The sequence below is a fragment of the Streptomyces sp. NPDC102467 genome (assembly GCF_044765445.1).
Classification (GTDB): domain Bacteria; phylum Actinomycetota; class Actinomycetes; order Streptomycetales; family Streptomycetaceae; genus Streptomyces.
Genome location: NZ_JBIWKA010000020.1, coordinates 1 through 197,627 on the forward strand (window position 1 = coordinate 1; position 197,627 = coordinate 197,627).

A 197,627-nucleotide genomic window follows, 5' to 3' on the forward strand; every position below is an offset into this window, starting at 1 on the left:
AATCCACACCGAACCGGAAGGCCCTCACCTGTTCAAGATCCCTCAGCCGAGATCTGCCTCACCCGTCCACAACCTCCCCGGACAGAACACCTAGCGGCCCCCACTGACAATGCAGGCCGCTGACGCCGGGGCGTGCAGGCGCCCGGCGTCAGCGGCGAAGTGAGGCAGCAGGCCAGGTACTCCTCGCTGCCTCACTCATCATTCGGCGTCGGACCGTGGGATGGATGCACCGGCCGCGCGAAATTTCCTCACCTCGTCCGTCCCCGGGTCGACCACGTGGTGAACCGGCCACCCCGCGCCCCCATTTCGGGGGCTGCCCACCCAACTCGCCCCGCCCGGAGGCCATCGCACGCTAGCGTCGCGCCGTCGCACTGCTCGGCGGGGAGGACGAAGATGGGCCGTACGGAGGGGCACGTCGCGCTGCTGCAGCGCGTCGCGGAGACCCAGCGCAGGCCGGACGGATGGGCCACGGCAAGCCCCGGAGTCGACGCACGCGCCGCGTCCCGCCTGGTCAGGCTAGGGCTGGCCCGGATGGCGACCGGCGAGGACCAGGCAGGACTCGCCACCCGGACCGGCCAATCGGTCGCCTGGGCGGTTCAGCTGACGGCCGACGGCTGGGACGCGCTGCTCTACGCCCATGTGCGGGCCGCGCCGGCAGCCGCCGAGGTTCCTGAGCCCGGCCTGCAAATGGTCGCCCTCCGCCGCTCGAACCTCGACGTGTTGAAGCGGTTCGTCGCGCTGAGCGGACGTCTGCACCGTGGTCCGGCGCGCGGCCTGGAGGCGGCGGTGGACACGGCCCGGTTCCACGCCGCCTCCAACCGGTGGATCATGCACGTGGACGGCGAGCAGATGCGCTCCATCGCCCGCGCCTTCTTCCTCGAACGCATCGGCGGTTCAGCGGCACCCGCCAACCGGTTCGCCCGCGTCTACGGGGTGACCCATCCACCGCACCCGCTCCCTTTCGAGCCCGCATCACCGGGCGACGAACCCGGCTAAGGGCTGTCCCGTAATCCCTGGTGGATCAGCGCGCGGCGTCAGATGCGGTGCATCGCAAGGCGGAGGAGCGCCCGCATACTGGATGTATTCGGGCGTTTCGACAACGCGGCGAGGTGCCGTAGCTGTCGTCGTGCGCCCGCCAGGGATTACGGGACAGCCCTTAGCTTCCGGTCGAGCCTTCGTATAGCGGGTTACGAGCGAGCATCCCTACCGTCATCGCACGTGAGCCCCAGCTTCGTCGGCGGAGCTGGGGCTCCGTTGAGCTTGCGCCCGCCACACGTCGTCGACCCACGCGAAGGGGTGCGACTCCAAGGAAGAATTAAGACAAGCGCGCCATTTTCCAAGGATTCCCCCAGGTCGCCCGGGCAGCATTCGACACCGCAATGACCATGGATCAGGGGATCAGGAAGGCTCGGTGCTCGGCGTGGGCGACTCTCGGGTTCGGACAGCGGACGGTATGGATCGCTGGTCGCGGCGTGGGGTGCTCGCCGCGCTCGGGGCGGCCTCGGTGGTGACGGTCGCGGGGTGCGGCGGGGAGGCCGGCGCGCAGGACGCGGCCGGCGGATCCACCGCGAAGGCCACGGTCGACGTCACCCCCGCCGACGGGACGCAGAAGGCCGACTTCGGCAGTCCGGTCACCGTCGCGGTCACCGGCGGGACCCTGGGCGCCGTCCAGGTCGTCGCGGCCGGCGGCACGCGCCTGAAAGGGACGTACAACGACAAGCGGACCAAGTGGACCTCGTCCGCTCATCCTGCCTCGGGGACCGACTACACCGTGAGCGCCCAGGTCGACGGCGCTGATGCGGCGCACACGAGCCGCTTCACCACCAAGAAGCCGGGCGCCACCTTCGTCGGGTACTTCACCCCGGAGGACGGCTCGACGTCCGGTGTCGGCATGCCCGTCTCGATCGACTTCACGAAGGCCGTGAGCGACCGGGCCGCCGTGCAGAAGGCGATCACCGTGACCGCGGAGCCGGATGTGGAGATCGCCGGGCACTGGTTCAGCGACACCCGGCTCGATTTCCGCCCCGCGGCGTACTGGGCGGCCGGCACGAAGATCACGTTGAGTCTGCGGCTGAAGGACATCGAGGGCTCCGAAGGCGTCTTCGGCACGCAGGACAAGGACGTCGTCTTCCACATCGGGCGCGAGCAGATCAGCGTCGTCGACCTCAGCGCCAAGTCGATGACCGTGCGACGCGACGGCAAGCAGATCGCCACGTACGACGTGAGCGGAGGCGACGCCGAACACCCCACGTGGGCCGGGAAGATGGTGATCTCCGAGCGGTTCAAGGAGACCCGGATGGACTCGACGACGGTCGGCCTCGGCGACGAGTACGACATCGACGACGTGCCGCACGCCCAGCGGCTCACCTCCTCCGGAACGTTCATCCACGGTAACTACTGGGGGTCGCCGTCCCTCTTCGGTACGAGCAACACCAGCCACGGCTGCGTCGGACTGCGGGACGCCCAGGGCGCGGACGATCCGTCGACGCCGGGCGCGAAGTTCTACACGAGCTCGATCGTCGGCGACGTGGTGGAGGTACGGCGCTCGGGCGAGGAGATGGTCAATCCCGCGAACGGGCTCAATGGCTGGAACATGTCGTGGGCCGACTGGCGGGCCGGCAGCGCGGCCTGAGCGGGCCCACCCGGCAACGCGCTAAGGAGCCCGGCACACGTTCCGCGCCAGATGTTCAGCGGTTCGCCGTGGGGCGTTGACGGCGCCGATATGCCTCTGACAGGGTCGCCAGGCCCGTTCGGCCGCCCCCGAACGAGGGACCAAGGAGCCCCCAGCCCCGATGAGCCGCAGCTGCGAACCCTCCCCCACGCCCGCACCGGCCGCCGACGCGTGGCGGCACTTCGCGGGCAGGTACTGGGCGAAAGAGCCGGTAGTAGTGCCGGGCGCGCCCGGATCCGGGCTGGACGCGGCAGGGGCCCACCGCCTTCTGGTGGCCGCGGCCGGGGCCCCCGGGCCGACCCGGATGCGGCTCGCCGTCGCGGACGGAGTGCTCCGCGATCCCGGACCGCTGCTGCCCTCGCCGACGGACCGGGACGCCGCCGGCTATGCCGCCCGGCTGGCGGGATCCCGCCAACTGGGCGACGGTGGCTGGCTGTTGACCGCCGAGCACGCGCTCAGCCTCGACTTCACGCTCTGGTCGCGGGTCCGGGACGCCGTGGCCGGTTTGTGGCGGCACGTCGGCCGGCCCCCGCTGCCCGTCACGACGGAGCTGGCGGTCGGAACCCGGTACCAGGCCACCGAGGAGTTCGGGGCACAGCCCGACGCGGCGGCGCTCACCTGGGTCCTCGACGGCTCCTTGACGATGCGGGTGCGGCCCGAGCACACCGGCACCGAGTTCGCATTGCGCGCCACGGCGGGCGACTTGGCGCACTGGCCCGCGGGCAGTACCCACCTCGACGACCGTACGCGGCCCTGCACGACGCTGCGGCTGACCGTGCCCGCCCGCACCACCGCGGCCCTCCCTTACGTCGGCGAGGTCGTCGGGGAACTGCTGCGGCTGCACCCGCTGCCCGCCGACGCGCAGCCCACGATCCCCCACCCCGCGCCCGCCGACCCCGACGGACGCCTCACCCCCACACAGCGCTTCACCGAACCCGCCCGGCGCTACGTCGCGACCCTGACCGGCGACGGACCCGAACGCGCGCTGCTGCTGCGCTGGGCCGCTCTGCGCTCGGCGGCGGGCCTCCACCCCGCCCCGCCGCCGAGGCCCGGCATCGCGCTCACCCCGCGGAGCCGCTTACGGCGCACCACCGAGATTTTGCGTATGCGGGCCGGTGCGGGCACCCGGGTCTGGGCCGCCCACGGGCATGCGCGGACCGTCACCGCCCCAGGGGCCCACCGCGTCCTCACCCATCTCGGCACCGTCTCGCGAACCACCGTCAGCGCCCTCGCCGAGGCCTGCGACCTGCACCCCGAGTCCCCTGAACTGCTCGCGTTGCTGGACGAGTTGTACCAAGTACGCGCCCTGGACCTGGATCGGAATCGGGAATCGGGCTCTGCCTCTGACTCTGACTCTGGCTCTGACTCGAAGCGGGAGCCGGAGCTGTGAGTCCGGTTCCGATATCCCGTGTGGACGTCCTGGAGTCGTTCGACTGGGACACGTTCACCGACACGTACTGGGACCGGCGACCCGTGCTGATCAGAGGCGCCGCGCTCGGTGTCCCGCCGTTCGACGCGCACGAGGTCTTCGAGAGTTCCGTCGGCGCGGCACAGCGGCCCGGCGTCGGAGCCGGGCAGGTGAGCTTCGCTCTCGGGCCGCGGAGCCTGGCCGATCCCGGGGATCTGCTGCCGCGGCCGGAGGACGGCTCCTTCGCACGGTACGGCCGCCGCCTGCTCCACCACGCGGGACGCGAGCCGTTCGCCTTCGTCGTGCGCTGCCTGCACGCCCTCCACCATCCCGTGTGGCTCAGGGCGCGGAACTTCCTCGCCGGGCTGTGGGACCGCACAGGTCAGCCGCTGCTCGGGGCCAGCACCACCCTGTGGCACGGGACGTGCGGCCCGGGGCGACTGCCGCCCAGCCGGGGCGCATCGTTTCTCTACACCCTGCTCGGGCGTCCACGGCTGCGCCTCGAGCGGGGGGCCGGACGGTGGTCAGCCGCCCGGACCGCGCCCGGCGACCTGCTCTACTGGCCGGCCGGTCAGCGTTTCGTCGCCGAGCCGGGCCGGTCACCGGCGGCCGTCGTGCACCTGGGCATACCGCGGGCCTCGCCCCTTCCTGGACACGGGCTGCGTTCGCTGCTCGCGCCGGGACCCCACCCCGTTTCCCCGCAGGCACGTTGGGACGGCGACGACATCCTCGTACGCGACGAGGGGGACGGGTTGCCGCCGGTCCTCACCGAAGCCCTCGCCCACTATCGCGAGGCCGCGCGTCCGGCAGCACTGCGGCGCCGACTGGTGCGCGAGGCGCTGCTGCACGCGACGGACGGTGGGCTGCGACCGGTACCGCCACCCGCGCGACCCGGCCGCTTCACCGACGACGACGCCGTACGGGCCGTCGAGCGGGTGCTGTGGGCCGAGACCTCGGGGCGGCGGCTCGTGGCCGCGTGCGGGCACATTCTGGAGACCGACCTGACCGGGCGCGAGCTCTCCGCGATCGTCGGGCTGTTGAACGCGGGCGAGGAAGTCGCCCTCGCCGAACTCGCCCCGACCGCACGGTCGTTGCTCTCGCGCCTTGCCGGGTTCCGTGCCGTGGAGCGGTTATGAGCCGGTGGGCACGGCCAGATATTTGTACTCCAGGAACTCGTCGATGCCCACCCGGCCGCCTTCGCGGCCGAGGCCCGACTGTTTGACGCCGCCGAACGGGGCAGCCGGGTTCGAGACGAGGCCCGTGTTGAGGCCGACCATGCCCGTCTCCAGTCGTTCGCCGACGCGCAGCGCTCGGTCCAGGTCGCGCGTGTAGACGTAACTGACAAGACCCCATTCGGTGTCGTTCGCGACCTGTACGACGTCGTCCTCGTCGTCGAAGGTGAACAGCGCGGCGACGGGCCCGAAGATCTCGGTGCCGGTGAGCTCGGCGTCGCGCGGGACCTGGGCGAGGACGGTGGGCGGGTAGAAGTTCCCTTCACCGGTGGGGAGTTCGCCGCCGGTCAGGATCTTCGCCCCGCGGTCGACGGCGTCGCGCACGAGAGCCTCGACCTTGGCGCGGCCCGCCGCGTCGATGAGCGGCCCGACATCGGTGCCGGGCGCCGTGCCGTCCCCGACGGTCAGGGCGGACATCCGCGCGGTCAGCCGGGCCGCGAACTCCTCGGCGACGGCAGTGTGCACGTAGATCCGGTTGGCGGCGGTGCAGGCCTCCCCCATGTTGCGCATCTTTGCGACCATCGCGCCGTCCACGGCCGCGTCGATGTCGGCGTCCTCGAAGACGATGAACGGGGCGTTGCCGCCGAGTTCGAGCGAGGTGCGCACGACCGTCTGCGCGCACTGGCCGAGCAGGATCCGGCCGACCTGCGTGGAACCCGTGAAGGACAGTTTGCGGATGCCGCCACTGCGCAGCAGGGGTTCGACGAGGCCGGCCGCGTCGCTCGTGGTGACCGTGTTGAGGACGCCGGGCGGCAGGCCCGCCTCGGTCAGGATCCCGGTCAGCGCGAGCGTGGAGAGCGGGGTCTGCGGGGCCGGTTTGAGGATCATGGTGCAGCCCGCGGCGACGGCGGGGCCGATCTTGCGGGTGCCCATGGCGAGCGGGAAGTTCCAGGGCGTGACGAGCAGACAGGGGCCGATCGGCTGGCGCAGGACCAGGTGACGGTTGCGGCCGTCGGGGCTGGTGGCGTAGCCGCCGTCGATGCGGACCGCCTCCTCGGCGAACCAGCGGAAGAACTCCGCGGCGTACGTGACCTCGCCGCGGGCCTCCGCCAGGGGCTTGCCCATTTCCAGGGTCATGAGGAGGGCGAGGTCCTCGGTACGGCTGAGGATGATCTCGTGGGCCCGGCGCAGGATCTCCGATCGGGTCCTGGGGGCGGTGGCGGCCCAGTCGTGCTGTGCGGCCACCGCCGCGTCCAGGGCGGCCCGGCCGTCCTGTGGGCTCGCGTCGGCGACGTCGCACAGGGTGGCGCCGGTGGCGGGGTTGTCCACCGGCATCGTGCGGTTCGCTGCCGCGTGCTGCCAGGTGCCGCCGATGTGGAGTTGCTTCGGTACGGCTCGGATGACGGGGGGTGTGGTCACGGTGGGCTCCGATGCGGTGGGGGACGGGGGGCGCGGCTAGGCGGGGCGGATGAGGTTTGCGGGGTGCCGGATGCTGAGTACTGCGTGCCTGAGCGCCGAGTGTTGAGCTCCCGAGTGCCGGACGCCGCTTGCGGGATGCCGGGTGCCGAGCGCCCGAGCGCCGAGTGCCGGATGCCGAGCGCGGGGTGCGGGGTGCGGGGTGCGGGGTGCGGGGCGCCGCAGGCTGAGTGCCCGAGCGCCGGACGCCGAATGCGGGGTGCCGGATACCGAGCGCTCGACTGCCGAGCACTGAGTACCGGAAGCCGAGTGCGGGGCGCCGGAAGCCGAGTGCGGGGCGCCGGAAGCCGAGTGCGGGGCGCCGGAAGCCGAGTGCGGGGCGCCGGATGCCGAGCGCTGAGTACCGGACGCTGAGTGCGAGCTGCCAACTACCAACCGCCAACAGCCAAGCGCCACGTGCCGGCTTCGTCGTCGTTGCTCGCGCAGTTCCCCGCGCCCCTGCCGGGGCGCGGGCACCGGCCGACCCTGTGGACAGCCCGCACGACTCAGGCCGTGGCCGAATCCACGGCCGCCCCCCACAGCCGTAGCGCCTCGTCCACCTGGTTCTCCGTCACGACGAGCGCCGGGATCATTCGGACCACGTTGCCCCAGGGGCCGCACGTGAGGAGGAGCAGGCCCTCGTCCGCCGCCGCCTGTTGGGCCCGGAGGGCGGTGGCCGGATCGGGGTCGCCGTCCGCCGTCGTGAACTCGCTCGCCAGCATCAGGCCGAGGCCGCGCACGTCGCCGATGGCCGGGGTCTTCGCCGCGACGGCCTCCAGGCCGGCCCGCAGCCTGGTGCCCATCGCCGCGGCATTGGCCACCAGGCCCTCCTCGGCGATGACGTCGAGCGTGGCGCAGGCCGCCGCGCAGGCGACCGCGTTGCCGCCGTACGTGCCGCCCTGCGAGCCCGGCCTGGCCTGGTGCATCAGGTCCGCGGACGCCGCGATGCCGGAGAGCGGGAAGCCGCTCGCCAGACCTTTCGCGGTGATCAGGACGTCGGGCGTGACATCGAAGTGGTCGTGGCCCCAGAACCGGCCGGTGCGCCCGACGCCGGTCTGGATCTCGTCGAGGATCAGCAGGATGCCGTGCCGGTCGGCGCGCTCCCGCAACCCTTGCAGGAAGGCCGTGTTGGCGGGCACGTAGCCGCCTTCGCCGAGGACCGGCTCGATGAGGATCGCCGCCGTGTCGTCGGGGTCGGTGACCGTCTGCAGGAGGTGGTCGAACTCGCGCAGCGCGAACCGCGTGGCCGTCTCCTCGTCCCAGCCGTAGTGGTAGGCGTTCGGGAACGGCGTGATGGCCACGCCCGACATGAGGGGGCCGAAGCCCGTACGGATCTTGGTTCCGGACGTGGTCAGGGACGCCGCCGCCACGGTCCGGCCATGGAAACCGCCGTGTGCGACCACGATGTTGGGCTTCCCCGTGGCCTGCCGGGCCAGCCGCATCGCCGCCTCGACGGCCTCGCTTCCCGAGTTGACGAAGAACAGGCTGTCGAGGCCCGCGGGCACCACGTCGCCGAGCTTGTCGACGAGGCGTTGCAGCGGCTGGTGCATGACGGTCGTGTACTGGCCGTGGATGAGAGTGGCGACCTGTTCCTGCGCGGCGGCGACGACGCGGGGATGGCAGTGGCCGGTACTGGTGACCCCGATCCCGGCGGTGAAGTCCAGATAGCGACGGCCGTCGATGCCGTAGAGGTGGACGCCTTCCCCGCGCTGCGCGACGACGGGGGTGGCCTGGCGCAGATGCTCGGACAGTTGGGTCATACCCTCCACCCTCAGTCCCGGGCCGAGCGGGCGTCAATGGGGCATGTGTGACGATCTCCGGCCACCCCCGTCGAGCCCCCTCTCCTTCAATTCGCAGGAGTTCTACGTAATTTCGGTACGGGTGGGCTTCCCAAGCCATCGGAGTTATGCAACAGTCCTGCGCAACCCGACCGACCAGCGCTCGGAGGAAATCAGGCCATGGCGGTGCACGACAGGGCGCGCGGGCACGATCTCGCGGCGCTGCGCGGCCTCAACACCGCGGTGGTGCTGCGGGCGTTGCGGCAGGAGAGCCCGCGGACGGTGAGCGGTCTCGCCACCGCGACGGGGCTGTCCAGGCCGACGGTCGAGGCACTCGTGGAGGAACTGTCCGGCCAGGGGTGGATCGCCGAGACCGATGCCCCGGCGGCCGGGCGCGCACCGGGCAGGCCCGCGCGCCGCTTCCGGTTCCGCGCCGAGGCCGGGCACGTGGTCGGGGTCGACATCGGACTCAGGAAGCTCGTGCTGCTGCTCGCACGCCTCGACGGTGAGGTCATCGCGCGGCAACGGGAGGATTTTCCCGAAGAGTTGACGGGCGCCGAACGCATCGAGCTGCTGCGCGGCCGGCTGCGCCGCTTCCTCGCGGACCAGAGCCTCGGCCCGGACGATGTGTGGTCGATGGGCGTCGGCGTGCCGGGCATGGTCGACGACACCGGGCGGATCCTCTCGGTGATCGTGCCGGAGTGGACCGACCTGGACCTGGCCCGCCGCCTGGCCGACGACATCCCCTGCCGTGTGTTCGTGGAGAACGACGTGAACCTCGCCGTCGTGGCCGAGCACTGGCGGGGCGCGGCGGTGCTGGCCGACGACGTGGCGTGCGTGCTCGTGGGGCGGCGCATCTCGTGCGGCCTGATGATCGACGGACGGTTGCACCGGGGACGCCGCGGCGGCGCGGGCGAGTTGGGCATCCTGCCCCAACTCGGCCTGGACGAGGCCGGGAAGGCGCTCGCCTGGGACAAGGAGCGGCACCCCGGAGAGTCCGGCACCGACGCGCTCGCGCGGGCCGTGCGCGCGGGCGACTCCGGGGCCCTCGACGTCCTCGACCGGTATCTGGCCGGGGTCGCCCCCGGCATCGCGGCGCTCGTCCTCGCGCTCGATCCCGAACTCCTGGTGCTGTCCGGGGCGTTGGCCCCGGTCGGCGAGCCGCTCGGTCCGCTCCTCGCCGAGCACCTGCGCCCCCTGACCCTGCACGTGCCACGGATCGCGGTCAGCACCCTCGGCCGCGAGGGCGTGGCCCTGGGCGCGGTGCGGCGCGCCCTGGACGCCGTCGAGACCCGGCTCCCCCACAGCGCGGGCCCGTTACGGCCGCCCGTTCCGCACTGACCCCGCTCCACCCTCTCCCCTCCCATCGACAGGAGACGCGTATGCGCAGGAGAACGCTTCTCGCCGGTGCGCTCGCGGCGGCGCCGCTCGCCGCCGGCTGCAGCAGTGGCGACGGAGCTTCCGGCACCGCCTCGGCGCGCGGCCGCACCACCCTCTCGTACGGCATCTGGGACGTCGCGCAGGCCCCGGGAATGCAGCAGATCATCAAGGCCTTCGAGCGCGAGAACCCCGGAATTTCCGTGGAGATCCAGCTCACGCCCTGGACCTCGTACTGGACGACGCTGCGTACGTCGATGCGGGGAGGCACCGCGCCGGACGTGTTCTGGATGAACGCGGTGAACATCCAGCTGTACGCGGCGAACGGCGCGCTGGAACCGCTGAGCGCGCACATCGCGAGGGACCGCACCCCGGTCGGCAAGCACCCCGACGCGCTCGTCGACATCTACGCGTACGAGGGCAAGCAGTACGGGCTGCCGAAGGACTTCGACACCGTCGGGCTCTGGTACAACAAGGCGCTCTTCGACAAGGCGGGCGTCAAGTACCCGGATTCCTCCTGGACTTGGGACGACGTACGTGACGCGGCGCGCGAGCTGACGAACCCGAAGAAGCGGGTCTACGGGATCGCCGCCGAGATGGACCGGCAGACGAAGTTCTACCCGACGGTCTTCGGCGCCGGCGGGTACGTGCTGCGGGACGGGCGCTCCGGGTTCGCCGACGCGCGGGCCGTGGAGGGGCTGCGGTTCTGGACGGACCTGGTGGACAGGGGCTGGTCGCCGCCGCAGAGCGCCATGTCGGAGGTGCGGGCCCGCAATCTGTTCCTGTCGGAGCAGGTGGCGATGAACTACGACCTCTCCGCGATGGCGTCGTTCATGTACGCCTCGCCGGCCATCAAGGACCACGGCGGTGTCACCGTGCTGCCGAAGGGCCGCGAGCGGGCCACGGTCATCCACGGGCTCGCCAATGTCATCAGCGCCAAGTCCCGGAAGAAGCAGGCGGCTTGGAAGTTCGTGGACTTCATGGCGCGGCGCGCGGCGGCGGAGATCCAGGCCAAGGGCGGCATCACCATCTCCTCGTACGAGGGGACGCAGGACGCCTGGCTGAAGTCGATGCCGGAGTTCGACCTGCGGAACTTCATCGACATGCTCGACTACGCGGTCCCGTACCCGAGTTCACGCAACACGGCCGTCTGGGAGGACCAGGAGTATCTGCTGCTCGGCGCCCCGTTCAGCGGCAAGGGCGGTATCGAGCAGGCGGCGCGGACGCTGGCGCGACAGATGGACCGGGCGCTCGACGAGGAGGACAAGTAATGGCCGTGTTCCCGTCGACGGCCGCCGCGGAGGCGGACGGCCGGATCAGGAAGCCCCGCTCGAAGGCCGGACCGGACGGCGTCGCGCGAGGCCCCAACTCCCGTACGCAGAGAGCGGCTTATCTCTTCATCGCGCCGATCGGCATCGGCTTCCTGGTGTTCTACATCTGGCCGATGATCCAGACGTTCGGCTTCAGCTTCACCCACTTCGGCCCGTTCGGCGGCAACACCTGGACAGGCGGCGACAACTACGCGCGGGTCGTCAAGGACGTCACGGTGTGGCGGGCCGTCGGCAACACACTGCTGTACGGGGCCATCGGCCTGGTCACCCTGCCGCTCTCGATCGCGGTGGCGGCGCTCCTGAACCGGCGCGGGCTGCGCGGAGTCGGCGTCTACCGCGCCCTGTACTTCATCCCGTTCGTCACGCTGCCGGTCGCGGTGGGCCTCGTCTGGAACTGGCTGTACAACGGCAACTTCGGCCTCCTGAACGAGGTGTTGTCGTGGTTCGGCGTCTCCCGGCACTTCTGGGCCTCCGACCCGTCGACGGCGCTGTGGGCGATCGGCGTCGTCTCCGTGTGGCAGAGCATCGGCTACTACTTGATCATCTTCATCGCGGGGATCAAGGGCATTCCACAGGACTACTACGAGGCGGCCGAGCTGGACGGCGCGGGCCCGGTACGGCGGTTCTTCACGATCACGCTGCCGCTGCTGACCCCGAGCATCTTCTTCGCGGCAATCATCTGCGTGATCAACTCGCTCCAGATGTTCGACCTGATCTACGTGATGATGAGCCCGACGAACCCGGCGCTCGGCTCCACGCAATCGGTCGTGAGCCTCTTCTACCAGTGGGCGTTCCAGCAGAACAACCAGGGCGCGGCGGCGGCGCTCGCGTTCCTCCTGATGCTGCTCACGGCGGCCCTGACGTACCTGCAGTTCCGGCTCCAGAAGAAGTGGGTGCACTATGCGTGAACGGATACGCCGCGTGGACGGCGGCGCCGTCGCCACGCACCTCCTGCTGTCGCTCGGCGCGCTCGTCATGGTCTTCCCGTTCCTGTGGCAGCTCCTCACGGCGCTGAAGACGCTGCCGGAGGCCGTGCACGTACCGACGACGTTCTTTCCGCAGCGGTGGAACTGGGCCGCGTTCCAGGACGTGTTCACCGCGATGCCCTACGGGGAGATGCTCGGCAACAGCGTCATCAACACGGTCGGGCGCACCGTCGGCCAGCTGGTGTTCTGCTCGCTCGCCGCATACGCCTTCGCCCGGATGCGGTTCCGCGGCAAGAACGTGCTGTTCGCCCTCTTCCTGTCCGTCCTGCTCGTCCCGTCGTCGCTGCTGATCCTGCCGCAGTACGACATCATCCAGCGGCTCGGCCTGCTGAACTCGCCGCCCGCGCTGTTCCTGCCCGGCATGTTCAGCGCGTTCGGCACGTTCCTGTTGCGCCAGTTCTTCCTGTCCCTGCCACGGGAGTTGGAGGAGGCGGCCCGGATCGACGGCGCGGGCCCGTTCCGCATCTTCTGGTCGATCATGCTGCCGCTGATCCGGCCCGCGCTCGCCGCGCTCGCGGTGATCACGGCGATGTGGTCGTGGAACGACCTGCTGTGGCCGTTGGTCGTGAACACCGACCCGGCGAAGATGCCGATCAGCGCCGGACTGACCTCCCTTGAAGGCCAGTTCGAGACCAACTACCCGGTGATGATGGCCGGTTCGCTGATCGCGAGCCTTCCGATGATCCTCCTCTACCTCTTCCTCCAGCGGCACTTCGTGCAGGGCATCGCCCAGAGCGGCACGAAGGGCTGACCCCCGCACACTGTGATAGAGAAAGGACCTTCATGGCACGCCTCGACGTGGGTCTGATCGGCGCCGGCGGTATCGCCCGCGCGCATCTGCCCGCCTGGACGGAGCTGGGCGCACGCGTCACGATCCTGTCCACCGACGGCCAGGCGGAACAACTGGCGGCCCGATACGCCGAGTTCGGTGTGACGGCTGTGGACAGTCTCGCCGAGCTGCTCGACCGCAGCTCGGTCGTTGACGTGTGCACCCCGACGTTCACCCACCGGCAGCTCGTCCTCGACGCGATCGCCGCGGGCAAGCACGTCGTCTGCGAGAAACCGCTCGCGCTGACCGTCGACGGGGCCCAGCACATGGTGGACGCGGCCGAGGCGGCGGGAGTGCTGCTGTTCCCGGCGCATGTCGTGCGCTACTTCCCCGCGTACGCGGCGCTCGCCGAGTCCGTGGCGGCGGGCGGCATCGGTGCCCCCGCCGTCCTGCGGTTCACCCGCTCGGGCCGCTACCCGGTGTGGGCGCCATGGTTCGCCGACCCGGCGCTGTCCGGGGGCATCCTGGTCGACCAGATGATCCACGATCTCGACTTCGCCCGCCTCCTCGCGGGCGAGGTCGTCCGTGTCCACGCGCAGGTCCGCGGCCGCCACACGCCGGGCGCGACCGACGGCGACGTGGCGACGGGAACGGCCGTGCTCACGCACGCGTCCGGCGCGGTCAGCCACGTCCTCGGCGTGTGGGGCCTGCCGGACCTGCCGTTCCGCACGACGTTCCGCGTGGCCGGGCCCGGCGGCATCCTGGAACACGACTCGACCGCCCACACCGGCTTCCGCGTTCTGGCCCAGGGAGCACGGGCTCTCGGTGAGGGCATTCCCGGCAGCGCGATGACGGAGAGCCCCTACCTCACGGAGCTGCGGGACTTCGCGGCCGCCGTCACGGGCGGGCCCGCGCCCCGTGCGTCGGCGCGCGACGGCGTCGAGGCGGTCCGTATCGCGGCCGCGGCCGCCGAGTCCGCGCGCACCGGAGAACCCGTCGAACTGAAGCCGACCGAGGAGGCCGGACTGTGAAGAACCTGAAGGTTGGGGTGGTGTCGTTCGCGCATGTCCACGCGGGCGGGTTCGCCCGCCTGCTCGCCGCCATGGACGGGGTGGAGGTCCTGGCGGCCGACCCCGACACGGATCTGGCGGCGCCGGGCGAGGTCCGCGGCAAGGACTTCGCGGACCGGCTGGGCGTGAACTACGTAGACACGTATGAGGAGTTGTTCGCCTGGGGCCCCGACAAGGTGGTGATCTGCTCGGAGAACGTCCGGCACCGCCCCCTCGTCGAACTCGCCGCCGCGCACGGCGTGGACGTCCTGTGCGAGAAGCCCCTCGCCACCACGCCCGAGGACGGCACGGCGATGATCGAGGCGTGCAGGGCGGCCGGGGTGCGGCTCGCGGTGGCGCATCCGGTGCGGTTCAGCCCCGCCTATCTCGCGGTGCGCGACGCGGTGCGAGCGGGCACGGCGGGCGAGGTGCTCGCGGTGTCCGGCGCGAACAACGGGTACATGCCGGGCGCGCGGCGCCGCTGGTTCGTCGACCCCGAACTCGCGGGCGGCGGCGCCCTGATGGACCACACGGTACATATCGCCGACCTTCTCGACGACCTGTTCGGCGGCATCCCCGCGACCTCCGTCTACGCGCAGACCAACAACGTCCTGTACGAGAACGAGGTCCCGGTCGAGACGGCGGGCCTGCTCACCCTCACGTACGCGAACGGGGCCGTGGCCACGATCGACTGCAGCTGGAGCCAGCCGCGGCACCACCCGGCGTGGGGCGGCCTCGCGATGCAGGTGATCGGCGACCGGGCCACCCTGGAGATGGACGCCTTCGACCAGAAGGTGCACGGCTTCAGCGAGACAGCGCGCTCCGGCGTCGAACTCCCCTACGGAGTCGACCTGGACGCGCTGATGCTGCGCGCGTTCCTCTTCGGCGACGACACCGGCCCGATCGGGGTGACGGACGGGGAGGCAGGGCTGCGGGCCCTGCGGATCGTGGCGGCTGCCTACGAGTCGGCGCGGGCGGGGCGCACGGTGGCCGTGGGGTAGCGGAGGCGGGCCGGCGGGGGCCGGGTGGCCGGAGGACGCGCTTGTGGCGGTGGTGTGGGCCCGGGTACGGCAGGATGGCCCGGCGTGCGGCGCTCCGGCGGCCGCGCGGGAACCCTCCCCTACCGAGCAGGTGCACGTGACGAAACATCACATACCCGAGCCCATCGCTGCGTTGTGCCCCGGAGGCATCCGGTGACGCGCGGACTCGAGCTCCATGACCTGATCATCGCGGGCGTCGCTCTCGTGGCGGGCCTGCTGGCCGGAGTGCTCCTGCGGATCCTGCTGCGCTGGCTCGGTGAGCGGGCCAGCCGGACGCGCTGGGGCGGGGACGATGTGCTCGTCGACGCACTGCGCACCCTCGTGCCGTGGGCCGCCGTCGCCGCCGGTGCGGCGGTGGCGGCCGAGGCGCTGCCGCTGACCGCCCGCACCGGGCGCAACGTGAACATGACGCTGACGGCGTTCGTCATCGTCGCGGCGACCCTCACCGCGGCCCGCGTCGTCACCGGACTCGTCCGGGCGGTCGCGCAGTCCCGGGCGGCCGTGGCCGGTTCGGCGACGATCTTCGTGAACATCACGCGGGTCGTGGTCCTCGCGATGGGTTTCCTGGTCGTCCTGCAGACGCTCGGGATCTCCATCGCCCCGCTGCTCACCGCGCTGGGCGTGGGCGGTCTCGCGGTGGCGCTCGCCCTGCAGGACACGCTCGCCAACCTCTTCGCGGGCGTGCACATCCTGGCCTCCAAGACGGTGCAGCCCGGCGACTACATCCGGCTCAGCAGCGGTGAGGAGGGGTACGTCGTCGACATCAACTGGCGCAACACCGTGGTGCGGCAGCTCTCCAACAATCTCGTGATCATCCCGAACACCCAGCTCTCGGGCACGAACATGACCAACTTCAGCCGCCCGGAGCAGGAGATGACCCTGCTCGTGCAGGCGGGGGTCGGCTACGACAGCGACCTGGAGCACGTCGAGCGCGTGACCATCGAGGTCGTCGCGGAGGTCATGAAGGACGTCGAGGGCGCGATGCCGGAACACGAACCGGCCGTCCGCTTCCACACGTTCGGCGATTCACGGATCAGCTTCACGGTGATCCTCGGCGTCGGCGAGTTCAGCGACCAGTACCGGATCAAGCACGAGTTCATCAAGCGGCTGCACCGGCGCTTCCGCGAGGAGGGCATCCGCATCCCGGCGCCGACGCGGACGGTAGCCCTGTCGCAGGGCAGCGCGCCGGTCGTCATCCCGCACCAGCGGGACGCGTCGGACAGCCCGTCGATCGCACCGGTCAGGTAGCGCCGGGGTTCGACGACAGGCTCTCAGGCGCGGCCCTCGGCCAGTACCTCTCCGATGACGCGCTCGGCGGTCCGCGCCATGAACGGGTTCGACTCCCGGTAGTACGCGAGCTCGTGGGCGGCGATGGTCAGGGCCCAGCCCCGGCCGCGCGCCCAGGTGTCCGCGTCACCGCCGAGAGACTCGCGAAAGACCCGGCGGGCCCTGGCGTCCAGGACGTACCAGGCGACGATGAGGTCGACGGCCGGGTCGCCCGTGCCCATGCACTCGAAGTCGATGACGGCGCTGAGCCGGCCGTCGTCGACGAGGAGGTTCCCGGGCTGCAGGTCGGCGTGCAGCCACACGTCGGGGAGCGGGCCGCGCGGGGCGCGCACGGCCGTGTCCCAGAGGGCGAGCGCCGCGTCGAAGTCGATCACGCCCGCAAGCCGTCCCAGCACCTCGCGGGTGTCGCCGTCCCGTTCGGCGAGCGGGCGGCCCCGGTAGGCCTCCGGGGCACCCGCGGTGTCGATCAGGCGCAGCGCGGCGACGAACGCGGCCAGGTCCTCGGCCAGCGCCTCCGGCTTCGCCAGGCTCCGCACGGTCGGGATCGCGCCGGGCAGCCAGCGGTGCACCGCCCACGGATACGGGTACCCGTGCCCCGGCTTCCCCGCGGCGACGGGCTCGGGCACGGCGACCGGCAGCCGGGCGGCCAGGAACGGCATCCACCGGCCCTCGCTCTCCAGGTCCGGCGCCGACCCCGGCCTGCGCGGCAGCCGGATCACGTGGTCGTCGCCGAGCCGGAAGAGGACGTTGGACGTGCCGTGCGAGTCGACGTGCCGCAGCGGCAGCACTGCCCACGGGGGGAACTGCTCGTCGACCAGCGCCCGGACGAGCGCCTCGTCGATGTCGGCCTCGTCGGAGTGCAGCTTGCGAACGCCCATGATCACCTTTCGCCCTCAAGGCACTTCTGAGGGATCTCCGCGGCGGGTATCGACGCCGCGCGAGCCTATCCCCGTACGCTCTCAAGCGCCCGCCCCGTGGTGCGCGGCCCGAGGAGTGCCACGTCCACGCAGAGCAGCGCCATGAGGACGGCGCACCCGGCGAACATCCCCGTCGCACCGAACGCGTCGAGGACGGCGAGGCCCACGAAGGGCAGGACGCCGCCGGTGAGCCGGGACAGCGAGTACGCGATGCCGACCGCGCTGCCGCGCATCCCGGTGGGGAACAGTTCGGCCTGGTAGACGTGGAAGGCGTTGGAGAAGATGTTCTGGGTGAGCGTCATGAGGACGCCCGCCGCGACGATCGCCACCGAGGAGTCCGCGGTGCCGAAGGCGAGGCCGAACACGGCGATCCCCGCGGCCGACGCGATGACCAGCGTCTTGCGTTCGATCCGCTCGATGAACAGGATCGAGACGGCGGAGCCGATCGGATAGCCGAGGAAGCTCAGCGCCGTGTACGTCAGCGAGTGCACCACGTCGTGGCCCTTGGCCATCAGGACGAGGGGCGCGAGGGAACCGAAGCCGTAGTAGCCGACGGTCTGCAGCACCTGGAAGATCCAGAGCATCACGGTGCTACGGAGATAAGGCGGCCGGAACAGCTCCCGGACTGCTACGACGGCTTCCTTCTCCGTCGACTCCCCCTCCTCCGGCCCCGACTCCGACTTCGAGTCGGGCTCGGGCGACGGCAGTTGAGGCGCAGGTGTCGGCGTGAGCCCGGCGCCGCGTTCCACGTCGGCGACGATCCGGTCCGCCTCGGCGTGCCGCCCCTGGGCGCTCAGCCAGCGCGGCGACTCGGGCAGCGAGCGCCGCAGCACCCAGACGAGCGCCGCGCCGAGACCGCCGAAGATCAGCAGCCACCGCCAGCCGTCGATCAGCAGATCCCGTTCGGCGACGAGCTGTCCACCGAGCAGGGCGGCGACGGGCGCGCCGCAGAAGCCGAGGGTGTACGCGACGGCGATGAAGCGCCCGCGGACCGCGCCGGGCAACAGTTCACTGACGTACGTGTCGACGAGCGGGAGTTCGGCGCCGAGGAAGATACCGGCGACGACGCGCAGCACGATCAGCCACGTCAGATCGGGGGCGCAGGCCGCGAGCAGCGAACTGACGCTGTAACCGGCGAGGTTGAGCATGAACAGCGGGCGCCGGCCGAAGCGGTCCGCCGCCCTGCCGAGCAGCACGGCCCCGGCGAACATGCCGAAGAACGGAGCGCCGACGAGCAGCGCCTTGCCGTCCGAGTCCAGCTGCCACTGCTCGGTGAGCACGCTGCCGAGCACCCCGCCGAGGAACACCTCGTACAGGTCGAAGAAGGTGGCGAGCCCGGCGAGCAGGGTGATCCGCCAGTGCCATGCGCTGATCGGTACGGCGTCCAGACGGGCGGCGACGGTGAGCCGGGCGGGCCCGTCCGCGCTCGCCGCCGTGCCGTCGCCAGATGTCGCCTCAACCGCCCCGCCGGACATGCCCGTTCCCGCCCTCCGCTGTGACCGGTGGCTCGACCGCCGCTGCAATGGGTGGTTCACCGCCGTTTTAACTGGTGCTTACATGCATGCTGCCACGAGGGGCGCCACGCACCGGCCGCCTCCACGATCCCTCCTCGGGACTGACGTATCACTGACCCCATGTGTCACTACTGCGGTTGCCGGGACATTCCCCTCATCAAGGAGTTCATCGCCGAGCACGAGCGGGTCACGGACGCCGCCGGTGACGCGCTGCGGGCTCTCGACAGCGGGGATCCGGAGCGGGCACGCGCCCTCGTGGACCGGATGGCCGTGGAGCTCGCGGCGCACTGGCGCGGCGAGGAGGACGGCTTGTTCCGGGTGATGCGCGAGGACCCCGAGTACGCGGACCACATCGCGGCCCTGGTCTCGGAGCACCGCGAACTGGCCGCGCTGCTCCCGACGTTGGACCTGACGAGGCCCGCGGACGTACGCACCTTCGCCGAGGCCGCGCACGAACTGCACCGGCACATCGCGAAGGAGGAGGACGGCCTGTTCCCGGCGTCGCTGACCGCGCTGTCGGGGGACGAATGGGACGCGTCCATGGCGGCCTGGCGCACGGCACACCCCGAGCACACCTCGGGCGAGGGGCCCCGGTGAGACGGCGATCAGCAGGGGGAAACGACTGTGGGGCCGCCTCAGATCTCTCTGAAACGGCCCCACAACCTGCGACTTCATTAAGTCGGGACGACAGGATTTGAACCTGCGACCCCTTGACCCCCAGTCAAGTGCGCTACCAAGCTGCGCCACGTCCCGATGTCGGCTGCCTTCCGGAGTCCCGTCCGGCGGCGACAGACAGAACGATACCCCAAGCTCATGGGTGGTTTGAAACCGATTCCGCGGCCACCGGCGGACGTGGGCGAGAATCGGGCCATGAGCACTTCGCAGAGCGGCGACCGGGACCGCGACGAGGAGGGCCGGGCCCGCAACGCCCGCCCCCGTGACGGTCTCGGCCGTCCCCTCCCCTACGGCACTCCCGGCGTCGACCGTCAGCCGGAGGGCGTCGTGCGCACCCCGGCAGAGACCCTGGCCGAGGCACAGGACCTGCTGGACGCGGGCCGCCCGTTCCATGCGCACGAGGTCTTCGAGGACGCCTGGAAGTCCGGCCCCGAGTCCGAGCGCGCCCTGTGGCGGGCGCTGGCCCAGATGGCGGTGGGCCTCACCCACGCGGCCCGCGGCAACGCCAGGGGCGGCGCCCGCCTGCTGCGCCGCGGAGCGGACGTCCTGGCGGCCTGGAGAGGCATCGCCCCGGCGTCCCTGGACACGGAAGGGCTCGTCCGGTGGGCGCGCGCCCTTGCGGCCCAGGTGGACCAGGGCACCCCGGTGGATGCGGCAGCCTCGGCGCCCCGGCTGAGGGCAGCCCCGTAAGGGGCGCGGGGAACGGCGCGAGCAACCGCACACCACCCGCGCCCGCCGGCCGGTCAGCACACCGAACGGCGCCAACGCGTCACCAATCCGGCCCCACCCGAATGCGCCGTCCGCCGCCCCGGTGGACCCTGCACAAGTGACCGCCACCGATACCCCGCAGCCCGCCGCAGAAGCCCCGTTCCTGGACAAGCGCCGCCGCAACGTCGTCTTCGTCACGATCATGCTGGGCATGCTGCTCGCCGCCCTCGACCAGACCATCGTCGGCACGGCCCTGCCCACGATCGTCTCGGACCTGGGCGGCGCGGCCCACATGTCGTGGGTGGTGACGGCGTACCTGCTGGCGGAGACGGTCGCCACGGTGCTCGTCGGCAAGTTCGGTGACCTGTTCGGGCGCAAGGTCGTCTTCCAGATCTCGGCGATCGTCTTCATCACCGGCTCGTTCCTGTGCGGCCTCGCGGGCAACATGACGCTGCTGATCGCCTGGCGGGCGATGCAGGGCATCGGCGCGGGCGGTCTGATGGTGACGGCGATGGCGCTGATCGCGGACGTCATCCCGCTGCGCGAGCGCGGCAAGTACCAGGGTGCGATCGGCGCCGTGTTCGGTGTGGCCACGGTCATCGGGCCGCTGCTCGGCGGCCTGTTCACGGACCATCTCACCTGGCGCTGGGCGTTCTACGTCAACGTACCGATCGCGATCATCGTGGTGATCGCCGCGGCCCGCACCATCCCGGTGGTGAAGTCGGCGACGCGGCCGGTGATCGACTATCTGGGCATCGCGCTCGTCGCGATCGGCGCGAGCGCGCTGATCCTCGCGACGAGCTGGGGCGGCAACGAGTACGCGTGGGGCTCGGCCACCATCATCGGCCTGTTCGCGGGCGGCATCGTCGCGCTCGGCCTGTTCTGCTGGGTGGAGTCGCGCGCGGCGGAACCGATGCTGCCGATGCGGCTCTTCGCCAATCCCGTCTTCACGGTCTGCTCGATCCTCAGCTTCATCGTGGGCTTCGCGATGCTGGGCGCGATGACGTTCCTGCCGACGTATCTGCAGTACGTCGACGGGGACTCGGCCACGATCTCCGGCGTGCGGACGCTGCCCATGGTGATCGGCCTGCTGATCGCGTCGATCTTCTCCGGCAACGTGGTCAGTAAGACCGGCAAGTACCGGATCTTCCCGATCGTCGGCTCGCTCGTCATGGCGCTCGGCCTGTATCTCCTCTCCCTGATGGGGAGCGCGTCCAGCGCCTGGCAGGAGTCGCTGTACATGTTCGTGCTCGGTGTCGGCATCGGCCTGTGCATGCAGGTGCTGACGATCGCCGTGCAGAACACGGTCGAGTACGCGGACCTGGGCACGGCGACGTCGGGCGTCACCTTCTTCCGTACGCTCGGCAGCTCCTTCGGGACGGCCGTCTTCGGCACGATCTACGCCAACACGCTCAAGCCGAACCTGGCGGACGGGGTGGCCGAGGCCGCCAGGTCCGGTACCGGGATCGATCCTGCGGCGCTCGCGAAGGCCGCGCAGAATCCGGCGGGGCTGCACGCGCTGCCGGCCCCCGCGCGGGCGCCCATCATCGAGGCGTACGCGGACTCGCTGCACACGGTGTTCCTGTGGACGGTGCCGGTGGCCGCGATCGGGTTCCTGGTGGCGCTCTTCCTCAAGCAGGTGCAGCTGCGCGACAGCGCGCGGATGGGCTCCTCCGACATGGGCGAGGGCTTCGCGCAGCCGACCACCGGGGATCCGGCGCATCTGCTGGAGCGGACCGTCGGCAACATCGTGAAGTCGACGGACCTGGAGACCTCCCGGCGGATCCTCTCGGCCTCGGACACCCGGCTCGACGTCGCGGGAGCCTGGGCGGTGATGCAGGTGGAGTTCTTCACGCGGATGGTCGGTCACGCGAGCCTCGGCATGATCTCGGCGCGGCGCATGCTGCCGCCTGAGGTCCTGGTGCCGGTGTTCCAGCGCATGGTCGACGAGGGCTATCTGTCGCGTACCGGCACCTACTTCTCGCACACGGAGGCGGGGAGCCGGGAGGCCGGTGTCATCAACCATGCGTGGGGCGAGTGGCTGACGGACAAGGTCGAGGCGGATCTGGGCCGCCCGCCGGGCGAGGATCTGCGGGCGGCCGTCGACACGATCGCGAAGCGGCTGCTCGCGGAGGATCTGGAGCAGGGGCTGCCGCACCAGCCGGGCTCCGACCGCACGCTCAGCCCTACGTAGAGCGGCGCACGCCGTAGCTCAGTGCAGCAGGAGTTGCAGGCCGCCGAGGATCGTGGCCGCGATGACCAGGCGCTCGAACAAACGCTGGTTGATGCGGTTCACGGCCCATTTGCCGAGCAGGGCCCCCGGCACGACGAACGCGACGAGGGCGGCATCGAGGAGGAGCGAGCGGCCGTCGATGAGGCCGAGGCCCACGCTGAACGGCACTTTCGCGGAGTTCACGATGAGGAAGAACCACGCGGAGGTGCCGAGGAAGCCCAGCTTCCGGAAGCCCGCGGAGAGCAGGTACATCGACATCACGGGGCCGCCGGCGTTGGCGACCATTGTGGTGAAGCCACCGAGCACCCCGTAGGAGCCTGCTTTGACCCGGGCCGCGCGGGTCGCCGTCTCCTCGACCTCGGGGACCCCGGCCTTCCGGCGCCGCCACAGGGTGACCGCCGCCATCAGCAGCAGGATCGCCCCGATGGACGTGCGGACGGCCCCGTCGCCGGCGTAGGCGAGGAAGACCGTGCCGAGCACCACTCCCCCGGCGACGGCGGGGAACAGCCGCCACAGGGTGGGCCAGTGGGCGTGCCGCCGATAGGTGAGGACGGCGAGGATGTCGCCGCAGATCAGGATCGGCAGCAGCACGCCGGTGGAGGCGCGGGCGGGCAGGATCGCGGCGAAGACGGCGAGGCTGACCGTGTTGGCGCCGCTGACGGCGGTCTTGGAGAAGCCCACCAGCAGAGCCGCGGCGGCCAGGGCGGTGAACTCCCAAGGGGTGACCCCGAATATGTCGTGCATGGCGGGCCGATGGTAGACCCACCTATCCGGGGAGCGTCAGGGGCGCCACATGGTGATACGCGTGACCGCGCGGGTCAACGGCCCGCGTACGTAGCCCTCAGCTCACGCTTGAGGATCTTCATGCTGGGGCCCAGCGGCAACTGGTCGGTGAACTCGATCCGGCGCGGGTACTTGTGCTTGCCGAGGTGTTCCTTGGACCAGGCGGTGAGTTCCGCCGCGTCCAGTTCGGTGCCGGGCTTCAGCACGATCACCGCGCAGACCTCTTCGCCGTGCACGTCGTCGGGCAGCCCGATGACCGCGGCGTGCCCGATGCCGGGGTGACGCATCAGGACCTCCTCGACCTCGCGCGGGTACACGTTGTAGCCGCCGCGGATGATGATGTCTTTCTTGCGGTCGACGATGCGCAGATAGCCGTCCCCGTCCTTGGTGCCGAGGTCGCCGGTGCGGAACCAGCCGTCGACCAGGGCCTCGGCGGTCGCCTCGGGGCGGCCCAGGTAGCCGGTGAAGACACAGTGGCCACGGACGACGACCTCGCCGAGTTCGCCGGTCGGCAGCAGGTCGACGCGGTCCTCGACCTCGGCGCGCGCGATCTCCACGTCGACGCCCCACAAGGGCTGTCCGATGGTGCCCGGTCGGGCGCCGAACACGGGCTGGTTGGCGGCGGCCGCCGGAGACGTCTCCGAGAGGCCGTAGCCCTCGTAGACGGTCGCGCCGAAGGCCTGCTCGAAGCCCTCCAGGACCGCGACCGGGAGCGAGGCGCCGCCCGAGACGCAGATCTTCAGCTGCGGCAGCTTCTCGGCGCCCGGCGCCGCGGAGAGGAGGTTCACGTACATCGTCGGGACGCCGTGGAACGTGTTGACGTTCTCGGTGACCATCAGGTCGATCGCGCGGGCCGCGTCGAAGCGGGGCAGCAGGACGAGGGTCGCGCCCGCCCGCCAGGTCGCGTTCATGGAGACGGTCTGGCCGAACGCGTGGAAGAGCGGCAGCGCGCCGAGCGCGATGTCGTCGGGGTGCACGTCGTGGGCGTCGAAGGCGCTGACCGTCGCGTTCATCACCAGGTTGAAGTGGCTGAGCTCGGCGCCCTTGGGGACGCCGGTGGTGCCGCTGGTGTAGAAGATGACGGCCGGGTCGTCGGCCTCGCGGGTCACGTAGGACGTCAACGGCTGGGCATCTTCGGTCAGTTGCTCCAGTTCGCCGCCCGCGCCGAGTGTCACCATGCGCACGCCCGTGGCCTCCGCGGCGGCCGCGCCGACCGCCGCCTGCGCCGGGTGGCACAGGAGCAGGGTCGCCTCGCTGTCCTTGAGGACGTGCCGCACTTCCTCGGCCGACAGCAGCAGGTGTACGGGGACGACGACCGCGCCGGCCGCGAGTGCCGCGTAGTACGCGCGCGGGAACTCGGCCGTGTTGGGCGCCATCAGGGCGACCCGGTCCCCCGGGCGGACGCCGACGCCGGTCAGGGCGGCGGCCTGCTTGCGGGCCTGCAGCCACAGCTCCGCGAAGGTGAGGCGCAGTTCTCCCTCCACGAGCCCGGTCTTGTCGGGGCGGCGGCGGGCGGACTCGGCGAGGATCGCGGCGAGGGACAGGGTTGCCATGGGGGTGGTGCTCCGTTCGGTGCTTCCTGCTGTGGTGTGGGTTCAGCCGCGTTCGACGAGTACGGCGCTGCCCTGGCCGACGCCGACGCACATGGTGGCGAGGCCCCGCGCGGCGCCGGTGCGGCGCAGTCGGTGCAGCAGGGTGGTGAGGATGCGGGCGCCGGAGCAGCCCAGCGGGTGGCCGAGCGCGATGGCGCCGCCGCTGGGGTTCACGAGCTCCGGGTCGATGCCGAGGCTCTCGACGCAGGCGAGGGCCTGCGCGGCGAACGCCTCGTTGAACTCGGCCTCTTCGATGTCGTCGATCGACCAGCCGACGCGGCCGAGTGCCTTGCGCGTCGCAGGCACCGGGCCGATGCCCATGACGTCGGGGTGGACTCCGGCCGAGGCTCCGGCGACGTAGCGGCCGAGGGATTCCAGGCCCAGGTCGTGCAGGGCTTCCTCGCTGACGAGGAGCAGTCCCGCGGCGCCGTCGTTCATGGGAGAGGCATTGCCCGCGGTGACCGAACCGCCCTTGCGGAACACGGGCTTGAGGCCGCCGAGCTTCTCCAGGGACGTATCGGGGCGGATGCATTCGTCGGCGTCGACGACGACACCGTCGGGCCGCGTGACCGGAAGGATCTCGGCGTCGAAGAGGCCGTCCTTGCGCGCGGCGGCGGCCCGCTGGTGGCTGCGCAGCGCGAACGCGTCCTGGCGCTCGCGCGAGACCGCGTACCGCTCGGCCACCTCCTCCGCGGTCTCGCCCATCGCGAGGACGCCGTGCAGTTCCTTCATCTTCGGGTTGACCAGGCGCCAGCCCAGGCGGGTGTCGTACGTCTGCATCGTGTGCGGGAGCGCGTCGTCGGGGCGGGGCAGCAGGAAGGGGGCGCGGCTCATGGACTCGGAGCCGCCCGCGAGCACGATGTCGGCCTCCCCGGCGGCGATGGTGCGCGCCGCGGTGGTGACGGCCTCCAGGCCGGAGGCACAGAGCCGGTTCACGGTCGCGCCGGGCACCGATTCGGGGAGGCCGGCGAGGAGGGCGGCCATCCGCGCGACGTTGCGGTTGTCCTCGCCCGCCTGGTTGGCGGCGCCCCAGTAGATGTCGTCGATCCGGGCCGGGTCGAGTCCGGGGACGTCCGCCAGCACGCCGCGCATCACCGTCGCCGCGAGGTCGTCGGGGCGGATGGCGGAGAGGGCTCCGCGCAGCTTTCCGATCGGGGTGCGGCGGGCGGCGGCGAAGTGCACGGGGCGCAAGGTCAGCTCCAAGGGACAGCGGTAAATTAGCACTGCTAGTTTTGGACTATAGACCCGGGCCGCGGGCACTGTGAAGGGGCGCAGGGGAGCAATCACCCCGCCGGACGCCCGACCGGTCGCCGGTGAGCAAATAGGGACATGCCGTGATCAAAGAGGTGGGCGCCGTTCCACATCTCAGGGCTGGCCCTGATGTCCCGGCCGCCCTCACCGCCTACATTCGAAGTCCGGCACCGCTCCGCAGACGATGTACGGGGGCCACGGGGGAAAACGGGGGACGACGTCGTCTCCGGAGCGGACAGCCGGGACCTCTTGCACGGGTCCGCGCGGGCTGCGAAGACAGAGAAGGCAGTCTCAGCCGCGCAGATACGTGAGAACGGCCATGACCCGCCGGTGCTCGAGCAGGTCGGGCTCCAGGCGCAGCTTGCCGAAGATGTTGCGGACATGGGTCTCGACCGTCTTGCCGCCGATGACCAGCTGCTGCGCGATGGCCTCGTTCGAGCGGCCCTCGGCCATCAGCGTCAGGACGTCGCGCTCACGGCCGGTCAGCTCGTCGAGCGGGCCCGCCGCCCGCGGCGCCTCCATCAGCCGGGCGACCACCAGCGGATCGAGCACGGTCTCGCCGGCGGCGACCCGCTTCAGCGCACCGTGCAGCTCGTCGATGTCGGCGACACGCTCCTTGAGCAGGTAGCCGAAGCCTTCCGGCCGCTCGGCGAGCGCCTGCACGGTGGACGACGTCTCCACGTACTGCGACAGCAGCAGGACGCCGGTGCCCGGATGGGCGGCGCGGATCGCGGCCGCCGCGACAAGGCCCTCGTCCGTGTGGGTGGGCGGCATCCGGATGTCGAGCAGCACGGCGTCGGGCGCGTGCGCGGCGACGAGGCCGAGCAGCGGCACGGTGTCCGCGCACTCGGCGGCCACCTCGATCCCCTCGTCGGTGAGCAGCCGCACGATCCCCTGCCGAAGGAGCGCCGAGTCCTCGGCCACGATCACCCGCACGGAAGCTCCGCCCTGATTCGGGTCCCGCCACCGGCGGGACTGTGGATGTGCAGTACGCCGTCGACGGCGGCGAGCCGGTCGGCGAGGCCGCGCAAGCCGGTGCCGCGCCCGGTGTCGGCCCCGCCGACACCGTCGTCGACCGTCTCCACGACGAGCAGGCCGTCCTGGTGCCGGGCCGAGACGCTGACGGCGCGGGCCCGCGCGTGCTTGGCCGCGTTGGTGAGGGCCTCGCAGACGGTGAAGTAGGCGGTGCTCTCGACGAGCGGGTCGTAGCGCCGGGGCTCGGCCGCGACGACGACCGGCAGCGCGGCCTCCTTCGCGAGGGCGTTGAGCGCGGGCGCGAGCCCTTCGCGGGTGAGCACGGCCGGGTGGATGCCCTGCGCGATGCCGCGCAGCTCCTCGATGGCCAGGCGCAGGCTCGACTCGGCCTCGCCCGCGGCCGCGCGCAACGTCTCGTCGGAGTGGTCGGCGAGCCCGCGCTGCACCCGGCGTACGGCCATGAGCGCGAAGACCAGACGGGCCTGCGCCCCGTCGTGCAAGTCCCTTTCCAGGCGCCCGCGTTCGGCGTCCGCGGCCTGGACGATGCGGGTGGCGACGTCCTTGGCGCGGGTGCGCAGCCAGACGTTCTCCAGCGCGAGACGCAGCGCGGCGGCGACGGACTCCAGCAGTTCGGGGTCATCCATCAGCGCCGGGTCGTGGTGGAGCAGGGCGAGCGGGCGGCCGTCGGACGCGCCGACCCGGGTGCGTCCCGGCCCCTCGGGGCTCACCTCGCGGCCCGCGCCGTCGACGTACGCGCCCCGTTCCTCGCGCCACATGCCGAGCCGCAGCGTCGGGTCGCCGAGGACGCGCACGAGGGCCTCGCGGACCTTGGTCGAGTCGGGGTCCGTGCCCACGTCGATGACGAGCCCGCTGACCTCGGCCCGCTGCAGATGCATGCGCAGCAGGCCGCCGAGGAAGGCGAAGGGGACGGCGACCTGCGCGAGGTCGGAGAGCAGGTAGACGGCCTGTTCGGCGACGGAGCCGACCTCGCCGAACCACGGCACGACGTAGAACAGCATGTCCCACATCAGGAACACGACAGCGACGCCGATCCCGATCCAGGCGGGGAGCAGCGCCCGCCTGCGCGCGGCGGACGCGTGCCGCCAGCGCAGCACGATCGCGACGGCGGCGACCGCCGAGATCACCCACCCCGCCGCGTGGTACAAGGCGTCGAAGGTGTCGAACATGCCGTGCCAGGGCGGTACGAAGAAGAGGTTGGGCCCGCAGTCGCGGCAGTCCAGATATGTCGCGCCGGTGTCCGTCGCCGGGTCGAACAGGAGCGTACGCAGCAGACCGCCGACGGCGACGAGCCCGTACGCGAACTGGACGAGGCGCCGGGTGAGGACCGTGGTGAGGCGCCCCTCCGGGAAGGAGAGGATGAGGTGCAGGAGCACCGCCATGTTCAGCGCCTCCCACCAGGCGCCGAACGTGAACAGGGCCGGGTTCGCGGTGCCTTGAAGGTTGCCGAAGAACCAGGTGATGCCTTCGAGCACCATGAGGCGGCCGGTGTTGTTCGCGGGCCTGCGCCGCCAGGCCATGAGTCCGGCGACCACGTACGCCCAGCCGACCGCGAGGTCGCGCACCAGGTCGGACGCGGACGCACCGGCCCGCGCGTACGCCCACGATCCCGCCGCACCCGATACGACAGCGACGGCGGCGGCCCCGGTCAGGCGCAGCCGAACCGCCCGCTTCCCCTGACTGTCCACCGCCACACCGTAGGCCATTCGGGGGGTCACGGAGTACGCCGGTCGGGGGCGCGCGAAGTTCTGTACTGTCGGGACGCGTACCAGGCAATGCCGATCGGGGGGCGTAATGGCATCGCGGAGGTTGTTGTCATTCGCGGACGCGCTGGAGTTGCTGGGGATCGACTCCGCGCGGATCGCCGCGCTGGACCGGGCGCTCGGCGGGGCGCTGAATATGGCGACCGGCGGCGCGAGCGGCACGGTCCTCGGCATGGTCTCGGGGCGCGGCCGGATCGTCGGAGCGGGCCGGGACGCGGTGCGCGGACTCGGGGAACGTCTCGGGCGCGCTGCGGCACGGGCCGAGCGGACGGACGTGCTGCGGGCGGCGCACACGGTGATCGTGGTGGTGGCGTGGTTCGAGGCGCTGGAGGAGGCGCAACTGCCGTTCTCGTTCGACGATTTGGAGCTGACGCGGGACGAGCAGGTACGGATCGCGCAGCGGGCGTCGGGGGACGGATCCCACCCCGACAGCCGCTGGCAGTCGCTGCTCACCGTCGAAGCGCCGATCCCCACACCGGACATCCCGCCCGAGGACGTCCCCGGCCTCCTGCTCCCCCACTACCTCGTCCTGGCGGACGCCTTCGAGCAGTTCCTGCACGGACTCGCTCTCACCGAGAGACATTCGATGCGGCAGCACGCCGAGATCCGGATGTCGCTACTCGACATGGCCGGTGCCGCGGTCGCCCGGTACGAGGAGTTGTACGCCCAACTCATACAGCAGGCACCGGAGTTCCAGTTCTGGACGACCCGGATCGAGCACTGGTCCACCCGCAACCAGGTGCGTCTCGCCCTGTCCGGCATCGACACACTGCTCGCGCGGACCGCGCAGACGCTCGCCCCGCCCGTCGACGTGGCCGCGGCCCTCGCCCGGGCCCACCTCGCCGACCTCGGTCATCCCGTCCTCGACGCCACGAGCGCACCGGAGGGGTTCGAGGTCCCCCCGCTGGAGGACATGTACCTGGACCCGGACTTCCGGGTCGCGGTACCCGGACGCCAGGGGAATCCGGCGGACGAACACTGGTGGGAACAGGTCGACGTCCGCCAGGACCTGACGCGCTACCTCGCCGGAGCGCTGACCAGCCCGGCGCTCACCGAGGCCCCGCTCCTCGTCCTCGGCCACCCGGGTGCCGGCAAGTCCGTACTGACCCGGGTGCTCGCCGCTCGGCTGCCCGCCGCCGGATTCCTGCCGGTACGGGTCCCCCTGCGCGACGTACGCGCCGAGGACGAGTTGCAGGACCAGATCGAGCAGGCGATCCGCTCGGTCACCGGTGAACGCACGACGTGGCCCGAGCTGGTCCGCGCCGCGGGCGGCGCCACGCCCGTTCTGCTCCTGGACGGCTTCGACGAGCTGCTCCAGACGACAGGCGTCCACCACACCGACTTCCTGGTCCGCGTGGCCCGCTTCCAGCAGCGCGAGGCCGAACAAGGCCGCTCGGTACTGGCGCTGGTCACCAGCCGCGCCACGGTCGCCGACCGGGCCCGCCACCCCGAGGGCATGGCGGCATTGCGCCTCGAACCGTTCCGGCCGGAACAGATTCAGCGGTGGCTGGCCATCTGGAACGAGGCCAACGCTTCCAGCGGACAGCCGCTCACCTGGGAAGCAGTCGACCGTCACCGCGAACTCGCCGAGCAGCCGCTGCTGTTGACGATGCTCGCGCTGCACGACGCGACCGAAGGAAGGCTCCGCGGCGAGACCGGCGAGCCCCTCGCCGTCACCGAACTGTACGAGGAGCTCCTGTCGACGTTCGCACGGCGCGAGGTGACCAAGACAAGTCCGGGCGCGGTCCCCGATCATGTGCTGGACGAGCGGGTGGAGCAGGAGTTGCAGCGCCTGTCCCTCGTCGCCTTCGCCCTGTTCAACCGCAGCCGCCAGTGGGTGTCCGCGGACGAGCTCGACGCGGACCTCGTGGCGCTGCTCGGCAAGCAGGTCTCCCAGGACATCGGCTTCCGTACGCCACTCGACGCGGCGGAGGTCGCCCTCGGCCGGTTCTTCTTCGTACAGCGGGCGCAGTCGCTGCGGGACGGACGTGTCCTGGCGACGTACGAATTCCTGCACGCGACGTTCGGCGAGTACCTGACGGTCCGTCTGACGCTGCGCCTGCTGACCGATCTGCTGCCGGCCCGGCCTTCCGCGTTCTCGCTCGCCGAGGGCAGGATCGACGATGATCTGGCCTACACACTGCTGTCGTACGCGCCCCTGTCGTCCCGTCAGATGACGCACTTCGCGGTGGAACTAACGCAGCGGATGCCGGCCGCGGAGCGGGACCGGCTCGCCTCGCGCCTCGTCGAGGTACTACGGGTCCACGGGGCCCGCACCACCGATCAGTACCCGGCCTACCGTCCTGCCGCGCTGCGTACCGCGGCACGCCACGGTCTCTACGGTGCGAACCTGGTGCTGATGATCGTGGTTCTGCGCGGGCGCACGTCCGCGGCGGAGTTGTTCCCCGAGGCCGCCGACCCGGTCCACGTCTGGCACCGGCACTGCATGCTGTGGCGGTCGTCGATGGACGAGGAGCAGTGGACGGACTTCGCTCTCACCTTCACCCCCCGGCAGGCCTGGGGCGAGGGCGGCGGGCGCACGCTGACGATCACTCTGCGCGCAGGGACGCTGCGCGCACCCCAGCCGGTCGACGCGAACTGGCTGTTCGGTTATCCGCAGGGGCACGGGGGCGAGGTGTGGCAGCGGTCGTACTGGGACGAGCTGTGGCACAAGGCCGCGGTGACGGGGTCCACGGCCGACTCGATTCTGCGCCTCGCGCTGGAGCCGGTGATCGGCAATCTGGGCCCTGCCCTGACGACGTTCGTTCCCGTCGATGGTGAGCGGGCTTCCTCCCTGGCGCACGACTTGCTGGAGCTCCTTCTCCACGACACGACAGAGCTGACCGATGACGAACTGATCGCGCTCTACGAGCGAACCGTGCGTGGCCTCGGCCTGATGCCGCACGGATGGCACAATTTCGGCCGGGTGGTGCAGGCGCTGCTCACCGTCCATGAGCGGGACAAGGACCGACTGGGCGACAGCGTGCGGGACATGCTCAGGAGTCAGACCCTCGGGCCCCTCGATCGGCTTTCCTGAGCCTGTCCCGCACGTCCCGCTCCGGATCGGTTCCAGCGCCCGGCCGCACAGCAGGCTGAACGCGAGGCGTCGCCTCAGGACTCCTGCGCCGCCGTGTCGTGGAGCGCGTCGACCTTGGTGACGAAGTCCTGGAGGAAGGGGTCGGCGATCTTGACGGGGCCGAGCTGGTGGTGTTCGGCCGGGTCGACGGTGATGCGCGCGGCGGTGTCGGCGGCGGTGTCCATGGCCTTTCGTGCGGCGGCCGCGCCGCCCGTGTCGTGGGCGCCGATCGCGCGCAGCGCCGTGAGCCCCTGGCGCAGCGCCTCGCCCCAGTGCTCGGTGGCGGTGAGCCAGCGGTCGGCGTCGTGCAGGAACAGCTGGTCGGGGACGCCTGCGCGGAGCACGGCCGGGGTTCGCGCGATCGTGGCGGCCTTCGGGGCGAAGGTGCGGATCGCGGCGCGCGGATCGGACTCGTACGTCTTCCAGAACGCGGCCAACTCGGCGCCGAGTACGGGCGATTGGGGCTGCCAGGGTGTCGCGCCGAAGGTGGGTGCCATGTGGTTGAGGTCGACGAAGACCTGTACGGCGTCGGCCACGTGCGGGTCGCCGCCCGCGAGGTGCAGGGCCGACCGGCGGGCGGAGCGGGTGCGGTCGTAGCCGCGGTCGTTCCACGAGAAGTCGGACATGGTGAAGACGGCGAGCTTGCTGGCCGCCTCCTGGTTCATGGGGTTGGAGACGAGTCCGCTGAGGTTGTCGGAGAGGCCCGGCTCGCGCTTGTCGTACGGAGCGAGGAGCAGGCGTCCGGCGGTCTGCCCGAAGTCGTTGACGGGGTAGTTGTCCCAGACGAACACCTTGCGCCCGAACAGCTGGGAGGCCTGCTGTGCCTGGGAGTTGGTGATGTCGGACGGTACGACGTCGGTACCGGTCCACATCACTTCGACGGCCGGGTCGAGGTGCGCGCGGAGCTCCTGCTTGTACGCGGTATCGGCGAGGTCGCCGTACTCGGTGGGCACCATCTGCAGCGGGTTGGCGCCGTCGTGCGTGGCGACGAAGTCCTTCTGGACGGCGTTCAGGAGACCGACCTGCGCCTGGGCAGCGGGGCCGCGACCGGGAGCGCCGAACTTCGCCTCGTCGGCGGCGCAGTTCCACTTCGTGTAGCTGATGTCGTCGAGCGGGACGGAGAAGGAGCGCACCCCCAGGTCGTACAGGGACTGGAGTTTGGCGGTGAGCGCCTTGACGTCGGCCGGATCGGAGTAGCAGACGGAGCCGCCGGGCGAGACGGCGAAGGTGAACCGGACGTGGTTGACGCCGGCCCGGTCGACGAGGTCGCCGAGCTCCGTCAGCTTGTCGGCGGGGTAGGGGGCGCGCCACTTGTCGCGGTGGTACGGGTCGTCCTTGGGCGCGTACACGTACGTGTTGGACTTGACCTCGCCGAGGAAGTCCATCTGGTCGAGGCGTTCGTCGGTGGTCCACGGCGGGCCGTAGAAGCCTTCGATGCTGCCGCGCAGCTCCATCGACGGGAAGTCGCTGACCGAGGCGCCCGCGACGGCGTGCCGGTTGACGAGTTGACGCAGGGTCTGGGCCGCGTAGAACTGGCCGGTGGCGTCCGTGCCGCCGAGCGCGACGGTGCCCTTGGCCGCGCGCAGGGCGTAGCCCTCGGCGTGGTCGGGGACGTCGGTGCCGCGCAGGGCGCGGGCGATGTCGGGCCGGGTGGCGGGGCCGAGCAGGACGGTGAGCGGGGCGCGGCCCGAGGCCTTGGCCCGTACGTCGACCGCACGCACTCCGCGGTCCGTGAGGATCGCGGTGACGCGGGCGCGGGCGGCGGGGTCGGTGGCGTCGTCGACGACAAGCTCGGCGCGGGCCGGCAGGGGCACGTCGGCGCCCGCGCGGGCGATGTGCTGCGGGGTCGGCGAGACGGTGGGCAGCGGGCGCGGCTTCGCGGCCGGGGCCGCGGTGACCGTCGGGGCCGCCCCGATGGACGCGGCGAGGAGCAGGGCTGCGGCGGTACAGGCCTTCAGTGTTCTCCGGGCGGTCATCCGGAACGCCTCCAAGGGCTCGCAAGTCTCGCGGAAAGCGCTTGTGTGGCCTGCACACTAAATCCCTTCGGCCGACGCGACAAGAGGGCACGGTCGGGTCCGGTGGGACAGGTATTGCGCACCTGACTGATGAGCAAGTCAGGTGCGCAATACCTGCTCCTACATGGCTTTCTTCAGGTTGCGTGTTGAGTTCTTCTCAATACGTGGTTAGGGTCGGGCCCCGTGGAAACCAACGACGTCCCCGACCGCGCACCGAGCGCCGACACCGCCGCCCGCGTCCGCGAGGTCATCGCGGCAGCGGGAGTCAGCCAGCGTGAGTTCGCGCGCCGCATCGTCATGGATCCGTCGAAGCTGTCGCGGTCGCTGAGCGGCACCCGCCGCTTCACGGCCGCCGAGCTGGCGCGGATCGCCGACGAGGGCAGGGTCGACGCCGGCCGGCTGCTCGGGGTGCTGCCCCAGGAGCAGGCCCCGGCCGTCGTCGCGCCCGTCGAGGGCGGGCGTCCGCTGCAGATCGTCCGCGAGACGGTCCGGCTCGTCGCCGAGCACGGATTCCACGCGGTGCGGGTCGCCGACATCGCCCGCGCCTGTGCCACCAGCACCGCCGCGATCCACTACCACTTCCCCGGCCGCGCCGACCTGTTGGAGGCGGCGGTGCGCTGGTGCATGGACGAGGACACCGCTCGCCGTGCCGCCCGGCTCGCCGCGGCGGACGACGCGGTGGCGGAGCTGGCCCAGCTCATCGAGTTGCAGACGCCCCGCACCGGGCAGCAGCGCCGCCAGTGGGCGGTCTGGCTCGACCTGTGGGCCGAGGCCGCGCGCTCCACGGCGGTCGGCCGGCTGCACGCCGAGTACTACCGGCAGTGGCGGGAGACCGTCGCCGACGTCGTACGAAGAGGCGTCGCCCAGGGCGTGTTCCGTCAGGCGATCGACCCGGAGGCGGCGGCGCTCACGCTGACCGCGCTGATCGACGGCCTGGCCACGCAGGTCCTGGCGTCCGGAACGGCCGGTACCGGCCCGGAGGAGATGCACACCGCGCTTGAGGCGCACGTGCGCACGACGCTCCTCAAGACTCCCTGAGGGGTCATCCAGGAACGCGGGGCCGTATCGACATGCGGCTCCGCCGCGCACCCGGCGACCAGCCACGACGCAACCCGCACCCGCACCCGACAATGCATCACACTCCCCCCACGGCGCGAAGGCCGCGGGGCTCCGCTCCGGACCCCGCTCCCCGATCGCCGTAGGGGCTGAATATGGGAGGCCCCCACATGCCCGTCACCGAGAACGTCATCATCACCTGCGCCCTCACCGGCGCCGGCGACACCGTCCGCAAGAGCCCCCACGTCCCGGTCACACCCGAACAGATAGCCCAGAGCGCGGTCCAGGCCGCCGAGGCCGGCGCGGCCGTCGTCCACATCCACGTACGCGACCCCGAGACCGGCGCACCCTCCCGCGATCCGCGGCTCTACCGCGAGGTCGTCGAACGCGTCAAGGAGACCGGCACCGACGTCGTCATCAACCTCACCGCCGGCATGGGCGGCGACCTCGTCATCGATCCGGACGACCCGCTGACCCACCTCCCCGGCACCGATCTGGTCAGTGGACTCGAACGCCTCCCGCACGTCGAGGAGTTGCTCCCCGACATCTGCACGCTCGACTGCGGCTCCCTCAACTTCGGCGACGGCTCGAACCTCTACGTCTCCACCCCCGACATGCTCCGCGCGGGCGCCCGTCGCATCCAAGAGCTGGGCGTGCGGCCCGAGTTGGAGATCTTCGACACGGGCCAGCTGTGGTTCGCCAAGCAGCTCCTCGCCGAGGGCCTGCTCGACGACCCGACCGTCTTCCAGCTGTGTATGGGCGTCCCGTGGGGCGCTCCGGCCGACCCGGGGGTGCTCCAGTCGATGGTCAACATGCTGCCCGACGGGGCCCGTTGGGCGAGTTTCTCGCTCGGCCGGATGCAGATGCCGTGGGTCGCGCAGTCGATCCTGCTGGGCGGACACGTCCGCGTGGGCCTGGAGGACAACCTGTACCTGGGCAAGGGCAACAAGGTGACGAACGCCCAGCTCGTCGAGCGGGCCGTGACCATCACCGAGTCGATCGGCGCGCGCGTCGCGACCCCGGACGAGGCCCGTGAGCTGCTCGGCCTCAGGAAGGCGAACGCCTGATGAACTCCCCCATCACCCCTGAGAACGTGCGGCGCGTCGCCTGCGTCGGTGCCGGTGTCATCGGCGGCGGCTGGGTCGCCCACTTCCTGGCCCGTGGCTACGACGTGTCGGCGTGGGACCCGGCGCCCGACGCCGAGCTGAAACTGCGCCGGCTCGTCGACGCGGCGTGGCCCGCGCTGACCCAGCTGGGCCTCACCGAAGGCGCCTCCCGCGACCGTCTCACGGTGACGCCCACCCTCGAACTGGCGGTTGCCGAGGCCGAGTTCGTACAAGAGAGCGCGCCCGAGAAGCTCGACCTCAAGCGTGATCTGCTGACCCGCCTGGACGCGGCGACGCCGCCCGGCGTCGTCATCGCCTCGTCGACGTCCGGCTACCCGATGACGGACATGCAGACGACGGCCGCGGACCCGTCGCGCCTGGTCGTCGGGCACCCGTTCAACCCGCCGTACCTGATCCCGCTCGTCGAGGTCGTCGGCGGCGAGCGCACCGGGAGCGCGGCCGTCGCGTGGGCCTCCCGCTTCTACGAGGTGGCGGGCAAATCGGTCATCACCATGGACCGCGAAGTACCCGGCTTCATCGCGAACCGCCTCCAAGAGGCCTTGTGGCGCGAGGCGTTGCACATGGTCGCCAACGGGGAAGCGACGGTCCAGGACATCGACGCCTCGATCACCGAGGGCCCTGGGCTGCGCTGGGCGATCATGGGTCCGATGCTGACGTTCGCGCTCGCGGGCGGCGAAGGCGGCATGGCGCACATGCTGGACCACTTCGGCCCGTCCCTGAAGTCGCCCTGGACCCGCCTCGAAGCACCCGAGCTCGACCGGGAGTTGTACGACGCGGTGGTCGCCGGGTGCGACGAGGCGGCGGACGGCCGTAGCATCGCCGATCTGGTGGCCGAGCGCGACCGGGGCGTCATCGACGTCCTGCGCGCGACGGGCCGCCTCGACCGCAAGGCGGACCAGCGATGAACGGCACGCCCTCGATCCCCCTGCTGCACCGCACCGTCCGTCCCGAGTGGATCGACTACAACGGCCATATGAGTGAGGCCTTTTACGTGCTGGCCTTCGGTCACGCCACGGACGCCCTGATGATCGAGACGGGTCTGCACTCCGGCTACCGCGAGTCGACCGGCTGCTCCCTCTACACGGTCGAGTCGCACATCCGCTATCTGCGCGATGTGCCCGAGATGGCCCATCTGGCCATCCGCACGAGGGTGTTGGGCGCTGCCGCGAAGAAGGCACGCTTCACGCACGAGATGTACGTGGTCCCGGACGAATCCGCCGAACCGGACGCGGACGCGGCGCCGGTGGCGACGACGGAGTTGCTGGCCGTGCACGTCGACCAACAGGCGGGCCGGGCGGCCGAGTTCCCGGACGAGATCCGGGAACGCTTCCGCGAACTCACGGAAGAGGCGCCGGAGTGGGCGGGCCGGTCGATCGCCGCCGTGGCCTGAGATTCCGTAGCCCCACCGCACTTCAGGGTCCGTAGCCCCACCGCACTTCAGGGATGGGACCCCGCCTGGCAGGCGGGGTCCCATCCCTGTGGCTCCGGCAACCGGCTCAGTAGGGCCGGTCCCCCGCGATGGCGACGCGCTCGGCGACCCGTCGGGCGTCGCCGTAGTCGGCCACGGCGTAGTGCTGCGTGGCCCGGTTGTCCCAGAACGCGACGTCCCCGGCCTGCCAGCGGAACCGCACCTGGAACTCCGGCACGTGCGCCTGCTGGAACAGCAGGCGCAGCAGCCGGTCGCTCTCGGCCCGCTCGATGCCGAGGATCCGGGTGGTGAACGAGGTGTTGACGAACAGCATGCGCCGCCCCGTCTCGGGGTGCCGGCGCACGACCGGGTGGGTCACCGGCGGGAACGCGTCCTGCAAGTGCGCCAGCCGCTCAGGACCGTAGAACCGCCGGAAGCCGGGCAGGAAGTCGTGTTCGGCGACGGCGTCGTCGATGCGGGTCCGCACGTCGAGCGGCAGATTGTCGTACGCGGCCGCCATGTCGGCCCACATGGTGTCGCCGCCGAACGGCGGGACGTCGCGCAGCTGCAACACGGCGCCCATGGCGGGCCGTTCGCGGAAGGTGACGTCGGTGTGCCACACGTTCTCGAAGCTCGGCACGGACCCGGCGCCCTTGTCGAACCGCACGACCTCGTCGCTGTCACCGCGCTCCAGCAACGGGTTGGTCTCCAACTCCCCCCAGTTACGGGCGAATGCGCGCTGGCTCTCACTGCTCAGATGCTGTCCGCGGAAGAACAGCACCTTCCATTCGAGCAGCGCCCGGTTCAACTCCTCGCGCAGCGCGTCGGACAGCGGTCCGGCGAGGTCGATGCCGCGGATCTCGGCACCGATCGTGGCCGCCTGCGGCACGACCTCGAAGAGTTCGTACGGGCGCTCCTGCCACCCGTCCGGGGTGCGCCGCAGCAGGCGCACCCCCTCGTAGAGGCCGTCGTCGGGGATGCGAGCGGGTCGCAGCAGGGTGGTCGAGGGCGAAATTTCCGTCACGGACATGGGCACTCTCCGAAAAGCACGCGGTGGTGAAAACGCGAGGATGGTCCGCACGTGCGCGGCCATCGACAGTCGAGAGAGAGGCCTACGAAACGTACGGAAACAAGCGACGAGGGACCGGAGGTCCGCTACAAGCCGCTGCGCGCACAACCACATCGGTCCGGCGCGGGGGCCGATCCGAAGGCGTGGACGCTGTGCGAGAACATGCCCTCATCCTGCGCCGTGAAGTATCCCCAGGTCAAGCCCGAAGTCCGCCCCCCCACAATCCGGTGAGGGGCGGACTTCGACATACCGGCGCTCCTGGTCGGGCGCCCGGGTCAGGCAGCCGGGACCGGGATCGGGAAAGTCGGGTACTCCACTCCGGAGACGTGCTGGACGACGCGGATCACCTGGCACGAGTAGCCGAACTCGTTGTCGTACCAGAGGTAGAGGATCGCGTTGTCGCCGTCGACCTTGGTGGCGCCCGCGTCGACGATCGAGGCGTGGCGCGAGCCGATGAAGTCGCTGGAGACGGCGTCGGGCGCGGTGATGAAGTCGATCTGCCGCTTGAGCGGCGAGGTCAGCGACACGTCGCGGAGGTGGTCGAGGACCTCCTCGCGGGTGGTCTCGCGGCCGAGACGCAGACTCAGGATCGCGATGGAGACGTCCGGGACCGGGACGCGGATCGAGCTGCCGGTGATCGGCGCCTTCAGGTCGGGCAGTGCCTTGGCGACGGCCGAGGCGGCTCCGGTCTCGGTGATGACCATGTTGAGCGGCGCGGAGCGGCCGCGACGGTCGGCCGGGTGGTAATTGTCCAGCAGGTTCTGGTCGTTGGTGAACGAGTGGACGGTCTCGACGTGCCCGCGCAGTACCCCGTACTCGTCGGCCATCGCCTTCAGCGGCGGCACGATCGCGTTCGTGGTGCAGGACGCGCAGGACAGGATCTGCTCGTCCGGCTTGATCGTGTCGTGGTTGACGCCGTGCACGATGTTCGGCACGTCGCCCTTGCCGGGGGCGGTCAGGACGACCTTGTCGACACCCGGGCGCAGGTGCTGGGACAGGCCTTCCCTGTCGCGCCACTTGCCGGTGTTGTCGATCAGGATGGCGTCCTTGATGCCGTACGCGGTGTAGTCGATCTCGGACGGGTCGTTCGCGTAGATCACCTTGATGGCATTGCCGTTGGCGATGATCGTGCTGTTCGCCTCGTCGACGGTGATCGTGCCCTGGAACTGGCCGTGGATGGAGTCGCGGCGCAGCAGCGAGGCCCGCTTCACGATGTCCTCGGCGGCCCGCTCGCCGCCGCGGACGACGACGGCGCGCAGCCGCAGGCCGTTCCCGGAGCCGGCCTTCTCGATGAGCAGGCGCGCGACGAGGCGGCCGATGCGGCCGAATCCGTAAAGGACGACGTCGCGCCCGGCGCCGCGCTCGACCTTGCCGTCGCTCATCGCGCCGGCGACTGCCTCGGCGGTGAACTCCTCGACGCCGAGGCCTCGTTCGTCACTCCGGTACGTCGCGGCGAGCATGCCGATGTCGATCTGGGAAGGCCCCCGGTCGAGCGTGCTCAGGGCGCGCAGGAACGGCATGGTCTCGGTGACCGAGAGCTCGGCGCCGGCTATCTGCCGGGCGAACCGGTGGGTCTTGAGAATGCTGACCACCGACTTGTTCACCAGGGAGCGGCTGTGCAACAGGACGTTGACGTCCCGCTCCCGGTGCAGCTTCCCGATGATCGGGATCATCGACTCCGCGGTCTCCTCGCGGTGCTTCCAATTGGTGAACGAGTCGTCATTGACAGTCACGTGCATCTCTTTCGAGCTAGGCGGCGCTCATATGCTAACCCGCCCGCTCAGCGACGCTGCGGCGCCCCCGGATCAACGCTTCTCGAACGGCCCGCCCGGCGCGAAGGCGAGCTCCGCGAAGCGTTCCCCGATACGCCGATGGGTGGCCGCGTCGGGGTGGATGTCGTCGGGCAGCGGCAGCTCGCCGAGGTCGGCCTCGCCGTAGAGTTCGCGGCCCTCGAGGTAGTGCAGACGCGGGTCGTCGGCCGCGCGCTGCGTGACGATCCGGGCCAGCTCCTCGCGGATCACGGCCAACGTCAGCTTCCCGTACGCGCGTTCCGCGGGGTCGCCCATGGCCTTGAACTTCAGCTGCCCATCGGCGAGCGTGTCGAGGTCGGGAGCGGCCGGGCCCGGCGTGTCCTCGTGGATCGGGCACAGGATCGGCGAGACGACGAGGAGCGGCGCCGTGGGGTGGCCCTCACGGATGGTGTCGAGGAAGCCGTGCACGGCCGGGGTGAAGGCCCGGATCCGCATCACGTCGTAGTTGACGAGGTTGATTCCGATCTTGACGCTGATCACGTCGGCCGGGGTGTCCCGTATCGTCCGCGCGGTGAAGGGGTCCAGCATGGCGCTGCCGCCGAACCCGAGGTTGATCAGGTCGGCCCCGGCCAGCGACGCGGCGCGCGCGGGCCAGATGGTCGAGGGGCTCGCGGCGTCGGAGCCGTGACTGATGGAGCTGCCGTGGTGCAGCCAGACCGGGCGGCCGCGGTCCGCGGCGGGCTCGACGGGGGCATCGGTGCGCAGGGCGAGGAGTTCGGTGGTCTCGTCGTGCGGCAGCCAGATCTCGACGTCCTTCATGGCGTCGGACAGGTCGGCGAAGCGCACGGTGCCGGGTGCGCCGAGCGTGCGCTCGAAGGTCCCGGTGGCCATGTCGATGGTCAGGGTGTGGCCGCCGGACACGCTGCCCTGCCTGACGAGCCGTCCGTCGACCAGGAAGTCGTACGTCCCGTCCGGCCTGTCCGGCACACCCACGTAGGCACGCTTGCTCGGCAGGGTGTCCAGCTCGACGACGGTCGCGCGGGTGCGGAACGCGAGCCGTACGCCGGAGGGCTGGGACTCGGCCATGGCCAGCTGCCCGTCGTTGTTCTGGGCGCGGGCCCATGCGGGCAGCCGGTGCGGCAGCAGTCCTCGTTCGGTGCGCTCGATGTCCAGCGCGCCGCGCAGCAGCCCTGCGGTCAGCGGCGTAGTGATCCAGTTGTACGCAATGGGGGACTCGGACTCGGCGTTCGACTCGGTGTTCATGACCTCAACCGTTGATCAAGTGATGGATGTTGTTGATCAAGTGACGCGTCACGCCTCCTGCGCCTCCTGCTCGGGCCAGTTCCGCAGCAGCGCGTCGAGTGCGTCCAGCGTGCGCGTCCACGTCACGTCCGAGTCGGGCGCGCTGTGACTGAACCCGCCGCCCATCTCCAGGCTCACGTAACCGTGGAAGACACTGCCGAGGAGCCGTACGGCGTGCGTCTGGTCCGGCTCGGTCAGGTCGTAGCCACGCAGCAGGGCCCGCATCATCTGCGCGTGCCGGGGTCCCGCACTGGCGGCGGCCGCCTCGGGGTCGAGGCGGAACTGGGCCGCGGCGTAGCGGCCGGGGTGCTCGCGGGCGTACTCCCGGTAGACGTTCGCCAGTGCGGTCAGGGCGTCCTTGCCGGCCCGTCCGGCCAGCGCGTCGGCGGCCCGGTCGGCCAGCTCCTCCAGGGCGATCAGTGCGATCCGGGTCTTGAGGTCGTGCGAGTTCTTCACGTGCGAGTACAGGCTCGCGACCTTGACCTCGAACTGCCGGGCGAGCGCGGAGACGGTGACGTGCTCGAAACCGACCTCGTCGGCCAGCTCCGCGCCCGCCCGCGCCAGGCGCTCCGCATTCAGTCCCACTCTCACCATGACCGCCTGTCCTCCCTTCCGACCCTCAACCCTGGGCTCGGGACGGTCGACCTCCGACCTACGGCCATTATGCGTTTGCCTAAAACCTTTAGGCAAATTAGCCTCGACGTTATGAAGCCACTGACCGAGCGGGAGATCCGTTCCGCATTCGTGAACTGCACCAAGGGCGAGGCGACGCGGATGAACATCCCGCACGACCTGGCCGAGCGCCCCTGGGAGGACCTGGACTTCTTCGGCTGGCGGGATCCTGGCGCCCCCGACCGCGCCTACCTCGTGGCGGAGATCGACGGCCGCCTGCGGGGTGTCGCGCTGCGCTCCTCGCACGCAGCGTCGTGGCAGACGCGGCGCAGCATGTGCTCGATGTGCGTGACCACGCACACCGGCGGTGTCTCCCTGATGGTCGCGCCGAAGGCGGGCAAGGCAGGGAAGCAGGGCAACTCGGTGGGGGCGTACATATGCAGCGACCTCGACTGCTCGCTGTACGTGCGGGGCAAGAAGGACGCGGGCATCGGCGCGCGGCTGCACGAGACGCTCACGACCGAGGAGAAGATCGAGCGCACCACGACGAACGTCGCCGCGCTCGTCGCGAAGGTCCTCGCCTGAATCCCTGACCCGGCAACCCATCGCGTCGCCGCGACCACTAGAGGCTGCACCGGCAACTGCCGCTGCGCGACGACGAAATGGGGACCCCAGGATGAGCAGGACGACCGAGACGACCGAGACTGCCGGCCCCGCACGGACGACCAGGACTCACAGCATGAGGCGGCCCATGGCCCTGCGCCTCTCCGCGACGCTGGCCGCGGCAGCCCTCGCGGGCGGGCTCGGAACGGCACTGTCGATGCCCGAGGCGTCCGCGGCCGCAGCCGGCGCGACGGGCTACGCGAGCCAGAACGGTGGCACGACGGGCGGCGCGGGCGGGGCGACCGTGCGGGCCACCACGGGCACCCAGATCCACCAGGCCCTGTGCAACCGCGCCGCCGACGACACCCCCCTCACCATCCAGGTCGAGGGCACGATCAACCACGGCAACACCACCAAGGTCTCCGGCGACAGCTGCAACACCGCGGCCGACGTGATCGAGCTGAAGCAGATCAGCAACATCACCATCATCGGCGTCGGCAGCGGCGCCGTCTTCGATCAACTGGGCATCCACATCCGCGAGTCGAGCAACATCGTCATCCAGAACGTGACGGTCAAGAACGTCAAGAAGTCCGGCTCCCCCACGTCCAACGGCGGCGACGCCATCGGGATGGAGAAGAACGTCCGCAACGTCTGGGTCGACCACGTCTCCCTGTTGGCGTCCGGCGGCGAGTCCGACGGCTACGACGGCCTCTTCGACATGAAGAACAACACCCAGTACGTGACCCTGTCGTACAGCACACTGCGCAACTCGGGCCGTGGCGGCCTGATCGGTTCCAGCGAGAGCGACCTGTCGAACGGCTTCGTCTCGTTCCATCACAACCTGTACGAGAACCTCGACTCGCGCGCGCCCCTGCTGCGCGGCGGCACGGCCCACATCTACAACAACTCGTACGTGAGCCTGAACGAGTCCGGCATCAACTCCCGCGCCGGCGCCAAGGCCAAGGTGGAGAACAACTACTTCAAGGACTCCAAGGACGTCCTGGGCACCTTCTACACCGACGCCGCCGGCTACTGGCAGACCAGCGGCAACGTCCTCGACAACGTGACGTGGTCCGCGGCCGGGGACGAGAACAACCCGGCGGGTCCCGACATGAAGTCCACGACCACCGTCTCGATCCCGTACAGCTACACGCTCGACAAGGCGAGCTGTGTGCCGAGCATCGTCAGCCGCACGGCCGGCGTCGGCAAGGGCCTGAAGGTGTCGGACGGCTCCTGCTGACCCCTCACGGACGCGCCATGCACAGTTCGGCCCCGCCCGCGCGGACCCCCTCCGCGGCGGCCTCGGTCAATGCCGCGTCCGTGATCACCGTGTCGAACGCAGGCAGCGGGGCGACCCGGTACTTGCCGAACGTGCCGAACTTGGCGGACCCCGCGACGAGCACCGAGCTGCCGGCCGACTCCATGGCCGCCTGCTTGACCTCGACCTTGGGTTCCGACGGTGTCGTCACCCCGCGCAGCAGGTCCCAGGAGCTGGTGCTGATGAAGGCGATGTCCAGGGCGAGTTGACGCAGCGTCGCCGCGGCCAGGCGGCCGACGCTGGAGCGGTTGGCGACGTCGACCTGGCCGCCGATGTGCACGAGGTCCAGGTGCGGGGCGGCCATCAGCCGGTCGACGGTGGTGAAGTCGTTGGTCACCACCGTCAGGGAGTTCAGGCGGGCGAGCGCCGGGACCATCGCGAGCAGGGTGGTGCCCGCGTCCAGGTAGACCGTCATGCCCTCCTGGACGAGTTCGGCGGCCCGCTCGGCCATGGCCTGCTTCTCGGGCTGGTCCACTACGGACTTGTCCTGGAAGCTGGGCTCGGTGCTGACATGGCTGGCGATCCGGACGCCGCCGGGGACCGAGAAGACCAGGCCCTGGCGCTCCAGTTCGGCGATGTCCCGGCGGACCGTCATGTGGGAGACGCCGAAGAGCTGGGTGATCTGCGGAACGCTCAGCACCCCTTCCCTGCGCAGGTGCCGCAGGAGTTGCTCGCGCCGCTGGTCCGGGATGAGCGGCAGGGGCTCCGATGCGGTCATCGTCGCTCTCCTCTCTCGTTGCTGGTACGCGACGTCTCTTTCGTATGCGTACGCGACGGTAGCCGATGATCTTCTTTTCCGGCCCGGCCCGGCCCCGGCCCGGGCCCGGCCCGGGCCCGGCCCGGCCCTTGCCCGCCGGAGGCGCTCTCAGCCGCCGACGAACGTGCTGAGCAGCAGGACCCCGCCGAGGCTGAGCAGCGACTGCAGGGACAGCATCAGGGTCCAGGTGCGGAACGTCTGGGAGACGGAGAGCTGGAAGTACTCCTTGAAGAGCCAGAACCCGGAGTCGTTCACGTGCGAGAGCATGACTGCGCCGGACGCGGTGGCGAGGACCATCAGTTCCGGGGAGACCCCGGGGTAGGCGGTGAGCAGCGGTGCGACGATGCCGGTCGCCGCGGCGGTGGCGACGGTCGCGGAGCCGAGGCAGATCCGCAGCAGCGCCGCGACGAGCCAGGCAAGAAGCAGCGGCGGTACCGACCAGTCGACGGCGTAGTCAGAGATGATCTTGTCTATGCCGGTCGCGGTCAGCATCGCCTTGAGGCCGCCGCCCGCGCCGAGGATCAGCACGATCGCGCCGACCGGGCCGAGTCCCTTGCCCGCCATCTTCTGCAGCTGCGGAAGCCCGAATCCCGAGCGGACGCCGAGCGCGAAGAAGGCGAAGACCACGGCCGCCAGCAGGGAGAGGACCGAGGAGTCGCAGGCCTCGAAGAACGCGTAGGGCAGTGTGCCCTTGGCGGTGTTGGACGTGCCCAGCGTGCCGACGAGCATGAGGGCGGGCGGCAGGAGCACCGTGATGAGGGCGAGCGCGAAGGAGACGGGCCGCCGCTGGTTGTCCGGCGCCGGGTCGGGCTGGGGCACGGGCCCCCGGTCCAGGTCGGGCGCGGGGCCGAACCACCGGGAGGCGAACTTCGTCAGGAGCGGGCCGGTGATGATCGCCAGCGGGATGCCGATGATCAGCCCGTACATGATCGTCAGGCCGGTGTTCGCGTCGTACGCGGAGACGGCCAGCGTCGGTGAGGGGTGCGGGGGCAGCAGGCCGTGCGAGACGTACAGGCCCGCGGCCATCGGCAGGCCGACGTAGAGCAGGTGCGAGCCGGTGCGCTTGGCGACGGCGTAGACCAGCGGCACGAGCATGACGAAGCTGACGTCGAACAGGTGCGGCATGCCGATGAGGAGCGCCGCCGCGGTGATCGCGGTGGGGATCCACTTGACGGGGCGTGCGCCGATGAACACCGTCGCGATGCGGTCCGCGCCGCCCGAGCCGAGCAGGATGCCGCCGAGCAGAGTACCGAGGCCGATGGTCGGGCCGCTGCTGGCGAGGGCGTCCCCGAAGCCGTCCTGGAAGTGTTCGACGGTGGCGCCGGGGGCGATTCCGGCGGCGAGGCCGAGGCCCAGGGCGGAGACGGTCAGGGCGAGGAACGGGTGGATCTTGAACTTGGTGATCAGCACGACGAGCAGCACGACGGCCGCGGCGCCGAGCAGCAGGTGCTGGACGTCGGTGCTCACGAGCGCACCGCCGCGGCGGTCGTGACGGCGGGACGGGCGGCGCGGCCGGTGGTCCAGGCGGCGCGGAGCTCGGCGTCGGCGTCGGCGAGGTCGTCGAGCCGGATCAGTTCGCCCGCGGCGACCGGGCGCGCGAGCGTCGTGTGCGCGGCGAGGTAGAGCGGCGCGATGTCGGCGGGCGTGTCCTCGTCGCGGAGCAGAACCGCCTGGACGCCGGTGACGTCGTGGTGGTGGCCGCCCATGTCGAGCACGGTTCCGGCGGGCAGATCGTGTGAGGCCCGGCCCGCGAGGACCGCGTGTCCGCGGGGGTCGACGCCACCGGAGGGGCGCTGGTGCAGCACGGCCGAGAGCAGGGAGACGGGCGTCTCCACGCCCATCAGGTGGTACGGGAGGTAGACGGCCGCGTACTTGCCGTCGCGGCTGACCACATGGCCCTTGCCGCGCAGGGTCTCCCAGGTCTCCGGGTCGCCGGTGCGCACGACGACGAAGACGCCGCCGGCGAACGAGGCCTCGCCCGGCAGCCGCAGCGCGCTGAACACGTCGACCGCGCCGGTCCTGTGCAGGACTCCGCCGTCCTCGCGCGGCCGGTAGATGTCGGCGAGTTCGGCGATGCGGGCCACCGGGTAGTGCAGCCGCTCGGTGTCGGGCTCGAAGCCGGTGTTGGTGGCCACGACGGCCATCTCGCAGTAGTCGGCGGTCGCGCCGACGGGCAGCGCGGACACGGCGTCGGCCCGGGCGGCCAGGGTGCCGCGCACGTCGTCGCCGAGGTCGAGCAGCGCGTCGAGCCCCGGCGCCTCGACGGTGGTGTCGAGCTGGGTGACGGTCCCCCGCTCCGGGTCGAGGACGAGGTCGTACTCGCTGGACTTCCCGATCGCCACGATGTCGAGGCCGAGTACTTCGGCCCAGGTCACGAGCGAGATGAGGTTGGCGGGCTGGTCACCGTCGGCGGTCGTGTAGACGAGGCCGGACCGCTCCGCGAGCTCGGCCAGGTGCAGCCCCGCGACCGAGTCGACCTCCTTGCTGACCATGGCCACGTGCCGACCCGCGAGGAGGGCGTCCTTGGCCATGGCGTAGCCGTGCACGGGGCTGCCGGTCGCCTCGATGAGGATGTCCCAGTCGGCCGCGCCGAGCAGTCCGCCGTCGGCCACCAGGGCGATGTGCCCGTCCCGCGCGGCGCGCTCGACCTCGGCGGCGTCCGCGCAGTCCGTCAACTGATCGCCGTCGTAGCCGAGTTCACCGAGCATCACGCGCAGCCGCGGCAGGTCCCGGTCGCACAGCACGGTCGGCGCGAGGGCCGGAATGCGGAGGCTCTGCGCAAGGAGGGTCCGGGCGAATCCGCCGCCGGCGCCGGACAGTGCGTAGCGCACGGCCCCCACGTCGGCTGTGGCGAACAAGTGGTGCAGGTTCATGGGCCCTCCTCGATGAGCGCAGATGACGGGAGCGAGCACTATGGCTGGAAACACTCCGTCGATTAACAACATGTATCAGGCATTCCCATACGAGTAAAGCTTGTTAACATAACTTCACAGAGCAGGGCGCTCGGCGCTCACCGCGCCTGGCAGTTCCCCACACGTCAACGAACAGAGGGAGGCCCGATGCCACTCCTCGGAGCCATCGCCGACGACTTCACCGGTGCCACCGATCTCGCCACGATGCTCGTCGCCCGCGGGTTCCGGACGGTGGTGGCCGTCGGCTCCGAGGACCTGGCAGGTGACGGGCCCGCCGCGCGGGAGGTGCGCGGGGCCGACGCCGTGGTCGTCGCGCTCAAGTCGCGCACCGCGCCGCCCGCCGAGGCCGTCGAGGCGTCCCTCGCCGCGCTGCGCGCCCTGACCGACGCGGGCTGCCGGAGCTTCTACTTCAAGTACTGCTCCACCTTCGACTCCACGCCCCAGGGCAACATCGGCCCGGTCACGGACGCCCTTCTGGACGCGCTCGGCGAGAGCGCGACCGTGGTCGTCCCGGCTTTTCCGGCCACCGGACGCACCGTGTACAGAGCGCGGCTGTTCGTCCACGACGACCTGCTCGACGAGAGCCCGATGCGCGACCATCCCCTGACCCCGATGCGGGACGCGCACCTCGTGCGCCTGCTGACACCGCAGACCCGGCGTCCGGTGCGGGCCATCGGCCTGGACACCGTGCGGGCCGGCGTGCACGCGCTGCGCGAGGCCCTCTCCGCGCCCGGGTTCGCCGACGCGCTCACCGTCGTCGACGCCACCGAGGACCAGGACCTGCGGACCATCTCCGCCGCGACGTCGTCGATGCGCCTGGTCACCGGCGCGGCGGGACTCGCCCTCGGACTGACCGGGCCGCACGAGGGGACCGCTCGGACCGCCGCGGCATCCCGGCCGAGTGATGTCGGCGCCGTGCTCGCCGGCAGCGCCTCGGCGGCCACCCGCGCCCAGGTCGCCCACGCCCGCGAGCGGCTGCCGCACCGCAAGCTGGACCTGGCGGCGCTGCGGGCCGACCCCACGGCAGCCGTCGCCGAACTGGTCGACTTCGCCCGCACCTGCTGGCGCAGCGACCCGACGCGGCCACCGCTCGTCTACGCCGTCGGCTCGCTCGACGACCTGGAGCACGAGACACCCGAGGGCTCCGTCCCCGCGGCCGACCTGATCGAGCGGGCTCTCGCCGACTGCGCCGTGCAGCTGGTCGGGGCGGGCGCGCGCCGCCTGCTGGTCGCAGGCGGCGAGACCTCGGGCGCCGTGGTCACGGCCCTCGGCGCCCGCACGCTCGGCATCGGCGCGCAGATCGCTCCCGGCGTCGCCTGGGCCCGCACGCAGCCAGGGGTGGGTGGCAGCGCGGAGGGCATCGATCTGGCCCTGAAGTCCGGCAACTTCGGCGGCACGTCCATCTTCACCTCGGCCTGGGACGAGCTCGCGTGAGCGCCGCCCGCCACGACCTCGCTGCCACCGGTGCCCGCCTCGCGTCCCTGGGGCTCAGTCCCGGGTCCTCCGGGAACCTCAGCATCCGCGAGGGAGACCGCGTCCTCATCACCCCCACCGGGGCGGACCTCGCCGCGATAGACGCCGACCGCCTCACCGTCCTCGACCTGGCCGGGACCCACCTGGACGGCCCGCGCCCGTCCAAGGAGTTCCCCCTGCACACCGCCTTCTACCGGCGCGACCCGGCGGCCCGGGCCGTGATCCACCTGCACTCCCGCCACGCCGCCGCGATCTCGTGCCGCCCCGCCTGGTCGCAGCGCAGCGCGCTCCCGCCGCTGACGCCGTACTTCGTGATGCGCGTGGGCCAGACGCCGCTGCTCCCCTACGCGCCGCCCGGAGACGCCCAACAGGCGGCGGACATGGAGCAGTTGACGTTCCCGTTCCGGGCCGCGCTGCTGCAGAACCACGGCCCGGTGGTCTCCGGCCCTTCCCTGGCCGCGGCCATGGACGCGGCGGTCGAACTGGAGGAGACGGCCGCGCTGCTCCTCACGCTCGGCGGCCTGCCCGCCCGCGTCCTCACCGAGGCGGAGGCGCGAGCGATGGCCGACAAGTACGGGATGCCGTGGTCCTGCCACCCCGGGTAGGTCAGTGACCGCGGAACGCCTCCTCCAGCCACCACGCCCCGTGCTCCCGCACCACCTTGGCATCGACGAGCAGCGGCGCGGTCCGCGCGCCCGCCACCCAGTCCCGTACGGGCTTCAGGTCGTCGGCCGTGCGGACGGTCACCGCCTCGAAACCGTAGCCGCGTGCGACGGCGGCGATGTCGGTGGGCGGGAACTCGACCGTGCCGAGCGGGAATCCGTCCGGGCCGAAGTGGTGCACCTCCGCTCCGTACGCGTCGTCGTTGTAGACGACGATCACCATGGGCAGCCCGAGTCGGCGCACCGTGTCGAGTTCGACGGCGCTCATCAGCATCCCGCCGTCGCCGAGCGCGGCCACGGCGAGCCGGTCCGGGCGGGCCAGGGCGGCTCCGATCGTGGTGGCGAGGCCGAGGCCGATGGACTGGAAGGCCTGCGTGAAGCAGAGGCCCTGCTCGTCGGGGACGGACAGGTACATCGTCGGGTAGCCGAGGAAGTTGCCGGAGTCGACGCCGATCACGCGCTGGGCGGGGAGGATGTCGTCGAGGGCGATGCTGAGCGTGCGCGGGTCGACGCGGTCGCGGGTGCCGGTGTCCTCGTACGGGACATCGCGCCATCGCAGTCGCGCGGCGAGGGCGTCCGCGGTGTCGGGCGTGCGGTGGCCGCGGCCGCCGCGTTCCCCGAGGGCGGCGCGCACTCCGTCCGCCGTCAGGAGTACGTCGCCGGTGACCCCGAGGTGGACGGGGCGGTGGGTGCCGAGCGCCGCGGGGTCGTCGTCGACCTGAACCAAGGTCGCGTCGGGGCCGATGAGCCGGCCGTGCCGCGTCGTCCACATGGTCAGCGAACAGCCCCAGGCCACGAGCACGTCCGCGGTCCGGATCAGCTCGGCCGCGAGTGGCGACGAGAAGCCGCCCGCCACGTCGAGCGACCAGGGGTTGCCCTGGAAGAGGCCGCGGGCCACCGCCGATGTCGCCAGGAGCGCGCCGCAGCTCTCGGCGAGTGCCTCCAGCGCGTCACGGCAGCCGGGTCCGCGCGCGCCGCGTCCGGCCACGAAGACCGGACGCTCGGCCCGCGCGAGGATCCCGGCGAGCTCCGCGATGTCGGCCTCCGCGGGCTCCACGGCGGCGCGCGGGGGCGGCGGGAGGACAGCGGCCAGGATCGGGTCCGGGTCAGGAACGTCCTGCGTCTGGACGTCGAGCGGCAGGTTGAGCACGACGGTGCGGCGTTCCTGGACGGCGGTGCGCACGGCGGCGTACGCCTGCGTGACGGCGTCCGCCGCGGAGGTCACGCGGGCGCTCCCGGCGCCGAGTGCCCGCGCCAACGCACCTTGGTCGACAGCGAAGTTGGAGTGGGGCTGCGATGCTTCCGCGGCGATCACGACGAGCGGTGTACGGCTCTTGGCCGCCTCACCGATGCCGGTGAGCGCGTTCGTGAGCCCGCACCCCTGGTGCACGCTGACCGCCGCGACGGCGCCCGACACCCTGGCGTACGCGTCGGCCATGGTGGCGGCGCCGCCTTCGTGACGCGTCGCGACGAACCGCGCGCCCGCCGCCACCATCGCGTTGGTGACATGGAAGTTGCCGGAGCCGACCACACCGAAGACCTGGCCGACCCCTGCCGCGACCAGGGTCCGCCCGACCGCTTCGGCGACCTTCACGACGCCTCTCCAGCCCGTTCGACGAGTGAGAGGACCCGCGCCGGGGCCCCCGAGCCCGAGACGATGGGCAGCGGCCCCGCGATCACGACGGCCCCGGTCGGTGGCAGCTCCGCCAGATTCTGCAGCTGCGTCAGGCCGTACTTGCCGCTGCCCATCAGGTACGAGTGACAGGGGAACGCCGGCTCGAACGAGTGCGCCCGGCCCGCGTCGGTACCCACCGTCTCCACTCCGAGCCCGGCGACCGGTGTCTCCTCGGCGACCCAGCGGGCGCATTCGGCGGACAGTCCCGGCGTGTGCGGCCCGCTCTCGTCGGCGTTGAGGAACGGCTCCTGCGCGTGCGACCTGTTGCTCCACCCCGTCCGCAGCAGGAGCCACCCGCCGTCCGGCAGCGCGCCGTGCCGGTCCTGCCAGGCCTGGACGTGCTCCACCTCGATGAGGAAATCGGGGTCCTTGGCGGCCTCGTCGCTGAAGTCGAGCACCACCGCGGGAGCCACCAGGCGGTGGGCGGGCACCGCGGCGACGTCCCCGAGGTCCTTACCGGTGACCCAGTGATTGGGCGCGTCGAAGTGGGTGCCGGTGTGCTCACCGGAACGGAAGTTGTTCCAGTACCAGGCGGGTCCCCGGTCGTCGTACCGGCTGATCTCCTCCAGTGCGAACGTCGCGGTCTGCCCGAACTCGGGAGGCAGCTCGAGTACCGGTGTGGAGGACGACAAGGGCGCGGTCAGATCGACGACTTCGATCGAGCCGCCCCGCAACCCGGCCACCAGGGCGGCGAGGACGGACGGCGACGAGGAACCGGACGCTGATGCGGCTGCTGCCGCCTGCTCGGACATGCCTGCATCCTGAAGGCAGTGGCGGGGTCAGACAATGGTCCGGGCGCGCACGAGGACGTACCTCCTGACGCCCGCTCACGAAGCAACGGTGGGCAACGGGGGCAGCCGCGTCCCGAACAACCAGGCCTCGAACAGCTCGGCCAGCTCGTCTGCGGAGCCGGTCGCGAACCTCTCGACATGCGCGGTGAACGTCTGTGTGCTGACCACGCCGTGCCGGTGGACGACGGCCCACGCGCGCAGCATCTGGAAGAACGCGGCATCGCCGAGTGCGCAGCGCACCGCGTGCACGGCGACGCCGCCGCGTTCGTAGAGCCGGTCGTCGAACATCCACTTGCGGCCCGGGTCGGCCAGTTTGAGGTCCTGGGGCTGGGTGGCGAGCAGGCGGTGGGCGCTCGCGGCCAGTTCCTGGGCGCTGCGCGCGCCCGAGCGTTCCGACCAGAGCCACTCCGCGTACTTGGCGAGGCCTTCGTTGAGCCAGATGTGGCGCCAGTCGGCGACGGTGACGCTGTTGCCGAACCATTGGTGGGCGAGCTCGTGGGCGACCAGGTTCTCCGCGCCGCGCGCCCCGTCCACATGGTTGGCACCGAAGACCGACAAGCCCTGCGCCTCGACGGGCACATCGAGTTCTTCGTCGGCCACGACGACGCCGTACTCGCCGAAGGGGTAGGGCCCGAAGAGCTCCTCGAAGAGCGCCATCATCTGCGGCTGGCGCGCGAAGTCCCGGGAGAACTCGGCGAGCAGATGGGCCGGGAAGTGCCCGGTCTGTGGCACTCCGCTGAGCCCCGGGTCTCCGAGCAGCGCCGTCTGGTACTTGCCGATGGACAGGCCGACCAGGTAGCTGGAGGTGGGCGCGGGCTGTTCGTAGAGCCACGTGGTGGTGGAGGCTCTGGTGGTCCGTGTCAGCAGCCGCCCACCCGTCACCACTTGGTACGCCGAGGGTGTGGTGACCGCGATCTGGTACGCGGCCTTGTCGGCGGGCCGGTCGTTGCACGGGTACCAGGAAGGCGCCCCGACCGGCTGGCTGGCGACCAGCGCGCCGTCGGTCAGCTCCTCCCAACCGAGCCCGCCCCACGGGCTGTTGACCGGTCTCGGATTGCCCGCGTAGTGCACCTCGACGGTGAACGCGGACCCGGCGGGCAGCGCCTTCGCCGGGCGCACCCGCAGCTTGCCGCCGCGCAGCGAGTAGTGCGGGGCGCGGCCGTCGACACGGATGCGGCCGATACGGAAGTCGCCGAGGTTCAGCTGGAACTCGGTCAGCGGGGCCCGGCCCGTGATCGCGCTGAGCCGGGCCGATCCCTCGAGCCGGTTGGGTCCTGGCCGGTAGTCGATCTCCAGCTCGTACCGGTGCACCCGGAAGCGGGAGTCACCGTTTCCCGGGAAGTAGGGGTCCGGTGCCGTCTTCTGCTGCCCGCTCACGCCTGGTCCGCTCCCTGCCCTGAACTCGTACGACGTGCCGCCGTGCTGTCGTGCTGCGGTTCTGAAGGCGGCCCGCCACCGCATCAGGGGCGCCAGGCCTCGATCGGGTTGCCCAGCCAGCGGGTGTCCGCCGGTACCGACTCGCCGGCCATCACGAGGGAGGCGGGGCCCAGGGTCGAACGGGCTCCGATCTCGCTGCCGGGCAGCACGATCCCGCCCGGGCCCAAGGTGGCGCCCTCACGGATAACCACAGTATCCGTCCGCAGGATCCGATCATGGAAGAGGTGTGTCTGCAGTACACAGCCCCGGTTCACGCTCACCGCGGGTTCGAGAGTGACCAGATCGGTCTCCGGCAGCCAGTAACTCTCGCACCACACGCCCCTTCCGATGTGTGCGCCGAGCCCGCGCAGCCACAGGTTCAGGAGCGGGGTGCCGGGGACTGCTCCGGCGAGCCAGGGCACGGCGACCATCTCGACGAACGTGTCGGCGAGTTCGTTGCGCCAGACGAAGCCGCACCAAAGAGGGTGCTCTCCGGTCCGGTGCCGGCCGACGAGCAGCCACTTGGCGACGACGGAGGCGAGAGCGCCGAGCGCGCCGGCGCCGAGCAGCACCGCCCCGGACAGCAGTGCCGCGAGCCACCATCCGTGTGCCGCGGCCGCGGCGAGCAGCGCGACGGTGAGAAGCACGAGTGCCGCCGAGCAGAACACCGGCACGACCCGGCACGACTCGACCAGGGCGCGGGCCAGTTTCAGGCGGGCGGGCGGCGCGTAGGTGCGGCTGTCGTCGCGGGCGGCGGCCGCCCGGGGCAACTCGACCGGCGGAAGCCCCAGGTAGGAGCTGCCCTTCTTGGCCTTCTTGGGGGTGGCCGAGAGCACGCCGATCAGGCCGTCGTCGGGCACGGAGCGGCCGGGCGCGGTCATGCCGGAGTTGCCGAGGAAGGCACGCCTGCCGATCTCGGCGCGGCCGATCCTGACCCAGCCGCCGCCGAGTTCGTACGGGGCGGTCAGCGTGTCGTCGGCGAGGAAGGCGCCTTCGCCGACCGTGGTCAGGCTGGGCAGCGCGAGCACGGTGGACACTTCGGCGCCGCGTCCGACGCGCATGCCGAGCAGCCGCATCCAGACGGGGGTGACGAGCCCCGCGTACAGCGGGAAGAGGATCTGCCGGGACAGGTCCATGAGCTGGGTGACCGTCCACGCCTGCCAGCCGACCCGGCTGTGGGTGGGGTGGGTGCCGGTGTGCAGGCCGAGGCTGAGCAGTCGTACCCCGGCGAGGATCAGCACGGCGTAGGCGAGGCCGAAGGCCAGGGTCGCGGGGACCAGCGCGAGGGCCGCGCCGCGTACGGCCTCGCCGAGTGCGGCCCCAGCGGGCACATGGCCGCGCGCCACGAACAGCGCGGGGACCGCGGCCGCGACCGGCAGCAGGCTGAGTGCCACGCCCGTCACGCCGTACATCGCGCGCCAGTGCACCGCGCGCGGCGGTCGCTCCGTCGGCCAGTCGCGCTTGGCCTTGCCGAGCTTGAGCGCGGGCGCTCCCGCCCAGCGCTGACCGGTCGGGATCTGTCCGCGGACGGCCGATCCCGCGGTGACCTCGGCGCGCTTGCCGACCCGGGCGCCCGGGAACAGGATGCTGCGGGTGCCGACGGCGGCTCCCACGCCGACCTTGACGGCGCCGATCTCCAGGCGGTCGCCGTCCAGCCAGTGCCCTGACAGGTCCACCTCGGTCCCGACGGAGCAGCCGCGGCCGAGCTTGAGCAGGCCGGTGACCGGGGGCAGCGAGTGCAGATCGACGTCGGCGCCGACCCTGGCGCCGAGTGCACGGGCGTACCGCTCCAGCCAGGAGCCGGTCAGCGAGGTCGCGCCGCTGTACTCGGCGAGGCGTTCCGCGGTCCACAGGCGCAGGTGGACGGAGCCGCCGCGCGGATGGCTGCCGGGTTCGACACCGCGCAGGAGCAGCCGGGCGCCGCCCGCCGCGATGGCCAGGCGTCCGGGCGGGCTGTACAGGACGAGGGCGCCGACGGCGATCGGCCACCAGGAGGCGGACGGAGCCCACGGGTAGGATCCGAGGTGGTGCAGGACGTTGCCGAGTGCGGCGAGTGCGACGGTCCAGCGCAGGCCGACGAGAGTGAACAGCGGGAGCAGCAGGCCCACTTGGGCCGCCTGGGTGCGCAGGGGCACGGGAGCTACGGTCCGTGCCGCCCCGTCGTCCTGCACGGACTTCTCGAGCCGGCGGGCGAGCTTGCGCAGGACGGGCCGCTCGTAGATGTCGATGACGGCGGCGCTCGGATAGCGCGTGCGCAGCCGGGTGGTGAGCTGGGCGGCGGCCATGCTGGTCCCGCCGATCGCGAAGAAGTCGTCGAGCGCGCCGGTCACGGGGATGCCGAGGGTCTCGCTCCACTGCTCGGCGAGCCAGGCCTCGGTGCCGTACAGCTGCTCGACCGCGGCGCCGTTGTCGAGACCGGGCAGCGGCCAGGGCAGCGCGTTGCGGTCGACCTTGCCGGAGGTGCGGGTGGGCAGCTCCTCGACGGGGGCCAGCAACGGCACGAGCGCGGCGGGCAGTTCGGCGCGCAGTCGCCCGACGGCGGCCGCGTGGTCGAAGCCGTCCTGGGTGACGAGGTAGCCGACGAGCAGTTGGTTGCCGCCGCGGGCCGTGCGCACCGCGGCGGCCGCGCCCGCGACGCCGGGCAGCGCCTGCAGGGCGGCGTCGACCTCGCCGAGTTCGATGCGCCGCCCGCCGAGCTTGATCTGCTCGTCGCCGCGGCCGAGGAAGATCAGGCCCCCCGGTTCCGCCCTCACGAGGTCACCGCTGCGGTACGCGCGCTGCCAGCCCATCGACTCAAGCGGTGCGTACTTCTCGGCGTCCTTCTCGGGGTCGAGATAGCGGGCGAGTCCCGCGCCGCCGATGACGAGCTGGCCGCTCTCGCCCATCTGCACGGGGCGGCCGGCCTCATCGACGACGACCAACTCCCAGCCGTTCAGGGGCAGTCCGATCCGGATCGGCTCCTCGCCTGTCATCAGGGCGGCGCACGCGACGACGGTGGCCTCGGTGGGGCCGTAGGTGTTCCACACCTCGCGGCCCTCGGTGACCAGGCGCTGAGTGAGCTCCGGCGGGCAGGCCTCGCCGCCGAAGATCAGCAGGCGTACGTCGCCCAGCGCCTCGGGTTCCCACAGGGCGGCGAGGGTCGGCACGGTGGAGACCACAGTGATCTCCTGCTCGACCAGCCACGGCCCGAGGTCGGCGCCGCCGCGCACCTGCGAGCGCGGTACCGGTACCAGGCAGGCGCCGTGGCGCCAGGCCAGCCACATCTCCTCGCAGGAGGCGTCGAAGGCCACGGAGAGTCCGGCCATCACGCGGTCACCGGGGCCGATCGGCTCCTCGATGAGGAACAGCGCCGCCTCGGCGTCCACGAACGCGGCGGCGCCGCGATGGCTGACCGCGACGCCCTTGGGCCTGCCGGTCGAGCCGGAGGTGAAGATGATCCACGCGTCGTCGTCGGGCCCGGGCCGCGCGGCCGGGACGTCGGCCGGCTTGTCGACGGTGAAGTCGTGTCCCGCGCCGATGACGGTACGGACCTCCGCCTCGCCGAAGACGAGGTCGGCACGTTCGTCAGGATCCTCCGCGTCGACCGGAACGTAGGCGGCGCCGGCGGCGACGACGGCGAGGATCGCGATGTACAGCTCGTTCGTACCGCTCGGTACGCGGACCCCGACCCGGTCGCCCAGGCCGACTCCGGCCGCGTCGAGCCCGCGCCGTAGCTGTTCCACTTCCGTGGCCAGCGCGCGGTACGTCAGCTGTCGGGTGCCGTCGTCGAGGGCGGGCTCGTCGGCGTGCGAGCGCACCGTCGCGTCGAGAACGTCCAGGAGGGTGCGCGGCTGTGCCGCGCCGCCCGCGGTGAAGAAGGCAGGCTCCCCGAAGGGCTCGTTCGTCCCGGCCATCTCCGCGGCGAGCAGGCTGAGTTCAGCATTCGCGCGCGTGGCGTCCATCGGGTCCTATCGTCGAAGGCCGTGGGTCCCCGAGAGCTCACCGTGCCGCCCCCGGTTTGCCCGAGGTTGTCCGGCCCTGGGGCCAAACAACCGGCAAAGCCTAGTCGGTTCGCACGCAGGCGGCACCGCGGAGCGAGGAAGGTCACCTCACCTGCCTCGGTCCGCGCCCCGCATACCCTCGATGCCGCACCCCGCCCGGCGTTCGACGACGGTGGACGAGCCGAACGCGCTCAGTCCGCGAGCGCGCCCATGGGGTCCCAGGCCGGCAGGACGATCGGCGGGTCACCGAGGACGGCGGCCAACTCCGGCGGCAGCGCGGAACGCCGCACCGCGACCTCGAAGACGTGCTCGCCGAACCACGAGTCGTTCATCGTCCAGAAGCCGTTGTCGGCCTTCTCGTCGCCCCAGCTGTTCTCGACCCGCCAGCGGCGCGGCGCGCCGTCGATCACGTCCACGCCGGTGAACAGCATGGCGTGCGTCATCTGCGTCTCGTGGTGGAGGAGCCTGGCCGCCTTGTCCATCTCGAACGACGCCTCGTAGACCGCTTCGTAGTCGTAGAGGTCGGCGTCCCAGAGACCGAGGTCCGCACGCATCATCCGGCCGACGTCACAGCCGAACCAGACGGCCTCGCCGCCGACGACGGCTTCCATGCTGAGACGCTTCAGCACGTCCATCTCCACGTTGAGGTAGACCACCGGCGGAGCCTCGACGATGTTGCCCAGGTACTCGACGGTGAAGGTCCGGCCGACCGGGCTCGACTCCCTCGGGTCGTGGACGAGACACACGTATTCGTCGAGGGGTATCTGTACGTACTCCGCGGCGAACTCGGCCGGCGTCATCCAGCCGTCACGGTGGAACTCTTTGTCCTTGTCCCGCCACTGCCACAGAAACCGCTGCGGCGGCGTACCGAGGTGAATGCTGAGCACCCGGTGAACGGCGGCCAGTACCTCCCCCTTGTGCGCACGCTGTGCCGCGACCCCCTCGGAGGCCATGCGGCGCAGATCCCGGGCGCCCCGGCGGAGCAGGCTCTTCAGGGCCCGGTTCATCGGCCCCGTCGCCGACGAGCTGTCCGTCTCCGGCATCGCCGACTTCGGCACCAGGCCGTGCTTGGCGACCAGTGCCACGAACATGTTCCACTGGCCGCCGTCACTGATGGGGTCCGTGAGCAGGTGCGCCACCGTCCGGTCGTCGACGTCACGGCCGGAGGTCTCGACGATGCTCTCCAGGAAGTGGTTCGCCCGCTCGAACTTGTCCCACCAGAGCACGTAGTTCTGCGAGAACTCGAAGTCCTTGACGCCGAGCTTCCGCGCGGCGCCGACGCGCAGCAGGTTCAGCCCGGCGAACATCCAACAGCGGCCGCTCTTCTTCTGGTTGGTGACCTTCCAGTCGTCCAGGTGGTGTGAGACCGAGTGGTCGGCGGCGGTCACGATCCGCCGGTCAAGGGCGATGTCGTCCACGGGTGTCTGGGTCACGGCGTTCTGCATCAGCCGGTTCGCCGGCCGGGAGGCGAACTCCTTCTCGAAGACCTCGAGTTGTGCGGCGGTGAGGCTGCGGTCCATGGCTTGGCGGGCGTGCGAGTGTCCGAGCGTCACAGTGATCCGGTTCCCGTTCTCGAGTCGGCCCGTGATCGCGCGGGCCCGGGGCAGGCAGGAGGGGCAACTCGGTGTCACCGTCGCACGGCCGTTCCGCCGCAGTCAACGGCGTTGCCGACGCGAACACCGCGGTGACCTGCCGTTTCCGGGCCGCGCCGGTCAACGGGCGAGCGCCGCCATAGCGCCGCCGGCGGTGACGGCGAACCGCGCAGCTTCAACACCCCTGGGCGATCGGGGACCGTCAAGTCACGCCCATGAAACGGGTGTTGGCCTGTGTCATGAGCCTGTAACGGCAACCGGCCCCCTCTCGCGCCGGACAGGACCGGCTGGCAGACTACGGAGAGGTTCAGACCGCCGCGGGGGAGGAACGGACGGCATGACAGCGACGATCTCCGTCAGGGTCGAGGGCCCCGTCGGGCTCGACGAGCCCGATGAACTCCTCGCCGAACTGGGGCGGGAGACCGGACTTCAGTGGCGGCTCGACGTGCCGGACGAGGACGGGGGCACGCTCGACGGGGGTCTGAGCGCGGCTCTGCTCATCGCGGCGCTCAGCAGCGCCACCACCACTGTGGTGCAGGCGGCGGTCCAGCGCGCGATCGACAGCTGGCGTGCGCGCAGGCTCGATCCGCCGCCGGTCACCATCATCGTCCTCCCACCACCGCAGCCGCCCCGGCCCCCGGCCGCCGCCGACGGGGAGCGCCCCGCCGCGCCCGAGGGGAGCTGAGCGTCATGGCCTCACGCGCGCTGGTGATAGGCGTCGGGAGCTACGACGAGCACTCCGGGATGAGCGGGTACCCGACGATCGAGAGGAGCGCCCGCGCCTACGGGGACACCCTGGCGCGGGATCCGCGGTGGGGCGACGCGGCCCGCTCGGTGATCCTCTCCGGTGACGCGGCGCGTTCATCGGACGGCGTGATGCGCGCGCTGCAGGACGCGGCGTCGGCGGGCGAGGGACCCGAGGACACGTTGCTCGTGGTGTACGTGGGCCACGGCGCGTACTGGAAGGACGTACCGGGGGGACAGGTCCACTTCGCCGTGGGTTCCTCGCGCGTCAACGAGCCGTGGACGTGGCTGTCGTCCTGGTACGTGTACCGGGCCATCCGGCAGAGCAGGGCCGGGCTCAAAGTCCTCATCACCGACTGCTGTTACTCGAATCTGCTGCCCCACCTCGGCCCGGAGTCCCCGCTGCCGGGCGTCCTGGGCACCCGCTCCGACGGAACCTGCGTCTTCACCGCGGTCGGCGGCCACGTGCACAACGCGTCGGCCGACGCCTGCGCCAACCTGCCGAGCCCGCTCGACGGCTGCACCCCCTTCAGCGGACATCTGCTGAACGTGCTCGGTCAGGGCATGTCCGAGCACGACGACGACCTCACGCTCGGCGCCCTGCGCGCCGGCATCGACGAGGGCATGCAGGCGTGCGGGGTCCATGACGCGCCCCGGATGCTGCTCAACGACGCCTCCGAGGCGGCGTCGCTGTTCACCAACCACGCCAAGGGCCGCCGCACGCCCGGCCGTGAGCCGCAGACCGAGGACGACTGGGTGCGCGAACTCAGGCTGTACGGCGAGCGGAAACTGCGCAGCCTGATGCGGGAGCCGGCGCTCGCGGGCCGTGTGGTGGTGCGCCTCAAGTCCGGTGACGAGCAGAGCCGCGACCTGGCGAGCCGGGTCGAGCGCGGCGCCGCGGCCCTGCTGTCGAACCCGGTGGACTTCGTCCGCTACTGGGGTGAGATCGAGCCCGCGTTGCTGGGCGGCGGATGAGCGGCCGGGACGGCGCCCCGGGCGCGCGCCGCACCCATCTGCTCTTCCAGCCGGATGTCGCCAAGCTGCTCACCGAGGACTATGCGTGGGTGACCCAGGTCGACGGGCCGCAGTTCGCCCGGATCCTCGACCAGATGCGGTCCACCCGCAGCGAGGCCATGGCGATGCGCGCGCTCCACGCCTTCGCTCTGCGCCGCAGCGTCGACGACCTGGTGGACCTGTCGGACGGGTTCGACGCCCGGGACGCGGTCATGATCATGGCGACCGCCGCCCTGGCGCGCCCCGTCAGCGAGGCGGCCGAACTGGCCATGCTGCAACAGGTTCGGGAGACCGGCCGCCGGAGCGCGCCGATCACCGCGAGCCTCGTCCATGACGTCGCCTGCCAGCGCACGGCGTTCGACGTGGCGGTCTTCGTGCGGGTCGTCTACGAGCAGTACCCCGAGATCGCGGAGCGCACGGTGGCGGTGTTCGCCGGCCCCGGCTCGGGCCGCACCAATCTCGACAAGGTGCTGCTGCACACCGCGCTGCTCGACGAGAAGTGCCCTCTCCAGGCCGACCGGCTGCTGGAGCTGACGCTGCACGCCGTCGCCACCGACGGGCCCGGGGGCCCGGAGGAACAGGGCGAGGAGATCGCCGACCTCGCGGGGGCGTTCCTGCACTTGAGTCCGCACGGGCAGATTCTGGAGACGTGGGCGCAGGCGCAGCTGAGTGCGCCGGACGCCCGGCAGGTGGACCACGCGCGGCAGTTGATCGCCCGGCTGATCGCCCGGCGCGGCTCGGGGCACGACGCTCTGGCGGCCCACATCGGCCGCACCGCGCAACCGCGTGACGTGGTCAAACTCTGCGCCCTGCTGACCCGCGAGGAGAACTCCCCCGCCAAGTGCGCTCTGCTGCGCCACCACGCCGCCGGGCACACGGACGTCCAGGGTCTGGCCAAGCTGATCTCGCTGTGGCACCGGGACCCGGTCCTGACGACGACCACGCGTGATCTGCTGACCGACATCGTGACGGTCCCGGTCGGCGTCGACGGCGCGCCGCGTTCCCTCGATGTCCTCGCCCAGCTGTGCGACTGGCTGAACGAGGAGGAGAGCGGGGACGACACCTGCGCGGCCCTGCTGTGCCACATCGCCGCCGTCCAGGTGCGCGGCCGCTCCGGGAGCGAGCTGGCCGAGCTGCTGAACCGGATCAAGCGCGTCCGCGAGCGCGCCCGGGCCGCGCACGAGGTGGGGCGGCAGCTGGCCGTCACCGTGATGGAGCCGCTCGGCGACCAGCAGTGGTTCGTGGACTGCCTGCGCGTGCTGCACCAGAGCCGGCACGGCGAGGCGGTGGGCGCCGCGTGCCGCGAACTGTCCGACCCGTCACCGGAGTTGACGGCCGATGCGGTGCTCGTCGCCGATGTCGCGGCGCAGCTGCACATGGTGGGCCTGGAGAAGGTGGCCTGGACGCTGCTCGAACGGTTCCTGGAGAACGAGCAGTTGGTGCAGCCGACCGATGTGCTCGCCGTGGCGGACCGCATCCTGGCGATCCCGCTCCCCGAAGCCGAGCTGCTGTTGCGGGCCACCGTGGGGCGCTGGTCGGACGTGCTGCACCGCGACGAGGCGATCGACGCCCTCCGCTCGGCCGGCCGGCGCGAGGCCGCCGACTGGATCGTCAGGTCCTTGCGCTGATCCGGGGTGGCGCGCTCCGTTCGTCGTGCCGGGTGGGCAGCGTGGGCCTCACCTCCTTCATGTAGCGACGGGCGGCCCGCACGAGCAGCGGGAAGACCACGACGGCCGACAGCACGGACGCGGATCGCGTCACCGTCACGATGTCGTCCCTGAACGCGTCATGAAGCGCCGTGCAGATCAGGAGCACGCACAGATGGCCGGCCAGCAGCAGCAGCGGCGGTACCGCGGGATCGCCGCGGCGGGTGAGACGGGACAGGTGCTCGCGGGCGTCGTAGTGGCGCAGCATCCGCCCGACGTAGGGCAGGTCGCGCACGGCCAGCCAGGGCAGCGCGAGCAACAGCGCCGAGCCGATGCCGACGCCCGCCATGCCCCGCCACACGTCGGCCCAGCCCGCCTCGTGGAGCACCACCGCGATCGACACGAACGCGCAGTACGCCAGGGACCAGTGCACCGCCCTGCGCAGGCCGGTCACGTCGGCGCCGGGCAGCGCCACGAGCACCACGCCCGGCATCGCGTAGACCACCATGATCGGCACGCTGTTGAGGGCGACGAGCTCCTCCCAGTTGCCGCGGACGACGGCGAGCGAGGCAAGTCCTATGACGAGATTGACGATGAGGATCATCCAGTACGCGTCGATCTCGCCGCCCCGGAACCGGAACGAGGCCCGGCGCGCCGTCTGCAGTCCGCGATGGGTGAGGTGGGCGCGGCTGAGGGCGGCGACCTCGCGGGTCAGCGCGTGGGTGAAGACGATGCCGGAGCCCAGCGGGGACAGCACGGCGTTCAGCCGGATCAGCCAGGCCAGCCAGGTCATCGACGCGGCGGTGGCGAACTGGGCGTACGGCGACTGCAGCATGTCGGCGGTGAGCGATCCGCAGTGCCGGGAGAACACGTACTGCAGCGCCGTGTACAGGGCGACGGCCCCGACCAGGGTGCCGTAGACGGCCCAGCGCAGGCGGGCCGCCTCGCCCATTCCGCGCCGCTTGACGTTGCCCGCGAAGTCCAAGGGGGCCTGGAAGCCGATGTACGCGTAGATGATGCCGCCGCCGAGCACCACGTACAGGGGCGAGAACTGTCCGGCCTGGCCGCGCAGGTGCTGGGCGCTGCCCGACTGGCCGCTGAGGTACCACACCTGGTCCGGGGCGCAGCCGCGGACGGTGTTGGTCGCGGCGAGGGTGAGACAGCCGATGATGAGCAGCGGGACGAGCACCTTGACGATGGTGATGAACAGGTTCAGCCGGATCAGCCGTCGGGCCGGCAGCAGGTTGAACCCGACGATCGCCACCATCAGCACGACGGCGAAGAGCGCGCCGGCGACCGAGAGGTCGTAGGCGTGTTCCATGCCGTGCGGGGACAGGCCGCCGACGTCCGCGCCCGCGTGTCCGCTGCGCAGCAGTGACGGGAACCAGTGGGAGAGGCCGCGCACCATGGCGGCGGCCTCGCTCGCCGGGTTCACCGCGTAGACGATCCACAGCGCCGCGGCCACGACGGTGGCCACGAGCGGCCCCGCGGCCTGCAACGGAAGGAAGATCAGGCCGCCGGTCTTGGGCGCGGCGATTCCCAGCTCGACCATGACGGCGGCGATCAACAGCATCAGGGCGCCGCCGATGACCCACGCCCACACGGCGTCCCGGCCGGCCGCCCAGTGCGCCTGCCCGGCCGCGAGCAGCCACCCCGATCCCACGACGCCGCCCGCCGCGAGCCCCACCAGATCAAGGGCGGACAGCCGCCGCCCTTCGTCCACGTCCTCCACCGAACCGCTCCGGGCTCTCATGCTGCCCAACTCCCTCCCCCACCCCCGGAGTTACGGGCTGGCCAGGGTATCGCCGATGCCGTCCGGAAAGCAGCTGAACAGCACGACGACCCGCGCGGGCGGCGAACGAAACGTTTGCGTTTCGATCGCTGAGGGGCGTAGCGTTTAGCGGTACGAAACCGTTTCGGTTCGCACACTCGCGGACGACCACCGCGAGCGAATCCACGCACCACCGTCAGGCAAGGAACGCATGGGGCCTCCCGTGAGGGCGCTCGACGCCTCCACCGCGCAGCCGCACTTCGGCAGGGCAGCGCTCCGTCGAGGGCGGGGCAGAACGCCCCGCCCGGTGAGACGGCCGTTGCCCCTCGAAGACCTCGGGACGCCGCCCCGGCCGTCCGCGGATGCCTGCCGCAGCCGTGCGTCGGCCCGGGACACGGGCGGTCTGGCCGGCACCGACCACCTCCGGCGCTACGCGGACACCGTCGTCCTCCCCTTGCTCCTGAGCGCCTGAACGCCGGCCCCATCCGGCTCCGAACCCCCACAGCCCCGGAGAACCACACATGTCCACCACCCTCGACGCGCCCGAGCGCCCGGTCCCGGTCGCACAGCCACCGGGCGCCCCCGTCGCGCACCACGTCCCCCACCGCTGGTGGGTCCTGGCCGTCATCGGCCTCGCCCAGCTGATGGTGGTGCTCGACGCCACCATCGTGAACATCGCGCTGCCGTCCGCCCAGGCGGACCTGGGCTTCTCCGACGACGGCCGCCAGTGGGTCGTCACCGCCTACTCCCTGGCCTTCGGCAGTCTGCTGCTGCTCGGCGGCAAACTGTCCGACCTCTTCGGGCGCAAAGCGACGCTGCTCATCGGGCTCGTGGGGTTCGCCGGCTCGTCCGCGCTGGCCGGTGCCGCCACCGGCTTCTCGATGCTCGTCGCGGGCCGTGCCCTGCAGGGCGTCTTCGGCGCGGTCCTCGCGCCGACCGCGATGGCGCTGCTGACCACGACCTTCACCGAACCCAAGGACCGCGCGCGGGCCTTCGGCATCTTCGGTGCCATCGCCGGTTCCGGCGGCGCCATCGGCATGCTGCTCGGCGGTTTCCTCACCGAGCACCTCGACTGGCGCTGGACGCTCTACGTCAACCTCGTCATCGCCGCCTTCGCGGTGGTCGGCGCGATCGTCTTCATCCGCAAGCCGGCCCCCACCGCCCGCCCCAAGCTCGACCTTCTGGGCACCCTGCTGGTCGCGTCCGGCGTCTTCGGCATCGTCTTCGGCTTCTCCAACGCCGAGACGCACAGCTGGAGCAACTGGCTGTGCTGGGCCTTCCTGACCGCGGGCGTCGTACTGCTCGCGCTCTTCTTCGTATGGCAGGCGCGGGCGAAGCACCCCTTGCTGCCGCTGCGGGTCCTCGCCGACCGCAACCGCGCCGCCTCGTACCTGAGCGTGTTCATCACCGGCGCGGGCATGTTCGGGATCTTCCTGTTCCTCACGTACTACCTGCAGACGGTCCTCGGCTACAGCCCGATGAAGACGGGCACGTCCTTCCTGCCGATGATCCTCTCGCTGATGGTGATGGCACAGCTCGCCACCATGGTGCTGATCCCGAAGCTCGGCCCCAAGCCGATCGTCCCGGTCGGCATGGGGCTCACCGCGGGCGGTCTGGTCTGGCTCACCGGCCTGGACGTGACCAGCACCTACACCGCGCACGTGCTGCCGCCGCTGATCATCATCGGGCTCGGCATCGGCATGGTGATGCCCGTCGCGATGAGCCTCGCCACCCTCGGGGTCGACCCGAAGGACCAGGGCGTCGCCGCCGCTACCGTCAACACCATGCAGCAGGTGGGCGGTTCGATCGGTACGGCACTGTTCAGCACGATGGCCGCGACCGCCGCCGACAACTACATCGCCGACCACGGCGCTTCGCGGGCCGACCGGGCCCAGGCCGCCGTCGAGAGTTACGCGACCGCGTACTGGTGGGCCGCCGCGTTCTTCGCCGCCGGTCTCGTCATCGCGCTCGTGATGTACCGCGCGGGCCGTCCGACGGCGCAGGCTCGGCAGACGTCCGACGCGGCCCCGGACGCCGGAGCCGATGACATCGCCGAGGCCGCTCCCGCGGCCGTCGCCCCAGCCCCGGCGATGGACGGTCCTGGGGTGCGCGGCCGGGTCCTCGACGGGGAGGGCGCCCCTCTGCCGGGCGCCGTCGTCACCCTGGTCGACCGCGCCGGTGCCCAGGTCGGCCGCGCCACCGCCGCCGGTGACGGCAGCTACGCGGTGTCGGCCCCGGCCGGCGACGGCGCAGGACACGTCCTCGTCGGCGCCTCCCCCGGCCGCGACCCGCACGTCGCCACGCTCGCCCTGCGCACGGACGGACCGGTCACCTTCGACCTCGTCCTCACCGGCAACGGCGGTCTCTTCGGCACCGTGCGGTCGGAGTCCGGTGCGGAGCCCGTCGCGGGCGCGCTGGTCGTCACCACCGACGAGCGCGGCGAGACGGTCGGATCGGCGCTCACCGACCCGGTCGGCGCGTACGCACTGCCCCAACTGCCGCCCGGCGCCTACACGTTCACCGCAAGCGCGGTGGGCTTCCAGCCCTACGCGGGAGCGGCCCACGTCACGGGCGGCAGCGCCACGCGACAGGACGCCGTGCTGCGCTCCGCCGCGTCGCTCACCGGCACCGTGCGGAGCACCGACGGCTCCCCGGTGAACGACGCCCGCGTCACCCTGCTCGACCAGGCGGGCAACGTGGTCGCCGTCCACACGACAGGCTCCGACGGCGCCTACGCGTTCGCGGGTCTGTCCGGCGCCACGTACACCGTGATCGCCAGCGGCTACCCGCCGGTGACGACGCCGGTCACCGTGGCGGCCGGCGGCGACCCGGGCGACCTCGACGTCGCGCTGAGCCACGGGAACTGACCCTCATCGCCGCGGGCGGGGCGGACACCTGCCCCGCCCGCGGCCGTCCTACGCGGGCAGCGCTGTCGCCGTCCCGTTCCGGTCGGACCAGGCCGGCCGGTGGGCCTGCGCCGAGACCGACGCCCTCCGTCGTGCCTCGGCAGCGACCGGCAGGCGGCACAGCGCGTCCAGGGTCCTGAGCATCCGATCGGCGAACCGGTGGCCCAGCGGGGTGAGGCACTCCGAGTCAAGGAGCTGCCAGGTCGCCTCACGCGCCGCGGCGCGCCACCGCGCGAACTGGACGTCGGCGGCGGTGCGGCTCTCCGCGTCGGGCGCCCCGTCTCCCGGCGCCGGTTCCAGAACTGGGCCACGCCCGTGTGCGCGTACGCCCCGTGGAAGAGAGCGAACGGCGGACGCGGGTCGGGGCGCCACGCCGTGTAGTACAACTCCGTGCCGCCCGGCTCGAACAGGTCGAAGAGGTGCGGCAGCGCCGCGAACTTGTTGTGCTGCGCCTCGTGTGCGAGCGGGCGACACCCAAGGTCACCGCGGCCACCACACCCGGCAGATCGTCGCGCAGGGCACGGGGATCGATGGCGCTGGTACTGCCGTACAGGCCGACGGCGAGCAGCAGGCCCGCGGCGAAGACGTAACCGCTGGTGCCGACGAGCGCCGAGGAGTCGAAGGCGACGCCGAGCCCGATACCGAGCACCAGCACACCGACGCCGAGGATCTGGATCCCCGACCCGCCGGCCAACAGCTGCCGCCCCCAGACGCGTACTGGCGTCACCACTGGGCACTCCCCCTACTCCGCCTCATCCCCTCCGAGCCCCGCGCACCTCTCATGTATCAGAAGCCGAACTCGCCTGTCACATAAGGAATTTGGGTGCACGCAGCTCCCGCACAGCCGCCCTCTCGGATCGTAGGCCGCCCGGCTGTCCCGCCGGAAGCCGCTCCCCAGCCGCTTTCCTCAGAAGATGCCCGCCGCCGGACCAGGCCGAACCTGCCCGGCGGGGCAACGTGGAGCGCGACCGGCATCGGAAGCCGACTCCGGGAGAGCCACCCCCTCTGATCAGGTGGCCCGACCCTGCGCCGGTAGCAGCGCCAGCACCGCGACGACCGCCCGGTGATCCGTATCCGGCACGGTGCGCTCGCCGACGGAGACCCCCGCCAGGCCGGGGCCGTGCAGAACGTGGTCCAGTTGGATAAGCGGCGGGACGAGAGCGTGGCCGACGGGCCAGGTGCGGGCCCATCCGTGGCCGAGTTCGGCATGGGTGTCCGTGAGGCCGGCCGCGAGCAGCCCCCGCATCGGGGTGTGGTCGAGGGACGCGTTGAAGTCGCCCAGGAACACGGTGTCCGGGCCGCCGCTCCGGGCCATCGAGGCAAGGGCCGTCATGTCCCGTGTCCAGCGCTTCGCGTCGCCGAGCGGGTAGTAGGTGTGTACGGCCACGAACCGCACGCTGCGCCCGCCGACCGCGATCTCGGCAGTCGTCTGCGGCCAGGCGGTGTCGCCCTGCGTCGGGCCGGCGTGGGACAGCGGATGGCGTGAGTAGATCGAGGAGTCGTACTCGGGGTGCAGTTCTTGGTAGGGCATCAGCGCACCGATGCCCGCCTTGTCGAGCGCGTCCACGCCTCGCGACGGCATTTGCTCCACGGCCAGCACATCGATCCGTTCGGTGCGGACCAGGTCCACCAGCGCACGGGGATCGGCGCTGCCGCCCTCGACGTTGATGCTGGCGACACGCAACTCGACCGAACCCGGCGGCACCTGTCGGCGCTCAGGTAGGAACCGTGGTGCCAACAGCACCACGTGGGCGAGGACCAGAGCCGTGACGACGGCCACGGCCCATCGCGACCGCAGGGCGGGAACGGCGACCAGCACGCCCCACACCAGCACACCGAGAACAGTCGCATAGGGAAAGAGCACCATGGGCACCGCGAGCGGCGTTCCCGCGTCGAGTCCCGTCAGCCGGACGACCAGCAGAGCAGCGGGTACGGCAAGCACGACACCACAGCTCACCCGCCCCCATGCCCGTCCGCGCCGGCCGAGTGTCCGCCGCCCGTCCGCGTCGCTCGGGGCGCCAGTAACCGTGCCCGTCATTCGTCCCCACTCCGGAGTCGTACCGGTGATCGTGATCATCGGTTCCCGGTACCTGGACGCCCACCCGGGCGCGCACGGTTCCGACCCGTCTCCTCGGGGTCTCACTCCACCGGAACGTGCCCCAGCAGATGGAGTTCCTCGGCGTCCAGGCGGCCCTGGAGGCGGCGCAGCACCGTGTCGTCGATGTCGCCCGTGTCGCGCAGGCGCACGATCACGGTGCGGCGCTCGGCGAGGAGGGCGAGGCTGAGGGCCGCGTGGTCGTCGGTGAGGCGCTGCGGGTGGACGGCACGTTCCTCGGGGTCGTCCGGGGTCGATGCGCAGCGCTGCGCCACGGCGTCGGCCTGCAACCGGTGGGCGCGCAGGATCGCTTCGCGCACGTCGGGCGCCGTCTCCAGGCGCGCGGCCAGCTCCGGCAGGGCCGCGAGCGCGGACTCGAACGCCGCGGACTCGGCGAGCCACTCCTCCCGGGCGACGGAACGGTCGTGCGGGAGCTTCGCCCAGCGCACCACCCAGGGCAGGATCAGCGCCTGCGCCATCGTCACGACGATCACCACGCCCGTGACGAAGACGATGAGCTGGCGGGAGGGGAAGGTGGCGCCGTTGTCGAGGTGGGAGGGGATACCGAGGGCCGCGGCGAGGGAGATGGCCCCGCGGAAGCCGGACAGGGCGCTCACGGTCAGGCGTCGCTGGGAGTACGTCGTACCCGACGCACGGGCGGTGCCCCTGCGGGCGATCCGGAAGAAGGCGGCGACGCCGAAGTAGTAGGCGAAGCGGACGGCGATGAGCGTACCGGCCACCGCGAATCCGGTGCCCAGGGCGCGGGGGATCTCGTCGTTGCCCATGGTGCGGACGGAGAAGTCGAGTTCGACGCCGATCAGCACGAACAGGGAGCCGTTGAGGAGGTAGGTGGCGACCACCCAGAAGTGCTGCGCCTGCACCCTGACCTCGGCACGTACGGTACGCGGCCCGCTCTGACTGAGCATCAGCCCGCACACCACGACGGCGACCACACCCGATGCGTCGATGTCCTCGGCGAGGAGGTAGGCGGAGAACGGGGCCAGCAGCATCAGCACCTGGCCGCGCAACGCGTCCGTCGTCGCCATCCGGACCCGCATCCACTGCACGGCGGTGCCCGTGACGAAGCCGATCAGCGCACCGCCGCCGTAGCCGAGCACGAACAGCCACCCGACGTGCGGGACGGTGACATGCTCCGTGCCGACGGTGACGCCGACGGCGATGCCGTAGACGACGAGCGCCGTACCGTCGTTGAGGAGGCTCTCGGCGCGCAGCAGTGTGATGTCCCGGCGGGGCAGCAGGCGGGCCACGACGTTGACCGCTGTCGCGTCGGTCGGTGCGACCGCCGCGCCCAGCGCCCAGGCGGGTCCCCAGTCGATGCCGAGCGTGTGCGCGACCCACGCCACCGACGCCGCCGAGGCGATGACCAGAAGCGTGGCCGCCAGAGCGACATCGGTGAGGTGGCGCCGGATCTCGCGCAGGGAGGTGTTGAGGCTTTCCCAGGCCAGGAGTGCGGGGAGGAACAGCAGCAGCACCACCTCGGAGGGCAGTTCCACCTTGCGGAGCGCGGGGAGCATTCCGAGCAGCACGCCCATGACCATGAGGACCACGGGCGGTGCGATACGCAACCGGTCGCCGAGCGCAGAGCCGATCAACACGGCGATGCCCAACAGCACGACAAGTTCGAGACCCAGCACGCGTTCCTCCTGCGCCACGTAGCGTCGAGTGGACATCACTACACGTGAGTTGTGTGCAAAGAATGCAGGCTATGGGACGAGATTTTTCACATCAGGCTTTGAACGGTCACAGGAAGGTCACTAAGGTCGGGCCTCGAACCTCCGCTCGATCACTCCCATGAGGTGAGTGACGGTGGAAGGGCTCCGTCCATTGGTGTGCTCTGTGGGCGGCTGGAGAAATAAGGAGCTCGCCTCCGTGGCGTCCCACCGTCGACCCAAGCAGCCGAACCGCACCCGCGTGACCGTGCTCACCGCGACCGCCGCCGCTGCCGTGGCCCTTACGTCGCAGGCCGCCAACGCGGCCCCCAAGCCCACGAAGAGCGAGGTCAAGGCGGAGGTCGGCAAGCTCTACCAAGAGGCGGAGCGGGCCACCAACCAGTACAACGGAGCCAAGGAGAAGCAGCAGAAGCTGGAGAAGGAGATCGGCCGTCTCCAGGACAAGGTCGCCCGCGAGCAGGGCGAGCTCAACGAAGTACGCAAGGGCATCGGGGCGATGGCCGGCGAGCAGTACCGCTCCGGTGGCATCGACCCCTCGGTCCAGCTCTTCCTCTCCGCCGACCCGGACGACTACCTCGACAAGGCGACCACGCTCGACTCGCTCTCCGCGCAGCAACTGAAGTCGCTGAAGACGGTCCAGGACAAGCAGCGCACGCTCGCCCAGGAGCGGGCCGAGGCCTCCGAGAAGCTCAAGGACCTCGCCGGGACCCGCACCGAGCTCGGCAAGAGGAAGCAGCAGATCCAGAGCAAGCTCAGCAAGGCACAGAAGCTGCTGAACTCCCTGACCGCCGCCGAGCGTCACGAGATGGCCGACGCCGACGCGCGCGCCGGCCGCTCCTCCGCGGGCCGTGTCGACCTCGGCAACGACGTGGCCGCCTCCAAGTTCGGTGCCGCCGCCCTGAACGCGGCCGCCTCCCAGATAGGCAAGCCGTACGTCCGTGGCACCTCGGGGCCCAACTCCTACGACTGCTCGGGCCTCACGCAGTGGGCGTACGCCCAGGCCCATATCCAGATATCCCGGGTCACGTACACGCAGGTCAACGACGGAACCCGGGTGGGCATGAGCGCACTGAAGCCCGGCGACCTGGTCTTCTTCAACAACACCGAGCATGTCGGCCTCTACGCGGGCAACGGCCAGGTGCTGCACGCGCCGTACCCGGGGGCCTCGGTGCGCTACGAGTCGATGAGCACGATCGGCAGCTTCCAGTTCGGCGTCCGCGTCGCCGGCTGATCGCGCCCGGCGCAACGGCTGCCCCGGCGATCAGCGCGAGCGCCACGTCATGGACGCGTCTGGATCAGCGCGTGCGTACCGTCCGTACGCCACCGCCGGTCGTGCGCGGCATTCAGAGCCGACTCCGTCGACGCATCGAGGCCGACGAGCACGTCGGACTTCAGCGTGCGCAACGCGGCCACCGGACCCGGGAAGTACGCGGTCCGCTCGGCGAACGAAGTGGTGGCGGGCCACAGCTGATCGCCCACCAGGCGCCGGTAGTTCAGATCGCCCTTCATGAGGGTCACCGCGGCCTGGGCGAAGTCACCGCGCAGGTCGTCGGGCATGTCCGCGTACGGCAGCGGCGCGCAGGAGAAGGCGTGCGCGCGGACCGTGATCCGTCCCCGCGCCATGGCCTCCCACAGGCGCTCGCCCACCGCATGCGCGGCGCCGTCGGCCTGGCGGAGGTGGCGTAGGCAATCGACGACGTCGGCGGTGGTGGCGTCGGACACGTAGTACGGGTACGGCTTGACGTGCAGGACGACCCGCTCGGCGTGGCCGTGGTGCAGCAGGTGGTCGATCAGGAGCAGGTCGGGGACGAGTTCACGTCCGGCATTGTCCGCGACCACGCAGACGGTCGCCGAAGTACCCGTGGCCAGCAGCGCCCAGAGCGACTGCGAGTCGTCGGCGACAAGCGGCGTGTCCGCGGCACCGTCCGGGGCACCGCCTGAAGCGATGCGGAAACCGAGATCGGCGCGATTGCCCCAGAGGGAGCCGTGCAGCAGCGCCTGCGCCTGGACTTCGACGGGCTCCTTCACGAGCCGATCCAGAGCCCGCAGCTCCGCCGCCGCCTCCGCGGTGCGCAGCTCGGCCTGCTTGAACGGGCGGAACGGGTCGATCCCCTGCCACGGCCCGGGTTCGAAGTAGCCGACGGCTTCGAGGAGTTGGCGGTAGAAGTAGCTCTCCACCCATAGGAACGGTGCGTCGAACCATGAGCGTCCGAAGTACCCCTGCCCCCAGTGCGCCCACTGCTCGGCATCGTGCGCGTCCGGGGCGAGCGGCTCGATCTTGCCCTCCGTGTCCTGCTTCAGGAGCGTGTCGAGCGCGGCGTGTTGTTCGGGGCTGTAGGGAAAGGCGTCGCGGACCTTCTGGATCAGAGCCGGATGCCGTTCGGCGATCACGCCCCAAGCGAAGGATCCCGGCTCGTTGCACAGGATGACGGGGGCGTCGGCGTTCTCGGACATGGGGGCAGGTCCTCCGGTCTGGTGCCCGGTCGGGGGTGCGCACGGGGTCCGGGAACCGGACCTCGTCGCACCCCGCGCCGACCAGGTCAGTCGCTCTCTGTCGGCTCTTCGGCGTTGCGCCAGACTGTCACGTCGACAGTGACGTACTGGCTCGGATCATGGCTGCCCGACTTTCCGCGATAGGTGACCACCGCGATGTGGCCGGCGTCGCTGCGCACGCAGATCTGCGATCCGGCCGAGAGCTGGTCGAGGTCGATCTTGTCGGTGTAGCGGGTCTCCGTGCGGCAGGCCTGCAGGCTGCCCTTCTGCGCGTTGTTGAGGAGAACCAGCTTGCCATTGTCGGTGCCGAGTTTCTGATCCCCGGTGACGGTGTCGTCGTAGTAGTAGTAAAGGTCACCGCCCATGTACATGGCCCCGGTGTCGCCGCCGTCGAGCGGCTTGGGCGGGCTGTCGCCGAGCTTGAGGTAGTAGTCCTCGGTCAGGTCGATCCCCTTGTAGCTCGCCGGTTTGGGGTCGGGCCGCTTGCCGCCGCCCGCGCCCGTTCCGTCCGAACTGCTGGAGCCGGAGCCGGAGGCCCCGGACCGGCCGTCCCCCTTGTCCGTGTCCGGGAGCAGGGCACCGATGATCGCCAGCAGGGCGAACGCCCCGACGACGGCCCCGACGACGATCAGCCCCGTCCTCTTCTTCGGCGGCGGGGGCGCACCCCACGGCCGGGGACCGGGCATGCCCGGTCCGACGGGCTGCATGGAACCGTGGTTCCACTGCGGAGGCGGGGTCGGGTGACCATGCCGCGGAACGGGCGTCGGATAGGGGGCTCGCCCCGCGACGTACTGGTGGGGCGCCGTGTTCGCGTACGGGGGAGGCGTGTGCGGGCTGAACGCGGTGGGTGGGTGCGGCGGCGCGCCGACGGAAGGCGGGGGCGTGGCCGTCGAGGTGGGCGGAGGCGTCGTCGGCGCGGTCGCGGCGGGCGGGGGTGTCGGTGCGGGCTCGGGCAGGCGCAGCCGCTCGGTGATGGAGCTGGCGAACGTCTGCGGGAGCCAGTCCTCGCCCTGCCGCAGCGGGGTCGGGGACAGCTCGTGGCACTTCTCGATGATCTGGGTCAGGCTGGGGCGGTCGGCGGGGTCGCGGCTCAGACAGTGGGCCACCAACGGCCTCAGTTCGTCCGGGAGTTGGCTCAGATCGGGGTCCTCGTGGACGATCCGGTAGAGGACCGCGTGCGAGGAGCCCTCGCCGAAGGCCGGTGCGCCGATGGCGGCGAAGGCGGTGATCTGGCCCAGCGCGAACACGTCGGTGGCGGGCGTGACGGTGCCGGCAGCCGCCTGCTCCGGGGCCATGAAGTGGGGCGTGCCGACGGTCACGCCGGTGCCGGTCAGCGAGGTCGCGTCGGCGGCGCGCGCGATGCCGAAGTCGATGACGCGCGGGCCGTCGCCGGCGAGCAGGACGTTGGCAGGCTTGAGGTCGCGGTGCACGATGCCCGCGCCATGGATCACGTGAAGGGCCTCGGCGACACCGACCGTGAGCAGGAGCGCGCTGCGCAGCGGCAGCGCGCCATGCTGGGCCACGGCGTGCGCGAGCGAGGGGCCGGGCACGTACGCGGTGGCCAGCCAGGGCTGTTGGCCCGTCGTGTCGCCGTCGATGACGGGCGCGGTGTACAGGCCCTGCACCCGCTGTGCGAGGTTGACCTCCTGCTCGAACCGCCGCCGGAATTCCGGGTCCTGACTGAACTCCGCCCGGATCACCTTCAACGCGATGGGCCTGCCGCCCGGCGTGTAGGAGAGATACACCTTCCCCATCCCGCCGGTACCCAGCACAGCGGCGAGGCGGTAACCGCCCACCACCGGCGGGTCGTCGGCTCTGAGCGGCTGGAACAGCTCCGCCGAAGGTGTCGCCATGTCGCATCGTCCCCTGCTCAAGGGCGGCTGCAGCCACCCGGTCCCCGAAGTCCCCGGAAAGATACCGAAGGAGCGGACTGTTCGTGCTGACCCGGTCGCAACAGTCGCGCTACAGATCCCGTTCCGCCGACGGCGGACGAACAGCGGTGCCTCGCTGCGGTCCCGTCGGGATCGTCAGGGCGCCGAGTGGGGCGGCCGGGGGCTCACGAGGCCGGTCTGGTAGGCGATGACGACCAGTTGAGCCCGGTCCCTGGCGTGCAGTTTGGTCATGGCCCGGTGGATGTGACTGCGGATGGTGAGAGGGCTGATGACCAGTTGGGCGGCGATCTCGTCGTTGCTCTTGCCCAGGGCGGCCAGCGCCACGACCTCACGTTCCCTGTCGGTGAGCAGGCCCAGCTCATTGGGCGGGGCGACCTGGCCCTGGGGTCGGGCATCGCCAGGAACCGGGTGATCAGGGACCGGGTGGCGGCGGGAGAAAGGAGCGCCTCGCCGGCCGCGACGGTTCGGATGCCGGCGAGGAGCACTTCGGCGCTGACGTCCTTGCCCAGAAAGCCGCCGGCCCCGGCGCGCAGAGCGAGAGCGACGTTCTCGTCCTCGTCGAAGGTGGTGAGCGGCGTCCCGCCGATAGGCACCGCCCCTATCGACTGCGCAACCGGGCCCGCCTGCATTTCCCACCCTGCGGGCCCACGAGCCCAAAAGCCGGGGCCCCGGCCCGTTGATCATATGAAGCATGCCGCGTTCGAGATCTTGTTCGGCCTACTCGCCTGACGTCGCACCTGTCCAAAGAGTTCAACTGCTGGCGAACGGCGGCGCTTTGGGGGATCCTCTTTCGATGCACAGACATACAGGATGGCGGCGCGGGCAAGATCGCCATCCTTGATCGATTTCGTCGGGTGTACGCCCTGCAAGAGAAAGCGAAGCCGCCGCTCCATGAAATCTGCCGAAGGTCGTTGGCTGGACACTTCCTCCGGAAGGCGAGTCAATTTGTCCCGCCCGTCTCCTGAATCGATCGCACTGGAGGACATCGCCGGCGCGCTGTCCCGCATCTGCCGGTTCGGAGGTCATACGTCTGAGTTCTACTCCGTGGCCCAGCACTCTGTGCTGGTGTCCGAGGTCGTGGCCGATATGGGAAGGCCGGACCTGCGCCTCCTGGCGCTGCATCACGACTCCCACGAGGCTTATTTGGGGGACATGCCGACACCGCTGAAAAGACGACTGCGGGATGTGGGTCAGTACACCGGATACGCCGATCTGACGGAAACCATGGACCTGGCCATCGGTCAGGCTCTGGGAGTCCCGATGCCACCCTCGGACGAGAACAGGAAGATCCTCAAAGCGGCCGACAACGTGGCGTTTCAGGCCGAGGCCACGCGACTTCTGCCCTACAACGGTGCACGGGCCATCCGCGATGCCCGGTGCCCCGAGCCGACGAGCCGACGATCATGCGCCACTCCCCTGCTGCCACCCCAGGCCGCCGAGAACTTCATGAACGTGCACAACTCCCTCGTCCAGGAACTTTCATCCTTGAACTCTCCATGAGTTCTCGTCCATGAAATGAGTGTGCATCAACCATGCGCGAGACGTCGCTCATACTCTTCTCGGGGGGACGCGACTCGTCCCTGGCCGCCTGTTTGGAGGCGAACGCGGGACGTGACCTCCTCCTCATGACCGCACGTACCGGCGCCACGATAGAAACGGACGTCGTGCCGTTACGCGTGGGAGAGATCGTTCGGTCTTTCCCGGCCGTGTCGGTGGAGCATCATCTGACGCACAGCGCCGGAATATTCCGGAGAGTTGCCATAGCCGATATCGAGAGCGACTTCGCCACGTACCGGACGAACCTCATCCTTCTCGGCCATCAAATGGCGATCCAATGTGAGGGTATCGCGCTCGCGCTGCACCGGAACATAAAACGAGTGGTGTCCGGGTTCTCGTCCTACCAAGCTCACGAGTACATGGAGCAGATTCCCGAGGCCGTCGCGTTCTCCCGAGAATTCTTCCAGAGTTACGGACTGCAATTCGAAACACCCATCGAGCCCTACGGCACGCTCGATGACGTCAAGTTCCAGCTTCTCGATTTCGGGGTGACAACCAAGTCCCTGGAAGCCGTTTCGCTCTTCGCAGACAGTTTTTCCGTCGCCGAGACCGATGCGGTCACGGCGTACATGGAGTCGAAGCTCGACGTCTGCAGGTCCTACATCAAGCTGAAGACCGGAGTCGATCCCTCGCTCAGACCGGGGAAAACCGAGCAGTGAGGAGACGCATCTTCTTGCACTTCGTGGACCACGAGATCCTGGCCCGCATGGCCGCGGGTTCCACGCCGCCGTTGACCGTATGCGAGCGCCTGGTCCGTATTTCCACGGTCGTCTCCCCCGAACCCGCGCTCTTCCCCATATCCGCCCATCACGAAGAGGTGGCGATATCCGGACTCCTGCAGGGCTTCTCCCCCCTGATCCAGAACGATCTGCTCCGCGTAACCGGCAGCGGGGCCGACCCGCGGACGAATCTCAACAGCAGACGCCACCAGTTCGACAGCGACAAGATGCTGTTCGCTCCTCTCTTCTCATCCGCCCAGGACCGTCTGGTGGAGGAGTACAGCGCGGGGTGGGTGGAGAAGCAGGGAAACGCGACGCTCGGCATCCGTAAATGGTGGGAGACGAGCATCGTCGATCCGGAGAGCCGGCTCTCCCTCACCTTGTATGCCGGCCGTCCGGTCCCCGATCGTCTCCTGGACGCCTTTCTTGAACTTCCGGAGCAGTTGGGCGATCGACCGCTCCTTGCCGACCTGGTCGCGGACGCGATAACGCTGCGAAGGCTTGCCGATGGGCCGCCTCTCCACCTCAGGGCGGAACTGGGCGCTCATCTGACGCGCCAGTGGGCCGGCTTGTACTGCGACAGCCTTTCGGCGACAGTGTTCCGGGACTTCGGACGCGGCGTGCCGGAAATGAGCGTGTTCACCCCCGCCCACTTCCCTACGCTCAGCGCACGCCGCATCGAGTTGATGCTCACGGAGCTCGGCATCCATCAACCGCTTTTCGGACTGCCGGTCCCCGTGCTGGCCGGTGTCCTCGACAATCTGCGTGTGGAACGCGAGTACTTGGCGAACGATCTGTTTGCGCAAGGATTGTCCGGGTCCAACTCGTGGACGGAGCGCCGGCTGAACAGAGTGGCCCGCTATCGAAAGCGGAGGCACCGCTCTCTTTTCTGGACCGGACCTTCGCATTACCCGTTCAGGACATACGCGAGCGCGGCGGTACGGAAAAGCGCCCACAGCCTTGCATGGTCTCTCGAATGTTATGCTGACGTAGCCCGAAATCATCACTCCGGTCCATCGGAAAAGGGGTCTGTCGTGGATCGATCATTTCACGTGTCGCATGTGACCGGGGATGTAAATGTGGCTCAGGATTCGGCCACCATCAACACGATGAGGGTGTCTTCCGCAGGAGTGGCCGATCGTCTCCGCAGGGCCATGAACTCCGAGAGTGACGCCGCGCGGTTCGTCGACTGGCTGGGCGGCGCCGACGTGACCCTGGACGAGGAAGTCACCGCTGACACCATCGTCGCCGACTTCCCGTCGGAACAGATGAACAGCGAGAACAAGTCCCTGCTCAGGAAGATCGGTGAGAATCTCGCGCTCAGCGCCGGCTCGTCCGGCGCGGTCGTCGCGATCATCGACGCGATAAAGGCGCTGACTTCTTGACTCAGCACCTCCCCGCCGAGCAGAACCGCGTCGGCGGCGGCTGGGTCCGTGAGGATGTCACCCCGCACGAAGCCAGTTGGCGCAGAGCAATGCCTCCTCCTGTCGTAAGAGAACTGATCGCGGCAGCGGCGAAGTCGGGGGACCAGAAGGCCGGTGGCACTCAACCTGCTCTGCCGCTCCAGGTGCTACCGGCGTCCAAGGCCCTTGCCACCCACATACGCAAGGAGTTGCGAACAGGCTTCGGATTCACCGTACTGACTGGCTTTCCGGTGGACGAGGATCCTTCGCTGGTCGAGCGGGCCTATTTGCTTTTCGGCCGCCTTCTGGGCCGACCGGTGTCACAGAACCGATGGGGGGACCTCATCGGACGAGTGGAGGACGTTCGCCTGCCGCGTGGCGGCGGGAAGAAGCGGGGCTATACAGGTTCGGACTCCCTGTCGTTCCACGCGGACCGCACCGATGTGGTCACGCTCTTGTGCATCCGGCAGGCGGCCGCGGGAGGCGTGAGCCGCCTCGCCTCCGTCCCCGCCGTGCACAACGTGATGCTCGATGAATCACCGGAATCATGGGCCGAGCTCTGTCGGCCGCTGCCCAACGATCTGCGAGGCGAAGCTTTCCCGGGATTCTCCGACTGGCACGGCATACCCGTGTTCAGCATGGCCGGGTCATCGCTCGTGATGCGCTACCTGAGGATCTTCATCGAGAAATCGCAGCGCTACCCGGATGCGCCCGGAATCACCCCGGACCAGCGAAGGGCCATGGACAGGCTGGACGCGATACTCGCCCGTCCAGAAATGTCGGTGGAAATGACCCTGGCCCCCGGCGACGTGCAGGTGATCGACAATTTCCGTACGCTCCATGCGCGGACCGCCTTCGTCGATTCGCCCGGTGCCGGAACGCGTCTGCTCCTGCGGCTGTGGCTCGCTTCCGCCGACAGTCCCGAGCTGCCGGCGGCTTATCGCCCGCTCTACGGTGCCACCCGGGCAGGAAGTTTTCGAGGCGGCGTGTGGCCCGCCGGGGTCACCCCGGATCAGCTCGGCGAGCCTCTCCGGTCACCGGCAGGAGCCGAGGAGTGAGGATGGACTGGGCGAGCGAACTCTCCGTACTGGCCGACGGATACGAGCCCCACATCCACCTCGACTCCTCGTCGCCCACGCGAGCCACCCTTCTGCTGGTCGGCCCCTCGGGGGCGGGAAAGGACTCGGTCAAGCGGGGCCTCCTCGCGACAGGGCGTTACCGCGAAATAATTTCACACACCACGCGTGCCCCCCGTTATAACGACGAACTTCTTGAACAGGACGGAATCGAGTACCACTTCGTCACGCACGAACAGATGGCTCGTCTCGCCCGGGACGGGAAGTTCGTTCAGTTCAAGCGCTATGGAGGCAACTATTACGGCACCAGCTCCCAGGAGCTACGGAGAGCCTGGGAGAGCGGGACGGCCCTGACCGACGTGGACATCCAAGGGGCCCTGGCATTCAGCAGAATCGCCCTGCCTGGTCTGCTGATGGTCTTCCTGCTGCCGCCCGGTCTTCCGGAGCTCCTGCGCAGGCTGGAGAGTCGGTGCGTTCGGAACCCGCGGGACGGAAAGGCCGCGATCACGCAACGCGTCGCCATAGCGCTGCGGGAGGTCGAATGTGTCATCTCCCACGCCGACCGTTTCCGGTTGGTGGTCAACGACGATCTGAACACCGCGGTGGAGGAGGTCGACGCGCTGGCGACCGGAGGAACGGCTCGCCGCCCGATCGCCGCCCGCCGAGTGCTCGACACCCTGGCGTCCGACATCAAGGCGTACTTGAGCAGCAACTCGCCTTCATAACAAGGTCAGGCTAGTTTGCTCGGATGAGTCTCCTTGATGATGTGGCCGAGCGTGACGGCTGGCGATGCTGGGTGTGTGACGAAGCGGTCGACCCCGACGAGTCGGTGAACGACCCGCGGGGGCCCAGCGTCGACAGCCGGACCGCCGACCGGAAGGCCAAGATCCCCGAGCGGCTCGCGCACCGCGGATGCAACACCCGCAAGGGCGCGGTCAAGGTGGTCATCGCCTGGCCGGACCGTCTGTACGTGGTCGAACCCGCGCCGCTGATCACCGTTGCCGGGAGGCTGGAGCGCAAGGGGGGCCGCGAGATGGTGGGCCGTTGTCCGACCAGGCGGGACGCCCAAGAGGCGGCGGACTGGCTGGTGGACCGGTTCTCCCGACTGGTACCGGGGCTGCCGGTGACCGCCGACATCGAGCCGGGCGGCGGCCAGTTCCTCGTCACCCTGGCCACCGGCCGCCGCTGACCAGGGGCCACCGGCGCACCCGGTCAGGGTCGGGCGCGATGGACGCTGACGGCGTAGCCGCCGCCGTCGTAGGGAGCAGCGTCCCAGGTGGCGAAGTGGTCGACGAGGTCGAGGCCGGCCGCGGCGCAGTGGGCGTCGTACTCCGGCAGCGTGATGGTGGGCGGCACGGGCAAGTGGGCGGCATCCAGGCCGAAGCCCGCGACCAGCAGGCCTCCCGGGCGTACTGCTGCGGCCAGGCGTTTGAGCACCGCGGCCTCTGTCCCGGGGTGGACCAGCGGGATGACGTTGCCTGCGGCCACCACAAGATCGAAGTTCGCCGAGATATCGAGCGCGGCTGCGTCGAACTCGGCGAGATCGACCTGGAACCAAGGCAGTTGAGGCGCTCGCGCTCGCGCCTCGTCCAGCATGGAGGCGTCCAGATCGATCCCCACACAGTCGTATCCGAGCTCCGCCAGCCGGATCATGACCCGCCCGGTACCGCAGCCCGCGTCCAGTACCCGGGCCCCGGCGGGGAGCAGGGCCGCGCAGAACGCGGCCTCTCCGTGCATGTCCTTCCCGCTGCGGGCGAGCGCCTCGAAGCGCGCGGCGTACTCGCCTCCGGACGTCCCACCGGTCAGTTCCTGCCAACGACTCATACGATCGACTATAGATCTCCGGGCCGCGCCAACTGCCCCGGCACGTTCGGCGGCCCAGCCCGACGCACAGGTCCGTCCGACCGGCCCAAGGGCGACCGGATACAGTGCGCGCGACGGCAGCCCGGCTGCTCGAGGAGGGGAAGCGTGACCGACACCAGCGAAACCCGACCCGCCGACAGTGTGGCGCACGCGACGCAGCAGAGCCGACTGCGCCGCCTCATGCGCTTCATCCCTCTGATCGCCCCTGTCCTGCTGTGGGCCGTGCCCTGCTGGGTACTGCTGTACACCGGCCAGCACTGGCCGCTCCCCGTCGCCCTGGGCGGCACCGCCCTGTTCGCCCTCGGCCTGATCGGCATGCCGCTCACGATGGTGCGCGGCCACGGCAAGCGGCAGCAGGACCGGGCGGCGATCATCGGGGACACCCTGCTGGGCGCCGGCTGGGTCCTGTTCACCTGGTCCGTGCTGCTCGGCGTCCTGCTGCGGCTCGCCCTCACCGTGGCCGGCGTCGGCGACGGCCAGGACCGGGCCAGGATCACCACCTGGGCGATTCTCGGCGTGGCCGCCGTGCTGCTCGCCTGGGGGTACGCCGAGGCCCGCCGGGTGCCACGTGTGCGCCGCCTCGACGTGCAACTCCCGCGCCTTGGCGCCGGGTTGGACGGCACCCGAGTCGCCCTCATCACCGACACCCACTACGGCCCGCTCGATCGCGCCCGCTGGTCGGCACGGGTCTGCGCCACGGTGAACACCCTGGAGGCCGATCTGGTCTGCCACACCGGCGACATCGCGGACGGCACAGCGGAACGCCGCCGCGCCCAGGCTGCCCCGCTCGGCACCGTGCAGGCCACCCGGGCCCGGGTCTACGTCACCGGCAACCACGAGTACTACAGCGAGGCCCAGGGCTGGGTCGACCTGATGGGCGAGCTGGGCTGGGAGCCGCTGCGCAACCGCCATCTGCTGCTGGAGCGCGGCGGCGACACCCTCGTGGTCGCCGGCGTGGACGACGTCACCGCGGAGTCCTCCGGTCTGGCCGGCCACCGCGCCCACCTCGCCGGCGCCCTGGACGGCGCCGACCCCGACCTGCCCGTCCTGCTCCTGGCCCACCAGCCCAAGTTCGTCGACCGGGCGGCGGCCGCCGGCATCGACCTCCAACTCTCCGGCCACACCCACGGCGGCCAGATCTGGCCCTTCCACCACTTGGTCCGCATCGACCAGCCGGCCCTCGCCGGCCTCAGCCGCCACGGCTCCCGCACACTTCTCTACACCAGCCGCGGCACCGGCTTCTGGGGCCCGCCGTTCCGCGTCTTCGCCCCCAGCGAGATCACCCTGCTCGTACTCCGCTCCGGACAGCGGCCGTCCTCGCCGTAGCACCGGGCTGGGGCCCTTCTGACGGATCTCGCGCTCGAGATACCGAGATCAGCAGCCTCCACGTACGCTCGCCGGCCACGGCCCGGTGCAGCGCCGCGGCTGAGCCGTGGGCGATGCGACGGGCCGGCCGGCGTCGTGGCCGAAGTGGCCGATCAGTTACTGGGCTGCGCGGGCTCCAGTTTGATGCTGAAGTGGCGAAGGATCGGCGACTGCCCCACGATGCGATAGCCGCGCACCGATTCGGGGTCCTTGGCTATGTCCGCCAGGGTGTCGGCGACATGGTCGTAGTGGCTGCGGGTGTAGACCCGTCGGGGAAGCGCCAGCCGCACGAGTTCGTAGGGCGCGGTCTTGACGGGGTTGCCCTGCTCGTCCTCTTCGCCGAGGTACAGCGAGCCCAGCTCTGCCGAGCGGATGCCTCCGCGCAGGTAGAGCTCACAGACCAGCGCGGTGCCCGGGTACTGGTGCGGTGGGATGTGGGGCAGAAGCCGCCCGGCGTTGACATAGAGGGCGTGCAGGCCGGCCGGTTCCACTATGTCGACCCCGGCTTCGCGGATGCGTGCGGCGAGGTAGCCGGCGATGTCGGCGCGTTCCGCGAGGTATGCCGGTTCGGTGACTTCGAGGAGTCCGCGGGCCATCATGTCGAGGTCACGGCCGGCCAGGCCGCCATAGGTGGTGAACCCTTCGGTGGCGATGAGCAGGCCCTGGCACCGCTCGGCGAGTTCAGGGTCCTTCAGACCGATGAAGCCGCCGATGTGGACGATGCCGTCCTTCTTCGCGCTCATGACGCAGCCGTCCGCGAGGCGGAAGGCCTCCTCGGCGACCTGGCGTGGGGTGCGGTTCTCGTAGCCGGGTTCGCGCTGGGTCACGAGCCAGGCGTTCTCCGCGAAGCGCGCGGCGTCCAGGATCAGCGGCACGTCGAAGCGACGGCACAGCGCGGCCGTCCGGTGCAGGTTCTCCATGCTGACCGGCTGACCACCGCCACCGTTGTTGGTGATGGTCATCAGCACGGCTGCCACGGGCGCCTGGTGGGCGTTCTCCAGCGCGTGCTCAAGGGCGATCAGGTCGATGTTGCCCTTGAAGGGAAAGTCGCTGTCGAGGTCCTTCGCCTCGGCGCAGGGCAGGTCGTAGGCCTGGCAGCCGGTCAGTTCGACGTTGGCGCGGGTGGTGTCGAAGTGGGTGTTGGACAGCACGCTCGTGCCGGGCTTGAGCAGGGAGGAGAACAGGATGCGCTCGGCGGCCCGGCCCTGGTGTGCCGGCAGGATGTGCGGGTAGCCGGTGAGTTCGGAGACGACCTCGTGCCACCGGTAGAACGAGCGGCTGCCGGCGTAGGACTCGTCACCGTTCATGCCCGCGGCCAGTTGGTCCGCGGAGATGGCGCCGGTCCCCGAGTCGCTCAGCAGGTCGATGGTGACTTCGTCGGCACGCAGCTCGAAGGGGTTGTAGGCGACCCGCTTCAGCGCGTTCTCGCGCTCCGTCCGGGTGGTGAACGCGATGGGCTCTACGACTTTGATGCGGTACGGCTCCACGTGGCTTCCTTCTGTGCGGTGTGCGGGCCGGCGTGGCCGGCGGCCTTGTGGCCGGGGTTCAGGGCACGCTGACTTCGTCGTGCAGGTACACGTTGGTCCTGCGGGTACTGCTCCTGCGGCGGCCGGACGGCGTAGGCCTCCGAGGACAGATAGGCGGTGATCCGGGGCTGCCGATCTCGCTCGTACACGAGGGCGAGGTAGGCGATCAGCCCGACCCCGTCAGCGAGCCGGCGCTGCGTGAGGGCGCGCAGGCCACGGCCCAGGATCGAGGGGTCCATGCCGAACCGGGTCAGCAGGGCCGTGGCCCGTGTGAGGGCCTCTTCGTCGTCGCGGACGTAGTCGCGTACGGGGATGTGGAGTGTGAAGCCGCTCGGGTCGGCGTCTCCTTCGGTGAAGGAATGGCAGGTGAGCGCAGGCCTCTTGAGAAGCCGCGGAGCGTCGTCGGCGCCCTGATCGGACCGAGGAAACGATCCTGCAGCTGTACGGAAGAAGTACCTGATGTCGGACTCCGCGGGCCCGGCGGCACGGCTCAGCGCGCAGGCGTCGTCAGCCGACATGTCCGGGTGCTTCACGTAGACCTTGACGCGGGGCGTCTTCCAGGTGCCCAGGTCCAACGCGAGGAACGGGTATCCCGCCGCGGGGGGAAGCTCCGCGAAGGCCTTGCCGTAGCCGAGTCGGCGCAACGCCTCTCGCACGGTGCGCGCAGCGTGTTCGGGTCCGGCGGCGGAGGGATTCAGATAGACCTTGACTCCGGGCACTCCCCCGGCGCGCAGGTCGAGTGCGTACCACAGTGCCAGTGGTCCCTCGGCCGAGGAGGGGAAGAACAGGTCTTCCAGTGCGTCGAGTTGGTCGGTGGAGAAGTCCCAGCGGGCGGCCATCGTGCGGATGGCGTCGAGTCCGGCGCGAGCGCTGTCGCCCATGTCGCCGTGGGCCCATCCGGGTTCGACGAGCACCCGCAGTACCGGAGCGGCGTCCGAGGTGCAGGCAAGGGAGAACTCGACCGGTGTGTGGTCGTCGGAGAGGAAGCTGGGTGTGGCCGGCGGCAGGGACAGCGGTCGCCGGGCGGCGTCCGAGAGCGAGTCGAGAAGGACCTGTCCGTACAGTGCGGTGTCCGCCTCGCTCAGGCCCACCGTGGCGCCGAGGCGGCGTAGTTGGCCGAGAACGTGGTCGCCGAGCGTTGTCTCTCCGGGACCGGCCGTCGGTATGCCGGTCTCCGGCTGCGTGGTCATCGTGCCCCTCGCGTTTCGAAGGGCTGTGAGCGCTGTGCGCGCTCGGAAGGTGCGGGCGTACGGGGACGTAACACGTCGGCGGGCGAAGAGACGGAAAGGGATCCGCCGGGAGAGGCAGGTATCCGGCCGTGCGGCTTGTCGGGGTCACCGCCCGTGCACGGATTCCGTCTACTGAAAGTAGTGCGCCGTTGGCCCGGCCGCTTGACTGCAGAACGTTGCGCCGAGGTTGCTGCGGGTTCCACTGCCTCTCCTTCATCTTGTGTCACTCCAGACACTCCGCGCAGTCCTACCCCCGTAGTTGATCTTTCATGCAGGTGACAACAACCGCCTGTGTCACCTGCATCACAGTGCGTTCTACGGCTACTGGCCCGTCAGCCACCTCACGAAGCCGCTCCAACCGCTCCGTCCCGGCTTGCCCCCCGTGGCCTGCGATGCCGCGGGCCCGGCAGGGACGGAATGGTGCGCCTGATCGTGCTGTGGCACGGCCGCCGGCTGGGGCCGGGCCGCGGGACGCGGTGTGACCGCACCGAAACGGACGGGCAGGGACGCCAACGCACGGTTGAACGGGCCGGGCCGCCAGACGAGACTGTCCGCGGGGACCGCGAGTTCGACGTCGGGCAGCGCGTTGAACAGGGCCTCCAGGCCCGTCAGGGCGATGAGCCGGGCCGGCTCCTTCGACGGGCATGCGTGCGGGCCCGCACTCCAGGCAAGGTGCCCGCGCGTGTCGGCCCCGCGGTCCGCCAGCGCCGTGTTGGCGGCACCGAAACTCACCAGCACCAGCTCACCGGCGTGCACCTTGTCGCCGGCCACGTCGGTGTCCGCGACCGGGTAGTGCGGCGCGTAGTTGGACATGGGCGCGTTGCGCCACAGGGTGTCGTCGAGCGCCTTGTCGAACTGCCCGTTGCGCGCGTACTCCTCATTGGTCAGCATGGTGTAGAAGCCGTTGCCGATGAGGTTGCCCTCCGGCTCGCCGCCCGCGCCGAGGAGCAGCACCAGCGTGTGCACCAACTCCTCGTTGGTCAGCTGTGCCGAATGCTGCATCAGGTAGGACGTGATGTCCTCGCCCGGCTGCGCGCGCTTCAACGCCACCAGTTCGCCGACCGCCTGGACCAGGACCTGGCTGGCCTGCTCGGCGTTGACTCCGTCGAACATGCCGGAGATTCCGAACAGCACCCGGTCGCCGATCTCTGCCGGGCAACCGAAGAGCTCGTTGAACACGTACAGGGGAAGCTGCTGCGCGTAGTCCCTCAGCAGGTCGGCCGAACCGCGCGCGCTGAACTGGTTGATGAGGAAGAGCGCGGCCTGGTTGACGATCTTGCTCAGCCGGCTGTTGCTGACGCGGGTGAAGCTCTCGGTGATCGCCTGACGCAGCCGCAGATGCTCGGCGCCATCGGTGAACATGCAGTTGGGCCGGTAGGCCAGCAACGGCAGGACGGGGCTGTCGGGGCTGATGCGGCCCTCGTTGAGGGCACGCCACCGGCGTGAGTCCTTGCGGAAGGTGCTGGGGTCCTGCAGAAGTTCGAGTGCCGCGCTGTAGTCCGTCACGAGGGTCGCATCCACACCGGGGGCGATGGTGACGGGCGCCGTCGGGCCGAACTGACGCATGTACCGGTAGAACGCGTGCGGGTCAGCGGCGAACTCCGCTGTGTCGAGGGGTATTCGCTGACCGCTGCCGTGTGCGGGGCAGCCGGGCGGAGGTACGGAGGAGGGTACGGAGGGGGTTGTCATGCGTGCTCCAGGGCGGCGCGCTTCTGCAGGTAGCGGACCATGGTGATCAATGCGTTCACGGACGACTCTTTGTCGCGTGCGTCGATGGTGACGACCGGGGTGTCGGGCAGCAGGTCGAGCGCTTCCCGGACCGCTTCGGGTGTGTGTTCCGTGCCGCCGTCGAACTGATTGATGGCAACGGCGAAGTCGAGGCCGTAGGTCTCGATCAGATCCATGACTTCGAAGCTGTCCGCCAGTCGCTCGGGATCCACCAGGACCAGGGCCCCCAGCGCTCCGCGAGCCATGTCGTCCCACAGGCTGACGAACCGCTGCTGTCCCGGTGAACCGAACAGGTAGAGCACGATGCGCTCACTGAGTGTCAGGCGACCGAAGTCCAGGGCGACGGTGGTGGTGGTCTTCCCCTGCACTCCCTTGAGGTCGTCCACCTTCTCGGAGAGGCTCGTCATGTTCTCTTCGGTGGACAGCGGCGTGATCTCGGAGAGAGAGCCGATCAAGGTGGTCTTGCCGACCGCGAAGTGCCCGACGACCAAGACCTTCACCGCGGTCTGCTCCGAACCGCTGCGCACGTATGCGTCCTCAGCCAGAGAGGGCCTTGAGGCCATCCAGCACCTCCTGAAGAAGATTCTTGTCGGCGAGACGAGCCGAGGGCACCGGCGCGCGGGTGATCAGATAGCCCCCCTCGGCGAGGGAACTGAGCAGAACTTTGACGACACCGAGAGGCAGCTGGGAGTGCGCGGCGATCTCGGCGACCGAGAGGTAGCCGTTCGAGCACATCTCCAGGACCTGCTGCTCCTCAGGAGAGAGCCGCTGGGGACGCTGCCGCTGGTCGGTGGCCGTCGTGACGAGCGTGATGAGCGAGAACTCGTTCTCGGCGGGCAGGTTACGTCCGCGGGTGATGACGTAGGGCCGGACTAATTCTCCGGCCTCGGGCTCGGACTCGGACTCGGAACGGCCGGTGTCAGTCATGCGCGGCGACCGTGTCGTCGCGGCGGCCGGTCGACATTGCCTTGCCCAACCGGCTGACGAGCTGCTGCATCCGGTAAGTGATGTCCCCCATGTCGACATCGGCGGACGCCGCCACGGCAAGGTAGGAGCCGCCACCCGCCGCGTTCAAGAAGACCCAGCCGCCGTCGAACTCGATGAGGGTCTGACGCCAGTTCACGCTGGTGTCACCACAGAAGAATGCGACGGACCGGCTGAGGGACTGGAGTCCACTCACGGCAGCGGCGACCTTGTCGGCCTCGTCCCGACCGATGTCCGATGTGCGGGACATCTGCAGTCCGTCGGCAGAGATCAGGACTGCATGCAGGGCTTTGGGGATCGCCAGCGCATCCTCGAGCATCCAGGACAGGTCGTCGCTACTCACGGGGCATCGGTTCCTTTGTGTGAATCGGCAGGTCTGGGCTCGAGTTCGACGGCCGGCACCCCCGCACTTCGGCCGTCGACAGTGCCGCGCTGAAAGGCCCCCATAGCCGCTACTCTGGCCTCCGCCGACCGGGCGGGCGGCGGAGATGAGGCGAGCTGCTTGTCCGGCACAAGTGCCATGGCTCGCCGGTTCCTTCGCTTGGGCAGCCCATCAGCTGTCTCCGCAGGACTCGAACCGTTGTCTCCCGCGCCGGAATCAGTCGTCATCGCCGTGCTGGGCTTCTTCGGCTCCGGCGCGACGGTCAGCAGATCCTTCGGCACCATCACCACCGCACGGACACCCCCATAAGGGGACGTGCTGTCGATGGTGACCGTGAACCCGAAGCGAGCGCACAACGCACCGATCACCGCGAAACCGAACGCGGGAGGGTTGCCGAGCTCGGCGACGCTCACCGCGGACTCACTGGACAGGAGGACCGAAGCGTTCGTCTTCTCTTCCTCGCTCATCCCGACGCCCGCGTCATCGATCACGATGCAGATGCCCCTGGGCACCGTCCGCACGTTGATCTCGACCATCGATGTCGGCGCCGAATAGCTGGTGGCGTTGTCGAGCAGTTCGGCCACCGTCAGCGCGACCGGCTCGACCGCGCGGCTGGCCACCGCGAAGTCCACCTGCGAGAGGACGTCGACGCGTTGGTAGTGCCGGATACGGCCCTGAGCGCCGCGGATCACGTCGTAGACCGACGCCGCCTCCCGCTGCCTGCCGAGCCACCCTCCGCACAGCACGGCAATGGACTGCGCGCGCCTGTTGAACTGAGCGTTCATATGGTCGACATCGAGCAGATCCTGCAGCACGGCCGAGTCGCCGTACTTGCTCTGCAGCCCGGAGATGGCCCGCTGCTGCTCCGCGGCGAGGCCCTGGAGCGTCTGCATCGCGGACTTCAGTACGGTGTTTGTGGCGTTCTCCGCCTCTTCCTTGGCCTGCCGGACGACCTCGTCGTAGCCACTCCGTAGCTCTTCGAGGGTGGATTCGAGGTGGGCGTAACTGCCCTGCAGTGCGCCCAGGTCACCTTCGAGACCCTGCTTCTGACGGCGTAAAACTCTGATCGTTTTTCGCTGGCGAACGACGACCGTGGTCGCGACAGGGACGCCGGCAGCAAGCGCCCAGACTGTCGGATCCTGCCAAAAATTCGTCATGTGACTCTCTTTGAGCGGCTGGAGTCCAGCTCCCGGGATCTATCCATGCGGGCCCTCGGCTGCGGGCAGCCTGCACCACGCGGAGAGCCCTTGGCTGTAGCCACCATCGAGGAGAAAGCCCACGTGGCATGTGCCCAAAATCGTATCACCGGACGATCATGATACTCCGTCAAGTGCGTCTCGAAGTCGCCTTGTTGGCGAAAAACAGGCGGGGGACCCAGTGAAGAAAGTGTGATAATGGTGTGGAGGCCGGTCATGCCGGGTGGCACCGCCCGCGACGCCGCGTCGTGGCACGACTCGGACGGGCTCGGCCTTCCGCCGAGCCCGCCTCGTCGGCTCCGCACCGGAGCCGCACCGCGTCACACCGTCAGCGCTGCAGTGTCAGCAGCCCCGGCCGGTAGGGCAGGAGTCCGTAGTCGCCGCCGGAGTTGGGGCTGCGTCCCTGGTAGAGCAGCTGCAGATTGCAGGGATCGACGGTCATGGTCTGATCGGCGCTTGCGCGGATCAGTTCGCCGTGGCTGATGTCGTTGGTCCACGTGGCGCCGCTGTTGGCCTTGCCCGCGAAAGGATTGCTCTCGGTCGCCGCCTGCGGGGTCCATGAGCCGTTCAGACCGGTGGCCGTGAACGAGCGGAAGTAGCGGCCCTGCGAGCCGATCGCCTCGACCATCATGAGGTAGCGGTTCTGGCCCTGAAGCTTGTAGACCTGCGGAGCTTCGAACAGGTTGTTCGTCGAATCGCTCATGATCACTGTCGAGGTCGTGCCGAAGCTGCCGGGGAAGTTCCCGATCGGCATACTGGCCCGGTAGATCTTGCCGTTGTCACCGGCGAAGAACAGGTACATGTTCGTCCCGTCACCGATGAGTGTCTGGTCGATGGGTCCGGTTCCGGAGCCGGAGATGCTGCCGGAGAAGAGCACCTGCTCGGATGACCAGCCGTTCGGGTTGGTGGGGTCGCTGGAGGTCCGGTAGGAGAAGGCGGTCCCACCCCACTGGTAGGTGAGCACCCAGATGTTCTTCGGCGCGAAGTAGAAGAGCGTGGGCGCGACGGTGGAAGCCGACATCGCGTTCTGGCCGGCCGAGGCCATCTCCGACCAGTTGGTGAACAGGCCGAAGTTCATCGAACCCCACCTCGTCCCCGTGTCGTGCGTCGTCGCATAGACGAGTTGCCTGCCGTTGTACGGGACGACGGTGAAGTCCTTCAGCGAGGCCCACCCCGACTTGGGTTGCGCCAGTGCGCCCGTCGAGGTCCAGCGGTAGGTCGACGGAAGATCGCACGAGCCGGAGTTGCCGCCGCCGACCTTGACGAGCTGCCACTGCTGGTTGGCGCCACCCCAGTCGTCGTACTGGACGATGTTCGCGTTGTCGGCGGTGGAGGCACCTTGTACCTCGAGGGCCTTGTTGCTGTGGCCCGAGATGAACCTCACGTAGCCGTCCGAGCTGTCGGCCAGCCGCCACTGCTGGTTGGCGCCGTTCAGGTCCGACCACTGGGCGATCGAGCCGCCGTTGGCGGTGGACCCGTTGGAGACGTCCAACACCTTGCCGGAAAGGCGGGACTTGATGCGGTAGTTGCCGCCGCCCGAGTCGACGAACTGCCACTGCTGCTGGTTCTGATCGTTCCTGGTCCACTGAGTGATGCGCGCGCCGTCATTGGTCGCCAGGTTGTAGACGTCCAGGGCCTTGCCGCTGTTGCGGTTGACCAGCACGTACCAGGCGTTGGTGTCGACGGTCGCCGCGGCGGCGGGCTGGGCACCGAGGAAGGTTGCCACGAGCAGCAGTGGTGCGAGGACGGCGAGCAAGCGTCTCAGGTGGCGCTTGGGCGGATGGCGAAACCACATCAGAAGCCTCCGGGGGGTGAGGTGACCCCGGTGAACCGCGGAGCGGCCACGCCGGGGGTCAGGGTTGGCGCTCTGAGTGCTCTGGGCGTTCCGGCCAGAGCACTTCGCCGTGGCCGGCCGTGGCCGACCGTGGCCGAGATGAAAGAGGCCTCCGGGGCGTGCGAGCCATGGGGCCTCCGGGACTGGGGTGCCGCTTCAACACCGAAAACTTTTCGGAGAATCTCGAATCTTCGACGCCACAAGCTAGGAACCTGAGCCTCCCCGGTCAAGACCTGACGCAGATCAATTCCCAACCAGCGCCCGGCCGTTGGGCTTGACCAGCACATCGGGACGATCGAAAACTTTTCGAAAGATTTCGACGCGCTTCCCCACCCCAAGGCGTCCGTGCAGGTGGGAAGTCGGGCAAACGGCGTCCGACCCGGGCTGCCACATCTTCAACTCCCGTATGCGTCCACACCTGTTGACGACTGCCCTGCACGTCATTACTGTCCGCTACGAATCTTCGACGCACCGACCGCTGTTCGATATTTCGGATGGGAGCGCTCCCAATTTGGGCGTTGCCCACGGCTCCCACTGGGCACCAAGAACGCCTCCAGCGAGAGAAAGGACGACCATGTCGGTGCCCAGAACGAACGCCTCCCGGACCAGAGCAACGTCGCCTTCCCGAGCGGCACTTGGCCCCAGGGCATGAGCCGCGGCGAGATGGCCCGCGCCGGGAGCGACTACCGCCGCCTGTCGTGGCGGACGGGCCTGCTCACCCGGACCGGCACACCACCTGCTGACCCCCATAGACACAGGAGCCGTTCATGCCCCCCACCCCTTTGTTACGTCGCCCCAGACGCCTCGCCGCCACCCTGCTGACGAGTTCCCTCCTCGTCGGCGGCCTCCTGACCACACCCGCCGCGGCAGCCGTCCCCTCCGCGGCGGCGACCTCTGCCGTCCGCGTCAACCAGGTCGGCTACCTGCCGGACGGCCCCAAGCGCGCCACCGTGGTCACCACGGCGACACAGTCGCTCACCTGGCAGCTGCGCGACGCGGCCGGGACGGTGGTCGCTTCCGGCGCGACCGTCCCGCGCGGCGCGGACACCCCCTCCGGACAGTCCGTCCAGGTGGCCGACTTCTCCGCGTACCGAGGGTCCGGATCGGGGTACGTCCTGGCGGTGGACGGCAGCGGCAGCGTGCCCTTCGACATCCGCGCGAACCTGTACGACGGTCTGCGCTCCGACGCGATGGCGTTCTTCTACCACCAGCGCAGCGGCATTCCCATCGACGCCTCCCTGGTGGGCTCCGCCTACGCGCGCCCGGCCGGACACCTCGGTGTCGCACCCAACAAGGGCGACACCTCCGTTCCGTGCCAGGCCACCGTGTGCGACTACACCCAGGACGTCAGGGGCGGCTGGTACGACGCCGGTGACCAGGGCAAGTACGTGGTGAACGGCGGCATCTCCACCTGGCTGATGGTCAACTCCTTCGAGCGGGCGAAGCGGGCGGGCAAGGACGCCGCACTGGGCGACTCGACGCTACGGGTCCCCGAGCGCGACAACGGAGTGCCCGACGTCCTGGACGAGGCGCGCTGGGAGCTCGACTTCCTGATGCGGATGCAGGTGCCCGAGAACAAGCCGTACACGGGCATGGCGTTCCACAAAATCCATGACGCGGCTTGGACCGGCATGCCGCTCCGCCCCGACCAGGACGCCCAGCCGCGTGAGCTGCACCGCCCGTCCACGGCGGCGACCCTGAACCTCGCGGCAGCCGCGGCACAGTGCGCCCGCGTCTTCAGGCCCTACGACGCCGCGTTCGCCGACCGCTGCCTGTCGGCCGCCCGCCGGGCCTGGACGGCGGCCCGCGCCAACCCGGCCTTGTACGCGCCGGATTCGGACAGCACGGGTGGCGGCGCCTACGGCGACACCCAGGTCGGCGACGAGTTCTACTGGGCGGCGGCCGAGCTGTACGCCACGACCGGCGACAGCGGCTACCGGGACGCGGTCACCGGCTCGTCCTGGCACACCTCCCCCACCGCCTTCTCCGCCTATGGATTCGGCTGGGCGGACACGGCCGCGCTCGGCCGGCTCACCCTGGCCACGGTCCCCAACGGGCTGCCCGCCGCGGACCTGGCCCGCGTCCGTTCCACGGTGACCTCCGCCGCCGACGGCTACCTGTCCAGGATGGCCGGCCAGGGCTACGCGGTGCCCGTCCCGGCGGACGGCTACTTCTGGGGCTCCAACGGCGAGGTCGCGGGCGACGCGATCGTCGTGGCCGTCGCCGGAGAACTGACGGGCGACAGTCGCTACCGCACCGGCGCCCTGGAGACGATGGACTACCTCCTCGGCCGCAACGCCATCGGACAGTCCTACGTGTCCGGCTACGGCAAGACGTCCTCGCACAACCAGCACCACCGTTTCTGGGCACACCAGTTGGACGCCTCGCTGCCCAACCCTCCGGCGGGGTCGCTCGCGGGCGGTCCCAACAGCGGGCTCGAGGACCCGGTGGCGCAGGAGAAGCTGTCGGGCTGCGCGGCCGCCGCCTGCTACATCGACGACATCGGCTCGTACTCCACCAACGAGGTGGCGGTCAACTGGAACGCCCCGCTGGCCTGGCTCGCCGCCTACGCCGCCGAGCGGACCTCTCCCGACGAGCCATCCACCGGTGCCTGCGCGGTGACGTACAAGGGCGACAGTGTCTGGAGCACGGGCTTCACCGCGACGGTCACCGTCAAGAACACGGGCCCGAAATCCGTGGACGGCTGGAAACTGAGCTGGGCCTACCCGGCAGGCCAGCGCGTCACGAGCGGCTGGAACGCGACCGTCACCCAGGACGGCACCGCCGTCGTCGCCCGCGACGCCGACTGGAACCGGACCATCGCACCCGGTGCGACAGCGAGCTTCGGAATCCAGGGGACGTACAACGGGACCAACCCCACCCCCTCGGCTTTCGCGCTCAACGGAAGCGCCTGCACCTGATCCATGATCGGCCGGACCCACCCCGATTCCTACCCTGGAGGCACAGTCATGTCCTCGCATGCCATCACCCCGCCCACCGTCCGCCGGAAGTTCGGGGGTCTGCTGATAGCGCTGGTCGTCGGTGTCCTCGGCGCGGTCGCCGCACCGGGCGCGTCGCCGACCGCCCACGCCGGCGAGAGTGCGGCCCAGAGCACGCTCGGCGCCGCGGCGGCACAGAGTGGTCGCTACTTCGGCACCGCCATCGCCTCGGGCAAGCTGGGCGACTCGGCGTACACCACGATCGCCGGCCGTGAGTTCAACATGGTGACGCCCGAGAACGAGATGAAGATCGACGCCACCGAACCACAGCAGGGCCAGTTCAACTTCACCGCCGGGGACCGCGTCTACAACTGGGCGGTGCAGAACGGCAAGCAGGTCCGCGGCCACACCCTGGCCTGGCACTCCCAGCAGCCCGGATGGATGCAGAGCCTCAGCGGCAGCTCGCTGCGCCAGGCGATGATCGGCCACATCAACGGTGTGATGGCCCACTACAAGGGCAAGATCGCCCAGTGGGACGTGGTCAACGAGGCCTTCGCCGACGGCAGTTCGGGGGCCCGGCGCGACTCCAACCTGCAGCGCACCGGCAACGACTGGATCGAGGTCGCCTTCCGCACCGCCCGCGCCGCCGACCCGGCCGCCAAGCTCTGCTACAACGACTACAACGTCGAGAACTGGACCTGGGCCAAGACCCAAGCCATGTACAACATGGTCAAGGACTTCAAACAGCGCGGCGTGCCGATCGACTGCGTCGGCTTCCAGTCGCACTTCAACAGCGGCAGCCCCTACAACAGCAACTTCCGCACCACCCTGCAGAACTTCGCCGCCCTCGGCGTCGACGTGGCCATCACCGAACTCGACATCCAGGGCGCCTCTGCCGCGACCTACGCCAACGTGACCAACGACTGCCTGGCCGTCGCCCGCTGCCTCGGCATCACCGTCTGGGGTGTGCGGGACACCGACTCCTGGCGCTCGCAGGACACGCCGCTGCTGTTCAACGGCGACGGCAGCAAGAAGGCCGCGTACACCGCCGTCCTCAACGCACTCAACGGTGGTTCCACTACGCCCCCTTCGGACGGCGGCGGACAGGTCAAGGGCGCCGGCTCGGGCCGCTGCCTGGACGTCCCCAGCTCCAGCACCACCGACGGCACCCAGCTCCAGCTGTGGGACTGTTCCAGCGGCACCAACCAGCAGTGGACGTACACCACCGCCGGTGAACTGAGGGTCTACGGCGACAAATGCCTGGACGCCGCCGGCACCGGCAACGGCACCAAGGTCCAGATCTACAGCTGCTGGGGCGCCGACAACCAGAAATGGCGCCTCAACTCCGACGGATCCATCGTCGGCGTCCAGTCCGGCCTCTGCCTCGACGCCGCCGCGGCCGGCACCGCCAACGGCACCCTGATCCAGCTCTACTCCTGCTCGAACGGCAGCAACCAACGCTGGACCCGCACCTGACAGGGCCTGCCACGAAGGATCCGGCACCGCACGGGGCAGTGCGTCAGCTCCGTGCGGTGTCGTCGCCCGCCTGCCCGGCGCCCTCGGCTGCCTTCTCGCGCATCTTGCGCAGCAGCTCCGCCTTCTGGTCGGCTGCGCTCTGGCGGTCGAGGTTGCGGTGCGGGCCGTTGTTCTGCCGTTCGGCGCGGGACTGCCTCTTGCGCTGGCCGCCGCCCTGGCCCACGGGATTGTTGATGTTCTTGCTCACGGTCACGGGTTCTCCCGGTGGTGATGTGAAGTGATCTACGGATTCGTCGGTGGGTGACGGGCGGCGACGTCCGAGGACGTCAGCGGGGGCCCGTCACGCTCTCACTCGTACATCGGTGTCTGGAAGAACATGACAAAGACGGTACCCGGTTCCGTCGGCCCCGCACACCAACCCTTTCGGCGCCCGGCCCCCAGGTCACTGAGGAGGCGTGGGTCAGAGGCCCGTGTCGCGGTTCACCCGGAGCGCGTCCGACTCGGCGAGTTCGTCGAAGAGCAGGGCGCCGTCGCCGGTCTGCCCCGTTCGGTAGGCGACGCGTGCCACCAGGTGTGCGGCGACGGGGCTGGTCAGCAGCTGGAAGAAGACGACGAGGGCAAGGGTTCCCAGGTCGACCCAGGAGCGCAGGCGCAGCGCGACGCCAGCGGTGAGCAGGAGGATGCCCAGGGTCTGCGGGTTGGTGGCTGCGCTGCTGCGGGTGAGGACGTCGGGCAGTCGCAGCAGTCCGAGGACGCCGGTCAGGCAGACCAGGGCCCCGACGAGCAGCAGGGCCGCTCCGGCGAGGTCGGCCGCCTGGTGCCAGTTGGTCACGGGCGCTCCTCGGGTGTGGGCGCGGTGGGGCGGTCGCGTACGGCGATGAAGCGGGCGATGCCGACCGAGCTGGTGAAGCCGAGGAAGGCGACCACGAGCATGATCGACAGGTAGTAGCGGGTCCGGGTGGACGCCGCTTGCACGCCGATCCCGGCGATCATCAGGGCCGCCGCGACATCGACGCCCACGGCGCGGTCGAGCATGGACGGGCCACGCCAGATACGGATCAGCAGCAGGGCGCCCGCGAGCAGAATCACCGCGAGTGCGGCGTCGAGCAGGATGCCGTCCACAGAGGTCACGGCCGGTGATCCTTTCCTTCGGAAGGTGCGGGAGGCACGGGGCCCGGGTCCACGGCGACGCGCTCGGTCTCGGCGCGGGTGCCGAAGGCCCGTACGACGAGGGTTTCCAGGCGCCACACGTCGTTCCGGGTCCGGTGCACGGTGGCGGCGTCGTCGGCGTCGGACATGTGCAGGTACAGGGTGGCGGTCGAACCGTTCACCTCGACGAGGGCGCCGCCCGGCACGCAGGAGACGGCGACCGCGGTCGCGGCGATCATCAGGTCGGTGCGGCAGCGCAGTTGAACGGCGATCACCGCGGCGGGCCGGCGCCCACCGCTCAGCGCGTGCCGCGACACCGACAGGCTGGACGCCACCATGTCGTACACCAGGTATCCGGCGAGCCGCAGGATGCCCAACGGGCGTAGGCGCAGCGCGAGTTCGACACTCGGTAGAGGGAAGACCAGGCACAGGACGACGGCCACGACGATGCCGCTGAACAGGTTGCCCCAGGTGGGCCCCGACCAGAGCAGCATCCAGATCACCGTGAGCCAGGCGATCAGCGGCGGGTCGAGACGGCGCGTGCGGACTTTCGAAGCGGGAGGTCTCACTGGCCGAGCACCGCCTCCACGTACGGGGTCCTGGCCAGGAGTTCGGCGGCCGAGCGGTCGGCAAGGCCGGTCAGCGGGGTCGCGAGCACGGTGTAGGAGAGACCGAGGAGAACGGCGCAGGCGGTGGCCGCGGTCATCACGCGCGGCACCCGGGCGGTGGTGCGGACACAGGCGACCGCCACGGAGCAGCCACCGGCGTCGGCGCCGACGGATTCATCAGTGTCGTCCGCGTCTTCCAACACGGCTCCCTCCAAGGGAAGTTGCGCAGGCGCGGCCCGCCAGAACGCCAGGTTCCACACCTTGACCGTCACGTACAACGTCAGCACGCTGGCGACGGCGCAGGCGCCGAGCAGGAGGTACGCGTCGGTCCCGCCGTCCGCCGCACCGGCCCGCATCAGGCCGAGCTTGCCGAGGAAGCCGGACAGGGGCGGGATGCCGGCGAGATTCATGGCGGGTACGAACCAGAGCGCGGCCAGCAGTGGCGCGGCGCGGGCGACGCCGCCGAGGCGTGTCAACTCCGTTGTGCCGTAGCGCCTTTCAAGCAATCCGGCGGCGAGGAACAGGGTCGTCTGTACGGTGATGTGGTGTGCCGTGTAGACGATGGCGCCGCCGATGCCGCCCCGGCTGCCGAGCGCGATCCCGTACAGCATGAAGCCGATGTGGCTGACGAGGGTGAACGAGAGAAGCCGTTTGAGGTCGGTCTGGGCGACGGCGCCGAGGATGCCGATCAGCAGGGACGCGAACGCAATGACCATCAGCAGGGCGGAGATGCGGTTGCCGGGGAACAGCAGGGTCTCGGCGCGCAGTATCGAGTACACCCCGACCTTGGTGAGCAGCCCCGCGAAGACGGCCGTCACGGGGGCGGGCGCGGTCGGGTAGGAGTCGGGCAGCCAGGCGGCGACCGGGAAGGCGGCGGCCTTGACGCCGAACACGGTGAGCAGCAGTACCTCGATCAACGTCCTTACGCCCAGCGGGACTTCCTGCAGCCGGACGGTGAGCTGGGCGAAGTTGGCGGTGCCCGTGGCGGCGTAGGCGACGGCGATGCCCGCGAGGAACACCAGGGACGAGACGAGGGAGACGACGACGTACGTCGAACCGGCCCGCAGGCGCGGTTCGGTGCCGCCCAGGGTGAGGAGGACGAAGCTGGCCATCAGCATGATCTCGAAGCCGACGTAGAGGTTCACGAGGTCGCCGGCGAGGAAGGTGAGCGAGACGCCGGAGACCAGGACCAGGTAGGCCGGGTGGAAGACGGCGATCGGGGCGCTCTCCTCGCGGTCGGCCATGTCCTGGCCGAGCGCGTACACCAGCACGATGAGGGTGACGGCGCCGGAGACGGTCAGCATGAGCGCGGCGAGCCGGTCGGCGACCAGGGTGACGCCGAGCGGCGGGGCGAAGTCGCCGAGGTGGACGACGAGCGGCCCGGTGCGGTCGGCCTCGACGAGCAGCACGAGGTCGACGACGAGCACGGCGGCGAGCACGCCGATGCCGATGATCCGGTGCAGCAGCCGCAGCCGGGGTCCGATGAACATGCTCAGGCCGCACGCGGTGAGCGGCAGCACGACGGGCAGCGGGACGAGGGCGTTCACCGGGGGTCGTTCTCCTGCCGTGCGGGGGTGGGGGGCGGGGGCGGGTCCGCGCCGAGGATGTCGTCCCACAGATCGCCGGTGGCGTCCCGGGCGCGGGCCTGGAAGGCGCGGTCGGCACGGAGCCGGCGGCGCTGTTCGCGGCGTTCCTCGCGCCAGGCGCGGGGGCCTTCGTCACGGTGCAGCTCGCGCAGTTCGGCGCGCTCCTCGGCGATCTCCGCGCGCAGCACGACGCGCCGGTCCTCGACGTCGTCCGGCACGAAGTCCGAGCCGGTCAGCTGGCCGCTGCGGTACGCCATCGCGAGTACGAACGCCGTGGTGGCGAGCGTGATGACGACGGCGGTCAGAGCGATGGCCTGGGGCAGCGGGTCGGTGACCCGCGCGTGGGCGACGCCGGGGTACAGCAGCGGCGGGGCCCCGGCGCGGCCGGTGGTGGTGAGGACGAACAGGTTGATGCCGTTGCCGCAGACGATGACCCCGATGAGGACGCGGGTCAGGCTGCGGGTGTGGAGGAGGATTCCGCCGACCGCGGTCAGGACGACGGCGCAGACGAGCAGGGTCAGGCTGACGGTCACCGGGCCCCCTCCGCACCGTCTCCGGCGAGCGCGAGCCCGGCGCGGTGTTCCGTGTGCTGGTCGATCTTCGAGCCGAGGGCGCGGATCACGTCGAGGACCGCCCCGAGGACGAGCAGGTACACGCCGAGGTCGAAGAGGATGGCGGTGCCCATGTGCCAGTCACCGATCAGCGGCAGGTGTCCGTGCCACGTCCAGGCGTGCAGCACCGTCCCGTCGGCGAGGCCGAGGAGCGCGACGCCCGTGGACAGGGCGAGGCCGAGCCCGGTGAAGAAACCGGGGTGGACCGGGGCCGCCGCGTCCAGCTCGTGGCGGCCGCCGGCGAGGTAGCGGATCATCAGGGCCACCCCCGCGACGAGGCCGCCGACGAAGCCGCCGCCCGGCAGGTTCTCGGCGCACAGCAGCAGGTACACCGACAGCATCAGGATCGGGTGGAAGACGAGCCGGGCGATCACTTCGAGGACGACGGAGCGGTGCTCGGGCGCGAGGGTGTCCCCCGCTGTCAGCCAGCTGCGTTCCGGCGCGGTCTGCGTGTACGCGTCCGGCACCCGGATGGCCCGCGAGGCCAGGGACCAGGCCGTCACCCCGCCGGGCAGGGCGGGCGGCGCACCGGGCCGGCCGGGCGTGGGGCCCTGTCTGCGGTGGACGTACAGCAGGCTCGTGACGCCCAGGACGGCGACCGCGAGGACAGCTGACTCGCCCATCGTGTCCCAGGCGCGGAAGTCGACCAGGATCGTCGCGACGACGTCCTTGAGACCGTGGTGCGCGGTCTCCTCCGTCATCGCCGCCCCGGCCGGACCCGCGGTCCTGGCGCTCGCCGCCAGCCACACCGCGCAGGCGATCGCGGCGGCGCTGCCGAACGCGAGCAGCATCGCGGCCGTCCGGCGCCACGACCGCACGGCCTCTCCGAAGTTCACCGGGAGGCGCCGCATGACGAGGACCAGGACCACGGTCGAGACGGTCTCGACGCCGAACTGCGTGAGCGCCAGGTCGGGTGCGCCCTGCACGACGTACAGGAGCGCCGTGCCGTATCCGGTGAGGCCCGCGAACACCGCCGCCTTCATGCGGCGCTGCACGGCCAGGCACATCAGGGCGCACGCGCAGGTGAGCGCGCCGACCGCGGCCTGCCAGGGGGTGTCCCAGGCGCGGGGTGCGGGCGCGTGGCCCCAGGGCCGGTCCGTGACCAGGACCGCGAGGAGCCCGGCGAGCACGACGCCGAGGAGGGTGGCGACGTAGACGGGCAGCGAGCCCTTCTGTACGGAGCCCGTGACCTGGAGGGCGGACCGTTCCAGGCCGAGCACGGTGCGGCCGAAGGCCTCGTCCGCCTTGGGCCAGGCGAGCCGCCGGCCCAGGCGGACGACGCCGTCCCGGCCGAGGAACAGCGCGACGCCGCCCGCCCAGGCGAGGGCGGACAGCCAGAGCGCGGCCCCGAACCCGTGCCACAGCGCCAGGTGGTAGGGGTGCGCCGGGGCGGTGTACTGCGCGGCGTACGCCTCGAAGAGGGGCGCCGCCCATCCGACCCCGGGGCCGAGCAGGAGGCAGCCGAGGGAGAGCAGGGCGGGCGGTGCGAGGAAGGCGGGGCCGACGCGGTGCACCGTGGTGTCGTCGAGGCCCGGTTTGCGGGCGAAGGCGCCCCACAAGAAGCGCAGGGTGTACGCGGTGGTGAGCGCGGAGCCGACGACGATCAGGGCGAGCACCCACCGCTCGGCGACCGTTCCGTGCAGCAGTGCCTCGAACGCCGCCTCCTTCGCGACGAAACCGAGCAGCGGCACCAGCGCGATCATCGAGGACGCCGCGACGACGGCGACGCCGCACACCCAGGGCAGCGCCCGTCCCACACCGGAGAGCCGCCGCAGATCGCGCGTCCCGGCCGCGTGGTCGACGATCCCGGTCACCAGGAACAGCGGCGCCTTGAACAGCGCGTGGCCGAGGATCATCGCGGCGGCGGCGAGCCCGGTGTTGTACGTGCCGTCCCCCGCGAGCACGACCAGGAAGCCGAGTTGGCTGACGGTGCCGTACGCGAGAACGAGCTTGAGGTCGTTCAGACGCAGCGCCCGCCAGCCGCCGAGCAGCATCGTCGCGGTGCCGAGAGTGAGGAGCAGCGGCCGCCACGGTGTGACGTCGGCGAACGCGGGGGCGAGCCGCGCGATGAGGTACACCCCGGCTTTCACCATCGCGGCCGCGTGCAGATAGGCGCTGACGGGGGTGGGCGCGGCCATCGCGTTCGGCAGCCACATGCTCAGCGGCCAGATCGCCGACTTGGCGAGCGCCCCCACGAGGATCAGCACGAGAGCGGCCGAGAGCGTGTCGCTCGCGGCGGGCGGCGTTTCCAGGATCCGGGAGATCCGGTACGTGCCCGCCGCGTGTCCCAGCATCAGCAGCCCGACGAACATGGCGAGCCCGCCGACCGATGTCACCGTCAGCGCCTGGAGCGCGGAGCGGCGGCTCGCCCGCTTCTCGCTGTTGTACCCGATCAGGAGGAACGACAGGACGGTCGTCAGTTCCCAGAAGAGGTAGAGAATCATCAGGTCGTCGGCGAGGACGAGCCCGAGCATCGCCCCGGCGAATCCGAGCAGGTTCCCGCCGAACGACCCCAACTGCCGTGTCCCTGGGGCGAAGTAGCGCACGCAGTACAGCAGCACCAGCGCCCCGACGCCGGCGGCGAGCAGCACCATGAGCAGCGCGAGCGCGTCGAGCCGGAACGCCACGTGGACGTCGTACGCCTCGATCCACGTCCACGACTCGGTGCGCGCCCCGCCGCCCGTCACCGCGCCCCACTGGCACAGGGCCCAGGCGAGGGCGGCGGCGGGCGGCAACGCGAGGACGAGGAAGCCGCGCGGGCCCGCTCGGCGGATGAGCGGGGCGGCGCAGAGGGCGACGACGAAGTGGGCCAGGACCAATACGGTCATGGATCATGCATATCGGCAATTATTGGACTTAACGGGCGGACGCGCCGAGGTGCGGGGGTCGTTACGCAGCGTGCGGAATCGGGAAGACGGGAAGAACTCGCCCCGTCCAATTGTTGGAATATACACATATGCGCAGGCCCCACCTGTGCGCGCCCCACACCCACCCCGTACAGGAGCCATGGTGCAGTCCACCGTTGAACACCCCGCCGACGTCGTCACCCGGTTGCGCACCACCTTTCGCACCGGGCGCACCAAGCCCCTCTCCTGGCGTACCGAGCAGCTGCGCGGCCTGCGGGCCATGCTGACCGAGCACGGCCAGGAGCTCGCCGCCGCGCTCCTGGCGGACCTGGGCAAGGGCCGGGCCGAAGCGTTCCGCACCGAGATCGACTTCACCGTGCGCGAGATCGACCACACCGTGGAGCGGCTGGCCGGCTGGCTGCGACCCGAGCCCGTCGAGGTTCCCGAGCGGCTCGGCTCGGGAGCCACGGCCTGGACCGTGCAGGACCCCCTGGGCGTGGTGCTGGTCATCGCTCCGTGGAACTACCCGGCGCAGCTGCTGCTCGCCCCGGTGGTCGGTGCGCTCGCCGCGGGCAACTGCGTCGTGGCCAAGCCCAGCGAGCTGGCTCCGGCCACCTCCCGCGTCATCGCCGACCTCCTGCCGCGCTTCGTCGACAGCGACGCGCTGGCCGTGGTGGAGGGCGCCGTACCCGAGACCACCGCCCTGCTGGAGCAGCACTTCGACCACATCTTCTACACCGGCAACGGCACCGTGGGCCGCATCGTGATGCGTGCCGCCGCCGAGCACCTGACCCCCGTCACCCTGGAGCTCGGCGGAAAATCGCCGGCGTTCGTCGACCGGGACACGGACCTCGCGACGGTGGCCGCCCGGCTGGTGTCCACGAAGTTCCTCAATGCCGGGCAGACCTGCGTCGCCCCGGACTACGTCCTGACCGACCCGGAGACCGCGCGCGAGCTGGAGGGTGCGCTGGAGAAGGCCGTGCACGAGACCTTCGGTGCCGATCCGGCCCAGACGTCCGGCTACGGCAGGATCGTCAACGACCGGCACTTCGACCGGCTGACGGGCCTTCTCGACTCCGGCCGCGTGGTGGTCGGCGGCGAGCACGACCGTGCGAGCCGGTACCTCGCCCCTACCGTGCTCGCCGAAGTGACGCCGGACTCACCGGTCATGGCCGAGGAAATCTTCGGGCCGATCCTGCCGATCGTCGAGGTCGATGGCCTCGACGAGGCCATCGCGTTCATCAACGACCGCGACAAGCCGTTGGCGCTCTACGCGTTCACGCAGTCTGGGGCGACCCGCGACCGGCTGATCGCGGAGACCTCATCGGGCGGCGTCGGAATCGGGCTGCCGGTGGCCCATCTCACCGTGTCCGACCTGCCGTTCGGAGGGGTGGGCGAGAGCGGTATGGGCCGGTACCACGGCCGCTACTCGTTGGAGACGTTCAGCCACCGCAAGGCCGTACTGGACAAGCCACTCAACTGAGGCGCGGCGTTCCTGGGGGACGTGGCGGGGCCCCGACCGGGGCCCTAGTCGGGTACCGCGCTGTCCGAGGGGGCGTCACTACGTCCGTAGTGGTGCGTGGTGAACATGTACAGGAGCCCCACGGCCACCACGACGCCGCCGCTGAGCAGCACGATCCAGTTGTCGTACCAGGCGGTCTCGGGGGTACGCGGCCAGGCGATGTTGACGATGGCGAAGATCCCGTAGGCCAGTGCACCGATGTTGACCAGCATGCCCCACCGGCCCAGCCGGTACTCGCCGCTCGGCCTCCAGCCCTTGACGCGGGCTCGCAGCGCGGCCAGGACGACCATCTGGAAGGCCGCGTAGATTCCGAGGATCGCGAAGGACACGATGTTGGTCAGGGCGTCTGCCGAGATCAGCGATCCGACGGCGATCAGCGCCGGGATGACCGCGGCGACCAGCAGCGCGTACGGGGGCACCGCACGCGACGGCGAGAACTTCCGCAGCAGACGGTGCCCGGCGATCATCTCGTCGCGGGCGTAGGAGTAGATCAACCGGCCCGCCGCGGCCTGCAGGCTGATCGTGCAGGACAGGAAGGAGATGAGGACGACGGCCATCACGATGCGTGCGCCCGCCTCGCCGAGGGCGTCGAAGAGGATCCTGACCACAGGGTCGCTGTCCTCCCCCGAGATCACGGCTCGGTAGTCGACGACGGCCAGCAGCAGCGTCAGGCAGGTGAAGGTGGCGGCCGCCCCGCCGACGTAGATGGTGCGGCGCATCGCCTTGGGGATCACCTTGCCGGGGTGCTCCACCTCCTCAGCGACGTCGCCGCAGGCTTCGAAGCCGTAGTACTGGTAGAAGCCGATGATGGCCGCCCCCAGGAAGACGGGCAGGTAGGAGCCGTCGCCGGAGGCGCCGAAGTCGTCGAAGAGGACGCCGAGGCCGTGGAAGCGGTGCGTGACCAACAAGATGATGCCGACGACTAGGGCGCCGATCAGCTCCGCGCCGAAACCGATCAACGCCGCCCACGAAAGGGCCTTCGTACCCGCGTAGTTGATCAGCATGGCGATGGCGATGAGCGCGATCGTGCACAGCACGGTGGTGTGCACGGTGGGGCGGAACCCGAGCAGCATCGCGATGTAGGGCCCGGCGCCGTACGCGACGCTGGTGATGGTGACGAGCAGCGCCCACATGTAGACCCACCCGGTCATCCAGGCCCAGCGCTTGCCCCACAGCCGCCGGGCCCACGGGTAGACCCCGCCCGCGACCGGGTACTGCGCGACGACCTCGCCGAAGACCAGGGCGACGAGGAACTGCCCGCAGCCCGCCATGACGAAGGCCCAGATCATCGGCGGGCCGCCGTCGGCGAGAGCCGTGCCGAAGAGGGTGTAGGTGCTCACGACGGGCGAGAGGTAGGTGAAGCCGAGGGCGAAGTTCGCCCACGGCCCCATCTCCTTGCGGAACTCCGACTTCGTCTCCCCGGGGCCCGTCCCGGCGGCGCCGTCCGGCGTCGTGGGAACGGTCACCGGCTCTGTCCTTCCGCTACCAGCGGCTGCGGGGCCGACCGGGTGTTGACGACACCCGCCGCACGTTCGGCGGCGAGCGGCACGGTGACCATCGGGTCGGTGGGCGGCACGGCGGGGTGGACCGCGACGTGCCGCAGCCCTCCGTCGGACGGGTCGGCGCCGCCCCGCCGGGCCCCCTGGGCACCGGTCCACTCCCCGTCGACGAACAGTTCCGGCATCGTGAAATCCCTCGCTCGCGTATCTGCCCGATGCCGACGCGTCCGGCCGACACACCACACCTGCCACCACATCGTCTGATCGCTCGCACCGGTCATGCGGACGCGCCGGCCGAGGGAGGGTGGGCGGAAAGAGGACTCGGTCGGGCTAGTGCCGGGTCCGGCAGTGTTCGCCTGTGTTGACGACGGCACGTTGGGGCCGGTCGGAACGCGGGGACGGTTTCGCCCGATGACGGAGCGCCGGATCGTGTCGTCCTGCTCGGCAAGGTCGACGCCGTCGGTCGCTTGCTCCGTTCGGCGTGCCCGGCACGGGCATCGCGCGGAACGTTCGTACTTCCCGTAGCGGTCAGGCACTTGCCGCGCGTTCGACATCTCCCGTCCCCCTACGCCGGACCGCCCCTGCATAACGTCGTTGCGGTTTGAACCACCACCACAACCGCCACCACCGCCTAGGGAGCACGTCCATGTGCGTTGACGAGAACACATCGCCCCACCACCCCGCCGGTCACGACCGTCGGGGCTTCCTGCGCAATGCCGCGCTGGCGGGGGCCTGCGCGGCAGCCGCAGGCGCCGGCTCATTGGTGCTCGGCGCGACACCGGCATCCGCGGCGGAAACCTCACCGCAGGGCGAACTCGGGAGATGGACCCCGGATCCGACCGCGCTGCAGTTCACCTTCGCTGTCATGCCGGACACCCAGTACCTGTACTGGGGAAGTCAGGACAGCGTCAACCGGACACCTCAGGAGGAGTCCTTCCGCTACATCATCAACAACAGCGGCGTCGCCGACAACAACATCGTTTTCATGTCCCACCTCGGCGACCTGTCGCAGGACGCCGACGCGTCGTCGTTCCAGCAGATAGACAAGGCCTTCGACGTGCTGGATTCGCGGGGTGCCGCGTACAGCGTGCTCGCCGGAAACCACGACGTGAGCGGTGATGACACACGCGGGGACACGCCGTACCTGCGCACGCTCGGGCCCCAGCGGTTCAGGCACTCGAAGACCTTCGCCGGCTCGGACCGAACCGGTTACAACACCGCGCACATCTTCCGGGCAGCCGGGCGGTCCTGGCTGGTCCTGGCCCTGGACTGGCGAACCACCGACCAGGGCTTCACCTGGGCCGACGAGTTCATCAAGGCGCATCCTGGGATGCCGGTGATTCTGACCTCGCACGACATCGTCTACTCCGACTACGATGACAACGTTTTCCCGTACGAGTCCGGCGACCCCGAGAACAACGCCGCACTGTCGGAGCACGGCCAGACCATATGGGACCGACTGATCAAGGAAAACGATCAGATCTTCCTGACCCTCAACGGCCACTACTGGCCTTCCGGGCGCACGACCAAGAAGAACGCGCACGGCAACGACGTGTCCCTGCATATCGCCAACTACCAGAACCGCTTCTTCGGCGGCGGCGGCATGATCCGGCTGTACCACTTCGATCTGGCCCGCAACACGATCGACGTCGAGACGCTCAATCCTTGGATCCTCGCTCAAGCACCGGAGTCCCGAACCGAGTTGGCCGCGGAGCACGCCCGCATCACCGGCCCTGTCGACAACTTCTCCATCCCGATCGACTTCGAGAAGCGCTTCTCCGGCTTCATCCCCGTCCCTGCTCGTCCAGCCCGCCCGGCCGGCCGCGTACTGGTCAAGGGAACGCAGGCGTACTGGCGTTTCGACGGCCAGGGCACGCCCGGAACCCCGCTCGCTCAAGGCCGGACGATCCACGACCTCACCGGCAAGGGCAACGATCTGTCGGTGGTGACGCTGCCCGGCACCGCCGCAGACGCGCTGACCTGGTCCGGCGACCACCACCCCGACCAGCCCGGGCACGGCAGCCTGAGCTTCACCGGTGGCAGGAACCCCGCAACCGGCTCTTACATGGCAACCAGTGCGACAGCACCCCTCAACAGGCAGACGTTCAAGGGGGGTTACACGATCGAGACGTTCGTACGGATCCCGCTGGACTGGGACGCCGGCCGGAACGGAAACGCATCAGTACTCAGCCGGCGAGGGGCGGCGGGAAGCGCCGGGAAGCAGGGCAAGAACACCGACCCCAGCGAACCCCTGGCCCAGCTCGCCATCACCAACAACGGCCGTGAGGTGCAGTTCAACCACTACCCGCTGAACAACACCTACCCGACCACCAACTGGAGTCACGGCCTGGCCGAACTTCGGTGGTGGCACATCGCTGTGGTCAGCGACGGCCGCTACGCGAAGCTGTACGTCAACGGTGCTCCTGTCGCCGACGACCCGAAGCGGGTGTCGAACGGGCTCACCTCGCTCGGCCTGCCGTGGCTCGTGGGAGGCCACGAATACGCGGGTGCGATCGACATCGTCTTCCACGGCAACATCGGTGAGATCCGCATCGTCGACCGTCCGCTGGCGAAGCACGAGTTTCTGACGGCCTGACAGCCTGACAGCCTCAGGGCCTGACCGCCTGGCTGCCTGACTGCCTGACGGCGATCAGGAAGCGACGAAGCGGGCGATCTGCCCGAGAACGACGGTGTCCGTCAGATAACCGATGTGGGTCGGGCAGACCACGTTGTTGTTGGTCGCGCCGTCGAGTCGGGTGCTCGTGTAGGGAATGATGATGCCGTCGCACGCCGAGTACCAGGTGGCGTACTTGGTGGAGCCGGGCGTCTCGTCGCCGGAGGAGATCTGGGAGATGAACGAGGAGCCCGGGTACATCTGCTGGCAGGTCGTGTAGATCAGACAGGCACCGGCGTAGGTGGTGCCGTGGTTGGCCCCCGCGATCGAGGCGAGGTGGCTGACGCCGGTGTTGCCGCCCAGCACCTTCAGGTAGTACTGGCTGACCAGCCCGCCCATCGAGTGGTTGACGATCGCGACCTTGCTCGCGCCGGTCCGTGCCAGCACCGACCGTCGGCCACGTGCGCGGCCCGACCACACCCCAACTCCGCACAGCTGCCTGACGTCGACGGCGGACCGGGCCGGGCTGGGGTCTCCTCACCCGGGCCGGGACGGGCCCGACCGCCGAGGGGCCGGTCGGCGGGCGTCACCAGCCGGGGTAGCGGTTCCACCAGCAGGGGTCCCACCCCTCGATGTACTCGCTGCCGCTGGGCGAGTCGTCGAATTCCAGCACGAGGTCGCGGGCCAGAGTGTCCAGGACCCAGGCCAGTTCGTGCCGGCTCACCAGGTCGAGCGGTAGGGCCTCTACCCCATGGACCGCGCCGAGAAGCGCGCCGGTGACACAGGCGACCGACTCGCCGTCAGGGGCACCCGCCGCGAACTCCAGCGCGGCCCGGAAGGCGGCGCGGTCGGGGAACGCGGCCGCTGTATAGAGGCCGCCCAGCAAGGCCGAGGGCGCGGTGGCATCCGGCGCGAGCCGTGCCAGGCGTCCTGCGTCCACCGGCTCGTCGACCGCGTGCCGGAACGCCGTTGCCAGACGGCCGTGTTCGTCGTCGCCGAGGGGCCGGCTCATGGCGGGCAGGGCGGTGAGGCCCGCGTGCAGCGCCTTCCGGACGGACTCGCCGGACCGGGCGGACAAGTTGTACGGGGTGGTGCCTTCCGGAAGGGGGTGGGTCAGACAGTGGTGGGTCAGCACGCTCGCGTGCACGGTGGCGGCTTGCGCTGCCGGGTCGCCGTGCGTGATCGCGGCCAGCGCCCCGGCCTGGGAGATCCCTCCCTGTCCTGCTACCGCGACGGGAAGGCTCCGGGTCAGCGCGTGACAGCCCCGGCTCGAGGTGGCCCTCCGCTCCTCCCCCCCCTTCTCGATCCGGGAGAGGGCCGCCACCGTGGCCGGCGCGCTGCCGCGCCGCTCGGCCAGCGCGGGTACGCCCGCGAGCCAGCCGTCCGGCCACACCGAGGTGCCGTACTCGTTCCAGCGCCGCTGCATCCTCTCCCGCTCGATGCCCTGCAGGTGGGCCCACCTGCAGTAGGCGTGCAGGACCACCCCCGGCGCGTAGCAGATCCCCTTGTGGTTCCCGCGCACCTGGGCGCGGATGACGCCCTCCGCGGTGAAACAGGCCAGTTGTGTGCTGACGCCGGCCCGCAGCGGCCCCCCGGCAGGCAACCCGCCCCGGGCCCCTCCCACCGTGTCCCCGAGCGCCAGACCCAGCATCATTCCCCGTACGCGGGACTGCCGAAGGAAAAGTTCTCTCTGCTTGTCTTTCTCGTATGGCAAGGCGGCGCGTCCTTCCAGCTGAACGGCGGATTCGGGGGTCACGGGGGCGGCGGTGCCCGGTGGGCTCGCCGACGAGCAGCCGTGCCCAGATCGTCGAACCCGCCGGGAACGAGCCTTCGGTCAGACCTGTCGCTCCTGGTCCAGGAGGTGGCGCAGCCACTTCTCCGAATGCGCGATGTGCGCCGCGGCGGCCGACGCGGCCGCCATCGGGTCGTGGCGGCCGATCGCTCCGACGATCTCACGGTGGCCCGCGTCGCTGACCCGCTTGATGTCCGGGCCCTCGGGCAACGTGAAGATCTGGTGGCGGCGCGAGCGGGTGCGGAACACGGTGAGCAGTGACTCCAGCGCCGGGTTGCCCGCGACACGCGCGACCTCCGAGTGGAACCGGTGGTCGAGGTCGGAGACTTCCGCCGGGTCATCCGTGGCCTCCATTGCCGCGAGGTGGGCGTTCATGCGCTCCAACGCTTCTGCGCCCACTTTCGCGGCGGCCTGCGAGGCGGCGTGCGCCTCCAGGACCCGGCGCAGCTCGTAGACCTCGAGCAGGCCGGGCAGCGGCAGCAGGTCCACGGTGAGGGAGAGGCTGCCGATGATGTCCTCGGGCCGCAGCGCAGAGACGTAGGTGCCCGAGCCATGGCGCGGTTCGACCACGCGCAGTGCGGCGAGCATCCGCACGGCCTCCCGCAACGGGCCGCGGGAGACGCCGAGTTCGGCGCACAGGTCCGCCTCGGGCGGCATGCGCGCACCGGCTGTCAGCCGCCCGTCGGCGATCATGTGCCGCAGGCCGTGAAAGGCCCTCTCCACTGCGGACATGGTCCGCTCCCCCCGATCCGTCCCGGCCCGCGCCCCCACGGCCCGCGGCCCGTGCTCCGTCATGCGTGCTTCGGCTGATGCGACCCTAGCAAGTCATCTGATGTCTTGAGGAGGGCAACGCCGAGCCTCACCGATGTCGTCAGACAACTTCCCTGAAAACTCGGGAAAGAAGCCCTTCAATCGCAGCGACGCTCATGTCAGGATGACGCGTGTCGTCATACGTCTTGGGTAGTTCCTTCCTAGGAGTCGCATGAGTACGGGCCTGGCTGTCGCCCCACCGGAACCCTTGTCCCTGCCCGATGGCCGGCCTGCCGTGGATGCCTGGTCGCTCGACCCGGAGCTGCTGCATCTCAACCACGGTTCGTTCGGTGCGGTGCCGGTGGCGGCGCAGCGGGAGCAGGACCGGCTGCGGGAGCGGGCCGAGCGGGCGCCGGTGGTGTGGTTCCCGGCTCAGCCGCGGCGGATCGCCGCGGTCCGCACCGAACTCGCCGCGTTCTTGCGTGTGGACGCCGACGATCTGGCCCTCGTGCCGAACGCGAGCGCCGGAGTCAGCACCGTCCTCGCTTCGCTCACTCTGCCGCCCGGGGCCGAGATCCTGGTCACCGATCATGCATACGGCGCGGTCACCATGGCCGCGCAGCGTACGGCCCTGCGCTGCGGCGGGCGGGTGCGGACCGTGCACATCCCTCTCGCGGCCGACGCGGACGAGGCGTTCACGGCTGTGGCCGAACAGGTCGGCGATCGCACCGCGCTGATCCTGCTCGACCAGATCACGTCGTCGACCGGCCGACTGCTGCCGGTCGGGCGGATCGCGGAGCTCGCCCGACGGCGCGGTATCCCGTTCCTGGTGGACGGCGCGCACGCCCCCGGCATGCTGGCCGCGCCGCTGTCCGGTCTCGACTGCGACTTCTGGACCGGCAATCTGCACAAGTTCGCCTGCACACCGCGCGGCACCTCCGCCCTCGTCGCGCGCGGCCCCCTGCGCGCGGCCCTGTACCCGCTGATCGACTCCTGGGGCGCCCAACTGCCTTTTCCCGCACGCTTCGATCACACCGGTACCCAGGACACCTCCGCCTGGCTCGCGGCCCCGGCCGCGCTGTCCTTCGTCGAGCGGACGTGGGGGTGGGAGACGGTCCGCGGATATCTGAGCGCGCTCGCCGACTACGGGCAGCACACCGTCGCGGACGCGTTCGCCCGGCACACCGGACAGGACGCGGTGCCGGCGGTCGGCACCCCTGCGCCGGCGCTACGCCTGGTACGACTGCCCGACGAACTCGGCCCCGAACGGGTCCCGAGTGATGTGCTGCGTGACCGGGCCGCACAGGAACTGGGCGCGGAGACCGCTTTCACGTCCTTCGACGGGGTCGGCTATCTCCGGCTCTCCGCACACGTCTACAACACCCCTGGCGACTACGAGGAGTTCGCCGAGCGGTGCGTGCCCCGGCTGGTGGCGTGGAGCCGCGCCGCCTGAGCCCGCACGGCTCCCCGAACACGGCCCCGACGAAGAAGGTGACGACCCGTGGCCCCGAGCATCGCGACGGACCTCCCCCCACTCCCACCCGCGTACGACAGCGCTCTGGTGCGGTACCGCCTCCTGGGCCAGGTACGCGCGGAGCATGGCGGGGAGCCGCTACCGCCTGGCACCCCGAAACAGCAGGCGTTGCTCGCGGCGCTGCTGCTGCGCGGCGGTGAACAGGTCGAGCGCACCGAACTGGTGCGGGCCATCTGGGGCGAGCACGCGCCGGACAGCGCGGTCGGTCTGCTCGCCACGTACACGGCGCGACTGCGCAAGGCGCTGGAGCCGGACCGGGCCCGCCGGGCCGCACCCCGGCTCCTGATCACGCGGGGCACCACCTACGGGCTGCATCTGCGGCGGGACGCGCTGGACCTGTGGCGGTTCGAGGACGCGCTCTCCGAGGCACGCCGCGAGCGCCGCGCGGGCCGGCTCGGTGCCGCCCGCACCTGTTACGAGCAGGCCCTCGCCCAGTGGCAGGGCGAGCAGGCGCTGAGCGGGGTGCCGGAACGCTGTGCGGCGGATGCCCGGCGTCGGCTCGCCGGGCTGCGCCTCGACGCCCGCCTCGAACACGTCGAGGCGCTGCTCGACCTCGGTGAGCATGCCGAGGCCGCCGAGCGGATCGCCCCGCTGGTGCCGGGCAGACCGCACGACGAGCGGCTGCAGGCGCTGCTGATGCTGGCGCTGTACCGCAGCGGTCGCACACCCGAGGCCCTCGCCCTGTTCCGCGGCATGCGACGCACCCTCGTGCACGACCTGGGTGTCGAACCGGGCGCGGGACTGCGCCGGCTGCATGACCGCATCCTGCACGCCGACCCCTCGCTGGCCGCGCCGCAGCCACCGCGGACACCCGCGCCCGCCTGCCCTGCACCGGCCCACCGTCCGCCCGTGCTCGTACCCGCTCAACTGCCGCGCGACAGCGCCGACTTCACCGGCCGGGATGCGGAGGTACAGCGGCTGCGCGAACTGCTGCGACACCCCGACTCGCCCGCCGCCGTCTGCCCCACCGTGGTGATCTCCGGTGCGGTGGGCCTCGGCAAGAGCACCTTGGCCGTGCACGTGGCCCACCAGGTGCGGGGCCGGTTCCCGGACGGCCAGCTCTACGCGGTGCTCGGCCGACGCGCCCCGGCCGACGTGCTCGGCCGGTTCCTGGAAGATCTCGGGGTGCCACCGCACGAGGTGCCCGACGGACTCGAGCGGCGCGCCGTCCGGTTCCGTACGCTCACCGCCGAACGTCGGCTCCTCGTCCTGCTCGATGACGCCCACTCCACGGACCAGCTACGGGAGTTGCTGCCCGCCGCACCCGGCTGCGCCGTCCTGGTGACCAGCAGGGCCCCACTGCGCGACCTGCCCGGCCGGGTGCCGCTGCGACTCGGCCCGCTGGACGCGGCCCAATCCCTGCGGCTGCTGCGCCGGTTCGCGTCGGGGGCGCCGCTCGCCACGGTCGCGGCGCTGCCGTACCGTTCGGCGGCCACCTCGGCGGCGGCGTCCGCTCTGCACAGCCTCGCGGACAGCTGCGCCGGGCATCCGCTGGCGCTGCGGCTCGCCGCCGCGCGGGCCGCCGACGAAGCGGCCCAGGTGGACGACTTCGGTGCGGCGCCCGCTCCACACCCGGCGTTCCCGGAGGGGCCGCGCGCCGCCAGAACCCCTATGGCATCCGCAGGTTGACAGCCCGTCAGCTGACCGGCCCGGCGAGTATCGCGTCCGTGAAATGACAGGCGCCGGCCCGCTGTCCCCGTACCGTCAGCAGGGGCTCGGTGTCACGGCACAGGTCCTGTGCGCGCGGGCAGCGGGTGTGGAACCGGCAGCCCGGTGGCGGTGCGGAAGGCGACGGCGGGTCGCCCGCGAGGACGATGCGGGTGCGGCGCGGGGCGTGCGGGTCCCGGATGCGGTCGAGGGATGGTTCGGCCGACAGGAGCGCCTCCGTATAGGGGTGACCCGGGCGCGCGTAGAGGGCGTCGACCGGGGCCTGTTCGGCTACCTTGCCCAGGTACATCACGGTGACGTCGTCGCACACATGGCGTACGACGCCTAGGTCGTGGGAGACGAAGACGAGCGCAAGACCCAGTTCGCGGCGGAGCTTCAGGAGCAGGTTGACGACCTGGGCCTGCACCGACAGGTCGAGCGCCGAGACGGGCTCATCGCACAACAGCACATCGGGCCCGAGGGCGAGGCCGCGGGCGATGCCGATGCGCTGGCGCTGTCCACCGGAGAACTGGTGCGGATAGCGGTCCGTGTGACGGGCGTCGAGGCCGACCAGTTCCAGGAGTTCGGCGATCCGGGCCCGCCTCCCGGCGCGCGGTACGACATCGGGGTGGACGTCGAAAGCCTCCCCGATGATCTCGCCGACCGTCAGCCGTGGGTTGAGCGAGGCGTACGGGTCCTGGAAGACGACCTGGACCCGGCGGCGCCACCGCTTGAGGGCGGCGCCGCGCAGCCGGGCGACGTCCTCGCCCTCGAAGAGGAGCCGCCCGCCGGTCGGCCGCTCCAACGCGCACAGCAGCCGCAGCAGCGTCGACTTGCCGCAGCCGGACTCGCCGACGATGCCGAGCGCCTGGCCGCGGCGCAGCTCCAGGTCGACGCCGTCGACGGCCCGGACCACGGCCGCGTCCCGGCCGCGCCGCCACGGCAGCGCGGGCCCGCCGCCGTAGTGCTTGACCAGCCCTTCGGCCCTGAGGATCACGTCGTCGGTCATCGTGCGGCGCCTTCCGGGCTGAGCGGCTGGTCGAGGAGATGGCAGGCGCCGAAGCGGAGCCGGCCGGGGGCCGGCAGCAGGGCGGGGCGTTCGGTGGCGCACCGGTCGTGGGCGTGCGGGCAGCGCGGCCGGAACGGGCAGCCGGACGGCAGCCGCAGCAGGTCGGGCGGTGTGCCGGGGATGGCGGGCAGGTCCTGGCCGCGGGTCTCGGCGGACGGCACCGACAGCAGGAGGCCCTGTGTGTACGGGTGTTGGGGGTCGCCCAGCACATCGGCCGTGGCCCCCGACTCCACGACCCGGCCCGCGTACATGACGACCAGGTCGTCGGCGATCTCCGCGGCGACGCTCAGGTCATGGGTGATGAGCACGACCCCCATGTCGGTGTCGGCCTGGATCTCCGCGAGGAGTTCGAGGATCTGGGCCTGCACGGTGACGTCGAGCGCGGTGGTGGGCTCGTCGGCGATGAGCACCTCCGGACCGAGGGCGAGCGCCATGGCGATCATGACGCGCTGGCGCATGCCGCCGGAGAACTGGTGTGGGTAGTCGTGGACGCGGGCCCGCGCGCCGGGGATGCCCACGCGGTCCAGCATCTCGGCGGCTTGCTTCATGGCGTCGGAGCGGCCTGTGCCCCGGTGCACCCGGTACAGCTCGGCGATCTGCCGGCCGACCGTGTGCACGGGGTTGAGCGCGGACAGCGCGTCCTGGAAGACCAGGGAGATCCGGCTGCCGACGACGCCGCGGCGTGCACGCTCGGTCAGCTGCAGCAGGTCCATACCGTCGAACAGAGCCTGGCCGCCGGTGACGTGACCGGGCGGACTGTCGAGGATGCCCGTGATGGCCTGGGTGGAGACGCTCTTGCCGGAGCCGGATTCGCCGAGGATGACGAGGGTGCGGCCGCGGTGCAGGGTCCAGGAGACGGAGTCGACGGCGCGCAGCCGGCCGCCGCGGGTGTCGAACTCGACGCTCAGGTCACGTACGTCGAGCAGAGGTTCAGCTGCCGTGGGGTTGTTCACCGCTCACCTCTTCAGTTTCGGGTCGAGGGCGTCGCGGATCGTGTCGCCCATGATCATGAAGGCCATGACGGTGACGGTCAGGAGCAGGGCGGGGAAGAGAAAGAGGTGAACGTCGTCGCGGTAGGAGGCGGCGATGGCGATCTGAAGTCCCCAGGAGATGGTGGGGGGTTGGAGACCGATACCGAGGAAGGTGAGCGCGGCCTCGGTGCCGACGGCCGCGCCGACGGTGAGCGTGGTCAGGGAGAGCAGCGGCGCCACCGAGTTGGGCAGGATGTGCACCCGCAGGATGTGCGGGGCGCCGGCTCCGAGGGCGCGGGCGGCGAGGACGTACTCGCGGGTGCGCACGCTCAGGACGGTGGAGCGCATCAGCCTCATCCCCGCGGGCCAGCCGAGCAGCACGATCACGAAGGCGATGGTCCATACGGAGCGGGACGAGAAGGCCTGCAGGATGACGATCATCGCGACGAGGCCGGGCAGGGCGAACAGTACGTCGGCGGTGCGCGAGACAAGGTTGTCGACGAAGCCGGGGAAGTATCCGGCGAGCATGCCGAGGACGCAGGCGACGACGAATCCGACCACGCACACGGCGAGGCTGACCAGGACCGAGGGCCGGGCCCCGTAGATCACGTTGGCGTAGTAGTCGCAGCCCTGGATGTCGTAGCCGAACCAGTGCGCGGCGGACGGCCCGCCCTTGGAGAGCTTCAGGTCGCACACGGTGGGATCGGTGGCGGTGAACAGCCGGGGGAAGGCGGCCATCAGCGCGATGACCAGGATGGCGAGGGCGCTGAGGACGAAGCGTGGCTTCCGCAGCAGTTCGCGCAGGACGGCGGTGCCGCGCGGGGTGTCCTCGGCGACGGGTTCGAGTTCGACGCCGGTCATCAGGGCGGTGTCAGACATGGCGCACCCTCGGGTCCAGGAGGCCGTAGAGCAGGTCGACGACCAGGTTGACGAGCATGTAGCCGAGCAGCAGCACGGTGGAGAGGGTGACGACCACGCCGCCCTCCTTCATGGAGATGGAGCGGAACATGAACTGGCCGATGCCGTTCAGGTTGTAGATGCCCTCGGTGATGATCGCGCCGCCGAGAATGCCGGCCAGGTCGAGGCCGATGTACGTGATCACGGGCAGCATGGCGTTGCGCAGCACATGACCCCACAGGATGCGGTTCGGAGCGAGCCCCTTGGCGCGTGCGGTGCGGACGAAGTCGGCGCTCGCGACCTCGGCGATGCTGGTGCGGGTGACGCGGGCGAGCCCGGCGAAGCCGAGGACGCCGAGCACGGTGGCGGGCAGCAGATAGCTGCCGGGCCAGCCGTCGGTGGCGCCGGAGACCGGGAACCAGCCGAGTCCGACGGCGAAGAAGGACTGCGCGAAGAACATGGCGACCAGGCCGGGCACGGCGAGCACCCCGAGCGTGGCGGCGAGCAGCGCCCGGTCCACGAGGCCGTCGCGCCGCCACCCCGCGTACACACCGCTGACGAGCCCGAGGACGAGTTGGATGGCGAGGGCGGTGAGGCCGAGCCGGAGGGTCACCGGCCAGCGCAGCGCGAGCTGTTCGCCGATGTCCTGCCCGTCGAAAGTCTGCCCGAAGTCGCCCTTGAGCAGGTTGCCCATGAAGTGCAGGTACTGGGCGACAAGGGAATCGTCCAGGTGGTAGTAGGCGCGTTTGGCCGCGATGACGGATTCGGCCAGGGGTTTCTGTCCTGACAGGGCCCTGATCGGGTCGCCGGGGAGGGCAAAGACCATCGCGTAGACGAGGAACGTCACGATGACCGCGATCGGGATCATGATCAGGAGGCGGCGGAGCGCGAAACGCAACACCGAGCCCTCCTTAGGAGTTGCGGGATTCAGGTGATGTGGGACCTAGGTGATGTGGGCGGCGGGGTCAGCCGGTGAAGGTCGACCGGACGGGATCCACGTTCGTGAAGCGGGTGTTGAGCGGCTCGATGCCCTCGGCGTGCAGATACACGTCCCGTGAGTGCGACAGCGGGACCACCGGCATCTGCTCGGCGACGCGGTCCTCGATCGCCTGGTACTCGCGAGTCGCCCGCGCCTGGTCGACCTGGGCGTTGGCCTCACCGAGCATCCGGTCGACCTGCGCGTCGCGGTAGCGGCCGGTATTGACGTCGCCGTAGGACGCGAAGACCGGCGTGAGGTAGTCCTCGAGCGCCGGGTAGTCGTGCCCCCAGGCCATGATGCGGATGCCGTCGAGTTTGCCCGCGTTGGCGAGAGGGCCGATCTCGGCGCCGGGCTTGCCGACGTACTGGATCTTCAGCCCGAGGTTCTGCCGCCACATGTTGCCGAGGGCCTCGGCGTACACCTGCTCGCCCGGATTGTCGCTGGCGAAGAAGAGCCGCAGCGTGCCCGAGAACCCGCCGGCTTCCCGCAACAGCTTTTTGGCCCGGGCCACGTCGAGCGTGCAGTCGCCGCACGTGTGCTCGCGGTGGCCGTCGACGCTGGGCGCGGTGAACGAGGTGGCGGGGAACTGGCCGGGCTTGAGCTTGGCCAGGGAGTCGCGGTCCAGGGCGAGCGAGAGGGCACGGCGGACGCGGGTGTCGCCGTACGCCTTCAGCATCATCGGCAGGTTGAGGTAGTTGACGTTGGTGGAGGCCTTGGCCTGGCTCCACTTGCCGGGTGCGTCCGCCTTGTACGAGTCGGTCTTCGAGGACGGTACGGCGGCGTAGTCAACGTTGCCGGCGAGGAACTCGTTGTACGCGGTCTCCGGGTTGGAGAAGAAGCGGAACGTGATGTGGTCGGCCTGTGGGGCGTCCTTGCCGGAGTAGTCCTTGTTGCGGGTGAGGCGCACCGGTTGCCCCGCCTTCCATCCGCCGTCCAGCTTGTAGGCCCCGTAGCCGATCGGCTCGTGCTTGTACTTGTCCGGGTCCTTCAGCGTCTCGGCGGACAGCGCCGTGACGCCGATGTAGCTGAGCGTCGTCGGGTACGGCGAGAACGCCCCCTTCAGGGTGACGGTGAAGGTGAGGTCGTCGACCACCTTCAGTCCGGACAGCGTGGTCGCCTTCGGTTCGCCCTTCGCGGGGTTCAGGTCGTCGTAGCCCTCGACCCGCTGAAAGGCGCCGTTGTTCGCGAACGCGTGCGGGGCGTACGCGGTGTAGTTCCACGTGTCCACGAACGACTTGGCGGTGAGCTTCTCACCGTTGGTGAACTTCCAGCCGGGCTTGATCTTGATCGTCCACGTCTTCGCGTCCTTGGACGTGACCGAATCGGCGACGACGTTCACCAACTTGCCTGTCTTCGCGTCCACCCGGGTCAGTGGCGCCCACAGGGCGGACTCGATCTGGATGCCCGTGCTGCCGTTGTCGTTCGACGGGTTCAGATAGGGCACCTCGGCGGCGGTGGCGATCTCCAGGGAGCGGCCGTCGTCCTTTCCCGCGCCGTCCCCGCTCCCGCCGCCACATCCGGCGAGCAGCATCGCCAGCGTGGTGCCGGTCGTCGCTGTGACGATTCTTCGTGTCCGGGCCATGAGTTCTCCCGCAGTCCAGGCCGGACCGATCGCGGCGGGCACCGCCGTGACCAGCCCGGACGCGCCGGTCGGTTGGGGCGCGACAGTAGGAACCGCCCGGGTGGGCGTCAAGGCGGAGGTCCTTCGCCGTCCATCCGACGTCCATTCCGCGTCCATCGCACCCGCTGAATGGGCGCTGAATGGATGTTCAGCAGGCGGAGCTTGCTCCCTTGGGCGCCGCGTTCCTAGCGTCGCCGCCCGACAGTCAGGCGTGCCGGGTCCCCGATTCCGGCCGGACGCACGGGAGTTCACATGGTCCGGACACGAAGCGCCGCCGCGGTCGCGACGCTTGCCGCGCTCGCCCTCGCGGCGACCGGATGCGGCGGCTCGGACGGCAAGGGCTCCAGCAGCGCCGGCCGTACGGTGACGGTTGCGGCCGGCGCGGAGATCGCGGCGATCAACCCGGAGAAGGACAACAGTTCCTCCAACATCCAGCTGGCCTTCGCCATGTGGGCGCCGCTGACCCGGGTGGACACCAAGACCGGGAAGCTGAAGAACGTCGTCGCCGATTCGGTCACGTCCAAGGACGCGAAGACGTGGACGATCAAGATCAAGCCCGGCTGGAAGTTCACCAACGGTGAGAAGCTCACCGCCGGGTCGTTCGTGGACACGTGGAACTACACCGCGTACGGACCGCACGGATACCTCAACAACGGCTTCTTCCAGCGCGTCCAGGGATACGAGGATCTCAACCCCGCCACGGGCAAGCCGAAGGCGACCACGCTGTCCGGGCTGAAGGTGATCGACGACCTCACCTTCACCGTCACCCTCAAGGCGCCCTTCTCCCCGTACCCTTCAGCGCTCAGCTACTACGGCCTGGCCGCCCTGTCCGCCGAGACGCTGAAGGACCCGGACGCGTATAGCCACAAGCCGATCGGCTACGGTCCCTACAAGCTGGACGGCGCGTGGAAGGCGGGGCAGCCCGTGCGCCTCACCCGCAACAAGGGTTACGCAGGGGACGACGCACTGGACGCGGACCGCCTCGTCTATCGTTTCTTCTCCAACCCGGAGACCGCCTACAACGAGTTCCTGGCCGGCAACCTCGACTACGCCACGCTGCCGTCCTCGAAGATCGACTCGTACAAGACGGACGCTCCCGACAAGTGGAGCCAGGGCAAGTCCGCACCGAACCTCAGCTACCTCGAACTCCCCGTCAACGCACCAGGGTTCAAGGATCCGAAGGTGCGGCGCGCGCTCTCGCTCGCCCTGGACCGCAAGGCCCTCGTCAAGCTGAAGCCCGGCGCGTTCCCCGCTTCGTCCTTCACCGCCCCGACGATCGACGGACATCGCGAGAACACCTGCACCGCCTGCACACTGGACGTGGCCGGGGCGAAGAAGCTGCTGCGCGAGGCCGGCGGCTTCGCCGGGCGCCTCAAGGTGTACTACGCGAGTGACAACCCGGGAGACCAGGTCTTCGTCGAGGCGCTCGGCAACATGTGGCGCCAGAACCTCGGCCTGAAGATCCAGTACGTGGGCAGGCCCGGCAGCGACCTGAGCGCGATGGCGTCCAAGGGCGAGCTGGACGGCATACGGTCCTCGGGCTGGGGGCACGACTATCCGTCGCTCGAGGACTACCTCACGCCGATCTTCGCCTCGTACGGCGACTTCAACTTCAACGGCTACCACAACCCCGAGGTCGACCGCCGGCTGGAGCAGACGAACAAGATCGCCGATGCCGCGAAGTCCACGCGCGCCTACCAGGACATCGAGGACCTGATCGCCCGGGACATGCCGGTCGTGCCGCTGTTCCACACGCGCACGATCTATCTGCACGCGACCGACGTCCACCCGCTGGACTCCCGGTACGCGGACATCAACCCCGTGCGTTCGACGATCGACCGCTGAACCGGGCCGCCCGCCCCGCCTTCCGTACCCCAGGAGACTCAACGCCCATGCATGACGACCGTTCGCTCATCGAAGACCGGCTGCGACGTGTGCTCGAGGAGCGCATCAGGCCCGCGGTGTACCCACAGACCGTGCCACTGGACGTACAGGTGTGGCACGCGCCCGACGAGCCCGTGCCGGTGGCGGAGGGGCTCGCGGCGCCCTCGCTGCCCATCGAGGAGGGCGTCCGGTGGGGGCGGCCGTGGGGCACGAGCTGGTTCACGGTGACCGGCACGGTTCCCGAGCGGTGGGCGGGCCGGACCGTCGAGGCGCTGATCGACCTCGGCTTCGACGGGCACGGCGGCCCCGGCTTCCAGTGCGAGGGCCTGGTCTACGAGCCGGACGGGACGCCGGTCAAGGGCCTGCACCCGCGCAATCACTGGGTGCGCGTCGGGGCTCCCGCGGCGGGCGGGGAGCAGGTGGAGCTGCGCGTGGAGGCGGCGTCGAACCCGGGGTTCTTCAACTCCCGTGCGTTCAAGCCCACATGGCTCGGCGACACGGACACCGCGGGTCACGATCCGCTCTACACGCTGGGCCGCGTCGAGCTGGCCGTCTTCGACGAGACGGTGTGGGAGCTGGTGCACGACCTGGAGGTGCTGGGCCAGCTGATGGCCGAGCTGCCGCTGGACCGTGCCCGCCGCTGGGAGATCCTGCACGCGGTGGAGGCGGCCCTCGACGTGCTGGACCTCGGTGATGTGAACGGCACCGCGCAGGCGGCCCGCGACGCGCTGGCACCGGCCCTCGCCACCCCCGCAGGACCGTCGGCGCACCGGATCAGCGCGATCGGGCACGCGCACATCGACTCGGCGTGGCTGTGGCCGCTGCGTGAGACCGTGCGCAAGGTGGCGCGGACGGCGTCGAACATGACGCAACTTCTCGACTCCGAACCGGATTTCGTCTTCACCATGTCGCAGGCGCAGCAGCTGGCCTGGATCAAGGAGCACCGGCCCGAGGTGTACGCGAAGGTCAAGAAGGCCGTGGCCGAGGGGCGGTTCGTGCCGACGGGCGGCATGTGGGTGGAGTCGGACACGAACATGCCGGGCTCGGAGGCGATGGCCCGTCAGTTCGTGCACGGCAAGCGGTTCTTCCTGGACGAGTTCGGCGTCGAGAACGAGGAGGTGTGGCTGCCGGACACCTTCGGTTTCGCGGCCGGGCTGCCGCAGATCATCCGCGAGGCCGGCTCCAAGTGGCTGCTGACGCAGAAGATCTCCTGGTCACAGACGAACACCTTCCCGCATCACACGTTCAACTGGGAGGGCATCGACGGCTCCCGGGTCCTCACCCACTTCCCGCCCGTGGACACGTACAACTGCGCCATGGAGGGACGTGAACTCGCCCACGCCGAACGGAACTTCAAGGACAAGGGGCGGGCGAGCCGTTCGCTCGCGCCGACCGGTTTCGGCGACGGCGGGGGCGGCACGACGCGCGAGATGGTGGCGCGGGCCAGGCGGCTGCGGTCGCTGGACGGTTCACCCACGGTGGAGTGGGAGGCGCCGGCGGCGTTCTTCGAGAAGGCCGAGGCCGAGTACGCCGACCCCGCGGTGTGGGTCGGCGAGTTGTATCTGGAGCTGCACCGGGCGACGCTGACGAGCCAGGCGGGGACCAAGCAGGGCAACCGGCGCTGCGAGCACCTCCTCCAGGAGGCGGAGTTGTGGGCGGCAACAGCCGCCGTGCGGTGCGGATTCCCTTACCCGTACGAGGAGTTGGACCGGCTGTGGAAGACGGTGCTGCTGCACCAGTTCCACGACATCCTGCCCGGCTCGTCGATCGCCTGGGTGCACCGCGAGGCGCGGGCCACCTACGCGCGGGTCACGGCTGAACTCGAGGAGATCGTCGACGCCGCGCAGCGCGCCCTGGCCGGCCGCGGCACGGGTGTCCTGCGCTTCAACTCCGCTCCGCACGGGCGCGGTTCGGTGACCCCGCTCGGCGCCGCGGGCCTCCCGGCGGTGGGCCCCGCGGCGACGACGGTCCGTGAGCGTGACGGCGGCGGCTTCGTCCTCGACAACACGGTCCTGCGGGCCGAGATCGACGGCCGCGGCCTGATCGTCTCGCTGGTGCACCTGGCGAGCGGCCGCGAGACGCTGGCCCCGGGGCGCCCGGCGGGTCTGCTCCAGCTCCACCCGGATCTGCCGAACAAGTGGGACGCGTGGGACGTCGACAAGTTCTACCGCAACACCGGCACCGACCTGACGGACGTGGACGCGCTGGCCGCGACCGCCGACGGGGTGCGGGTCACCCGCTCCTTCGGTGAGTCCGTCGCCATGCAGACCTTCACCCTCTCCCCCGGGTCGGGGCGTCTCGATGTCGCGACGGACGTGGAGTGGCACGAGACCGAGAAGTTCCTGAAACTGGCGTTCCCGCTCGATGTGCACGCGGAACGGTACGCGTCCGAGACCCAGTTCGGGCATGTGTACCGGCCCACGCACACCAACACGAGCTGGGAGGCGGCTCGCTTCGAGGCCTGCAACCACCGGTTCGTGCACCTGGCGGAGCCCGGCTGGGGTGTCGCCCTGGTGACCGCTTCGACGTACGGCCACGACGTGACCCGGGCGGTACGTGAGGACCGCGGGACGACGACGACCGTGCGCGCCTCGCTGCTGCGGGCGCCGCGCTTCCCCGACCCGGAGACGGACCAGGGCGCCCATCGCTTCCGGCACGCCCTGGTGCCGGGCGCGGACGTCGGGGACGCGGTCCGTGAGGGCGCGGCGCTGTCGCTGCCGGAGCGTGAGGTGACGGGAGCGGCCCGCGCCGAGGTCGCGCCGCTGGTGCGCGTCGACCACGAGGCCGTCGTGCTCAGCGCGGTCAAGCTGGCCGACGACGACTCAGGCGATGTCGTCGTCCGCTTCTACGAGGCGCAGGGCGGTCGGGCAACAGTGCGTCTCACTCCCGGTTTCGACGCGGCCCGTGCGGTCCGCTGCGACCTGCTGGAGCGTCCGGTGGCCCCGGCGGAGCCGGACGTCGCGGATCTCTCGTTCGCGCTGCGCCCCTTCCAGCTGGTCACGCTGCGGCTGGCGCGGGCGGCCCGCACGGAGTCCTGAGCGTGCGGGGCGCGGTGGCGCCCCGCACCTGGGCGTCGGCGCCGCCGTGGGCGCCTCCGCCCACTCCACGGAAGACCTTCCTGCGCGGGTGCATCATTCGTCGCGCAGGCGGGCCGCCAGCTCGGTCAGTGGCGCGCGGTCCTCGGCGCGGTCCAGCGCGGTGAGGTGGCGGATCGCCGCATCGAGACGCGTGAGGGCGGGGGCGGTGCGCTTCAGGTAGATGCCCTCGACGGCGCTCGTGAGGCGGACGGCCTCGGCCCACTCGCCGATGTGCCCGTCCTCCGGGCCCGGCTCGCCGAGCAGGCCGAGGGTCTTCTCCAGGGCCGCCAGGGAGTCCTCGTACGCGCCGACATAGGCGTGCACGCGTCCGTACTCGTAGGACAGGGCGGAGTCCAGCGAGCGGCCGTGCGCCTGGTATCCGGCTGCGCGGGCCTCTTCGGCCAGCCGCGCCGCGTCGGCAAGCAGGGCGAGGGCGTCGTCGAGGCCGTCCGCGCCCTGCTGCTCGGTCTGGAGTCGCGCGACCTCGCGCAGGCTGTTGCTGACGTTCTCGTAGTTCGGGGCCCTGTCATGGGCGGCCAGGGCTTGGCCCAGGGCGTCGCGCGCCGGGCCGAACTCGCCGGATTCGGCGAGGAGCATGGCCGTCTCCGCGGCGATCATCGCGTGGCTGCCGGGGTCGTCGTCCCAGCCGGCCGACTCGGCCGCGAGGACGACGAACTCCGCCGTGGCCGCCTTGAGGTCGCCGCCCGCGTACAGCGCGCGGGCGCGGATCAGCCGCAGCTGGGCAGTGAGCCGGTCGTCCAACTCACCGGTCCTGACGTCCGGTTCGGCAAGGACGGAGTCCAGCAGGGCGATGCAGTCCTCGATCCGGCCCAGGTCGAGGCTGAGCTGTGCGGCGTTGCTGTACAAGCAGGATCCGTCGATCCGGCTGCCCTCGCGCAGTTGGAGCTCCGCCGCGCGGGTCAGGTGCCGCATGGCGTCCTCGGGGCGGCCCACGTGCATGCAGGCTTCCGCCAGGTCGCCGTGCAGGCGGCCGCGGTCGACCGTGCGGGCAGGCCAGTCGGCGGCAAGGCGCAGGGCCTCGGCCAGGTCCGCGTGGGCGGCCTGCGCGTCCCGCAGGCCGAGCTGCAGGCGGCCGCGCAGGCCCAGTGTGCGGGGCAGGTGCCAGGCAGGGCCCTGCGAGCGCAGCAGGTCGAGGAGGGTAGCGATCTCGGCTACCGCGGCGGGCAGTTCACCGCTGAGGGCGTACGTGCTGGCCCGGAGCAGCCGGGCACCGGATATCTGCGTGGCGATGTCGTGGCGGACGGCGAACGCCTGCAGCAGGTCCACCTCGGCGGTGACCGCCGCGGCGTGCTCCGCGCCCCGCGAAGTCCGCAGGCGGAGCCCCGCCGAGGTCGCCCGCAGGCGGAGCAGCCGGGACTCCAGCACCGGCGCGAGACCTGTGGCCTCTTCCTGGAGGCGTACGACGGTCGCGTGGGCGTCGGTCAGCGCCGCCCCCTTCGCCGCGACGGCGGCCGCCTCGTCCTCGTCGGCGCCGGGACGCTTCTCCTCCGGGAGGACCTCAGCGGCGATCACGGCCGCCCCGGCGCGGCAGAGTACCGCCCGGTCCGTCAGCCCGGCGTCCTCGTAGAGCCCGGCCGCCTCCTCGTACAGCTCGACGGCGGTGGCGTGATCGTCCATGGCACGGGCCCGCTCCGCCTCGTCGTTCAGCAGGTCCGCGCGTAGGTGTACGAGCGTGCCGACCGCCTCGGCGTCGGGGTGGGTGTAGTCGCGGGCGGCGACGAGCGTGCGAAGACGCGCCCAGCACGCGTCCGCGTCCGGGTGACCCTGCTCATCCAACTCCCGTGCTCGCACGATGAGTTCAGGCAGCGATTCGGGTACGGGCGCGGCGGTCCTGGCGGCGGGGACGGCGGCCGGGGCCGACGGCTCGGCCACGTCGTCGAGGCTGCGGGTGCGCAGGTTCAGTTCCAGCGCGTCCACGAGCGGGGCGCGCTGCAGGCGGGCGCGGCGGCGGTCGGCGTGGGCCGTGGTGCCGTTACGGGCGTCGAAGCGGGCGGCGAGGTCGTCGGCGCGGCCGCGCACTTCGGTGTGCAGGTCCGCCACGGTCCAGGTGCGGCCCGCGTCGCCGGCGGTGGGGAGCTCGCCGTGGCCCAGGGACACGACGCTCTGGAGGAGGACCTCGACACCGGTGAGGAAGTCGAGCTGGTCGCGCGGCGAGTCCACTTCCTCGAACAGGGTCCGGTTCTCGGCGAGCAGTTCGAGGCCGCGCGCCTCGTTGCCGGTCAGGGCGCAGAACTCCAGGTGGCGGCCGACCTCGGGTGACATCGAGGGGTTGCGGCGGCAGGCCCGGTACCCGGCGAGGTGCAGCTCGCGGGCCCGGTCGACGTCGCCGGTGCGCAGCAGCGGCAGCAGGGCGTACGAGACGGAGCGTGCGGGCTCCTCCTGGCAGGAGTCCTCGCTCTGCAGGACGGGTTGCCAGGTGCGCAGGGCCCGCGCGTCGTCGCCCGCCGCGAGGTGGAACCGCGCCCGCTCGCAGATCTCGCAGGCCTCGCAGTCGCTGAGCCGGCTGCGGGTGCGGCCCGTCCACAGCTCGTAGGCGAGGGAGGTGTCCTCGCCTGTGTGCTCGGCGAGTTGATAGGCCTGCCCGTAATACGGCTGGAGGTCGAGGCCCGCCTTGGCGTACCGGTCGCGCATCTCGCCCAGCCACTGGCGCAGGCTGGCCAGCGGTACCTCGGGCAGGGCGAACAGGGCGTTCGCCACCCACTTGAAGCGCCAGAAGAGCATGTGCCGCAGGCGGTCGTCGAAGAGGTCGGGCTGCTCGTCGAAGAGGTTGAGCACGCGGGCGAAGACGACGGGTGACTTACGGGGTTCGGAGCCGTAGGTGTACGCCTCCTGCAGTTCGAGGAGCGCGCACACGAGGGCGGTCGGGTCCTCGAACTGCTCTGCTGCGTCGACGAGTTCCTCGGCGGCGACGGTGCGGGTACGGCCGTAGGGGCGCTGGTCGTTCGCGTTCAGCGCCTCGTAGAGCTCGTCGGTGGTCTGCGGAAGAGAGGTGGTCGGCATCGTCGGCGGTCCTTAGCTGTCCTTGCGGAGGGCGTGGGCGAGGAGGTCGAGGAAGGAGCGGTTGTTGAGGCTCGACTCGGCGGGCCTGAGCGGGCGCCGGGAGAGCATCGCGGCCTGCCCGTAGAGGGCTTCGGCGCTGGTGCGGGCCAGCTCGGGCTCCTCGATGGTGACGGCGGTGCGGACCAGGGGGTTGAGCTGGTTGAGGATCAGCTGGGCGCGCGGGGCCTCTTGGCGCAGGGCGCCGAGGATGTCACCCCACAGGCCGCCCTCCTGCTCGCGGGCGAGCTGGGAGCGGGTGCGTTCGTGCCGGGCCTCGCGGCTGTCGACGAGCAGGGCCGGCGCGGAGGCCGACTGGAAGGTGCGCAGCGCGACGTCGCAGTCGAAGACGGCGAGGGCGTCGCGAGCGCGGGCGAGATAGGCCGCGGCGGCCAGTTCCGTCGCGCGGTCGACGGGGTCGAGGTGAGCGGTGAGGGTCTCCGGGTCGAGGTCGGAGACGGTGACCCCGGGCCGGATCTCGGGCAGCCGGTGGACGAGTTCGCGGTCGTAGGTGTAGCCGCCGTTGACGACACCGAGCCCGGCGGCCGAGGCGATGGCGGCGACCTGCCGGAACTCCTCCACGCTGGAGGTGACGAGCACCGTGCGGTGAGTACGGGCGAACTCGTCGAGGGTGGCGTGCCCCGCGGTGGTCTCGAAGGGCAGCCAGGGCAGCAGCATCCGCAGGATCTCGTCGTCGTGCACGGCGAGGGACTTCACGGCCAGGTGGTGGACCTGGAGGAAGCGGGCGAGCAGGTCCGGGTCGCCCGCGGCGGCGCGGGCGATCCAGGCGCGCAGCCGCTCGGCGAGCGCGTCACGGACGGCGGCGAGGATGTCGCCCTCGTACAGCGACTCTCGGGACGCCGTCGGGCGCAGGCTCTCGGCGTCGACCACGCACCGGACGAAGAACGCCCAGTCGGGCAGGATCTCCTCGGCCTGTCCGCCGTCACCCTCAGGCGGGCCCGCGGGGCGGGACCCTGCGGGCGTTCTTCCGCGGGCCCGCCCCCGAACGCCGCAGGCCGCCGCTGCGCCACTCGCACTCGCACCCGCGCCCGCGCCCGCACCCACATGTCAGCGTCGTCGCTCACTCCACATGACGACCGTCATCAAAACGGGGCCCTGAAGACAGCGTGCCCTTGGCGCCATGACGCAGCCCGTCACAGAGAAGGGCGGCGATGCGCTTCGCATCGTCCTCCCATCCCGTGGCGCGCATCCCGCAGATCCCTCCCAGCGCGCGCAGGACGATGCGGCCGCTGACGCCGTCGCGCAGGACCCCTGATTCGACGCCCGCGGTCAGCAGCTGGTCGAGGGCGCGTGCCATGCCCTCGCGCGCTTCGTCGAAGACGGGCGAGTCCGTCGCCATGATGCTGTCAAGAGCTTCCTCCATCCCTTTGCCGGTCGCCGAATGCTCTACGAGGAGCAGCAGGAACGCGTGCAGCGCCTCGTCCGCAGGATGCTGGGCGAGCAGCTGCGCGGGAGCGGCGCACAGCTCGTCGACCTCTTGGCGGTACACCTCGGCGACGAGTACTTCGCGGGTACTGAAGTGGCGGTAGAGGGTGCCGACCGCGACCCCGGCGCGCCGGGCGATCTCCTCCACGTGCGCGTCGGCATCGCCGGCCAGGAAAGCCTCGCGGGCTGCCGCGAGAAGCGCCTCGCGGTTGCGGCGCGCGTCGGCGCGCAGGGGACGTGACGAGGGCGGCAACGCTCCTCCAAAGGTGAGTCTGGTTCCGTTTATGTGTATCGTTTCCGGAGTCGGGTTCACCTTATCGAAGGAGCACGCACATGACCGTCGCGGACGAGGGCCTTCGAAGTCTGCGGGTGCTGGTGACGGGTGCCAGCCGAGGACTGGGCGCCGCGACAGCGCGGCGCTTCGCCGCGGCCGGCGCCACCGTGCTGACCGCCTCGCGCACCGCACCGCCCGATGATGTGCCCGCCACACACATTCCCGCCGACCTGCGCACCGAGCACGGGGTGGCTGAGCTGGGGAGCCGGGTGCTCGAGGAAGTGGGCGGCGTCGATGTCCTGGTCAACAACGCGGGAGCCGTGACCCCGTCGGCACCGACCCTTGAGCGCACTGACGCCTCCTGGCTCGCGGACCTGGAGATGAACCTGCTCAGCGCGGTCCGTCTCGACCGGGCCCTGGTACCCGGGATGGTCGAGCGCGGCTCCGGGGTCGTCATCCACGTCTCCTCCATCGCCAGCCGGCTGCCCCAGCGCGCCGACGCCCCCTACGCTGCCGCCAAAGCGGCGCTCAACGCCTACAGCCGCGAGTTGGCGACTTCGGTCGGCGAACACGGCGTGCGCGTGGTGTGTGTGCTGCCCGGATTCGTCGTCACGGAGGGGGCCAACGCCCACCTCCAGCAGATGGCGGACAGCCAGGGCGTGGGATACGACGACGTCGAGCGGCAGATCGTGGAGCAACTGAAGGTGCCGATGGGGCACCCCGGCGACCCCGAGGACGTCGCCGAAATGATCGCGTTCCTCGCCTCCAGCCGTGCCAAGTGGCTCACGGGGGCCCAGTTCCGCGTCGACGGCGGCATCATTCCGACCGTCTGACGCCACCTGCACATCACGATCCGACGCCACCCGCACACCACAAAAGGGAGACACGGTGAACTTCGACCTGACAGCACTGATCGTGGACAGCGCCGACCTCGAAAGCGAGAGCACGTTCTGGCGCCGCCTACTCGGCGGTGAACTCAGCGAGACGCCGACTCACCACTTCCTGCGCGTCGATGGCCTGCCCGTCATCGTGATCCAGGACGCCCCGGGGCACATACCGCCACAGTGGCCCGACGGCACGTCGCAACAGATGCACTTGGATTTCGCCACCGACGATCCGGCTGGTGCGGAGCGACGAGTACTCACCGCAGGCGGTCGGCGGCTGCGACCTGCCGACGACGCCGCCGCGGCCGGCGCACAAGGCTCGCGCGTCTACGCCAGCCCGGCGGGACATCCCTTCTGCATCCGCCCGGCCTGACGGCGGGACGGGGAGGGCGCTACTGATGAGTGCAACTGGCGCCGTACGACTACTACTTCACCGTGAATTGAGCGAACTACCCGCCGCCCTCGGCTCGCGCAGCCGGGGTCGGCGAGCATCGAGCACATCAACCGGTTCGGCGAGTACAGCACCCACGAACCCGGCATCCACCCCGACGCGTACCACCCGGAACCCGACGTCGACTTCACCCCGCTGCGCGACCAGGACCTGACCACCGCCGGACTCGGCCGGGCCACCTGAACCTTGAGGTGCACCAGCTGGTGACGCCCTACACGGGTGCAGGCCGAGCCCTCGCCGTATTCCAGAGGGATACCCGGGGTGCTCTGCCGACGGCAGAACACCGGCCGGACCGGGCTCGACGGTCACTACCGTCCACTCCCATGACGACGATTTCGACGCGTACGGTCGAATATCCGGCCGACGGTTTGACGATGATCGGGCACCTCGCGCTCCCGGCCGGTGTGGACCGCCGGCCCGCAGTACTGCTCGGACCAGAGGGCACAGGGCTCAGCGACGTCGAGCGCGGCCGGGCAGATGCTCTCGCCGAGCTGGGATATGTAGCGCTGGCCTTCGACCTTCACGGCGGGCGCTATTTGAGCGACCCCGAGGAGATGCTGGCCCGTTGTATGCCACTGCTCGCCAGCCCCGACCGAATGCGGGGCATCGGTCATGCGGCGCTCGACGTGTTGCGCGCCGAACCGCGGACCGACCCCGACCGGATCGCCGCCGTCGGCTACGGCACCGGGGGCGCCGTCGGACTGGAACTCGGGCGCGACGGCGTCAGCCTGCGCGCGATCGGGACAGTCAACGCAGTGACCACGGGCCGACCGGGCGAGGCGGCGCGCATCCGCTGCCCGGTGTGGGCCGGGGTCGGGTCGGAAGACCCGATCATGCCGCCCGCGCAACGGAACGCGTTCACCGCTGAGATGCAGGCCGCGGGCGTCGACTGGCGCCTCACGGTCTACGGCGGCGCCTTGCACGCCTTCCACCACCCGCCGGTCGACCACCCCGCAGTGCCCGGCGTCGGCCACCACCCACGGCACGCCCAACGAGCCTGGCGCGACGTCGTCGACCTGCTCGCCGAGTGCCTGCCCGTGACGGAGGACCTGGAGGCATGACCCGGGCAAACCTGCCGGCGCCAGGCGTGGTCGGCCTCGGACACTGACACCCCCTCCCGGGCCGGTCGCTGTGGTGATGCGCTGTCACTCGGACTTCGAGAGCCAGGCTGCCTCATCTCGCATCAGCGTCTCCTGCGGCGCGGCCCGGAGACCGCTGGTCAGGAGGATGAGGTGGTCGGCCGGGAGAGCGGTTGGTTCGTTGGAAAGGTTCACCACACAACGCAGGGGGCCTATGGAGAAGTCGAGAAGTGCGGCGTCCCGTCCGCTGTGCCATTGAAGGGGCGCATCGACGTGTACAAGGGTGCGTCGCAGAGCGAGGGCCTTCCGGTACAGGGACAAGGTGCTGCGCGGGTCACCGCTCTGTGCCTCGACGCTGAGGGGCGAGTACGAGGACGGCTGCGGGAGCCACGCGGGCCCCGGGCCGAAGCCGAGCGAGGGGCCGCCGCGGGTCCACGGCAGCGGGACACGGCACCCGTCCCTGCCCTTGCGCCGGCCCGCGGATCTGTGGTGCACCGGGTCCTGGACGACGTCCGTGGGGAGATCAGGGACCTCCGGCAGACCCAACTCCTCGCCCTGGTAGAGGTAGGCGGCGCCGGGCAGTGCCAGAAGGAGCAGAGCGGCGGCGCGCGCGCGTCGGGCGGCCGCGTCGGAGTCGATGGCCGGGATGCGGCCGTCGGTCAGGAGCCAGTCGTCGGGGTCGACGCAGGCCGGCAGGGCGAGACGTGAGGCGTGCCGTACGACATCATGGTTGGACAGCACCCAGGTGGGGGCCGCTGCGGTGCTCGCGGCCAGGGCCAGGGACCGGTCGATCGTGGCGCGCAGGGCGTCGGCCCGCCAAGGTGTGGTGAGGAAGTCGAAGTTGAAGGCCTGGTGGAGTTCGTCGGGGCGGGTGTACAGCGCGCGGCGGTCGAGGGCGGCCCAGGATTCGGCGACGGTGGTGCGCGGGGGGCTGTAGGCATCGGTGACGCGGCGGAATCCGCGCAGTAGGGCGTGCACGTCGTCGCGGTCCCAGAACGGGTGGTCGCCCTCCCAGCCGTCGCCGACGATGCGGTGGTGGACTTGTCCGGGGCCGAGGTCACGCAAGGGGGTGGAGAAATCCTTGGCCATGCCGTGGGCGACGTCGAAACGGAACCCGTCGACACCGCGGTCGAGCCAGAAGCGCAGGGTGGCTTCGAAGTCCTCGCGCACCTCGGGGTGGCTCCAGTCGAGATCCGGCTGGTGGGGGCCGAACAGGTGGAGGTACCACTGGCCGTCGGGGACACGGCGCCATGCGGGGCCTCCGAAGACGGACTGCCAGTCGGTGGGCGGTTCGGTGCCGTCTGCCCGGCCGTCGCGGAAGACGTAGCGGGCGCGGGCCGGGCTGCCGGACGGTGCCTCCAACGCCTCCTGGAACCAGCCGTGTTGGTCGGAAGTGTGGTTCGGCACGATGTCGGTGATCACGCGCAGCCCCAGAGCGTGGGCGCGCTCGATGAGGGCGTCGGCGTCGTCGAGGGTGCCGAAGCGCGGGTCGACGTCGCGGTGGTCGGCGACGTCGTAGCCGCCGTCGTGCATGGGTGACGGGTAGAACGGGGTGATCCACACGGCGTCGGCGCCCAGATCGGCGATGTGCCGCAGCCGTGCGGTGATGCCGGGGAGGTCACCGAGGCCGTCACCGTCGCTGTCGCTGAAGCTGCGAACGTAGATCTGGTAGACGACGGCAGTACGCCACCACGCGTCGCCGGGGCGGGTATCGGTCATGCGGAGTCCTCTGTGCTGCGGCGGGTCCGGGCGGTCGGCCCGGGGCATGGGGCGGATGTCGGTCTACGGACTCGGACACCCGGTACGGGGTGAGCGCGAGCTGAGGGCGGCCGGCCTCTTCGCGTTCGATCGCCCGGCCGACGGCCTCGGCGAGGTCGCGCCCGACGGCGGGCGAACCGTGCCGGTGCGTAGAACGCGGCGTCGCCGATGGGCAACGCCGAGGGTGATTGCGGTGTACTGACCCGAGGCGACCGGATTGTGGGCGAGACCGGTGGCTCCGGTGAAGTCGCCTCCTGTGCAGCCGAGTTCAGTCATGTGCGGGCGGACTCCCCGTACAGGTCGACGAGTTGGGCGACGCCTCCGCGCGGTGAGGTGAGGACCGGTACGCCGAGTTCGGCGACGGGCAGCCCGGAGAGCGCGGACGCCATCGAGGCCTGGGCGAGGACGAGGACATCGTGGTCGGCGGCCAGGCGGCGCGCCTCCGCGGTGATCAGCGCGTCGTGGCGGGCCTGGTCGCCCGAGGCACGGGCGTCGTACGCGCCGGGGCAGACCGTGGTGTCCAGGGTGATCCGGGTGCCGGCGGCGGCCGCTCTGCGGGCGACGAGGTCGGCCGTGGGCGCGAGGGTCGAGTCGAGCGTGGCGAGGACGCCGATGCGGCTACCGGTACGGACGGCCTCGTCGGCCATGGGCTCGTCGACGCGCAGCACCGGCACGGTCGTCAGCGCGCGGACCTGTTCGGCGGCCGGGCCGACGGACGAACAGGTCACGAGCACCGCGTCGGCTCCTGCCGCCTCGGCGTGCGTGACGTACGCGGCGAGGCGCGCGGTGGTACGGGGCAGAAGGCCGTGGGCGACAGTGTCGGCGAGGAGGCTCTCGTCGACGACGTGGTACGGGTCGACACCCGGAGCGAGTTCGCTCAGCAGCGGCGCGAACACGGCGGGCAGGGCGGCGACCGTGTGCAGCACGCACACGCGGGGGCGGCTGGCGCTCACGCGGTCTCCTCCGTGCGGGCGGCGGGCGCCTGCCACCAGGGGCGCCCGTGCGTGTCCACGATCTCGCCGAGCCGGCGCAGCCGTTCGCTGCTGGGGCCGCGCAGCGCCGCGTCGCGGTCGCCGGTCAGCGCGTCGGTCCACAGGGCGCGTCCGGCGAGGAAGCCGGAGGCACCGGCACGGCAGGCGGCCTCCACCGCTGTGGGGAAGTCGGCGGGGGCGACGCCCTGGGAGAGCACCACCCACGGCACGTCCACGACGGCGTCGATGCGCTCGCACGCGGCGGTGAGCCGGGCGAGGGTGCCGGAGCCTCCGTCGGGGACCTGCCCCTTGTAGAGGGAGGGGCGCAGCGGCGCGAGTTCGCGGGCCGCCTCCACGATGGCGTCGTTGAGCCGGAACGTGCCGTCGGCCTCCTCCCCGCGGGTGGGCCGGGCGACGGGTTCCAGGACCGAGGCGAGTCCGGCTGCCCGGCACAGTTCCACGAACCGGGCGGCGAGCGCGACACGCTCGTCGCGCCGGTCGTCGCGGCGCCAGATGACGAGCAGCTTCAGGCCGCGGGTGCCGTCAGCGACGGCCGTGGCGGGATCGATGTGCGGATCGAGGGAGGTGCCTTCGACGGCCTGTCCCGGTTCCTGGTCGAGGGCGTCGACGGCGAGGATCGGGGCACAGCCCGCCGGAAGCACCTGCTCGTCGATGAGCCTGCGGTAGCCGTAGTGGCGGTCGATGAGCAGGGCGGAGGCGTACGGGCCGAGCGTCCGGGCGACGGCGAGCTTGAACTCCGTGAGGTCGTCGTCCGGGATCCGGTCACCGGGCACGTGGGCGCGCTCGGCCATCATCGTGCGCAGCGAGTCGCGCTGGTCGGCGGCGACCATGGCGAACGTGCCCGTGGTGCGGGCGAGTCGGGCCGGGGTGACGGAGCCGCCCGTGAGGAGGGCGGGGCGGTCGGTGTCGGTGGTCATAAATGGCTCTCCCGTGTGTGTCGGGGTGCGGACGGCGGGCGTGTATCGGGGGTGCGGTCTGCGGCACCGCGGACGGCGGGCGTTGTGTACATCGGGCGTCCGTCACCGCCGGGCCGGGCGTTCGGTCGGCAAGGGCGAGCGAGGGAGCGCCGTCCGTGTCAGTGCGGCGGCGTCGGTGCCACTGCCGCCAGGAACCGCTCGTGGTGGAAGGCGCGGTGGGCGCGGGCCGCCGCCTGGTCGGGTACGACCCGCTCCGCGGGGGCCGTCGTCGCGGCGGGGTCGAGGCCGAGGGCGGCTCCCGCCCATCCGGCGGCGCCGAGGGCCGGGGCCTCCGGCTCGGCGCAGACGCGGGTCGGCCAGGGGCAGACGGCGGCCTTCAGCGCGGTCCAGGTGCTCAGCCGGGTCGAACCGCCGAGCAGGGTCACGGAGTCCGCCGCGGCGCCGCACACCACGGCCTGGGTGTCGGTCATCCAGCGGGCGTGGTGCGCTGCGCCTTCCAGGACGGCCCGCGCCAGGTCGGCGGGGCCGTGGCCGAGACCGAGGCCCGTGACGTCGAGTGTGGCGTGCGGGTCGGGGCGCGGCGCGCTGCGTCCGCCGGGGTACGGGGCAACGACGAGGCCGGTCGGCGTGACGGGCAGCGACTGGGCGAGGCGCTCGAACTCGGCGTAACGGGCGCTGCCTTGACGCTCCGTCATGAACTGATCGCAGAACCATTCCACGAGCGCGCCCGAACTGCGCATCCCGGCGAGCACGATGAAGTGCTCGCCGTCGGCGTGCCGTCCCCAGGACATGCCCTCGGCCGCTGCCGCGCTCGGGTCGGGCGGTGTCGCGCTGACGGTGAGGACGGCTTCGGCGGTGCCCATGGAGTCGGCCACCTGCCCGGCCGTGCGCACGGCCGCCGCCCACGCGCCGACGAGGTGGTCGTGTCCGGCGACGACGACGGGCGCTCCGGCTCCCAGTGCGTGCCGGGCGGCGACGGCCGGGGTGACGGTGCCGACCGGTTCGCCGGGTGCGTGTACGGGCGGCATGTGCCGGGGTTCGAGGTGGGCCTCGGTGAGCAGTTCCTCGATCCATCGCTTGCGGTGCGGGTCCCAGGCCATGGTGCGCTGGGCGAACGTGCCGTCGGTGCCGAGGCGTCCGGTGAGCGCGTGGGCGAGGAGGTCGGCGGCGCCTGCCCAGGCGTGCATCCGGGCCGCGGTCCCGGGCTCCCGGTCGGCGAGCGCGCACCATTTGGCGAGCGGCACCTTGGGGCTGGGCAGGATGCCGGTCGCGCGGTGCAGGGCGGTGGCGCCGAGGCGTTCGCCGAGGCTCTGTGCGTGTGAGGCGGGTGCCGGGTCCGACCAGGCCCGCAGGTCGCCGAGCGGTCGGCCGTCGCGGTCGAGGGGAACGCCCGCCTCTGCCATGCCGGTCACGCCGATCGCGTCGGGGGCGCGTCCTGTCGCGGTGGCGCATTCGGTGAGCGCGTCCAGGGCGGCGGCCAGCAGGTCATCGGCCGGATGCCGATGGTCGGGGCCGACGGGTGTGCGGCGCACCGAGCGGGCGAGCACGGTGCCGGCACCGTCACTGATGAGGGCCTTGATGTGGGTGGTGCCGAGGTCGATCCCGGCGAGGAGAGGAGGTCGGGAGCTCATGGGCGTACCTCCGGGGTCAGTGGGGTCGGTCCTGGGACGAAGACGAAGGTGCCGGCAAGTCGGCACCGTACGGGTCGTGGCGCCGGAGCAGCGGTCGCGGCGGCCGGGCGCGTGGTGGCGTACACCTGCCGCAGCCGCGGGCGGGCCGGTGCCGCGAGGACGGGCGGGACGACCCGGCGGCTCGCGCCGACCGGGTCGTGGGCCGGCAGCGCGTCGCGGGACGGCAGGCGCGGTCACCGCGGGACGCTGCCGGTGCGGGCGGTGTGCGCGTACCAGTGGCCGCTGTCCTTGACGGTGCGGCGCTGGGTGGCACGGTCGACGTGGACGAGGCCGAAGCGGGGCCAATACCCCATCGCCCACTCGAAGTTGTCGAGGAGTGACCAGTGGTAGTAGCCCTCGACCGGGGCTCCCTCGGTGATGGCGCGGTGCACGGCCTTGAGGTGGGCGTGCAGGAACGCGGTGCGGCGTTCGTCGTGGACGGCGCCGTCGGCGCCGGGCTCGTCGCCGTAGATGGCGCCGTTCTCGGTGATCAGGAGCGGGACGCCCGGGTAGTCGCGGTGCAGCCGCAGCAGCAGCCCGGTCAGCTGGTCGGGGACGATCTCCCAGCCCAGGTCGGTGCGGGGCGTCTCGGGCCTGCCGGGTTCGACCGTCCATGGCCAGGGGCCGTCGCCGTGGCGGGCCGAGACGATACGCCGGGTGTAGTAGTTGACGCCGATGAAGTCGCCGGCCGCGGCGATGGTGTCGAGATCGCCGGGCTGGATGAAGTCCAGTGCGCCGACTGCCCGTTCCCAGTGTGCGCGCATGTCGTCGGGGTAGCCGCGGCCGTGCACCGGGTCGAGGAACCAGCGGTTCACGTAGCCGTCGGAGGCGTGCGCGGCGGCCCGGTCGGCGTCGTCCTCGGGGTCGTCGGGGGTGTGCGGGAAGAGGCTGTAGGCGATGCCGGTGCGGGCGCGGGCGTCGCCCTCGTGCAGGACGCGTGCGGCGAGGCCGTGGGCGAGCAGCAGGTGGTGCATGACGGTCACGGACGCCTTGAGGTTCTGCTCGCCGGGTGCGTGCAGGCCGAGTTGGTGGCCGAGCAGACCGACGAACCTCCGCCCGTCAGCCGGTAGTTCAGCCGGGCGCCGTCGCGCAAGGCGTCCGCGGAAACCCAGTTCGCCGGGTGCGAGCGGCCGTCGAGCCGCACCCCTGCGACGTACCGCTGGTCGGAGCGCTCGCGCGGGGCGCTGATCCGTAGGCTGCCCGCAGCGCCGCGGTCGACGGTGACCGAGGGGAACGCGGGTGTGGACAGCGCCAGTTGGGCAGTGCCCGGCGCCTCCGGGTACAGGCCGAGGCTCGCCCACACGTACCACGCCGACAGCGCGCCGAGGTCGTCGTTGCCGGGCAGCCCGGCAGGGCCGGTGGTGAACTGGTCGAGCATGCGCGGCACGACATCGTTGGTGTGGTTGGGCGTGCCGAAGCCGTGATAGGCCCAGGGAGCGCCGAAGGTGATCTCGTTGCCGATCCAGGCGTAGGGGGTGTTGGAGCCGGCGCCGACCTCGGTGAAGTGTTCGTCCAGCCGGGCCGTGGCCTGCCGGTTCCCGCCCATGCCTGCGGCGAGCGCGGCCAGGTCCTGGCCGGCCGTCCACTGGTACTGCGCGGCGCTGCCCTCCTGGAACCCGGCCAGGGAGGCCGGGTTGGAGGCGGGTTGCAGGGTGCCGTCGGCGAGGCGGGGCTTGATGCGGCCGTCGGCGCCGTCGACGAGGTTCTGCCAGTTGTGCGCGGTGCGCATGAAGGCGCGGCGCCGCGTGTCGTCGCCGTCGGCAGCCGCGAGTTGGGCGACGGCGAAGTCGTCCACGGCGTATTCGAGGCTGGTCGCGGCCGACGAGCCGAGTGGCGAGTCGCCGTTGCGCAGGAAGCCGTTCGCCCGCCACTGGGACACCGCCTGACGTTCCACGTACCCGTCGGGCCGCTCGGGGGTCGGCCGCTTCGCCGCCTTGACCGCGTACTTCAGGGCGCCCGGGAGGTCGAAGTCGTGTGCGCCGAAGGCCCACGTACTGGCGAGCATCACCGGAGCGGGATCGCCGACCATGCCGTTGGTCTGGTTGTTCAGGAGCGTCCAGCGGGGCAGCCAGCCGGACTGGTCGGCCGCGTCGACCATGGACTGTGCCATGTCGGAGGCGCGGCGCGGTTCGAGGAAGGCCAGCAGGGGTGTCTCGGTGCGGTACACGTCCCAGCCGGAGAAGTTCCCGTACCAGGTGTGGCCCGGCCGCACCTGGTGGACCTTCGGGTCGAAGCCCCGGTAGCGACCGTCGGCGTCGCTGAGCGTGCGGGGCTCCAACAGGCAGTGATAGAGCGCGGTGTAGAAGACGCGGGTGCGCTCGTCGGTGCCCCCGGCGACCTGGATCCGTCGCAGCTCCCGGTTCCAGGCGTCGTGCGTGGCCGCTGCCAGGTCCTCGACCGAAGCGAGGTGCGGGGTGCGGGCGAGGTTGGCGGCGGCGCCGGCGACGCCCGTATAGGACACGGCGACCCGGGCGGTCACGGCGCGGTCGTGACGGGTGTCGAAGGTCAGGTAGACGCCGTTGCCGTCCTTGCCGTCCTTGCCGTCCTTGCCGTCCTTGCCGTCCTTGCCGTCCTTGCCGGTCAGCGTGGCGGCGTCGTGGTGCAGGTGCTCGCCCTGCCAGGTGCCGTGGGCAGTGAACGGCCGGTCGAACTCCATCCGGAACGACAGGTCGTAGGGCCCCTTCGCACTGCAGATGCCGCCGCTGCTGACGGTGCCGGTCACCGTACGGGCGCCCTGCACCCGGGCCGTGACACCGGTGACGCCGTTGGCACTGCCGGAGGTGTTCAGCAGCACGGTTCCCTTGCCGTCGTGTCCGGCGGGAAAGGTGAAGCGGCCCGCCGCCGCGCGCGTACCGGCGGCGAGTCGAGTGTCGACACCGCTGTCGGTACGGACGTGGTAACTGCCCGGGGACGCGTCCTGCTCGGCGTGGTCGAAGGTGGCGACGTAGTCGTCGGGGTGCGCGGCGGGCGAGCGGCCCATGGTGCCGGGTACAGGCTGCACGGGCAGGTCACCGAACGCGGTGCAGCCGCCGCCGGACAGGTGCGTGAGGCTGAAACCCTTGAGCCGGTCGTCGCCGTCCACGTACTGGCCGGGGGCCGCCTTCACCGTGTCGGGGCCCCACTGCACCATGCCGAACGGGGCGGTGGCCGCCGGGTGCGTGTTGCCCCGGGAGAAGTTCTCGCCCATCGCCTTCTCCACCGCGGGCGAGCTGGGCGCGGTGCCGGTGAAGACGTCGACGAGGGAGGCCGGGTCCTTCGGCGGCGCGGCTCTCGCCACGGCGCCGGCCGACGGGGGCATGAGCAGGCCGAGGCCCACGAAGGCCGCGAGCAGTGGGCGGGCCTACCACCGCCGGAGTGGCACAGGCATGACATCGCTACGGGAGGTGGCGCTCATCGACCGTGCCCCTTCTGGGAGTTGGCGGCAACCGGAGTCGGTCGGACCCCGGCGCCCCCGTTCTTCTGCTGGACGTGTCTGCTCTGCCACGAACGCGCGCCGCCCCTTCTCAGCCCTTCAGTCCCCCGCCGAGCCCGAACCCGCCACCGAGCTTGCGCGATACCAGGACGTAGAGGAGCACCGCGGGGACCGAGTAGAGGATGGAGTAGGCGGCCAACTGCCCGTAGGCGACCGTCCCGTACTGGCCGAAGAAGGTGAACAGGCCGACGGCGGCGGGCTCGCGCTCCGGCGACTGCAGCAGAACGAACGGGATGAAGAAGTTGCCCCACGCGCCGATGAACGTGAAGACCGCGACGACCGCCATGCCCGGCGCCATCAGCGGCAGCACCACATGACGCAGGGACTGGAGCCCGGAGGCGCCGTCGACCCAGGCCGCCTCTTCCAGGGAGATGGGCACGCCGCTGGGGGGGGGCCGGTGCTCAACTCGCGGAGTGAGTCACGTCAGGTTCGGGTGCTTTGAGCGGCGCCCGGTCCCACGGCAGGAGGCGGTCCCAGGAGGCGGCGCAGGCCGTAGGCGAACCTGTCGTCGAAGGACGGCTGTACGAGGTGGGGCAGGGTGCGAGTGAGCGCCGGAAATGCCCCGGAGGCGACGGCCTCGGCGAGACGGTCGGGGTCGGCGCTGTGGATCGCCTGTTCCTCCCGGCACAGACCTAGGGTGAAGTAGAGGGCGTTCCAGCACGTCCACACGGCTTCCTGGTCGGGATAGCCGCCGTCCAGCAACGCGGCGATGAGCGTTTCCGCGATGGCGAGCGTCGCGGGCTCGGGTGCGTACGTGCCGCCGACGACCGCCGCGCCGTCGCGGTGGGCGAGCAGCGCGCGCCGGTAGCGGCCGAGAAGTTCTTCGGCCCTGCGGTCCCATTGCGGGGGCAGATCCTCCAGCCGGACCTCGGCGACGATGACATCGGCCATCAGCTCGAGGAGCCGTCCCTTGGTCTTCACGTGCCAGACGACGGTGTTCATCCGTACGCCCCGCCGCTCCGCGATCGCTCGCAGCGAGACGGCTTCCAGGCCGCCTTCGTCGAGGACCGCCAAGGCGGTTCCGGCTACCTCACTTTGACTCTTGTTCACTGACCAAGTATATCTGAGATCACTGCTGGTTGGTCACTGACCAAGAGAAGGTCATGGAGGTTGTCATGGATGACGTCGTGGTGGTGGGCGCCGGCCCCGTCGGGCTCTGGCTTGCCGCAGAGCTGCGGCTCGGCGGGGCGTCGGTCACGGTGGTCGAACCCCGCCTGGCCCCGGATCCGCATTCGAAGGCGCTGACGATTCACCCCCGCACCATCGAGGTGCTGGACAGCCGTGGAATCGCCGATGCGGTACTGGCCGAAGGCGTGCCGATTCCCAGCGGCCATTTCGGGAGCCTCGACGACCGCATGGACTTCAGCGTCCTCGACACGCCGTACCCCTTCACCCTGGTGCTCCCGCAGACCCGTAGCGAGGAGCTGTTCGAGGCGCGGGCCAGAGAGTTGGGGGCCGACATCCGGCGGGGTCGGCGGGTCACTGCGCTGCATGAGGAGGGTGTGATCGTCGACAACGGCGAGATCCTGCGCGCGCGGTTCGTGGTGGGCTGCGACGGTGCGGGCAGCACCGTCCGGCAAGCCGCCGGCATCGATTTTCCCGGCACGGACGCGACCACGTGGGGATGGCTCGGCGACGTGGTCCTGGACGCGCCGCCGAGCGGCGGAGTCGTCAACGTCACGACCCCTCGGGGCGGCCTGATGGTCGTGCCGATGCCGGGAGGCGTCCACCGCATCGTCGGTGGTGACCCCGACAGCGTCCACACCGCCCCGCCGGGCGGATTGACCCTGCCAGAGCTGCGCGAGAGGGTTCAAAACATCGCGGGAACGGACTTCGGGCTGCGCGATCCGGTGTGGCTGTCCCGCTTCGGCAACGCCTCCAGGCAGGCATCGGCCTACCGCCGCGACCGGGTACTCCTGGCAGGCGATGCGGCGCACATGCACTTCCCGGCCGGCGGTGTAGGACTCAACGTAGGGGTTCAGGACGCCATGAACCTCGGGTGGAAGCTCGCCGCGGTCGCCACAGGACGAGCAGGGGAAGACCTGCTGGACACGTACGAGGCGGAACGCCGCCCCGTGGGTGCCGACTTGCTCGTGCACACTCAGGCCCAGACAGCGTTGATGATGGCGTACTCGGCGGACGGCCAAGCCCTGCGCGGCGTGCTGAGCGGCCTGATCGCCACCGTGCCGGAACTCTCCCGGCACCTGGCCGAACGGCTGTCCGGCCTCGATGTGGACTACGGCACCGGCCGGCGCGCGCCCGATCTGCGATTCACCGACGGCAGCCGCCTGTTCGAACTGCTCCGCTCCGGGCGGCACGTCCTGCTGGACTACACCGCAGGCGATGTGGCCCATGACGTGCCGGCGGACACGGTCCGGGTCACGACGGAGCCGGCCGAGGCAGACGACCTCGCGGGCTGGGCCACGGTCCGGGCTGCGCTGATCCGTCCGGACGGTCACCTGGCATGGAGCCGCTCCTGAGAAGCCGTAGCCCTATCGGGCGTGGGACCCCGGCCAGGCCCTGCTTCCGCAAGCGGCGGAAGCAGGGCCTGGCCGGGGTCACTCTCCCCACTGTTCGGGGAACGGGCCACGGACCGAGACTCCTCCGTCCGTTCCAGGACTATCTGCCGGCCGGTGACATAGCGCGCCTCGTCCGAGGCCAGGTGGACGGCCGCCGCGGCCATCTTCTCCGATGTGCCGTAGCGGCCTGCTGGAATCTCCGGTACCCAGCCGCGGGCGGGGTCGGCGTTGTCGACTCCGGTGCTGATCTCCACCTGCGACGACGTTCGCCGTACGGCGCGAGCAACGTGGCGCAGGTTCAGGTCGTGGGCCGTCTCCCAGTCCTCGTCGTCCCTCTCGTGGAGCTTGACCGCGGGCACGAACGCCGCTTGCCCACCGCCACCGACCACCGTGACCAAGGTGTCCACCCGGTGGTTCGGGGTCTACGGCTCAAGGCCCCGTCACTGGAACGCCGCCACATGGTCGGCGAGGAAGCTGCGCAGGTCCCGCGGACGCTGTCCGGTAATCGTTTCGACGTCGGAGGTCAGCCAGGCCGCATCGCCGTCGGCGATCAGTCCGAACGCCTGGGCGTTGGAGGTCGCGACCGCCTCGGGAACGCCCGCCTGGACCATCGCCGCCCGGTGCCTGTCGGGAGTCGTCCGTCGGTACTCGACAGGGTGCCCCAGCGCTGCGGACAGTTCGTGCGCGACGTCGGTGTAGGTCACCAGATCAGGTCCCGTCAGCCAGTGGGTGCGCCCCGCGTGCTCGCCCGGCGCGGCGGCGATCACGGCTGCGGTGGCGGCGACGTCCCTGGCGTCGATCATGCCGACCCGGCCGTCACCGGCCGACATCAGAAAGCCTTGCGACCGCGAGATCATCGGCGCGAGCGCGAGCAGGTTCTGCAGATAGGCGTTCGACCGGAGCAGGGTATGGGCAACACCGCAAGCCTGTAGGTGCGCTTCGATCTGTGCCTGCCCGCGTCGCCGATCGACCGGTGAATCCGCCGATGCCTTGCTGGTGACTTTCACGATGTGCCGCACGCCGTGGCGGACGGCGCTGTCGATGACCGCGATCTCCTGAGCCGGCACGGCCGGACTGACCAGCAGGACGGTGTCCACATCACGCATGGCCGCGTCCAGGGTGGCGGGGCGGTCGAAGTCGCCGGTGACGACCTCGACCGTTCCCCCGTTGCCGCCGCGAGGAGCACGGGAGGGGTCCCTGACCAGCGCCCGCACCGGGGCATGTTGCGCCGCAAGCAGTCGTACGGCTTCGGAGCCGACCTTGCCGGTCGCGCCGGTGACCAGGATCATCGTGCTTCTCCTTCGGGACGGTTGTGCGGAGGTGTCACAGGGTGGCAACGCGGCCGGCGTCGACGGCGAGGACGGTTCCTGTGACCGGTCGTGCGTCGTCTCCCGCGAGGTAGGCGATGACCCGGGCGACCTCCTCCGGTTCGTTCGGCCGCCCCAGGGGGCTGGCGGCAGCCAGCGTGTCGAGCATGTCGCCCATGCCTGCGGTGACCTCGGTGCGGCTCGGGCCGAGCGCGACGGCATTGACCCGTACACCTGCCGGGCCGAACTCCGCTGCCCAGGAACGGGTCAGCGCCTCCAGCGCGGCCTTGCTCGCTCCGTATGCGGCCATGCCCGCGGCTCCGCGGGCGGCGACCATCGTGGAGACGTTCACGATGGATCCGCGGCCGCGCTCCGCCATCCGCGGGGCCAGCGCGGCGGTGAGGAAGAACGGCGCCCGGAAGTTGACTGCGACCATCGCGTCGAAGCCCTCCTCGGAGGTCTCGGCGGTCGCATTCAACTCCCAGTAGCCTGCGTTGTTGACCAGCACGTCCACCGCGCCGGCCTCGGCGGCAAGGCGCCGCACGTCCTGCGATGAAGCCAGGTCCGCGCGGATGAAGCGCCCCCCGGTCTCGGCGGCCACCTCCTGACCGCGGGCCTCATCCCGACCGGTCACCACTACCTGTGCGCCACGGCGGGCGTAGAGCTGGGCGGTCGCCCGGCCGATGCCCGAGGTTCCGCCTGTGATCAGCACAGTCAACACATTCATCGGCTCGACGCTCATGCGAACCCTCCAGAGATTGGATCAACCTATCCAAAATTACGTAGCTAGAATTGGATAGTCAAATCCAATTCGGGGAGGTCGGCAGTGGCGCCGCGTTCAGCACGACAGGAAGCTCCGAGTACGCACAAGGGCCGGGCGACACGGGACCGAATCGTCGCCGCCGCTGCGGAACTCATGTACCGCCAGGGCGTGGCAGGCACCAGCACTCCGACGGTCCGGGACGCCGCCGGAGTCAGCTCGTCGCAGATCTACCACTACTTCGCCGACAAGGACGACCTCACCCGGGCTGTCATCACATTCCAGTCCGAGGCGATCTTGTCCCACCAGGCCTCCCTGCTGGCCGGCCTCGACAGTCTCGACAGTCTCAGGTCCTGGCGCGACGCCGTGGTGGATGCGGCCCGGCAGCACAACGGCGCCGGCGGCTGCCCGCTGGGCAGCCTGTCGAGCGAGCTGTCCGACACCCACCCCTGGGCCCGGGACGCTCTGGCCGCCGACTTCACCGCCTGGGCCGATGCCCTCCGCAACGGTCTGACCACCCTGATCGACAACGGCACGCTACGAAGCGACACCGACCCCCACACACTTGCCCAGGCGCTGCTTGCCGCCCTGCAAGGCGGCCTCCTCCTCACCCAGGCACAGCACACCACCCACGCGCTCGAAGCGGCGCTGGACACCGTCATCGCCCACATCGCCCAGCACGCCACCGCGGAGTAAGGCACGCCCTCGGCCTCGGCCCAGCGCCGCGCCTCCTCCGCATCAGCGCCGACTCCCCTGCCCTGGCCCACCGATGTCCTGGCCCACCGACTTCCGGGCCGACATCCCCCGGATCGACGTTCCCGCCCCGATCGTCCACGGCACCGCCGGCCGTACGCTCCCCATCGACGCCACCGAACGACGCTTCGCCACGGCGCTGCCCGCCGCGCAGTACGAAGAGATCAACGGCGGCCCACCGCAGAGCCGCGCGTTGCGGTGCGGGCCCGTCACCTCGTCGCCGCGGGCGGTGAGTTGCGGAGCGAGCCCCGTGCCCCGCGGTCACCGGACGGCACCGCGTAGACCCCGCGGCCACCGGACGGGCCGAACCGGCGTAAGCAGCCGGTTCGGCCGAGGCGCTCACCAGGTCACCACGACTCGCTGACGCGGGTGCTCACGCGCCGGCGTTGCCGGTCAGCTTGATGAGGGCGGCGGCCGCGGGGCCGGAGGAGGCCGGGTTCTGTCCGGTGATCAGCAGGCCGTCCCGCACGACGTAGGGCCCCCAGTCGTCGCCCTTGGAGTACTCGCCGCCCAGGCGCTTCAGCTCGTCCTCGACGAGGAAGGGGACGACGTCGGTGAGGCCCACTCCTTCCTCCTCCGAGTTGGCGAATCCGGTGACCTTCTTGCCCCGCACCAGCGGTGTGCCGTCCTCGTCGACCGCGTGGCGCAGCACGCCGGGGGCGTGGCAGACCACGGCGAGCGGCTTGCCCGAGCGCAGGGTCTCCTCGATCAGCCGCTTGGAATCCGCGTCCTCGGCCAGGTCCCACAGGGGGCCGTGGCCGCCGGGGTAGAACACCGTGTCGAAGTCCTGGGCCGAGACCGAGTCCAGGCGCACGGTGCTCGCGAGCGCCGCGGTCGCCTGCGCGTCGGCCTCGAACCGGCGGGTCTGCTCGGTCTGGAAACCGGGCTCGTTGCTCTTCGGGTCCAGCGGCGGCCGGCCGCCCTGGGGAGAGGCGAGGGTGATCTCCCAGCCTGCCTCGCTGAACTCGTAGTAGGGCGCCGCCAGTTCCTCCAGCCAGAACCCGGTCTTACGGCCAGTGGTGCCGAGCTCGTCGTGCGAGGTAAGAACGATGAGGACCTTCATGTCCGTCTCCTTGAATGGTGAATATTAGACTGGTCGTCTACTTCTGGGCAAGAGAATTCCACGCTACCCGTCGGGCGTGGAATTGCGAGCTTCTACACGTGCAGGAGCTGGCGGGTCATCGCCATGGAGGTGTCGATCGGCGCGAGACTGCGGTGGATTTTGGCCATGACACTCGCACCGAGCCACATGTCGTACAGGCTCTGCGCCGTGCCGCGAGGGTCTCCGTCCACCACGATCGACCCGTCCTCGAGGCCCTCGGCGATCGTCCGGTCGATACGGCCGACGATCGCACTCGTGCCCTCCTTCATCACCAGCCGCATCGACTCCGACAGATCGGAGACCTCGGCGCCGAGCTTCACGGCAAGACACTTGCCCTGGCACTCGTCGACGCCCTGCGTCTCCCGCCACTGCCGCCAGTAACCCATCAGCCGCTCGGCGGCCGTCCGACCGGACCGCGCGAGCGTGCGGTCCATGTCGACGAGGTACTCCTCGAAGTAGTTCTTCAGCAACGCTTCACCGAAGGCGTCCTTCGAAGCGAAGTAGTGATAGAAGGAGCCCTTCGGCACACCGGCCTCCGCGAGCACCTCATTGATACCGACCGCGGAGTAGCCCTTGTGGGCCATGATCCGCTGGGCGGCTTCGAGGATGTTCCGACGAGTGTCGGTACTGCGTGCGGTGACTGGCATGCCTGAAACATAGCGCACGACTAGACCGGTCGTCTAGTTCGGGACCGATCGCGCGAACGCTCATCACCCACCGCTTCCCCCTCGACGAGGCCGCGGAGGCCTTCCGCATTGCGGGTGACCGGGCCACCAAGGTGAGCAGTTTCGGTCAATGCCTGCGCGTTCTTGCCGCCTGTCGAGCGAACGCGCAGAGTGACAGGGCCAGTTGATCACGACGTTGAGGATCCGGCATGCCGCACCACCTCACCGCGCTCACCCCGCACCGTGCTCTGCCTAGTCAGCGCCCGGTGGCCCGGCGCCGGGGCGTGCCGATGTTCGTCGCCCTGCGTTCCGCCTCGGCCTCCGGCGACTTCGTCCGCCAGGGACCCGAGGCGTGGCACGGCGGCCCCATCGCGCTCGTGCGGGACGGTGACACGGTCGTCGTGGACTCCGCCCGGACCGGCCCGTCGAGCGCGGCGTCCTCAGCAAGTACGTGGCAGTCGTCGGGTCGGCATCGGACGGCGCGGTCACCATGTGACGCGGTACGGGGTTCCTGCGCGGGGCCGGGCCGCGCGGGCCCGGCCCCGCTCAACCGACGCCACCCGAAACGCGAAAGGCTAGTCAGTGTTCGGCGTCGTGTCGGTCCATGCGATCTCGAAGTACCTGACGCGTTCGTCTTGTCCGGCCGGCCGCATGCCGGCTGCCGTCATGACGTGGTGGGACGCGATGTTGTCGTGGTCGGCGTCGCCTTTGACGCAGGTGGCGCCGCGTTCCCGCGCGAACAGCAGCAGTTCGCGGAGGGCTTCGGAGGCATATCCCTTGCCCCGCGCCGACGGGACGAGGCCGTAGCCGACGGTGACACTGCCGTGCGCGTCCGCAGGTCCGTGGAAGCCCAGGCCGCCGATGGCCCGACCGTCCTCGCGGCGACGGATCTCGTAATTGCCGAACGGCTGGGGGTCACCGGTGCTCGCGCAGGTACCCAGGAAGCGCCTGGCGGCGGACACGTCCCCATCGGTGGGGTATCCGGGCGCCCATCGGGCACCGCTGTCCGACTCGCCCGCCACCACGCGCTCGGCCTCGCCGACGGTCATCGGATGAAGCACGAGCCGCGCTGTCACAAGATCGCCCATGGCAGGGAGGAGTATCACGCGAGGCGACCAGCCCGCACTCGAATTACCCGACCGGGCAGCGCCAGTCTCAGTCTCAGCGAGGCCGGAGCAGGGCGCGGGGTGCCCGGTCGCCGATCCAGGCGGTGCCGGCCGAGTAGGCGGTGGTCCCGCCGAGCCCCACTCGGTCTTCTCCAGGTATGCGACGTGCCTGCTACGTGTGGGCCTGGATGCCCGCGGTCATCTCGGCGAAGTCGGCGAGCATGTGAGGTACCGAAGGGTCTCGTCCGGTGAAGAGACGGAAGGCGTCGGCCGCCTGGTGGACGAGCATGCCTCCGCCGTGCAGAACCGTGCATCCCCTCGCGTCAGCAGTGGCCAGGAGGGGAGTAGGGAGAGGGTGGTAGTTGACATCGGCCACCCAGAGCCGCGGATGCAGTGCCGACTCCGTCAGGGGAAGCCGCAGATCGTGTTCGGTACCGACGGGGGAAGCATTGACCAGTCCGTCGGCGTTCATCGTTCGCTCGGCAGCTTCTGACGCCGTACATGGCCTGGCCCATGCGGCGCCCGCATGGTCGTTGAGGGCCTTGGCGAGGCTGACGGCACGGTCCAGGTCCGGATCTGTGAGGGAGAGCCGCCCCACCCCGAGGTCGAAGAGCGCGTGTCCGACGGCCGCGCCGGCGCCTCCGGCTCCCAGCTGTACGACGCTTCCCAGGGCTGCTCCCGGGAGGCCGCGTGCGAACGCCGCGGCGAAGCCGGACACGTCCGTGTTGTGGCCGACGGCTGTCCCGTCCCGGGTGAACACCACGGTGTTGACGGCGCCCACGCGCAAGGCGGAAGGGGCGAGGCGGTCCAGGTGAGGCATCACCAGCTGTTTGTAGGGGTGGGTGATGTTCAGACCCGAGAAGCCGAGAAGCTGCACCTTGCGGAGGCGGTCGGCCAGGTACGTGCCGCACTCGGCGTGCGGCGGATTCATGTCCTGGAGGCGATAGAGGTAGCGCACGCGGTGCCGACGGCCTTCGCGTTCATGGAGTTCGGGGCTGAGGGACTTCTTGATGCCCCTTCCGATGAGAGCCGCCACGTATGAGTTCTGGGTCACCATGACTCCGCCCGAGCGCTATGGACTATCTAGTTCGTTATCCATACCAGCAAGTTCGCTGCGCAGGAAGGCTGTCCGCGCGGAGAACGTCGTCGACAGCACGGGTCACAGACCGAGGTAGACCTCGCGTACACGGGGATCGTGACTGAGCTCTTCGGAGCTTCCGGTCAGGGCGGCTTCCCCGTTCTCCATGACGATGCAGTGGCTGGTGACGCCGAAGGTCAGCTTGGCGTTCTGTTCCACCAGCAGCAGGCTCAGCCCCTCCTCCCGCAGTCTCAGCAGGACGTCGAGGATATTGCCGACGAGTTTGGGGGACAGGCCCATGGACGGTTCGTCCAGGATGAGCAGGCGCGGCCGGCTCATGAGAGCGCGGCCCATGGCGAGCATCTGCTGCTGCCCGCCGGAGAGCGCGCCCGCGAGCCGGTGCCGCATCTCCCCCAGTACGGGGAACAGGTCGTAGATCTCGACGAGTTGCTGGTGCGTCTCCTTGTTCCAGGGCCGGGCGTACGCCCCCAGCAGCAGGTTCTTCTCGACCGACAGGCCGGAGAAGACGTGCCGCCCCTCGGGGACGTAACCGATCCCGTGGTGGACCATGTCCCGGGCCTTCGCCTTGGACAAGTCCCTGGCGCCCAGGGTGATACGGCCGCTGCTGCGCGGCACATGTCCCATGAGGGCTTTGAGCGTGGAGGTCTTGCCGGCGCCGTTGGCTCCGATGATTCCCACGGACTGGCCGGGTTCCACGGTGAAGCCGATGTTGCTGACGGCGCGGACGCCTCCGTAGTGCACGCTGAGGTCATCCACGGTGAGACGCGGCGCCTGGCCGGCGAGGGCGGAGTTCACGATGTCGCCTCCTTCGCGCGGTGCGGTCGGTCGGTCCCCGGTGAGGGATCCGGCTGGAGGTCGCTCAGTTCGGAGTCGCCCAGGTAGGCCTCGATGACTTCGGGAGTCGCGACGACGTCGTGCGGTGTACCCTCCGCGATGATCTTCCCGCTGGACAGGACCGTGACCTTCTCGCACAGCGACATGACCAGTCCCATGTTGTGCTCGATGAGGACGACCGTGGTGCCGCTGTCGCGGATCGAGCGCACGATCCTGACGAGTTGCTGGACCTCTTCGCCGTTGAGTCCTGCGGCCGGTTCGTCGAGGAGGAGCAGGCGTGGCCGGGCGGCCATCGCTCGGGCGATTTCGATGCGGCGCTGAATGCCGTAGGGCAGTGAGGTCGGGTCCGCGTCCGCGAAGTCGGTGAGGCCGAAGCGCTTGAGTGTCTCGTCCGCCTGGCTGCGCAGGCGCCGCTCCTGCTGGATCACGCCGGGTTGCCACAGCGCGTATCGCCAGATGGCGCGGGTGCGCGAGCGGTCCAGAGCGACGAGGACGTTCTCCCGTACGGTCAACTGCCGGAACAGGCGCAGGTTTTGGAAGGTGCGGGCCATGCCCGCCAGGGACAGGGCATAGGGACGTGCGGCGGTGGTGTCGGAGTCGGCGAAGCGGACCGTGCCGGAGGTGGCCCGGTAGAAGCCACTGATGACGTTGAACAGGGTCGTCTTGCCGGAGCCGTTGGGGCCTACGATGCCGCGGATCTCGCCGGTGTCGACGGTGAGGGAGACGTCGTCCAAGGCGCGCAGGCCGCGGAACTGTTTGCTTACGGAGTCGATGCGCAGCAGGGCGCCGGCCTGCGCGGACTGCACTGGTTCGTACGGTGTGAAGGTGCGCAGTTCGGCGCGGGTGGTGCTGTGGCCGCGCCGATGGCGGTACTGAGCTCGAACACGGGCGGGGATGCCGGCCAGGCCGGTGGGGGCGAAGACGACCATGAGGACGACGACCACTCCGTAGCCGAGTTGGGCGTAGGTGGAGAAGTCCGAGAGCCATTCCCGTACGAGGGTGAGGCCGATGGCGCCGATGACGCAGCCGACGAGGGAGCGGCGGCCGCCGATGACGACCATGGCGAGCAGGATGAACATGTTGCTGATGGAGAACGTCTCGGGCGCCACGTAGCGGATGAGTCCGCCGTAGAGGATGCCGGCCAGGCCGCCGTAGAGGCTGGCGAGGAGGAAGGCGGTCATGCGCAGGAGCGGGATCTCGGCGCCCATCGCGCCCGCTGCCAGGGAGTCGTCGCGCATGGCGCGCAGTCGGCGGCCGAGCGACGTGTGGACGACGAACAGTCCGAAGAAGAGGCCGACGGCGAAGACCACGGCTTCCAGGTAGTAGTAGAGGTATTCACTGGACAGGTCGATGCCGGGCAGCGTGGGTGCGGGGATGCCGGAGATCCCGTCGGCGCCGCCCGTGATGTGTGCGTTGGTGATCCAGTTGATGAATCCCAGGGCGAGGCCGAGGGTGACGATGCCGAGGTAGTGCGACTGCATGCGCAGGGCGGGGACACCGACGAACAGGCCGATCGCGAGCGTACACAACAGCGCGAGGATGGCCGCTGCCCAGAATCCGTAGCCGGAGTGGGTGGTGAGGATGGCGAGCCCGTAGGAGCCGACGCCGAAGAAGGCGACCTGGGCGAGGTTGATCTGCCCGGAGATGCCCATGGCCAGGCCCATACCGATGGCCAGCAAGGCGTAGATGAGGGCGATGTTGACGACGTGAATGGTGTACGTGCCCAAGCCGTAAGGCAGGGCGAAGGCTGCTATGGCGAGCGCGGCGATGGTTGCGAGGCGTGCTTTCATGCGCGGCTGACCGTCCTTTCGCCGAAGATGCCGGTGGGCCGGATCATGATCGCGACGGTGAACACGAGGAAGGTCACCAGTACCGAGTAGCCCTGGAAGTGGCCGGCCGCGTAGGAGTCGAGGACGCCGATGATGATGCCGCCGGTCACCGCACCGTTGATGGAGCCGAATCCGCCGAGCATGGCGGCGGCGAAGCCCTTGATGCCGAGCGCGCCGCCGAGGGAGGCGTCTACGTAGAGCATGGGGCCGACGAGTCCGCCGGCGAGTGCCGCCAGGCCGGCGCCGATGGCGAAGGCCAGGGCGTTGCTGCGGCCGACGTCGATGCCGACCGCGGTGGCGGCTTCGTGGTCCATGGCGGCAGCCTGCATGGCGGCGCCGCGCTTGGTGCGGGAGAGGAAGAAGGTGAGGGCGACGACGGCGAGTGTGGCGACGCCCATGACGAGCAGGTCGTAGGTGCGGACCCGGATGCCGAAGACGTCCAGGGGCGCGGAGTCCAGCGGGGAGGGCACGGCACGGCCGGTGGTGCCCCAGATGAGGATGGCCACGGCCTGGAGGACGATGCCGAAGCCGATCGTGCCGATCAGCATCAGGTCGAAGTCCTTGTTCTCCAGCGGCCGCAGGACACGCTCGATGACCAGGCCGATGGCGCCCGTGACGACGATGGCCACGACCATCGCGACGGCGAAGGGCAGCTTGGAGGTGAGGTAGAAGGTGGAAGCGGCGTAGGCGCCGATCATGGCGATGTCGGCGTGCGCGAAATTGACCAGGCCCATGGTGCGGTAGACGAGCGAGAAACCCATGGCGACCAGGGCGTAGACAGCGCCGAGGCTCAGGCCGCTGACGAGTGTCTGGAGAGTGTCCTGCACGACGGCCTCACTTCTGGGCGACGAGCTTGCCGTCGCGGATGACACCGATGGTGGTCTTGGTGATGCCGACGCCGTTCTCGCCGAACTTGAAGGTGCCGAGCAGTCCTTCGTAGGTGGTGTCGCGGATCGCGTCGGCGAGCTTCTTGCCGACGGCGACGTCACTGTTCTTCAGCGCGGTGAGGACGATGTTGGTGCCGTCGTACGCCTTGGCGCCGTGCAGTTCGGCCTCTTCGCCGTAGGCGGCCTTGTAGGCGGCGGCGAACTTCTGGGCGGCCGGGCTGATGTCATTGCTGAGGTAGGGGGAGCTGACGAAGGTGCCCTCGGCGGCCTTCTTGCCCGCGGTGTCGATAAAAACGGGGGTGCCCTGCGGCGCCGCACCCGCGAAGGGGGCGTCGATACCGAGGTCGCGTGCCTGCTTGACGATGAGCCCGGCCTCGACCTCTTCCGAGCCGATGAAGATCACCTCGGGCTTCGCCGAGCGGATCTTGGTGAGCGCGGCGCTGAAGTCCTTCTGGTCGGTGGTGACGATCTGGTCGGAGACCGGGCTGACACCGAGGCCCTTGACTGCCTTGGCGAAGGCGTCGTGCTCGCCCTTTCCGAACGACCCGTTGTTGGTGATCATCGCGATCTTCTTGTAACCCTTGTCCTGGACAAGGAACTTCGCGAGCGTGCTGTCGTACGTGGTGCTGGTGGGCCCGTTGAGAAACAGGAAGGGGCTCTTCTGGGCGACGAGGGCGTCGGCCTGCCCGGAGGTGATGTTGGGGATCTCCGACTGCTTGAGGACCGGGGCCATGGCGACGGTGACGGCGCTCTCCGCGGTACCGATCATGGCGATGTACTTCTCACTGGCTATCTTGCGCGCCAGATTGGTTCCCGTGGTGGGGTCGCCCTGGGAGTCGAACGACTTCATCTGGATCGTGCGGCCGTCGATGCCGCCCTTCTTGTTCCACTCGTCGATGGCGAGCTTGGCGCCCTTGTACTCCCACTCCCCCAGCGAGGAGAGCTGGCCGCTGCGGGCGTCGACAACGGCGATCTTGATGGGCCCCGAGCCGGACCCCGCCTTCTCGGCTTTCTCTCCGGGGGCGCTGCAGGCGGTCACAGCAGCCACCAGGGCGATGGCGGCGATCAGCAACGGGCGTGGCGCGGACGGGCGGGCGGGGCGGTTCATGCGGTCACCTCGTGATAGGCGGAAGGCTGGAGGGAGGCGTGGGGGCCGGTCAGATCGTGTCGGCCGGGAAGCGGCCGGCGTAGATGTCCTTGATGTTCCAGTGGCCGGGGGTGGGCACCGGTTCGTTGACCATGGGAACGTCGAGGACGGCGGGGCGGCGGCGGGTGAGGGCGCTCTCGAGGGCCTTGCGCAGCTCGCCGGGTGAGGCGATGGTGTAGCCGTCGGCGCCGCAGGCCTGCCCGTACTGGGCGAAGTCGGGGCTGTAGGACTGTCCCTCGGCGTCGGTGAACTCGCAGCCGTAGGAGCGTCCGAAGGACGATGCCTGGAGGTCGGCGATGGTGCCGTGCGCGCGGTTGTTCATCACGACGAAGATCACCGGCGCCCCCTGTTCGACGGCCATCGGCACGGCGGGCAGTTGGGCGCTCATGCCGCCGTCGCCGATCAGGGCGACCACGACGCGATCCGGCTGAGCGATCTGGACGCCCACCGCGGCCGCCGGTCCGAAGCCCATCGTCGAGGCACCGCCCGGTGTGATGAAGCGGCCCTGCTCGGGCAGTTCGTAGCACTGCGCGACGCCGTTCTTGTTCCAGCCGACATCGGTGACCAGTACGGCGTTGTCGGGCAGGGCTTCGCGCAGATCGGTGAGGATGCGCTGGGGGCGCAACGGGAAGTTGTCGCTGCGGCCGGCGTCCCTGGCCGCGGCGAAGACCGCGCCGCGGGCGGCGGCGATCCCCTCGCGCAGCCCGGGACGGGTCACGGCGGTGGTCTGCCGGGCCCGGACGGCCGTGCCGATGCGCTGCAGGCTGAGCTCCACGTCGGCGACGGCTCCGATGTGGACCGGATAGTTGCGGCCGATCTCGGCGGGGTCGATGTCGATCTGCATCAGCTTGCTGGGCGGGAAGTTCCAGGTGTAGGTGCTGTCCCAGCTGCTGGCGTCGGTCTCGGCGAAGCGGGTGGCGAGCGCGAGCACGACGTCGGCGCCCTTGGTGTGTTCGTGGGTGGTGTCCAGGCCCCAGAAACCTGGCATGCCCAGGAGCAGGGGGTGACGGTCGGAGAGGGTGCCCTTGCCCATCAGGGAGTGCGCCAGGGGAATGTCCAGGTACTCGGCGAGGTCGAGCAGCGCGGCGCGGGCGCCGGCGCCGCGCAGCCCGCCGCCGAAGTAGATCAGCGGGCGTTCCGCCTGAAGGAGCGTCTCGGCGATGCGGTCGGCGGTGGCCGCGTCCAGTCCTGGCCTGCCCAGGTGGCCGGGGAGCGGGTGATCGTCCGCGTAGGGCGCCACCGGCCGGTTGAACAGGTCCATGGGCACGTTGATCAGGACGCTGCCCGGGCGCCCGCTCGTGGCGGTGAAGAAGGCCCGTTCGGTGACGCGCGGCAGGTCCTGCGCACGCTGCACTTCCCAGGTGCGCTTGCAGAAGGGCCGGTAGATGGCCGTCTGGTCCGCGTCCGCGTGAAGGTTGACCTCCTGATGCGGGTGCCGACCGTAGTAGTAGGAGGGGATGTCTCCGGTGATGACGACCAGGGGTACGGAGTCGAGGGCGGCGGTGGCGACGCCGGTGACGGCGTTCATCATGCCGGGGCCGACGTGGGTGAGCAGGACACCGGGGCGGCCGGTGGCGCGGGCGTAGCCGTCGGCGGCGTGGGCGGCGGCCTGTTCGTGGCGGGCGATGACGAACTCGATGGAGCTGGGCCCGATGGCGTCCAGGAGAGCGATGTTGGTGTGGCCGCAGGTGCCGAAGACGTACTCGACTCCGTAGGACTCCAGTTGGGCGACGAGGGCTTCGGCCGCGGTGACGGTGCTCACGAGTTCTCCTTGGGCAGCTCGCGGTGTTCGCCCCAGACGGACAGTCCGCGCAACATGAGGGTCTTGACGACGGTGTAGTCGTCGATGAGCCAGCGGGGGGCCTCTCGGCCGAAGCCGGAGTCCTTCACCCCGCCGAACGGCACATGGTCGAGGCGGTAGTTGGAGGATCCGTTGACGATCAGAGCGCCGACCTGGAGGCGTCGCCAGGCGGTGAGGATCCGGCGGATGTCGTGGGTGAACAGTCCTGCCTGCAGTCCGTAGCGGCTGTCGTTGCAGGCGTCGATGACCGTGTCGAAGTCGTCGTAGGGGATGACGGCGACCAGCGCGCCGAACACTTCGTGGACCACGACGTTGGCGTGCGCGGGCGGGTCGGCGATGATCGTGGGCGCGGCGGTGGCTCCGTCCCGGGTGCCGCCGCGCACCACGCTCGCGCCGAGTCCGGCGGCCTCCTTGGACCACTGCACGACGCGCTCGGCGGCGTCCTCGTCGACCATCGATCCGATGTCGGTGCCCTCGTCCAGCGGGTCACCGATCACGAGGGCGTCGACCGCGGCGGTGAACGCGTCCAGGAAGGTGTCGAAGCGGCTGCGGTGGACGTAGACGCGCTGCACGGAGATGCAGCTCTGGCCGCTGTTGCTGTAGCCGTTCTTGGCGCAGAGCGCCGCGGCCACCTCGGTGTCGGCGTCCTCGCAGACGATGGTGGCCGCGTTGCCGCCCAGTTCGAGGGCGAGGCGCTTGGCACCGGCGGCGCGGGCCACGGAGGCCCCCGTGGCGGCGCTGCCCGTGAAGCTGATAACGCTGACTTCCTCGGCCGCGCACAGCGCCGCCCCGACATCGCCGCCGCCGTGCAGGAGTTGTACCGCCTGGTGGGGCATGCCGCTCTCCAGCAGGAGCGCGACGATCGCGGTCGAGATACCAGGTGCTTGCGGGGGTGCCTTGACCAGCGTGGTGTTGCCGGCCGCGAAGGAGGCGCCCAGCTTGTGGGCCAGCAGGTTGGCGGGCGCGTTGAACGGGGTGATGGCCAGGGCCACACCTGCCGGGGCGCGGTAGGTCAGCGCCGTATTGCCGATGCCGGTGTCCCAGCCCGCCACCGGCAGGTTCTCGCCGTCGATGCGGCGGGCCTCGGCGGCGCACACGGCGAAGGTGGAGGCGACGCGGTCGATCTCGGTACGGCTGTCCTTGAGCGGCTTGCCGAGTTCCAGCGCGAGCAGGCGGGCGAGCCGGTCCCGGTGGGCAGTGGCGGCGCGGGAGGCGGCTTCCAGGGTGGCGGCGCGTGCGGACGGCGCCAGGGAAGCGACTTGATCGGCGTACCGGCCGCTGTGCCGCAGGGAGTTGGCGATATCGGCCGAGGTGGCGGTGGGTGCCTGGCTGACGGTGCGTCTGAGGAAGGGGCCGGTGCGTGATTGGGGCGGGCCCTCGCCTCCCCAGGTTCCGGCTATGAGGGGCAGGGCGTCGATGACTTCGCTCGAGTCGGCGGCCTTGAGAAGGTCTTGCAGCATCACATCTCCAGAAAAAACCATCTAGTGGTTTTCGTGGACTGCTCTGTGGACTGGCGTGTAACGTACGGGCGCCGAGAGGCCGTGGCAATAGGTCGGCGCCAGGAAGTTCCGGCAAGTTCACGAACAGAGCGCCGCTGGTGGAGGCTGACAACCTGAGCCATCCCCGATCAGCCGATGGCCCCGACACACGGAGGAGAGAGCATGGAAGCGGAACAGAACCAGAACGGGGTACGCAGTGTGCGCCGCGCCCTGGACATCCTGTCGCTGCTGACTGAAGATCAGCCCACCGTGCCGCTGCGCGACATGGTGGAGGCCACCGGTCTGCCCAAGACCACCGTGGTCCGCCTGGTGCAGACTCTCGAGCAGTACGGCCTGCTGTGGGCGTCCCCCGGCGGCTACACGGCCGGTCCGGGTCTGTGGCGCTGGGCCCATCTGGCGCACACCAGCTGGGAGTTGCCGGCCGACACCCAGAAACTCCTGCGCGAGCTGTCCGACCGGCGCGGCGAGACGGCCAACCTGATGATCCGGCGCGACATCCACCGGGTGTGCGTCGCCCAGCAGGAGAGCCCGCAGCCACTGCGGCATGTGGTGCGGGTGGGCGACGAACTGCCGCTCTGGGCCGGCGCGTCATCGAAGGTCCTGCTCATCGGGGCCACCGACGGCCTGCTGCAACGTATCGCCGCCGCCTCGCCACACGGCGTGGCGCACGCACAGCAGTTGCGGCTGTGGGCGGACGAGGCGGCGGAGCACGGCTTCGCCTCCAGCCACGGCGAGCGCGACATCGGCCTGACCGCGGTCGCCGTGCCCATCCGCTCGCAGTCCGGTGTGGTGGTCGCCTCGCTCTCCCTCAGCGGTCCCAGCGCCCGCATCCCCGCCCCGGTGATCGAGGAGTTCGCGCAGGACCTGCTGGAGGTCGCCGCGCAGATCGCATCCCAGGGTTTCGCCCACCCCCTGGGGCCGCGCACTTAACCCACGCGCGCCGTACTCCGGCGCCCGGAAGGAGACATACATGCACGGACGACCGCTGGACGGCATACGCGTTCTGGACCTGACGAATGTGCTGGCCGGGCCCTACTGCAGTTATCAACTCATGCTCCTAGGCGCGGAAGTGGTCAAGATCGAACGGCCCGGCCAGGGAGATCTCGCCCGGAGCCTCGGCCCCGACGCCGCTTTGAACCGGGACGGGATCGGGGCCTCCTTCCTCGCGCAGAACGCGGGCAAAAAGTCGCTCGAGCTCGACCTGAAGGACACCGCCGACCGGGCCGTCTTCGAGGACCTGGTGGCTGGTGCCGACGTACTGCTGGAGAACTTCCGGGCCGGAGTACTGACGCGGATGGGCCTCGGTCCGGAGCGGCTCCGCGAGCTCAACGAGCGGCTCGTGTACTGCTCCATCTCCGGCTTCGGGCACACCGGCCCGATGAGCGAGGCACCCGCCTACGACCAGATCATCCAGGGCCTTACGGGAATGATGAGCATCACCGGGACGCAGGAGACGGCCCCGCAGCGCATCGGCTTCCCGGTGTGCGACACCACCGGCGGGCTGATGGCCGCGCTCACCATCACCTCCGCGCTGCTGCAGCGTGAACGCACCGGCCGGGGCAGCAGGCTCGACGTCTCCATGCTGGAGGCGTCGATGTCCACCATGGGCTGGGCCGTGTCGAACTACCTCGTCAGCGGTGTCCCGCCCCAGCCGCTGAGCGACCAAAACCCCACCGCGGCTCCGTCGGGAACCTTCCAGACCCTTGACGGCCCCCTGAACATCGCGGCCAATCAGCAGCGCCAGTTCGAGACGCTGTGCCGGCTGGTCGGCGCGCCACACCTGGTGAGCGACCCGCGCTTCGCCGAGCGTGAGAGTCGCAAGAATCATCGCGGTGAACTCAACGCCGCGCTCAACGCCGCGCTGTCCCGGCGTCCGGCAGCCGACTGGGAACGCGAGCTCAACGCGGCGGGTGTGCCCGCCGCGCGGGTCCTGACCGTGCCGCAGGCTCTTGAGCAGCCGCAGCTGCGGCACCGCGGTTTTGTCGGCACACTGCCCCATCCCGGGCGCCCCGAACGCACCCTGCAAGTGGTGGGAAACGGCGTGCTCTTCGACGGAGAGGCGTTCACCCCGCCCTCGCCGCCACCCCTGTTGGGCGAGCACAACGATGAGCGCGCCGAGCTCGCCAGGACCTGGGCGACCGCCGGCGCCGAGGAGGCCGCTGCCTCATGACCAGCCCACATGACGAAGCGGCACAGTGGTGGGCCACCGCCGTCAGCCACATCGAACCCGGCAGCATCGAGCTGCGTGACCGTCCCGTCCAAGAACTCATCGGGCGGACCGGCTTCGCGGAGGTGATCTGGCTCCTGCTCCGGGCGGACCTGCCCACCTCGCGTCAGGCTGCGCTCCTGGAAGCGGCCCTGGTCGCCGGAGTGGACCACGGTCCGCAGGCGCCCTCGATCGCCGCTGCCCGGATGGCCGCCACCTGTGGTGTCGGCCTGAACAACGCCGTCGCCACCGGTGTGAACCTGCTCGGCGACGCACACGGCGGCGCGGGCCAACAGTGCGTGGACATGCTCACGGATGTCGTCAAAGCATCATCGGAGGGCGCCAGTTGGGGCGATGCGGCCCTGCGCACCATGGCCGACTGGCAGCGGCGTTCGCGTTACCTGCCAGGCTTCGGACACCGGTTCCACCCCCGAGATCCACGCCGCGACCCGCTGCTGGCGCTCGTCGATCAGGCGGTTGCCGACGGCACGGTGAGCGGTGACTACCTCAAGGCCGCACTGGCCGTCGAAGCCGCCCTGGAACACCGCCGCGCCGGCGCCCGGCCGGTACCGATGAACATCGACGGCGCAACCGCCGTCATCTACGCCGAGCTGGGCTTTCCTGCCCCACTGGCGCGCGGCCTGTTCGTGCTGAGCCGCTCCGTGGGCATCCTGGCCCACGCCTGGGAAGAGTCCGGACAGGGCCGCCGCAACAAGGGCCCCGTCCCCCGCTCCGTGCTGCCCGCCCGGCTGCCCCAGCCGGATGACGCGTGAACAATCCGCGCCCCACCCCTTGTCACACAAGTGGCACATCCCTAACGTAGCTTTCCGCCGATCGGCAACCACCTTGCGGACCGTGCGAACCGTACAGCGGACCATGATCCGTATCTCTCTCCTCCCTCCCCCCACTGAGACTCCTCAGCCCCGTCAATGACGAGTCCGTCAGGCACCCGTCTCGAAAGAGGGACCATGGACAGACGCAGCTTCCTCACGACCACCGCGGCCTCCACCGCGGGCACCGTCGCCCTGCTCAACTCCGGTACGGCGCACGCCGATTCCGCATCGGACTCACTCGCCCGCCCGGTGCCCGCCCAGGCCCACGCGGCCACCGGCAAGGACTTCCCCAAGGCCGGCGGCAATCTGGGCAACCAGAACTACTCCTCGCTCAAGCGCATCGACACCGGCAACGTCCGCAAGCTCGGCGGCGCCTGGCACATGAACCTGGAGAACGGCTCCACCACGACCCACCAGCAGTGCGCCGTCATCGCCCAGAACGGCGTCCTCTACCTGGCCACCACGCAGCAGAACGTCTTCGCCGTCGACGGCCGCACCGGCGCGGTCAAGTGGAAGACCAAGGTCGGCACCGACACCACCAACATGCGCGGCCTCGCGCTCGGCCAGGGCCTGGCCTTCACCATCACCGGTGACAACAAGGTCGTCGCGCTCAACCAGAAGACCGGCGAAATCCAGTGGACGCGCGAGCTGCTCGTCGAGGACCAGGGCGACCCCGACTGCGACCCGGCCAGTGGCCAGTGCGGTGGCAGCAAGGGCGGCCTGGCCGGCGCCGCCGTCTACTGGGACGGTCTGGTCTACATCGGCACCCAGGGCAGCACCGCCGGCGCCCGTGGCCGCGCCTACGCGCTCACAGCGGATACCGGAGAGGTCGCCTGGACATTCTGGGGAGCCCCTGGTCCTGGCGAGTTCGGCCACGACACCTGGGAGGGCGACTCCTGGAAGACCGGCGGCGCCGTCTGCTGGATCCACCCGGCCGTCGACCCCGAACTCGGCCTGGTCTACTGGACGTTCGGCAACCCCTACCCCCGCACCGACGGCTCCACGCGGGGCGGCGACAACCTCTTCGCCAACTGCCTCGTCGCCATGGACGCCAAGACCGGCAAGCGGCGCTGGCACTTCCAGTCCGTCCACCACGACATCTGGGACTACGACGGCGTCATGTCCCCCGTCCTCGCCGATCTCCTGATCAAGGGCAAGAAGAAGCGCGTCGTCGTCTACGGCAGCAAGACCGGCATGTACTACATCCTCGACCGCGCGAACGGCAAGCCCATCCACGGCATGGAGGAGCGCCCGGTCCCCCAGCACGCGGCGCAGAAGACCTCCCCCACCCAGCCGTTCCCCGGCGGCGAGCCCTTCGTCGAGACCGAGCCGCGCCTGGACAAGGCGACCCGGCCCGTGCCCTTCTACCCGACCGGCGGCCTGTTCGAGGCGCACTGGGACCGCGCCACCATCATCTTCCCCGGCGCGGGCGGCGGCGCCGACTGGTCCTCCCCCTCCTTCAGCCACCGAACCGGCCTGGTCTACGTCGGCTACGGCCTGATCAACTCCGCGTACTCCAACACGCACGGCGGCCGCGTCAACACCGCCCGTCCGCTGGGTGAGTACTTCGCCGGAGGCCTGGCCGCGGTCGACCCCCGCACCAACACCGTCGCCTGGCGCCAGGAGGGCGACTGGTCCCTCGCCCACGGCAACGGTGTCCTCAGCACCGCCGGCGGTGTCCTCTTCCAGGGCCGCCCCGACGGGGTGCTCACCGCGCTCGACGACCGCGACGGCAGCGAACTGTGGACGTGGCAGTGCGGCGCCGGCGTCAACACCAGCCCGCTCACCTACGAGATCGACGGCGAGCAGTACGTGGCCGTCCTCGCCGGCGGCAACGGACTGCCCTACCCGGACATCCCCAAGGGCGACCACCTGTGGGCCTTCAAGATCGGTGGCAGGGTCGAGCCGGCCGCCGCTCCCACCCCGCCCTCCAAGCGCAACCAGATCCGCGCCGCCGCCGTCAGTGGCGACACCGCCGACCACACCATCACGCTAGGCCGCACCTGGGACAGCGCCAAGAACGCTCCCGGCACGACGGAGAGCCTCGTGTCCCAGAACGCCATGGCACCCCAGCACCTGGCCATCGCCAAGGGCACGACGGTCACCTTCACCAACCCCGCCGACAACAAGTCCGCACACGGCGCCGTCGCGTTCTTCGAGGCCGAGTTCGACACCGGACTGCTCATGCCGGGCCAGTCCTTCACGTACACCTTCAACACTCCCGGTGAGTACTTCTACAACGACCCCGTCGCCCCGCAGAGCACCGGCAAGATCGTCGTGAAGTGACGGGCCGTCCCGCAGCTCCGACCGCCGGCCCCACAACGCCCGGCTCCTCGTCACACCTCGTACCGCCGCGAGAATCTGTGAGGACCGCCCCATGAGAACAACTCCCCGGCAGAGCCGCCGGATCCGCCCTCTCACCGCTGCCCTGACCGGCGTCGCCGGCACGCTCGGCATCACCGTCGCCCTGGTCGCCACCGGCACCCTCGGCGTGGCCCAGGGCCGCATCGGCCAAGGCGCCCAGGAACTCGGAGACGCCGACTACGGGGTCTGCCGCGGCACCGACGCCCGTTGCTACCACGACTGGGGCAACTTCGACGCTTCCAAGGGCTACAAGGTCCTCCTCTACACACGCACCGCCGGACCCCGCCACGCCAACCTCGGGCCGGCCCTCGCACCAGGCATGAATCCGCCCCTCACCGACGCCAACGTCGTCCAGAAAGCCGTCCAGACGATGGGGCAGAAGAACGGCTTCCAGGTCGACCACACCGAGGACGTCGCCCAACTGGCCTCCCCGTCCACACTCTTCAAGTACAACGCGGTGATCTTCTACTCCACCAGCCGCGACGCGCTCGACGACGCCGCACAGACGTCGCTGCGCCAGTACGTCCGAGGGGGCGGCGGATTCGTCGGCGTCCACAACGCCTTCGGCACCGAGTACAACTGGCCCTGGTACGAAGGCCTGTTGGGCAACGCCAACTTCTACGACCACGGGGCCGCACAGCCCGGAACCGTACAGACGGTCGACCGCAAGGACACCTCCACCAAGAAGCTGCCGTCCACATGGTCCATCGCGGACGAGTGGTACAACCTCGTGCCCGCGCCCACCAAGGTCCGGGTGCTCGCCAAGGTCGACGAGTCCACCCTGGCCAAGGGCGTCACCGGCAACTACAACCACCCCGGGCACGGCAAGAACCACCCGGTCGCCTGGTGCCAGTACTACGACGGCGGCCGCGCGTGGCTCACCACGCTCGGCCACGACGCCAAGGACTTCACCACGGACGGATCCTTCCCCGGAGCGGCCGAGTTCCAGAAGCTCCTGCTGGGCGGCATCGACTCGGCCATGGGCAAGGCCCCCTTCTGCAAGTAGCCCCCGGCAGCGGACCTCCCGTACGCCGGTGACCGCCCGGCCCCAGCCGGGACGGCCTCCACCCTCCCCCATGGAAAGGCAAACACCATGCATGATCACACGCTCCCCGAGACCGGGACCGAGGCACAGCCCGCCGAGCAGACCGGCTGGCAGACGCCCGACTTCACCGTCGTCGACACGGCGATGGAGATCACCGCCTACGCGCTGAGCAGGAAGTAGGCGCCCGCCGTGCTGCTGCGCGTTCTCGGAACCGCGGCAGGCGGCGGCCTCCCCCAGTGGAACTGTGCGTGCCCCGGCTGTGCCGGGGCACGCCGGCACCCCTCCCGCCGCCGCCTGCACGACTCCCTCGCCTTTCACGGCCCCCGGCCCGACACCTGGTTCCTCGCCAACGCCTCCCCGGACATCGCCGAGCAACTGGAGAGCCACCCCAGCCTGCGACCGGACGACGGGAACACCCGCACCCCCGTCGTCCGTGTCGTGCTCACCGACGCCGAACTCGACCACACACTGGGCCTGCTGCGTCTGCGCGAAGCGGCCGAGATCGAGGTGTGGTGCACCGAGCCCGTGCACAAGGCCCTGAACGCCCGTCTGCCGCTGACCGACATCCTCTCCCCCTACACGGCGCTCACCTGGCACGATCTTCCGCTCGCCGGCGCCGGCACTCCGGCCACGATCGCGGGACTGCACGTGAGCGCCCTCCCCCTGTCGGACAAACGGCCTCGCTACGCCGCGGACGAACCCTCCCACCCCGCCTGGAGTACGGCACTGAAGGTGCACGATCCCGGCACCGGCACGAGCGCTCTGTACGCACCGGCGCTCGCCGCCTGGAGTGACCTCCTCGACGGCGCCATCGCCGGATCCGACTGTGTTCTTCTCGACGGCACCTTCGTCGACGAGGACGAGCCTCGCCGCACGGGCATCTCGCAACGCACGGCCTCGGAGATGGGGCACATCCCCATCTCCGGCCCCGAAGGCAGCGCGCATCGTCTGCACCGAACAGGCGGGCAGATCCACTACACCCATCTCAACAACACCAACCCACTGGGCGACCCCGCCGCACCCGAACACGAACAGCTCGCGGACCTCGGTCTGCGCGTGGCCGAGGAAAGGATGGTGGTGACACTGTGACCACGACCGCTCTCAAGAACCTCGCCCCCACCCCGCCCGAACACCGCGGACCCGATGCCGGGCCGTGGGACGCGGACGAGTTGGAGCTTCGGCTGCGCGGTCTGGCGACGGCGCGCTACCACGACCGCCACCCCTTCAACCTGCGCATGCACCTCGGTGAACTCAGCCGGGACGAACTGCGCACCTGGGTCGCCAACCGCTTCTACTACCAGTGCAACATCCCCATCAAGGACGCCTTCATTCTGGCCAAGCTGCAGCAGCCCGCCCACCGCCGCTCCTGGATCCGTCGCATCCAGGACCATGACGGAACAACGGACGTGGAGGGCGGCATCGAACGCTGGCTCCACCTGGGCGAGGCGGTCGGCCTCACCCGGGAGGAACTCCACACCCACCGGCATCTCCTGCCCGGCGTCCGGCTGGCCGTCGATGGATACGTCAACTTCTGCCGCCACGCGAGCGCTCTCGAAGCAGTCGCCTCGTCCCTGACCGAACTGTGCGCCCCCTCGATCATGCTGACCCGCCTGGAGACGTTCCCCCTTCACTATCCGTGGATCGACGTCACCGGCCTGTCCTACTTCGACAAGCGGGTCCCCCAAGGACGGCGTGACGGCAGCGAAGCACTGGCCTGGGTCAAGGAGTGGGCGCTCACCCGCGACCAGCAGGAGCAGGCGCTCGCCGCGGTCTCCTTCAAATGCGACGTGCTCTGGAGCCTCCTCGACAGCGTGCAGGGCGCCGGCGACCGGCCGAAGGACGCTCGATGAAGCGCGACGAGCCCTGGCGTCCGAGGGTGCGCGCATCCGCCGTACTGCGCTACGACAACGCCCGAAAGGTGCATGTCCTCCTGCTCCCCGAACGGGTCGTCGTGCTCCACGGCGCGGGACGAGCGGTCCTGGAGCGGTGCGACGGCAGCCGCACCGTGGAGGAGATCGCCGACACCTTCACCGGCGAGGTCCGCTCAGCACAGGCACGGCGTGAGATCACTTCATTCCTGGACCGGCTCCACGCGGAAGGCTGCCTGCGATGAACCATCCTGCCCCTCCCTGGGCGCTGCTTGCCGAACTCACCCACGCCTGTCCGCTGCACTGCGGCTACTGCTCCAACCCACTGGAACTGACCCGCCGGTCACACGAACTCACCGCCTCCCAGTGGGGCTCCGTCTTCGACCAGGCGGCGGAACTCGGCGTGCTGCACACTCACCTCTCCGGCGGCGAGCCCCTCCTCCGCGGTGACCTGGAGGAGATCACCCGGGCCGCCGCGGAAGCGGGGCTGTACACCCAGTTGGTGACCAGCGGCGAAGGACTCTCGGCACAGCGGCTGGACGCCCTCATCGACGCAGGTCTGCACAGCGTGCAGTTGTCGGTGCAGCACGCCGACCCCGCCACATCCGACGAGCTGGCCGGCCGCCGCTCTTTCGACGCCAAACGCGGCGCGGCCCGCCTGATCAAGGAACGCGGACTGCCGTTCGGACTCAACGTGGTCCTGCACCGGCACAACCTCGACGCCGTGAACGAACTGATCGAGCTGGCGGTCACGTGGCAGGCGGACCGCATCGAACTGGCCAACACACAGTTCTACGGCTGGGGCCTGCTCAACCGCGCCGCCCTCATGCCCACCCGCCCCCAACTCGCCGCCGCCATCGAATCGGTGGAGCGTCGGCGCACACAGCTGGACGGTGTCCTCGACATCACCTGGGTGGTGCCCGACTACTTCTCCGGCACGCCCAAACCGTGCATGGGCGGGTGGGGCTCGATATCTCTCACCGTCACCCCTGACGGGACCACACTGCCCTGCCCGGCGGCCGCGACGCTGCCCGCCCTGAACACCCCCAACGTCGCCGACCACTCACTGCGCTGGATATGGGAGCAGTCGGCGGCTTTCAACGTCTACCGGGGTACCGACTGGATGCCCTCACCCTGCCGCACCTGCGACCGCCGCACCGAAGACTTCGGCGGTTGCCGCTGCCAGGCCCACGCCCTCACAGGAGACGCCGCCCGCACCGACCCTGCTTGCTCTCTCTCCCCCGACCACGCCGCACTCGTGGCCCACACCCAGGTCAGCGAAGCACCGCCCATCATCCCCCGCCGCCCCGGTACCCGCCGCGGCGAGTCGGCATGGTGACTGCCGGTAGCGTGGTCGCCTGCCGCATGGAATGTCCATGTGTCCGGCCGGTCCGTGCAGGGTTTTCCGGTGGCGAGCGAGGGGACCGTGATGAGCGAACTGGCGAAGCCCGCAATTGAGGTTCCGGAGGGGGACGCGCCAACCGAGTTGACGATCCGGGACCTCGTGCTGGGGGACGGACCCGAGGCGCTGCCGGGCAGGGTCGTCCAAGTCCACTATGTAGGCGTTACGTTCGCATCCGGAAGGGAGTTCGACTCTTCCTGGGAGCAGGATCGGCCGTTCAAGTTCGCCGTGGGCGGTGGCAGGGCGATCAAGGGCTGGGACCGGGGCGTGAGGGGAATGAAGGTCGGCGGTCGGCGCGAGATCATCGTTCCCCCGCGTCTTGGTTACGGCAGGCAGTCACCCTCTCCGCTGATCCCGGCGGACTCGACGCTGATCTTCGTCGTGGACCTGCTCACCGTCGCGGGCGGGCCTGCCGGAGCGAGGCCCGGCTCGACCGGCTCGGCCTGAACCTGACGCCCCCGGGCAGAAAATAGCCCTCCCCAGTGATCCACTATCAGGTACGGTGCTTGTCATGTCCTACATGTTCGTCCGTTTGCGGACTGCCTAAGACCTCTACCGCCGTCGTCGCTCAGCGACCGGCCGGCCCTGGAACCGCGATGCGCCTGGTAAGTAACCAGCGCCTGCGTTTCCTCCCTCACGTCTTGGCACGCTTCGGCGGCGCACCGCCCCGGCATCGGCCCCTCAGCCATGTCCGGCCGCGCCGCCCACCGGACCTTAGGACTGACCCGTATGACATCTGTTCCCAGCCACTCCCCCCGCCCTCGACAGGCCGGCACCGCGGACACCACGTTCGTGCTCGTGCACGGTTCGTGCTCCAGCTCGCTGATGTGGGCTTCCGTCCAGCGCGAGCTGGCGCTGCTCGGGCGCCGCAGCCTGGCCGTCGACCTTCCCGGGCACGGCTTCGACGCCCCGTACTCGGCCGCCTACCAGGCCCCGCAGGACCTTGAGGCATGGGCGGCCGAACCGTCCAGCCTGGCAAACGTCACCCTGCAGGACAACATCGACATGGTCGTCGACGTCGTCCGGCGCGTGGCAGAGCACGGGCCGGTGGTCCTGGTCGGCGCCAGCCTCGGCGGTACCACCATCACCGGGGTCGGCAACACGATCCCGGACCTGGTGAACCGGCTCGTCTACATCTCCGCGTGGTCGTGCGTACAGCGTTCCAGCCCCGTCGAGTACATGCAGGAGCCCGAATTCGGCGAGAACCTGCTGGGCCCGCTGTACGCGCTGAACGTCGGCGACCCCGCGAAGCTCGGTGTCGGCCGGGCCAACTACCGCACCGCCGACCCGCATCTGCTGGCCGCGCTCAAAGCGGCGATGATGGCGGACGGCACTGACGAGCAGTTCCTTGCCTTCCTCAACACCCTGCAGCCGGACGAGTCGCTGGCGGTGATGACGGGCGACGCACGCGGCCACGCCGACACCTGGGGCACCGTCGCCCGCACCTACGTCCGTCTCGCCGACGACCGAACCCTGCCCGTGGCCATGCAGGACCGCCTGATCGCCGAATGCGACGCCCTGACCCCGGACAACCCGTACGACGTGCACACCCTGGCCACCAGCCACGTCGGCTTCGTCCTCGAACCAGCGAAACTGGCCGGCATCCTCGCTCAACTGACCGTCTGACCCACCGGAGACCCACCAGGAGGAAACCACCGCCGCGCGAACTGAGGGGGGGCAGCCCGAGGCTGCCCCCCTTGCCGTGAACTGGCCCGGTTGGAGCATGCGATCGCGCCGTCCACGGTCTGGCAGATCCTGCACACGACCGGCGCCGTTCCCACCCCCGCGCGGCAACGACCTGAGCCGGCGAGGATGCCTCACCCCCACATCGACACGATCACCGGTAACGGCCGTCCCAGGTCAATCCTCGATGAGCGGCCGGGCCGGTGAGAGAAACGGATCAAGCCGCATCGTCACCTCGCCGCGCGCCACCTCGACCCGCGCACGCAGTTCGGCGAGGCCCGCGTCCAGAGTTCCGGTGTCGGCCTCCTCCGGCGACTCCGCGATGCCGAACCAGCCGTGAAACTCGTACATGGCCCCCATTCGATGTGTTCCGGTGCGTCACAAAGGGCTGATGTCGATGGCAGGTTCGATGCCATAGCGCCTGCCGCGGTCCCTGATCTTGTTGAGCACCTCTGGGGTCGGCTGGCCCTCGAAGTGGAAATTGGGGATACGACCGGACTCTGTCGCTCGCTCGAACGTCGCCTTGGTCTGGTTGCGGAAGGCGCTGCCCATCTGCATGCCCTCGGGCTTCGTCTGGACCACGTAGTCGTCGACCACTTGCAGTTCGGCGGCCGAGCCGGACCCCGTACGTCGTCGGCGCACCGTCCCGCCGCCCCCGCGTCGTCGGCCAGTCCTTCGGCACGCCGCGCCGCGTTCGCAGCGGCGGCCGCTTCCTTCAGCGAGCCGGGCACCCTTCACCCAGGCACCGGCGCCGCCGGTGGCTATGGGCAATGCGCCGTCGGGAACGAGGGCGCGAAGGCCCTCGCCCGGTTCCTTCATGAAACTGTCCAGCATCTGCTTGCCGGTGCCCCAGGGGTCATTGGCCACCGTGACGAGCCCGGCCCACGGTGCCCCTGACGCCGCCGGGGCCGAAGTGGGTCTGCATGAGCTCGAGTTCATCGCTCCAATCCATGGCGCGCTGAGCATAGGAGAAGACCGCCACCATCTGCACGGCCGGACTCCACATCGCAGGCATCGTCCGCCGGCCCGCCCGGTGATCCAGTGGGGACTACGATCTGGCGATCTCTTGCCGGAGCTGATGAGTGAAGCGACGCAGAAGATCCAACGGCTCTCGGAACTCGGCCCGGCGGTCGTCCCTGCCGTCGGTGGGCCGGGTGCTCCGGACCCGGCGCGCGAGGGCATCGGCAAGATCGACGGTGTCGTTGGAGCAGAGCAGGTAGAGGGCTGAGCGTGCTTCCTGCAGCCGGTCCGCCAACTCGTTGGCCCCCGGACCGTCGTCACTCAGCTGTGTTTCCTTCAGGTAGTCCAGTAGCTGAACTACGGCCGTGTTGAAGCCGATCCCGGCTTTCAGCTTCTGTTCGCGAAGCCACATGCGGTCCTGTCGACGCGCAGTGAACCACGCCCCGAACACCACCCCTACGAGGCCGATAACGGCCCCGATAGCCACGGACAGTAAGTTCTCCACGGTCAGCTCCCCCGACGTACAACAACGCCAGGCTACAGAGGTCGTCGGAGGTACCGCACCCGATGAGCGCAGTCGCAGAGCCATGCCTCAGGATTTCGATCTCGCCCTGCACAGCCTCGACCGCAAGGCCAAGTCAGCAACGCCAGCCGAGTTTCGGGCACCCACAGGCACACGCTGGAGGTGGCCGGAGTTCTAGTCTGTAGTCCATGCATCAACCCAGACGGCGCGACCGGCGCCTTGCTCGCCGCGTGCCGCATGAGCAGTCCCGGCAGCACGCTTCGCAGCTCACGACCACTGGCGCTGATGTAGTTCTGGTCGGCTACTTCTCAGCGAAACAGAAGGACTTCGAAGCACTCATGACCTCGGCAGCCGCAGAGCTTGCAGCGCGGGGCGCTCGGGTCGTCGAGCAAATTGTGCAGCGCCGAGGCGTCTCGGACGGTGGGGTTCAGAAGATGGGTCTGCCCTACTCCTCACGGACCCTGCTGAGCTACGGAAAGGTCCGCGAGGTGGCCCAGGCCTGCAACCAGGCCAATGCTGACGCGGTGATCTTCGTAGCCTCTTTGACCGAGCGCCAGCAGCGCGTGCTGACAGCAATGTTCGGCTGCCCTGCCGTGAGCCTCCCCGACGTCCTCGCCGCCGTCTGACCGCTGACTCGAACGAGGCCTATGCAGCTGGCCCTAGGGTGCGTTTCGAAAGTGGATCAAGCCAGTGTGCCCCTCGAACGATTCGGCCAGGGCGAGCCCGGCATGCAGCACGGTGAACCGGAACCACTCTCCACGTCCTCCAGCAGCCATGCGTGGAGTGCCCCATGATCCGGCACCAGCCACATCCGGCTGCCAACCCAAGCGGGTACGCCGGATGTCTCCGGGGGCACGGATCCTCTGCAGTGACGGTCTGGATCAGGTAGTAGGGCTGTACTTCTACTGATCGGCGTGTGGGTAAGGCCGACGAGGTTCCTCTGGCACAGACGCTTCAGCATCCATCTCCGCAGCCCGCAGCCGCGAGCTCAGCCAGCACCAACGCGACGGTCTCCCGCGTGGTCGCCCACCCGCGACGAATCCTCCTGCGCAGCCCGGCGGGGCTCCGCTCTCCCCCATGGAATCCATGCACCTCGCCACCAGAGTTGCGTTTTGCAACCCTGGCCGACGGGGCCTACGGTAAGAGCGTTGCAAAATACAACACACATGCCATCCCTGTCCGCCGTCCTCCCGAAGGCCACAGGCCTGGATGGACCACGACAATCGGCGTCGCCCTCGGCTACGGGCTCCCTGCCGGTCGCCATGCGAACGTTCGGCTACAGGCACAAGCCGGCCGGTCGGCCGCGAGGAAGGCGTGAGAGGAGATGTCGCGGCCCACCCTCAGGCTCACCGACCTCACTCCGGTCCACCCTCCCCCGCACGACCCGAACCTCCCGGTATCCCCCCACACACAGACCGCAAAGGCTGCCCCTTCATGAGCGCAGAAGAACTCACCGGCCGCATCCAAAGGGCCCTCGCCAACCCGATCGCTCACGACGACGACTTCGACATCCAGCAAGCTCTGCGCGAGGTCCTCGCCCCGGTCGGCCTGCGCCCCGAGGACAGCGGCGGAGAGATCACCTTCATCGGCCGGGACCCGATCGTCCCGAGCATCATGCGGCTGGGCGCCGTCCCCGCCCTCGGCATGACCGCCAAGTCCGTCGCCCTGGCCGCTCTCTGGCGCCGGCGCGGTGGCGAGGGCCAGGACATCACCATGGACCTGCGCAAGGCCCCGCACCGGCTGTGCCCCTTCTACGACAAGAAGTGGGAGCTGCTCAACGGCTACCCGGGCGGCACCCCGTCGGACCCGGCCAACCCGCTCGGCTTCCACTTCTACCAGGCACGCGACGGCCGTTGGGTCATGCCTCTCAACCCCTACCCGAAGATCAAGAACGCCGCCTACAAGCTGCTCCGCACCTGGCCCGAGAAGGAGGCCGTCGCCGACGCCGTCGCGAAGTGGGACGCCGCCGCCCTGGAAAAGGCAGCCGAGGAGATCGGCGTAGTGATGCCGATGCTGCGCACGACCGCGGAGTTCCTCCGAGAACCCGCCTACGAGCACATCGCCCAGGAACCGCTGATCAAGATCGAGAAGATCGGCGACAGCGAGCCCGAACCCCTGCCCGCCGCGGCATCCCAGCCGCTCTCGGGCGTACGTGCCCTCGGCATGGGCCACGTCATCGCCGGCGCCGGCGTCGGCCGGGACCTCGCCCAGCACGGTGCCGACGTGCTGAACATCTGGCGCCCCGACGAGCTGGAACACGACGCCACGTACAACACCGCCAACGTCGGCGTCCGCTCCACCACCATCGACCCCTACAGCCCCGCAGGGCAGGCGCACATCCGTGGTCTGCTGCGCGACGCCGACATCTTCTACGCCAACCGGCGCCCCAGCTACCTGGAGAAGATCGGACTGAGTGCCGAGGAGGCCGCGGCCCTGCGGCCCGGCATCATCCACCTCAGTTTCTCCCTCGCGGGCGAGACCGGCCCGTGGGCCCAGAGCGTCGGCTTCGACCAGACCGCGGGCGCGCTCAGCGGCATCATGCTGATGGAGGGCGAGGACGGTGTCGCCGCCCGGCCGACCAGCACGCCGGCCCTGCCGTACATCAGCGTCGTCAACGACTACGTCCTCTCCTGGCTGGCCACCACCGGCGCCATCGCTGCCCTGATGCGCCGCGCCACGGAAGGAGGCAGCTACCGCATCACCCTCAACCTCACGCGCGTCGCCACCTGGATCCTCAGTCTCGGCGTCTTCGACCGCGACTGGGCCCACGAGACCGCGCTCGACCCCGATCCCGACTCCCCGCACGCCTACCTCGACCCGGACACCTTCACCGCTGACACCCCCTGCGGTCACTACCAGGGCGTCACGGATCAGGTCATCATGTCCAGGACACCCGGCCGCTTCCGCGACATCCTGCTCCCGCGCGGCAGCAGCGCCCCCGTCTGGCTCCCCCGCCACAGCTGAGGCAAGAGCGGGGTCAGCCCACGGTCCACTTCTGGTTGGCGCCGCCCGAGCAGGTCCAGATCTGAAGCCGAGTGCCGTTGGCCGCGTTGTTGCCGGTCACGTCCAGGCACTTGTCGGCCTGCGGGTTGACGATGTCGTTCGCCGAGCTGACCGCCCATTTCTGCGCGGCCGTCCCATTGCAGTCGTAGAGCTGGACCGTGGTGCCGTCCGCGGTGCCGCCGCTGGTCACGTCCAGGCATTTGCCGAGCGCGCGGATCGTGCCGTCGGAGCCGACGGCCCACTTCTGAGCTGCGGAGCCGTTGCAGTCGTAGAGCTGTACGGGGGTGCCGTTGGCGGAGTTCGCCCCGGCGACGTCCACGCACTTGCCCGCGAGGCCCCTGATCGCGCCGCCGGCGGGCGCGTCGCTCGTGGTCACCGACACCGAGTCGACCACCAGTTGGGCGGGGAAGGCCGTGGAGCTGTTGGGATCGCCCGGCCAGTAGCCGCCGACCGCGAGGTTGAGGATCAGGAAGAACGGCTTGTTGAAGGCCCAGGCGCCATTCACGTCGGCGGGCGTGCGCGTCTGGTAGACGACGCCGTCGACCGACCACTTGACCGAGTTGGGGGCCCAGTCGACGGCGAAGGTGTGGAACGCGTCCGCGAAGGCCTGACCGCCGGGCAGCGAGTAGCCGGCGCCTACACCGGCAGATCCGGAGTAGCCGGGGCCGTGAAGAGTGCCGTGGACGGTGGACGGCTCGAAGCCGACGTTCTCCATCACGTCGATCTCACCCGAGTTGGGCCAGCCCACCGACCCGATGTCCGTGCCGAGCATCCAGAAGGCGGGCCACATGCCCTGTCCACGCGGGATCTTCATCCGCGCCTCGACGTGCCCGTACTGGGCGCTGAACTTTCCCGAGGTGTTCAGCCGGGCCGAGGTGTACTGACATGTGCCGTACCAGCACTGGTAGTTGGCCGGGTTCTCCTTCTTGGCCGTGATCACCAGGTGGCCCTGGCCGTCGAGGGCGGCGTTGTTGGTACCGGATGTGTAGTACTGGCGCTCGTGATTGTTGACGTTGTCACCGGTCTCCAGCGTCCACCTCGACGAGTTGACCGCACTACCGGCAGCGCCGTCGAAGGTGTCGGAGAACGTCACCGCGGCGGCGGTGACATCCGATGGTTCCGCGCGCGCCACGCCGGTTGCGGCGGATGCGACCAGCGTGGCGGACAAGGCAGCGAGCAGACATCTGCGAAGCAGGCGGTGGGAGGTCACGTCTCAGTCCTTCCTGGGCGGTCGGGCACGAAGGGGCCGACCGAGGTAAAGGTGAAAGCGTTCGCCTGTTGATTTAAGGAGTGAAGTAAGGGGGAGTCAAGACACTGGTACGGACCAGATATTCACCCTTGCTCCACCGCGTCCAGCGGGTCCAGCGCCGCAGACTGAAGGCCCACGTCAGGAGCATCTCCCGCCCTACGGCCCGCTGAGCGCGGCCGTGTCGTTTCCGACGGTAGAGGCACGGGCCGACACAGGGCCTGACAGCATCACGTGAGCCCCAACAGTGCGTAGAACAAGGCGAGTTGTGACATCTACCTGGTCAACCGAACGCGCCGCCCCGCATCCCCCGCTCAGAGCGTGCATGACCTGAACTGAGTTCGACCCGGATTTCATCTGGGACTGTGCGGCCACCCCGGCGGGGGTGAGGACCGTCGTCAAGATCGGCAACTTCCCGATCAACGCGGTCACGATCGACCCGCAGACGGGCATGGTCCACCAGTACACCGAGGGCGGCCTGTACACGTAGCCACTCGCTCCGCCCTCGACATGCTCGGTGGCCCCGCCCGGAACTGAACCTCACCGCCGCGTGCTTGCCAGGCAACGTCGGCGCGGTGAAGCGGGGCCGGCGCGTTGCCGCCTACACGCTGGATCAGCCGTAGGTTGGTCAGCGGGGATGCACGCCGTAGACACTGAAACGAGAAGCCGCAGCGGGGCGTCCACCACAATGATCCGGTGGCCGCGTGAGCAGGTGCAAGGACAAGTAAGGGCAAGTACTGGGTGGAGGTCACAAGTTCGGGAAGTGCGACGCGCCCCAGACTGTCATCAAGTGCGCCATCCGATGACACGGCACTGACGTGACCGGGCTGCGGCCGCAGGCCCTGACACCTGCGGCCGCAGCCCGCACCCCAGGAATCGGAGGGGCAAGTTGAACATTGACGGAATCAGGTGGCTGGCCGACAGATGTCCCACCTGGTCTGGCTACTGCATCCATCTGGCACGCGGGCTCACGGCCGCCGAGCTGGTCGATCGCATCGCACGAGGCTCCGCCCCCGGGCAGCTGGGCGAATACACCGCCGAGGGCATCGAGGCGTACGTCAGCTCCCGGGGCCGGGAAACGGCGGCCGTACGCTACGGCACCCACGGCGACCTCGCGTTCACGGTCGCCCATGGTTATTGGCCCGGTGAACTCGGTCCCGGCTACAGCAGCGACCTCTCCCGCAACAGCGGCGAGGAGGTCTTCGAGCTCTACTACGAGACCCAGAACCCGAAGGCTCCGCCGCCCCAATTCGCCTTCTATCGAGACGGCGCATACGCATGCGGCTTCCACATGTACATGCACACTTGGTCGCATGAGATCACCGGCCCGGACGCCGCGCTCATCCGAACCGACATCGCGGCAGCCGGAATCCACGACGAGACCACACGCGAAACGGCCCACCGCAAATCTCTGGCTGTCGTCGAGAACCGGTTCACCCTCACCCTGCCCATGGAACGGATTCTGCACGCCCCGCTGCCCGCGGCATTGGTCTACGGACACCACGAACCATCCCCTTGATCGCGATTCCCGGGACACTGTTCCTGGCAATGGTCATCGGCAGCTACTCGCGGCACGTGATCGGCTGGTCCACCGCCGACCATGTGCGCACACAACGCGTCACCGACGCGATCGGAGCCGCCAGCCCTTGGGACACGCATGGTCCCGCCAGCTCTTCGATGCGCCTTGTCCGCCCAGCACTTGAGCCCGCATCGGCGAGGGTTGCGACGATTCCGTGCCGTCGCGCCGCGGTCAGATCGTGGGTCGAACCCGGTAGTGCCGGTGACGCCCCAAGCAGTAAGGGGTGTCTGCGGCGATGCGATCGATGGGCAGCAGCGACCCGTCGACGATGACGCACGCCTTCTCTCGGATCGTCGTCATCGCCTCGCTCAAGGTCGACGCCAGGGGGGGCTCATTGAACGTAGAAGCCGGGTCCTTCTTCACGTTGCAGATCCTGTCGGGGCATGTCGGGGTAGTCGTTGTCCCCCGGGCCCGGATCGGGTCTCCGCGCGCCTTCGCAGCTGTGGCAGAACATGACGGATCCGTCACCGGCACGGGTGAGCGCGACAGAGCGGCTACGTAGCACTTCTGAAAGGCCGTCACGTACGTGGCGATCCTGGAGTCGGTCCAGGTGACCGGGCTGGTCGCCGGGTTCAACCGGCGGACGGGACGGCTGTGATCGACACTCTTCCGGGGCAATCTCGCATTTGCGGGCCGGGCAGGGGCCCGTATGATGCACGCCTTCGAAGGCGTCGGTCGGCACCGCCGGGGAACTCCATGATCCCCGACAGGGTCACTCACTTTCGATGCAGTACTCAGCCGCCGTCGTGGGAAGTACCCAGACAGACGACGCCCGCCCTCGGGGGGCAGGGACTCGGGGGAGAGGGAAGACCGGATGGGGCGACTAAGCCAGTACTGGTGCCGCCGTAAGGGGCAGCTCGCCACGTTATTGACCGGAGGCGTGCCGCGCGGGGACGGGCAGCGTCTCAGGCGTCTGGTCGTCGTTCCTCTGTTTGTAGGCGTTATCGCCGCCCTCGGGTCGGCCGGGCTCTTCGCGCTGCTCGGGCTCGTCACGAACCTGTTGCTCGGCGAGTTGGCGGGCCACCATCCTGCACGAACGGCACTGGAGGGTGGAGGGGGTGCGGTCGGAGCGCTCGGGTTCGGACTGTGGCCTGTTCTTCTCATCGCCGGGGCGGGCGCGGCGGTGGCGGCGACGTTGTGCCGGGCGCTGGCTCCTGAGGCCCGGGGGCACGGCACGGATGCCGCGATCGAAACGGCGCACGAACGGCCGTTGGGGATCAGGCCGCGTGTTCCCGTCGTCAAGCTGCTGGCCTCCGCGCTGACGATCGGTTCGGGAGGTTCGGCCGGGACGGAAGGCCCCGCGGCGCAGATCTCAGCAGCGGCGGGGTCGGTGTTCGCACGGCGCGCGAGGTTGTCACCCGAGGAAGCCCGGACGGCGGTGGTGATCGGGCTGGCGGCGGGCGTCGGGGCGATCTTCACGGCGCCGTTCGGCGCGGCGCTGATGGCCTGCGAGGTGCTCTACCGGCGGGGAATGGACGCGGGGCTGCTGCCACGGGCTCTGATCGCCTCGGTGACGGCGTGGCTGGTGTTCGGCCTCTTCTTCGGCTTCGGTCCGCTGTTCGGTCGGAACGCGTCCGCCGGGGCCGCGTTCGGCTGGGTGGATCTGGGTCTTTACCTCATTCTCGGCCTGCTCTGCGGCCTGCACGGCCGCCTCTACGTCTGGGCGTTCTACCGGGTCCACGACTTCGCCGAGAAGCGACCGCGACGGTGGATCTGGCAGATCGGTCTGCCGGTGGCGGGCGCCGTCGCGGCGGCGGGGATCGGCATGGCGGTCCCCGGAGTACTGGGGACCGGCTACGGGATGCTGCAGTCCTTCGCCGACGGCACTCCGCTCGCCGCGACATCGCTGACCCTGCTGCTTCTGCTGCCATGGGCCAAGACGCTGGCAACGGTACTGACAGTGGGCACCGGCGGCTCGGGCGGGCTTTTCGGGCCCGCTCTGGTGGTGGGAGGGGCGCTCGGCGCGAGCGTGTGGGCGGTGGCCGAGCGGGCCGGCCTGCCGGTCGCGGGGCCGCTGTCGTACACGGTCGTCGGCATGGCCGCCCTCCTGGGGCCGGTGGCACGGGCCCCGATCGGAGTGCTGATCATGGCGGTGGAAACGGTGGGAGCCGCCGCGCTCCTCCCCCCGGCCCTGTTGGGTACCGGGGTTTCGATTCTCGTGGTGCAGGGGACGACGCTGTACCGGAGCCAGCGGGACAGCCCGCCGGGCAGCGCCACGTTGCCGTCGGCCCGATCCATCGCGCCGCGGTCCCATGACCGTAGTCAGCCGGTGCCGGAATCCGAGGTGTCGGGTTCCGGGCCAGGGCCGTCTCCGTGTCGCGACTCCGCCGTCTCCTGACTTCCGGCGTCCGCCTCGTCCGCCTCGGCCGCCTCGTCCTCCTCGTCCTCCTGCCGGCGATTCGTCTGGCCCTCCCAGGTGAGCTTCACCTTGAGATGCGCCTCGGTGCCGGCTTGGGCCAGGACAACTCCGGTGGCCGCGTTGACTTTCAGGCCGAATTCCATCTCCACCGCACTCGGGGACCTGGGCAACGCGGCCATCCGGCTCAGGGCACGGCCCGCGACAGCCGTGAGCCGGGCGAGGCCGGCCTCCAGGCGCTCCGCCGGGACCGCACCGGTCGCCTCGCCGTCTCCGGCCGGCCCTCGGCCGCGAATCCGCTCGGTACGCCAGGCTTCGCTGTGGATCTCGACGTGGATGACCTCGTCGAGTTGGGCGTCCTGGGCGGGCCCCGGCGCCTGCACCGGTATACGTGAGGACTCTCTCGTGTCGCTTCGGGGCCAGCCCGGTGAATCGTTCACGACGGTTCCCTCCACGCGCGCGGACCAGCCTGCGAACGAGGCCAACTATGGCTCCTCATGGGCACGTTGACCAGACCGAAGATGTCCAAAACCGTCCGGTGGCCGTCTACGCACAGCAGCTCATTGTTCGTACTCTCATTCGTGGTGGGCTGTTCCCGGCGGGTGGGGACGCCGTCGGGAGGGGATGAAGCACGCATGGGAAACGCTGCTCGAGGGGCACGGACGAGGCATCACCGGCTGTTCCGGACTGCCGCCCGTGCGCGCCGGGCCGCTTTCTCCCCGCCGCACGGCCACGACGCCGGACCTCCGCCCACGCGTCTGCCTCCCGCCGACGGGCCGCCGGACGAGGGCTTCCTGGGCGGTCCGGACCTGGACGACGTGCTGGAGCATCGTCACCCGGCCGTCATCGAGGCAGCCGGGGAGCTCGCCCGGAGGATGCAGGGCAGTCCGGCGCCCATCGCCGCGTACAACTCCTACGCCGGTCGGAGCGACACCCTGCCCGCCCCCCGGTCACGACCGTCTCCTCGCGCCGAACAGCCGCTCGCGTTCCAGGAGTTCGTCGTCAAGCTCAACAGCCGGTGCAATCTCGCCTGCCGGTACTGCTACGTCTACGAGAGCGGCGACGAGGATTGGCGGCGACAGCCGGTACGCATGTCGGACGCCGCCGTGCGGCTCATGGCGAAGCGGGTCGGGGAGCATGTCCGGCGACACCGGCCGGCGACCGTCCGCATCGTTTTCCACGGCGGCGAACCACTGCTGTCCGGCGTGGACCTCGTCACAGGGGCGACACGTGCGCTGCGCAAGGAAGTCCCGGCGGACACCTTCCTGCAGGCGAGCGTGCAGACCAACGGCGTCCTGCTGGACCGGCCCGTTCTGGAGGAGCTGCTGCGCCACCGCGTCTCCGTCGGCGTGAGCCTGGACGGCCCACCGGAGATACACGACCGGCTGCGCCGCGACCGGCACGGCCGGGGCACTCACGCGCGTGTCGCCGCCGCACTGCGCCTGCTCGCCTCGCCCCGCTACCGGCCCCTGTGGGACGGCGTCCTCACCGTCGTCGACCCCACCTCGGACCCCGCCGCCGTCTACCGCCACCTCAGCGCGTCGGGCACGCCTGTGATCGGCCTCAATCTGCCCCTCGCCAACTGGGACACACCACCGCCGGCCCACGCGGCGGGCGGCGCGACGCCGTACGGGGACTGGCTCGCCACGGTCTTCGACCTGTGGCTGGCCGACGGGCCCGCCCACGGCCACGGTCGCCCCGATATCCCCCTGTTCAGCTCGTTGTTGGCCCTCCTGGACCATGAACCCACCAGCACCGAGAGTCTCGGCGCCGGACCGAGCAAGCTGGCCGTGGTGGAGACGGACGGCTCACTGAGACTCTCCGACCATCTCAAGTTCTCCTTCGAGGGCGCCGACCGGACCGGGCTCCATCTGACCCGCGACTCCTTCGACGACCTGCTGGCGCATCCCGGCGTACGGGCCCGGCAGACCGGCATCCGAGGACTGTGCTCGCAGTGCCGCTCCTGCCCGTTGGTGGAGGTCTGCGGCGGTGGGCACTTCAGCCACCGATACCGCCGTACCAACGGGTACGCCAACCCGTCCGTCTACTGCCACGATCTCGCCCGGCTGATCCAGCACGCGGCGGCGCGGCTGCAGCCCCTCGCGCCGCCGGCGATGGAAGCGACACCATGAGCGTCCCGGTGCTCCGCACACCGGTCGGAGCCCCGTTCGTCGAGGCGACGTGGACACGCCTGGCGGCCGGGCTGCTCACCGGCCGGGAGATACGCGCCATGTGGACGGCCCTGGCCCAACGGAACCTGCTCCTCCTGGGCATCGTGCACCAGCACCATCGCGACAACGCGGACTGGCGGCAGGCCATCGACGTGACCAGGGCGTCACGCGCCGGCGATCCGTCGGGTTTCGCAGGGTTCCTCGCGCTGCCCGCGACAGGCTCCTGGCTCGCCCGGGCGGCGCGCTCACCGGCGATGTCCGAACCCTCCGACTGGTTGCGCTTCGCCCTCGCGATGGCGCTGCTCACCTCCACCGACGCCGACCTGACCGTGCCGGCCGGCCCCGCTTCCACACTGAGCCTGCCGGGGCTCGGCACCGCCCGGCCGACCGAGCCGGGCGTCTTCCCGCGACTTCACGCGCGCACAGCCCGCGACGCGGAGAGCGGGATACGGCTGAGCCTGCCGGGCAGCGGGGTGCCGCTCCCCCACAGCTGGAGCCCGCAGGCCCGGCTGACTCTCTCGGCCGGGCCCCGAGGTCCGCGGACGAGCGTGCAGCTCGACACCGCGGATGCCTATGCCCTCACCGCCGGTCTCGGAACTGCCGCCCCCGTCTCGTCGCACTGGCAACGCCTCCTCGCGCAGGGCTGGCAGCGCCTCGCCCGTATCGCGCCGGCCCGCGCACGTGTCGTCGGGCGCGTCCTGCACGTCGCGGTGCCGCTGCCGCCGACCGGTACGAACGGCTGGTCCAGTGCCTCGCACGCCGACGCGGCCGGGCTGGTCGCACTGGCCCCGCTGGACTCGCCCGCCGCGACAGCCGCCGCACTGGTCCACGAGACGGAACACTCCCTGCTCGCCATGGCCGACAGCGTCCATCCACTGCTCGCAGCCACGCCGGGCACTCTGCTGCCCGCACCGTGGAGCGCCGTGCCGCGGCCGCCGCACGCGCTGCTGCACGGGGCCGCCGCGTTCCTGGTGACGGCCGCCTACTGGCGCACGGAGCGCCGAGCGGGGAACCCGGCCGCGGCCGACCAGGAGGAGCACTGCCTCATGCTGGCCCGCACCGCGGCGTCGACGCTGCTGGCGAGCGGCTGCTGTCTGCCGCCGGGCCGGAGCGTGGCCACGGCCGTGCGGGCCGCCGCACACCGCTGGCACCACTGACCGGAGACCCGACTCCCGCTGCTCACACAGGTCACAGGGGAGGCGGTTCGATGTCGCAGTCGGCACGACGCCGTTCCGCGGCCGCGAGGGTCTCGGGGTGGTCCGGTCCGAGCGTGTCCGTCAACCGCTCGACCACACTGTTCAACAGGGCCTCCCCCGCCTCCTCGTCCACTGGGAGGATGTCCAGGGCGAGGTTCCGCAGGGCCGCGAGAGTGGCCGGATGGCGCTCCCCGTAGCGACCGGTGAGCACCTGCGCGGCATCGCCGTCGAGAGCGCGGGCCTCGTCGATACGGCCCGCGGCCGCCAGCCCGGTGGCAACGTTGATGCGGGTCAGCAGCAGCCAGGGGTGGTCGGGGGCGAGGGCCCGCGCGAGGGCGCGGGCCGAGCGTTCGTCCAGGCCGAGTGCGCGGGAGTGCTCACCACAGGCGCGCAGTGCCGCCCCGTGGTTGAGCGAGGCGAGGGAGGTCAACGGGTGGGCATCGCCGAAGACACGGCGGTAGCCGGCCTCTGCCCTCGACGCCTGGTCCAGGGCCGCCTCGTTCTCGCCGTTCACCCGCAGATCGTTGGCGAGGTTGGTGGCCGCGGCGAGGGACTCGATGTGTTCGGGGCCGTAGAAGAGCAGATGCCGTTCGAGGGCCTCGCGGCCCAGGTCCAGGGACTCGCCGTATCGAGCGGCGCGACGGGACGTGACGGCCGAGTTCTTGATGGCGCGCAGCGTGTGCGGATGACTGTCGCCGTAGCTGTTCCGATAGCGGGCGAGGGTGTCCCGCTGGAGTTGGTAGGCGCCTTCGTAGTCGCCGCATTCGCGTCGGTCACGGGCCACGTTGTTGATGGCGAAGAGGGTGTCGAGCGCGTCTTCGCCGTACAGGGCCCGGTACCCCTCGTAGTTGAGCCAGTCGCGGGCGAGAGCCTCGTGGTAGAAGCCGTTGACGCGCAGGCTGACGGCGTAGTTGTGGGCCGTGCGCAAGGCGATGGGGTCGTCGTCCGCGTAGTCGGCGCCGACCTGCTGGAAGGCCCAGGTGTCGAGTTCCTTGGCGGCGCCCAGGTCGCCGGCGGTGCGCAGATCGGCGGCATAGGCACCGGCCGCGTTGACCACGTACTCGCTGCTCGCGGGCAGCGTGGCACGCAACCGCTCATAGACGTGGCGGCTGAGCGGCCGGGAGCGAGTGAAGTCGGAGAGGAGCCAGTACGCGGCGGCCTGTTGCCGCATCGCCCACAGTGTCTGCGGGTCGTCCTCGCCCAGCCGTACCCGCCAGCGGTCCACCAGACGCTCGCTGAAGCGGGCACAGGTCTCCGGGACACCCGAGAAACGAAGGAACATGGCCACGGACAGGGCGGTCTCACGCAGGCCGCGGTCCTCACAGTCTATGAGGCCCGTCGGCTCGAGGTGGCTGAAGATGTCGGTGTAGCGCCGCCAGTCCGCTCGCTGCTGGACGTCTCCGGGGTCATGGGCCGCGAGCAACTGGTGGACGATGTGGCGTTGGTCCGCGCGTTCGGTGTCGTCGAACTCTTCTTGGAGTACGAGGCGGAGCAGCCGGTGCATCTGTACGGTGCCGCGCACGTTGTCGACGTTGAGCAGGGACTGGCTTCCTATGGCTCGCAGGGCCCGGGAGCGGAGGATGGGGTCGGCCGCCAACTCGGCGAGCCCGGGCGGCAGACCGGGGATGACCCGGGTGCCGTGCAGCAGGCTCAGAGGGACGGGTTCGGGCCCGAAGAAGGCGAGCAGGCGGAGCAGTTCCAGAGCGCCGGGGACGCTGTCGCGCAGGGCCTGTGTGGACGAGCGCCACACAGTGGCGACCGGCTGGGACACGGTGGGAACACGCTCGGCAAGGACCTGCCGGTGGTTGCGCTCGATGAAGTCGAGGAAATCGTCGATCGACTGTCCGGTGGTGCGCTGCAGAGCGGCGCACTGTTCGAGGGCGAGCGGTAGATCGCCCAGGATGTTGGCGAGCCGGTCGGACTGTGCCGGATGGTCCTGCCAGTGCGCACGTTCGGCGAGGAAGCGGACGCTTTCGGCACGAGTGAAGACCTCGACCTGCGCGCAGGGGATGACGTCGGACCAGCCTGCGTGCCTGGAGGTGATGATGATGTGCCGGGTGTCGGAGGTCCCGCGCATGAGGTACTCGACGTAGGGCATCGTGTCGCGGGGATCGCCGGCGTTGTCGAAGACCAGCAGCCAGCGGCGTACCGGCCGGCCGGTGGCGAGCGCTTCCAGCACCCTGGGGATGACCTCGCCCTGTCCGTCGGGAACGACGCCGACCTCGGGGGCGAGAGCCGCCAGTTCCAGCCGGACGACATCGGGCTGTTCGGCATTGATCAGCCAGGTCCTGTCGTACTCGGACCGATGGTCCGCCATGTATTTCAGGGCCAGTTGGGTTTTCCCGACACCCCCGAGTCCGCGCAGGGCGACGGGAAGAACGTCGGTACGTCCGGTGTCGTGGAGCAGGGAGCGCAGATCGCCGAGTTCTCTGCCACGGCCGGAGAAGTGTGGGATCGGCAGCGGGATGGGGCGGTGGACGCCGCGTTGCGGGACGTCGCTCTGCCCGACCGGGACGGTCGGGGGTTGCTCGGTCTGCTGGGTCTCGGTGGTCGGGGGATTCGCCTGCACTGCGCCTCCGTGATGGGTGCCGACGGGTTGTGCCACTCGAACCACAGGTGGTTGCGGCCGAGGCGAAACCTCGCCACGCCCTTCCACGACCGGTTTCCCACCCATACGGACGTGCACTCCGAGCGCACCCAGCGCTGGTGCGGCAGCGGTGAGCAAGGACGCGTCGAGGTCGCTGCGGGCCCGGCCGTCGGAGTGCAGGAGCAGATCCAGGACGTCGTCCCGGCCGGTGGCGCGCCCTGCGGAACGCGAGGCGCTGCGCAGCGCATCCCACAGTTCGCTTCTGCGGACTCCGCGCAGGAGCGCGGCGCGTATGCGTTCCTCCGTGTTGGCGCCGGCCCCAAATGTCCAGCTGCCTTCGCGGTCTCCCCTCACGAGTCCGCTGCGCAGAAGTTCGGCCCAGGGCAGCGGGTGCCCGTCGGCCGCGTCCTCGCGCACGGCCCGCACGACGTCGGGTGTCAGTGGCACCAGCGCGAGGTGGAGGGCGAGCTCCCGGGCGGCCGCCGAGGCGTTGTCGAAGAACGTCCGTAATACCCCTGCGGTCTCCGCCCCGCTCTGCGTGCTCTGCGGGACGGGTTCGTCCGGCGTGCGCACGGCCCCCCTGGCCGGCGGTTCCAGGAGCAGGGCAGCCACCTCCGAGTAGGGGTGGTCGCCCGCCGTGACGAGAGAGGCCCAGGCGGCGAGCCAGCGCGTGTCCCATGCGATCACGGGGACGGCGAGCGGCAGGCCGGGAGTGACGGCGGCGGTTGTCCAGCCGCCGTCCCGGCGCAACTCCCAGGAAAGGTTCGGGGCGCCGCGTTCAGGGACGCGGACGGAAATGTCGCGCGGTACCGCGTCGGAGTCGCCCCACATGTGGGCGGGCAGGGGATGCGCCACGGTCACCGGTCCGTGCTCCGCCCAGCGGCGCAGGAAGACGGGCCAGCGGCCGTCGGGCCGCCAGTCCGCTCCCTGACAGTCGCTCAGGACGAGGAAGAGGCGTTTTCCGTCGCCGGTGAGCAGCTCCGCGGGGTCCCGCACGAACGGGTGCGTCCCCGTCCGCCCCTGGGCGGGGGCCCTGGTGTGCCAGACGTGTACGTCACGGAAGACGCGGCTGGCACGCAGGGAGTGCACCAGGTCGGCCGCGGCACCGCTCCAGGGTTCCATGGTCGGGTAGTCGTCGATGATGACGGCGAGGTCGAACCAGCGTCGGCGTTCGGGCACGAGGACCGGCAGCCACAGTCCGTGGTCGGCCGCCTGTTCAGCGGTCGCGTCCTCGTCCAGCAGCGCGGTTCCTGGCACCTCACGTCGTCGGGCGAGCGGCCTGAGGGCGGCCGCGAGCCGGCGGGGCTCCCGCCAGGCGGCCTCGCTCCGTCCTCGGGTCGCGGCGGGCGGTGGCGCAGGAACCAGGTCGGGCCGTTTCGCTCGTGCCGGCCTGTGCTCGTCGGCGAGGGGAGGGCCTTCCGGCCGTTCCGCGGGTCCGTCGTGCTCCGGACGACCGTCGTCGGGTGTCGCGCCGTCCTGGTCGCTTGTCCATTCCTGCGGGAGGGGCAGTGGTGGGCGGTCCGGGATGTCCTCGTCCCGGCTGTGACTGTCCGGGCCGGGCGGGTCGTCACCGGGCCGTGCGGAGAGCTTGCGGGCAAGCCAGAGTGCCTCCGCCCATTCTCGGGCGGAAGGATGGAGACCTACTGGGCCGGTGTCCGCCATCGGCTACCCATCTGCCGTCAGATCGCGCCAGAGCACTTCGCGCAGCTCCTCCCAGTCGCCTCCTCCTCCGTTGGTCGACACAGCACCGTTGGTGACCATGTGGACGGCGTTGAGCAGTTGGTCGGCTGTGTAGGAGCCGTTCCCGGCGCGCTCCACGAACTCCGCCGTGAGCGAGCGCACGGCGGCCTCGTCGGCGCCGTCGAAATGCGACGCGACCATCGCCGCCAGCCGTCGGCCGGTCGGAGCGGGCATCCGTATCTCCATACAGCGGCGGCGGAACGCGGGCGAGAACTGACGCTCGCCGTTGCTGGTGAAGACGACGATCGGGAACTCCCTGCACCGCACCCGACCGCCATGCACAGTGACGGTTCTCGTCGGTGCCGGGTCCGAGGTGGCGACGTCGACCTGGCGGTGCGAGACGGCGATCCGCTCGAGCTCGGGGATGCCGAACTCTCCTTCCTCCAGGACGTGCAGGAGGTCGTTGGGGAGATCGAGATCGCTCTTGTCCAGCTCATCCACGAGGAGCATGCGTGGCCGCGCCCAGGGCAGCAGTGCGGTGCCCAGCGGTCCGAGAGTGAGGTAGCGGCCGATTCCCGCGGCCACTTCGTCGTCACGTTCGTCGCCGCGGAGCCGAGGCCGCGCCGTGTTGTTCCGGGGGCGGTTCGACTCGGTTGCGATGCCCGCTTCGTGAACCCGGCCGATGGCGTCGTAGGAGTAGAGCCCGTCGCGCAGGGTGGTGCGGCTCACGACCGGCCACCACAGCACCCGGCCGAGTCCGAGCTCGGCCGCGATGTGGTGCGCGAGCGTCGACTTCCCCGTGCCGGGTTCGCCGGTGACCAGCAGGGGGCGCCGCAGATGGATGGCGGCATTCACCACGTTGAGGACCGAGGCGTCGAGACCCCCCTCCCTCCTGCTGCCAAGGCGTCGGGTGCGGTCGTCCTCGTCCGCGGCCGGGGGCTGCGGCAGCGTCTCGTGCTCCTCCGACGCAGGGAAACGGCGCCATGGGGGCGCTTTGGGCAGCGGTGGGGCGGCTGTCGACCCGCGCCGCGTTCCCGACCCGGTGAACACCCACCACGACGGAATGTCCCGGGAGCCGGGTGACTCCTCCGCCATCACCGGCCTCCGATCGCCGTCATGCGACCCCTCCAGGCTCGTCGTCCGAGTTCCACAGTACGGTCAGGCACTCCCGGAGGTCCACCGCGGACGGGCCGCCTCCCGCTCTCAACTGTCTTATTTTTAGCAATAGTTGATCGAACGGGACGGACAGCGACCGGAGCAGCTCCTCGACCTGCCCCGCCGCGGCGGGTTCGCGCACCACGACGACGGCGAACAGGCCGCCGTCCAGGAGTGTGCCCGACACATCTCCCAGTACGTCACCCCAGTGGGGCGAAGGCCGCATCAGCACGCCTCCGAGCACATCCGGATCACGTGCGGCGTCCCGGGCACGGGCCGCCGTCAGGGAACCGTCCCGGTCGATCAGGGCGGCCGGGGGACGGAACTCCCGGTCCGGCCGCGCGAAATGGGCCCGTCGCCGCTCCCGGAGCGCGAGGCGCCCGTGCCGGCTCGCCACCTGTTCGAGGTCGCGGACGATCAGCTCGTGCTCGGCTCCGATCGGACCGGCCTCGACCCCGGAAGGGGACATCCAGGTCCACCGGTCCACGGGCTCGAACCGGTGGCGCCTGGGAAGCCGGAACTCCACCAGGATGCGCACCTCGTCGTGCTCCCGCCCGGCATCCACCCGGTCGCGATAGCAGGCCATCGCGGCCGACCGCACGGCGTCCAGCGAGGGATAGTCGCCCTCCAGAAGGATCTCCGACGGTGCGTCCCGGAGCCGTAGCCCCCACAGCACACGCAAGTGGTACTGCTCGACCGGCCCCGCTCGGTGGATGACGAAGCACAGCTGGTAGCCCACCGACCTCCAGTCCTCCGCCACCGTCCTGCCCCGGGGATGGGCACGTACCCCCAGCTCGCGCGCCACGCCCTGGCGCAACTCGGCGAAGCGGTCCCGTAATTCACGGGTGGGGCACGCCGCGCCCACGGCCAGCAGCAGATCGATCACCGGATGGGGGGCGTCCTCCCTGGGGTCGACCAGAATCTGCTCGACAGCGCGAACGGCCCAGTCGGCCACCCTCTCCGCGTAGTCCCCACCGCCTTCCAGCCACTCGCACCGGGAGTGGCCCCACTTCGCCAGCAACCCCTGCGCGATGCCTTCCACCGGCACGTCTTCGGCGACGCAACGGGCCAGTTCCTTGCGGATCCGCCGCCAGAGAAGGAACGGGAGAACGTCCGGCGGGAACTCGTCGAGCAACGCCTCGGCGGCGTCGACCGGGTTCGCCTCGCCGCTCGCGACGCACCACTGGTGCACGTACGCGCGCAGAGCCCCGGGCTCCGTAGCCGCGTCGCGCATGTCGCGCTCGAGCCCGCTGTGGGCACCCCGCGAACCGTGCGTGCCGGAGACTTCGTACACGTCGATGGTGCCGCGCGCGTGGCGTCTCAGGATGGCGACGTCCTGTTCACTGCGCGTGCCGGCGAGACCGTCGGCGAGCCTCGCGAACCGGTCCTCGCCCGTGGGCCCGTCGACGACAATGCCCGGCAGCAGGCGAGCGAGCAATCCGACGGGCAGCGCCCAGACCAAGGGGACCTCGCCGTTGGCGCCGGCGAGCCGCTCGACGAGCATGCCGACCACGTTGCCGGACGCGTCGAACACCCCGCCGCCGCTGAAACCTGGCTGAACCCCGACCTGCCCCGCTCCGACCGCGTCGGCAGCGTCCAGTTGCAGCCAGCCCTGACGACTGACCTCCCGGCCGCCCGGCCGCAGCCGCACCCACATGTGAACGGCCCCGCCGTCCACCGGCCCGTAGACCCTGACCCGGTCATCGGGTTCCCCGCCAACCCTCGCCCCCTGCGCGGCGGGGAACATGGCCGCCGCGGTGTCGGACCGGAAACGGACGGGACGGAAGCTGGGCAGAGGCTCGTCGTCCAGTTCGACGACGGCCACGTCGTCGTCCGGCAGCCACGCCTCGGAGACGGCGGTCGCCGCCGTCTCCACCGTCCCCGATTCACCCTCTCTGGCTATCTGCACTCGATATCGTTCACGAGGAGGTTCGGGTCCTGGCCGCTCAGCGAGCACATGAGCACAGGTCAGGACCCTGCGCTTGGATATCGGAATACCCATTCCCAGGTGTTCCCCGTTCGGCCCGAGCAGGAATGCCATCCACGCCACCACGCTCCCCCTTATCCCACTGGTCGACCATGGTAAGAGCCGTGGGTACGGAAGACCATGCCCTGCCCCATCACCACATGCTGTCCGACGACATGAGGTCCTGCACCTTCAGTCGTGCAACTTCCCGCAAACACGCCTCAGTTGACAGTTGAGTACTGATGCCACGGCCGGCAAGCGGAGTCACGCGGTCGAGTCGGACGCCGTCATGTCGGCGACACGGGGGGCCAGTTGGTCACGCAGCCGGTGGAGCGGCACACCTGCCGCAAACCCCGTACGCGCAGGCCACTCAGCCGGTTGTCGTTGATGGCCACCCCCTTGATTGGTCTAGTCCTAATTTGGTTCAGACCATTGACTTGCCCATGGCAACAGGACTACCTCATAGGCAACGCCCGCGCGTCACGCCCCAGTTGACGCCCCATCACCTCTTGGATGGCCATGAGACGTATGCGTTCCCTCCGTGCCACTATCACCGCTGCGGCCACCACCGTGGCCGCTCTGGGCCTCAGTGCGGTCGCGGGCACCCCCGCCCAAGCGGCGACTCCGCTGCCCGCCCATGTCTTCGCCCCGTACTTCGAGTCGTGGACAGGCGAGAGTCCTGCCGCCCTGAGCGCCCAGTCCGGCGCGAAACACCTGACGATGGCGTTCCTCCAGACCGCGGCCAAGGGATCCTGCACCGCCTACTGGAACGGCGACACCTCCCTGCCCATCGCCCAGACCTCCTTCGGCTCCGACATCAAGACGATCCAGGGCCGCGGCGGGGACGTCATCCCGTCCTTCGGCGGCTACACGGCGGACACCACCGGAACCGAGATCGCCGACAGCTGTACGGACGTCGACCAGATCGCCGCCGTCTACGAGAAGGTCATCACGACCTACGACATCCCCCGGCTCGACATGGACATCGAGGTCGACTCGCTGGACAACACCGCTGGGATCGACCGGCGGAACAAGGCCATCAAGAAGGTCCAGGACTGGGCCGCCGCCAACGGCCGCAAGCTGGAGATCTCCTACACCCTGCCGACGACCACCCACGGCCTCGCGGCCGGCGGTCTCGCCGTCCTCAAGAACGCCGTGACCAACGGTGCCAGGGTCGACGTCGCCAACATCATGACCTTCGACTACTACGACAACGCCTCCCACGACATGGCGGCCGACACCAAGACCGCCGCTCAGGGGCTGTACGACCAGCTGGCCAAGCTCTACCCGAGCAAGACCGCCGCCCAGCTCTGGGGCATGATCGGCGTCACCGAGATGCCCGGCGTCGACGACTTCGGCCCGGCCGAGACCCTCTCTCTCGCGAACGCCAAGCAGGTGTACGACTGGGCGGTCGCCAAGGGGATCAACATGATCTCCTTCTGGGCACTCCAGCGCGACAACGGCAGTTGCCCCGGCGGCGCCGCCGCGGACGGCTGCTCCGGCATCGCACAGAACACCTGGGACTTCTCGCACATCTTCGAGCCCTTCACCAGCGGCACCACCGCCCCGAGCAACGACTTCTCGCTGACGGCGACCCCGGCCGCCGCGACGGTCAAGGCCGGCGCCTCCGCCGTCACCTCCGTGAAGACCGCGGTGACATCGGGCTCCGCCCAGACCCTGAACCTCACGGTCAGCGGCGCACCTGCCGGCGTCACCGCCTCCCTGAGCCCCGCCTCGGTGACGGCCGGAGGAACCTCGACACTCACGCTCACCACCACCACGGCGGCCGTCAACGGCACGTACGCGATCGTGGTGAGCGGCGCGAGTCCCTCGGCCGCGCACTCGGCGACGTACACCCTGACGGTCACCGGCGGCAACGGAAACCAGTGCACGGCGGCGCCCTGGGCCTCGGCCACGATCTACACAGGAGGCCAGCAGGTGTCGTACAAGGGCCACACCTGGAAGGCCAAGTGGTGGACGACGGGCGAGGAGCCCGGCACCACCGGTGAGTGGGGCGTCTGGCAGGACCTCGGAGCCTGCTGAATCCGCAGGGATCTCCAGTACGTCGTCCGTCCGGGGTGCGGGCAGCGGGCAGCGTCACGTCGACGCGACGACCGTGACCGGTCAGACGTTGCCAAGGTCGGAGGAGACCCAGCGCTCCGGGCGGACCGTGACGACGACCGCTTCGCCATGGTTCGCCTCGGCGTACTCGACGTAGCCCTCAACCTTCTCGGGCGGCAGATAGCGCGACGCCATCTCGGTCAGATGCGCGCGGGTGGCGGGGACAGTGGAGATCACCGGACCCTCTACGGACACATAACGGACGGTCGGCTCGAGGCGATCGACCATGAGCGTGAACCGGCCCTTCCGCGCGATGAGTTCATGCTTGCGTGAGCCCTTGCCGGTGTGGATCCAGATATCGCCGCCGGGCGCGTACTGGTACCAGATCGGCACAGTCAACGGCGCCCTTCCCTCGCCTGCGTCGACCGCCAGGGCCGCGACATGCGGCTCGGCGAGGAATTGCTCACGCTCTTCGCGGGTCAGGGCCATGGAACTGCTCCTTCGGAGGTGGATGTCATTGCGGTCACGTCGTCAGACGGTTCGGCCCGGCATCCCGCACGAGGCCCCGGGGCGACGGTCCTAGTCCGCCGTCGCCGAAGTCCGGGCGCTTTCGTGCGTGCACGCCGGCCCTCGCGGTGTCGAGACCGCCTTGCCTCAAACATCCTGCACGCCCCGCACATCCGACCTGTGCATCGACGTGTCCGCCGCGCCGGTGCCGCCGTGGACGGGGCGACGCGATGCCGCTCGCGCCCCAGGGCAACACCTCCGCCTTCAACAGCCGTGCCGTGACCGGCGTGTCCGCCAAAGGCAGCGGCGAACTCCTCCCCCGGTACCGCCGCGACTGCCCCCTTCGGCCGGACGCGCGCGTCGACGCGGAGGCGGCGGCGAGCACGGCTCAGCAGCCCGCCGCGTCCGGGCCTCCTCGCACCGCTCGCCCGTGGCCGGACCTCGCCGGGGCCGCCCTCGGCATGGAGGCCTCCGACCTCGACGGCCGACGCCCGCTGAGCGACTACGGCCCGGACTCCCTCATGGCCGGCAGGATCCGACTCCAGCTCGCCCGTGACCACGGGCTTGAGGTGACGGCGGGTCAGTTGCTCGGCGCCCGCTCCCCGGCCCACCTGGAGGAGATCACCATGCCGCTGCCGAGCTGAGCCGGCGCGTCCTCCGCGCCGGGTGGGCGCGAGCGGATGCGGTCATCCGGCGCCGGCCGCCCGGCGGCTGCGGAAGGCGGCCACCCGGGCCCGGTTCTGGCACGTGACCGAGCAGAAGCGGCGTCGGCCGCCGGGCGACTGGTCGATGTACACATCGGCGCAGTGGGCGCCCGCGCACAACCCGATGCGCCCCCATCCGTGCTCGGCCAGGTGGGTGCGCAGCGTGACGGCGACGGCAGCGAGCAGCGCGTCGTCGGTCGCCGCCACGGACCAGACGGCGTGGAACGTGTCGTCCGGCGCGGCCGCCAGCACCGGACGCGCTCCGGCGGCAGAGAGCAGCCGGGTGAGCCGGTCGGCGCAGCCGGGCGCGTCGGCGGCGGCGAACACCGGATGGATCGCGTCCGCCACGCGGGCCACGGCGTCCGCGTCCAGCGCGTCCCGCACCGCACCGGGCAGCGACAGGTCACCGAGGGAGTCCAGGCGGGGCAGCGGCTCGTCGGTCCGCAGGCCCTCCTGGCGAGGCCGGGCGCCCCAGCCGTTGACCAGATCGACGAGTACCTCCGGGGTCAGCACGGACACGGTGACGGTTCTACCTCCACAGTCCATAACTTCACCGTAACGCATTGAGCCGCTTCTTCACGTTGCAGGGACGCGCTCCACTCGGTAACGTCATGAGTGGCCTTTATGCGTTACGCAGAGATGTCCGGGCAGATGGGCAAACCCTGGAGGAGACCATGCTCGACCTCACACTGCTGCCGGCCTATCTGGTGGCCGTAACACTCGTCACCGTCGCTCCGGGACCGGATGCCGCGTACATCGTGGCGGTCGCCGTCGAGCGCGGACCGCGGGCAGGCCTGCTCTCCGCCACCGGGATGGCTCTGGGCATGGTCGTCCACGTGACCGCTGCGGCACTGGGCCTCGCCGTCCTGCTGAAGTCCACCCCCCTGGCGTTGACGGCGCTGGAACTGGCGGGCGGCCTCTACCTCGGCCTGCTCGCCGTAAAGACCTTGCGCACCGCGCGGAAGCCTCTCGTTCACGCCACGGCGACGCCCCCCGGCCGCGACGTCCTGCGCCGCGCCGTGGTCACCAATCTGCTCAACCCGAAAACGGTGCTCTTCTTCGCCGCCTTCCTCCCGCGCTTCACCAACCCGGACCGAGGAGCGCTCTGGCTGCAACTGGTCACCCTCGGGCTGATCTTCCTCGCGATGGGCCTGATCTGGGACAGCACCATCGGCCTGTGCGCGGGCCGGCTGGGGCAGGGGCTGCTGCACGGCCCCACGGCGGCCACCGCGGTCAACATCGCGGCCGGACTGACCTTCGCCACGCTCGCCGGGCTCCTGCTGAAGGACGTGGTCACCGCACTGTGAGCGGCTCCGTGCCCCGGCCCGTCAGCTGAGGTTCCGGCTTCGCCTCCGCCACTCACGTCGACTGCGCGGGTGCGTGACGGGCTGGGCATGGGCGGCATGTCCGGACGCCCTCTCGCGCTGCTCGAGGCGGTCTCGGTCCTACGGCCATCGAGCGCCCCGGCGCGAAACATGGCACTGGCCGAGCGCGCAGACGATTGACCGGCGCGGCATCCGCCGATCCAGCGCTCGATGTACGCGTTCGCTCGTGGGGCCCGGACCGGGGTGCAGCCCAAGGGCCGGACCCTGGAATCCATGGGCTGACCGGGGCCTGCGGCGGTCGCCTCCGTCGAGGCTCCGACCTGCACACGCGCACCATCGCACCAGCCGGTCGGGTGCACGCTCACAACGGCGCGTGGACCCGACCGCCATGTGGGCGGCGGATGACGGCTGTTGGGCGCAAGTGCCCGTGCAGCTGTGCTGCCCTTTCGGTACTTCCGTGGATGTGTCCCTGTGCTGTAGTCAGGGGAGCAGCCCGGATCGACTGCACAGAAAGGCTCTTGATGCGCGCTCAGGACGCGGACAGGACTCCCAGGGCAGCAAAGGCCCTCCGTACGAGTGCGGTCTCCGCCGCGCCGCAGGAAGACGTGCCCCGGACCGCGCTCGTGGCCCTGCAGCGCAGCATCGGTAACGCCGCCGTCAGCCGCCTGATCGAGGAGGCCCGGCACCAACACGACGAGGGCTGCGGCCACGAGCAGGACACCGCGCCCGTGCAGCGCTCCGCCGTCCACGACGTCCTGCGCGGCTCAGGACAGCCCATGGCGGCGCCGCTGCGGCAGGAGATGGAGGCGCGTCTCGGCGCGGACTTCTCCGATGTACGCCTGCACACAGGCCCAACCGCCCAGCGCTCGGCCGGCGAGATCGGCGCCCGCGCCTACACCTCGGGCAGCAGCATCGTCATCGGCGACGGCGGCGCCGACAAGCACACCCTGGCCCACGAACTCACCCACGTCGTCCAGCAGCGCCAGGGACCGGTGGCTGGGACTGCCCGGGGTGACGGGCTACGCGTCAGCGACCCTTCGGACCGGTTCGAGCGGGAGGCGGAGGCGACAGCCAGACGCGTCATGTCCGTGTCCGCTCCGCACGCCGGGCGGGCCTCGGAACCGGCCGCGGAGCAGCGGCCGGCGGCGGCCGGGGACGGGACGGTCCAACGCGCTCTGAACACGGAGGACATCGACAGGTGGAAGGAGAAGCTGGGACTGGCGAGCGCACCCATGGTGGTCGAGGTGCCCGCGAACACGTCCGCGGCGACTCCGTTCTCCGAATATCCGGCGGACTGCCGCATCAACCTCACCCCCGAAGTCGCGGCCTTGAACGTGAATACGGTCACCGGCGTGGACGGCACCGATGCCGGAGTGATCATTTCCTCGGCCGGCGGTGGAGCCTACTTCGAGGAGCACCGGGTCCTGCTGGTCAACCATGAGGTGTCGGGTGACTACACGAAGAATCAGACGATCATGCACGAGCTCGGCCACCAGAAGCAGCAGGAAGGGGGCATCGACATCAACCAGACGAGAAACAGCAAGGCGCTGGTCGAGTACCACAACATCGTCTGCAACGAAAATATGCTGACCCACGCGGATGACAACCAGGCGAAGCCCCGCTTCTTCTATATGGGGAGAGGCGACCTTTCACTCTCCACGGACACGAAGACCAGGATGACGGCGGCCGGCTGGGCCCCCACCTCCAACCTCTGGGACCTCATGCAGCGGCATGTGAGTGAACGGGGCAATGACAACGAGAAGAGGCTGCTGCAGGAGATCACGACAGCGCTGGACAGCGAAGAAAATACCGCCCGCTACGCCGAGAAATCAGGAAACAAGTTTTCCAAGAGCTACAAGGATGCGATCAAAGCCAACCTTGCGGGGCTCTATTTCACCGGGAAGTTCCCAGCGCCTGCGGCGGCGTAGGACGACCACGAGCTGAGCTCCCCGGCCACCCACGCTGGGCTGTGCCGGCCGGCCCACTCCTCCGCGGCCAAGGATGAGCCAAGGATGACAGCTGGCTAATTTCGGGGAGGGGCGACATCGTGCCGTCATTCGTCCTACGCCACCGGGTCCGCCTCCACCACCTCGCTGATGCCCCGCAGGGCCGCCGCCCCGCTCGCCACGTCCGCGCCGCGGACCAGCGTGGGCGTGCGCCTGTCGCGGCGAGCCGCATCCCGGATGCCGCAGAGGACTCCACGACCGCGTGCTGATCGTCAACGAGCGGCACCTGCGAAGCGTCCTGGCCGCATACGAAACGCACTCTAAAAGCAATGCTGTTGCTTTACGGGCTGGCGGGTTGGGGTCGTTGGATGCGGACGGCTTGAACGCCGGCGCGGGCGGGCTGGGGCCAGTTCTGGTGTTC

The 197,627-nt window shown here is 70.4% G+C and carries 154 protein-coding genes, 1 tRNA gene and 7 pseudogenes; 71 read left to right on the top strand and 91 right to left on the bottom strand.

Going from position 1 to position 197,627, the window contains the following annotated elements; translation table 11 throughout:
- Window positions 1-393: 393 nt before the first annotated feature.
- The 4 genes from ACIREE_RS34660 to ACIREE_RS34675 all read left to right on the top strand — a co-directional run bounded on the left by ACIREE_RS34660 (window position 394) and on the right by ACIREE_RS34675 (window position 5,215).
- Window positions 394-996 carry a DUF6417 family protein gene (locus tag ACIREE_RS34660; RefSeq protein ID WP_404161385.1) on the top strand — a complete coding sequence of 201 codons (603 nt, stop codon included), beginning with the start codon at window positions 394-396 and terminating at the stop codon, window positions 994-996.
- 457 nt (window positions 997-1,453) lie between these two features.
- Window positions 1,454-2,632, top strand: a complete 1,179-nt coding sequence (locus tag ACIREE_RS34665) for an Ig-like domain-containing protein (RefSeq protein WP_404161388.1) — start codon at window positions 1,454-1,456, stop codon at window positions 2,630-2,632.
- 160 nt (window positions 2,633-2,792) lie between these two features.
- Entirely contained in the window at window positions 2,793-4,061 is a 1,269-nt protein-coding gene (locus ACIREE_RS34670; RefSeq protein WP_404161391.1) for a hypothetical protein, read from the top strand.
- Complete coding sequence (locus ACIREE_RS34675) at window positions 4,058-5,215, top strand: hypothetical protein (RefSeq protein ID WP_404161393.1); 1,158 nt, start codon at window positions 4,058-4,060, stop codon at window positions 5,213-5,215. The genes ACIREE_RS34670 and ACIREE_RS34675 overlap by 4 nt, the downstream gene beginning before the upstream one ends.
- Here the strand turns inward: ACIREE_RS34675 and ACIREE_RS34680 are convergent.
- Complete coding sequence (locus tag ACIREE_RS34680; RefSeq protein WP_404161396.1) at window positions 5,210-6,670, bottom strand: NAD-dependent succinate-semialdehyde dehydrogenase; 1,461 nt, start codon at window positions 6,668-6,670, stop codon at window positions 5,210-5,212. The two genes, ACIREE_RS34675 and ACIREE_RS34680, sit on opposite strands and share 6 nt — an antisense overlap.
- Before the next feature lie 542 nt (window positions 6,671-7,212).
- Entirely contained in the window at window positions 7,213-8,466 is a 1,254-nt protein-coding gene (locus ACIREE_RS34685) for an aspartate aminotransferase family protein (protein ID WP_404161399.1), read from the bottom strand.
- Window positions 8,467-8,664: 198 nt separating this feature from the next.
- On the opposite strand from ACIREE_RS34685, the gene ACIREE_RS34690 reads away from it, so the two are divergent.
- The 7 genes from ACIREE_RS34690 to ACIREE_RS34720 all read left to right on the top strand — a co-directional run bounded on the left by ACIREE_RS34690 (window position 8,665) and on the right by ACIREE_RS34720 (window position 16,284).
- The gene (locus ACIREE_RS34690; protein WP_404161402.1) at window positions 8,665-9,825 is read left to right on the top strand and encodes an ROK family transcriptional regulator; all 1,161 of its coding nucleotides are present in this window, start codon (window positions 8,665-8,667) and stop codon (window positions 9,823-9,825) included.
- A gap of 41 nt (window positions 9,826-9,866) precedes the next feature.
- Window positions 9,867-11,132: an ABC transporter substrate-binding protein gene (locus ACIREE_RS34695; RefSeq protein ID WP_404161405.1), complete on the top strand. Its 1,266-nt coding sequence runs from the start codon at window positions 9,867-9,869 to the stop codon at window positions 11,130-11,132.
- Window positions 11,132-12,100, top strand: a complete 969-nt coding sequence (locus ACIREE_RS34700) for a carbohydrate ABC transporter permease (protein ID WP_404161408.1) — start codon at window positions 11,132-11,134, stop codon at window positions 12,098-12,100. The genes ACIREE_RS34695 and ACIREE_RS34700 overlap by 1 nt, the downstream gene beginning before the upstream one ends.
- Window positions 12,093-12,929 (top strand): carbohydrate ABC transporter permease, encoded by an 837-nt coding sequence (locus tag ACIREE_RS34705; protein WP_404161411.1) that lies wholly within the window; start codon window positions 12,093-12,095, stop codon window positions 12,927-12,929. Before ACIREE_RS34700 ends, ACIREE_RS34705 begins: the two co-directional genes overlap by 8 nt.
- A gap of 32 nt (window positions 12,930-12,961) precedes the next feature.
- Window positions 12,962-13,978, top strand: a complete 1,017-nt coding sequence (locus ACIREE_RS34710; RefSeq protein ID WP_404161414.1) for a Gfo/Idh/MocA family protein — start codon at window positions 12,962-12,964, stop codon at window positions 13,976-13,978.
- Window positions 13,975-14,997 carry a Gfo/Idh/MocA family protein gene (locus ACIREE_RS34715; protein ID WP_404161417.1) on the top strand — a complete coding sequence of 341 codons (1,023 nt, stop codon included), beginning with the start codon at window positions 13,975-13,977 and terminating at the stop codon, window positions 14,995-14,997. Before ACIREE_RS34710 ends, ACIREE_RS34715 begins: the two co-directional genes overlap by 4 nt.
- A gap of 192 nt (window positions 14,998-15,189) precedes the next feature.
- On the top strand, window positions 15,190-16,284 hold the full coding sequence (locus ACIREE_RS34720) for a mechanosensitive ion channel family protein (protein WP_404161419.1): 1,095 nt from the start codon (window positions 15,190-15,192) through the stop codon (window positions 16,282-16,284).
- Between the two features lie 23 nt (window positions 16,285-16,307).
- Here ACIREE_RS34720 and ACIREE_RS34725 read toward each other — a convergent pair whose 3' ends face one another.
- Window positions 16,308-17,201: an aminoglycoside phosphotransferase family protein gene (locus tag ACIREE_RS34725; RefSeq protein WP_404161422.1), complete on the bottom strand. Its 894-nt coding sequence runs from the start codon at window positions 17,199-17,201 to the stop codon at window positions 16,308-16,310.
- Between the two features lie 65 nt (window positions 17,202-17,266).
- Entirely contained in the window at window positions 17,267-18,715 is a 1,449-nt protein-coding gene (locus ACIREE_RS34730; RefSeq protein WP_404161424.1) for an MFS transporter, read from the bottom strand.
- Between the two features lie 159 nt (window positions 18,716-18,874).
- Between ACIREE_RS34730 and ACIREE_RS34735 the strand changes: the two genes are divergently transcribed.
- The gene (locus tag ACIREE_RS34735; RefSeq protein ID WP_404161426.1) at window positions 18,875-19,351 is read left to right on the top strand and encodes a hemerythrin domain-containing protein; all 477 of its coding nucleotides are present in this window, start codon (window positions 18,875-18,877) and stop codon (window positions 19,349-19,351) included.
- Window positions 19,352-19,433: 82 nt separating this feature from the next.
- Here ACIREE_RS34735 and ACIREE_RS34740 read toward each other — a convergent pair.
- Window positions 19,434-19,507, bottom strand: a tRNA-Pro gene (locus ACIREE_RS34740).
- Between the two features lie 117 nt (window positions 19,508-19,624).
- Between ACIREE_RS34740 and ACIREE_RS34745 the strand changes: the two genes are divergently transcribed.
- Both ACIREE_RS34745 and ACIREE_RS34750 read left to right on the top strand, forming a co-directional pair.
- A complete protein-coding gene (locus tag ACIREE_RS34745; protein ID WP_404161428.1) occupies window positions 19,625-20,119 on the top strand; it encodes a DUF309 domain-containing protein in 495 nt (164 codons plus the stop codon).
- 136 nt (window positions 20,120-20,255) lie between these two features.
- Window positions 20,256-22,331, top strand: a complete 2,076-nt coding sequence (locus ACIREE_RS34750; RefSeq protein WP_404161431.1) for an MDR family MFS transporter — start codon at window positions 20,256-20,258, stop codon at window positions 22,329-22,331.
- An 18-nt stretch (window positions 22,332-22,349) separates the two neighbouring features.
- On the opposite strand, the gene ACIREE_RS34755 is transcribed toward ACIREE_RS34750, so the two are convergent.
- From ACIREE_RS34755 to ACIREE_RS34775, 5 genes are all read right to left on the bottom strand, one after another.
- On the bottom strand, window positions 22,350-23,114 hold the full coding sequence (locus tag ACIREE_RS34755; protein ID WP_404161434.1) for a sulfite exporter TauE/SafE family protein: 765 nt from the start codon (window positions 23,112-23,114) through the stop codon (window positions 22,350-22,352).
- A 74-nt stretch (window positions 23,115-23,188) separates the two neighbouring features.
- The gene (locus ACIREE_RS34760) at window positions 23,189-24,706 is read right to left on the bottom strand and encodes a long-chain fatty acid--CoA ligase (protein ID WP_404161436.1); all 1,518 of its coding nucleotides are present in this window, start codon (window positions 24,704-24,706) and stop codon (window positions 23,189-23,191) included.
- Between the two features lie 42 nt (window positions 24,707-24,748).
- Window positions 24,749-25,936: a thiolase family protein gene (locus ACIREE_RS34765; RefSeq protein ID WP_404161806.1), complete on the bottom strand. Its 1,188-nt coding sequence runs from the start codon at window positions 25,934-25,936 to the stop codon at window positions 24,749-24,751.
- Between the two features lie 351 nt (window positions 25,937-26,287).
- Window positions 26,288-26,926: a LuxR C-terminal-related transcriptional regulator gene (locus ACIREE_RS34770; RefSeq protein WP_404161808.1), complete on the bottom strand. Its 639-nt coding sequence runs from the start codon at window positions 26,924-26,926 to the stop codon at window positions 26,288-26,290.
- Complete coding sequence (locus ACIREE_RS34775) at window positions 26,923-28,677, bottom strand: sensor histidine kinase (protein ID WP_404161439.1); 1,755 nt, start codon at window positions 28,675-28,677, stop codon at window positions 26,923-26,925. Before ACIREE_RS34775 ends, ACIREE_RS34770 begins: the two co-directional genes overlap by 4 nt.
- A 124-nt stretch (window positions 28,678-28,801) precedes the next feature.
- Here ACIREE_RS34775 and ACIREE_RS34780 point away from each other — a divergent pair, with 124 nt between their 5' ends.
- Window positions 28,802-31,789, top strand: a complete 2,988-nt coding sequence (locus tag ACIREE_RS34780; RefSeq protein ID WP_404161443.1) for an NACHT domain-containing protein — start codon at window positions 28,802-28,804, stop codon at window positions 31,787-31,789.
- A gap of 74 nt (window positions 31,790-31,863) precedes the next feature.
- On the opposite strand, the gene ACIREE_RS34785 is transcribed toward ACIREE_RS34780, so the two are convergent.
- On the bottom strand, window positions 31,864-33,804 hold the full coding sequence (locus tag ACIREE_RS34785; RefSeq protein WP_404161446.1) for a beta-N-acetylglucosaminidase domain-containing protein: 1,941 nt from the start codon (window positions 33,802-33,804) through the stop codon (window positions 31,864-31,866).
- Between the two features lie 222 nt (window positions 33,805-34,026).
- On the opposite strand from ACIREE_RS34785, the gene ACIREE_RS34790 reads away from it, so the two are divergent.
- From ACIREE_RS34790 to ACIREE_RS34805, 4 genes are all read left to right on the top strand, one after another.
- The gene (locus tag ACIREE_RS34790) at window positions 34,027-34,881 is read left to right on the top strand and encodes a TetR family transcriptional regulator C-terminal domain-containing protein (protein WP_404161449.1); all 855 of its coding nucleotides are present in this window, start codon (window positions 34,027-34,029) and stop codon (window positions 34,879-34,881) included.
- 188 nt (window positions 34,882-35,069) lie between these two features.
- The gene (locus tag ACIREE_RS34795; protein WP_404161452.1) at window positions 35,070-35,966 is read left to right on the top strand and encodes a 3-keto-5-aminohexanoate cleavage protein; all 897 of its coding nucleotides are present in this window, start codon (window positions 35,070-35,072) and stop codon (window positions 35,964-35,966) included.
- Complete coding sequence (locus ACIREE_RS34800; RefSeq protein WP_404161455.1) at window positions 35,966-36,931, top strand: 3-hydroxyacyl-CoA dehydrogenase NAD-binding domain-containing protein; 966 nt, start codon at window positions 35,966-35,968, stop codon at window positions 36,929-36,931. Before ACIREE_RS34795 ends, ACIREE_RS34800 begins: the two co-directional genes overlap by 1 nt.
- Window positions 36,928-37,416 (top strand): thioesterase family protein, encoded by a 489-nt coding sequence (locus ACIREE_RS34805; protein WP_404161457.1) that lies wholly within the window; start codon window positions 36,928-36,930, stop codon window positions 37,414-37,416. The genes ACIREE_RS34800 and ACIREE_RS34805 overlap by 4 nt, the downstream gene beginning before the upstream one ends.
- Before the next feature lie 106 nt (window positions 37,417-37,522).
- Here ACIREE_RS34805 and ACIREE_RS34810 read toward each other — a convergent pair whose 3' ends face one another.
- The 4 genes from ACIREE_RS34810 to ACIREE_RS34825 form a co-directional block, all read right to left on the bottom strand.
- Window positions 37,523-38,464, bottom strand: a complete 942-nt coding sequence (locus tag ACIREE_RS34810; protein ID WP_404161460.1) for a TauD/TfdA dioxygenase family protein — start codon at window positions 38,462-38,464, stop codon at window positions 37,523-37,525.
- A gap of 314 nt (window positions 38,465-38,778) precedes the next feature.
- Window positions 38,779-40,236 (bottom strand): glyceraldehyde-3-phosphate dehydrogenase, encoded by a 1,458-nt coding sequence (locus ACIREE_RS34815; protein WP_404161463.1) that lies wholly within the window; start codon window positions 40,234-40,236, stop codon window positions 38,779-38,781.
- A gap of 72 nt (window positions 40,237-40,308) precedes the next feature.
- Window positions 40,309-41,517: a GDSL-type esterase/lipase family protein gene (locus ACIREE_RS34820; RefSeq protein WP_404161466.1), complete on the bottom strand. Its 1,209-nt coding sequence runs from the start codon at window positions 41,515-41,517 to the stop codon at window positions 40,309-40,311.
- 48 nt (window positions 41,518-41,565) lie between these two features.
- Window positions 41,566-42,150 (bottom strand): TetR/AcrR family transcriptional regulator, encoded by a 585-nt coding sequence (locus ACIREE_RS34825; RefSeq protein WP_404161469.1) that lies wholly within the window; start codon window positions 42,148-42,150, stop codon window positions 41,566-41,568.
- Between the two features lie 111 nt (window positions 42,151-42,261).
- Here ACIREE_RS34825 and ACIREE_RS34830 point away from each other — a divergent pair, with 111 nt between their 5' ends.
- Both ACIREE_RS34830 and ACIREE_RS34835 read left to right on the top strand, forming a co-directional pair.
- On the top strand, window positions 42,262-42,753 hold the full coding sequence (locus tag ACIREE_RS34830) for an FBP domain-containing protein (protein ID WP_404161471.1): 492 nt from the start codon (window positions 42,262-42,264) through the stop codon (window positions 42,751-42,753).
- A 154-nt stretch (window positions 42,754-42,907) separates the two neighbouring features.
- Window positions 42,908-44,008: pseudogene (locus ACIREE_RS34835) on the top strand (polysaccharide lyase family 1 protein); the annotation flags it as partial.
- A 7-nt stretch (window positions 44,009-44,015) separates the two neighbouring features.
- Here the strand turns inward: ACIREE_RS34835 and ACIREE_RS34840 are convergent.
- From ACIREE_RS34840 to ACIREE_RS34850, 3 genes are all read right to left on the bottom strand, one after another.
- Window positions 44,016-44,807, bottom strand: coding sequence for a DeoR/GlpR family DNA-binding transcription regulator (locus ACIREE_RS34840; RefSeq protein WP_404161474.1), 792 nt, complete (start codon window positions 44,805-44,807; stop codon window positions 44,016-44,018).
- A gap of 147 nt (window positions 44,808-44,954) precedes the next feature.
- Entirely contained in the window at window positions 44,955-46,313 is a 1,359-nt protein-coding gene (locus ACIREE_RS34845; RefSeq protein ID WP_404161477.1) for a gluconate:H+ symporter, read from the bottom strand.
- The gene (locus ACIREE_RS34850) at window positions 46,310-47,719 is read right to left on the bottom strand and encodes a homoserine dehydrogenase (protein WP_404161480.1); all 1,410 of its coding nucleotides are present in this window, start codon (window positions 47,717-47,719) and stop codon (window positions 46,310-46,312) included. The genes ACIREE_RS34845 and ACIREE_RS34850 overlap by 4 nt, the downstream gene beginning before the upstream one ends.
- Window positions 47,720-47,905: 186 nt before the next feature.
- On the opposite strand from ACIREE_RS34850, the gene otnK reads away from it, so the two are divergent.
- Both otnK and ACIREE_RS34860 read left to right on the top strand, forming a co-directional pair.
- Window positions 47,906-49,192 (top strand): 3-oxo-tetronate kinase, encoded by a 1,287-nt coding sequence (otnK, locus tag ACIREE_RS34855; protein WP_404161483.1) that lies wholly within the window; start codon window positions 47,906-47,908, stop codon window positions 49,190-49,192.
- Window positions 49,189-49,836, top strand: a complete 648-nt coding sequence (locus ACIREE_RS34860; protein ID WP_404161486.1) for a class II aldolase/adducin family protein — start codon at window positions 49,189-49,191, stop codon at window positions 49,834-49,836. Before otnK ends, ACIREE_RS34860 begins: the two co-directional genes overlap by 4 nt.
- 1 nt (window position 49,837) lies before the next feature.
- Here ACIREE_RS34860 and ACIREE_RS34865 read toward each other — a convergent pair whose 3' ends face one another.
- The 5 genes from ACIREE_RS34865 to ACIREE_RS34885 form a co-directional block, all read right to left on the bottom strand.
- Window positions 49,838-51,487 carry a thiamine pyrophosphate-binding protein gene (locus tag ACIREE_RS34865; protein ID WP_404161489.1) on the bottom strand — a complete coding sequence of 550 codons (1,650 nt, stop codon included), beginning with the start codon at window positions 51,485-51,487 and terminating at the stop codon, window positions 49,838-49,840.
- Window positions 51,484-52,320: a cyclase family protein gene (locus ACIREE_RS34870; RefSeq protein ID WP_404161492.1), complete on the bottom strand. Its 837-nt coding sequence runs from the start codon at window positions 52,318-52,320 to the stop codon at window positions 51,484-51,486. Before ACIREE_RS34870 ends, ACIREE_RS34865 begins: the two co-directional genes overlap by 4 nt.
- 75 nt (window positions 52,321-52,395) lie before the next feature.
- Entirely contained in the window at window positions 52,396-53,736 is a 1,341-nt protein-coding gene (locus ACIREE_RS34875) for a M1 family metallopeptidase (protein ID WP_404161495.1), read from the bottom strand.
- 83 nt (window positions 53,737-53,819) lie between these two features.
- The gene (locus ACIREE_RS34880) at window positions 53,820-57,716 is read right to left on the bottom strand and encodes a Pls/PosA family non-ribosomal peptide synthetase (protein WP_404161498.1); all 3,897 of its coding nucleotides are present in this window, start codon (window positions 57,714-57,716) and stop codon (window positions 53,820-53,822) included.
- Between the two features lie 230 nt (window positions 57,717-57,946).
- The gene (locus ACIREE_RS34885; protein ID WP_404161501.1) at window positions 57,947-59,308 is read right to left on the bottom strand and encodes an aminopeptidase C; all 1,362 of its coding nucleotides are present in this window, start codon (window positions 59,306-59,308) and stop codon (window positions 57,947-57,949) included.
- Window positions 59,309-59,684: 376 nt separating this feature from the next.
- Here ACIREE_RS34885 and ACIREE_RS34890 point away from each other — a divergent pair, with 376 nt between their 5' ends.
- From ACIREE_RS34890 to ACIREE_RS34900, 3 genes are read left to right on the top strand one after another with little or no spacing between them, the layout of a single operon-like run.
- Window positions 59,685-60,032, top strand: a complete 348-nt coding sequence (locus ACIREE_RS34890; protein ID WP_404161504.1) for a hypothetical protein — start codon at window positions 59,685-59,687, stop codon at window positions 60,030-60,032.
- 5 nt (window positions 60,033-60,037) lie between these two features.
- On the top strand, window positions 60,038-61,066 hold the full coding sequence (locus ACIREE_RS34895) for a hypothetical protein (protein WP_404161507.1): 1,029 nt from the start codon (window positions 60,038-60,040) through the stop codon (window positions 61,064-61,066).
- Window positions 61,063-62,733: a hypothetical protein gene (locus tag ACIREE_RS34900; RefSeq protein ID WP_404161510.1), complete on the top strand. Its 1,671-nt coding sequence runs from the start codon at window positions 61,063-61,065 to the stop codon at window positions 62,731-62,733. The genes ACIREE_RS34895 and ACIREE_RS34900 overlap by 4 nt, the downstream gene beginning before the upstream one ends.
- On the opposite strand, the gene ACIREE_RS34905 is transcribed toward ACIREE_RS34900, so the two are convergent.
- Window positions 62,717-64,504 (bottom strand): APC family permease, encoded by a 1,788-nt coding sequence (locus tag ACIREE_RS34905; RefSeq protein WP_404161513.1) that lies wholly within the window; start codon window positions 64,502-64,504, stop codon window positions 62,717-62,719. The genes ACIREE_RS34900 and ACIREE_RS34905 overlap by 17 nt on opposite strands.
- Window positions 64,505-65,043: 539 nt before the next feature.
- On the opposite strand from ACIREE_RS34905, the gene ACIREE_RS34910 reads away from it, so the two are divergent.
- Window positions 65,044-67,389: a DHA2 family efflux MFS transporter permease subunit gene (locus ACIREE_RS34910; protein WP_404161516.1), complete on the top strand. Its 2,346-nt coding sequence runs from the start codon at window positions 65,044-65,046 to the stop codon at window positions 67,387-67,389.
- Here ACIREE_RS34910 and ACIREE_RS34915 read toward each other — a convergent pair.
- From ACIREE_RS34915 to ACIREE_RS34925, 3 genes are all read right to left on the bottom strand, one after another.
- Window positions 67,305-68,165: an aKG-HExxH-type peptide beta-hydroxylase gene (locus tag ACIREE_RS34915; RefSeq protein WP_404161518.1), complete on the bottom strand. Its 861-nt coding sequence runs from the start codon at window positions 68,163-68,165 to the stop codon at window positions 67,305-67,307. The two genes, ACIREE_RS34910 and ACIREE_RS34915, sit on opposite strands and share 85 nt — an antisense overlap.
- 272 nt (window positions 68,166-68,437) lie before the next feature.
- Window positions 68,438-69,466, bottom strand: a complete 1,029-nt coding sequence (locus ACIREE_RS34920) for an endonuclease/exonuclease/phosphatase family protein (protein ID WP_404161811.1) — start codon at window positions 69,464-69,466, stop codon at window positions 68,438-68,440.
- 101 nt (window positions 69,467-69,567) lie between these two features.
- Window positions 69,568-71,214: a Na+/H+ antiporter gene (locus ACIREE_RS34925; protein WP_404161520.1), complete on the bottom strand. Its 1,647-nt coding sequence runs from the start codon at window positions 71,212-71,214 to the stop codon at window positions 69,568-69,570.
- Window positions 71,215-71,413: 199 nt separating this feature from the next.
- Between ACIREE_RS34925 and ACIREE_RS34930 the strand changes: the two genes are divergently transcribed.
- Entirely contained in the window at window positions 71,414-72,445 is a 1,032-nt protein-coding gene (locus tag ACIREE_RS34930) for an NlpC/P60 family protein (RefSeq protein WP_404161523.1), read from the top strand.
- Window positions 72,446-72,492: 47 nt separating this feature from the next.
- Here ACIREE_RS34930 and ACIREE_RS34935 read toward each other — a convergent pair whose 3' ends face one another.
- From ACIREE_RS34935 to ACIREE_RS34945, 3 genes and pseudogenes are all read right to left on the bottom strand, one after another.
- Window positions 72,493-73,668 (bottom strand): damage-control phosphatase ARMT1 family protein, encoded by a 1,176-nt coding sequence (locus ACIREE_RS34935; protein WP_404161526.1) that lies wholly within the window; start codon window positions 73,666-73,668, stop codon window positions 72,493-72,495.
- A gap of 86 nt (window positions 73,669-73,754) precedes the next feature.
- Window positions 73,755-75,560: a serine/threonine-protein kinase gene (locus ACIREE_RS34940; protein ID WP_404161529.1), complete on the bottom strand. Its 1,806-nt coding sequence runs from the start codon at window positions 75,558-75,560 to the stop codon at window positions 73,755-73,757.
- Between the two features lie 174 nt (window positions 75,561-75,734).
- Window positions 75,735-76,171: pseudogene (locus tag ACIREE_RS34945) on the bottom strand (DNA-binding response regulator); the annotation flags it as partial.
- A 319-nt stretch (window positions 76,172-76,490) separates the two neighbouring features.
- Between ACIREE_RS34945 and ACIREE_RS34950 the strand changes: the two are divergent.
- From ACIREE_RS34950 to ACIREE_RS34975, 6 genes are read left to right on the top strand one after another with little or no spacing between them, the layout of a single operon-like run.
- Window positions 76,491-77,099, top strand: a complete 609-nt coding sequence (locus tag ACIREE_RS34950; protein WP_404161532.1) for a hypothetical protein — start codon at window positions 76,491-76,493, stop codon at window positions 77,097-77,099.
- A gap of 32 nt (window positions 77,100-77,131) precedes the next feature.
- On the top strand, window positions 77,132-77,815 hold the full coding sequence (locus ACIREE_RS34955; RefSeq protein ID WP_404161535.1) for a hypothetical protein: 684 nt from the start codon (window positions 77,132-77,134) through the stop codon (window positions 77,813-77,815).
- A gap of 14 nt (window positions 77,816-77,829) precedes the next feature.
- Window positions 77,830-79,260 carry a hypothetical protein gene (locus ACIREE_RS34960; RefSeq protein WP_404161538.1) on the top strand — a complete coding sequence of 477 codons (1,431 nt, stop codon included), beginning with the start codon at window positions 77,830-77,832 and terminating at the stop codon, window positions 79,258-79,260.
- Window positions 79,257-80,336: a TauD/TfdA family dioxygenase gene (locus tag ACIREE_RS34965; protein ID WP_404161541.1), complete on the top strand. Its 1,080-nt coding sequence runs from the start codon at window positions 79,257-79,259 to the stop codon at window positions 80,334-80,336. Before ACIREE_RS34960 ends, ACIREE_RS34965 begins: the two co-directional genes overlap by 4 nt.
- A gap of 2 nt (window positions 80,337-80,338) precedes the next feature.
- A complete protein-coding gene (locus ACIREE_RS34970; RefSeq protein WP_404161544.1) occupies window positions 80,339-81,079 on the top strand; it encodes a guanylate kinase in 741 nt (246 codons plus the stop codon).
- Window positions 81,080-81,102: 23 nt separating this feature from the next.
- Window positions 81,103-81,543 carry a hypothetical protein gene (locus ACIREE_RS34975; RefSeq protein WP_404161547.1) on the top strand — a complete coding sequence of 147 codons (441 nt, stop codon included), beginning with the start codon at window positions 81,103-81,105 and terminating at the stop codon, window positions 81,541-81,543.
- 23 nt (window positions 81,544-81,566) lie between these two features.
- On the opposite strand, the gene ACIREE_RS34980 is transcribed toward ACIREE_RS34975, so the two are convergent.
- Complete coding sequence (locus ACIREE_RS34980; protein WP_404161549.1) at window positions 81,567-82,178, bottom strand: class I SAM-dependent methyltransferase; 612 nt, start codon at window positions 82,176-82,178, stop codon at window positions 81,567-81,569.
- 144 nt (window positions 82,179-82,322) lie between these two features.
- On the opposite strand from ACIREE_RS34980, the gene ACIREE_RS34985 reads away from it, so the two are divergent.
- Window positions 82,323-83,543: a metallophosphoesterase gene (locus ACIREE_RS34985; protein ID WP_404161551.1), complete on the top strand. Its 1,221-nt coding sequence runs from the start codon at window positions 82,323-82,325 to the stop codon at window positions 83,541-83,543.
- Between the two features lie 152 nt (window positions 83,544-83,695).
- Here ACIREE_RS34985 and ACIREE_RS34990 read toward each other — a convergent pair whose 3' ends face one another.
- The 8 genes from ACIREE_RS34990 to ACIREE_RS35025 all read right to left on the bottom strand — a co-directional run bounded on the left by ACIREE_RS34990 (window position 83,696) and on the right by ACIREE_RS35025 (window position 92,422).
- Window positions 83,696-85,069: a tryptophanase gene (locus tag ACIREE_RS34990; RefSeq protein WP_404161554.1), complete on the bottom strand. Its 1,374-nt coding sequence runs from the start codon at window positions 85,067-85,069 to the stop codon at window positions 83,696-83,698.
- Window positions 85,042-86,298, bottom strand: coding sequence for a tryptophan dimethylallyltransferase family protein (locus ACIREE_RS34995; protein ID WP_404161557.1), 1,257 nt, complete (start codon window positions 86,296-86,298; stop codon window positions 85,042-85,044). Before ACIREE_RS34995 ends, ACIREE_RS34990 begins: the two co-directional genes overlap by 28 nt.
- A 360-nt stretch (window positions 86,299-86,658) precedes the next feature.
- The gene (locus ACIREE_RS35000) at window positions 86,659-88,026 is read right to left on the bottom strand and encodes a cytochrome P450 (protein WP_404161560.1); all 1,368 of its coding nucleotides are present in this window, start codon (window positions 88,024-88,026) and stop codon (window positions 86,659-86,661) included.
- A complete protein-coding gene (locus ACIREE_RS35005; protein ID WP_404161563.1) occupies window positions 88,023-88,628 on the bottom strand; it encodes a GTP-binding protein in 606 nt (201 codons plus the stop codon). The genes ACIREE_RS35000 and ACIREE_RS35005 overlap by 4 nt, the downstream gene beginning before the upstream one ends.
- On the bottom strand, window positions 88,603-88,992 hold the full coding sequence (locus ACIREE_RS35010) for a DUF742 domain-containing protein (protein ID WP_404161566.1): 390 nt from the start codon (window positions 88,990-88,992) through the stop codon (window positions 88,603-88,605). The genes ACIREE_RS35005 and ACIREE_RS35010 overlap by 26 nt, the downstream gene beginning before the upstream one ends.
- Window positions 88,985-89,368 (bottom strand): roadblock/LC7 domain-containing protein, encoded by a 384-nt coding sequence (locus ACIREE_RS35015; RefSeq protein WP_404161814.1) that lies wholly within the window; start codon window positions 89,366-89,368, stop codon window positions 88,985-88,987. The genes ACIREE_RS35010 and ACIREE_RS35015 overlap by 8 nt, the downstream gene beginning before the upstream one ends.
- A 20-nt stretch (window positions 89,369-89,388) precedes the next feature.
- Window positions 89,389-90,588, bottom strand: a complete 1,200-nt coding sequence (locus ACIREE_RS35020; protein WP_404161569.1) for an ATP-binding protein — start codon at window positions 90,586-90,588, stop codon at window positions 89,389-89,391.
- 367 nt (window positions 90,589-90,955) lie between these two features.
- Complete coding sequence (locus tag ACIREE_RS35025) at window positions 90,956-92,422, bottom strand: non-reducing end alpha-L-arabinofuranosidase family hydrolase (protein WP_404161572.1); 1,467 nt, start codon at window positions 92,420-92,422, stop codon at window positions 90,956-90,958.
- Between the two features lie 806 nt (window positions 92,423-93,228).
- Here ACIREE_RS35025 and ACIREE_RS35030 point away from each other — a divergent pair.
- Window positions 93,229-95,382 carry a glycoside hydrolase family 9 protein gene (locus ACIREE_RS35030; RefSeq protein WP_404161575.1) on the top strand — a complete coding sequence of 718 codons (2,154 nt, stop codon included), beginning with the start codon at window positions 93,229-93,231 and terminating at the stop codon, window positions 95,380-95,382.
- 48 nt (window positions 95,383-95,430) lie between these two features.
- A complete protein-coding gene (locus tag ACIREE_RS35035) occupies window positions 95,431-96,876 on the top strand; it encodes an endo-1,4-beta-xylanase (RefSeq protein WP_404161578.1) in 1,446 nt (481 codons plus the stop codon).
- Between the two features lie 43 nt (window positions 96,877-96,919).
- Here ACIREE_RS35035 and ACIREE_RS35040 read toward each other — a convergent pair whose 3' ends face one another.
- From ACIREE_RS35040 to ACIREE_RS35070, 7 genes are all read right to left on the bottom strand, one after another.
- Window positions 96,920-97,129: a DUF6243 family protein gene (locus ACIREE_RS35040; protein WP_404161581.1), complete on the bottom strand. Its 210-nt coding sequence runs from the start codon at window positions 97,127-97,129 to the stop codon at window positions 96,920-96,922.
- A gap of 207 nt (window positions 97,130-97,336) precedes the next feature.
- Window positions 97,337-97,708 carry a monovalent cation/H(+) antiporter subunit G gene (gene mnhG, locus ACIREE_RS35045; protein ID WP_404161584.1) on the bottom strand — a complete coding sequence of 124 codons (372 nt, stop codon included), beginning with the start codon at window positions 97,706-97,708 and terminating at the stop codon, window positions 97,337-97,339.
- Window positions 97,705-98,007 (bottom strand): monovalent cation/H+ antiporter complex subunit F, encoded by a 303-nt coding sequence (locus tag ACIREE_RS35050; RefSeq protein ID WP_404161587.1) that lies wholly within the window; start codon window positions 98,005-98,007, stop codon window positions 97,705-97,707. The genes mnhG and ACIREE_RS35050 overlap by 4 nt, the downstream gene beginning before the upstream one ends.
- Entirely contained in the window at window positions 98,004-98,594 is a 591-nt protein-coding gene (locus ACIREE_RS35055; protein WP_404161590.1) for a Na+/H+ antiporter subunit E, read from the bottom strand. Before ACIREE_RS35055 ends, ACIREE_RS35050 begins: the two co-directional genes overlap by 4 nt.
- Window positions 98,591-100,180 carry a Na+/H+ antiporter subunit D gene (locus ACIREE_RS35060; RefSeq protein WP_404161592.1) on the bottom strand — a complete coding sequence of 530 codons (1,590 nt, stop codon included), beginning with the start codon at window positions 100,178-100,180 and terminating at the stop codon, window positions 98,591-98,593. The genes ACIREE_RS35055 and ACIREE_RS35060 overlap by 4 nt, the downstream gene beginning before the upstream one ends.
- Window positions 100,177-100,752, bottom strand: a complete 576-nt coding sequence (locus ACIREE_RS35065) for a Na(+)/H(+) antiporter subunit C (protein WP_404161595.1) — start codon at window positions 100,750-100,752, stop codon at window positions 100,177-100,179. The genes ACIREE_RS35060 and ACIREE_RS35065 overlap by 4 nt, the downstream gene beginning before the upstream one ends.
- Window positions 100,749-103,658, bottom strand: a complete 2,910-nt coding sequence (locus tag ACIREE_RS35070) for a Na+/H+ antiporter subunit A (protein ID WP_404161598.1) — start codon at window positions 103,656-103,658, stop codon at window positions 100,749-100,751. The genes ACIREE_RS35065 and ACIREE_RS35070 overlap by 4 nt, the downstream gene beginning before the upstream one ends.
- A gap of 178 nt (window positions 103,659-103,836) precedes the next feature.
- Here ACIREE_RS35070 and ACIREE_RS35075 point away from each other — a divergent pair, with 178 nt between their 5' ends.
- Window positions 103,837-105,159, top strand: coding sequence for an aldehyde dehydrogenase family protein (locus tag ACIREE_RS35075; RefSeq protein ID WP_404161601.1), 1,323 nt, complete (start codon window positions 103,837-103,839; stop codon window positions 105,157-105,159).
- A gap of 44 nt (window positions 105,160-105,203) precedes the next feature.
- Here the strand turns inward: ACIREE_RS35075 and ACIREE_RS35080 are convergent, their stop codons facing one another.
- Window positions 105,204-106,664 (bottom strand): APC family permease, encoded by a 1,461-nt coding sequence (locus ACIREE_RS35080; protein ID WP_404161604.1) that lies wholly within the window; start codon window positions 106,662-106,664, stop codon window positions 105,204-105,206.
- Window positions 106,661-106,882, bottom strand: coding sequence for a hypothetical protein (locus tag ACIREE_RS35085; protein ID WP_404161607.1), 222 nt, complete (start codon window positions 106,880-106,882; stop codon window positions 106,661-106,663). The genes ACIREE_RS35080 and ACIREE_RS35085 overlap by 4 nt, the downstream gene beginning before the upstream one ends.
- Before the next feature lie 461 nt (window positions 106,883-107,343).
- Here ACIREE_RS35085 and ACIREE_RS35090 point away from each other — a divergent pair, with 461 nt between their 5' ends.
- On the top strand, window positions 107,344-109,293 hold the full coding sequence (locus tag ACIREE_RS35090) for a LamG-like jellyroll fold domain-containing protein (protein ID WP_404161610.1): 1,950 nt from the start codon (window positions 107,344-107,346) through the stop codon (window positions 109,291-109,293).
- 54 nt (window positions 109,294-109,347) lie between these two features.
- Here ACIREE_RS35090 and ACIREE_RS35095 read toward each other — a convergent pair.
- The 3 genes and pseudogenes from ACIREE_RS35095 to ACIREE_RS35105 all read right to left on the bottom strand — a co-directional run.
- Window positions 109,348-109,758: pseudogene (locus ACIREE_RS35095) on the bottom strand (lipase family alpha/beta hydrolase); the annotation flags it as partial.
- 139 nt (window positions 109,759-109,897) lie between these two features.
- Window positions 109,898-111,025, bottom strand: coding sequence for an ADP-ribosylglycohydrolase family protein (locus ACIREE_RS35100; protein WP_404161612.1), 1,128 nt, complete (start codon window positions 111,023-111,025; stop codon window positions 109,898-109,900).
- Window positions 111,026-111,145: 120 nt separating this feature from the next.
- Entirely contained in the window at window positions 111,146-111,835 is a 690-nt protein-coding gene (locus ACIREE_RS35105; protein WP_404161615.1) for a FadR/GntR family transcriptional regulator, read from the bottom strand.
- A gap of 250 nt (window positions 111,836-112,085) precedes the next feature.
- On the opposite strand from ACIREE_RS35105, the gene ACIREE_RS35110 reads away from it, so the two are divergent.
- Both ACIREE_RS35110 and ACIREE_RS35115 read left to right on the top strand, forming a co-directional pair.
- Complete coding sequence (locus ACIREE_RS35110) at window positions 112,086-113,306, top strand: aminotransferase class V-fold PLP-dependent enzyme (RefSeq protein ID WP_404161618.1); 1,221 nt, start codon at window positions 112,086-112,088, stop codon at window positions 113,304-113,306.
- Window positions 113,307-113,354: 48 nt separating this feature from the next.
- Entirely contained in the window at window positions 113,355-115,016 is a 1,662-nt protein-coding gene (locus ACIREE_RS35115; protein ID WP_404161621.1) for a BTAD domain-containing putative transcriptional regulator, read from the top strand.
- Between the two features lie 7 nt (window positions 115,017-115,023).
- Here the strand turns inward: ACIREE_RS35115 and ACIREE_RS35120 are convergent, their stop codons facing one another.
- From ACIREE_RS35120 to ACIREE_RS35140, 5 genes are all read right to left on the bottom strand, one after another.
- The gene (locus ACIREE_RS35120; RefSeq protein ID WP_404161624.1) at window positions 115,024-116,043 is read right to left on the bottom strand and encodes an ABC transporter ATP-binding protein; all 1,020 of its coding nucleotides are present in this window, start codon (window positions 116,041-116,043) and stop codon (window positions 115,024-115,026) included.
- Complete coding sequence (locus ACIREE_RS35125) at window positions 116,040-117,056, bottom strand: ABC transporter ATP-binding protein (RefSeq protein ID WP_404161627.1); 1,017 nt, start codon at window positions 117,054-117,056, stop codon at window positions 116,040-116,042. Before ACIREE_RS35125 ends, ACIREE_RS35120 begins: the two co-directional genes overlap by 4 nt.
- A 3-nt stretch (window positions 117,057-117,059) precedes the next feature.
- On the bottom strand, window positions 117,060-117,953 hold the full coding sequence (locus ACIREE_RS35130) for an ABC transporter permease (protein WP_404161630.1): 894 nt from the start codon (window positions 117,951-117,953) through the stop codon (window positions 117,060-117,062).
- Complete coding sequence (locus tag ACIREE_RS35135) at window positions 117,946-118,872, bottom strand: ABC transporter permease (RefSeq protein ID WP_404161632.1); 927 nt, start codon at window positions 118,870-118,872, stop codon at window positions 117,946-117,948. The genes ACIREE_RS35130 and ACIREE_RS35135 overlap by 8 nt, the downstream gene beginning before the upstream one ends.
- Before the next feature lie 64 nt (window positions 118,873-118,936).
- Window positions 118,937-120,643, bottom strand: a complete 1,707-nt coding sequence (locus ACIREE_RS35140) for an ABC transporter substrate-binding protein (RefSeq protein WP_404161635.1) — start codon at window positions 120,641-120,643, stop codon at window positions 118,937-118,939.
- A 180-nt stretch (window positions 120,644-120,823) separates the two neighbouring features.
- Here ACIREE_RS35140 and ACIREE_RS35145 point away from each other — a divergent pair, with 180 nt between their 5' ends.
- Together ACIREE_RS35145 and ACIREE_RS35150 are read left to right on the top strand one after the other, a co-directional pair.
- Window positions 120,824-122,416, top strand: coding sequence for an ABC transporter substrate-binding protein (locus ACIREE_RS35145; RefSeq protein ID WP_404161638.1), 1,593 nt, complete (start codon window positions 120,824-120,826; stop codon window positions 122,414-122,416).
- A 47-nt stretch (window positions 122,417-122,463) separates the two neighbouring features.
- Window positions 122,464-125,493 carry an alpha-mannosidase gene (locus ACIREE_RS35150; protein WP_404161640.1) on the top strand — a complete coding sequence of 1,010 codons (3,030 nt, stop codon included), beginning with the start codon at window positions 122,464-122,466 and terminating at the stop codon, window positions 125,491-125,493.
- A gap of 93 nt (window positions 125,494-125,586) precedes the next feature.
- Here ACIREE_RS35150 and ACIREE_RS35155 read toward each other — a convergent pair whose 3' ends face one another.
- The 3 genes and pseudogenes from ACIREE_RS35155 to ACIREE_RS35165 form a co-directional block, all read right to left on the bottom strand.
- Window positions 125,587-128,553 carry a hypothetical protein gene (locus ACIREE_RS35155; protein WP_404161642.1) on the bottom strand — a complete coding sequence of 989 codons (2,967 nt, stop codon included), beginning with the start codon at window positions 128,551-128,553 and terminating at the stop codon, window positions 125,587-125,589.
- A 12-nt stretch (window positions 128,554-128,565) separates the two neighbouring features.
- Window positions 128,566-129,525, bottom strand: a pseudogene (locus ACIREE_RS35160) (HSP90 family protein); the annotation flags it as partial.
- A 145-nt stretch (window positions 129,526-129,670) separates the two neighbouring features.
- The gene (locus ACIREE_RS35165; protein ID WP_404161645.1) at window positions 129,671-130,288 is read right to left on the bottom strand and encodes a TetR/AcrR family transcriptional regulator; all 618 of its coding nucleotides are present in this window, start codon (window positions 130,286-130,288) and stop codon (window positions 129,671-129,673) included.
- 80 nt (window positions 130,289-130,368) lie between these two features.
- On the opposite strand from ACIREE_RS35165, the gene ACIREE_RS35170 reads away from it, so the two are divergent.
- From ACIREE_RS35170 to ACIREE_RS35180, 3 genes are all read left to right on the top strand, one after another.
- Window positions 130,369-131,142, top strand: a complete 774-nt coding sequence (locus ACIREE_RS35170) for an oxidoreductase (protein ID WP_404161647.1) — start codon at window positions 130,369-130,371, stop codon at window positions 131,140-131,142.
- Window positions 131,143-131,197: 55 nt separating this feature from the next.
- Complete coding sequence (locus tag ACIREE_RS35175) at window positions 131,198-131,566, top strand: VOC family protein (protein WP_404161649.1); 369 nt, start codon at window positions 131,198-131,200, stop codon at window positions 131,564-131,566.
- A 401-nt stretch (window positions 131,567-131,967) separates the two neighbouring features.
- The gene (locus tag ACIREE_RS35180) at window positions 131,968-132,705 is read left to right on the top strand and encodes a dienelactone hydrolase family protein (protein ID WP_404161652.1); all 738 of its coding nucleotides are present in this window, start codon (window positions 131,968-131,970) and stop codon (window positions 132,703-132,705) included.
- Between the two features lie 84 nt (window positions 132,706-132,789).
- On the opposite strand, the gene ACIREE_RS35185 is transcribed toward ACIREE_RS35180, so the two are convergent.
- The 8 genes and pseudogenes from ACIREE_RS35185 to ACIREE_RS35220 all read right to left on the bottom strand — a co-directional run bounded on the left by ACIREE_RS35185 (window position 132,790) and on the right by ACIREE_RS35220 (window position 142,582).
- Window positions 132,790-134,442: a glycoside hydrolase family 13 protein gene (locus ACIREE_RS35185; protein WP_404161655.1), complete on the bottom strand. Its 1,653-nt coding sequence runs from the start codon at window positions 134,440-134,442 to the stop codon at window positions 132,790-132,792.
- 311 nt (window positions 134,443-134,753) lie between these two features.
- Window positions 134,754-135,434: an aspartate/glutamate racemase family protein gene (locus ACIREE_RS35190; protein WP_404161659.1), complete on the bottom strand. Its 681-nt coding sequence runs from the start codon at window positions 135,432-135,434 to the stop codon at window positions 134,754-134,756.
- Entirely contained in the window at window positions 135,431-136,390 is a 960-nt protein-coding gene (locus tag ACIREE_RS35195; RefSeq protein WP_404161661.1) for a hypothetical protein, read from the bottom strand. Before ACIREE_RS35195 ends, ACIREE_RS35190 begins: the two co-directional genes overlap by 4 nt.
- 158 nt (window positions 136,391-136,548) lie before the next feature.
- Window positions 136,549-138,021: an L-fuculokinase gene (locus ACIREE_RS35200; protein WP_404161664.1), complete on the bottom strand. Its 1,473-nt coding sequence runs from the start codon at window positions 138,019-138,021 to the stop codon at window positions 136,549-136,551.
- Between the two features lie 233 nt (window positions 138,022-138,254).
- Window positions 138,255-139,100 carry a glycoside hydrolase family 1 protein gene (locus ACIREE_RS35205; RefSeq protein ID WP_404161816.1) on the bottom strand — a complete coding sequence of 282 codons (846 nt, stop codon included), beginning with the start codon at window positions 139,098-139,100 and terminating at the stop codon, window positions 138,255-138,257.
- Window positions 139,040-141,358, bottom strand: a complete 2,319-nt coding sequence (locus ACIREE_RS35210; RefSeq protein ID WP_404161666.1) for a GH92 family glycosyl hydrolase — start codon at window positions 141,356-141,358, stop codon at window positions 139,040-139,042. The genes ACIREE_RS35205 and ACIREE_RS35210 overlap by 61 nt, the downstream gene beginning before the upstream one ends.
- A 205-nt stretch (window positions 141,359-141,563) precedes the next feature.
- A pseudogene (locus ACIREE_RS35215) lies at window positions 141,564-141,914 on the bottom strand (ABC transporter permease subunit); the annotation flags it as partial.
- A gap of 41 nt (window positions 141,915-141,955) precedes the next feature.
- Window positions 141,956-142,582, bottom strand: coding sequence for a TetR/AcrR family transcriptional regulator C-terminal domain-containing protein (locus ACIREE_RS35220; protein ID WP_404161669.1), 627 nt, complete (start codon window positions 142,580-142,582; stop codon window positions 141,956-141,958).
- A 65-nt stretch (window positions 142,583-142,647) separates the two neighbouring features.
- Here ACIREE_RS35220 and ACIREE_RS35225 point away from each other — a divergent pair, with 65 nt between their 5' ends.
- Window positions 142,648-144,012, top strand: coding sequence for an FAD-dependent monooxygenase (locus ACIREE_RS35225; protein ID WP_404161672.1), 1,365 nt, complete (start codon window positions 142,648-142,650; stop codon window positions 144,010-144,012).
- Here the strand turns inward: ACIREE_RS35225 and ACIREE_RS35230 are convergent.
- The 3 genes from ACIREE_RS35230 to ACIREE_RS35240 are packed head-to-tail and all read right to left on the bottom strand — an operon-like array spanning window position 143,988 to window position 146,100.
- A complete protein-coding gene (locus ACIREE_RS35230) occupies window positions 143,988-144,458 on the bottom strand; it encodes an SDR family oxidoreductase (protein ID WP_404161675.1) in 471 nt (156 codons plus the stop codon). The two genes, ACIREE_RS35225 and ACIREE_RS35230, sit on opposite strands and share 25 nt — an antisense overlap.
- Window positions 144,459-144,491: 33 nt before the next feature.
- Window positions 144,492-145,340: an SDR family oxidoreductase gene (locus ACIREE_RS35235; RefSeq protein ID WP_404161678.1), complete on the bottom strand. Its 849-nt coding sequence runs from the start codon at window positions 145,338-145,340 to the stop codon at window positions 144,492-144,494.
- Window positions 145,341-145,374: 34 nt separating this feature from the next.
- A complete protein-coding gene (locus ACIREE_RS35240) occupies window positions 145,375-146,100 on the bottom strand; it encodes an SDR family NAD(P)-dependent oxidoreductase (protein ID WP_404161681.1) in 726 nt (241 codons plus the stop codon).
- Between the two features lie 84 nt (window positions 146,101-146,184).
- Here ACIREE_RS35240 and ACIREE_RS35245 point away from each other — a divergent pair, with 84 nt between their 5' ends.
- Together ACIREE_RS35245 and ACIREE_RS35250 are read left to right on the top strand one after the other, a co-directional pair.
- Complete coding sequence (locus ACIREE_RS35245; RefSeq protein ID WP_404161684.1) at window positions 146,185-146,814, top strand: TetR/AcrR family transcriptional regulator; 630 nt, start codon at window positions 146,185-146,187, stop codon at window positions 146,812-146,814.
- A 70-nt stretch (window positions 146,815-146,884) separates the two neighbouring features.
- A pseudogene (locus ACIREE_RS35250) lies at window positions 146,885-147,049 on the top strand (alpha/beta fold hydrolase); the annotation flags it as partial.
- A gap of 195 nt (window positions 147,050-147,244) precedes the next feature.
- Here the strand turns inward: ACIREE_RS35250 and ACIREE_RS35255 are convergent.
- From ACIREE_RS35255 to ACIREE_RS35300, 10 genes are all read right to left on the bottom strand, one after another.
- Window positions 147,245-147,934 carry a type 1 glutamine amidotransferase domain-containing protein gene (locus ACIREE_RS35255; protein ID WP_404161686.1) on the bottom strand — a complete coding sequence of 230 codons (690 nt, stop codon included), beginning with the start codon at window positions 147,932-147,934 and terminating at the stop codon, window positions 147,245-147,247.
- 92 nt (window positions 147,935-148,026) lie between these two features.
- Entirely contained in the window at window positions 148,027-148,620 is a 594-nt protein-coding gene (locus ACIREE_RS35260) for a TetR/AcrR family transcriptional regulator (RefSeq protein WP_404161689.1), read from the bottom strand.
- Window positions 148,621-149,213: 593 nt separating this feature from the next.
- Window positions 149,214-149,726, bottom strand: a complete 513-nt coding sequence (locus ACIREE_RS35265; RefSeq protein ID WP_404161692.1) for a GNAT family N-acetyltransferase — start codon at window positions 149,724-149,726, stop codon at window positions 149,214-149,216.
- A gap of 190 nt (window positions 149,727-149,916) precedes the next feature.
- Window positions 149,917-150,801: a shikimate dehydrogenase gene (locus ACIREE_RS35270; RefSeq protein ID WP_404161695.1), complete on the bottom strand. Its 885-nt coding sequence runs from the start codon at window positions 150,799-150,801 to the stop codon at window positions 149,917-149,919.
- 102 nt (window positions 150,802-150,903) lie between these two features.
- A complete protein-coding gene (locus ACIREE_RS35275) occupies window positions 150,904-151,638 on the bottom strand; it encodes an ABC transporter ATP-binding protein (protein WP_404161698.1) in 735 nt (244 codons plus the stop codon).
- Window positions 151,635-153,467 (bottom strand): ATP-binding cassette domain-containing protein, encoded by a 1,833-nt coding sequence (locus ACIREE_RS35280; RefSeq protein ID WP_404161701.1) that lies wholly within the window; start codon window positions 153,465-153,467, stop codon window positions 151,635-151,637. The genes ACIREE_RS35275 and ACIREE_RS35280 overlap by 4 nt, the downstream gene beginning before the upstream one ends.
- Complete coding sequence (locus ACIREE_RS35285; RefSeq protein ID WP_404161704.1) at window positions 153,464-154,333, bottom strand: branched-chain amino acid ABC transporter permease; 870 nt, start codon at window positions 154,331-154,333, stop codon at window positions 153,464-153,466. The genes ACIREE_RS35280 and ACIREE_RS35285 overlap by 4 nt, the downstream gene beginning before the upstream one ends.
- A gap of 7 nt (window positions 154,334-154,340) precedes the next feature.
- The gene (locus ACIREE_RS35290; RefSeq protein ID WP_404161707.1) at window positions 154,341-155,501 is read right to left on the bottom strand and encodes an ABC transporter substrate-binding protein; all 1,161 of its coding nucleotides are present in this window, start codon (window positions 155,499-155,501) and stop codon (window positions 154,341-154,343) included.
- A 49-nt stretch (window positions 155,502-155,550) separates the two neighbouring features.
- Window positions 155,551-157,302: a thiamine pyrophosphate-binding protein gene (locus ACIREE_RS35295; protein WP_404161710.1), complete on the bottom strand. Its 1,752-nt coding sequence runs from the start codon at window positions 157,300-157,302 to the stop codon at window positions 155,551-155,553.
- Window positions 157,299-158,801, bottom strand: a complete 1,503-nt coding sequence (locus ACIREE_RS35300) for an aldehyde dehydrogenase family protein (RefSeq protein ID WP_404161713.1) — start codon at window positions 158,799-158,801, stop codon at window positions 157,299-157,301. Before ACIREE_RS35300 ends, ACIREE_RS35295 begins: the two co-directional genes overlap by 4 nt.
- Window positions 158,802-159,002: 201 nt before the next feature.
- Between ACIREE_RS35300 and ACIREE_RS35305 the strand changes: the two genes are divergently transcribed.
- From ACIREE_RS35305 to ACIREE_RS35360, 12 genes are all read left to right on the top strand, one after another.
- Window positions 159,003-159,770: an IclR family transcriptional regulator gene (locus ACIREE_RS35305; protein WP_404161716.1), complete on the top strand. Its 768-nt coding sequence runs from the start codon at window positions 159,003-159,005 to the stop codon at window positions 159,768-159,770.
- A 40-nt stretch (window positions 159,771-159,810) separates the two neighbouring features.
- A complete protein-coding gene (locus ACIREE_RS35310) occupies window positions 159,811-161,010 on the top strand; it encodes a CaiB/BaiF CoA transferase family protein (protein WP_404161719.1) in 1,200 nt (399 codons plus the stop codon).
- Window positions 161,007-161,819: a citryl-CoA lyase gene (locus ACIREE_RS35315; RefSeq protein WP_404161721.1), complete on the top strand. Its 813-nt coding sequence runs from the start codon at window positions 161,007-161,009 to the stop codon at window positions 161,817-161,819. Before ACIREE_RS35310 ends, ACIREE_RS35315 begins: the two co-directional genes overlap by 4 nt.
- A 195-nt stretch (window positions 161,820-162,014) precedes the next feature.
- A complete protein-coding gene (locus ACIREE_RS35320; RefSeq protein WP_404161724.1) occupies window positions 162,015-164,165 on the top strand; it encodes a PQQ-binding-like beta-propeller repeat protein in 2,151 nt (716 codons plus the stop codon).
- A gap of 91 nt (window positions 164,166-164,256) precedes the next feature.
- Window positions 164,257-165,249, top strand: coding sequence for a ThuA domain-containing protein (locus ACIREE_RS35325; protein ID WP_404161727.1), 993 nt, complete (start codon window positions 164,257-164,259; stop codon window positions 165,247-165,249).
- An 87-nt stretch (window positions 165,250-165,336) separates the two neighbouring features.
- Window positions 165,337-165,468: a pyrroloquinoline quinone precursor peptide PqqA gene (gene pqqA, locus ACIREE_RS35330; protein ID WP_404161730.1), complete on the top strand. Its 132-nt coding sequence runs from the start codon at window positions 165,337-165,339 to the stop codon at window positions 165,466-165,468.
- Window positions 165,469-165,477: 9 nt separating this feature from the next.
- Window positions 165,478-166,377 carry a pyrroloquinoline quinone biosynthesis protein PqqB gene (gene pqqB / locus ACIREE_RS35335; protein ID WP_404161733.1) on the top strand — a complete coding sequence of 300 codons (900 nt, stop codon included), beginning with the start codon at window positions 165,478-165,480 and terminating at the stop codon, window positions 166,375-166,377.
- Entirely contained in the window at window positions 166,374-167,138 is a 765-nt protein-coding gene (gene pqqC / locus ACIREE_RS35340; protein ID WP_404161736.1) for a pyrroloquinoline-quinone synthase PqqC, read from the top strand. The genes pqqB and pqqC overlap by 4 nt, the downstream gene beginning before the upstream one ends.
- Window positions 167,135-167,401: a pyrroloquinoline quinone biosynthesis peptide chaperone PqqD gene (gene pqqD, locus ACIREE_RS35345; RefSeq protein WP_404161739.1), complete on the top strand. Its 267-nt coding sequence runs from the start codon at window positions 167,135-167,137 to the stop codon at window positions 167,399-167,401. Before pqqC ends, pqqD begins: the two co-directional genes overlap by 4 nt.
- Window positions 167,398-168,495, top strand: a complete 1,098-nt coding sequence (gene pqqE, locus ACIREE_RS35350; RefSeq protein WP_404161742.1) for a pyrroloquinoline quinone biosynthesis protein PqqE — start codon at window positions 167,398-167,400, stop codon at window positions 168,493-168,495. The genes pqqD and pqqE overlap by 4 nt, the downstream gene beginning before the upstream one ends.
- Window positions 168,496-168,585: 90 nt before the next feature.
- Complete coding sequence (locus tag ACIREE_RS35355) at window positions 168,586-169,005, top strand: FKBP-type peptidyl-prolyl cis-trans isomerase (RefSeq protein WP_404161745.1); 420 nt, start codon at window positions 168,586-168,588, stop codon at window positions 169,003-169,005.
- Between the two features lie 282 nt (window positions 169,006-169,287).
- The gene (locus ACIREE_RS35360; RefSeq protein WP_404161748.1) at window positions 169,288-170,184 is read left to right on the top strand and encodes an alpha/beta fold hydrolase; all 897 of its coding nucleotides are present in this window, start codon (window positions 169,288-169,290) and stop codon (window positions 170,182-170,184) included.
- Between the two features lie 234 nt (window positions 170,185-170,418).
- Here ACIREE_RS35360 and ACIREE_RS35365 read toward each other — a convergent pair whose 3' ends face one another.
- From ACIREE_RS35365 to ACIREE_RS35375, 3 genes are all read right to left on the bottom strand, one after another.
- On the bottom strand, window positions 170,419-170,592 hold the full coding sequence (locus ACIREE_RS35365; RefSeq protein WP_404161751.1) for an Imm7 family immunity protein: 174 nt from the start codon (window positions 170,590-170,592) through the stop codon (window positions 170,419-170,421).
- A 27-nt stretch (window positions 170,593-170,619) separates the two neighbouring features.
- A complete protein-coding gene (locus ACIREE_RS35370) occupies window positions 170,620-171,108 on the bottom strand; it encodes a restriction endonuclease fold toxin (RefSeq protein ID WP_404161754.1) in 489 nt (162 codons plus the stop codon).
- Between the two features lie 181 nt (window positions 171,109-171,289).
- On the bottom strand, window positions 171,290-171,706 hold the full coding sequence (locus ACIREE_RS35375) for a hypothetical protein (protein WP_404161756.1): 417 nt from the start codon (window positions 171,704-171,706) through the stop codon (window positions 171,290-171,292).
- Between the two features lie 206 nt (window positions 171,707-171,912).
- Here ACIREE_RS35375 and ACIREE_RS35380 point away from each other — a divergent pair, with 206 nt between their 5' ends.
- Both ACIREE_RS35380 and ACIREE_RS35385 read left to right on the top strand, forming a co-directional pair.
- On the top strand, window positions 171,913-172,350 hold the full coding sequence (locus tag ACIREE_RS35380) for a hypothetical protein (protein ID WP_404161758.1): 438 nt from the start codon (window positions 171,913-171,915) through the stop codon (window positions 172,348-172,350).
- An 808-nt stretch (window positions 172,351-173,158) separates the two neighbouring features.
- Entirely contained in the window at window positions 173,159-174,688 is a 1,530-nt protein-coding gene (locus ACIREE_RS35385; protein ID WP_404161761.1) for a CoA transferase, read from the top strand.
- Between the two features lie 13 nt (window positions 174,689-174,701).
- On the opposite strand, the gene ACIREE_RS35390 is transcribed toward ACIREE_RS35385, so the two are convergent.
- Entirely contained in the window at window positions 174,702-175,937 is a 1,236-nt protein-coding gene (locus ACIREE_RS35390; RefSeq protein WP_404161764.1) for a lectin, read from the bottom strand.
- A 925-nt stretch (window positions 175,938-176,862) separates the two neighbouring features.
- On the opposite strand from ACIREE_RS35390, the gene ACIREE_RS35395 reads away from it, so the two are divergent.
- A complete protein-coding gene (locus ACIREE_RS35395; protein WP_404161767.1) occupies window positions 176,863-177,492 on the top strand; it encodes a hypothetical protein in 630 nt (209 codons plus the stop codon).
- A gap of 110 nt (window positions 177,493-177,602) precedes the next feature.
- On the opposite strand, the pseudogene ACIREE_RS35400 reads toward ACIREE_RS35395, so the two are convergent.
- Window positions 177,603-177,876 (bottom strand): annotated as a pseudogene (locus ACIREE_RS35400) (IS5/IS1182 family transposase); the annotation flags it as partial.
- A gap of 490 nt (window positions 177,877-178,366) precedes the next feature.
- On the opposite strand from ACIREE_RS35400, the gene ACIREE_RS35405 reads away from it, so the two are divergent.
- Window positions 178,367-179,890 (top strand): chloride channel protein, encoded by a 1,524-nt coding sequence (locus ACIREE_RS35405; RefSeq protein WP_404161770.1) that lies wholly within the window; start codon window positions 178,367-178,369, stop codon window positions 179,888-179,890.
- On the opposite strand, the gene ACIREE_RS35410 is transcribed toward ACIREE_RS35405, so the two are convergent.
- Complete coding sequence (locus tag ACIREE_RS35410; protein ID WP_404161773.1) at window positions 179,815-180,393, bottom strand: CU044_2847 family protein; 579 nt, start codon at window positions 180,391-180,393, stop codon at window positions 179,815-179,817. The genes ACIREE_RS35405 and ACIREE_RS35410 overlap by 76 nt on opposite strands.
- Window positions 180,394-180,543: 150 nt before the next feature.
- On the opposite strand from ACIREE_RS35410, the gene ACIREE_RS35415 reads away from it, so the two are divergent.
- Both ACIREE_RS35415 and ACIREE_RS35420 read left to right on the top strand, forming a co-directional pair.
- Window positions 180,544-182,040, top strand: a complete 1,497-nt coding sequence (locus ACIREE_RS35415) for an FxsB family cyclophane-forming radical SAM/SPASM peptide maturase (protein ID WP_404161776.1) — start codon at window positions 180,544-180,546, stop codon at window positions 182,038-182,040.
- Window positions 182,037-183,236: an aKG-HExxH-type peptide beta-hydroxylase gene (locus tag ACIREE_RS35420; RefSeq protein WP_404161779.1), complete on the top strand. Its 1,200-nt coding sequence runs from the start codon at window positions 182,037-182,039 to the stop codon at window positions 183,234-183,236. The genes ACIREE_RS35415 and ACIREE_RS35420 overlap by 4 nt, the downstream gene beginning before the upstream one ends.
- A gap of 31 nt (window positions 183,237-183,267) precedes the next feature.
- On the opposite strand, the gene fxsT is transcribed toward ACIREE_RS35420, so the two are convergent.
- Genes fxsT through ACIREE_RS35435 form a run of 3 tightly spaced genes read right to left on the bottom strand, consistent with a single transcriptional unit; the run spans window position 183,268 to window position 190,738 of the window.
- Window positions 183,268-187,524, bottom strand: a complete 4,257-nt coding sequence (fxsT, locus tag ACIREE_RS35425) for an FxSxx-COOH system tetratricopeptide repeat protein (RefSeq protein ID WP_404161782.1) — start codon at window positions 187,522-187,524, stop codon at window positions 183,268-183,270.
- Window positions 187,525-187,527: 3 nt separating this feature from the next.
- On the bottom strand, window positions 187,528-188,637 hold the full coding sequence (locus ACIREE_RS35430; protein WP_404161785.1) for an AAA family ATPase: 1,110 nt from the start codon (window positions 188,635-188,637) through the stop codon (window positions 187,528-187,530).
- A gap of 19 nt (window positions 188,638-188,656) precedes the next feature.
- A complete protein-coding gene (locus ACIREE_RS35435; protein ID WP_404161819.1) occupies window positions 188,657-190,738 on the bottom strand; it encodes a trypsin-like peptidase domain-containing protein in 2,082 nt (693 codons plus the stop codon).
- Between the two features lie 444 nt (window positions 190,739-191,182).
- On the opposite strand from ACIREE_RS35435, the gene ACIREE_RS35440 reads away from it, so the two are divergent.
- Window positions 191,183-192,706, top strand: coding sequence for a chitinase (locus ACIREE_RS35440; protein WP_404161788.1), 1,524 nt, complete (start codon window positions 191,183-191,185; stop codon window positions 192,704-192,706).
- A gap of 81 nt (window positions 192,707-192,787) precedes the next feature.
- Here the strand turns inward: ACIREE_RS35440 and ACIREE_RS35445 are convergent, their stop codons facing one another.
- A complete protein-coding gene (locus ACIREE_RS35445; RefSeq protein ID WP_404161791.1) occupies window positions 192,788-193,213 on the bottom strand; it encodes a pyridoxamine 5'-phosphate oxidase family protein in 426 nt (141 codons plus the stop codon).
- A 248-nt stretch (window positions 193,214-193,461) separates the two neighbouring features.
- On the opposite strand from ACIREE_RS35445, the gene ACIREE_RS35450 reads away from it, so the two are divergent.
- Window positions 193,462-193,875 (top strand): acyl carrier protein, encoded by a 414-nt coding sequence (locus ACIREE_RS35450; RefSeq protein WP_404161794.1) that lies wholly within the window; start codon window positions 193,462-193,464, stop codon window positions 193,873-193,875.
- Between the two features lie 42 nt (window positions 193,876-193,917).
- Here the strand turns inward: ACIREE_RS35450 and ACIREE_RS35455 are convergent, their stop codons facing one another.
- Window positions 193,918-194,481: a CGNR zinc finger domain-containing protein gene (locus ACIREE_RS35455; RefSeq protein ID WP_404161797.1), complete on the bottom strand. Its 564-nt coding sequence runs from the start codon at window positions 194,479-194,481 to the stop codon at window positions 193,918-193,920.
- Window positions 194,482-194,609: 128 nt separating this feature from the next.
- On the opposite strand from ACIREE_RS35455, the gene ACIREE_RS35460 reads away from it, so the two are divergent.
- Window positions 194,610-195,242 carry a LysE family translocator gene (locus ACIREE_RS35460; protein WP_404161800.1) on the top strand — a complete coding sequence of 211 codons (633 nt, stop codon included), beginning with the start codon at window positions 194,610-194,612 and terminating at the stop codon, window positions 195,240-195,242.
- Window positions 195,243-195,883: 641 nt separating this feature from the next.
- The gene (locus ACIREE_RS35465) at window positions 195,884-197,188 is read left to right on the top strand and encodes a DUF4157 domain-containing protein (RefSeq protein ID WP_404161803.1); all 1,305 of its coding nucleotides are present in this window, start codon (window positions 195,884-195,886) and stop codon (window positions 197,186-197,188) included.
- The last annotated feature ends 439 nt before the right edge of the window (window positions 197,189-197,627 follow it).

Coding starts and splice junctions, on each gene's coding strand:
- ACIREE_RS35445 (WP_404161791.1), bottom strand. CDS start 193,213: ATGGCCCTGACCCGCGAAGAGCGTGAGCAATTCCTCGCCGAGCCGCAT.
- ACIREE_RS35225 (WP_404161672.1), top strand. CDS start 142,648: ATGGATGACGTCGTGGTGGTGGGCGCCGGCCCCGTCGGGCTCTGGCTT.
- ACIREE_RS35120 (WP_404161624.1), bottom strand. CDS start 116,043: ATGACCGACGACGTGATCCTCAGGGCCGAAGGGCTGGTCAAGCACTAC.
- ACIREE_RS34795 (WP_404161452.1), top strand. CDS start 35,070: ATGCCCGTCACCGAGAACGTCATCATCACCTGCGCCCTCACCGGCGCC.
- ACIREE_RS35440 (WP_404161788.1), top strand. CDS start 191,183: ATGAGACGTATGCGTTCCCTCCGTGCCACTATCACCGCTGCGGCCACC.
- ACIREE_RS34705 (WP_404161411.1), top strand. CDS start 12,093: ATGCGTGAACGGATACGCCGCGTGGACGGCGGCGCCGTCGCCACGCAC.
- ACIREE_RS35210 (WP_404161666.1), bottom strand. CDS start 141,358: ATGCCCCCGTCGGCCGGCGCCGTGGCGAGAGCCGCGCCGCCGAAGGAC.
- ACIREE_RS35070 (WP_404161598.1), bottom strand. CDS start 103,658: ATGACCGTATTGGTCCTGGCCCACTTCGTCGTCGCCCTCTGCGCCGCC.
- ACIREE_RS35145 (WP_404161638.1), top strand. CDS start 120,824: ATGGTCCGGACACGAAGCGCCGCCGCGGTCGCGACGCTTGCCGCGCTC.
- ACIREE_RS35020 (WP_404161569.1), bottom strand. CDS start 90,588: ATGACGAATTTTTGGCAGGATCCGACAGTCTGGGCGCTTGCTGCCGGC.
- ACIREE_RS34950 (WP_404161532.1), top strand. CDS start 76,491: ATGAAATCTGCCGAAGGTCGTTGGCTGGACACTTCCTCCGGAAGGCGA.
- ACIREE_RS35035 (WP_404161578.1), top strand. CDS start 95,431: ATGTCCTCGCATGCCATCACCCCGCCCACCGTCCGCCGGAAGTTCGGG.
- ACIREE_RS35310 (WP_404161719.1), top strand. CDS start 159,811: ATGCACGGACGACCGCTGGACGGCATACGCGTTCTGGACCTGACGAAT.
- ACIREE_RS35195 (WP_404161661.1), bottom strand. CDS start 136,390: ATGACCACCGACACCGACCGCCCCGCCCTCCTCACGGGCGGCTCCGTC.
- ACIREE_RS35360 (WP_404161748.1), top strand. CDS start 169,288: ATGACATCTGTTCCCAGCCACTCCCCCCGCCCTCGACAGGCCGGCACC.
- ACIREE_RS35150 (WP_404161640.1), top strand. CDS start 122,464: ATGCATGACGACCGTTCGCTCATCGAAGACCGGCTGCGACGTGTGCTC.
- ACIREE_RS34800 (WP_404161455.1), top strand. CDS start 35,966: ATGAACTCCCCCATCACCCCTGAGAACGTGCGGCGCGTCGCCTGCGTC.
- ACIREE_RS35385 (WP_404161761.1), top strand. CDS start 173,159: ATGAGCGCAGAAGAACTCACCGGCCGCATCCAAAGGGCCCTCGCCAAC.
- pqqA (WP_404161730.1), top strand. CDS start 165,337: ATGCATGATCACACGCTCCCCGAGACCGGGACCGAGGCACAGCCCGCC.
- ACIREE_RS35450 (WP_404161794.1), top strand. CDS start 193,462: ATGCCGCTCGCGCCCCAGGGCAACACCTCCGCCTTCAACAGCCGTGCC.
- ACIREE_RS34900 (WP_404161510.1), top strand. CDS start 61,063: ATGAGCGGCCGGGACGGCGCCCCGGGCGCGCGCCGCACCCATCTGCTC.
- ACIREE_RS34890 (WP_404161504.1), top strand. CDS start 59,685: ATGACAGCGACGATCTCCGTCAGGGTCGAGGGCCCCGTCGGGCTCGAC.
- ACIREE_RS35075 (WP_404161601.1), top strand. CDS start 103,837: ATGGTGCAGTCCACCGTTGAACACCCCGCCGACGTCGTCACCCGGTTG.
- ACIREE_RS34850 (WP_404161480.1), bottom strand. CDS start 47,719: ATGAACCTGCACCACTTGTTCGCCACAGCCGACGTGGGGGCCGTGCGC.
- ACIREE_RS34755 (WP_404161434.1), bottom strand. CDS start 23,114: ATGCACGACATATTCGGGGTCACCCCTTGGGAGTTCACCGCCCTGGCC.
- ACIREE_RS34910 (WP_404161516.1), top strand. CDS start 65,044: ATGTCCACCACCCTCGACGCGCCCGAGCGCCCGGTCCCGGTCGCACAG.
- ACIREE_RS34725 (WP_404161422.1), bottom strand. CDS start 17,201: ATGGGCGTTCGCAAGCTGCACTCCGACGAGGCCGACATCGACGAGGCG.
- ACIREE_RS35000 (WP_404161560.1), bottom strand. CDS start 88,026: ATGACAACCCCCTCCGTACCCTCCTCCGTACCTCCGCCCGGCTGCCCC.
- otnK (WP_404161483.1), top strand. CDS start 47,906: ATGCCACTCCTCGGAGCCATCGCCGACGACTTCACCGGTGCCACCGAT.
- ACIREE_RS35240 (WP_404161681.1), bottom strand. CDS start 146,100: ATGAGCGTCGAGCCGATGAATGTGTTGACTGTGCTGATCACAGGCGGA.
- ACIREE_RS35355 (WP_404161745.1), top strand. CDS start 168,586: ATGAGCGAACTGGCGAAGCCCGCAATTGAGGTTCCGGAGGGGGACGCG.
- ACIREE_RS35015 (WP_404161814.1), bottom strand. CDS start 89,368: ATGCTCGAGGATGCGCTGGCGATCCCCAAAGCCCTGCATGCAGTCCTG.
- ACIREE_RS35435 (WP_404161819.1), bottom strand. CDS start 190,738: ATGGCATTCCTGCTCGGGCCGAACGGGGAACACCTGGGAATGGGTATT.
- ACIREE_RS35320 (WP_404161724.1), top strand. CDS start 162,015: ATGGACAGACGCAGCTTCCTCACGACCACCGCGGCCTCCACCGCGGGC.
- ACIREE_RS34920 (WP_404161811.1), bottom strand. CDS start 69,466: ATGACGGGCACGGTTACTGGCGCCCCGAGCGACGCGGACGGGCGGCGG.
- ACIREE_RS34805 (WP_404161457.1), top strand. CDS start 36,928: ATGAACGGCACGCCCTCGATCCCCCTGCTGCACCGCACCGTCCGTCCC.
- ACIREE_RS34840 (WP_404161474.1), bottom strand. CDS start 44,807: ATGACCGCATCGGAGCCCCTGCCGCTCATCCCGGACCAGCGGCGCGAG.
- ACIREE_RS35200 (WP_404161664.1), bottom strand. CDS start 138,021: ATGAGCTCCCGACCTCCTCTCCTCGCCGGGATCGACCTCGGCACCACC.
- ACIREE_RS35270 (WP_404161695.1), bottom strand. CDS start 150,801: ATGGTGACCCAGAACTCATACGTGGCGGCTCTCATCGGAAGGGGCATC.
- ACIREE_RS35185 (WP_404161655.1), bottom strand. CDS start 134,442: ATGACCGATACCCGCCCCGGCGACGCGTGGTGGCGTACTGCCGTCGTC.
- fxsT (WP_404161782.1), bottom strand. CDS start 187,524: ATGGCGGACACCGGCCCAGTAGGTCTCCATCCTTCCGCCCGAGAATGG.
- ACIREE_RS34685 (WP_404161399.1), bottom strand. CDS start 8,466: ATGACCCAACTGTCCGAGCATCTGCGCCAGGCCACCCCCGTCGTCGCG.
- ACIREE_RS35280 (WP_404161701.1), bottom strand. CDS start 153,467: ATGAAAGCACGCCTCGCAACCATCGCCGCGCTCGCCATAGCAGCCTTC.
- ACIREE_RS35130 (WP_404161630.1), bottom strand. CDS start 117,953: ATGTCTGACACCGCCCTGATGACCGGCGTCGAACTCGAACCCGTCGCC.
- ACIREE_RS35030 (WP_404161575.1), top strand. CDS start 93,229: ATGCCCCCCACCCCTTTGTTACGTCGCCCCAGACGCCTCGCCGCCACC.
- ACIREE_RS35380 (WP_404161758.1), top strand. CDS start 171,913: ATGCATCAACCCAGACGGCGCGACCGGCGCCTTGCTCGCCGCGTGCCG.
- ACIREE_RS34940 (WP_404161529.1), bottom strand. CDS start 75,560: ATGGCGACACCTTCGGCGGAGCTGTTCCAGCCGCTCAGAGCCGACGAC.
- ACIREE_RS34925 (WP_404161520.1), bottom strand. CDS start 71,214: ATGTCCACTCGACGCTACGTGGCGCAGGAGGAACGCGTGCTGGGTCTC.
- ACIREE_RS35260 (WP_404161689.1), bottom strand. CDS start 148,620: ATGCCAGTCACCGCACGCAGTACCGACACTCGTCGGAACATCCTCGAA.
- ACIREE_RS35005 (WP_404161563.1), bottom strand. CDS start 88,628: ATGGCCTCAAGGCCCTCTCTGGCTGAGGACGCATACGTGCGCAGCGGT.
- ACIREE_RS35265 (WP_404161692.1), bottom strand. CDS start 149,726: ATGGGCGATCTTGTGACAGCGCGGCTCGTGCTTCATCCGATGACCGTC.
- ACIREE_RS35155 (WP_404161642.1), bottom strand. CDS start 128,553: ATGCCGACCACCTCTCTTCCGCAGACCACCGACGAGCTCTACGAGGCG.
- ACIREE_RS34975 (WP_404161547.1), top strand. CDS start 81,103: ATGAGTCTCCTTGATGATGTGGCCGAGCGTGACGGCTGGCGATGCTGG.
- ACIREE_RS34970 (WP_404161544.1), top strand. CDS start 80,339: ATGGACTGGGCGAGCGAACTCTCCGTACTGGCCGACGGATACGAGCCC.
- ACIREE_RS35085 (WP_404161607.1), bottom strand. CDS start 106,882: ATGCCGGAACTGTTCGTCGACGGGGAGTGGACCGGTGCCCAGGGGGCC.
- ACIREE_RS34690 (WP_404161402.1), top strand. CDS start 8,665: ATGGCGGTGCACGACAGGGCGCGCGGGCACGATCTCGCGGCGCTGCGC.
- ACIREE_RS34810 (WP_404161460.1), bottom strand. CDS start 38,464: ATGTCCGTGACGGAAATTTCGCCCTCGACCACCCTGCTGCGACCCGCT.
- ACIREE_RS34880 (WP_404161498.1), bottom strand. CDS start 57,716: ATGGACGCCACGCGCGCGAATGCTGAACTCAGCCTGCTCGCCGCGGAG.
- ACIREE_RS35460 (WP_404161800.1), top strand. CDS start 194,610: ATGCTCGACCTCACACTGCTGCCGGCCTATCTGGTGGCCGTAACACTC.
- ACIREE_RS35415 (WP_404161776.1), top strand. CDS start 180,544: ATGGGAAACGCTGCTCGAGGGGCACGGACGAGGCATCACCGGCTGTTC.
- ACIREE_RS35180 (WP_404161652.1), top strand. CDS start 131,968: ATGACGACGATTTCGACGCGTACGGTCGAATATCCGGCCGACGGTTTG.
- ACIREE_RS35420 (WP_404161779.1), top strand. CDS start 182,037: ATGAGCGTCCCGGTGCTCCGCACACCGGTCGGAGCCCCGTTCGTCGAG.
- ACIREE_RS34825 (WP_404161469.1), bottom strand. CDS start 42,150: ATGGTGAGAGTGGGACTGAATGCGGAGCGCCTGGCGCGGGCGGGCGCG.
- ACIREE_RS35305 (WP_404161716.1), top strand. CDS start 159,003: ATGGAAGCGGAACAGAACCAGAACGGGGTACGCAGTGTGCGCCGCGCC.
- ACIREE_RS34785 (WP_404161446.1), bottom strand. CDS start 33,804: ATGACCGCCCGGAGAACACTGAAGGCCTGTACCGCCGCAGCCCTGCTC.
- ACIREE_RS34670 (WP_404161391.1), top strand. CDS start 2,793: ATGAGCCGCAGCTGCGAACCCTCCCCCACGCCCGCACCGGCCGCCGAC.
- ACIREE_RS35110 (WP_404161618.1), top strand. CDS start 112,086: ATGAGTACGGGCCTGGCTGTCGCCCCACCGGAACCCTTGTCCCTGCCC.
- ACIREE_RS35090 (WP_404161610.1), top strand. CDS start 107,344: ATGTGCGTTGACGAGAACACATCGCCCCACCACCCCGCCGGTCACGAC.
- ACIREE_RS34735 (WP_404161426.1), top strand. CDS start 18,875: ATGTGTCACTACTGCGGTTGCCGGGACATTCCCCTCATCAAGGAGTTC.
- ACIREE_RS34710 (WP_404161414.1), top strand. CDS start 12,962: ATGGCACGCCTCGACGTGGGTCTGATCGGCGCCGGCGGTATCGCCCGC.
- ACIREE_RS35300 (WP_404161713.1), bottom strand. CDS start 158,801: ATGCTGCAAGACCTTCTCAAGGCCGCCGACTCGAGCGAAGTCATCGAC.
- ACIREE_RS34730 (WP_404161424.1), bottom strand. CDS start 18,715: ATGTCCGGCGGGGCGGTTGAGGCGACATCTGGCGACGGCACGGCGGCG.
- ACIREE_RS34830 (WP_404161471.1), top strand. CDS start 42,262: ATGAAGCCACTGACCGAGCGGGAGATCCGTTCCGCATTCGTGAACTGC.
- ACIREE_RS35290 (WP_404161707.1), bottom strand. CDS start 155,501: ATGAACCGCCCCGCCCGCCCGTCCGCGCCACGCCCGTTGCTGATCGCC.
- ACIREE_RS34695 (WP_404161405.1), top strand. CDS start 9,867: ATGCGCAGGAGAACGCTTCTCGCCGGTGCGCTCGCGGCGGCGCCGCTC.
- ACIREE_RS35025 (WP_404161572.1), bottom strand. CDS start 92,422: ATGTGGTTTCGCCATCCGCCCAAGCGCCACCTGAGACGCTTGCTCGCC.
- ACIREE_RS34995 (WP_404161557.1), bottom strand. CDS start 86,298: ATGACCACGCAGCCGGAGACCGGCATACCGACGGCCGGTCCCGGAGAG.
- ACIREE_RS34895 (WP_404161507.1), top strand. CDS start 60,038: ATGGCCTCACGCGCGCTGGTGATAGGCGTCGGGAGCTACGACGAGCAC.
- ACIREE_RS35105 (WP_404161615.1), bottom strand. CDS start 111,835: ATGTCCGCAGTGGAGAGGGCCTTTCACGGCCTGCGGCACATGATCGCC.
- ACIREE_RS34870 (WP_404161492.1), bottom strand. CDS start 52,320: ATGTCCGAGCAGGCGGCAGCAGCCGCATCAGCGTCCGGTTCCTCGTCG.
- ACIREE_RS35430 (WP_404161785.1), bottom strand. CDS start 188,637: ATGGCGGAGGAGTCACCCGGCTCCCGGGACATTCCGTCGTGGTGGGTG.
- ACIREE_RS34745 (WP_404161428.1), top strand. CDS start 19,625: ATGAGCACTTCGCAGAGCGGCGACCGGGACCGCGACGAGGAGGGCCGG.
- ACIREE_RS34905 (WP_404161513.1), bottom strand. CDS start 64,504: ATGAGAGCCCGGAGCGGTTCGGTGGAGGACGTGGACGAAGGGCGGCGG.
- ACIREE_RS35325 (WP_404161727.1), top strand. CDS start 164,257: ATGAGAACAACTCCCCGGCAGAGCCGCCGGATCCGCCCTCTCACCGCT.
- pqqE (WP_404161742.1), top strand. CDS start 167,398: ATGAACCATCCTGCCCCTCCCTGGGCGCTGCTTGCCGAACTCACCCAC.
- pqqD (WP_404161739.1), top strand. CDS start 167,135: ATGAAGCGCGACGAGCCCTGGCGTCCGAGGGTGCGCGCATCCGCCGTA.
- ACIREE_RS34935 (WP_404161526.1), bottom strand. CDS start 73,668: ATGTCCGAGAACGCCGACGCCCCCGTCATCCTGTGCAACGAGCCGGGA.
- ACIREE_RS35405 (WP_404161770.1), top strand. CDS start 178,367: ATGGGGCGACTAAGCCAGTACTGGTGCCGCCGTAAGGGGCAGCTCGCC.
- ACIREE_RS34820 (WP_404161466.1), bottom strand. CDS start 41,517: ATGAACACCGAGTCGAACGCCGAGTCCGAGTCCCCCATTGCGTACAAC.
- ACIREE_RS35170 (WP_404161647.1), top strand. CDS start 130,369: ATGACCGTCGCGGACGAGGGCCTTCGAAGTCTGCGGGTGCTGGTGACG.
- ACIREE_RS35315 (WP_404161721.1), top strand. CDS start 161,007: ATGACCAGCCCACATGACGAAGCGGCACAGTGGTGGGCCACCGCCGTC.
- ACIREE_RS34665 (WP_404161388.1), top strand. CDS start 1,454: ATGGATCGCTGGTCGCGGCGTGGGGTGCTCGCCGCGCTCGGGGCGGCC.
- ACIREE_RS34760 (WP_404161436.1), bottom strand. CDS start 24,706: ATGGCAACCCTGTCCCTCGCCGCGATCCTCGCCGAGTCCGCCCGCCGC.
- ACIREE_RS35235 (WP_404161678.1), bottom strand. CDS start 145,340: ATGATCCTGGTCACCGGCGCGACCGGCAAGGTCGGCTCCGAAGCCGTA.
- ACIREE_RS35255 (WP_404161686.1), bottom strand. CDS start 147,934: ATGAAGGTCCTCATCGTTCTTACCTCGCACGACGAGCTCGGCACCACT.
- ACIREE_RS34700 (WP_404161408.1), top strand. CDS start 11,132: ATGGCCGTGTTCCCGTCGACGGCCGCCGCGGAGGCGGACGGCCGGATC.
- ACIREE_RS34660 (WP_404161385.1), top strand. CDS start 394: ATGGGCCGTACGGAGGGGCACGTCGCGCTGCTGCAGCGCGTCGCGGAG.
- ACIREE_RS34955 (WP_404161535.1), top strand. CDS start 77,132: ATGCGCGAGACGTCGCTCATACTCTTCTCGGGGGGACGCGACTCGTCC.
- ACIREE_RS35455 (WP_404161797.1), bottom strand. CDS start 194,481: ATGGACTGTGGAGGTAGAACCGTCACCGTGTCCGTGCTGACCCCGGAG.
- ACIREE_RS34980 (WP_404161549.1), bottom strand. CDS start 82,178: ATGAGTCGTTGGCAGGAACTGACCGGTGGGACGTCCGGAGGCGAGTAC.
- ACIREE_RS35365 (WP_404161751.1), bottom strand. CDS start 170,592: ATGTACGAGTTTCACGGCTGGTTCGGCATCGCGGAGTCGCCGGAGGAG.
- ACIREE_RS35010 (WP_404161566.1), bottom strand. CDS start 88,992: ATGACTGACACCGGCCGTTCCGAGTCCGAGTCCGAGCCCGAGGCCGGA.